Annotated in this window: 160 protein-coding genes, 4 tRNA genes and 5 pseudogenes (1 of these 169 cut by a window edge); 43 read left to right on the plus strand and 126 right to left on the minus strand. The window is 71.2% G+C overall.

The features are described 5' to 3' along the window. Nucleotides 1-836 carry the 5' portion of a DUF5682 family protein gene (locus K7B10_RS17080; protein ID WP_229336881.1) on the minus strand. Its footprint begins 1,411 nt before the window's first position, so the window shows 836 of its 2,247 coding nt (coding positions 1-836); its start codon is at nt 834-836; the stop codon falls past the left edge of the window. Beyond that, a complete protein-coding gene (locus K7B10_RS17085) occupies nt 833-1,939 on the minus strand; it encodes an ATP-binding protein (protein WP_229336883.1) in 1,107 nt (368 codons plus the stop codon). The genes K7B10_RS17080 and K7B10_RS17085 overlap by 4 nt, the downstream gene beginning before the upstream one ends. A gap of 134 nt (nt 1,940-2,073) precedes the next feature. On the opposite strand from K7B10_RS17085, the gene K7B10_RS17090 reads away from it, so the two are divergent. After that, nucleotides 2,074-3,414, plus strand: coding sequence for an SWIM zinc finger family protein (locus tag K7B10_RS17090; RefSeq protein WP_229336885.1), 1,341 nt, complete (start codon nt 2,074-2,076; stop codon nt 3,412-3,414). Between the two features lie 303 nt (nt 3,415-3,717). After that, nucleotides 3,718-5,236, plus strand: a pseudogene (locus K7B10_RS17095) (DUF5691 domain-containing protein). Between the two features lie 180 nt (nt 5,237-5,416). On the opposite strand, the gene icmB reads toward K7B10_RS17095, so the two are convergent. Further along, nucleotides 5,417-5,818 (minus strand): coenzyme B12-dependent isobutyryl CoA mutase small subunit, encoded by a 402-nt coding sequence (icmB, locus tag K7B10_RS17100; RefSeq protein ID WP_229336887.1) that lies wholly within the window; start codon nt 5,816-5,818, stop codon nt 5,417-5,419. A 232-nt stretch (nt 5,819-6,050) separates the two neighbouring features. On the opposite strand from icmB, the gene K7B10_RS17105 reads away from it, so the two are divergent. Both K7B10_RS17105 and K7B10_RS17110 read left to right on the plus strand, forming a co-directional pair. Further along, nucleotides 6,051-6,836, plus strand: coding sequence for an esterase/lipase family protein (locus K7B10_RS17105; protein WP_229336889.1), 786 nt, complete (start codon nt 6,051-6,053; stop codon nt 6,834-6,836). A 78-nt stretch (nt 6,837-6,914) separates the two neighbouring features. After that, a complete protein-coding gene (locus K7B10_RS17110) occupies nt 6,915-8,549 on the plus strand; it encodes a M23 family metallopeptidase (protein ID WP_267501413.1) in 1,635 nt (544 codons plus the stop codon). A gap of 57 nt (nt 8,550-8,606) precedes the next feature. Here the strand turns inward: K7B10_RS17110 and pcrA are convergent, their stop codons facing one another. Next, nucleotides 8,607-11,099, minus strand: a complete 2,493-nt coding sequence (pcrA, locus tag K7B10_RS17115; RefSeq protein ID WP_229336893.1) for a DNA helicase PcrA — start codon at nt 11,097-11,099, stop codon at nt 8,607-8,609. Then, a complete protein-coding gene (locus K7B10_RS17120; RefSeq protein ID WP_229336895.1) occupies nt 11,083-11,430 on the minus strand; it encodes an ArsR/SmtB family transcription factor in 348 nt (115 codons plus the stop codon). Before K7B10_RS17120 ends, pcrA begins: the two co-directional genes overlap by 17 nt. A gap of 335 nt (nt 11,431-11,765) precedes the next feature. Between K7B10_RS17120 and K7B10_RS17125 the strand changes: the two genes are divergently transcribed. Together K7B10_RS17125 and K7B10_RS17130 are read left to right on the plus strand one after the other, a co-directional pair. Then, the gene (locus K7B10_RS17125) at nt 11,766-12,119 is read left to right on the plus strand and encodes a hypothetical protein (protein WP_229336897.1); all 354 of its coding nucleotides are present in this window, start codon (nt 11,766-11,768) and stop codon (nt 12,117-12,119) included. A 147-nt stretch (nt 12,120-12,266) separates the two neighbouring features. Next, nucleotides 12,267-13,316, plus strand: a complete 1,050-nt coding sequence (locus K7B10_RS17130; RefSeq protein WP_229336899.1) for a C40 family peptidase — start codon at nt 12,267-12,269, stop codon at nt 13,314-13,316. Between the two features lie 18 nt (nt 13,317-13,334). Here K7B10_RS17130 and K7B10_RS17135 read toward each other — a convergent pair whose 3' ends face one another. The 3 genes from K7B10_RS17135 to K7B10_RS17145 form a co-directional block, all read right to left on the minus strand. Next, the gene (locus K7B10_RS17135) at nt 13,335-14,447 is read right to left on the minus strand and encodes an alpha/beta hydrolase (RefSeq protein ID WP_229336901.1); all 1,113 of its coding nucleotides are present in this window, start codon (nt 14,445-14,447) and stop codon (nt 13,335-13,337) included. A 106-nt stretch (nt 14,448-14,553) separates the two neighbouring features. After that, nucleotides 14,554-15,249, minus strand: coding sequence for a LuxR C-terminal-related transcriptional regulator (locus K7B10_RS17140; protein WP_030864264.1), 696 nt, complete (start codon nt 15,247-15,249; stop codon nt 14,554-14,556). Continuing rightward, on the minus strand, nt 15,246-16,541 hold the full coding sequence (locus K7B10_RS17145; protein ID WP_229336903.1) for an ATP-binding protein: 1,296 nt from the start codon (nt 16,539-16,541) through the stop codon (nt 15,246-15,248). The genes K7B10_RS17140 and K7B10_RS17145 overlap by 4 nt, the downstream gene beginning before the upstream one ends. Before the next feature lie 131 nt (nt 16,542-16,672). On the opposite strand from K7B10_RS17145, the gene K7B10_RS17150 reads away from it, so the two are divergent. Together K7B10_RS17150 and K7B10_RS17155 are read left to right on the plus strand one after the other, a co-directional pair. Next, nucleotides 16,673-18,019: a PspC domain-containing protein gene (locus K7B10_RS17150; RefSeq protein ID WP_229336905.1), complete on the plus strand. Its 1,347-nt coding sequence runs from the start codon at nt 16,673-16,675 to the stop codon at nt 18,017-18,019. Beyond that, entirely contained in the window at nt 18,006-18,230 is a 225-nt protein-coding gene (locus K7B10_RS17155; RefSeq protein WP_229336907.1) for a hypothetical protein, read from the plus strand. Before K7B10_RS17150 ends, K7B10_RS17155 begins: the two co-directional genes overlap by 14 nt. Here the strand turns inward: K7B10_RS17155 and K7B10_RS17160 are convergent. From K7B10_RS17160 to guaA, 4 genes are all read right to left on the minus strand, one after another. Continuing rightward, nucleotides 18,176-18,640, minus strand: a complete 465-nt coding sequence (locus K7B10_RS17160) for a TQO small subunit DoxD (RefSeq protein ID WP_229345163.1) — start codon at nt 18,638-18,640, stop codon at nt 18,176-18,178. The two genes, K7B10_RS17155 and K7B10_RS17160, sit on opposite strands and share 55 nt — an antisense overlap. A 103-nt stretch (nt 18,641-18,743) precedes the next feature. Continuing rightward, a complete protein-coding gene (locus K7B10_RS17165) occupies nt 18,744-19,994 on the minus strand; it encodes a hypothetical protein (RefSeq protein WP_267501414.1) in 1,251 nt (416 codons plus the stop codon). 153 nt (nt 19,995-20,147) lie between these two features. Continuing rightward, nucleotides 20,148-20,951, minus strand: coding sequence for a class II aldolase/adducin family protein (locus tag K7B10_RS17170; protein ID WP_229336911.1), 804 nt, complete (start codon nt 20,949-20,951; stop codon nt 20,148-20,150). A 122-nt stretch (nt 20,952-21,073) separates the two neighbouring features. Next, complete coding sequence (gene guaA, locus K7B10_RS17175) at nt 21,074-22,666, minus strand: glutamine-hydrolyzing GMP synthase (protein ID WP_229336913.1); 1,593 nt, start codon at nt 22,664-22,666, stop codon at nt 21,074-21,076. Nucleotides 22,667-22,970: 304 nt separating this feature from the next. On the opposite strand from guaA, the pseudogene K7B10_RS17180 reads away from it, so the two are divergent. Then, nucleotides 22,971-23,267, plus strand: a pseudogene (locus K7B10_RS17180) (chorismate mutase); the annotation flags it as partial. Nucleotides 23,268-23,557: 290 nt separating this feature from the next. Here the strand turns inward: K7B10_RS17180 and K7B10_RS17185 are convergent. From K7B10_RS17185 to K7B10_RS17215, 7 genes are all read right to left on the minus strand, one after another. Beyond that, nucleotides 23,558-25,246, minus strand: coding sequence for a peptidase (locus tag K7B10_RS17185; RefSeq protein ID WP_229336915.1), 1,689 nt, complete (start codon nt 25,244-25,246; stop codon nt 23,558-23,560). A 228-nt stretch (nt 25,247-25,474) separates the two neighbouring features. After that, nucleotides 25,475-27,295, minus strand: a complete 1,821-nt coding sequence (locus K7B10_RS17190; RefSeq protein ID WP_229336917.1) for a GMC oxidoreductase — start codon at nt 27,293-27,295, stop codon at nt 25,475-25,477. A gap of 25 nt (nt 27,296-27,320) precedes the next feature. Next, entirely contained in the window at nt 27,321-28,949 is a 1,629-nt protein-coding gene (locus K7B10_RS17195) for a succinic semialdehyde dehydrogenase (protein WP_229336919.1), read from the minus strand. Between the two features lie 139 nt (nt 28,950-29,088). Then, a complete protein-coding gene (locus K7B10_RS17200; protein WP_229336922.1) occupies nt 29,089-30,720 on the minus strand; it encodes a serine/threonine-protein kinase in 1,632 nt (543 codons plus the stop codon). A 124-nt stretch (nt 30,721-30,844) separates the two neighbouring features. Then, entirely contained in the window at nt 30,845-33,862 is a 3,018-nt protein-coding gene (locus K7B10_RS17205) for a serine/threonine kinase C-terminal domain-containing protein (protein WP_229336924.1), read from the minus strand. A gap of 169 nt (nt 33,863-34,031) precedes the next feature. Next, a complete protein-coding gene (locus K7B10_RS17210; protein WP_267501415.1) occupies nt 34,032-36,506 on the minus strand; it encodes a serine/threonine-protein kinase in 2,475 nt (824 codons plus the stop codon). A 161-nt stretch (nt 36,507-36,667) separates the two neighbouring features. Further along, a complete protein-coding gene (locus K7B10_RS17215) occupies nt 36,668-38,374 on the minus strand; it encodes a glycerol-3-phosphate dehydrogenase/oxidase (RefSeq protein WP_229336928.1) in 1,707 nt (568 codons plus the stop codon). Between the two features lie 260 nt (nt 38,375-38,634). On the opposite strand from K7B10_RS17215, the gene K7B10_RS17220 reads away from it, so the two are divergent. From K7B10_RS17220 to K7B10_RS17235, 4 genes are all read left to right on the plus strand, one after another. Beyond that, nucleotides 38,635-39,906, plus strand: a complete 1,272-nt coding sequence (locus tag K7B10_RS17220) for a nucleotide sugar dehydrogenase (protein ID WP_229336930.1) — start codon at nt 38,635-38,637, stop codon at nt 39,904-39,906. A 171-nt stretch (nt 39,907-40,077) separates the two neighbouring features. Further along, nucleotides 40,078-40,569, plus strand: a complete 492-nt coding sequence (locus K7B10_RS17225; protein WP_229336932.1) for a hypothetical protein — start codon at nt 40,078-40,080, stop codon at nt 40,567-40,569. Between the two features lie 181 nt (nt 40,570-40,750). Next, nucleotides 40,751-41,719 carry a hypothetical protein gene (locus tag K7B10_RS17230; RefSeq protein ID WP_229336934.1) on the plus strand — a complete coding sequence of 323 codons (969 nt, stop codon included), beginning with the start codon at nt 40,751-40,753 and terminating at the stop codon, nt 41,717-41,719. A gap of 8 nt (nt 41,720-41,727) precedes the next feature. Continuing rightward, complete coding sequence (locus K7B10_RS17235; RefSeq protein ID WP_229336936.1) at nt 41,728-43,503, plus strand: M16 family metallopeptidase; 1,776 nt, start codon at nt 41,728-41,730, stop codon at nt 43,501-43,503. A gap of 70 nt (nt 43,504-43,573) precedes the next feature. Here the strand turns inward: K7B10_RS17235 and K7B10_RS17240 are convergent, their stop codons facing one another. The 4 genes from K7B10_RS17240 to K7B10_RS17255 form a co-directional block, all read right to left on the minus strand. Then, nucleotides 43,574-44,698, minus strand: a complete 1,125-nt coding sequence (locus K7B10_RS17240; RefSeq protein WP_229336938.1) for a GuaB3 family IMP dehydrogenase-related protein — start codon at nt 44,696-44,698, stop codon at nt 43,574-43,576. A 136-nt stretch (nt 44,699-44,834) separates the two neighbouring features. Next, complete coding sequence (guaB, locus tag K7B10_RS17245; protein WP_030864313.1) at nt 44,835-46,334, minus strand: IMP dehydrogenase; 1,500 nt, start codon at nt 46,332-46,334, stop codon at nt 44,835-44,837. A 112-nt stretch (nt 46,335-46,446) separates the two neighbouring features. Further along, the gene (locus tag K7B10_RS17250; RefSeq protein WP_030864315.1) at nt 46,447-47,076 is read right to left on the minus strand and encodes a sigma-70 family RNA polymerase sigma factor; all 630 of its coding nucleotides are present in this window, start codon (nt 47,074-47,076) and stop codon (nt 46,447-46,449) included. Nucleotides 47,077-47,463: 387 nt separating this feature from the next. Beyond that, nucleotides 47,464-48,075: a response regulator transcription factor gene (locus tag K7B10_RS17255; RefSeq protein ID WP_003948568.1), complete on the minus strand. Its 612-nt coding sequence runs from the start codon at nt 48,073-48,075 to the stop codon at nt 47,464-47,466. Nucleotides 48,076-48,454: 379 nt separating this feature from the next. Between K7B10_RS17255 and K7B10_RS17260 the strand changes: the two genes are divergently transcribed. Further along, nucleotides 48,455-48,781 carry a WhiB family transcriptional regulator gene (locus tag K7B10_RS17260; RefSeq protein ID WP_030864318.1) on the plus strand — a complete coding sequence of 109 codons (327 nt, stop codon included), beginning with the start codon at nt 48,455-48,457 and terminating at the stop codon, nt 48,779-48,781. 124 nt (nt 48,782-48,905) lie between these two features. Here K7B10_RS17260 and K7B10_RS17265 read toward each other — a convergent pair whose 3' ends face one another. Further along, complete coding sequence (locus K7B10_RS17265) at nt 48,906-49,823, minus strand: LysR family transcriptional regulator (RefSeq protein WP_229336940.1); 918 nt, start codon at nt 49,821-49,823, stop codon at nt 48,906-48,908. An 80-nt stretch (nt 49,824-49,903) separates the two neighbouring features. Here K7B10_RS17265 and K7B10_RS17270 point away from each other — a divergent pair, with 80 nt between their 5' ends. The 3 genes from K7B10_RS17270 to K7B10_RS17280 all read left to right on the plus strand — a co-directional run bounded on the left by K7B10_RS17270 (nt 49,904) and on the right by K7B10_RS17280 (nt 52,317). Continuing rightward, nucleotides 49,904-50,599: an MOSC domain-containing protein gene (locus tag K7B10_RS17270; protein WP_229336942.1), complete on the plus strand. Its 696-nt coding sequence runs from the start codon at nt 49,904-49,906 to the stop codon at nt 50,597-50,599. A gap of 160 nt (nt 50,600-50,759) precedes the next feature. Further along, nucleotides 50,760-51,533, plus strand: a complete 774-nt coding sequence (locus tag K7B10_RS17275) for an SDR family NAD(P)-dependent oxidoreductase (RefSeq protein WP_229336944.1) — start codon at nt 50,760-50,762, stop codon at nt 51,531-51,533. A gap of 94 nt (nt 51,534-51,627) precedes the next feature. Then, nucleotides 51,628-52,317, plus strand: coding sequence for an ester cyclase (locus K7B10_RS17280; protein WP_229336946.1), 690 nt, complete (start codon nt 51,628-51,630; stop codon nt 52,315-52,317). Between the two features lie 69 nt (nt 52,318-52,386). Here the strand turns inward: K7B10_RS17280 and groL are convergent, their stop codons facing one another. Beyond that, nucleotides 52,387-54,018: a chaperonin GroEL gene (gene groL, locus K7B10_RS17285; RefSeq protein WP_030864329.1), complete on the minus strand. Its 1,632-nt coding sequence runs from the start codon at nt 54,016-54,018 to the stop codon at nt 52,387-52,389. A gap of 109 nt (nt 54,019-54,127) precedes the next feature. Then, nucleotides 54,128-54,436 (minus strand): co-chaperone GroES, encoded by a 309-nt coding sequence (gene groES / locus K7B10_RS17290; RefSeq protein WP_030154760.1) that lies wholly within the window; start codon nt 54,434-54,436, stop codon nt 54,128-54,130. A gap of 268 nt (nt 54,437-54,704) precedes the next feature. On the opposite strand from groES, the gene K7B10_RS17295 reads away from it, so the two are divergent. The 4 genes from K7B10_RS17295 (at nt 54,705) to K7B10_RS17310 (ending at nt 59,651) form a co-directional block, all read left to right on the plus strand. After that, nucleotides 54,705-55,388: a response regulator transcription factor gene (locus tag K7B10_RS17295; protein WP_229336948.1), complete on the plus strand. Its 684-nt coding sequence runs from the start codon at nt 54,705-54,707 to the stop codon at nt 55,386-55,388. A gap of 64 nt (nt 55,389-55,452) precedes the next feature. Continuing rightward, entirely contained in the window at nt 55,453-56,898 is a 1,446-nt protein-coding gene (locus K7B10_RS17300) for a sensor histidine kinase (RefSeq protein ID WP_229336949.1), read from the plus strand. Between the two features lie 87 nt (nt 56,899-56,985). Next, nucleotides 56,986-58,230 (plus strand): LCP family protein, encoded by a 1,245-nt coding sequence (locus tag K7B10_RS17305; RefSeq protein ID WP_229336950.1) that lies wholly within the window; start codon nt 56,986-56,988, stop codon nt 58,228-58,230. Beyond that, nucleotides 58,218-59,651, plus strand: coding sequence for an FtsW/RodA/SpoVE family cell cycle protein (locus K7B10_RS17310; RefSeq protein ID WP_229336951.1), 1,434 nt, complete (start codon nt 58,218-58,220; stop codon nt 59,649-59,651). The genes K7B10_RS17305 and K7B10_RS17310 overlap by 13 nt, the downstream gene beginning before the upstream one ends. A gap of 108 nt (nt 59,652-59,759) precedes the next feature. On the opposite strand, the gene K7B10_RS17315 is transcribed toward K7B10_RS17310, so the two are convergent. Beyond that, entirely contained in the window at nt 59,760-60,611 is an 852-nt protein-coding gene (locus K7B10_RS17315) for a polysaccharide deacetylase family protein (RefSeq protein ID WP_308284594.1), read from the minus strand. A 14-nt stretch (nt 60,612-60,625) separates the two neighbouring features. After that, nucleotides 60,626-61,573, minus strand: coding sequence for a polysaccharide deacetylase family protein (locus K7B10_RS17320; protein WP_267501416.1), 948 nt, complete (start codon nt 61,571-61,573; stop codon nt 60,626-60,628). Between the two features lie 119 nt (nt 61,574-61,692). On the opposite strand from K7B10_RS17320, the gene K7B10_RS17325 reads away from it, so the two are divergent. Further along, nucleotides 61,693-62,871, plus strand: a complete 1,179-nt coding sequence (locus K7B10_RS17325; protein ID WP_229336953.1) for a THUMP-like domain-containing protein — start codon at nt 61,693-61,695, stop codon at nt 62,869-62,871. On the opposite strand, the gene K7B10_RS17330 is transcribed toward K7B10_RS17325, so the two are convergent. The 5 genes from K7B10_RS17330 to tsaB all read right to left on the minus strand — a co-directional run bounded on the left by K7B10_RS17330 (nt 62,858) and on the right by tsaB (nt 66,134). Then, nucleotides 62,858-63,502: a hypothetical protein gene (locus tag K7B10_RS17330; protein WP_229336955.1), complete on the minus strand. Its 645-nt coding sequence runs from the start codon at nt 63,500-63,502 to the stop codon at nt 62,858-62,860. The two genes, K7B10_RS17325 and K7B10_RS17330, sit on opposite strands and share 14 nt — an antisense overlap. 65 nt (nt 63,503-63,567) lie before the next feature. Then, the gene (locus K7B10_RS17335; protein ID WP_229336957.1) at nt 63,568-63,840 is read right to left on the minus strand and encodes a hypothetical protein; all 273 of its coding nucleotides are present in this window, start codon (nt 63,838-63,840) and stop codon (nt 63,568-63,570) included. Beyond that, entirely contained in the window at nt 63,840-64,946 is a 1,107-nt protein-coding gene (tsaD, locus tag K7B10_RS17340) for a tRNA (adenosine(37)-N6)-threonylcarbamoyltransferase complex transferase subunit TsaD (RefSeq protein WP_229336959.1), read from the minus strand. Before tsaD ends, K7B10_RS17335 begins: the two co-directional genes overlap by 1 nt. Continuing rightward, nucleotides 64,939-65,475, minus strand: a complete 537-nt coding sequence (gene rimI / locus K7B10_RS17345) for a ribosomal protein S18-alanine N-acetyltransferase (RefSeq protein WP_229336960.1) — start codon at nt 65,473-65,475, stop codon at nt 64,939-64,941. The genes tsaD and rimI overlap by 8 nt, the downstream gene beginning before the upstream one ends. Then, a complete protein-coding gene (gene tsaB, locus K7B10_RS17350) occupies nt 65,472-66,134 on the minus strand; it encodes a tRNA (adenosine(37)-N6)-threonylcarbamoyltransferase complex dimerization subunit type 1 TsaB (RefSeq protein WP_030864363.1) in 663 nt (220 codons plus the stop codon). The genes rimI and tsaB overlap by 4 nt, the downstream gene beginning before the upstream one ends. Before the next feature lie 163 nt (nt 66,135-66,297). Between tsaB and K7B10_RS17355 the strand changes: the two genes are divergently transcribed. Next, nucleotides 66,298-66,855, plus strand: coding sequence for a hypothetical protein (locus K7B10_RS17355; protein ID WP_229336961.1), 558 nt, complete (start codon nt 66,298-66,300; stop codon nt 66,853-66,855). Nucleotides 66,856-66,936: 81 nt separating this feature from the next. On the opposite strand, the gene K7B10_RS17360 is transcribed toward K7B10_RS17355, so the two are convergent. From K7B10_RS17360 to K7B10_RS17395, 8 genes are all read right to left on the minus strand, one after another. Further along, nucleotides 66,937-67,119: a hypothetical protein gene (locus K7B10_RS17360; protein WP_229336962.1), complete on the minus strand. Its 183-nt coding sequence runs from the start codon at nt 67,117-67,119 to the stop codon at nt 66,937-66,939. Between the two features lie 192 nt (nt 67,120-67,311). Continuing rightward, nucleotides 67,312-67,857: a tRNA (adenosine(37)-N6)-threonylcarbamoyltransferase complex ATPase subunit type 1 TsaE gene (gene tsaE, locus K7B10_RS17365; protein ID WP_372481554.1), complete on the minus strand. Its 546-nt coding sequence runs from the start codon at nt 67,855-67,857 to the stop codon at nt 67,312-67,314. After that, nucleotides 67,808-69,007 (minus strand): alpha/beta fold hydrolase, encoded by a 1,200-nt coding sequence (locus K7B10_RS17370; RefSeq protein WP_229336963.1) that lies wholly within the window; start codon nt 69,005-69,007, stop codon nt 67,808-67,810. Before K7B10_RS17370 ends, tsaE begins: the two co-directional genes overlap by 50 nt. An 18-nt stretch (nt 69,008-69,025) precedes the next feature. Next, on the minus strand, nt 69,026-70,162 hold the full coding sequence (gene alr / locus K7B10_RS17375) for an alanine racemase (RefSeq protein WP_229336964.1): 1,137 nt from the start codon (nt 70,160-70,162) through the stop codon (nt 69,026-69,028). 89 nt (nt 70,163-70,251) lie between these two features. Further along, on the minus strand, nt 70,252-71,661 hold the full coding sequence (locus K7B10_RS17380; RefSeq protein ID WP_229336965.1) for an NAD(P)H-hydrate dehydratase: 1,410 nt from the start codon (nt 71,659-71,661) through the stop codon (nt 70,252-70,254). A 26-nt stretch (nt 71,662-71,687) separates the two neighbouring features. Further along, the gene (locus K7B10_RS17385) at nt 71,688-72,056 is read right to left on the minus strand and encodes a holo-ACP synthase (RefSeq protein ID WP_229336966.1); all 369 of its coding nucleotides are present in this window, start codon (nt 72,054-72,056) and stop codon (nt 71,688-71,690) included. Nucleotides 72,057-72,074: 18 nt separating this feature from the next. Beyond that, complete coding sequence (gene glmS / locus K7B10_RS17390) at nt 72,075-73,922, minus strand: glutamine--fructose-6-phosphate transaminase (isomerizing) (protein WP_229336968.1); 1,848 nt, start codon at nt 73,920-73,922, stop codon at nt 72,075-72,077. A gap of 121 nt (nt 73,923-74,043) precedes the next feature. Further along, a complete protein-coding gene (locus K7B10_RS17395; RefSeq protein ID WP_229336971.1) occupies nt 74,044-74,781 on the minus strand; it encodes a hypothetical protein in 738 nt (245 codons plus the stop codon). Nucleotides 74,782-75,001: 220 nt separating this feature from the next. On the opposite strand from K7B10_RS17395, the gene coaA reads away from it, so the two are divergent. Together coaA and K7B10_RS17405 are read left to right on the plus strand one after the other, a co-directional pair. Then, on the plus strand, nt 75,002-76,036 hold the full coding sequence (gene coaA, locus K7B10_RS17400) for a type I pantothenate kinase (RefSeq protein ID WP_229336973.1): 1,035 nt from the start codon (nt 75,002-75,004) through the stop codon (nt 76,034-76,036). Nucleotides 76,037-76,065: 29 nt separating this feature from the next. Beyond that, nucleotides 76,066-77,013 carry a DUF389 domain-containing protein gene (locus K7B10_RS17405; RefSeq protein WP_229336975.1) on the plus strand — a complete coding sequence of 316 codons (948 nt, stop codon included), beginning with the start codon at nt 76,066-76,068 and terminating at the stop codon, nt 77,011-77,013. 82 nt (nt 77,014-77,095) lie between these two features. Here the strand turns inward: K7B10_RS17405 and glmM are convergent, their stop codons facing one another. From glmM to rfbB, 44 genes are all read right to left on the minus strand, one after another. Continuing rightward, a complete protein-coding gene (gene glmM, locus K7B10_RS17410) occupies nt 77,096-78,454 on the minus strand; it encodes a phosphoglucosamine mutase (RefSeq protein WP_030864404.1) in 1,359 nt (452 codons plus the stop codon). Nucleotides 78,455-78,587: 133 nt separating this feature from the next. Beyond that, nucleotides 78,588-79,103 carry a 30S ribosomal protein S9 gene (gene rpsI / locus K7B10_RS17415; RefSeq protein WP_030864407.1) on the minus strand — a complete coding sequence of 172 codons (516 nt, stop codon included), beginning with the start codon at nt 79,101-79,103 and terminating at the stop codon, nt 78,588-78,590. 42 nt (nt 79,104-79,145) lie between these two features. Continuing rightward, entirely contained in the window at nt 79,146-79,589 is a 444-nt protein-coding gene (gene rplM, locus K7B10_RS17420) for a 50S ribosomal protein L13 (RefSeq protein WP_030864410.1), read from the minus strand. A 232-nt stretch (nt 79,590-79,821) separates the two neighbouring features. Continuing rightward, the gene (locus K7B10_RS17425) at nt 79,822-81,078 is read right to left on the minus strand and encodes a glycosyltransferase family 87 protein (RefSeq protein ID WP_229336977.1); all 1,257 of its coding nucleotides are present in this window, start codon (nt 81,076-81,078) and stop codon (nt 79,822-79,824) included. Nucleotides 81,079-81,145: 67 nt separating this feature from the next. Continuing rightward, nucleotides 81,146-82,765 carry an ABC-F family ATP-binding cassette domain-containing protein gene (locus tag K7B10_RS17430; RefSeq protein WP_372481428.1) on the minus strand — a complete coding sequence of 540 codons (1,620 nt, stop codon included), beginning with the start codon at nt 82,763-82,765 and terminating at the stop codon, nt 81,146-81,148. Nucleotides 82,766-82,827: 62 nt separating this feature from the next. After that, complete coding sequence (truA, locus tag K7B10_RS17435; RefSeq protein WP_134072017.1) at nt 82,828-83,679, minus strand: tRNA pseudouridine(38-40) synthase TruA; 852 nt, start codon at nt 83,677-83,679, stop codon at nt 82,828-82,830. Between the two features lie 112 nt (nt 83,680-83,791). Then, a complete protein-coding gene (gene rplQ / locus K7B10_RS17440; RefSeq protein ID WP_030298228.1) occupies nt 83,792-84,259 on the minus strand; it encodes a 50S ribosomal protein L17 in 468 nt (155 codons plus the stop codon). 92 nt (nt 84,260-84,351) lie between these two features. Beyond that, nucleotides 84,352-85,374, minus strand: coding sequence for a DNA-directed RNA polymerase subunit alpha (locus K7B10_RS17445; protein ID WP_008739666.1), 1,023 nt, complete (start codon nt 85,372-85,374; stop codon nt 84,352-84,354). A 137-nt stretch (nt 85,375-85,511) separates the two neighbouring features. Beyond that, nucleotides 85,512-85,916, minus strand: coding sequence for a 30S ribosomal protein S11 (gene rpsK / locus K7B10_RS17450; RefSeq protein WP_003956432.1), 405 nt, complete (start codon nt 85,914-85,916; stop codon nt 85,512-85,514). A gap of 54 nt (nt 85,917-85,970) precedes the next feature. After that, entirely contained in the window at nt 85,971-86,351 is a 381-nt protein-coding gene (rpsM, locus tag K7B10_RS17455; protein ID WP_007265919.1) for a 30S ribosomal protein S13, read from the minus strand. Nucleotides 86,352-86,550: 199 nt separating this feature from the next. Next, nucleotides 86,551-86,664, minus strand: a complete 114-nt coding sequence (gene rpmJ, locus K7B10_RS17460; protein ID WP_003956441.1) for a 50S ribosomal protein L36 — start codon at nt 86,662-86,664, stop codon at nt 86,551-86,553. A gap of 74 nt (nt 86,665-86,738) precedes the next feature. Beyond that, nucleotides 86,739-86,960 carry a translation initiation factor IF-1 gene (gene infA, locus K7B10_RS17465; RefSeq protein WP_003956442.1) on the minus strand — a complete coding sequence of 74 codons (222 nt, stop codon included), beginning with the start codon at nt 86,958-86,960 and terminating at the stop codon, nt 86,739-86,741. Between the two features lie 141 nt (nt 86,961-87,101). After that, nucleotides 87,102-87,938 carry a type I methionyl aminopeptidase gene (gene map / locus K7B10_RS17470; RefSeq protein ID WP_229336981.1) on the minus strand — a complete coding sequence of 279 codons (837 nt, stop codon included), beginning with the start codon at nt 87,936-87,938 and terminating at the stop codon, nt 87,102-87,104. Nucleotides 87,939-88,049: 111 nt separating this feature from the next. Continuing rightward, nucleotides 88,050-88,697 (minus strand): adenylate kinase, encoded by a 648-nt coding sequence (locus K7B10_RS17475; protein WP_229336983.1) that lies wholly within the window; start codon nt 88,695-88,697, stop codon nt 88,050-88,052. Then, nucleotides 88,697-90,010, minus strand: a complete 1,314-nt coding sequence (secY, locus tag K7B10_RS17480) for a preprotein translocase subunit SecY (protein WP_030864428.1) — start codon at nt 90,008-90,010, stop codon at nt 88,697-88,699. Before secY ends, K7B10_RS17475 begins: the two co-directional genes overlap by 1 nt. Before the next feature lie 186 nt (nt 90,011-90,196). Beyond that, on the minus strand, nt 90,197-90,652 hold the full coding sequence (rplO, locus tag K7B10_RS17485) for a 50S ribosomal protein L15 (RefSeq protein WP_030154704.1): 456 nt from the start codon (nt 90,650-90,652) through the stop codon (nt 90,197-90,199). Between the two features lie 2 nt (nt 90,653-90,654). After that, complete coding sequence (gene rpmD / locus K7B10_RS17490; protein WP_005313525.1) at nt 90,655-90,837, minus strand: 50S ribosomal protein L30; 183 nt, start codon at nt 90,835-90,837, stop codon at nt 90,655-90,657. Continuing rightward, a complete protein-coding gene (gene rpsE, locus K7B10_RS17495; protein ID WP_030864431.1) occupies nt 90,837-91,439 on the minus strand; it encodes a 30S ribosomal protein S5 in 603 nt (200 codons plus the stop codon). The genes rpmD and rpsE overlap by 1 nt, the downstream gene beginning before the upstream one ends. A 45-nt stretch (nt 91,440-91,484) precedes the next feature. Then, the gene (gene rplR / locus K7B10_RS17500; protein WP_030008471.1) at nt 91,485-91,868 is read right to left on the minus strand and encodes a 50S ribosomal protein L18; all 384 of its coding nucleotides are present in this window, start codon (nt 91,866-91,868) and stop codon (nt 91,485-91,487) included. A gap of 2 nt (nt 91,869-91,870) precedes the next feature. Then, a complete protein-coding gene (gene rplF / locus K7B10_RS17505; RefSeq protein ID WP_030154703.1) occupies nt 91,871-92,410 on the minus strand; it encodes a 50S ribosomal protein L6 in 540 nt (179 codons plus the stop codon). Between the two features lie 20 nt (nt 92,411-92,430). Continuing rightward, entirely contained in the window at nt 92,431-92,829 is a 399-nt protein-coding gene (gene rpsH / locus K7B10_RS17510; protein ID WP_007265911.1) for a 30S ribosomal protein S8, read from the minus strand. A gap of 223 nt (nt 92,830-93,052) precedes the next feature. Beyond that, the gene (locus K7B10_RS17515; RefSeq protein WP_003956452.1) at nt 93,053-93,238 is read right to left on the minus strand and encodes a type Z 30S ribosomal protein S14; all 186 of its coding nucleotides are present in this window, start codon (nt 93,236-93,238) and stop codon (nt 93,053-93,055) included. A 5-nt stretch (nt 93,239-93,243) separates the two neighbouring features. Continuing rightward, nucleotides 93,244-93,795: a 50S ribosomal protein L5 gene (gene rplE, locus K7B10_RS17520; protein ID WP_030154702.1), complete on the minus strand. Its 552-nt coding sequence runs from the start codon at nt 93,793-93,795 to the stop codon at nt 93,244-93,246. Continuing rightward, nucleotides 93,795-94,118, minus strand: coding sequence for a 50S ribosomal protein L24 (gene rplX / locus K7B10_RS17525; RefSeq protein WP_030154701.1), 324 nt, complete (start codon nt 94,116-94,118; stop codon nt 93,795-93,797). Before rplX ends, rplE begins: the two co-directional genes overlap by 1 nt. Nucleotides 94,119-94,120: 2 nt before the next feature. Then, on the minus strand, nt 94,121-94,489 hold the full coding sequence (gene rplN, locus K7B10_RS17530) for a 50S ribosomal protein L14 (protein ID WP_003956455.1): 369 nt from the start codon (nt 94,487-94,489) through the stop codon (nt 94,121-94,123). A 105-nt stretch (nt 94,490-94,594) separates the two neighbouring features. Continuing rightward, nucleotides 94,595-94,876, minus strand: coding sequence for a 30S ribosomal protein S17 (gene rpsQ, locus K7B10_RS17535; protein ID WP_030026328.1), 282 nt, complete (start codon nt 94,874-94,876; stop codon nt 94,595-94,597). Next, nucleotides 94,876-95,100: a 50S ribosomal protein L29 gene (gene rpmC / locus K7B10_RS17540; RefSeq protein ID WP_008739703.1), complete on the minus strand. Its 225-nt coding sequence runs from the start codon at nt 95,098-95,100 to the stop codon at nt 94,876-94,878. The genes rpsQ and rpmC overlap by 1 nt, the downstream gene beginning before the upstream one ends. After that, complete coding sequence (gene rplP / locus K7B10_RS17545; RefSeq protein WP_030026326.1) at nt 95,100-95,519, minus strand: 50S ribosomal protein L16; 420 nt, start codon at nt 95,517-95,519, stop codon at nt 95,100-95,102. Before rplP ends, rpmC begins: the two co-directional genes overlap by 1 nt. A 5-nt stretch (nt 95,520-95,524) precedes the next feature. Next, on the minus strand, nt 95,525-96,364 hold the full coding sequence (gene rpsC, locus K7B10_RS17550; RefSeq protein ID WP_007265905.1) for a 30S ribosomal protein S3: 840 nt from the start codon (nt 96,362-96,364) through the stop codon (nt 95,525-95,527). Beyond that, complete coding sequence (gene rplV / locus K7B10_RS17555) at nt 96,364-96,711, minus strand: 50S ribosomal protein L22 (RefSeq protein WP_007265904.1); 348 nt, start codon at nt 96,709-96,711, stop codon at nt 96,364-96,366. Before rplV ends, rpsC begins: the two co-directional genes overlap by 1 nt. Nucleotides 96,712-96,754: 43 nt before the next feature. Next, a complete protein-coding gene (rpsS, locus tag K7B10_RS17560) occupies nt 96,755-97,036 on the minus strand; it encodes a 30S ribosomal protein S19 (RefSeq protein ID WP_030154697.1) in 282 nt (93 codons plus the stop codon). 12 nt (nt 97,037-97,048) lie between these two features. Continuing rightward, nucleotides 97,049-97,885 carry a 50S ribosomal protein L2 gene (rplB, locus tag K7B10_RS17565; protein ID WP_030298213.1) on the minus strand — a complete coding sequence of 279 codons (837 nt, stop codon included), beginning with the start codon at nt 97,883-97,885 and terminating at the stop codon, nt 97,049-97,051. Nucleotides 97,886-97,924: 39 nt separating this feature from the next. Then, nucleotides 97,925-98,248, minus strand: coding sequence for a 50S ribosomal protein L23 (gene rplW, locus K7B10_RS17570; RefSeq protein ID WP_030154694.1), 324 nt, complete (start codon nt 98,246-98,248; stop codon nt 97,925-97,927). Then, a complete protein-coding gene (gene rplD / locus K7B10_RS17575; protein WP_031152736.1) occupies nt 98,248-98,898 on the minus strand; it encodes a 50S ribosomal protein L4 in 651 nt (216 codons plus the stop codon). Before rplD ends, rplW begins: the two co-directional genes overlap by 1 nt. 5 nt (nt 98,899-98,903) lie before the next feature. Continuing rightward, a complete protein-coding gene (gene rplC, locus K7B10_RS17580; RefSeq protein ID WP_008739720.1) occupies nt 98,904-99,548 on the minus strand; it encodes a 50S ribosomal protein L3 in 645 nt (214 codons plus the stop codon). A 14-nt stretch (nt 99,549-99,562) separates the two neighbouring features. Next, nucleotides 99,563-99,871, minus strand: a complete 309-nt coding sequence (gene rpsJ / locus K7B10_RS17585; protein WP_003948644.1) for a 30S ribosomal protein S10 — start codon at nt 99,869-99,871, stop codon at nt 99,563-99,565. Between the two features lie 486 nt (nt 99,872-100,357). Beyond that, nucleotides 100,358-101,488, minus strand: a complete 1,131-nt coding sequence (locus K7B10_RS17590; RefSeq protein ID WP_229336986.1) for a hypothetical protein — start codon at nt 101,486-101,488, stop codon at nt 100,358-100,360. A gap of 114 nt (nt 101,489-101,602) precedes the next feature. Beyond that, nucleotides 101,603-103,519, minus strand: a complete 1,917-nt coding sequence (locus K7B10_RS17595) for a hypothetical protein (RefSeq protein WP_229336988.1) — start codon at nt 103,517-103,519, stop codon at nt 101,603-101,605. Between the two features lie 71 nt (nt 103,520-103,590). Further along, a complete protein-coding gene (locus K7B10_RS17600; RefSeq protein WP_229336990.1) occupies nt 103,591-104,493 on the minus strand; it encodes a glycosyltransferase family 2 protein in 903 nt (300 codons plus the stop codon). Between the two features lie 9 nt (nt 104,494-104,502). Beyond that, complete coding sequence (locus K7B10_RS17605; protein ID WP_229336993.1) at nt 104,503-104,955, minus strand: DUF2304 domain-containing protein; 453 nt, start codon at nt 104,953-104,955, stop codon at nt 104,503-104,505. Next, the gene (locus tag K7B10_RS17610; RefSeq protein ID WP_229336994.1) at nt 104,955-105,641 is read right to left on the minus strand and encodes a glycosyltransferase family 2 protein; all 687 of its coding nucleotides are present in this window, start codon (nt 105,639-105,641) and stop codon (nt 104,955-104,957) included. The genes K7B10_RS17605 and K7B10_RS17610 overlap by 1 nt, the downstream gene beginning before the upstream one ends. Nucleotides 105,642-105,709: 68 nt before the next feature. Further along, nucleotides 105,710-107,041 (minus strand): lipopolysaccharide biosynthesis protein, encoded by a 1,332-nt coding sequence (locus K7B10_RS17615; RefSeq protein ID WP_229336996.1) that lies wholly within the window; start codon nt 107,039-107,041, stop codon nt 105,710-105,712. Beyond that, a complete protein-coding gene (gene rfbD, locus K7B10_RS17620) occupies nt 107,038-107,961 on the minus strand; it encodes a dTDP-4-dehydrorhamnose reductase (RefSeq protein ID WP_308284595.1) in 924 nt (307 codons plus the stop codon). The genes K7B10_RS17615 and rfbD overlap by 4 nt, the downstream gene beginning before the upstream one ends. Continuing rightward, nucleotides 107,958-108,935 carry a dTDP-glucose 4,6-dehydratase gene (gene rfbB / locus K7B10_RS17625; RefSeq protein WP_229336998.1) on the minus strand — a complete coding sequence of 326 codons (978 nt, stop codon included), beginning with the start codon at nt 108,933-108,935 and terminating at the stop codon, nt 107,958-107,960. The genes rfbD and rfbB overlap by 4 nt, the downstream gene beginning before the upstream one ends. A gap of 83 nt (nt 108,936-109,018) precedes the next feature. Here rfbB and rfbA point away from each other — a divergent pair, with 83 nt between their 5' ends. Both rfbA and rfbC read left to right on the plus strand, forming a co-directional pair. Continuing rightward, nucleotides 109,019-109,894, plus strand: a complete 876-nt coding sequence (rfbA, locus tag K7B10_RS17630; RefSeq protein ID WP_229337000.1) for a glucose-1-phosphate thymidylyltransferase RfbA — start codon at nt 109,019-109,021, stop codon at nt 109,892-109,894. A gap of 17 nt (nt 109,895-109,911) precedes the next feature. After that, on the plus strand, nt 109,912-110,493 hold the full coding sequence (rfbC, locus tag K7B10_RS17635; RefSeq protein WP_267502091.1) for a dTDP-4-dehydrorhamnose 3,5-epimerase: 582 nt from the start codon (nt 109,912-109,914) through the stop codon (nt 110,491-110,493). Between the two features lie 218 nt (nt 110,494-110,711). Here the strand turns inward: rfbC and tuf are convergent, their stop codons facing one another. The 4 genes from tuf to rpsL form a co-directional block, all read right to left on the minus strand. Continuing rightward, nucleotides 110,712-111,905 (minus strand): elongation factor Tu, encoded by a 1,194-nt coding sequence (tuf, locus tag K7B10_RS17640; RefSeq protein ID WP_030873556.1) that lies wholly within the window; start codon nt 111,903-111,905, stop codon nt 110,712-110,714. A 148-nt stretch (nt 111,906-112,053) separates the two neighbouring features. Next, nucleotides 112,054-114,186 (minus strand): elongation factor G, encoded by a 2,133-nt coding sequence (gene fusA, locus K7B10_RS17645; protein WP_030873555.1) that lies wholly within the window; start codon nt 114,184-114,186, stop codon nt 112,054-112,056. Nucleotides 114,187-114,225: 39 nt separating this feature from the next. After that, nucleotides 114,226-114,696, minus strand: a complete 471-nt coding sequence (gene rpsG, locus K7B10_RS17650) for a 30S ribosomal protein S7 (RefSeq protein WP_007265894.1) — start codon at nt 114,694-114,696, stop codon at nt 114,226-114,228. Nucleotides 114,697-114,698: 2 nt separating this feature from the next. Next, on the minus strand, nt 114,699-115,070 hold the full coding sequence (gene rpsL / locus K7B10_RS17655) for a 30S ribosomal protein S12 (RefSeq protein WP_007265893.1): 372 nt from the start codon (nt 115,068-115,070) through the stop codon (nt 114,699-114,701). Nucleotides 115,071-115,543: 473 nt separating this feature from the next. Between rpsL and K7B10_RS17660 the strand changes: the two genes are divergently transcribed. Continuing rightward, nucleotides 115,544-118,033: a YfhO family protein gene (locus tag K7B10_RS17660; RefSeq protein ID WP_229337004.1), complete on the plus strand. Its 2,490-nt coding sequence runs from the start codon at nt 115,544-115,546 to the stop codon at nt 118,031-118,033. A 102-nt stretch (nt 118,034-118,135) separates the two neighbouring features. On the opposite strand, the gene K7B10_RS17665 is transcribed toward K7B10_RS17660, so the two are convergent. The 9 genes from K7B10_RS17665 to K7B10_RS17705 form a co-directional block, all read right to left on the minus strand. Continuing rightward, complete coding sequence (locus K7B10_RS17665) at nt 118,136-122,035, minus strand: DNA-directed RNA polymerase subunit beta' (protein ID WP_030154672.1); 3,900 nt, start codon at nt 122,033-122,035, stop codon at nt 118,136-118,138. A gap of 97 nt (nt 122,036-122,132) precedes the next feature. Further along, entirely contained in the window at nt 122,133-125,615 is a 3,483-nt protein-coding gene (gene rpoB / locus K7B10_RS17670; protein WP_229337005.1) for a DNA-directed RNA polymerase subunit beta, read from the minus strand. 618 nt (nt 125,616-126,233) lie between these two features. Further along, nucleotides 126,234-126,620 (minus strand): 50S ribosomal protein L7/L12, encoded by a 387-nt coding sequence (gene rplL, locus K7B10_RS17675; protein WP_048474779.1) that lies wholly within the window; start codon nt 126,618-126,620, stop codon nt 126,234-126,236. Nucleotides 126,621-126,730: 110 nt separating this feature from the next. Further along, nucleotides 126,731-127,261 carry a 50S ribosomal protein L10 gene (gene rplJ, locus K7B10_RS17680; protein WP_229337006.1) on the minus strand — a complete coding sequence of 177 codons (531 nt, stop codon included), beginning with the start codon at nt 127,259-127,261 and terminating at the stop codon, nt 126,731-126,733. Nucleotides 127,262-127,657: 396 nt separating this feature from the next. Then, nucleotides 127,658-128,386, minus strand: a complete 729-nt coding sequence (rplA, locus tag K7B10_RS17685) for a 50S ribosomal protein L1 (RefSeq protein ID WP_030154662.1) — start codon at nt 128,384-128,386, stop codon at nt 127,658-127,660. 89 nt (nt 128,387-128,475) lie between these two features. Next, nucleotides 128,476-128,910: a 50S ribosomal protein L11 gene (rplK, locus tag K7B10_RS17690; protein WP_030154660.1), complete on the minus strand. Its 435-nt coding sequence runs from the start codon at nt 128,908-128,910 to the stop codon at nt 128,476-128,478. 168 nt (nt 128,911-129,078) lie between these two features. Next, nucleotides 129,079-130,008, minus strand: coding sequence for a transcription termination/antitermination protein NusG (gene nusG / locus K7B10_RS17695; RefSeq protein ID WP_229337007.1), 930 nt, complete (start codon nt 130,006-130,008; stop codon nt 129,079-129,081). 84 nt (nt 130,009-130,092) lie between these two features. Then, complete coding sequence (gene secE / locus K7B10_RS17700; protein ID WP_030154653.1) at nt 130,093-130,374, minus strand: preprotein translocase subunit SecE; 282 nt, start codon at nt 130,372-130,374, stop codon at nt 130,093-130,095. A 105-nt stretch (nt 130,375-130,479) separates the two neighbouring features. Then, nucleotides 130,480-130,552, minus strand: a tRNA-Trp gene (locus K7B10_RS17705). Between the two features lie 219 nt (nt 130,553-130,771). Here K7B10_RS17705 and K7B10_RS17710 point away from each other — a divergent pair. Next, nucleotides 130,772-131,998: a pyridoxal phosphate-dependent aminotransferase gene (locus tag K7B10_RS17710; RefSeq protein WP_229337008.1), complete on the plus strand. Its 1,227-nt coding sequence runs from the start codon at nt 130,772-130,774 to the stop codon at nt 131,996-131,998. Nucleotides 131,999-132,168: 170 nt separating this feature from the next. Next, nucleotides 132,169-133,188 (plus strand): adenosine deaminase, encoded by a 1,020-nt coding sequence (locus tag K7B10_RS17715; protein WP_229337009.1) that lies wholly within the window; start codon nt 132,169-132,171, stop codon nt 133,186-133,188. A gap of 15 nt (nt 133,189-133,203) precedes the next feature. On the opposite strand, the gene K7B10_RS17720 is transcribed toward K7B10_RS17715, so the two are convergent. The 5 genes from K7B10_RS17720 to K7B10_RS17740 all read right to left on the minus strand — a co-directional run bounded on the left by K7B10_RS17720 (nt 133,204) and on the right by K7B10_RS17740 (nt 137,342). Beyond that, complete coding sequence (locus K7B10_RS17720; RefSeq protein WP_229337010.1) at nt 133,204-133,620, minus strand: hypothetical protein; 417 nt, start codon at nt 133,618-133,620, stop codon at nt 133,204-133,206. Nucleotides 133,621-133,635: 15 nt separating this feature from the next. Beyond that, complete coding sequence (locus K7B10_RS17725) at nt 133,636-134,751, minus strand: UDP-N-acetylmuramate dehydrogenase (protein ID WP_308284596.1); 1,116 nt, start codon at nt 134,749-134,751, stop codon at nt 133,636-133,638. Then, nucleotides 134,748-135,146 carry a DUF3291 domain-containing protein gene (locus tag K7B10_RS17730; RefSeq protein WP_229337013.1) on the minus strand — a complete coding sequence of 133 codons (399 nt, stop codon included), beginning with the start codon at nt 135,144-135,146 and terminating at the stop codon, nt 134,748-134,750. The genes K7B10_RS17725 and K7B10_RS17730 overlap by 4 nt, the downstream gene beginning before the upstream one ends. 47 nt (nt 135,147-135,193) lie before the next feature. Continuing rightward, the gene (locus K7B10_RS17735) at nt 135,194-136,669 is read right to left on the minus strand and encodes a DHA2 family efflux MFS transporter permease subunit (RefSeq protein WP_229337015.1); all 1,476 of its coding nucleotides are present in this window, start codon (nt 136,667-136,669) and stop codon (nt 135,194-135,196) included. Nucleotides 136,670-136,766: 97 nt separating this feature from the next. After that, nucleotides 136,767-137,342, minus strand: a complete 576-nt coding sequence (locus K7B10_RS17740) for a TetR/AcrR family transcriptional regulator (RefSeq protein WP_229337017.1) — start codon at nt 137,340-137,342, stop codon at nt 136,767-136,769. Nucleotides 137,343-137,504: 162 nt separating this feature from the next. Between K7B10_RS17740 and K7B10_RS17745 the strand changes: the two genes are divergently transcribed. Next, nucleotides 137,505-138,713: an NAD(P)/FAD-dependent oxidoreductase gene (locus K7B10_RS17745; protein ID WP_229337019.1), complete on the plus strand. Its 1,209-nt coding sequence runs from the start codon at nt 137,505-137,507 to the stop codon at nt 138,711-138,713. After that, a complete protein-coding gene (locus K7B10_RS17750; protein WP_229337021.1) occupies nt 138,710-139,630 on the plus strand; it encodes an RNA polymerase sigma-70 factor in 921 nt (306 codons plus the stop codon). Before K7B10_RS17745 ends, K7B10_RS17750 begins: the two co-directional genes overlap by 4 nt. Nucleotides 139,631-139,685: 55 nt before the next feature. Here K7B10_RS17750 and K7B10_RS17755 read toward each other — a convergent pair whose 3' ends face one another. From K7B10_RS17755 to K7B10_RS17775, 5 genes are all read right to left on the minus strand, one after another. Next, a complete protein-coding gene (locus tag K7B10_RS17755) occupies nt 139,686-140,114 on the minus strand; it encodes a MaoC family dehydratase (protein WP_229337023.1) in 429 nt (142 codons plus the stop codon). 1 nt (nt 140,115) lies between these two features. Then, on the minus strand, nt 140,116-140,568 hold the full coding sequence (locus K7B10_RS17760; protein WP_030870124.1) for a MaoC family dehydratase N-terminal domain-containing protein: 453 nt from the start codon (nt 140,566-140,568) through the stop codon (nt 140,116-140,118). Nucleotides 140,569-140,708: 140 nt separating this feature from the next. Next, on the minus strand, nt 140,709-140,873 hold the full coding sequence (rpmG, locus tag K7B10_RS17765) for a 50S ribosomal protein L33 (protein ID WP_007265873.1): 165 nt from the start codon (nt 140,871-140,873) through the stop codon (nt 140,709-140,711). An 88-nt stretch (nt 140,874-140,961) separates the two neighbouring features. Continuing rightward, a tRNA-Met gene (locus K7B10_RS17770) sits at nt 140,962-141,034 on the minus strand. 48 nt (nt 141,035-141,082) lie between these two features. Then, a tRNA-Thr gene (locus K7B10_RS17775) sits at nt 141,083-141,155 on the minus strand. Between the two features lie 399 nt (nt 141,156-141,554). Here K7B10_RS17775 and K7B10_RS17780 point away from each other — a divergent pair. Both K7B10_RS17780 and K7B10_RS17785 read left to right on the plus strand, forming a co-directional pair. Beyond that, nucleotides 141,555-142,865 carry an amidohydrolase family protein gene (locus tag K7B10_RS17780; RefSeq protein WP_229337025.1) on the plus strand — a complete coding sequence of 437 codons (1,311 nt, stop codon included), beginning with the start codon at nt 141,555-141,557 and terminating at the stop codon, nt 142,863-142,865. A 66-nt stretch (nt 142,866-142,931) separates the two neighbouring features. Then, a complete protein-coding gene (locus K7B10_RS17785; RefSeq protein WP_229337027.1) occupies nt 142,932-143,588 on the plus strand; it encodes an SDR family oxidoreductase in 657 nt (218 codons plus the stop codon). Between the two features lie 3 nt (nt 143,589-143,591). On the opposite strand, the gene K7B10_RS17790 is transcribed toward K7B10_RS17785, so the two are convergent. Both K7B10_RS17790 and K7B10_RS17795 read right to left on the minus strand, forming a co-directional pair. Beyond that, nucleotides 143,592-144,029: a DUF3574 domain-containing protein gene (locus K7B10_RS17790; protein WP_229337029.1), complete on the minus strand. Its 438-nt coding sequence runs from the start codon at nt 144,027-144,029 to the stop codon at nt 143,592-143,594. Nucleotides 144,030-144,132: 103 nt separating this feature from the next. After that, a tRNA-Tyr gene (locus tag K7B10_RS17795) sits at nt 144,133-144,214 on the minus strand. 197 nt (nt 144,215-144,411) lie between these two features. Between K7B10_RS17795 and K7B10_RS17800 the strand changes: the two genes are divergently transcribed. From K7B10_RS17800 to K7B10_RS17810, 3 genes are all read left to right on the plus strand, one after another. Further along, a complete protein-coding gene (locus tag K7B10_RS17800; protein ID WP_030163016.1) occupies nt 144,412-144,900 on the plus strand; it encodes a YajQ family cyclic di-GMP-binding protein in 489 nt (162 codons plus the stop codon). A 221-nt stretch (nt 144,901-145,121) separates the two neighbouring features. After that, a complete protein-coding gene (locus tag K7B10_RS17805; protein ID WP_229337031.1) occupies nt 145,122-146,549 on the plus strand; it encodes a SulP family inorganic anion transporter in 1,428 nt (475 codons plus the stop codon). A 19-nt stretch (nt 146,550-146,568) separates the two neighbouring features. After that, the gene (locus tag K7B10_RS17810) at nt 146,569-147,816 is read left to right on the plus strand and encodes an APC family permease (protein WP_229337033.1); all 1,248 of its coding nucleotides are present in this window, start codon (nt 146,569-146,571) and stop codon (nt 147,814-147,816) included. Here the strand turns inward: K7B10_RS17810 and K7B10_RS17815 are convergent. The 14 genes and pseudogenes from K7B10_RS17815 to K7B10_RS17880 all read right to left on the minus strand — a co-directional run bounded on the left by K7B10_RS17815 (nt 147,800) and on the right by K7B10_RS17880 (nt 160,947). Further along, complete coding sequence (locus K7B10_RS17815; protein ID WP_229337035.1) at nt 147,800-148,327, minus strand: SMI1/KNR4 family protein; 528 nt, start codon at nt 148,325-148,327, stop codon at nt 147,800-147,802. The two genes, K7B10_RS17810 and K7B10_RS17815, sit on opposite strands and share 17 nt — an antisense overlap. 64 nt (nt 148,328-148,391) lie before the next feature. Beyond that, nucleotides 148,392-149,372, minus strand: a complete 981-nt coding sequence (locus K7B10_RS17820) for a glycosyltransferase family 2 protein (RefSeq protein ID WP_308284597.1) — start codon at nt 149,370-149,372, stop codon at nt 148,392-148,394. Then, nucleotides 149,372-149,764: a YccF domain-containing protein gene (locus tag K7B10_RS17825; protein WP_229337037.1), complete on the minus strand. Its 393-nt coding sequence runs from the start codon at nt 149,762-149,764 to the stop codon at nt 149,372-149,374. Before K7B10_RS17825 ends, K7B10_RS17820 begins: the two co-directional genes overlap by 1 nt. Continuing rightward, nucleotides 149,761-150,624, minus strand: coding sequence for a zinc metalloprotease HtpX (gene htpX / locus K7B10_RS17830; RefSeq protein ID WP_229337039.1), 864 nt, complete (start codon nt 150,622-150,624; stop codon nt 149,761-149,763). The genes K7B10_RS17825 and htpX overlap by 4 nt, the downstream gene beginning before the upstream one ends. 238 nt (nt 150,625-150,862) lie before the next feature. After that, nucleotides 150,863-152,419 carry an NADH-quinone oxidoreductase subunit N gene (locus K7B10_RS17835; protein WP_229337041.1) on the minus strand — a complete coding sequence of 519 codons (1,557 nt, stop codon included), beginning with the start codon at nt 152,417-152,419 and terminating at the stop codon, nt 150,863-150,865. After that, nucleotides 152,416-153,990, minus strand: a complete 1,575-nt coding sequence (locus K7B10_RS17840) for a complex I subunit 4 family protein (RefSeq protein WP_229345174.1) — start codon at nt 153,988-153,990, stop codon at nt 152,416-152,418. The genes K7B10_RS17835 and K7B10_RS17840 overlap by 4 nt, the downstream gene beginning before the upstream one ends. Before the next feature lie 38 nt (nt 153,991-154,028). Then, nucleotides 154,029-156,074: an NADH-quinone oxidoreductase subunit 5 family protein gene (locus K7B10_RS17845; RefSeq protein WP_229337043.1), complete on the minus strand. Its 2,046-nt coding sequence runs from the start codon at nt 156,072-156,074 to the stop codon at nt 154,029-154,031. After that, a complete protein-coding gene (nuoK, locus tag K7B10_RS17850) occupies nt 156,071-156,436 on the minus strand; it encodes an NADH-quinone oxidoreductase subunit NuoK (RefSeq protein WP_030870093.1) in 366 nt (121 codons plus the stop codon). The genes K7B10_RS17845 and nuoK overlap by 4 nt, the downstream gene beginning before the upstream one ends. Then, entirely contained in the window at nt 156,436-157,041 is a 606-nt protein-coding gene (locus K7B10_RS17855; protein ID WP_229345175.1) for an NADH-quinone oxidoreductase subunit J family protein, read from the minus strand. The genes nuoK and K7B10_RS17855 overlap by 1 nt, the downstream gene beginning before the upstream one ends. A 5-nt stretch (nt 157,042-157,046) precedes the next feature. Beyond that, nucleotides 157,047-157,655, minus strand: coding sequence for a NuoI/complex I 23 kDa subunit family protein (locus K7B10_RS17860; RefSeq protein WP_229337045.1), 609 nt, complete (start codon nt 157,653-157,655; stop codon nt 157,047-157,049). After that, complete coding sequence (locus tag K7B10_RS17865) at nt 157,655-158,614, minus strand: complex I subunit 1/NuoH family protein (protein WP_229337047.1); 960 nt, start codon at nt 158,612-158,614, stop codon at nt 157,655-157,657. Before K7B10_RS17865 ends, K7B10_RS17860 begins: the two co-directional genes overlap by 1 nt. Nucleotides 158,615-159,560: 946 nt before the next feature. Continuing rightward, nucleotides 159,561-159,950, minus strand: a pseudogene (locus K7B10_RS41615) (NADH-quinone oxidoreductase subunit C); the annotation flags it as partial. Further along, a complete protein-coding gene (locus tag K7B10_RS17875) occupies nt 159,947-160,549 on the minus strand; it encodes an NADH-quinone oxidoreductase subunit B (RefSeq protein WP_229337049.1) in 603 nt (200 codons plus the stop codon). The gene K7B10_RS17875 and the pseudogene K7B10_RS41615, both read right to left, overlap by 4 nt. Further along, nucleotides 160,540-160,947, minus strand: a complete 408-nt coding sequence (locus tag K7B10_RS17880; RefSeq protein ID WP_099889977.1) for an NADH-quinone oxidoreductase subunit A — start codon at nt 160,945-160,947, stop codon at nt 160,540-160,542. The genes K7B10_RS17875 and K7B10_RS17880 overlap by 10 nt, the downstream gene beginning before the upstream one ends. A gap of 147 nt (nt 160,948-161,094) precedes the next feature. Here K7B10_RS17880 and K7B10_RS17885 point away from each other — a divergent pair, with 147 nt between their 5' ends. The 5 genes and pseudogenes from K7B10_RS17885 to K7B10_RS17905 all read left to right on the plus strand — a co-directional run bounded on the left by K7B10_RS17885 (nt 161,095) and on the right by K7B10_RS17905 (nt 166,312). Beyond that, the gene (locus K7B10_RS17885; protein WP_229337051.1) at nt 161,095-162,288 is read left to right on the plus strand and encodes a sensor histidine kinase; all 1,194 of its coding nucleotides are present in this window, start codon (nt 161,095-161,097) and stop codon (nt 162,286-162,288) included. Nucleotides 162,289-162,549: 261 nt separating this feature from the next. Continuing rightward, nucleotides 162,550-163,833, plus strand: coding sequence for a sensor histidine kinase (locus tag K7B10_RS17890; RefSeq protein ID WP_372481555.1), 1,284 nt, complete (start codon nt 162,550-162,552; stop codon nt 163,831-163,833). A gap of 180 nt (nt 163,834-164,013) precedes the next feature. Then, complete coding sequence (locus K7B10_RS17895; protein ID WP_030161942.1) at nt 164,014-164,673, plus strand: response regulator transcription factor; 660 nt, start codon at nt 164,014-164,016, stop codon at nt 164,671-164,673. A 280-nt stretch (nt 164,674-164,953) separates the two neighbouring features. Further along, nucleotides 164,954-165,250 (plus strand): annotated as a pseudogene (locus K7B10_RS17900) (2-oxoacid:acceptor oxidoreductase subunit alpha); the annotation flags it as partial. Between the two features lie 147 nt (nt 165,251-165,397). Continuing rightward, complete coding sequence (locus tag K7B10_RS17905) at nt 165,398-166,312, plus strand: IS982 family transposase (RefSeq protein WP_229337055.1); 915 nt, start codon at nt 165,398-165,400, stop codon at nt 166,310-166,312. Nucleotides 166,313-166,671: 359 nt separating this feature from the next. Here K7B10_RS17905 and K7B10_RS17910 read toward each other — a convergent pair whose 3' ends face one another. Both K7B10_RS17910 and K7B10_RS17915 read right to left on the minus strand, forming a co-directional pair. Continuing rightward, on the minus strand, nt 166,672-169,452 hold the full coding sequence (locus tag K7B10_RS17910; RefSeq protein ID WP_229337057.1) for an AAA family ATPase: 2,781 nt from the start codon (nt 169,450-169,452) through the stop codon (nt 166,672-166,674). 164 nt (nt 169,453-169,616) lie between these two features. Then, nucleotides 169,617-169,790, minus strand: coding sequence for a PqqD family peptide modification chaperone (locus K7B10_RS17915; RefSeq protein ID WP_229337059.1), 174 nt, complete (start codon nt 169,788-169,790; stop codon nt 169,617-169,619). Nucleotides 169,791-170,839: 1,049 nt separating this feature from the next. On the opposite strand from K7B10_RS17915, the pseudogene K7B10_RS41810 reads away from it, so the two are divergent. After that, nucleotides 170,840-171,228, plus strand: a pseudogene (locus tag K7B10_RS41810) (2-oxoacid:acceptor oxidoreductase subunit alpha); the annotation flags it as partial.

Raw genomic sequence — 171,228 nt, forward strand, 5'->3', positions numbered from 1 at the left:
CGGTCCGGGGCCGCGAACAGGTGCGCGTACCAGCCGGGCGAGGTGATGCCCGCGCCGTACCCGCCGGCCCGGGCGAGCCGCCGGTGGGTCCACGGGACCCAGGCGGTCTCCACCTTGACCTTGGGGAGCCCGCTCAGCAGCGCCTTGTCCGCGGCCGCCGTGGTCCTCGCGGCCAGCGCCGGCACGTGCCAGGCCCCGCACACCACGGCGTACGCGTCGCCGAACTCCCGGCGGGCGGCCCGCATCCGCTGCCGCATGTACGCCTCGCGCACCCGGTCCCGGGCGTGGCCGCCGTCCCCGTACGCCTCGCGCAGGGCCCCCATGGCCTCCCCGAGCGCCTCGAACGCGCCGAGCGGGTCCGTCTCCCCCGGCCCGCGGTGTTCGACCACGTCCTCCCACCAGCGCTCGGGGTCGTCGTACCCGGCGGTCCCGGCCAGCGCCGCGAGCGGATCCAGCCGCACGGAGTCGGACTCGTCCGGGTCGGGACCGGTCTCCGCGGCCAGCGTGTGCGCGGCCGGGAGGTCGATGAAGCGGACCGGGACGTCCTGCTCCTGCGCCCAGCGGATGGCGACCCACTCCGGCGAGAAGGCGGCCAGCGGCCAGAACGCGGCCCGGCCCGGATCGTCGGCGGCGTGCGCGAGCAGGGCGACGGGCGGCCGCATCCCGGGGTCGGCGGCCAGCGCGAGCAGCGCGTCCCCCTCCGGCGGGCCCTCGATCAGCACGGCCGCCGGCCGGACCGCGTCCAGGGCGGCCCGCACCGCGCGCGCCGAGCCCGGCCCGTGGTGCCGTACGCCCAGCAGCAGCGGCCCCGGCCGCCGGGCGGCCGTCCCGCTCACGCCGTCACCTCCCGGCAGGCGCGGTAGAAGTCCTTCCAGCCGTCCCGCTCGCGCACCACGGTCTCCAGGTACTCCTGCCAGACGACCTGGTCGGCGGCCGGATCCCGGACGACGGCTCCGAGGATCCCGGCGGCCACGTCGGACGGGCGCAGCACGCCGTCCCCGAAGTGGGCGGCGAGCGCGAGGCCTCCGGTGACGACCGATATGGCCTCGGCGGTGGAGAGCGTGCCGCTCGGCGACTTCACCTTCGTACGGCCGTCGGCGGTGAGCCCCTCGCGCAGCTCGCGGAAGACGGTGACGACGCGGCGGATCTCCTCCAGCCCCTCGGGCACGGCCGGCAGGTCGAGGGCACGGCCCATCTGGTCGACGCGGCGGGCGACGATGTCGACCTCGGCGTCGGCGGTGGCGGGCAGCGGCAGGACGACGGTGTTGAAGCGGCGGCGCAGCGCGCTGGAGAGCTCGTTGACCCCGCGGTCGCGGTCGTTGGCGGTGGCGATGAGGTTGAAGCCGCGCACGGCCTGCACCTCCTGACCGAGCTCCGGTATCGGGAGCGTCTTCTCGGACAGGACGGTGATGAGGGTGTCCTGGACGTCGGCCGGGATGCGGGTGAGCTCCTCGACGCGGGCGGTGGAGCCCTCGGCCATGGCGCGCATGACGGGGCTCGGCACGAGGGCTTCGCGGCTGGGCCCGTGGGCGAGGAGGCGGGCGTAGTTCCAGCCGTACCGCATCGCCTCCTCGGGGGTGCCGGCGGTGCCCTGGACGAGGAGGGTGGAGTCCCCGCTGACGGCGGCGGCCAGATGTTCGGACACCCAGGTCTTGGCGGTGCCGGGGACGCCGAGCAGGAGCAGGGCGCGGTCGGTGGCGAGGGTGGCGACGGCGACCTCGACGATGCGGCGCGGGCCGACGTACTTGGGCGTGATGACCGTGCCGTCGGCGAGGGTCCCGCCCAGGAGGTAGGTCGCGACGGCCCACGGGGAGAGCTTCCAACGCGTCGGGCGGGGCTTGTCGTCGGCGGCTGCGAGGACTTTCAGTTCTTCCGCGAAGGCGTCTTCGGCATGCGGCCGCAGCGCGTCCGCGCCCTTGTCGTTCTCGGGCATGGTCATGGTCCCCCTCCAATGCTCGGCAGCCGTTCCCGACCGCTGGGACAACCGTGCACCACACCACTGACAACACCCCTCCTCTGCACCGTTGTTGCAGGTCAGGGCAATTGTCAGTGGGGGTCTCTACGGTGGAACACATGACTGAGCAGCAGGTCCGCTGGACAGCGGAACAGGTACTGGCTCTGGCTCCTGACGAAGCGTCACGCGCGGCGGGTGCCGCGCTGGGAAGGGTGGGTCCGTGGTCACAGACCGGAGGTTCCGCTTCCGGTCTGGTGTGGGGTCTGTGCACGGGCAGCACGCCGTACAGGACCGCCGTGGACGTGGAGGGCCCGGCGTACACGTGCTCGTGCCCGAGCCGGAAGCACCCGTGCAAGCACGCGCTCGGGCTGCTGCTGCTCTGGGCGGCGCAGGGGTTCGGCGAGCCCGTCGATCCCGTCGACGCGCCGGACTGGGCGGCTGAGTGGTCGACGGGGCGGGCGGCGCAGGCCGCGCGCCCGGCGGCAGCGAAGGGCGGACCGGCGGACGGCGAAGCGGCGAAGCGCCGGGCCGACCGCAGGGCGGCCCGGATCGGCGCCGGGGTGGTCGAGCTGGAGCAGCGGCTGGCGGACGTGATGCGCGCCGGCCTGGCGGGCCGCCGGCAGGCCGGGTACGCGTCCTGGGAGGAGACCGCCGCGCGCATGGTCGACGCCCAGGCGCCGGGACTGGCGGCGCGGGTGCGGGAGTTGGGGACGATACCCAGTTGCGGTCCCGGATGGCCCGCCCGGATGCTGGAGGAGGGCGCGCTGCTGCACCTGCTGAACCGGGGTTGGCTCGGTTGGGCGGGCCTGCCGGAGCCGCTCGCCGCGACGGTCCGGAGTCGGGTGGGGCTACCGGGTACCGCCGCGGAGGGGGAGGTCGTACGGGACCGCTGGCTCGTGCTGGCGCAGTACGACTCGGTGTCACCGGACGGCAGGCTCACCACCCGCCGGACGTGGATGCAGGGGCTGGGGAGCGGGCGCCCGGCCCTGGTACTGGACTTCGGACCGCCGGGGCGGCCTCCGGCTCTGGCACTGCCCGTGGGGCTGGTGGTGGAGGCGGAAGCCCGCTTCCGGCCCGGTACGGCGGGGCTGCGGGCGGATCTCGGGGAGAGGTCCGCGGCGGCCGCACCGGGCCGGGCCCCGGCCGGGGTCGGCACGGGGGCGGCACTGGAGGCGTACGGGGCGGCGCTGCGGGAGGACCCGTGGCTCGACGCGTGGCCTGTGGTGCTGGGCCCGGTGATCCCGATACCGGGGGAACTGGGCTGGCAGCTGGCGGACGCGGAGGGCACCTGCGCGCTGCCGGTCACACCGGTGGGCGGCGGCTCGCGGTCCGGGCTGTGGCAGCTGGCAGCGCTCTCGGGCGGCGGCCCGGTCACGGTGTTCGGCGAATGCGGACACCGCGGATTCACTCCGTTGACGGCGTGGCATCCGGGCTGCCCGGAACCGGTCGCCCTGGGGTGACGGAGCCGGGGGCCTCACAGGGGAGGGAACGTCGGCGCGGGGGCGCCGACGTGCACGAACGACGAAGCCGGGGGGCTTTTGTGAACGACAACCACGCAAGCTGAAGGGTCGACGGACGGGGCACGAAGCGGCTCCGGTCCCGCGGAGGGGGCGGGACCGGAGCGCTGCACGACGAGAGGGAGGGGCACGGTGACCACGACGGAGACGACGGCGGAGACGAAGACGGGCACGGGCGCAGGCGCGCGCTCGGCCACCAGGGGCACGTCCGCGCCCGCGGAGACCGCCACCGGCGGGGACGAGGTCGTGGCGGCGGGGGGCCGCTACGGCGAGTGGGGGGAGCTGGTCCGGCTCGCGGTGCTGGGGACCGGGCGGCGGCAGCAGAGTCCGGAGGCGCTGCTCGATGCGGCGGCCGTGCAGACACTGCGGCGGCGGGCCGGACTGCGGCCCGCCGAGGCGTGGCCGCGGCCGGATCCCGCGCCGCGGGATCCGCGCCCGGCTGGGCAGCGGCGGCGGGCGGCGCGGGGCCGCCCCGGACCTGACGGAACTGCTCCCGCAGTGGCTGGCCGCTGCCGGCCGGCACGGATACCGGGCGCCGCACGCGCTGGTGCCCGCGCTGCTGGACGCGGCCCGGGCCCGTACGGACCTGCGCGCCCCCGCGCTGGCCCTGGCCGGGGCGCGGGGGCTGTGGCTGGCCCGGCTGAATCCGGACTGGCGCTTCGCCCTGCGCGGCGGGGCGGGCGGCGCCGGGGAACTGCCCGACCCCGAGGACCGGGCGGGGGTGGAACGGCTCTGGCAGGAGGGGCTGTTCGCCGAGCGCGTGGCCCTCCTGGGCGCCGTACGGGCGCACGAGGCGGCGGCCGCGACGCGGCTGCTGTCGACGACCTGGGCCACGGAACGCGCCGAGGACCGGCTGATGTTCCTCGACTCGCTGCGGGTGGGGCTGGCGGGAGGGGACGAGCCGTTCCTGGAGGCGGCCCTGGGTGACCGGAGCCGCAACGTCCGCACGACGGCGGCCGAGTTGCTGTCCGCGCTGCCGGAGTCGGCGCTGGCCGGACGGATGGCGGAGCGGGCGCTGGCCTGCGTGGGGCCGGACGGGGTCATTCCGCCGGCCGCGTGCGACGCGGGGATGCTCCGCGACGGAGTGGTCGAACGGCCGCCCGCCGGACGCGGGGAACGGGCCTGGTGGCTGGGCCAGCTCGTGGAGGCGGCGCCGCTGTCCTGCTGGCGGGAGCGGTTCGGGGGGCTCGGCCCGGCGGAGATCGTGGCGCTGCCGGTGGCCGGGGGCGAGAGGTGGCGGGAGGAACTGCACGCGGCGTGGTGCCGGGCGGCGGTGCGCCAGCGTGATCCTCAGTGGTCGAAGGCGCTGCTCGGCTCGGCGTCGGCGCCGCCCGCGACGGCCCCGGGCACCGCGTCGCTCGCGGAGCGGGCGAAGCTGCTGTCGATCCTGCCGGAAGGGGAACGGGCGCGGTGGGTCGCGGAGTTCATACGGGCCCACGGTCTTTCGGAGGCCTTCCAGCTGCTCGGGGTGTGCGTGGTGCCGTGGGCGGGGACGCTCGGGCGGGCGGTGGTGGACGCGCTGGGCGCCGCGCGGGAGGCGGGCAGCTACCCGTGGAGCTTCAGCGGGGTGATGGGACTGGCCGAGCGCTGCCTGGATCCCGCGGAGGCGGAGCGCCTGGAGGCGGTGGTGGCGCGCGGCGCCGGCTTCGCCGACCCGGCGGAGGCCGCTTCCGGCGCCGCCGCGTACTGGGCCGAGGCCTTCCAGCGCCTGGTCGCCACGCTGCGCCTGCGCGCCACGATGCTGTCGGAGCTGACCCCCGCCTGACCGTCGCGCGCGCATGAGCGCGCGCGGCGGCGCGCGGCCGCCCGCGCTCCGGGCGCCGCGCTCCGGGCGCCGCAGGCGGCCCGGGCTCCGGGCGCCGCAGGCGGCCCGGGCTCCGGGCGTTTCGGCGGCGGTCCGGGTACCCGGCGCATCGGCGGCGGCGCCCGCCGGCTGCCGGCGGAGCTACTGGCGGACGTGGGCGCGGACCCAGTCGACGATGGCGGTGGTGGTGGCGCCCGGGGTGAAGATCTCGGCCACGCCCTTGGCTTTCAGGGGGGCGATGTCGTCCTCCGGGATGATGCCGCCGCCGAAGACCTTGATGTCCTCCGCCTCGCGCTCCTTGAGGAGTTCCAGAACACGCGCGAACAGCGTGTTGTGGGCGCCGGAGAGGATCGAGAGGCCGATCGCGTCGGCGTCTTCCTGGATGGCGGTGTCCACGATCTGCTCGGGCGTCTGGTGGAGGCCCGTGTAGATGACCTCCATGCCCGCGTCCCGCAGCGCACGCGCGATCACCTTGGCCCCGCGGTCGTGGCCGTCGAGACCCGGCTTGGCCACCACCACACGGATCGGACCGGTCACACCCATCGCACTGCCTCCCGAGTGAACGAACGTTAAGTACAGCATCGCGCACACCCCCGTTTCACGGTCAACCAGGAGGGGGAAATCACACGTGGGACGGCGTTGATTCACCGCCAGGGGAGCCGCACCGGGGGCGCCGCGTCACCGTACCGACAGCCGCACGGCACGGTGGCGCGGCCGGCCGCGGCCCACGGGCCCATTCCGAAGGCTCCGTCCCGGCAGGCTGAGGGGGCCGTCCATGGGGGTGTCCATACCCGTACCCGTTTCCGGGGCCGCGTTGCGGGCGGGCGTGCTGGAGGCAGTGGTCCTCGGCGGCCACCTGCTGCTCTACCCGACGGGGATACGGCCCGAGAAGCCCGCCGCGACGGGCGGGAAAGACCTCGGCCGCCCGCCGGTGCTGCTGGTGCACGGGTTCACCGACAACCGGTCCGTCTTCGTCCTGCTGCGCCGCACCCTCGCCGCGGGCGGGCGGCGGCACGTGGAGGCGTACAACTACTCCCCCTTCACACGCGACCTGCGCGTGACCGCCCGCCACCTCGCCCGCCGCGTCGAGGAGCTGTGCGAGCGCACCGGGCAGGAGCGGGTGGACCTCGTCGGGCACAGTCTGGGCGGGCTGGTCGGGCGGTACTTCGTCCAGTGCCTCGGCGGCGCGGCCCGCGTCCGCACGCTCGTCACGCTCGGCACTCCGCATTCCGGTACGCGGGTCGCCCCCTTCATGGACGCCCACCCGCTGGTCCGGCAGATGCGGCCGGACTCCGAGGTGATGGCCGAGCTGCGGGCGCCCGCGCCCGGCTGCCGGACCCGATGCGTGGCGTTCTGGAGCGAGTTCGACGAGCTGATGGACCCGACCGAGACGGCGCGCATCGAGCACCCGGACCTCCGAGCGGAGAACGTGCAGGTCACCGGCATCGGGCACCTTGCCCTGCCCGCACATCCGGCCGTCACGGCGGCGGTCCGGCGCGCCCTCGACGGGCCCGCTCCGGCCGCCCTCGCGAGCCTCGGGGACTCCGCTTCCGTCGCGTGAACGCCAACCCATCGAAACTCGAACGGATTTCGAACTCAAGGCCAAGGCTCGGCCTTGCCGCGACCGAAAGACGGCCGAATGCCCGGTTCCGCAAAGCCGGAAACCCCTGGAAGATTGTCGTTGCCAGTAACCGCCGGGTACAGTCACGCCACTGCTCTCCCCAAGGAACCTCCCGTTCCCTGGCCACCCAGGCCCCCCACTGCCGAGGCGAAAGAGAAGTTGGTGAACGACCGCCCCTCGTCGGGCCTGTACCCCGATTCCGGGTACGACGGCCTTTCCAACACCGCTTTCGCTGGTGAGTCACCCTACGTCTCCTACGAAACGCAGGGTCAGGGGTACGACTACGCCTCCTCCTACCCTTCGTACGAGACCGGCGCCTACGACTCCACCGCCTGGTCCGCGCAGGACGGTTACGCGCAGGACGCCGACTACCTCTCGACGATCCCCGCCCAGGGCGGCGTACCCGAGGACACCGGCACCGGGCAGTGGGACGCGAGCGCCTGGAACCAGCAGAGCGGCGCCGCCGACTACCAGGCCACCGCCCTCGGCTACGAGCAGACCGGACAGTGGGCGATGCCGGGTCACGGCACCACGGGCACCGAGACCGGCGCGTACGACGCCACCGCCTGGAACACGGTCCCGCAGCACGAGCAGCAGACCCAGACCTTCTCGTACGAGCACCACCCGTACGAGTACCAGGAACAGCCGTACCAGGAACAGCACCAGGAGACGGCTTACGCCTACGAGGCGCCGGCCGCCGAGGGGTACAGCGAGACCGCCGTCTTCGAAGTCCTCGACACCGCAGGCATCGAGAACGCCGATTCCGAGCCGTCCGCACTCGACCTCGCGCCCGAGCCCGTGCACGACCTGCCCACCCAGGCCATGCCGGTCACCCTGGACGCCGCGCCCGCGCCCCGCGTCTCGCGCCGCGCCGGCGCCAAGACGAAGCCGGCCCCGGCCGCTGCCGCCACCTCCCGGCGCCGCACCCCGGCGAAGCGTTCCGCCCTGCTGACCGTGGCCGTCCCCTCCGCCTGCGTGATGGGCGTGGCCGGTGTCGCGGCCGCTTCCGTGGGCGGACTCACCGGCACGGACAAGCCCGCCGAGGGAACCACCACGATGGCCGCGCCCGACCCGGCCTCGGTGAAGCCCGTCGCGGCGAACAGCAAGCTCGACACCCAGCTGACGGCGCTCAGCGCCGACGCGGGCGACTTCGCGGACCGCGCGAGCCGCACGCAGGAGCGCATCGACCTGCGCCAGCGCCAGGACGACGAAAAGAAGCGGAAGGCGGAGGAGGAGGCGGCCAAGGAAGCGGCCCGCCCCAAGTTCGCGATCCCGGTCGAACAGCACGGCCTCAGCGCCAGCTTCGGCCAGGCCGGCGGCATGTGGATGTCCGTGCACACCGGCATCGACTTCCCGGTCTCGTACGGCACCCCGGTCATGTCCGCCACCGACGGCACCGTGCGCACGCAGTGGAACAGCGCCTACGGCAACATGGCCATAGTGACCTCGCCCGACGGCACCGAGACCTGGTACTGCCACCTCAGCAGCACCAAGATCCGGTCCGGCAAGGTCAAGGCGGGCGACGTCATCGCCTACTCCGGCAACTCCGGCAACTCCACCGGCCCGCACCTCCACTTCGAGGTCCGGCCCGGCGGCGGCTCGGCGATCGACCCCCTGCCGTGGCTCCGCAGCCACGGCCTCGACCCGACCTGAGCCGGCCCCTCGGCGTGAAGGCCCGGGCGTGAGCCCGGGCCCGGCACACACCCCCCGTTACAGCTTCTGCACGGGCGCGTAGCGCAGGAGCAGGCGCTTCGGCTTGTCGTCCCCGAAGTCGACGGTGGCCTGCGCGTCCGCGCCGGCGCCCCTGACCTCCATGACCGTGCCCAGCCCGAACTGGTCGTGCGTGACCCGGTCCCCGACCGCCAGCGCGATGACCGGCTTGTCGGCGGCCCGGCGCGTCGCGAACCCGGACGGCCCCGACTTCGTACGCGACGAGGACAGGAACGCCTCGGGCGAGGTCCCGAACGTGGCCTTGCCGCCGCCCGATCCGGAGGATCCGTACCCGGAGCCGGAAGCGCGCATCGGGCCCGCCGGCTTCTGCGCCGCGCCCGTCCGCTTCCACTGCAGGTACTCGGCCGGGATCTCCTCGAGGAACCGCGAGGGCGGGTTGTACGAGGGGGTGCCCCACGCGCTGCGCATGCCCGAACGGGTCAGGTACAGCCGCTCGCGCGCCCGCGTGATGCCGACGTACGCGAGGCGGCGCTCCTCCTCCAGCTCCTTGGTCTGGCCCAGCGCGCGCATGTGCGGGAAGACCCCGTCCTCCATGCCGGTCAGGAAGACCACCGGGAATTCGAGGCCCTTGGCGGTGTGCAGGGTCATCAGGGTGATGACGCCGGAGCCGTCCTCGTCCTCGTCCGGGATCTGGTCGGAGTCGGCGACGAGCGCGACCTGCTCCAGGAACTCCGCGAGCGTGCCAGGGTTGTCCTCGCCGCGGGCCTGCTCGAACTCCAGCGCCACGGCCGCGAGTTCCTGGAGGTTCTCGATGCGCGTCTCGTCCTGCGGGTCGGTCGAGGCCTGGAGCTCGGCGAGGTAGCCCGTACGCTCCAGGACCGCCTCCAGCACCACCGCCGGGCCCGCGCCCGAGTCGACGATCGTGCGGAGCTCCTCCATCAGCACGTTGAACCGCTTCACCGCGTTGGTCGAGCGGGCGGCCATGCCGAACGCCTCGTCCACGCGCCGCAGCGCCTGCGGGAAGGTGATCTTCTCGCGCATCGCGAGCGCGTCGATCATCGCTTCGGCGCGCTCGCCGATGCCGCGCTTGGGTACGTTCAGGATCCGGCGGAGCGGGACGTTGTCCTCGGGGTTCGCGAGCACGCGCAGGTACGCGAGGACGTCACGGACCTCCTTGCGCTCGTAGAAGCGGACGCCGCCGACGACCTTGTAGGGGAGTCCGACGCGGATGAAGATCTCCTCGAACACGCGCGACTGCGCGTTCGTCCGGTAGAAGATCGCGACGTCGCCCGCCTTGGCGTCCCCGGCGTCCGTCAGCCGGTCGATCTCGTCGGCGACGAACTGCGCCTCGTCGTGCTCGGTGTCCGCGACGTATCCGGTGATGACGGCGCCGGTGCCGGCCTGGGTCCACAGGTTCTTGGCGCGGCGGTTCTCGTTGCGCTCGATGACCGCGTTGGCGGCGGAGAGGATCGTCTGCGTGGAGCGGTAGTTCTGCTCCAGCAGGATCGTCGTCGCGTCCTTGTAGTCCTCCTCGAACTGGAGGATGTTGCGGATGGTCGCGCCGCGGAAGGCGTAGATCGACTGGTCGGCGTCACCCACCACGCACAGCTCGGCCGGCGGCAGGTCCGGGTAGCCGGTGCCGACGAGCTCGCGCACCAGCGTGTACTGGGCGTGGTTGGTGTCCTGGTACTCGTCCACCAGGACGTGGCGGAAGCGCCGCCGGTAGTGCTCGGCGACCTCCGGGAACGCCTGGAGCAGGTGGACGGTCGTCATGATGATGTCGTCGAAGTCGAGCGCGTTGGCCTCGCGCAGCCGCCCCTGGTACATCGCGTACGCCTGGGCGAGCGTCTTCTCGAATCCGTCGGCGGCCTGCCCGGCGAAGGCGTCCTCGTCGATGAGCTCGTTCTTGAGGTTCGAGATCTTGGCGTTGAAGGCCTTGGGCGGGAACTTCTTCGGGTCCAGGTCCAGGTCGCGGCAGACGAGTGCCATCAGGCGCTTCGAGTCGGCCGCGTCGTAGATCGAGAAGGACGAGGTGAAACCGAGGCGCTTCGACTCGCGGCGCAGGATCCGTACGCACGCGCTGTGGAAGGTGGACACCCACATGGCGTTGGCGCGCGGCCCGACCAGGCCCTCGACGCGCTCCTTCATCTCACCGGCGGCCTTGTTGGTGAAGGTGATCGCCAGGATCTGGCCGGGGTGGACGCCCCGCGCGGCCAGCAGGTGGCCGATGCGGTGGGTCAGCACCCGGGTCTTGCCGGAGCCCGCACCGGCCACGATGAGCAGCGGGGAGCCGGCGTGCACGACGGCCGCCGCCTGCTGCTCGTTCAGCCCGTCCAGGAGCGTCGCGGGGTCGATGACGGGCTTGGGGGCGCCGTCCCGGTAGTACGCGTCACCACTCATGGGCACGTCGAACCGGCCCCCGAACAGATCGTCCGCGCCATCCTCCGGCGCGGGGTGATCCTCGGGCGGCGGGGGGACCTCGTCGGAAGGGGTGAGGTCCGCCAGGAAACTGTCGTCAAAGAGGCTGCTCATCGCTTTCCGAGTCTAGAGGTCGGGACCGACACGCCAGCACGAGTTCCAGGAGACCGGGGAAGCGCTGCTCCAGATCGTCGCGGCGCAGCGCGAGGTAGAGCTTGCGTCCTTGCGGGCGCTGGCAGATCACCCCACCCTCCCGGAGCGTCTTGAGGTGGTGCGTGACGCTGGATCGGGGCAGGTCGGGCACCACTTCGCCGCAGAACGTCTCCTCGCCGGAGGCGAGCTTGCGGACGATCTCAAGGCGGACGGGGTGCCCCAGGGCCGCGAGCACCTCGGCCAGGTCGAGGTCCTCGGCGTGGGGGTGGGTCAGCTCGGCAGCGGCAGGCATGCCCTCACTGTACGCAGATCTCGTACGGACATGGCCAGACCGTTCGGAGATCTCGTACAGCCAAAGTCCACCGCGATCGTACGAAATCTTCGAACGATCGGCCACCGCACCAGCAGCAGGGGGACCTCGGAATGGGCGGCTCCGCCAAGCCCGCCGCCGGGTGCGACAAGAAAGACCCTGGCCCGCGACGTCCACGCGCCGCTCGGCCGGCTCGACACCCGGGTGGTCCGCGTCGACGGCAGCGGGCACTACCTCCCGGAGGGGCGGCCGGAGGCGGTCGTCCGGGAGCCGACCCGCTTCCCGGGCCGACCCGGAGCCCCCGTACGCTCGGCGCCATGGACGTACTCATCAATGTCTTCGTGGGCCTGCACATCATCGGCATCGCCTCCCTCCTGGGCGGTTTCCTGACGCAGATGAAGGCGATGAGCGCCGGCACCGCCCGCTTCGTGCCCGCCATGCTGCACGGCGCGCTGACGATGCTCGTCACCGGCGTCCTGCTGGTCGGCTTCCGCGAGATGGACGGCGGCCACGTCAACAACATCAAGATCGGCGTGAAGCTCGCCGTCCTCTTCGTGATCCTCGCGCTCGTCTACGTGAAGCGGGACGAGGAGCACGTGGAGAAGGCACTGTTCGGCGCGGTCGGCGGGCTGACCGTGGTCAATATCTTCATCGCCGTCCTCTGGCGCTGACCCCGCAGCGAACGACAACAGCCACATCCGGCCACATCAGTTCACGTCGGGGCACTTGCGATCATCTCGTCATCCGACCGTTACCTTCGGGTCTAGCGTCCTCCTCCAAGCACCGAGCCCCCGAGCGAGGAAGGACGTGAGGCCCTCGTGGCCAGTCACCGAAAGCCCAGGCAGCGCCCGCTCCATCCGCTCTCCCGCGGCACCGTGCGGACCGCAGCGACGCTCGCCCTCGCGGGCGCTGCCACCGCCACCGCCTTCGAAGGCACCTCGCAGGCCGACCCCCAGCAGACGCCCTCCCAGGTGAAGGCAGAGGTGGACCGGCTCTACGAGGAGGCCGAGGAGACGGCGGAGCGGTACAACGGGGCGAAGGAGCAGGCCGACGAGGCCCAGCGCGCGCTCGACGCACTGCGCGACGAGACCGCCCGCAAGACCGACCGGCTCAACACCGCACGCCGGGCGCTCGGTTCCCTGGCCGCGGGCCAGTACCGCACCGGCGGCCTGGGGCCCGCCATGCGGCTGGCCCTGGCCGAGAACCCCCAGGACTACCTGGACCAGGCCTCCTTCCTCACCCGGACCGGCGACCGCAGCGCCGCCGAGGTCTCCTCCGTACGACGCCAGCTCGACGAGGTCGGGCGGCTCAGGGACAAGGCCTCCGGCCGGCTCGCCGACCTGCGCGCCCGCGAGGGCGAGCTCGCCGAGTACAAGGCCACCGTCGAGGGCAAGCTCGACACCGCCAAGCGGCTGCTGGCCAAGCTCACCGCCGAGGAAAGGGCCGCGTACGAGGCCCAGTCGGGCGGGCCGGCCCCGGCCGGTGCGCCGTCCACGGCCCCGCCCGCGCCCGTGGACGGCTCGCGCGCCGCCCGCGCGGTGGCGTTCGCGTACGGGGCGATCGGCAAGCCGTACGTCTGGGGTGCGACCGGACCCGGTTCGTTCGACTGCTCCGGCCTGACCCAGGCGGCCTGGCGCTCGGCCGGGGTCTCCCTCCCCCGCACCACGTACACCCAGATCAACGCCGGGCAGCGGGTCTCCCGCGATCAGCTGGCCCCCGGCGACCTGGTGTTCTTCTACTCCGGGGTCACCCACGTCGGGCTGTACATCGGCAACGGCCAGATGATCCACGCCCCGCGCCCCGGGTCGACGGTCCGCGTGGCCCCGATCGACTCGATGCCGTGGGCGGGCGCCTCCCGCCCGGCGTGAGCCGGGGGCGCGGGAGCCCTACGGCGCCTTGACCTGCGTGGTCAGCCAGCCGAACACCGTCGGAAGCTGCTTCGACCACGAGTCGAGGTTGTGCCCGCCGGTCACCTTCTCCGCGTGCACGGTGGTCGGGGTCTGGGCGATGGCCTTGAGGTCCGTGCCGGACAGGTAGCCGTCCTGCTCGGCGCCCGACATCCACAGCGAGACCGCCGGCGGAGCGGGCGCGGCCTTGAGCAGCGCCTTCAGGTTGTGGGTGCGCCGCATCTCCGGGTCCTGGGCGACCAGCGAGGTGGGCTCCTGGCCCGGGTCGTTGTAGCCGGAGAGGGAGACGGCCGCGCTGTAGCGGTCGGGGTGCAGGATCGCCAGCTTGGCGGCGCAGTACGCGCCCGCCGAGTAGCCGGCCACGCCCCAGGTGCGGGCCTCGTCGGAGGCCCGGAAGTTGTCGGTGACCATCTTGCGGACGTCGACGCTGAACCAGCTGTCCGCGTTGACCTTGCCCGGGATGTTCGCGCATCCGGTGTCGCCGTTGCCCAGCAGCATGGCCCGCGGCGAGACCAGGATGAAGGGCTGCACCTTGCCGCTCTTCATCAGCGGCTCCAGCACCTCGGCCGCCTTGAGCCCCTGGAACCAGGACTTGCCCGTCCCCGGTATGCCCGGGATCAACTCGACCACCGGGAACTTCTTGTTCTTGAACGCCGGGTCGTCGTACTGGGGCGGGAGCCACACCATGACGTCGCCCTTGACCCCGGAGATCTTGCCGTTGAGCTCGGTCTTCTTGACCCGGCCGCCGAGGCCCTCGACCGGCTGGAAGTCCTGGAGCACCTTCGGCTCCGCCTTGACCTCCGCGGCCTTCTTCCCGCCGAGCCCGTCCGCACCGAGGTCGGGGGCGGCCGTGACGTACTTGCCGGTGCCGAGCAGATCGCCCCACGAGGCGTAGAAGTTCTCCTCTCGGTTCACCGAGATGAACACCAGCGCGACGGCGGTGACCTGGGCGAACACCACCATCAGGGCCCGGGTCGACACGCGTACGACGGCGGGGCCGCGCACCTTGCTCCACACGGCCAGCGGCAGGAGAACGGCGATCGCCGTGAGGGCGATCGCCGTCGCGAACAGGGGGAACCCCGTCAAGCTCATCACGCCACCCAAGAGGGCGCCGCGGCACCGCGCGGTTGCCCCCGCCCCCTGCGGTGTGGGTCACACCCGCGCGCACATCACACCTGATCAGACGTCACATGAGACGTCACACCAGGCGGCGCGCCGTCGCCCAGCGGGTCAGCTCGTGCCGGTTGGAGAGCTGGAGCTTCCTGAGCACCGCCGAGACGTGGGACTCCACGGTCTTCACGGAGATGAAGAGCTGCTTGGCGATCTCCTTGTACGCGTACCCGCGCGCGATCAGCCGCAGCACCTCGCGCTCGCGCTGCGTGAGGCGGTCCAGGTCCTCGTCGACCGGGGGTGCGTCCGTCGAGGCGAAGGCGTCGAGCACGAAGCCCGCCAGCCGCGGCGAGAACACCGCGTCCCCCTCCTGCACCCGGAAGACCGAGTTCACCAGGTCGGTCCCGGTGATGGTCTTGGTCACGTACCCGCGCGCGCCGCCCCGGATGACCCCGATGACGTCCTCGGCGGCGTCCGACACCGACAGGGCCAGGAACCGCACCGGATTCTCGGCGGCCGCCATCAGCGGGGCGCAGCGCCGCAGCACCTCCACCCCGCCGCCTCCGGGCAGGTGCACGTCGAGCAGGACCACCTCGGGCCGGGTGGCGGTGATCACGGTGACGGCCTGGTCCACATCGGCGGCCTCGCCGACGACCTCGACCCCGGTCCGGGCGGTCTCGCCGATCTCGGCCTGCACGCCCGTGCGGAACATCCGGTGGTCGTCGACGAGCACCACCCGGACGTGCCTGCCCACTGCCGCGCTGCCGGTCGTCTCCTCGGTCATGCTGCGTTCGCCGCCCTCTCCATCTCCAGCTCGACTTCCGTGCCGCCGTCGGGCGCGGACCGCAGCCGTGCGGTCCCGCCGTTGCGCTGCATCCGGCCGATGATCGATTCTCGTACGCCCATGCGGTCGTCCGGTACCGCGTCGATGTCGAAGCCCGGCCCCCGGTCCCGTACGGACACGAACACCGCCTGCCCCTCCACCTCGGCGTACACCTGCACCGGCCCGCCCTCGCCACCGTACTTGGCGGCATTGACCATCGCCTCGCGCGCGGCCTGGATCTGTGCGCCCAGCCTCTCGTCGAGCGGGCAGTCCCCGACCACGACGACCTCGATCGGGACCCCGTGGTGGTCCTCGACCTCGGCGGCCGTCTTCTTGACGGCCTCCGCGAGGGTGGTGGGCTCCTCCGCCTCGTCCTTGCCGGTGCCCTCCGGCTTGTAGAGCCAGTTCCGCAGCTCCCGCTCCTGGGCGCGGGCGAGACGGCGGACCTCGCCGACGTCCTCCGCGTTGCGCTGGATCAGGGTCAGGGTGTGCAGCACCGAGTCGTGCACGTGGGCGGCGACCTCGGCGCGCTCCTGGGCACGGATGCGCATCAGGCGCTCCTCGGAGAGGTCCTGGGTCATCCGGATCAGCCAGGGGCCGGCGAGCAGGGCTATGCCGACGAGGACGGCGAGGGCGGCGGTCAGTACGTTGCCGAGCTGGGCCGCCGAGCCGCGTACGACGATGAAGACGGTCAGGCCCACGCCGACCAGGGCGACCCCGGCGAAGCCGCGGGCGATCTGGAGCAGGCGCGCGTTGCGCCCGGCGGCGGCGCCCCAGTGGGCGCGGCGGGCGTTGTCGGCCTGGCGCCATACGAGGACCACACCGGCGCCGACCAGCAGCGTCGGCCACACGTACCGGCCGGAGGTGCCGCCGAGCTGGACCTTGGAGATGAAGATGCCGGCGCCGATGCACAGGGCGATGAGGGCGGTGATCTGCCCCCGGTCCGGTTTGCGCAGGCGGCGGCTGCCGTCGGCCAGGGTCTCGAAGAAGGAGCGGTGGCCGGTGCGGCCGCCGACGCCCAGCGGTACGAAGACCCAGAACGCGGCATACAGCAGTACGCCCAGTCCGTCGCCCCACATGAACAGGCCGAGGAAGGCGAGCCGGACCCAGACGACCGGCAGCCCGAGATGCCCGGCGAGACCGCGCGCGACACCGCCGAGCATCCGTCCGTCGGCGCTGCGGTAGAGCTTGCGCTGCGGCGGTTCGTCGGCGTCTGTCGTGTGCGGGGAACGGGGGGCGGTGGAGACGGGCATGCCATTGATGGTCACATGCGGGCGGGGTGGGGGACATCAGGGCAGCCCCCCAGTTCCGTCGGGGGGATATCAGGGTTGCGCCAGGGTCGGGCCCGGTGCCGCGGGGCGCGGCGGGTTGTCACCATGGAGCCATGACCAAGCACGACTCCCCGCCTTCGCCGGCCGGTGCCACCACGGCACCGCCGCCCGGCGACCGGCCCGCAGACCGCGCAGCCGACCGGCCGCCGCTGCGCCGCAGCAAGCGCGACAAGGTCCTCGCGGGCGTGTGCGGCGGCCTCGGCCGGTACTTCGACCTGGACCCGGTGATCTTCCGCATCGTGCTCGGCGTCCTCGCGGTCACCGGCGGGGTCGGCCTGATCTTCTACGGCTTCGCGTGGCTGCTGCTGCCGGTGGAGGGCGAGGAGGACAGCGAGGCCAAGAAGCTGCTGACCGGCCGGGTCGAGGGGGCCACCCTCGCCGCGGTGTTCGCGGCCCTGGTGGGCTGCGCGCTGTTCCTGTCGATGCTGGACAACGGCGGGCTGGCCGTGTTCTCCGTCCTGGTCATCCTGGCCCTCGGCGGGGCCGGGTACTGGTCGCAGCGCCGCCGGAAGGCCGCCGCCCCCGAGGCCGAGCCGCAGGCGGTGCACCGGCCGGCCCCCGCCCCGCCGGAGACCCAGGCTCCGCCCGTGCCCGGCAGCCCGTCCTGGTGGCGGGACCCGCTGGTCAAGGACGGTACGACCGGCCCCGTGGGATCCACGGGGTACCTGTGGGGGCCGGACGACTCGGCCGATGCCAACGCCGCCCGGAACATCGGGGGCGGCCGCGGCGAGGACGCCCCCGAGCGGGCCGCCGCCCCGAGGGTCCCGCGCGGCGGCATCGGCGGCCGGGTGTTCGTCCTGGCCCTGCTGGCCGGGGGCGGCGTCACCGCCGCGGTCTGGCAGGGCAGCACCCTCTCGCACGCGCTGCAGTTGGGCCTGGCCTCGGCGCTCGCCGTGTTCGGGCTCGGCCTCGCGGTCAGCTCGGTCAAGGGCCGCACCGGCTTCGGCACCATCCTGCTGGCGGTGATCACGGCCGGGTTGCTGGCCGGGGCCTCCGCGCTGCCGCGTGAGATCGGCACGGACTGGAAGTCCGTGGAGTGGCGGCCGGCCGCGGTGGCCGACGTCAGGCCCGTCTACGCGGCGGGCACCGGGCTGGCCACACTGGACCTGAGCCGGCTGGACGTGCCGAAGGGCACCACGCTGTCCGTCCGGGCCTCCGTGGAGGCCGGCCGGCTCAAGGTGATCGTGCCCCGCGAGGTCACCGCGCAGGCCGACGTCTCGGTGAAGCTGGGCGACATCCACATGCCCGGGGAGACCAGCCAGGACGTACGGGTCAAGAGCGGCGGGGAAAGCCAGCAGGCGACCTTGAAGCCGTCCGCCGGAACCGAGGCCGGGGGGACGATCGAGCTGGACCTGAGCGCAGGTTACGGACAGGTGGAGGTGGCCCGTGCCGCGTCATGAGTTCCAGCCCGGACGGCTGCTGGCCGGCCTGATCCTGGTGGCCGCGGGCGTGCTGTATCTGCTCGACGCGACCGGCGAGGCGGACCTGCCCTGGTTCCTGGTCATCCCGATGACCGTGGGCGGGCTGTGCCTGGCCGCGCTGGTGGGGATCGTGACCTATGCGATCCGGCGGGACCGGCGCGACCGGATCAGCGAGTCCAGCGACAGATAGGGCGCCCCCGCCATGACCATCGGGATCCAGGCCATCAGGTACACCAGGTCGTTGCCGTAGTAGTAAGGGCTCACCGTCCAGGACACCGTGAGCCACAGGCTGAGCGAGATCAGCGCTCCGCCGGCGGCAGCGACCCGGGTCAGCAGGCCGGCCAGTACGCCGAGTCCCACCAGGAGCTCCCCGGCGGCCAGCAAGGCCCCGAAGCCGACGGGCGAGAGCAGCGCCCAGTCCACCAGGGCGGGGATCGCGGAGGTGTCGCGCACGCCGCGCATCTGCTCGCCGATGGAGCCGGTGCCGGAGGCGTGCAGGAAGGCGGAGTCGGTCAGCTTGTCCAGGCCCGCGTAGGTGAAGGTCACGCCGAGGAAGATCCGCAGCGGCAGCAGGGCGTACCGGGCGGCCCGCTCCCGCAGTCCGGACCGGCCGGAAGGACCGGCGGGACCGGAAGCGCCGGAAGAGCCGGAAGAGCCGGCGGAAGGGACGTCAGTTCGGGTCACGTCCCATGTGTACCCCGGTTCACTCGGCCACGTCGATGGTGCAGCGGTTGGATTCCACTCCGGCGGCCGTCACCACCTGCACCTCGATGCGCCCGGGTTCCACTTCCGCCGGTACCGGCACCGTCAGGGCCGCGTCCGAGGGGTTGGTGAACCCGCCCGCGACCGGCACCAGCGGCACGTGCACGTGAACGGCCCCGACCCGTACGACCAGCCGGGCGAGCATCTCGGGGGTCTGCGCCCCGGGCGGCACGAAGCCCACCCCGCGGATCTCGATGTCGTCGCCCGGCCGGATGGCCGCGTCGAGGTCGCCCGGCTCCCGTCGGCGCACCACCGACAGGATCAGCGGACGGGTGACCTCCGCGTACTTCGCCGCCAGGTACACCGCCGCCGACAGGGCCACCAGCAGGGCCAGCGCCCACGGCAGCCGCGGCAGCCGGTCCGGGAACCGGGCCATCGACACCGCCGCGAAGGCCAGCACCACCGTGGAGACCAGCACGTACTGCGCGTCCGGGAAGCTCCCCCGGCCCGCGTCGTCCGTCAACAGGTCCACCCCGCGCGGCCGGTCCGCGGGCAGCTTCTGCATCCGCTGGCCCATGATCCGCACGGTGACCACCCGGCGCACCAGCACCGCCACGGCCGAGGTCAGCGCGACCACCGCCAGCAGCGGCAGCGCCCGTCCGAGCGCGAGCCCCGCGTACAGGGCCTGCCGTTCCGGGCCGGGCGCCGAGGCGGCCAGCCGCAGCGCGGGCAGCAGAGCGGCGAAGGCCGTCAGTACCGCCCAGGCGCTCGGCACCGCCTTCGAGGTGGACAGCCGGTTGTCCTCGCCGACCAGCGGGGCGAGCAGCCCGCCGCGCAGCGACTGGGCGCGGGCGGCGACCGTGAGCAGCCCGGCCAGGACCACCGCCGTGAGCAGCCCGGCGGTCCGCGCCGTGGACCAGCCGGTGCCGAGCGCGGTGCCGACCTGCACCAGCAGCAGCACCCCGGCGGCGATCCACACGGCGAGCACGGCCCGCCGCGAGAACAGGTACAGCCAGGAGTTGCCGGCCTCCCGGCCCCGGTCGGCGACCGTACGGGCCGACAGGGTCAGTTCGTCGGAGACCCACTGCCGCGACGCCCCGGCGGAGCGGGCCACCGCGGCCGGCAGTCCCTGGCCGGCGGCGAACTCGTCGCGCTTCTCGGTGAACGCGGCGACGGCGCGCCGGTGCCCCTCCTGCGCGCCGTGCGGGCAGTCGTCGCAGGTGCAGGCGCCGCCGTGGGTGCTTCGGGACATCTCTTGGACAGCCACGTGCGTGCCGCCTCTCTGAACTACGGTGCAATGCCAGCGAATTGTGCACCACTGCGGCAGTGCTCCGGATTGCGCACGATGTCAGAGCAGGTGATTAACCGTTCATGATGTTGACGCCACCCGCTCGGCCCAGTGTTCTCAGGGTGCGACGGTCTGCCAGAGCGGCTGGTAGCTGACCCAGGCGGCGAGATCCGAGCCGAAACGCTCCCGCGCGGCGAGGGCGGCGCGGTGGTCGATCGCCGCCGGCTTCCCGGCGGCCCGCGCGATCAGCTGCACCTGCGCCGCGCGCTCCGCCGCGATGAACCACCAGGCCGCCGCGTCCACCGAGTCGCCGACCGTCAGCATCCCCCGGTTGCGCAGGACGAGCGCCTTGTACGGACCCAGGGCGCGGGCGATCCGCGCGGCGTCCTGCGGCCCGGCGAATCCGTCCAGGAGCGCATGGTCCTCGTAGAAGGCGCAGGCCTCCTCGCTGATCGGGGCGAGCAGTTCGCCGAGCGCGGCCAGCGCCCTGCCGTACGGGGCGTGCGCGTGCACCACCGCGACCGCGTCGGGGCGGGCCCGGTGGACGGCCGCGTGCACGGAGAAGGCCAGCTCGTTGACCCGGTGCGCGCCCCGGCGCACGCGCCCGTCCCCGTCGACGAGCAGCAGGTCGTCGGCACGGAGAGCGGACAGGGCCTGCCCGAACGGGTTCACCCAGTGGCAGTCCGCGAACCCCGGGTCCCGCACCGTGATGTGCCCGGCGACCCCGTCCTCGTACCCGAGGCGGCCGAAGAGCCGCAGCGCCCCGGCGAGCCGCTCCTTGCGGTACGCGCGCTCCTCGGCCGGGTCGGTGTGGACGGGTGGCAGCGCGAACCGCAGCCGGTCCACCGGTACGGGCGCGGGCGCGGGTTCGGGCGTACGCGCGGGCACCGGTCCGGGTCCGGGCGCGGGCTGATCCGGCATGACCCCCTCCTTCGGCTCGCCGCGCAAGGTACCGGCGGCCGCGCCAAGTGGCCATACACGCGGCGAAGCCGCCGCTCCCGGGGGAACGGCGGCTTCGGCCAGGTACACGCGAGGGGTGGGGACTACTCCCACTCGATGGTGCCCGGGGGCTTGCTCGTGCAGTCGAGGACGACGCGGTTCACGTCCGGCACCTCGTTGGTGATGCGGGTGGAGATCCGCGCGAGCACCTCGTACGGCATGCGCGTCCAGTCCGCGGTCATCGCGTCCTCGGAGGAGACGGGGCGCAGCACGATCGGGTGTCCGTAGGTGCGGCCGTCGCCCTGGACGCCGACGCTGCGGACGTCCGCGAGGAGGACGACCGGGCACTGCCAGATCTCGCGGTCCAGGCCGGCCGCGGTCAGCTCGTGGCGGGCGATGGCGTCGGCCTCGCGGAGCAGGTCCAGGCGCTCCTTGGTGACCTCGCCGACGATGCGGATGCCCAGGCCGGGACCCGGGAAGGGCTGGCGCTGGACGATCTCCTCGGGCAGGCCGAGCTCCTGGCCGACCATCCGGACCTCGTCCTTGAACAGCTGGCGCAGCGGCTCGACGAGCTCGAACTCGATGTCGTCGGGCAGGCCGCCCACGTTGTGGTGGGACTTGATGTTCGCGGTACCGGTGCCGCCGCCGGACTCGACGACGTCCGGGTACAGGGTGCCCTGCACGAGGAAGGCGACCGCGGGGCCGTCCTCCTGGAGGATCTCCAGCTGGGCCTGCTCGAAGACGCGGATGAACTCGCGGCCGATGATCTTCCGCTTGGTCTCCGGGTCGGAGACGCCGGCGAGCGCGTTCAGGAAGCGCTCCTGCGCGTCGACGACCTTCAGCTGCACGCCGGTGGCGGCGACGAAGTCCTTCTCGACCTGCTCGGTCTCGCCCTTGCGCATCAGACCGTGGTCGACGTAGACGCAGGTCAGCTGGGAGCCGATGGCCTTCTGCACGAGGGCCGCGGCGACCGCGGAGTCCACGCCGCCGGAGAGGCCGCAGATGGCGCGCTTGTCGCCGACCTGCTCGCGGATGGCCGCGACCTGCTCCTCGACGATGTTGCCGGTGGTCCAGGTGGGCTCCAGACCGGCGCCGCGGTAGAGGAAGTGCTCCAGGACCTGCTGGCCGTGCGTGGAGTGCATCACCTCGGGGTGGTACTGCACGCCGTACAGCTTCTTCTCGTCGTTCTCGAAGGCCGCGACCGGGACGACGTTCGTCGACGCGGTGACGCTGAAGCCCTCGGGGGCGGCGGAGCAGGCGTCGCCGTGGGACATCCACACCGACTGGTTCTCGGGGGTGCCCTCGAAGAGGGTGGAACCGCTCTTGGAGACGGCGAGCGGCGTACGGCCGTACTCGCGGGCGCCGGTGTTGTCGACGGTGCCGCCGAGGGTGGTCGCCATCAGCTGGAAGCCGTAGCACATGCCGAAGACGGGGACCCCGGCGCCGAAGAGCGCCTTGGCGTCGTCCAGGCGCGGGGCACCCTCCTCGTACACGGAGGACGGGCCACCGGAGAGGATGATCGCCTTCGGGTCCTTGGCGAGCATCTCGGCCACCGGCATCGTGCTGGGGACGATCTCGCTGTAGACCCGTGCCTCGCGGACGCGGCGGGCGATGAGCTGGGCGTACTGGGCGCCGAAGTCGACGACGAGAACCGTGTCCGGGGCGCTGTCGTGGGCGGCGGAGGGTGCTTCTGGCACGGGGCGGCCTTCCGGCGGAAGAGGGTGGCTGTTTTGTCGATTCTACCGGTGGCGCCGGCTGCCACTTTGTCGCACCATCCGAGGTCCACGTCACGCGGGGCGGCGGACGGGGCGTCTCACGATCCGGGCCGGGTTGGTCCGGGAGCGGGCGGGGGGCCATAATCCGGTTCATGCGCAAGCAGCTGAGCTTCCTCTTTACCTATGGCACCGGCCGGTCCGGTCGCCATGGGTCCGTGTGATGCTCGCTTGAGCCGCTGACTTCCCAGAGCGCCCCGGTCCGACAGGACCGGGGCGCTCTGGCGTTTCCGCTCCTGCCGGTACGAACCACAGGAGTAAGAACATGACCGTGACCACCACCCCCGCGCAGCTGATCGCCGAGTCCCGCGAGCGGATCGACGCCATCGACGACCGGATCATCGGCCTGATCCAGGAGCGGATGGCCGTCTCGACCGTCATCCAGGAGGCCCGGATCACCTCCGGCGGCCGCCGGGTGCACCTCTCGCGCGAGATGGAGGTGCTCGCGCACTGGAGCGACGCCCTCGGCAAGCCGGGGACCACCCTCGCGATGACCCTGCTGGAGCTGTGCCGCGGCCGGGTCTGAGGCCCGCGCCGGGCCTTACGCCTGTTCGTCACCCGTCCGGACCGTGACCGGCCCCGGCACCCTTCGTTGGTGTGGATGGCCGCGTCAGCCAGGCGCGGGACCGCAGCACCACGCGTGGCTCTTCAGGAGCGATGAGACGTACGGCCCTTCGGGCGGTACGTCGTGGGACCTCGCTCCTTCGCGTGACCGGACGGCAGGGGACAGCAGCCCGGTCACCCCGAAAACGGCCGGCCCGGGGGACGCCCCGGACCGGCCGTTCCGTGTCTTCGGTCCGCTACGCGGCCCTGCGCTTACGCGTGCCCGCCGGAGCGGCGGCGCGTCCCCGCGTAGAGCGCGCCGCCGACGGCCACCGCGCCCAGCGCGCCCAGCGCGATCGGGCCGACGGAGCTGCCGGTCGAGGCCAGGTTGCCGCCCGTACCGCCGGCGGCGGACACGGACGTGCTCGGCGAGGCCGACGCCGAAGCGGAAGCCGAGGCGGAGGCCGACGGGGACGGCGACGCGGAGGCCGAGCCGGACGGGCTCGGGCTCGTACCGCCCTTGACCTCGACCGCGAACACGGCCTTGGCGTTGGCCGCGACCGGGTCGAAGGAGAGCGGCTTGGTGCCGCCCGCGACCGGCTCGCCGACGGTGACCGAGCCCTTGGCGTCCGCCACGGCCTTCTCGATCTTCATCGTGAACCGGCCGGTGTACGTACCGGCGGCGTCCGCGAACAGCCCGCCGTCGCAGAAGTAGCGCGGCGCGCCCAGCTGGTCCGTACGGTCACCGCCGTCGGCGTTGACCGCGCGGCAGTTCGGGGGCACGCTCGTGACCTGCACGCCGGCCGGCACGACGATGTCGGTACGGGCCACGCTCTGACCCGAGCGCAGGTGGCTGATCACCGCCGGGCCCTTGTTGCGGAAGCCGAGTTCGGCCGCGACCGTGTCGCCCACCTTGCCCGAGGGCGAGGCGGTGACCGCCTCGAAGTCGGCCCGGGCACCCTTGGCGGTGAACTCGAGGCTGCGCTCGTTGTCCGCGGGGTTGAGGTCGGTGTCCTCGGCGCGCCGGGCGCTCCGCGGGTCCACGTTGGAGTCCGTGACCGGCACCGCCGCCGAGGCCTTGACCAGCTTCAGCGTCTTGCCGGTGGCCGGCTTTCCGTCGTTCGCGTCCTTGCCCGGCGCCGGGTCGGGGACGACCCCGTACCGCAGCCGGTCCTGGTAGGCGCGCTCGGTGGTCTTGAGGTGCAGCGGGGAGTCGGGGGCGAGCTGGTAGGACTCGCCCGGCAGGAACTCGCCCTCGACGCGGCAGACCGTGGTGGCGCCCCTGCCGCCGTGGTCCTCACGCCGGCAGTTGTCGTACGTCTCCGCCGGCTCCACTCCGGCCGAGGCGTCCAGCTCCAGCGCGACCGACCTGGCGGGCAGCGTGCCCCGGTTCGCGAAGGCCAGCGGGAGGTCCTGCTGCTCGCCGGCCGTCACCTCGGACGTGAGCCTGAGCTCACCCAGGTGCAGGTCGGGGCCGCCCACGGTCAGCTTGGTGGTGACCGGCGTGACGCTCGCGCCCGCCACCTGGCCCTTGACCGCGATCTCGCCGCTCGCGCCGCTCTTGCTGCCCTTGGCGGCGGAGACCAGCAGGTCGAAGGTGTTGGCGTTCGCGCCGCCCCCGACCGACAGGCCCTGCTGCTTGCAGACGATCGCGGTGGCGCTCGTCGTGCAGTTCGGCCGGGGCTTGGCCGGGTCGAGCCGGACCGACGCCGCCCCGGCGGTCTTGGTCAGGTCGATGGTGACGGTGAACTCGCCCGGGAAGCTGTTCCCGGGGCCCACGTAGGCCAGCTCGTAGCGGAAGCTGCGCTCCTTCGACGCGCCCGAGTCCGGGTACGGCTGGAGCACCAGGGTGGAGGGGCCGCCGAGGGGGAAGACCGGTTCCGCGGCGAGCGCGGGGGCGGCCGCGCCGAGGCTCAGCGCCGCCAATCCCGTAGCGGCCAAAAGGGAGATGCGCTTGTCCATGAAGATCGAGACCGCCGAGTACGGGTCTCGGTTGCCCCCTTCGGAGGGTGACGGGCATCACATGCAACCATCCGGACTGATCACCTGTCACTTATGTACGCGGCGGCGGGTTCTGCGCTCGGAGGGGGAGCGCAGAACCCGCCGCCGCGACACGTGCCGGGCGGGCCCGCCGGGCGGCCGTCAGGCCTCCTGCCGTCAGGCCTCCTGCCGTCAGGCCCCCTTTCGCCGTCAGGCCTTCTTCGGAACCTCCGGCACCGGCAGCAGCAACGGCAGCCGCAGCGCGCCGAAGGCCTCCTTCGGGACCGCCGGACGGGCCGGTTCCACCGCCGCCAGACGCGTGTAGGCGGCGCCCTGCTCCGGCCTCGGGTCCCGCTCGCCCTTGTTGGGCCAGTACGACATCGCCCGCTCCGCCTGCGCCGTGATCGTCAGCGACGGGTTGACGCCGAGGTTCGCGGAGACCGCCGAGCCGTCCACCACCGAGATGCCCGGATGCCCGTACAGCCGGTGGTACGGGTCCACCACGCCCTCCTCCGCGGAGGCGCCGATCGGGCACCCGCCGAGGAAGTGCGCGGTCAGCGGGGTGCCCATCAGCTCGCCGATGTTGCTGCCGGGGAAGCCGTTGATCTCCTCGGCCAGCAGGGTGGCGGCCTCGGTGGCCTCCTTGATCTGCACCGGGTTCGGGGCGCCGTGGCCCTGGCGGGCGGTGAGCAGCCCCTTGCCGAGGCCGCCGGGCTTGCGGTACGTCGTCAGCGAGTTGTCCAGCGACTGCATGACGAGCCCGATGATCGTCCGCTCCGACCAGCGCCGGTTGGAGAGCGAGCGCGCGAGCTGGACCGGGTGCCTGGCCGTCCGGGCGAACCAGGCCCGCACCCGGTGCCTGGCGTACGGCACCTGGAGGACCGTCATGAACCCCATGGCGTTGGAGCCCTTGCCGTAGCGGACGGGCTCGATGTGGGTGTCGGCGTCGGGGTGCACGGACGAGGTGATCGCGACGCCCCGGGTGAAGTCGGCCCGCTGCCCCTTGCCGGGGCCGTTCCCGTGCCGCCTGCGGTAGCGGCGGTCGTCGGTCTGCGCGCCGACCAGCCCCTCGGAGTTGGTCCGGGTCAGCTCGCCGAGCCGGGCCGACAGGCGCGGGAGCAGCCCGTTGTCCTTCATGGTGTGCAGCAGGGTCTGGGTGCCGTACGTGCCCGCCGCGACGACGACGTACCGGGCGCGCAGCTCCTTGGAGGCGCCCCGCCGCCGGGCGTCGGTGGGGACGGTGCGGACGCGGTACCCGCCGTCGGGGTGCTCGGCGAGCGCGGTGACGGTGGTCATCGGGTGGATGACGGCTCCGGCGCGCTCGGCGAGGTGGAGGTAGTTCTCGTTCAGGGTGTTCTTCGCACCGTGCCGGCAGCCGGTCATGCACTCGCCGCACTCGGTGCAGGCCTTGCGGGCGGGACCGACGCCTCCGAAGTAGGGGTCGGGGACCTCCTCGCCGGGGCGGGCCGTGAGGCCGCCCCCGGCCTCGGCGTCCGCGCCGTCGCCGAAGAAGACGCCGACCGGGGCCATGTGGAAGGAGTCCCCGACGCCCATCTTCTCGGCGGCGGCCTTCAGGTGGACGTCGGAGGGGGTCATGGTCGGGTTGAGGCGTACCCCCAGCATCCGCTTGGCCTGGTCGTAGTACGGGGCGAGTTCCTCGCGCCAGTCGGTGATGGACGCCCACTGCCGGTCCTCGAAGAAGGCGGTGGGCGGCACGTACAGGGTGTTGGCGTAGTTGAGCGAGCCGCCGCCCACCCCGGCGCCCGCGAGCACCATCACGTTGCCGAGCAGGTGGATCCGCTGGATCCCGTACAGCCCGAGGGCCGGGGCCCACAGGTAGTTCCGCAGGTCCCAGCTGTTGCGGGGCAGGCTCTCGCGGGTGAACCGGCGCCCCGCCTCCAGGACGCCGACCCGGTACCCCTTCTCGGTCAGCCGCAGCGCCGAGACCGATCCTCCGAAGCCCGATCCGATGACGATGACGTCGTAGTCGTACGCGTTCTCGCTGTCGTACTCGTCGGTGTTGTCCGACACTGCGGTGCCTCCCGAGCGGTGGTGCCTAACGGAATCGGAGCGTCTTCATGACCTTGAGGCTGCGGGTCATGAACGCCGCGTACTTCTCGTCGTCCATGCCCAGCGAGGGCGCCATCGGGAGCAGCCGCTGGTGGGCGACGGTCTGGGCCTCGGTGTACTTGAGGATGCCCTCGGAGCCGTGCCGGCGGCCCAGGCCGGAGTCCTTCATGCCGCCCATGGGCGCCTGGGCGCTGCCGTAGGCGGGGGCGTAGCCCTCGTTGATGTTGACGGTGCCGGTGCGCAGGCGGGCGGCGACGGCGTGGCCGCGGCGGGCGTCCTTGGTCCAGACGCTGGAGTTGAGCCCGTACGCGGTGGAGTTGGCCTGCGCGATCGCCTCGTCCTCGTCGGTGAACCGGTAGATCGAGACGACCGGGCCGAACGTCTCCTCGCCACAGACCGCCATCGGCGCCTCGACCCCGTCCAGGATGGTGGGCTCGTAGAAGAGCGGGCCGATGTCGGGGCGGGCGGTGCCGCCCGCGACCAGGGTGGCGCCCTTGGCGACGGCCTCGTCCACGTGCCGCTGCACGGTCTCCAGCTGGCGCTCGCCGACGAGCGAGCCCATGTCGGCGCCGTACGCGAGGGAGGCGCCGAGCCGCATGGCCTTCGTACGGGCGGCGAACCGCTCGACGAACGCGTCGGCGATCCCAGCGTGGACGTACAGCCGCTCGATGGAGATGCACAGCTGGCCGGCGGAGGAGAAGCAGGCGCGGACGGCGCCCGCGGCGGCCTTCTCGACGTCGGCGTCGGCGAGGACGAGCATGGCGTTCTTGCCGCCGAGTTCGAGGGTGACCCCGACCAGGCGGGCGGCCGCGCCCTGGGCGACCTCGCGGCCGGTGCGGGTGGAGCCGGTGAAGGAGACGTAGTCGGCGTGCCGGACCACCTCGGGGCCGACGACGGGTCCGTCGCCGAGGACGACCTGGAAGACCTCGGCGGGCAGTCCGGCCTCGATCAGCAGGTCACGGGCCCACAGGGCGGTGAGCGCGGTCTCGGTGTCGGGCTTCATGACGACGGCGTTGCCGGAGACGAAGGCGGGCAGCGCGTCGCCGACGGAGAGTTCGAGGGGGTAGTTCCAGGGGGCGATCTGGCCGACGACCCCGCGCGGCTGGCGCAGCTCGGTGACCTTGGTGAGGGTGGGGATGGCACCCGTGTGGCCCTTGGGTCGCAGGTACGAGGGGGCCTTGCGGCCGTAGTGACGGGCGGCGACGGCGACCGCCTGCACCTCCTCGTGGGCGTGCAGGCGGGCCTTGCCGGTCTCCAGCTGGATGAGGTCGAGCACCTCGGCCTGGCGGGCCAGGACCAGGTCGTGGAAGCGGAGCAGTACGGCGGCCCGCTTGCGTACGGGGACGGCGGCCCAGGCGCCCTGGGCGGCACGGGCCCGGTCGAAGGCGGCGGCGACGTCCTCGGGGGTGGCCTCGGGGAGGTCCGCCAGCTTGGCCCCGGTGAAGGGGCTGTGGTTGGCGGTCCGGCCGGAGCCGATCACTCCGCGGGTGAGCCGGGTGACCAGGTCGGGGGTCACGACGTCGGCGGCGGTGCGGGCACCGGCCGGGGCGGGGGCGACCGGGTTGGTGGGCTGCGGTGCGCTGCGGAGGGGGGCCGGGGCCTGCGAGTCCGTCATGGCGGTGAGCGTATTCCGCCCGGGGGGCTTTGGGTACCCGTCGGTAACCGGATTTTGCCATTTCTGCCAGCGATCGCTGGCAGGATGCCGGAATCAGGGCGTCCCGGACGGTGGGGTCAGGGCGTCCCGGACGACGGGGTCAGGGCTTCCCGGCGGGCGGCTTCCAGCCGCTGAGCACGACGTCGAACTGCTGGCGGGTCGTGCTCCAGTCCGCGACGGGGCTCGACATGTAGATCGCGTACTCGGTGCCGTCCGGGGCGACGTACATCTGCTCGATGGCCCGGCGCGGCCCGGCGTGCGTGCCCTTCTCGGTCCAGCTGAAGTCCCAGAGCGCGGCCCGGGTGCTGTCCCGGAAGGTGTTCTGGTTCAGCCGCTGCTTCTTGTAGTCCGTCCTCTTCTGGACCTGCTTCTCCAGGTCGAGCAGATGCGCGTACGGGTTCTCGTAGTCCGGGGTGGGGTCGGCGGCGATCCGGATGAAGTGCTTCCCGTTGTCCGGGGTGTAGTCGATCTGGTCGCCGTCCATCTGGCGCTTCCAGCCCGCCGGGACGAAGAGGGTGAAGCCGGTGGGGTCGGTGACCTGGGTGTAGCCCTCGGGCGGGGCCGCCTCTTCACCGCCCTGCCGGTCGGGGGCGCTCGCGTTCTTGTCGGAGCCGCCGTTCCCCGCCTCCGTGTCCCCGGTGAACTTCAGGACGCCGAAGACGGCGCCGCCGCCGACCAGCGCCGCCACGAGGGCGACGGCGGCGGCCCGCTTGACCCGGCCGCCGCCCTGGGCCGCCGCGGGTGCGGGGCCGGGCTGTTCGGGCAGGGCCGCGGTGCGCGCCGAATCGGGCGCGGGAGCCGGGGCGGGTGCGGGGGCCGCTTCCGGTTCCGCTTCCTCGGCGGCGTCCAGCTCCTCGGGAGTCACCGCGCGCGTGGGTACGTACGCCTGAGCCGCCTTCGGCTGCCGGCCCTCCATGGCCTCGATCAGCATCCGCTCGGTCTCCTGCGCCGAGGGCCGCTCCTCGGGGTCCTTGCGCAGCAGGGCGGTGATGACCGGGCCCAGCGCGCCCGCCTGGCGAAGCGCCGGCGGTTCGTCGTTGACGACGGCCTGGAGGCTGGAGATGGGCGAGGTGCGGCGGAAGGGCGAGCGCGCCTCGACCGCCGTGTACAGGGTCGCGCCGAGCGACCACAGGTCGGACGCGGTACCGGGGGTTCCGCCGGTGACCCGCTCCGGGGCCAGGTAGTCGATGGAGCCGACGATCTCGCCGGTCCGCGTGATGGAGGAGTCGCCCTCGATCGCGGCGATCCCGAAGTCCGTGAGCAGGACCCGGCCGTCCTTGGCGAGCAGCACGTTGCCGGGCTTGACGTCCCGGTGCAGGACGCCGACCGCGTGCGCGGCGCGCAGCGCGCCCAGGACGTGGAGGCCGATCCGGGCCGCCTCGGGGGGCTCGATCCGCCCGGCCGCCTTGGCCGCGTCCGCGAGGGAGGGCCCGTCGATGTACTCCATGACGATCCACGGCCGGTCGTCGTGCTCCAGCACGTCGTGGACGACCACGACCGCCGGGTGCTGGATCCGGGCCGCGGCCCGGGCCTCCTTCTGGGTCCGGGCGTGCAGCACCTCCCGGTCGGCCTGGGCCACGTACAGACCCGCCGTCAGTTCCTTGACGGCGACGGTCCTGTGCAGCAGCTCGTCATGCGCGCGCCACACTTTGCCCATGCCGCCGCTGCCGATGGGCTCCACGAGCCGGTACCGGCCAGCGAGCACCGCGCCCGCACCTGTCTGCTGTTCCACGAAACCCCGCCACTCTGTGCACTTCGGGCCAGATTACGGAGCGCCCGGGGCTCCTGGAACCGTGAAGGCGCGGTTCCGGCAGCACTGTGACGCAATCGCCGTACTGAGTCACCGTCAGTCGGCTTCAACCGCCCGATTTGTAACTCCCCGTGGCCTTCTCGAAGACCTCGGTGACCTTGCCTTCGCCGTCCTGCGGACCGGTCACCATGACGACGTGGTAGCTGCCGCCGAGCGCCACGACGAAATTGCGGGCGACGACGTTGCGGCCGGTGCCGTCGATCCACGTGTAACGGCCGGTGACGCGGAGCTGGTCGCCGACCTTGGTGGTCTTGACGTCGCCCCCGCTGGCCCAGGTGGAGGACCGGTACGGGGCCAGCTCCGGCTCCTTGTCCTTCTGGTACGTCGCCGGGTCGGGATTGCCCTCGACCTTGTCGCGGCCGGGGACGACGGTCAGGACGTACTGGCCGTCGGTGTACCGGACCTGCCCCGCCTCGTTCATCCCGCGCCGCTCCCAGCCGCCGGGAACGGCGATCTCGAAGTGCTCGGGGTCCTGCTGGATGGTGTAGCCGGGGGGAGCGGAGGCGGGGGCGGCGGGGCTCTGGCTGGGCGTGGGCTTCGGCGACGGGGGGGCCGAAGGCGCCCGGGACGGGGCCTGCGCGGGGGTCTTGGCGACGGCGGCGGGCTCCTGCCCGGACTGCTCGGGCAGGAAGAGGAGGGCGTAGGCGACGGCTCCGGCGAGCAGGACGAGGACGCCGAGGAGCAGGCTCCGCCCGAGGGAGCGGGGCCCCCGGGCGGCGGCGGGATTGCGGTGGCGGCCGTGCAGGTCGCCGCGCCGGCGCACGACGGGCAGCCGCGCGGGATCCGGCTCCGGCATCGGGAGCGCGGCCGAGCCGCCGTCCGGCTCGGGGGCGGACCGTACGAGCGAGCGCAGCCAGCCGCGGAGCTCCTCGAAGTCGGGGCGCTCGGTGGGGTCCTGGCGCAGCAGCGACTCCACGACGGGGCGCAGCGGGCCGCACTCCTCGGCGAAGGCCGGGGGCTCGGCGCAGACCATGTCGACGAGTTCGGTGACGCTGTCCTCGGGGTACGGGGCGTGCCCCTGGACGGCGCGGTACAACAGCGCGCCGAGCCCCCAGAGGTCGGTGGCGGGCCCGACGGGCGCGGCCAGCTGCCAGGGCCCGGTGACGGACCCGGCCTGCTCGGGAGCCCACCGCTCGGTGACGGCTCCGACGACGGCCATCCGGGTCAACCGGGCCCGCTCGGCCCCCAGTCCCCGGAGCCCGCCCCCGCCCCATCCCTCGCCCGAGGCCCCGGGCCGCTGGCCCCCTTCCGGCGCGGCGTTCCCGGACCGGAGCCGCGCATCCGGCTGCCCGGGGACCCCGTGCGGAGCCGGCCCCGCGGAGCCCTGCGGCCCGGCCGGGCCGGGAGGCGCGAACGGCCCTGGGGGCGCGAACGGGGCGGCTTGCGGGCCTTCGGCACCCCGGCGCCCGCCCGGGCCGAGGCCCGCTCGGGCATCCGGCCGCTCGGGGAGTGCGTACGGGGCTGCGCCCGGACCCTCGGCCCCGTGCCGCGTCGGGAGCGGGTACGCGGCCGGGTCGGCGGCGTCGGCCCCGTCCGGCCGGAGCGGGCCGGGCTCGCCGGAGGGCAAGTACGAGGCCATGTTCGGGCCCTCGGCCCCGGTGCCGTGCGGCGGGGTCCGGCCGGCGAGGAGGGACGGGGCCGGGACTTCGGTCCACGGGGAGCCGGGTCCGCCGGACTCGCCCGTGTGGAGGTGGGCGGTCGGGTCCGGTGCCTCGGCCTGGCGGTAGCCCTCGGGCAGGGCCAGTTGCGCGGGCAGCGCGGGACGGCCCGTCGCCGGGTCGGGCCGCGCCTCGGGCTCGGGCCGCGCCTCAGCCCCGGGCCGCGCCTCGGGCTCGGGTCGCGCCTCGGGCTCGGGTCGCGCCTCGGGCTCGGGCCGCGTCTCCCGTTCCGACGGCTCGGCGGGCGGAAGCGCGGCCTGCCGGCGCGGTGTGGCCCCGTGCCACGGCGCGCTCGTACCGTTCTGCGGCCCCCCGTACGGATACGAGTACCCCTGCGGGAGGTTCGACCCCTGCGGCCTCGGCTCCGGAGCCGGCTCGGACCCGCCCTTGCGCTGCTCGGTGACCCGCGCGGCGGCGGCCCGGGCCCCCGCACGGTACGCGGCGATGGCCCCGGCGCGGGCGGCGGCCTTGAGGTCGGGCCGCTCCCCCGTCGCCCCGGGGGTGATGTGGTCGGAGTACCGCGGGCCGGTGTCGTACCCGGGCGCCACGAGCGGCGCGTAACCGCCCCCGCCGGGACCGCGGTCCGCCCCGTCGCCCGCGGGCCCGCCCCGTACGGCCGGCCCCGCGCCGGACGCCGTGTCCCGCCCCGGGTCATGGTCCGGCGCGGCCGTGTCCGGGAGCGCGGGCGGCGTGCTCCGCCCCTGCGCCACGCCGGGGTTCGACTCCGTGCCGGGCGCCCCGGTGCGGTCCGGAGCGGCGCCGGAACCGCGGCCCGTGCCCCAGCCCTTGACCGGCGGCGGGGGGTCCCAGGTCTCGGCACGGGGCTGCGCGGACTCCGCGGGGACCGGGTCGTAGCCGCACAGTGCGTCCTCCGCGGCGCCCGCCGCCAGGCCCGTCAGGACGACCCGGCCGTCATCGCATATCAACACGGTCCGGACCGTGATGTTCCGGTGCGTCCAGCCGTGCGCGTGCAGCACCCGCAGGGCGGTCAGGACGTCCGCCGCCACCTCGGCCGCCCGGTACGGGCTCAGCGGCTCCTCGGCGATGAGCGCGGCCAGCGGGCGTGCCGGGACCAACTCGCTCACTATCCACAGCGACCCGCCCTCGGCGAACACGTCGAAGACCTGGTCCAGCCGGGGGTGGTCCGGTACGGACGCGGCCGCCTGCGCGGCGGCGATCGCCCGGCGCACGGCCGGGAGTTCCCCCGTGGCGGCCGCCGGAGGTCTGGGGGTCTCCCCGTCCAGCAGCTCGGCGTCCACGATCTCGGGTAACGGCACCTGCCGTACCAGGACTTCCTGTCCGCTGCGCGTGTCGAAGGCGCGGGTCTCGACCAGTTCGTACTCGTCCGACGGCGGCAGCGGCAGACGGTAGCGGTCGGCCAGGATCCGGCCCGCGTAGTCCTCCACTTCGCCTCCCCCGAGTGCCGGGGCGCACGTCCCCCATGGCCCCACTGCCACGATACGTCGCGCAGGCCGCCCGCGTCCCGGGGCTGGAAAGGCTCGTCACCCGTCAGTGCGAGGGCCGTCGTCGCGGGGAACCCGTCGGCGCGTCACCGCCCGGTCCGGTGGGGGTGGTTCAGCCCAGGGGCTGGAAGGTCTGGAACGCCGTGTTGCGCATCGTCGTGCACTCCGGGGCGTCCCACTGGTCCGCCGGGCAGCTGATCATGATGGCGTAACCGTGCTTGGCGTCCACCTTGAAGCCGCGGTTGAGCACGCGGACCTTCATGCCCTTCTGCTCCCGCTCGAACTCCCAGTCCGCGACGGTCGGGTAGCCGTTGTACTCCGTCGTGTCGATCCGGATCGTGCGGTAGTTGGTGCTGGAGCTCGCCGTTCCGGCGACCGCCTCGGCCCATGCGGCGCGGGCGTCGTTGCCGGGGCTGGCGGTGTAGTCGACCTGGATGCGCGGGAAGCCGCCGTCGCGGCTGTATATCGCGCCGGAGTTCTCGCCGGCTATGCCCGTCACCTTGAAGCCCGACGGCATCACCATCGAGAAGTGGAACCCCGGGTCGGTCACCTTCGCGTAGCCGTCGGGGAGCCCTGCCGCGGGACCGCCCGGAGCGGAGCCCTGGCCCTGGCTCTGGCCTTGTCCCTGGGTCTGCCCCTGCCCCTGCCCCTGGCCCTGCTGCCCGCCCGGGGACTGGCCCTGGCTCGGCTCGCCACCGGCACTGCCGGTGCCGCCCTTGCCCGACGTGGCGTTGGTCCCGCCGGTCTTCGCGGACGGAGTGGGGTTCGGGCTGCCGGAGACCGTCGTACCCGGACCGCCCTTGCCCTCTTCCTTCTTCTTGTCCGCCGCGTCGTCACCGCTGAACGCGTACGCGATGAGCGAACCGATCACGGCGAGCGCGACGACCACACCCGTTATCGCGAGGGCGATCGTACGGCGGGACATGACGTCGGTCAGCGGCGCCGGGACCGGCGAGGGCCTGCCCGAAACCGGCGTGGACGCCGGGGACTCGGCCGCCGAGGCCGCCGTGGTCGCCGCCGCGGCGGCCGCGGCCTTGCGGGTCGCCTTCAGGGCGGCGCGGGCCCGTTCGCGCTGCTCGCGTTCGAGCCGCTCGCGCTCCTTCTTCTCCGCCTTCTCGGCGGCGCGTTCGGCCGCCTTCTCGGCGGCGGCCTTCGCCGCGGCCTCCTTGGCGTCGGCCAGGGAGATCTGCCGGGTCTCCTCGACGGCCGGGGCGAGGACCGGGGCGGCCACCGGCTCCGGCGCGTTGACGACGGCGGTGAGCATCGCCCGGGCCCGGTCGTCGTCGAGGCGGCGGGCCGGGTCCTTGGCCAGCAGGCCGTAGATGACCTCGGTCAGCGGACCGGCGTTCTTGGGCGGCTCCACCGGCTCGGTCATCACGGCGGTGAGGGTGGCGAGCGCGGAGCCCTTGTCGTACGGGGGCACGCCTTCGACGGCGGCGTACAGCAGGCCGCCGAGGGACCACATGTCGGCGGGCGGGCCCGGCTTCTGGCCGCGGGCGCGCTCGGGTGAGATGTAGGAGGGGGCGCCGACGAGCATGCCGGTCGAGGTGACGGAGGGGTCGCCCTCGACCTGGGCGATGCCGAAGTCGGTCAGGACGACGCGGCCGGTGCGGGCGATCAGCACGTTGGACGGCTTGACGTCCCGGTGCAGGATGCCCTGGCCGTGCGCGGCGCGCAGGACGTCGAGGACGGCGAGGCCGACCTCGGCGGCGCGGTGGGGGGTCAGCGGGCCGTTCTCACGGATGAACTCGGCCAGCGAGGGGCCCTCGATGAGCTCCATGACGATCCACGGGCGGCCGTCCTCGTCGACGACGTCGAAGACGGTGACGGCGCCGCCGCTGCGGATGCGGGCGATGGCCTTGGCCTCGCGCAGGGTTCGGGTGATGAGGCGGCGCTTCTCGTCCTCGTCGACACCGGTGCTGAAGCGGAGTTCCTTGACGGCGACGGTCCGGCCGAGGGTCTCGTCCTCGGCGCGCCAGACGGTCCCCATGCCGCCCTTGCCGAGCACTTCGCGCAGCCGGTAGCGGCGTGCGAGCAGGCGCCCCTCGTCCTGCCCGCCCTCGGCGGCCTTGGCGGCGGCGGCCTTGACGGCGGCGGCAACGGCGTCGGCCTTCTCGACGACGGGGTTGCTCGCGGGGGCCTTCTTCTCCTCCGCCGGCTCGGCAGGCTTGCCGAGGTCCGGCTTCGCCGCGGCCGGCGCGGCGGGCTCCGCCTCCTGCGGCGCGGCTGCTCTGCCCGCACCCGCCGCGGCGGACTTGCTCAGATCGGCCTTCGCCGCGGGCGGGCCGGCCGGCTTCGCGTCCTGCGGCGCACCGTCACCGGCGGCACCCGGGGCCGGCTCGCCGCCTTCGGCGACACCCGTCGCGGGCTCGGCGTCCTCGATCGCCGCCGCGTCCGCGCCCGGCTCGGGCTTCGCGGCGTCAGACTCCGCCGCGGGCACAGCGGCAGGCTTCGCAGTGCCCGGCTTCACCGCCGACGGAACAGCCGACTCCGCCACAGGCGCGGCGGCAGGCTTCGCCGCACGCGCAGCCTCCTGCTTCGCCGCAGGCGACTCGGCGGGCGACTCGGTGTGCTCCGGCTTCGACATGCGTCCCCTCTGCGATCGTGCCGCCTGCTGCCCCCGGGATCCCCGGTGGCCCGCTCCGGGAGAACCCGTGCGGTAACCCGCCCCGGCAGAACCCTCATTGTTCCTCACTCCGCAACGGACGGGCGCCCCGGGTCCGCGGTTCCCCCCTCCGCATCCCGGAGTTACAACGGAACGATGTCGGGAGCCCCCAGCCGCGCCGCATCCGCCGTCTGGTCGTCCGGCTGACGCTGCGATTCCCGTTCCGCCTGCACCCGCTTCTCGTAGTGTTCCACTTCCTTCTCGATCTGCTGCTTGTCCCACCCCAGCACCGGAGCCATCAGCTCCGCGCACTCCCGCGCCGACCGCGTCCCCCGGTCGAACGTCTCGATCGAGATCCGCGTCCGCCGCGTCAGCACGTCGTCCAGGTGCCGCGCCCCCTCGTGCGAAGCCGCGTACACCACCTCGGCCCGCAGGTAGTCGTCCGCCCCGCCCAGCGGCTGCCCGAGCCCCGGGTCCGCCGCGATCAGGTCCAGCAGTTCGTCCGTCATCGAGCCGTACCGGTTCAACAGGTGTTCCACCCGCGCCACGTGAAGGCCCGTCCGGGCCGCGATGCCGGCCCGCCCGTTCCACAGCGCCCGGTACCCCTCCGCCCCCACCAGCGGTACGTCCTCCGTCACGCACTCCGCGACCCGCTGGTCCAGCCCGTGCACCGCCTCGTCGACCGCGTCCTTCGCCATCACCCGGTACGTCGTGTACTTGCCGCCCGCCACCACCACCAGCCCCGGCACGGGATGCGCCACCGTGTGCTCGCGCGAGAGCTTGCTGGTGGCGTCCGACTCGCCGGCCAGCAGCGGCCGCAGGCCCGCGTACACCCCTTGTACGTCGTCCCGCGTCAGCGGCACCGCCAGCACCGAGTTGACGTGCTCCAGCAGGTAGTCGATGTCCGCGCTCGACGCCGCCGGATGCGCCTTGTCCAGGTCCCAGTCCGTGTCCGTGGTGCCCACGATCCAGCTGCGGCCCCACGGGATGACGAAGAGAACCGACTTCTCCGTGCGCAGGATCAGGCCCGTCGAGGAGTGGATCCGGTCCTTCGGTACGACCAGATGGATGCCCTTCGACGCCCGGACGTGGAACTGCCCCCGCTCCCCGATCAGCGCCTGCGTGTCGTCCGTCCACACCCCGGTCGCGTTCACGATCTGCCGCGCGCGGATCTCGTACTCGCCGCCGCCCTCCACGTCCTGCACGCGCGCCCCGACGACCCGCTCGCCCTCCCGCAGGAAGCCGACCGCCCTCGCCCGGTTGGCGCACTGCGCCCCGTACGCCGCCGCCGTCCGCACCAGCGTGGCCACGTACCGCGCGTCGTCCATCTGGGCGTCGTAGTACTGCAGCGCGCCGACCAGCGCGTCCTTGCGCAGCGCCGGGGCCACCCGCAGCGCGCGCTTCCGCGACAGGTGCCGGTGGACCGGCAGCCCCCGCCCGTGCCCGCTGGAGACCGACATCGCGTCGTACAGCGCGACGCCCGATCCGGCGTAGAACCGCTCCCAGCCCTTGTGCTGGAGCGGGTACAGGAAGGGCACGGGCTTCACCAGGTGCGGGGCCAGCCGCTCCAGCAGCAGGCCGCGCTCCTTCAGGGCCTCCCGCACGAGGGTGAAGTCCAGCATCTCCAGATAACGCAGACCGCCGTGGATCAGCTTGCTGGACCGGCTGGAGGTGCCGGACGCCCAGTCCCGGGCCTCCACCAGCCCCGTGGAGAGGCCTCTGGTCGTGGCGTCGAGCGCGGTGCCGGCGCCCACCACGCCCGCGCCCACCACCAGCAGGTCCAGTTCCCGCTCGGCCATCCGGGCGAGTGCCTCTTCGCGCTGGACCGGCCCCAGTGTCGCTGTCCTCACGGCTGCCTCCCGTCGGTGCGGGTCGTTCCCGCTCGGTGCGGGTGACCCCGCTCACATCCCCCGCTCACGATTCTGACCCGCCGCACCCACATCAGCCACCGCCTGTGGACAACACAACGGCGGCCATCACCCCGTAATACGACACATCGGTCATATATACGCCTAGTCTGACATCGCGCCAGCTCCACACTCCACCTGCACGGTCCACCGGAGTTGCGCACCCAGCCCCCTCATGCATGTCAGGGAAGGGATGGCACCCCATGCCCGCAGATCTCGCCGTCATCGGACTCGGCCACCTCGGCCTCCCGCTGGCCCAGGCGGCCGTCGCCGCCGGAATCGAGACGGTCGGCTACGACAGCGCTCCGGTGACAGCCGCAGCCACGGGACCCACCGGGGCCTCGGCCACCGCCACGGACTCCACCCTCACCGCCGCCGAGATCCGCCGCATGTCGGCCGCCGGCTTCCGGATCACCACCAACCCCGCCGAACTCGGCCGGGTCCGCACCGCCGTCATCTGCGCCCCCACCCAGCTCGGCGCCGACCGCGCGCTCGACCTCTCCGCCGTCGGCGAGGCGGGCCGCACGCTCGCCGCCCGGCTGCGCCCGCACACCACCGTCATCCTCGAATCCGCCGCCCACCCCGGCGTCACCGAGGACTACCTGCGCCCCATCCTGGAGGCCGGCTCCGGACTGCGCGCCGGCCGGGACTTCCACCTCGCCTACTCCCCCAGCCGCCTCGACCCCGGCAACCGGACGCACGGCATCGCCAACACCCCCAAGGTGATCGGCGGCCTCACCCCCGCCTGTACCGAGTCCGCGCACGCCTTCTACGCCCGCCTCACCGAGAAGGTGGTCCGGGCCCGCGGCCTGCGCGAGGCCGAGACCGTGCAGCTGCTGGAGACCAACTACCGGCACGTCAACATCGCCCTCATGAACGAGATGGCGGTGCTCTGCCACGACCTCGGCGTCGACCTCTGGGACGTCATCCGCTGCGCCGAGACCAAGCCGTACGGATTCCAGGCCTTCCGGCCCGGCCCGGGAGTCGGCGGCCGCAGCGTCCCCCTCGACCCCAACTACCTCCCGCACACCACCCGCACCCCGGGCCACCCCCTGCGCATGGTCGGCCTGGCGCAGGAGATCAACGGCCGGATGCCCCAGTACGTCATCCAGCGCTCGGCCACCCTGCTGAACGAGCACGGGAAATCGGCCCGCGGCGCCCGGGTCCTGCTGCTCGGGGTCACGTACAAACCCGACCTCGGCGACCAGGAGGGCTCGCCGGCCCGGGAGATCGCCAGTCGGCTCCTCGACCTCGGCGCACTGGTCAGCTACCACGACCCGTACGTCGCCGGATGGCACGTCAGGGACCGGCCGGTGCCCCGTGCCGAATCGTTGTACGAGGCCGCCGCCAACGCCGATCTGACGATCCTGCTCCAGCACCACCGCACGTACGACCTCCAAGGCCTCGCGGTGAAGGCGCAGTTGCTGCTCGACACCCGCGGGGCCAGCCCGGCGGGGGCGGCGCACCGGCTCTGACGGCGCCGGACCGCGCCCGACCACGCCCGACCTCGCCCGACCACGCCGGGAAAATCGCTTCAGCAGATGTCGGAGCCGCCTGCTAGCCTGCGGCGACTTATCTCGTCCATACGTCCCCGGCCGACCTCCGAGGACACCCGTATGCCCGAATCCCTGGGGGGGATTTCCACCATGAGCCAGCACGTCCAGCCGCCCGCGCCCGAGTCCGGCGCACCGGTCGCGGCCCCGGCCGTCCCGTACCCCGCCGAGCCCGCCCGCACCGGCAACATCGGCCTGGGCATCGCCGCGGCCGTGGTCGCCGCCCTGGCCGCGGCCGCCGCCTACGGCGGGATCATGAACGCGATCGACCGCCAGGTCGGCTACGCGGCGGTCGGCGTCGGCCTGCTGATCGGCTTCGCCGCCGGCAAGCTCGGCGGCAGGAACCCGGTGCTCCCCGTGGTCGGCGCGGTCCTCTCCCTCGGCGCCGTCTACCTCGGCCAGCTGTTCTTCATCGCGCTGGCCCTGGCCGACTACGGCAACGTCGGCCTCGGCGAGGTCTTCGACAAGGCGGGCGTCGGCGGCCTGAACGACATCTGGCAGGAGGGCGCGGACGCGATGGACTACGTCTTCCTCGCCATCGGCGGCTTCGTGGCCTTCGGCGCCGCCAAGAAGGCCGGCGACTGAGGCTCCGACGGACGACGCCGGACCGGCCACCAGGCCGCCCGGCGTCTCCGGCCTGCCCGCAGCCCGGCTTGCCGGGGAGCGACCCGGGAAACGACCAGTCCTCTCCGCGCTGCGCTGAGCAGGCACGATCGGGAATCGAACCCCTGTTGACGGCATGATCACCGGCCATATGATCCGCCGCGTGTCCGCTCATCCTCCGCTCGGCCGGCCCGTGTTCGAACCCGCCGACCGCATCCCCGCCCTCACCGCCCTGCGCGGCCACGTCCACGGCCGGAACTGGGACTCCGTCGCCGGCTCCTTCGCCGCGCTCACCGACGAGGACGACCGCGCCCTCGCCTGCCGCGTCGTCGCGGAGCAGCAGAACGCCGAGCCGTTCCTCAACCAGGTCATGGCCGGCGACCCGCGCGATCCGCTCGTGCGGACCCTGCTCGCCGACCGGCTGATCCAGACCGGCTGGGGCATCCGCTCGGGTTACCGGGCCCGGCACGTCTCGCGGGAGCAGTTCCAGCAGTTCCACGCCTTCCTGCGGCGTGCCGAGGTCCTGCTCATCGACGTCTGCGCCGAGTACCCCGACCACGCCCTCGCCTGGTACCTGCGCGTCATCACCTCGCGCGGCCTGGAACTCGGCCCGGGCGAAACCCGGCGCCGGTACGAGCGGCTCGCCGAGCACCACCCGCACCACTACTCCGGCCAGCAGCAGCTGCTCCAGCAGATCTGCCCCAAGTGGGGCGGCACCTGGGAGTCCGCGCACGGCTTCGCCGAGGAGTGCGCGAAGGCCGCACCGCCCGGAAGCCCGAACGGCGCCCTGGTCGCCGTCGCGCAGCTGGAGCGGTACCTGGAGCTGCGGGAGAAGGAGGGCGACCGGGCCGCAGGAACGTATCTGCGCACCCCGGGCGCCCACCAGGCCCTCCTCGACGCCGCCGCCCGCTCGGTCCTGCACCCCGCCGCCCGCGCCGACGCGTACCAGCTCGTCGGCGCGCACAGCGCGTTCGCCGCCGCCCACTGCGCGGCCGGCCGGCACGCCGAGGCCGCTGCGCACTTCCGCGCCCTCGGCGACCGCGCGAGCGAGTTCCCGTGGAGCTACGTCGGCAGCCACGACCACGAAGCCGAGTTCGTCCGCCACCGCAAGACCGCCCTGGCGAAGGGCTGAGGGACACCATGACGATGGACACCACCGCCGACCGCGACAGCGCGGCGGACCGCGGCACCACCACGCCCACGACCGACGCCGACGGCATCACCGACACCATCGTGGACGGCATCCGCACCGTCCTCGCCCCTCGCTCGGGACCCCTCACCGCCGGGCTCCTCTTCCGCGTCGGACGCGCCGACGAGACCCTCGCCACCAGCGGCATCACCCATCTGGTCGAGCACCTCGCCCTGCACCGGCACGGCCTCGGCGACCTGCACTACAACGGAGCCACCGCCGCCACGTACACCCACTTCCACGTCACCGGCACCCCGGCCGACGTGGTCGAATACCTCAACGGAGTCTGCGCGGCGCTGCGCGACCTGCCGATGGACCGGCTGGACACCGAGAAGGAGATCCTGCGCACCGAGGCCGCCGGCAAGAGCCACGGCCCGGGCCACGCCGCCACCCTGTGGCGCTACGGCTCCCGCTCGTACGGGCTCACCGCGTACGCCGAGGCGGGTCTGCACCACCTGACCGCGGACGACGTCCGCACATGGGCGCGGACCCGGTTCACCGCCGAGAACGCCGTCCTGTGGATCACCGGTGACCGCATCCCCGAGGGCCTCGACCTCAAGCTCCCGGCCGGTGCGTGGCACCCGACCCCGGCGGCCACCTCCGCGCTGCCCGTCACCCCCGCCTACTTCGCGGGCGACGACGGCGGGGTCGTCCTGACCGCCGTCGTGCCCCGCTCCACCGAGGCGGGGCTGTTCGCCGAGGTCCTGGGCAAGGAGCTGTTCCGCGAGCTGCGCCAGAAGAGCGGCTACTCCTACACCGCGACCGCCGACTACGCGCCCCGCGACACCGACTACGCGACCGTCATCGCCTACGCCGACGCCCTCCCGCAGAAACAGGACGCGCTGGTCGGCGCCTTCGTCGACGTCTTCGCGAAGCTGCGGGCAGGCCGGATCGACCAAGCCGACCTGGACGCCGTACGGGCCTCCGCGCTGGCGCAGTTCGACACGCCGGAGCTCGCCGCCTGCATGCTGCCCGGGCACGCCATGAACCTGCTGGTGCGCCACCGCAACCTCACCGCGGCCGAGGCCAGGGCCGAGATCGAGGCGGTCACCGTCGCCGACCTCCACCGGGTCGCGCGCGCCGTGTGGGCGGACGCCCTGATGCAGGTGCCCGGCCGGGGCGTGGACTGGGCGGGGCTGACGGCCGCGCCCGCCGAGTCCTCCGAGGTCGTCACCGGCCGCCGCTACTCCGCCCTGGAGGAGGGGAACGGCGCCCTGATCGTGGCGGACGACGGCATCAGCCTCTCCGCACCGCGCGGCCGGGTCACCATCCGGTACGCCGAATGCACTCTGCTGCAGGTCTACCCGGACGGCGGCCGGCACCTCGTGGGCGGCGACGGGTTCACCCTCACCGTCGAACCGACCCTGTACCGCATCACCGCGGCGGAGCTCGCCCGCCTCGACGCCGCCGTCCCGCCCGCCTCCGTGGTCCGCATGCCGCCGCGCGACCCGGGCCGGGTACCACAGCCGCGGAAGACCACCCCGAAGGCCGAGCCCGGCACGGCCCGGCACGCCTGGTTCACCGTACTGCTCTGGGTCCTCGGCATCCCCGCGGTGGTGCTGGGCGGCTTCACCGCGCTGTCGGCCTTCGTCGCGACCCAGGCCTCCAGGGACGACGGGATTCCGCCGGAGGACGCGCGCTTCCTGTTGGCGTGCCTGATCGTCTCGGCGGTGTTCGTGGTCCCGTGGGGCCTGCTCCTGCGCCGCCGCCAGCAGGGCCTGAACTGAACCGAACGCCGAAGGGCCGGCTCCCCGGATCGGGGAGCCGGCCCTTCGTGCCGGCGTACGTGCGTGCGGGTCAGCGGCTGTGCTGGGAGTCCGCGACCGTGACCTCCACGCGCTGGAACTCCTTGAGCTCGCTGTAGCCCGTGGTGGCCATCGAACGGCGCAGGGCGCCGAAGATGTTCATCGAGCCGTCCGGGGTGTGCGAGGGGCCGGTGAGGATCTCCTCGGTGGTGCCGACCGTGCCCAGGTCGACCTTCTTGCCGCGCGGGACGTCCTCGTGGACGGCCTCCATGCCCCAGTGGTTGCCCTTGCCGGGCGCGTCGGTGGCACGGGCCAGCGGGGAGCCCATCATCACGGCGTCCGCGCCGCAGGCCACGGCCTTCGGGATGTCGCCCGACCAGCCCACGCCGCCGTCGGCGATGACGTGCACGTACCGGCCGCCGGACTCGTCCATGTAGTCGCGGCGGGCCGCGGCCACGTCCGCGACGGCGGTGGCCATCGGGACCTGGATGCCGAGCACGTTGCGCGTGGTGTGCGCGGCGCCGCCGCCGAAGCCGACCAGGACGCCCGCCGCGCCCGTGCGCATCAGGTGCAGGGCCGCGGTGTACGTGGCGCAGCCGCCGACGATGACCGGGACGTCGAGCTCGTAGATGAACTGCTTGAGGTTCAGCGGCTCGGCGGCGCCGGAGACGTGCTCCGCCGACACGGTGGTGCCGCGGATCACGAAGATGTCCACGCCCGCGTCGACGACGGCCTTGGAGAACTCGGCGGTGCGCTGCGGGGAGAGGGCGGCGGCGGTCACGACGCCGGAGTCGCGCACCTCCTTGATCCGCTGACGGATCAGGTCCGCCTGGATCGGGGCGGAGTAGATCTCCTGGAGGCGGCGGGTGGCGGCCTCCTCGTCCAGCTCCGTGATCTCGTCGAGCAGCGGCTGCGGATCCTCGTAGCGGGTCCACAGGCCTTCGAGGTTCAGCACGCCGAGGCCGCCGAGCTCGCCGATGCGGATGGCGGTCTGCGGGGAGACGACCGAGTCCATGGGGGCGGCGAGGAACGGGAGCTCGAAGCGGTAGGCGTCGATCTGCCAGGCGATCGAGACCTCCTTCGGGTCCCGCGTACGCCGGCTCGGGACGATGGCGATGTCGTCGAACGCGTACGCCCTGCGGCCGCGCTTGCCGCGCCCGATCTCGATCTCAGTCACGTGTGGTGGCCTTTCCTCTGGGTCTGCCCGTCCAGTATCCCCGAACCCCGGCGCCCCGCGTTCCGGTGACCGCTGTACGGACGCAACGTCAAGGGGGCGGGTCCGGCCGGACCCGCCCCCTGCGTGCGCCGTGGACTCAGCCCTTGCGGCTGTAGTTCGGCGCCTCGACGGTCATCTGGATGTCGTGCGGGTGGCTCTCCTTGAGCCCCGCCGACGTGATGCGGACGAAGCGGCCGCGGTCCTGGAGCTCGGGCACCGTGCGGCCGCCGACGTAGAACATCGACTGGCGCAGACCGCCGACGAGCTGGTGCACGACCGCGGAGAGCGGGCCGCGGTAGGGGACCTGGCCCTCGATGCCCTCGGGGATGAGCTTGTCGTCGCCGCCCACGCCCTCCTGGAAGTAGCGGTCCTTGGAGAAGGAGCGCTGGTCACCGCGGGACTGCATCGCGCCGAGCGAGCCCATGCCGCGGTACGACTTGAACTGCTTGCCGTTGATGAAGAGCAGCTCGCCCGGGGACTCCTCGCAGCCCGCGAGGAGCGAGCCGAGCATCACCGTGTCGGCGCCCGCGACGAGCGCCTTCGCGATGTCTCCGGAGTACTGCAGGCCGCCGTCGCCGATGACCGGGACGCCGGCCGCCTTCGCGGCGAGGGAGGCCTCGTAGATGGCGGTGACCTGCGGGACGCCGATGCCGGCGACGACGCGGGTGGTGCAGATGGAGCCGGGGCCGACGCCGACCTTGATGCCGTCGCAGCCGGCGTCGATCAGCGCCTGGGCGCCGTCGCGGGTGGCGACGTTGCCGCCGATGACGTCGACGGAGGAGTTCGACTTGATCTTGGCGACCATGTCGCCGACCAGGCGGGAGTGGCCGTGGGCGGTGTCGACGACGATGAAGTCGGCGCCCGCCTCGATCAGCGCCTGGGCGCGGTCGTACGCGTCGCCGGCGACGCCGACCGCGGCGCCGACCAGGAGGCGGCCGTCCTTGTCCTTGGCGGCGTTCGGGTACTTCTCCGCCTTGACGAAGTCCTTGACCGTGATGAGGCCCTTGAGGATGCCCGCGTCGTCGACCAGCGGCAGCTTCTCGATCTTGTGGCGGCGCAGCAGCTCCATGGCGTCGACGCCGGAGATGCCGACCTTGCCCGTGACCAGCGGCATCGGGGTCATGACCTCGCGCACCTGGCGGCTGCGGTCCGACTCGAAGGCCATGTCGCGGTTGGTGACGATGCCGAGCAGCTTGCCGGCCGCGTCGGTGACGGGGACGCCGGAGATGCGGAACTTCGCGCACAGCTGGTCGGCCTCGCCCAGCGTCGCGTCCGGGTGCACCGTGATCGGGTCGGTGACCATGCCGGACTCGGAGCGCTTGACCAGGTCGACCTGGTTGGCCTGGTCGGCGATGGACAGGTTGCGGTGCAGTACGCCGACGCCGCCCTGGCGGGCCATCGCGATGGCCATGCGGGCCTCGGTGACCTTGTCCATGGCGGCGGAGAGCAGCGGCACGTTCACGCGGACGTTGCGCGAGATGAGGGAAGAGGTGTCGATCGCGTCAGGCGACATGTCCGACGCGCCCGGCAGCAGCAGCACGTCGTCGTAGGTCAGTCCGAGCGTGGCGAATTTGTCGGGCACTCCGTCGGCGGTCATGACACCTTCCCAAATGGTCTTGCTCAGCGCGGATGTCCATGCTAACGGGATCCCGACGCGTCTCATTCCACGACCAAGGTCAAGCAGAAGTTTCGTCTGTTCCTACGAAGATCTACTGCTCGGCGAGCGCGCGCAGCCGGCTGAGGGCGCGGTGCTGGGCCACCCGCACCGCGCCGGGGGACATGCCGAGCATCTGCCCGGTCTCCTCGGCCGTCAGGCCGACCGCCACCCGCAGCACGAGCAGCTCGCGCTGGTTCTCCGGAAGGTTGGCCAGCAGCTTCTTGGCCCAGGCGGCGTCACTGCTCAGCAGCGCCCGCTCCTCCGGGCCCAGCGAGTCGTCCGGCCGCTCCGGCATCTCGTCGGAGGGCACGGCCGTGCTGCCCGGGTGCCGCATGGCGGCCCGCTGCAGGTCGGCGACCTTGTGTGCGGCGATGGCGAAGACGAAGGCCTCGAAGGGCCGGCCGGTGTCCCGGTAGCGCGGCAGCGCCATGAGGACGGCGACGCAGACCTCCTGAGCGAGGTCCTCCACGAAGTGGCGGGCGTCGCCCGGAAGCCGCGAGAGCCGGGTTCTGCAGTAGCGGATGGCCAGCGGGTGCACGAAGGCGAGCAGATCGTGCGTCGCCTGCTCGTCACCCTCGACCGCTCTGCGTACGAGCGCGCTGACGGCCCCGGCGCTGCCGCTTTTGGCGGCGCCGGTGGAGCCTGTGGCCGTGGGTGACCCCTGGGCCTCGTCGTCGCGCATCAATCCATGGTGCCTTGGCGCCGGAGCATTCGCGCCGCCACGGCCCGTGTTGTGCGTCGAAGCGTTATGAGCGGGTGCGCCTGGACTCGTCACTGCGCCCTCCCCTCCCGCTCGACCGAATACTCCCCGAGGCCCCATCCCAGAAAATGCGCCACACCTCAAGCATGCGGCATCGCGCGCGAAGCGACACGTCCCCCGATTGTGCCCCGCCCATCCCCGGGTGCGCACCGGGTACGGAGGGACGGGAACGGACGACGACGCGAGGGGCACCCGACGGGCGTGCTCGGGGGCGGCCGGGGCGGCCGGAGACGGCCGGTCGCGCGGCCTGCCGCCCCGTCCGCCGTGGCGGACGGGACCGCTCTCAGCATCCGGCCTGCGGTCTCGCGGTCAGCGGACCAGGCCCCAGCGGAACCCGAGCGCCACGGCGTGCGCCCGGTCCGAGGCGCCCAGCTTCTTGAACAGCCTGCGGGCGTGCGTCTTGACCGTGTCCTCGGAGAGGAAGAGCTCGCGCCCGATCTCCGCGTTGGACCGGCCGTGGCTCATGCCCTCCAGCACCTGGATCTCGCGCGCGGTGAGCGTGGGCGCGGCGCCCATCTCGGCCGAGCGGAGCCGGCGTGGCGCCAGTCGCCAGGTCGGGTCGGCGAGCGCCTGGGTGACCGTGGCCCGCAGTTCGGCGCGCGAGGCGTCCTTGTGCAGATAGCCCCGGGCGCCGGCGGCGACCGCGAGGGCCACCCCGTCCAGGTCCTCGGCGACCGTCAGCATGATGATGCGGGCGCCCGGATCGGCCGAGAGCAGTCGGCGCACCGTCTCCACACCGCCCAGCCCCGGCATCCGTACATCCATCAGAATCAGGTCGGAGCGGTCGGCACCCCAGCGGCGGAGGACTTCCTCGCCGTTGGCAGCCGTCGTCACACGCTCGACGCCGGGCACGGTGGCAACCGCGCGACGGAGCGCCTCTCGGGCAAGCGGGGAGTCGTCGCAGACGAGGACGGAAGTCATGACCGCCCTCCGCAGCTGCTGATGCGCGTCACCTTGAGCCTCCAGGCTGGTACGTATCGTCACCTGTGCGGTCGATGCCCCCGGACACCTGTCCGAGAACTTCTTGGTTCAACCGCCTTCGCACTCTCAACGATGGTCACTCGAAAGAGTTACGGGTCGGACGGACACCTTCGGCACTCTACGTGAGGAAGCGATCACGACGCGGGTGCCACTCTCGGCGTGTCCTCCATCTGGAGCTATGCCCTATTTGGCGGCTTTTCTTCCGTTTGGCACGTGTCTGAGGCTAGATTCCCAATGAGTCATATTTACATCTACTACGACAGTAGGTGTGGAGACTTGGACCGTATCCGTCTCAGTACCGGCACCAAGAGGACTACCCATGGCAGATTTCTCCCGCCTCCCCGGACCGAACGCCGACCTCTGGGACTGGCAGCTGCTGGCCGCCTGCCGGGGGGTCGACAGCTCCCTCTTCTTCCACCCGGAAGGCGAGCGGGGCGCGGCGAGGAGTGCGCGCGAGGCCTCGGCTAAAGAGGTCTGCATGAGATGCCCGGTGCGCTCGGAATGCGCCGCGCACGCACTGGCCGTCCGCGAGCCCTACGGGGTGTGGGGCGGCCTCACCGAGGACGAGCGCGAAGAACTGATGGGACGCGCGCGCCACCGCCTGATCCCCGCATCGAGCACGATCGGACCCCTTCCCCCGCACTGACCCACGGCTCGCCGAAACGCCCGAAGGAACGTTTCCCCAGCCTGCACGCGGACCGCAACCGGCCCGGAACGTCACGCGATTGGCCGTACCGCCGTACGTCGAGCCGACGTCACGCGCCGTGCGGTCAACGCGTGGCGGCCCGCTCCAGTTCGGCCAGGGTCGCCGCCACGGCCGGTACGCGCGCCAGGTCGGGCAGGGTCAGCGCGACGACCTCCCGCTCCACCGCCGGCTCCACGGCCACCGTGCTCACGCCCTTGGCCCGTACGGACTCCACCGCCAGCTCGGGCAGTACGGCGACGCCCAGCCCGGCGCCGACCAGGCCGACCACGGCCGGGTAGTCGTCGGTGGCGAAGTCGATGCGCGGGGTGAAGCCCACCTCCTCGCACACCTCCACCAGATGGCGGCGGCAGCGCGGGCAGCCGGCGATCCAGGGCTCGTCGGCCAGTTCCGCCATGCCCACCCGCTCGGCCCCCGCCAGCCGGTGCCCCTCGGGGACCAGCCCGACGAGCCGGTCCGTGAGCAGCGGCCGCACCACGAGGTCCTCCCACTCGCCCTCGGCGGCCGAGCCGCCGGCCGAGGGGGAGGCCGAGCCGTACCGGAAGGCCAGCGCCAGATCGCAGTCCCCCTCGCGCAGCATCTCCACCGACCGCGGCGGCTCCGCCTCGACCAGCGAGATCCGGGTGCCGGGGTGCTCGGCGCGCATCGCGGCCAGCGCGGTCGGCACCAGCGTGGAGCTGCCGCTGGGGAAGGACACCAGCCGGACCCGGCCCGCGCGCAGCCCGGCGATGGCCGCGACCTCCTCCTCGGCGGCGGTCAGCCCGGCGAGGATCCCGGCGGCGTGCCGGACCAGGGCCGTACCGGCCTGGGTCAGCCGCATCTCGCGGCCGGCCCGGACGAGCAGCGGGGTGCCGGCCGACTGCTCCAGCGCCTTCATCTGCTGGGAGACGGCGGGCTGGGTGCAGCCGAGCTCGCGGGCGGCGGCGGAGAAGGACCCGGTGCCGGCGACGGCGCGCAGCACCCGGAGATGACGTGCCTCGATCATCCTTCGAGCATAAGCCCGACTTTGAGCCCGGCACCAATATTCTCGTGCCTCTTTGAGGGTGCTGGCTTACCGTGTCCACCATGGCTCTGCTCCCCGCGACTTCCCCGCACGTCGCCTCCGTGAACCTCGGCCGCGCGACGGCCGTCGACCACACCGACGCGGAAGGCGGGGTGACCGGCATCGGCAAGCGGCCCGTCCCCGGTCCGGTCCACGTGTTCCCGCCCGGGCCCAAGGGCGTCGGCGCGAGCGGCCTCAACGGCGACGCCGTCTGCGACCTGCGCCACCACGGCGGGGACGACCAGGCCGTCTACGCCTACGCGCGCGAGGACCTGGACTGGTGGGAGGGCGAGCTGGACCGCGAACTGCCCGCCGGGCTCTTCGGCGAGAACCTCACCACCTCCGGCATGGACCTGACGGGCGCGCTGCTCGGCGAGCACTGGCGGGTCGGTACGGGCGGGCTCGTCCTCGAAGTGGCGTCGGCCCGCATCCCGTGCCGCACCTTCCAGGGCGCGCTCGGCGAGAAGGGCTGGGTCAAGCGGTACACGCGGGCCGCGCGGCCGGGTGCGTACCTGCGCGTGGTCCGGGAGGGGCCGGTCTCCCCCGGCGACGGCGTCGAGATCCTCCACCGCCCGGACCACGACGTGACGGTGGAGCTCTGGTTCCGGGCCTTCACCACCGACCGCTCGCTCCTCGCGCGCACGCGGGCGGCCGGCCCGGCGATGGCTCCCCAGTGGCACGAGATGGCCCTCGCCCATCTGGAGAAGTACGGGCAGTAGGAGGGAAGTAGCGGCGTACACGGCCGGGAGCAGGGGCTTTCGTAGCCGGAAGTAGCGGTTCCGCAGCGGGAAGCGACGGTTCGCGGCGCCGACGATCACGAAGGTGTACCGCCCGGCGGGCTCCCCTTGAGCTGTCGCCGGGGGCGGCTAGGTTGCGCTTATGACGACTGCGTTGATTACGGGATCCACGGCGGGCATCGGCGCCGCATTCGCCCGCCGGCTCGCCGCCCAGGGCCACAACCTCGTGCTGGTGGCCCGCGATACGAAGCGGCTCGGCGAGCAGGCCACCGAGCTGCACGACCGGCACGGCATCGAGGCCGAGGTGCTGGCCGCCGACCTGTCCACCGACGAGGGCATCACGGCGGTGGAGCGGCGCCTGGGCGACCGTACGCACCCGGTGGACCTGCTGGTCAACAACGCGGGCTTCGGCAACAAGGGCCGCTACCTCGAAGTCTCCATGGCCGACGAGCTGACCATGCTGAAGGTGCACGTCGAGGCCGTGCTGCGGCTGACCTCGGCGGCCACCGGGTCGATGCGCTCGCGCGGCCGCGGCGGGGTCGTCAACGTGGCCTCGGTGGCGGCGTTCGTACCGCGCGGGACGTACGGGGCGAGCAAGGCCTGGGTCGTGCAGTTCACGCAGGGCGCGGCGCGGGACCTGTCCGGATCGGGCGTGCGGCTGATGGCGCTGTGCCCCGGCTTCGTCCGCACCGAGTTCCACCAGCGGGCCGGCATGGGCACGGACAACATCCCCAACTGGATGTGGCTGGACGCGGACAAGCTGGTGGCGGCGGCCCTGGACGACCTGGCGCGCGGGAAGACGGTCTCGATCCCGGATCCGCGGTACAAGGCGCTGATGGGCCTGGTGAAGCTGACGCCGCGCGGGCTGCTGGGCGGGGTGTCCTCGCGCACGGGCCGCAAGTACGGCCCCCAGTAGTCCGAGTGACTTGTGGGTAGGCCGGTCCCCGAATCGGCCGAACGGGTGAAATCTCCCTAAACTGGATACGTCCCATCCAGCGCGGGAGTACGCCATGACATTCGTACAAATAGTCGATTATGAGACCAGCAGGCCCGAGGCCGTCAACGAGGTCATCGACCGGTACCTGGCGGAGACGAAGGGCAAGCGCACCGTGGCCCACACCGTGGTGGGCAAGGACCGGGAATCCGACACGCGCTACGTCGACGTCGTCGAATTCCCCTCGTACGAAGCGGCCATGAAGAACTCTCACCTCCCGGAGACGGACAGGATGTTCCAGGAGATGATGGCCCTCTGCGACGGGATGCCCCGGTTCACCAACCTGGACGTCGTCCGCGACGAGCACCTCAACGCGCTGCTCGCGAACCGCATGTACGAAGAGGTCGCGATGAAGGGCGACCTGTCCGTCATCGATGAGATCTTCGCGGCGGACTACCGGGACCACGACATCAGCCGGCCCGAGGACAAGATCGGCCGCGACGGCATCCGCGAGGACGTCCAGATGTGGCGCGCCGCCTTCGACTTCACCTTCACGCGGGACGCCCAGATGGCCCAGGAGGACTACGTCACCACGATGTGGACCTTCAACGGCAAGCACAAGGGCGAGTTCATGGGGATCGCCCCGACCGGCAAGGACTGCACGATGACCGGCACGACGGTCTTCCGGTGCGAGGACGGAATGATCAAGGAAGGCTGGTGGCACTACGACGCCATGCGCCTGATGAGGGAACTGGGCGCGATGTGACGGCACCCCGCCTACGGGAAGGCCCCGTTCCGCCGATGCGGAACGGGGCCTTCCCGATATGGGGCGCGATCAGTGGCTGTGGCCGTGACCGCCGTGGCCGTGACCGGCGTCGCCCTCGTCCTCGGCCGGCTTCTCGACGACCAGGGTCTCGGTCGTGAGCAGCAGGGAGGCGATGGAAGCGGCGTTCTCCAGCGCGGAACGGGTGACCTTGACCGGGTCGATGACGCCGGCCTTGACCAGGTCGCCGTACTCGCCGGTGGCGGCGTTGAAGCCCTGGCCCTTGTCGAGCTCGGCGACCTTCGAGGTGATGACGTAGCCCTCGAGGCCGGCGTTCTCGGCGATCCAGCGCAGCGGCTCGACGGCGGCGCGGCGCACGACCGCGACACCGGTGGCCTCGTCGCCCGACAGGCCGAGGTTGCCCTCGAGCACCTTCACGGCGTGGACGAGCGCGGAGCCACCGCCGGAGACGATGCCCTCCTCGACCGCGGCGCGGGTCGCCGAGATGGCGTCCTCGAGACGGTGCTTCTTCTCCTTGAGCTCCACCTCGGTGGCGGCGCCGACCTTGATGACGCAGACGCCGCCGGCGAGCTTCGCCAGGCGCTCCTGCAGCTTCTCGCGGTCCCAGTCCGAGTCGGTGGACTCGATCTCGGCCTTGATCTGGTTGACGCGGCCGACGACCTCGTCGTGGCTGCCGCCACCGTCGACGATGGTCGTGTCGTCCTTGGAGATGGTCACGCGGCGCGCGGAACCGAGTACGTCCAGACCGGCCTGGTCGAGCTTCAGGCCGACCTCCTCGGCGATGACGGTGGCACCGGTGAGGGTGGCCATGTCCTGGAGCATCGCCTTGCGGCGGTCGCCGAAGCCGGGGGCCTTGACGGCGACCGCGTTGAAGGTGCCGCGGATCTTGTTGACGACGAGGGTGGAGAGCGCCTCGCCCTCGACGTCCTCGGCGATGATCAGCAGCGGCTTCGAGGCGCCGGCCTGGATGACCTTCTCGAGCAGCGGCAGGAGGTCCTGGATGGAGGAGATCTTGCCCTGGTTGATCAGGATGTACGGGTCGTCGAGGACGGCCTCCATACGCTCCTGGTCGGTGACCATGTACGGCGAGAGGTAGCCCTTGTCGAAGGCCATGCCCTCGGTGAACTCGAGCTCCAGGCCGAACGCGTTGGACTCCTCGACGGTGATGACACCGTCCTTGCCGACCTTGTCCATCGCCTCGGCGATGAGCTCGCCGACCTGCTGGTCCTGCGCGGAGAGCGCGGCCACGGCGGCGATGTCGGACTTGTCCTCGATCGGACGGGCGGTCGCGAGGAGCTCCTCGGACACGGCCTTGACCGCGGCGTCGATGCCCTTCTTCAGGGCGGCCGGGGAGGCGCCGGCGGCGACGTTGCGCAGGCCCTCGCGGACCAGCGCCTGGGCCAGCACGGTGGCGGTGGTGGTGCCGTCACCCGCGATGTCGTTGGTCTTGGTCGCCACCTCCTTCACGAGCTGCGCGCCCAGGTTCTCGTACGGGTCGTCCAGCTCGACCTCGCGGGCGATGGTGACACCGTCGTTGGTGATGGTGGGGGCGCCGAACTTCTTGTCGATGACGACGTTGCGGCCCTTGGGGCCGATCGTCACCTTCACCGTGTCGGCCAGCTTGTTGACGCCGCGCTCGAGGGCGCGACGGGCGTCCTCGTCGAACTTCAGGATCTTCGCCATGGGAGCGGTTCAGCCCTCTCGAAAACTCGGGTTTAACGAACTGCGCCCCTTGCCGCCCGGCAATCAGCGGGGTGACCAGGGGCGCAGCTCAAAGCAATGCTTCGGTGAATTACTTCTCGATGATCGCGAGCACGTCGCGAGCCGAGAGGACGAGGTACTCCTCGCCGCTGTACTTCACTTCGGTGCCGCCGTACTTGCTGTACAGCACGATGTCGCCGACGCTGACGTCCAGCGGAAGACGCTGGCCGTCCTCGAAGCGGCCCGGGCCCACGGCGAGGACGACGCCCTCCTGGGGCTTCTCCTTCGCGGTGTCCGGGATGACCAGGCCAGAAGCCGTGGTCTGCTCGGCGTCGAGCGGCTGGACCACGATGCGGTCCTCGAGCGGCTTGATGGCAACCTTGGAGCTGGTGGTCGTCACGATCCGACCTCCCCCTTCGGAGATCTCACGGGGCTAACTGTCTCAGGTGGCGACCAGGTGGATCCGTCGTCGCGGGTGCCGGACCTGCCCGTCGCTGTGTTGGCACTCACCAGGGGCGAGTGCCAGGTGCGAGACTATTCCGGCGATTAGCACTCGGTCAAGCGGAGTGCCAACACGCGCCGCCCGGTTGTCCGGATCGGGGGGCTCCGCGCCCCCCGCGAACGCCGCGGATCGGGGGCTCCGGTGGGCGGTATGTGACAGTTGGGGCGTGCGGATACTTGTGGTCGAAGACGAAGAAGGCCTCGCCGAGTCACTGCGGCGCGGCCTCTCCGCCGACGGGCACTGGGTCGACCTCGCCCACGACGGCCACCGCGGGCTGGCCCTCGCCCGCACCGGCTCGTACGACGCCGTCCTGCTCGACCTGATGCTGCCCGGCCTGAGCGGGTACGAGATCTGCGCCCGGCTGCGGGCCGACGACGACCCCACCCCCGTCCTCATGCTGACCGCCAAGGACGGCGAGTACGACGAGGCCGAAGGCCTCGACTCCGGCGCCGACGACTACCTGACCAAGCCGTTCTCGTTCGTGGTCCTGGGCGCCCGGCTGCGCGCCCTGGCCCGGCGGGCGGCCGCCACCGCCGATCCCCACCCCACCCTCCAGGCAGGCGACCTCGTCCTCGAACCCGCGGGCCGCCGCTGCCGCCGCGGCACGCACGACATCGAGCTCACCGCCCGCGAGCTCGGCGTCCTCGCCTGCCTCATGGAGCAGCCCGGCCGGGCCGTCTCCAAGCAGGACATCCTGGACCAGGTCTGGGACACCCCGCACGCCATCGACCCGAACATCGTCGAGGTGTACGTCTCCTCGCTGCGCAAGAAGATCGACGCCCCCTTCGGCCGCCGCTCGATCCTCACCGTCCACGGCACCGGCTACCGCATGGCCCCCGATGGCGGCTAGGCCGCGTCTTTCAGATCAGGGTGGATCGGCCCGGATCCGGAAGACACGGCCCAGGGGACGCCTCGTGGACCGGGCGGGCGCGCTCCGCACGACACGCCCGAGGACGAGCCCGGGACCGCTGCGCCGGCGCGCCGCGCTGGCCGCCGCGCTCGCCATGGCCGCCGTACTCGGCGCCGGCGGGCTCTGGCTGTACACCCTGCTGCGGGCCAACCTCCTCGACAACACCACCGGCCGCACCGAGCTCGCCGCCCGCAAGGTCGCCGCCCAGCTCGACGGCCACGCCTTCCCCGGCGGGCGGCTGCCCGCGCCGGAGAGCGGGGTGGACCTGGTCCTCGTACGGGACGCGCGGGGGCGGACCGTCGCCTCGACCGGGGACCTCGGGGACTCCCCCGACCTCGGCGGCCTGCGCCCGCCCGCACCCGGCGCACGGGGTGCCTCCGGCGCGTCCGGCGAGGACTCCCGCTCCGCCGTGCTCCCGCCCGCGCGCCCCGGCGCGGAACGCCGCGCGGTGGTCGCGGTCGAGGCGCCGGGCGGGCACGAGGTGTACGCCGTCACCGTGCTCGGCGACGTGGACGACGCGACCCGCGCCATCGCCCTCGGCCTGCTGGCCGGCGCACCCCCGCTGATCGGCTTCGCGGCGGCCCTCGCCTGGTGGGTGACGGGACACGCCCTGCGCCCCGTCACCGCGATCCGCACCGGGCTCGCGGCGGTCACCTCCAGCGAGCTGGACCGCCGCGTTCCGGATCCCGGAGGGGCGGACGAGATCGCCCAGCTGGCCCGGACCGTCAACGACACGCTCGACCGGCTGGAGCGGTCGGACGCCCGGCAGCGGCAGTTCACCGCGGACGCCTCGCACGAACTGCGCAACCCGCTGGCCGCGGTCCGGTCCCGGCTGGAGGTGGCGCTGGCCCAGGGCCGCCCCGACCGGGCGTCGGTCGCGGCCGCGCTGGCCGACACCGAGCGGCTCCAGCGCATCGCGGCGGACCTGCTGCTGCTGGCCCGCCTCGACGGCGGCCCCGCGCCGCGGACCGAGCCGGTGGACCTGGCGCTGCTGGCCGCGGAGGACCTGGCCCGGCGCCCGGACCCCCGGGTCCCGGTCCGGCTGGACGCGCGGGCGCCCGTACCGGCGGCCGGGGAGCCGGCGCGGCTGGAGCGGGCGCTGGCCAACCTGGTGGACAACGCCCTGCGGCACGCCCGTACGCAGGTCGTCGTACGGGCGGCCACCGAGCCGGCGCGGCCGGGCGGCGGCGCCTGGGCGGTGCTGGAGGTCGAGGACGACGGCCCCGGCATCCCGGCGGGGGACCGCGACCGGGTCTTCGAGCGGTTCGTCCGCCTGGACCCGGACCGCGGGCGCGCGGGCGGCGGTACGGGCCTGGGTCTCGCCATCGTGCGCGAGATCGCCCGCGCGCACGGCGGCGAGGCACGTGCGCTGCCGTCGAGGGCGGGCGGCGGCGTCCGCCTCGTCCTGCGCGTGCCGGTCGGCGGGCCGGCCGCCCCGGCCCGTCCCTGAGGGCCGCGGGTCCTGGACGGAGGGTCCTGAACGGGCGTTCAGGAACCTCAGGGCTCCTTCAGGGTTCCTCCCCCACCATCGACTGGCATGAGCGCGCACCGGAGGAAGACCAGCCACGCCGTCCGCCGGCCCCGCCGGCAACGCCGGCCCCGCCGCACCGCCCGGACCCTGCTCGTCGCCGCCTGCGCGCTGGCCGTCATGGCCGCCGCCGGCGCCTGGTACGCGTACCGGGACCTCGCCGGCAGCATCGGCAGCTCCAAGGCCCTGCAGGGGGCCGAGAAGTCCCAGTACGGGGACACCAACATCCTGCTGATGGGCCTGGACAGCCGCCGCGACCAGAACGGCGAGGAGCTGCCGGAGCAGGTCCTCGACAAACTGCACGCGGGCAGCTCCGACATCGGCGGATACAACGCGAACACGCTGATCCTGCTCCACGTCCCCGGTGACGGCGGCCAGGCGAAGGCCTTCTCCGTCCCGCGCGACGACTTCGTCGAGGTGTCGGGCGGGCCGGGCACGCCGGGGAAGGGCAAGGACAAGATCAAGAAGGCGTACGGGCTGGCGAAGGCCGAGGAGGAGGAGCGGCTCTCGGCCCGGGGGGTCACGGACCGGCGGCAGCTGGAGCGCGAGGGGCGGGAGGCCGGCCGCAAGGCGCAGATCGAGACGGTACGGAACTTCCTGGGCGTCCCGATCGATCACTTCGCCGAGCTCAACCTGGCCGGTTTCTACCACCTGGCGGACGCGCTGGGCGGCGTACCGGTGTGCCTGAAGAAGCCGGTGCGGGACACCTACTCGGGCGCCGACTTCCCGGCGGGCCGCCAGACCCTCAACGGTCAGCAGTCCCTGGCCTTCGTGCGCCAGCGGCACGGCCTGGACATGGGCGATCTGGACCGGACCAAGCGCCAGCAGGCCTTCCTGGCGGGTGCCACGCAGAAGCTGAACTCGGCCGGGACCTTCACCGATCCGGTCAAGCTGATGAAGCTGATCGACGCCGCGAAACAGGACGTGGTGACGGACGAGGGCTGGGACCTGCTGTCGTTCGTGAAGCAGGCGAAGAACCTGTCCGGCGGGAAAGTGGCGTTCACGACACTGCCCGTCGAGCGGTTCGGAAGGAACCATGGCGAGGACATAAACGTCGTAGACGATATGAAGATAAAGCGCCTCATTGCCGAGCAGATCGGACCGGGGGCTTCCGCCTCCACGTCCGCTCCGAGCCCGGGCGTGAGCCCGAGCGACGCACCGGGGGCGTCTCCCGGACCGGGCGGGGCCGCCCCGGCCCCGGCCGCGAGCGGCAGCCCCGCCATCGACGGTGGCGGCATCCCGTGCGTGGACTGAGACCACTCACGACGGCCGGCGCACGCCGCCGGACCGAGGCGCTGCTGCTGGTCTTCGTCGTCGCCCTCACCGTCTTCGGGCACGCGAGCGCCGGCCTGGCGATGAACGGCGAGCTGCCCGCCAGCCTCACCGGCTTCACGATCAGCATGACGCTGCTGGCGCTGGTGGGGCACCTGGGCGTGCGCCGGTTCGCGGCGTACGCGGATCCGCTGGTCTTCCCGCTCGCCATGCTGCTGTCGGGGCTGGGGCTGGTGCTGCTGCACCGGCTCGACCAGTCGTACATCGCGCGGTACGGCGGCGAGGCGAACGCGCCGGGGCAGTTGCAGTGGACGGTCATCGGCGTGGCCGCGTGCCTGGCGGTGGTGGCGCTGTTGCGGGACCACCGGCTGCTCCAGCGGTTCATCTACATCACGATGGCGGTCGCGCTGGTCCTGCTGATCGCGCCGGCGTTCTTCGGCGCGGACACGTACGGGGCGAAGCGCTGGATCATCCTGTTCGGGTTCTCGCTCCAGCCGGGCGAGTTCGTGAAGATCATGATCGCGATCTTCTTCGCGGGCTACCTGGTCATCCACCGCGATTCGCTGGCCCTGACGGGCCGGAAGTTCCTGGGGATGCGGCTGCCGCCGATGCGCCAGCTCGGGCCGATCATCACCGTGTGGATCGTGTCGCTGCTGGTGCTGGTCTTCGAGCGGGACCTGGGTACGTCACTGATCTTCTTCGGCGTGTTCGTGGTGATGCTGTACGTCGCCACCGAGCGCACGAGCTGGATCGTGACGGGCCTGCTCATGGCGGGGGTCGGGGCCTTCGTGGTCGGCTCGACGGAACCGCACGTCAAGGGGCGCGTGGCCGCGTGGCTGGAGCCGCTGTCGTACTACTGGAAGGAGCGGCCGCCGGGGGTCATTTCCGACCAGTCCGCGCAGGCGCTGTTCAGTTTCGGCACGGGCGGCATGTCCGGGACGGGGCTGGGGATGGGACACCCGGAGCTGATCGGCTTCGCGGGGCGCAGCGACTTCATCCTGACCACGGTGGGCGAGGAGCTCGGGCTGGCCGGGGTCATGGCGGTGCTGCTCCTGTACGCGCTGCTGGTCCAGCGGGGGCTGCGGATGGCGCTGGGCGCCCGGGACCCGTTCGGGAAGCTGCTGGCGGTGGGGCTGTCGGCGGCGCTGGCGCTCCAGGTCTTCGTGGTGGCGGGCGGCGTGACGGGCCTGATCCCGCTGACGGGCAAGGCGCTGCCGTTCCTGGCGAAGGGCGGCTCGTCCCTCCTGGCCAACTGGATCATGATCGCCCTGCTCCTGCGCATCAGCGACAGCGCGGAGCGCCAACGCGAGGCCGACGCCCGGGGCCCGGCCGAAACGACGATCACCCCGATGGTGGTGACGCAGCCCTCCGAGAACGCGCTGCAGGGCGGGGATCCGCGATAGCCCCGCCGGCCGCGGGCCGGGCGTTCCGGCCGCGTGCATCAGGTACGGGTGCGCCCGGCAGTCCCGGTGGCCGCGGGCTGGTGGGCCCTGCGCCGCGTCGGCTGACGGTCAGAGGTAGTCCTCCAGGCGGCCTATGCGGTAGCCCTGCTCCTGGATGCGCTGGAGCATGCGGGTGGTCATCTGGATCTCCGTCGAGCCCTTGAGTTCGGAGGGGCCGCGGAAGTGGGCCAGGATGATGTCGCCCGGCTTGAGGGCGGAGCCCTCGGCGTACTGGAAGTTGTTGATCTGCATCGACACGCGCCACAGGATCACCTGCGAGATGCCGCATTCGGAGGCGGCCTTCAGGGTGTCGTCGTTGTAGTTGCCGTACGGCGGGCGGAAGCGGACCGGCTTGGCGCCGAAGCGCTTCTCCAGGTGTTCCTGCTGGCCGCATATCTCCTTCTTCTGCGCCGCGAAGGGCAGGGTCCGGAGGTTCGGGTGCGTCAGGGTGTGGTTGTTGATCGTGCTGCCGGAGCCGTTGTCGCGGAGCTTCTCGAAGTGCCCGTAGTCCGACGAGGCGATGTTGTCCGTGAGGAACATGCTGATCGGCAGCTTGAGGTCGGCCGCCATCTTCAGGAACTCGGGGTCCTTCTCCGCGCCGTCGTCGAAGGTCAGGAAGACGACCTTGTCGGCGGGCGCGACGGGTATTCGGTCCACCACCTGGGCCTTGCCCGGGGCCGCCGGGGCGATGGCGGGCTTCCGGTCCGGCTTCGGGGCGAATTCCAGGGGGGCCTTCAGGCCCCACTTCTTGTAGGCCTCGTCCCCCGACGGGGTGGCGGCCGCCGACTGCTTCGCGCTCGCCGAGGGCGAAGGCGTCGCCTCCGGCGTCTTGCCGCCCAGCCTCCCGGCCGGGTCCGCGCTGCCCCCGCACCCCGTCAGGGACAGCGCGAGCGCGCCGGCCGCCATCGCTGCGACTGCCAACCGGCGCGCGTACCTCACAAGTAGTCCTCCAGGCGAGCCACGGCGTACCCCTTGTCCGTGACGGTCTTCATGACATGACGGATCATGTCAGGCATCGTGCCCTTCCAGTCCTCCCGCCCTCGGAAATGAGTCAGGATGATGTCTCCAGGGTGGAGGTCGCGGTCCCATTCCCGCCAGTCCATGCGGTTCACGAAGGCCTCCGCGTTCCACAGCGGGACCGCCTTGATGCCGCAGGACTTCGCCGCGCGCAGCGTGTCCTGGTTGTAGTTGCCGTACGGCGGCCGGAACAGGGTCGGGCGCTTGCCGAACTGCTTCTGGATCGTGTCCTGCTGCCCGCAGATCTCCTCGCGCTGCTCCTCGTACGAGAGCGCCGGCATGTAGCGGTGGTTGAGCGTGTGGTTGTTCAGCGAGACGCCGGCGGCCTGCATCTGCTTGAAGTACGGGTAGTTGTCGCGGACGAGGTAGTCGCTGAGGAACGCCGTGTACGGGATCTTCAGCTCCTGCATCATCTTCAGGAACTCGGGGTCCTTCTCCGCGCCGTCGTCGATCGTCAGGAAGACGACCTTGTCCTCCGTGGGGACGGTGGTGAAGACGGGCGGGAGCTCGTCCTGGCCCTCCACCTCGAAGCCCTCTCGGGTGGTGATCTCCGGCTTCGTCTTCGGGGCCGCCGGTGCGGCCAGCGGCGGCTTGGCCAGTCGCCACTTCTTCGCCGCGGCGATCCGGGCCTGCTGGGCGGCCTTCTGCTGCTCGGCCGGGTTCGCGACCGCGCCCGCGGCGCCCGCGGGTGCGTCCGCGGCCTTGCCGCCCTTGCGGGCGGGAGCCGAGTCGGCGGCGGAGCCGCATCCCGTTCCGAGGGCGGCGACCAGCAGTGCGGCCAGCGCCACCCCGACGCGGCCGCGCGGACCTGCCGCGGACCGGTGACCATGAAGCGTCTTATGTTCCGTTTGTCCGACTAGCTGCATAGCAGCGCATCCTGGCACCCGCCACGCGCGCCACCGCGACGACACCGCGCACCGCGCCGCCACGTTCCTCCGACCGGCCCACACGCACCCCCGCCGGCCGGGGAGCCGACAATGGAGGGGTGACCCCCGAAGACTTCGCCGCGCTCCTCACCCCCGAGGGCAGCGCCCTCCTCGACTCGCTCCGCGACCACGACCCGGCTCAGGAGCTCGCCGTCGCCACCCGGCTGCGCCGTGAGCACCCCGCCGCGCTGGTCTCCGCCGCGCTCGGGCAGGCCCGGCTGCGACAGCGCGCGGTGGCGAAGTTCGGGGTCGAGGACGCGTTCCGGATGTACTTCACGCCCGGCGGCGGCGAGATGGCCACCCGCGCCCCGGTCGCCTCGTACCGTGCCGCACGGCTCGCGGACCTCGGCGTGCGCAGCGTCGCGGACCTCTGCTGCGGGATCGGCGGGGACGCCCTCGCCCTGGCCCGGATCGGCATCCGCGTCCTGGCCGTGGACCGCGACCCGCTGACCGTCGCCGTCGCCCGCGCCAACGCCGAGGCGCTGGGGCTGGCGGAGCTGATCGAGGTCCGCGAGGCGGATGTGACCGGCATCGACACCTCCGGGTACGACGCCGTCTTCCTCGACCCGGCCCGGCGCGGGGGCCGCGGCCGGATCTTCGACCCCGAGAGCTACTCGCCGCCGCTGTCGTGGGCCGTGGAGGCCGCCCGTACGGCCAAGTACGCCGCCGTCAAGATCGCCCCCGGGATCCCGCACGAGGCCGTACCGGCCGAGGCCGAGGCCGAGTGGATCTCGGACCAGGGGGACGTGAAGGAGGCCGTGCTGTGGTTCGGGACCGCGCCCGGCACCGTGCGCGCCACCCTGCTGCCGGGACCGCGCACCCTGCACACCGTCGCTCCGCTGCCCGACCCCGAGGCCGGGCCCGTCGGCCGCTACCTCTACGAGCCCGACGGCGCCGTGATCCGCGCCCACCTCGTCGCCGAGGTCGCCGAGCAGCTGGGCGGCCGGCTCATCGACCCGACCATCGCGTACGTCACCGCCGACGAGCTGCGCGCGACGCCGTACGCCACCGCGTACGAGATCACCGACGTGCTGCCGTTCGGCCTCAAGAAGCTGAAGGCCCTGCTGCGCGAGCGCGGGGTCGGCATCCTGACCGTCAAGAAGCGCGGGTCGGCCATCGAACCCGAGGAGCTGCGCAAGAAGGTCAAGCCGCAGGGGCCGCACTCCGCGACCGTCTTCCTGACCCGGGTCGCGGGCGCCCCGTCGATGCTGATCGGCTCGCCCGTCAGCGCGCCGTAGCGCCGCCTCCGCTGCCGCCGCCCCGGAAGGCGCGCACCGCCCACCGGTAGTGCGCGCCGGCCTTGCCGAGGCCCAGCAGGCCGGTGATCCACAGGATCATTCCGAGGCCCATGTAGTACGTGACCTCGCCGTACGTGGTGACCCCCGGGCGGGCCGACGCCGCCGAGCCGAAGGTCACGTACAGCCCGAGCGCGCCCAGCGCGAAGGAGGCCAGCAGCCAGGTCAGACTCAGCCCCGGGGCGCGGACCCGGGCGTCGGCGGCCGGGTCGCGGTCCGATTCGGCCCAGGCGCACAGCAGGTGGTGGACCAGCCGGTCGCGCCGGGCGCCGCGGGCGAACCAGAACCCCGCCGGGATCAGCACGCCCGCGCCGAGCAGGCCGAAGATGAGGCCGAAGACGTACGAGAGCGGGTCGCCCGGCGTCTCGAAGGACATCAGGGCCATGGCCACGAAGGACCAGCCGAGCGCGAAGACGGCGGCCACGGCCCAGAGCAGCAGCAGCCGCCCCAGGCCCAGGCTGCGCCTGCCCAGGTCCTTCAGGAAGCGGGCGCGGTCGGCGCGTACGGCGTCCTCGTCCAGCCAGTCGCGCAAGTGGGCCGGAGGCGGTGGGGGCGGCAGGTCACGGCGAGGCATGCTCATGACGATATCGCCAGCGGACCCGAGCCCCGCTCACGAGCGGCTGGAGGGCGCCTCGTGTGTCAGGTTCCGCTGGTCTCCACCGACTCGAACCGCCAGCGGTGCACCGGACGGGTGATCAGATCGGCCGCGGGCTCCGGGAGTTCGGGCAGCTGCGCCGCCACGCCCTCGGCCGCCTCCCACCAGGTGACGACCAGCACCCGGTCCTGCTGGGCCCGCAGGAGCTCGCGGCGCACCGGCTCGCGCTCCAGCACCTGCGCACGGGCCCACTCCAGCAGCTCGTTGCCCCGCCCGGCGGCGGCCCGGGCCTCCCACATCAATGCGACGGTGCTCATCAGTAGAGGTTGTCCTTGCTCAACTCGTGCACGTGGTCGTGGTCGTGCGCATGCGCATGGGCGGCACCCGGCACGTGCGGGTCCGTCACCGGCAGCGAGGAGTCGGCCGACAGGTCCCAGTCCGAGGCCGGCCGGTTCCGCTTGACCATCTCCGCGCCCAGCGCCGCCACCATGGCGCCGTTGTCCGTGCACAGCTTCGGCCGCGGCACCCGCAGGATGATCCCCGCGTCGTCGCAGCGCTCCTGCGCCAACGAGCGCAGCCGGGAGTTGGCCGCCACACCGCCGCCGATCATCAGGTGGTCGACGCCCTCGTCCTTGCAGGCGCGGATCGCCTTGCGGGTCAGCACGTCCACCACGGCCTCCTGGAAGGACGCCGCCACATCGCGCACCGGCACCTCCTCGCCCGCGTTCCGCTTCGCCTCGATCCAGCGGGCGACCGCCGTCTTGAGCCCGGAGAAGGAGAAGTCGTACGCCGCGTCACGCGGCCCCGTCAGCCCGCGCGGGAAGTTGATCGCCTTCGGGTCGCCCTCGCGGGCGAGCCGGTCGATGACCGGGCCACCGGGGAAGCCCAGCTGCAGCACGCGCGCGATCTTGTCGAAGGCCTCGCCCGCCGCGTCGTCGATGGTCGCGCCCAGCGGCCGTACGTCGGAGGTGATGTCGGGGGCGAGCAGCAGCGAGGAGTGCCCGCCGGACACCAGCAGCGCCATGGTCGGCTCCGGCAGCGGCCCGTGCTCCAGCTGGTCCACGCAGATGTGGGAGGCCAGGTGGTTCACCCCGTACAGCGGCTTGCCGAGCGCGTACGCGTACGCCTTGGCCGCCGAGACGCCCACCAGCAGGGCCCCCGCGAGGCCGGGACCCGCCGTGACGGCGATGCCGTCGAGGTCGCGGGCGCTGACACCGGCCTCCTTCAGGGCGCGCTCGATGGTCGGGACCATCGCCTCCAGGTGCGCCCGGGAGGCCACCTCGGGCACGACGCCGCCGAAGCGGGCGTGCTCGTCGACGCTGGAGGCGATCGCGTCGGCCAGCAGGGTGGTGCCGCGGACCACGCCGACGCCGGTCTCGTCGCAGGAGGTCTCGATGCCGAGGACGAGCGGTTCGTCAGCCATTGCTCTCAGTGCTTTCAGTCGTCGCTTGTGCGGGGTCGGTCAGGCGCATCACGAGGGCGTCCACGTTGCCGGGCTGGTAGTAGCCCCGCCGGAAGCCGATCGGCTCGAAGCCGAAGCGCTCGTAGAGCTTCTGGGCCCGGGTGTTGTCCACCCGTACCTCCAGCAGCACCTCGGCGCACTCGAACGCGGTGGCGGCGCGCAGCAGGTCGGTGAGGAGCCGGGCGCCGAGCCCGGTCCCCCACTGGTCGCGCGCGGCCGCGATGGTTTGTACGTCGCCCAGGTCACCGGCGGCGGCCAGTCCGGCGTAGCCGACGAGGCGGCCCGGCCCGCCCGCGGCGGAGCCGCCGTCGGACGGGATTTCGGCGACCACGTAGCGGCGGGTGGCGTGCGGGCCGCGGGCGTGGGCGAGCTCGGACCAGAACATGCCCGCGGACCAGGCGTCCTCGGGGAACAGCTCGTGCTCCAGCTCCAGCACCGGCTCGATGTCCCACCAGCGCATCTCGCGCAGTACCGCTGTCGGTGCCGTCACTGCGGGGTGACCACCTTGTAGTTCTTGGGCACCTGCGCGTCGGGCCGGCGCAGGTAGAGCGGGGTCGCGGGCAGGAACTCCGCCCCGGCGGCGAGCCGCTCGGCGGCCAGGGCCGCGAGCGCGGCGGCCGACTGGTGCTCGGGCTCGCGGGCGTCCGGGAAGACCTCGGGGTACAGGCGCGCGCCCTGGCCCACGGCGGGCACGCCCGCGACCCGCTCGGCGATGTCGGCCGGCCGGTCGACGGCGGGTTCGCCGACACGCGTGCGCGGGTCCTCGTACCGGGCCCAGTAGACCTCCTTGCGCCGCGCGTCGGTGGCGACGGTGAAGGGGCCCTCGATCCCGGCGGCGCCCGCGGCGTACGCGAGCCCGTCGAGGGTGCACAGGCCGTGCACGGGGATGCCGAGCACGGTGGCGAAGGTGGAGGCGGTGACGAGTCCGACGCGCAGCCCGGTGTAGGGGCCGGGGCCGACGCCGACCACGATGCCCGTGAGGGCTTCGAGCTTCAGCCCGGCCTCCGCGAGGACCTTGTCGACGGAGGGCAGCAGGAGCTCCCCGTGGCGGCGGGCGTCGACCTGGTTCGACTCGGCGAGGACGGACTCGCCGTCGTGCAGGGCGACGGTGACGGCGGGCGTGGCGGTATCTACAGCGAGCAAGAGCACGCGAACAGCCTACGACTCCGGGGGCCCGGGCCCTCGCGGCCGGTCTCGGGCCACCCCGGCTGCTACCTTCGACCCAGGTATCGGCCGAGCCACGGGCCAGGGCGCGCAGGCGCTGCCCGGCAGGCGCTCCGGCCAAGGGGAAGCACGGGAGAGGTGGAGCAAGGTGGCACGCAGCAGCTCGGGAATCGTGGCCGGGCTCACCGTGGTGGCGATCGCCGCCGTCGGCTTCCTCGGCTACCAGGCCTCCGCGACCGCGCCCGCGCATCCCCCGAAGGCGTCGGCCCAGCAGCCCGCGGCCCCCTCCCCGGCCGCGTCCCCGCACGTGGCCGACCCGGCGAAGCCGGTGGCCGTGCCGGCCGAGTCGGGCACCGGCTCGCGCGTCGTGTACTCGGTGGGCCAGAAGCGGGTGTGGCTGGTCGGGGAGAACGGGGAACCGAAGTCGTTCGCGGTCAAGCCCAGCACGGCGCACCCGAAGCCGGGCACGTACCTGGTGAACTCGCGCTCGGGCGCCGTGACCGGCTCGGACGGGGTGCCGATCGAGCACGTCGTGCGGTTCGCCACGGCGGACGGGGTCGTCGTCGGGTTCAGCTCCCGGGTGGACGGCCAGATGCCGGAGCCGGACCAGAGCAAGAAGACCGGCGGCATCCGGATGGCACGGACCGACGGCGATGCCATGTGGGCCTTCGCGACGATCAACTCGAAGGTCGTCGTCGTCCCCTGAGCAACGGCCCTCTGACCGGCGCCGCGGATTCACCCGTACGGGTCATCGCGGCCGGGCAGGGCGCGCGGGTACACGGGCTTCTCAGGCCGCCTCGGACTCCGGGGCGGCCCGTTCGCGTACGGCCGGCGGGTCGGCCTCGGGCGCGTCCGGGACCTCCCGCACGGGAGGCGTCGAGACGGCGGTGGCGGCCGCGCCCGCGGCGAGCAGCGCCCCCATGGGCACGACGGACGGGCGGGGGTCACGCTGCACTCCTGCTGCGGACATGGCTCCTCCTGGCTTGGGCCGGCCCGTACTTAGGTAAACCTAACCAGCCCTCTGTACCATGTGACCACGCCGGACTCGATCGGCGCAACATCTTGCCGACGAGTTGTCGGTACGTTTTCCGGGACGGCGGGTGCGGGCGTCAACTCCGGGCCCGCCGCTCCGGGCCCGCCCCCGCCGCTCCGGGCCGGCGGGCTACAGCGACGCCAGCGCGCCCGGCACCGACCAGCGCGCTCCGATCCCGCGCACCGAGACCTCCCGTACGTCGTCCAGGACCTCCTCGTGGCCGACCGCCCGCGCGATCACCACGTGCAGCCGGTCGTCGGAGAGCTCCTCGACCTTGCCGTCGCCCCATTCCACGACGACCACGGACTCGGGCAGCGAGACGTCGAGGTCCAGGTCCTCCATCTCGTCCAGGCCGCCGCCGAGCCGGTACGCGTCCACGTGGACCAGCGCCGGCCCGCCGCGCAGCGAGGGGTGGACCCGGGCGATCACGAAGGTCGGCGAGGTCACGGCGCCCCGTACGCCCAGCCCCTCGCCCAGGCCCCGGGTCAGCGTGGTCTTGCCCGCGCCGAGCTCCCCGGTCAGCAGGACGAGGTCGCCCGGGCGGAGCAGGCCGGCGAGGGTGCGGCCCAGCTCCTGCATGGCCTCGGGCGAGCCGACGGTGATGCGCGCCTCGGCGGCGGCCGCCTCAGTTCCCTGTTGCGGTGCCTGACGGTGCGCCGCTCGTGGCGCTTCCAGCGGTACTTCTTCCATGCCCGCCAACGTTAGTCGCTGCGGGCACCGCGCCCGTGCGCGCCAGCAGGTCGGTCAGCAGCCCGGTCACCGTGTCGGGGTATTCGAGCATCATCAGGTGCCCGGCGGACTCCAGGACCACGAGTTCGGCGGCCGGCAGCGCATCCTTGATGGCCTGGCTGTGCGCGGCCGGGGTGACCATGTCGCGGTCGCCGGCGATGACGGTGACGGGGATGTCGGCGAACCGCTGCAGGGCGGCGCTCTTGTCGTGGATCTGGAAGGCCGGGTAGAACTCCGCGACCACGTCGATCGGGGTGGCCTCGATGAGCCGCTCGGCGAAGCGCGCGACGCCCGGGTCCACCTCGCGGGGAGCCCCGAACGAGTACATCTTGATCATGCCCGCGAAGAGGTCGGCGGTGGCGCGGCGGCCCTTCTCCACGAGCTCCACCTGCGAGCCGAGCGCCTTGAGCACCGGCGGCAGGATGCGGCGTACGGCGCCCATGCCGACGGCGGGCAGCCCGTACGTCACCTGGTCGAGGTGGCCGCTGGAGGTGCCGACCAGGGCCACGCCGATCACCCGGTCGCGGATCAGCTCCGGGAACTGCTCGGCCAGCGCCATGATCGTCATGCCGCCCATCGAGTGGCCTGCGAGGACCAGCGGGCCCTCGGGCGCGGCGGCGTCGATGACGGTCTTCAGGTCCCGGCCGAGCTGGTCGATGGTCACGCGCTCGCCGTCGGCCTGGGCGAAGCCGCGCGCGCTGCGGCCGTGGCTGCGCTGGTCCCAGTACACGGAGCGGACCAGTCCGCGCAGGGCGGAGCGCTGGAAGTGCCAGGAGTCCTGGGCGAGGCAGTAGCCGTGGCAGAAGACGACGGTCGGCGCGGCCGGGTCCTTGCGACGCAGCCGGCCCCGCTTCTTGGGGCCCACGGGCGGCTCGTCGACCTCGTAGTAGAGCTCGGTGCCGTCCTCGGCGTAGCAGGCTGCCGGCGTCCCCCGCAGGGAGCCGTAGTCGCCGGTGGCGTCCAGCGCGAGGCGCGCCTTGCGGCGCATGCCGCGTCCGACCGTGATCCGTTCGACCGCGACCCCGGCCGCCGCGCCTGCGGCTATCACGCCGATCGCGGCGCCGGCCCAGCCCGCCTTGCGCCAGTTCTCGCTCACGCCGTCCTCACTCAGCCATCAGCCGCCCAGGTAGACACGGGGCACGCGCGCCCCGATACGGGTGACGATCTCATAAGCGATCGTGTGTGCCGCTTGAGCCCAGTCCTCGGCGGTGGGCTCGCCGTGCTCGCCGGTTCCGAAGAGGACGGCCTCGTCCCCGGCGCGTACCAGGTCACCACCCAGGTCGACGACGAACTGGTCCATGGCCACGCGGCCGGCGACGCGGCGGATCTTGCCGCCGACGGAGACGGGGCCGCTGCCGGAGGCGTGCCGGGGGATGCCGTCGGCGTAGCCGGCGGGGATGAGGGCCAGGTTCGTCTCGGCCTCGGTGACGTAGTGGTGCCCGTAGCTCACGCCGTGGCCTGCGGGCACGGTCTTGACCAGTGCCACCGAGGCCTTGAGGGTCATGGCGGGGCGCAGGCCCAGCTCCTCGGCGGTGCCGAGCTCGGGGGCCGGGGAGACCCCGTAGACGGCGAGGCCGCAGCGCACGAGGTCGAAGTGGCTCTCGGGCAGGGTCAGGGTCGCGGGCGAGTTGGCGATGTGCCGGACCTCGGGCTCCACGCCCTCCTTCTCGGCGTACGCCAGCATCTCGCGGAAGGACGCCAGCTGGAGCGGGATGGAGGGGTGACCCGGCTCGTCGGCGCAGGCGAAGTGCGACCAGAGGCCGGTGATCCTGACGGTGCCCTCGGCCTGGGCGGCCACGGCCGCGTCGACGAGCTCGGCCCAGTCGGCGGGCTGGCAGCCGCCGCGGCCGAGGCCGGTGTCGGCCTTGAGCTGGACCCTGGCGGTGCGGCCGGCGGCGAGGGCCGCCTTGCGCGCTTCGTCGAGGGCCCAGATGCCGCTGACGGAGATGTCCACGTCGGCTTCGACGGCCGCCTGCCAGGGACCGCCGGGGGTCCACAGCCAGCACAGGACCGGTCCGGTGATCCCGGCGGCGCGCAGGGCGAGCGCCTCCTCGGGGGTGGCGGTTCCGAGCCAGGTGGCACCGGCGTCCTGGGCCGCGCGGGCGCACTGGACGGCGCCGTGGCCATAGGCGTCCGCCTTGACGACGGCCATCAGCTCGGCCCTGGGTGCCCGCGCGCGCAGGGCGCGTACGTTCGCCCGTACGGCGTCAAGATCGATCTCGGCGTACACGCGCGTCGGTGTCTCGTTCATCGCCCCCAGTCTCTCAGAGCGAGGCCGTGGCCTGCGCGACCGCCGTTCGTACGGCGACATATTGGATGTTTTTCACCCCTGATGACGTATCAAGGGCGGTCGGCCTCCTCGCGGATGTCGCGCCAGGCCTCCGGCAGGGTCTCCGCGATCCGCTGGGCGAGGAGCGGGGCTCCGCGGGCGGCCCGGCGCCCCGCCAGGCCGTGCGCGTACGCCGCCACCGACGCGGCGTCCGGGGCCGCCAGGCCCGAGGCGAGCAGGGATCCCGCCAACCCCGACAGGACGTCGCCGCTGCCCGCGGTGGCCAGCCACGGGGTCCCCGTCGGGTTGACCCGGACCGGGCCGCCCCCCGGGCGCGCCACCAGCGTCGTCGACCCCTTCAGCAGGGCCGTCGCCCCGTACCGCGCCGCGAGGGACCGTACGGACGACAGCCGGCCCGCCTCCACCGCCGCCCGGTCCGTCCCGAGCAGCACCGCCGCCTCCCCGGCGTGCGGGGTCAGCAGAGTCTCGGCCGGCCGGGCCCGCAGCACCTCCGGGTCCAGCCCGCGCAGCCCGTCCGCGTCCACCAGCACCGGCACCGGGTCGGCCAGGGCCTCGGCGACCTCCGCCGCCCGGCCCTCGCCCAGCCCGGGGCCGACCACCCACGCCTGCACCCGGCCCGGCCCGATCAGCGTCTCCGGGTAGCGCGCCAGCACCGCGTCGGCCGCCGGGCCGACGTACCGCACGGCTCCCGCGCCGCCGTGCAGCGCCCCCGCGACGGCGAGCACCGCCGCACCCGGGTACTGCACCGACCCGGCGACGATGCCGACCACGCCCCGCCGGTACTTGTCGCTCGACGCCGTCGGAGCCGGCAGCAGCGCCGCCGCATCGGCGTGCTGCAGGGCCTCGGCGTCCGGGTCCGGCAGCGACAGCCCGATGTCCACCAGGCGCAGCGCACCGGTGCGCGAGGCCCCCGGGTCGATGAGCAGGCCCGGCTTGTACGCCCCGAAGGTCACCGTGACATCGGCGTGGACGGCCGCTCCGGCCACCTCGCCGGTGTCCGCGTCGACCCCGCTCGGGAGGTCCACCGCGACGACGACGGCGCCGTCCGGGATCCGCTCCACCAGCGCCGCGGCGGCCGGCCGGAGCCCGCCGCGGCCGCCGATGCCGACGAGCCCGTCCAGTACGAGGTCCGCCCGGCCGGGGACGGCCGGCGCGAGCCGGCCCCCGGCGGCCAGCAGGGCCCGCAGCCCGCCCGCGTGCACCCGCTCGGGATCCATCGGGACGGCCGTCACCCCGGCGCCGCGCCGGGCCAGCCGGGCGCCCGCGTAGAGCGCGTCGCCTCCGTTGTCCCCGGGGCCGACGAGCAGCACGACGCGCGAGCCGTACACCCGGCGCAGCAGTCCCGCGCAGACGGCGGCCAGCCCGGCCGCCGCGCGCTGCATCAGGGTTCCTTCGGGCAGCCGGGCCATCAGCTCGCGCTCGGCGGCCCGTACGGTCTCCACGCTGTAAGCAGTACGCATGGGACCAGCCTGCCCGAAAAGGAGGCTCAGCCCTCGGCGATCACCACGGCCGAGGCGATGCCCGCGTCGTGGCTCAGGGAGATGTGCCAGGACTTCACGCCCAGCGCCACCGCTCTGGCCTCGACCGTCCCGGACACCCGCACCCGCGGCTGCCCGGTCTCCTCGACGTACACCTCGGCGTCGGTCCAGAGCATCCCGCCGGGCGCGCCGAGCGCCTTGGCGAGGGCCTCCTTGGCGGCGAACCGGGCGGCGAGCGAGGCGGTCCCGCGCCGCTCGCCGCTCGGCAGCGTCAACTCGGAGTCGACGAACAGCCGCTGCGCCAGTTGCGGCGTCCGGGCCAGCGACTCACCGAACCGCTCGATCTCGGCAACGTCGATTCCCACTCCGATAATCACAACGCCAACTCGCTTCGCTCACTCCACCGTTACCGACTTTGCGAGGTTACGCGGCTGGTCCACCTCGTTGCCCCGCGCGGTCGCGAGCTCGCAGGCGAAGACCTGCAGCGGCACCGTCGCCACCAGGGGCTGGAGCAGCGTCGGCGTCGCCGGGATCCGGATCAGGTGGTCGGCGTACGGGACGACCGCGTCGTCGCCCTCCTCCGCGATGACGATGGTCCGCGCCCCGCGCGCCCGGATCTCCTGGATGTTCGAAACGATCTTGTCGTGCAGCACGGAGCGCCCGCGCGGCGACGGCACGACCACCACCACCGGCAGGTCCTTCTCGATCAGCGCGATCGGACCGTGCTTGAGCTCGCCCGCCGCGAAGCCCTCGGCGTGCATGTACGCCAGCTCCTTGAGCTTGAGCGCGCCCTCCAGCGCCACCGGGTACCCGACGTGCCGGCCCAGGAACAGCACGGTGTTCTTGTCCGCCAGCGAGCGCGCCAGCGCCCGGACCGGCTCCATCGTCTCCAGTACGGTGTCCACGGCCCCGGCGATGTCGGACAGTTCGCGGATCACCGCCTCGATCTCGTCGCCCCACTTCGTACCCCGCACCTGCCCGAGGTACAGCGCGACCAGATAGCAGGCCACCAGCTGCGTCAGGAACGCCTTCGTCGAGGCGACGGCAACCTCCGGACCTGCGTGCGTGTACAGCACCGCGTCCGATTCGCGCGGGATCGTCGACCCGTTCGTATTGCAGATGGCCAGCACCTTGGCGCCCTGCTCGCGGGCGTGGCGCAGCGCCATCAGGGTGTCCATGGTCTCGCCGCTCTGCGAGATCGCGACCACGAGCGTCCGCTGGTCCAGGATCGGGTCGCGGTAGCGGAACTCGCTCGCCAGCTCCGTCTCGCACGGGATGCGGGTCCAGTGCTCGATGGCCAGCTTCGCGATCATGCCCGCGTGGTACGCCGTACCGCACGCCACGATCACGACCTTGTCGACCTCCCTGAGCACCGAGACGGGGATGCGCACCTCGTCCAGGCTCAGCGAGCCGCTCCCGTCGATCCTGCCCAGGAGGGTGTCGGCGACGGCCTTCGGCTGCTCGGCGATCTCCTTGAGCATGAAGTAGTCGTACCCCCCCTTCTCGGCCGCCGAGGCGTCCCAGTCCACGTGGTACGCCCGAACGGACGCGGGCGCACCGGCGAAGTCGGTCACCGTGACCCCGTCGCGGCGGAGCTCGACGACCTGGTCCTGCCCGAGCTCGATCGCGGACCGGGTGTGGGCGATGAACGCGGCCACGTCCGAGGCGAGGAAGTTCTCGCCCTCGCCGACGCCCACCACCAGAGGGGAGTTCCGGCGGGCCCCGACCACCACGTCCGGTGCGTCGGAGTGCACCGCGACCAGTGTGAACGCGCCCTCCAGCCGTCGGCACACCTGCCGCATGGCCTCCGCGAGGTCCCCGCCGGCCTCGAACCGCTCGGCCAGCAGGTGGGCGACGACCTCGGTGTCCGTCTCGGACTCCAGCCGGTGCCCGCGCTCGGCCAGTTCGGCGCGCAGCTCGGCGAAGTTCTCGATGATGCCGTTGTGCACGACGGCGACCTTGCCCGCGTTGTCGAGGTGCGGGTGGGCGTTGACGTCGGTGGGCCCGCCGTGGGTGGCCCAGCGGGTGTGTCCGAGTCCCGTGGATCCGGCCGGCAGCGGATGCCCGACCAGCTCCTTCTCCAGATTGACCAGTTTTCCGGCCTTCTTGGCGGAGACCAGCCCCCCGTCCGCGAGCACGGCGACGCCCGCCGAGTCGTAGCCGCGGTACTCCAGCCGCTTGAGTCCGGCGATGACCACATCGAGCGCCGACTGCGCTCCCACGTAACCCACAATTCCGCACATACGGCGCAGCGTACGCGGATGTCGGCTCCGTGCCCCGTACCTGAACAAGACGAAAAACCCGCCCCGGCGAATACGCCGGAGCGGGGTTGACGGCTGCTCGAACGCCCGGCCGGGCCGGACCTCAGCCGAGCTTCTTGGCCTGGATCTCGACGACGGCCTTCGGCTGCTCGGCGGAGCCGCTCGGGCTCACGGCCGAGAAGGTGGCGATGATGTTGCCCTTGCGCACGACCACGAGCTCCGTGGAAGCCTTCTCGCCGTCAACGTCCGCCACCGCGGTGTAGGCGAGCGCCTCGTCGCCCGCGGTGACCGGGGCGCCCGGGACCACCTTGGCGATCTTGAGGGAGTCGCCGGCCTGGCTGCCGGTGTAACCGCCTGCGCAGGCCGTGGCGGCGGCCTTGACGGAGGCGAAGGCCGCCTCGGCGCCCTTGCCGTCGTACGAGGCGAGCGCGATGGACGTGACGGTGGCACCCAGGACGCCTTCCACGGACTTCGGCAGGGCGACCGCCTTGGTGCCCGCCCTGCCCACCGGGGTGCCGACCGGAGCCGTGGACTGCGCCTTGACCAGCGGCAGGCACTCGGGCTTGTCGCTGCCGGCACTGGCCGCCGCCGCGAGTTCGGCCGGGGTCGCCGCCCGGACCGCGTGGGTCGGCAGCTCGGTCTGCGTCACCAGCAGCGCCACCAGCTCGGCATCCGTCTTCCCCTTCGCGGCCGGGGCCGCGGACGAGGCTGCGCCGGAGGGGGTCGGCGTGGCGCCGCCCACCTTGTCGTCCGCCTTGCCGGAACCACAGGCGGTGGACAGCAGGACCAGGGACACCGCGGAAGCGGTCAGGACGGTACGACGGACAAGGGTGCTACGCACGAAGGATCTCCCCCAGAGAACACAACAATGAAAAGGGCGGCGGCCTGCAAAAAGACCGCAACGCCCGGGCAAATCTACGCGCCGCTCCGATCACTGCCCGCGCCTTTTCCGCCGCACGCCGCCAATCGTGACCGGGGCGATACCCTCCGCACCCGCCAAGGCCCGGCCACGTGACCGACCCCACCACCCACAACCGCCCCCGAGCCACGACAATGGCCCTGTGATCACTTCGCCGCCACGAAGCACGCAGCCGGACAGCGCGACGGAGCGCCCCGGCCGTCCCGAGCGGCCCCACCGCCGGGCCGAGGTCTCCCCGTACGTCGACCTCACCCGCGACGAGTGGAGCGCGCTGCGCGAGCGGACCCCGCTCCCCCTCACCGCCGAGGAGGTCGAGCGGCTGCGCGGTCTCGGCGACGTCATCGACCTCGACGAGGTCCGGGACGTCTACCTGCCGCTCTCCCGCCTCCTCAACCTCTACGTCGGCGCCACGAGCAACCTCCGCGGCACCCTCAACACCTTCCTCGGCGACGCCGGCAACGGCCACGGCGCCCAGCAGGGCACCCCCTTCGTCATAGGGGTCGCCGGCTCCGTGGCCGTCGGAAAGTCCACCGTGGCCCGCCTGCTCCAGGCCCTGCTCGCCCGCTGGCCCGAGCACCCCCGCGTCGAGCTGGTCACCACCGACGGCTTCCTCTACCCGATGAAGGAGCTCCAGCGGCGCGGGCTGACCTCCCGCAAGGGCTTCCCGGAGTCCTACGACCGGCGCGCGCTCACCCGCTTCGTCGCGGACATCAAGGCGGGCAAGGACGAGGTCAGCGCCCCGGTCTACTCGCACCTGATCTACGACATCGTCCCCGGCGAGCGGCTCGTCGTGCGCCGCCCGGACATCCTGATCGTCGAGGGGCTCAACGTCCTGCAGCCGGCCCTGCCCGGCACGGACGGCCGTACGCGCGTCGCGCTCGCCGACTACTTCGACTTCAGCGTGTACGTGGACGCCCGGCCCGAGGACATCGAGCGCTGGTACCTCAACCGGTTCCGGAAGCTGCGCGAGACCGCGTTCCAGAACCCCTTCTCCTACTTCCGCAAGTACACCCAGGTCTCCGAGGAGGAGGCCATGGAGTACGCGCAGACCATGTGGCGCACGATCAACAAGCCCAATCTCCTGGAGAACGTCGCTCCCACCCGCGGGCGCGCCACGCTCGTCGTCCGCAAGGGCCCGGACCACAAGGTCCAGAAACTCAGCCTCCGCAAGCTCTGATCCCCTCCCCCGGCCACTAGGGTGCGGCCATGCTGCACCTTCGGTTGATCATCCCGGCCGACCGGACCAAGGCCGTGATCTCGGCCATCGAGTCGACGGTCGGCACCACCCACCTGGTCGTGCTGCCGGGCGCCGCCCGCGAGCCCCTGGGCGACGTGGTGCTGTGCGACGTGGCGCGCGAGGCGGGCGACGAGCTGCTGAACGAGCTCCGGGGACTGGGGATCGAGGAGGACGGCTCGATCGCCGTCGAGAACATCGACCTGTCGCTGTCCCGGCGGGCCGAGGCGGCCGAGGAGGAGGCCCCGGGCGAGGCGGCCGACGCGGTGCTGTGGGAGCAGCTGACCGAGGCCACCCACGAGGAGTCCACCCTCACCTTCACGTACGTCGCGTTCATGATCCTCGCGACGATGATCGCCGCCTGCGGCGTCGTGCTCGACAACGCCATCCTGATCGTGGGCGCGATGGCGGTCGGCCCGGAGTTCGGACCGCTCGCCGGGGTCTGCACCGGCGTGGTGCAGCGGCGACCGCGGCTCGCCCTGCGGTCCCTCGGCGCCCTGCTGATCGGTTTCGCCCTGGCGATCGTCGCCACCACCGTCTTCAGCCTGGGGATGGACGCGATCGGGCAGTTCAACGCAGAGATGCTGGAGCAGCCCCGCCCGAACACCGGCTTCATCTGGCGGCCGGACCCCCTGTCCTTCGTGGTGTCACTGCTCGCGGGCATGGCGGGCGTACTGTCGCTGACCTCCGCCAAGTCCGGCGCGCTGGTCGGCGTGGCGATCTCCGTGACCACCGTTCCGGCCGGCGCCAACGCCGCGGTGGCCCTGGGCTACGGGGACTTCGCCCAGATGTGGGGCTCGGCGGAGCAGCTGCTGCTCAACCTGTGCGGCATCATGCTGGCCGGCGTCCTGACCCTGTACGGCCAGAAGGCTCTGTGGCGGACCCAGCGCGGCCGCTGGGCCCGCAGACCGAAGACCTGAGCGGACCGGCCCCGAACGCCGTCGGCCCCGTCCCCCGGTGGATTCCGGGGGACGGGGCCGACGTACGAGAAGCGGGGCCGCTCTAGCCGAGCGCCGACTTCACGGCGTCCGCCAGCCGGCCGGCGACCGCGCGGGCCTGCTCGATGTCGGCGGCCTCGACCATCACGCGTACGAGCGGCTCGGTACCGGACGGACGGAGCAGCACGCGCCCGGTGGTGCCCAGCTCACGCTCGGCGTCGGCGACGGCCGCCGCCAGCTCGCCGGAGGTCGCGACCCGGGACTTGTCCACGTCGGGAACGTTGATCAGCACCTGCGGCAGCCGCCGCATGACGCCCGCGAGTTCGGCGAGCGAGCGGCCCGTGGCCGCGACGCGCGCCGCGAGCAGCAGGCCGGTGAGCGTGCCGTCGCCGGTCGTGGCGTGGTCGAGGATGATCACGTGGCCCGACTGCTCGCCGCCGAGCGCGTAGCCGTGCTCCTTCATCGACTCCAGCACGTACCGGTCGCCGACACCGGTCTGCACGACCTCGATGCCCTCGCCCTCCATGGCCAGCTTGAAGCCGAGGTTGGACATCACGGTGCCGACGACGGTGTTGCCGCGCAGCTGGCCGGCCTCGCGCATGGCCAGGGCCAGCACCGCGAGGATCTGGTCGCCGTCGATCTCGGCGCCGGTGGCGTCGACCGCGAGGCAGCGGTCCGCGTCGCCGTCGTGCGCGATGCCGAAGTCGGCGGCGTGCTCGACCACGGCCTGCTTGAGGAGCTCCAGGTGGGTGGAGCCGCAGCCGTCGTTGATGTTGAGGCCGTCGGGCTCGGCGCCGATGGTGACGATCTCGGCTCCCGCCCGGGTGAAGGCCTCGGGCGACACGCGGGCTGCCGCGCCGTGCGCCTCGTCCAGGACGATCTTGAGTCCTTCGAGGCGGTTCGGGAGGACCCCGATGAGGTGGGCGACGTACTTGTCGAAACCCTCGTCGTAGTCGGAGACGCGGCCGACGCCGGCGCCGGTGGGCCGGTCCCAGGGGGCGCCGGTGCGGTGCTCGTCGTAGACGGCCTCGATGCGGTCCTCGAGCTCGTCGGCGAGCTTGTGGCCGCCGCGGGCGAAGAACTTGATGCCGTTGTCGGGCATCGCGTTGTGGCTGGCGGAGAGCATCACGCCGAGGTCGGCACCCAGCGCACCGGTGAGATACGCCACCGCCGGGGTGGGCAGCACACCGACGCGCAGGACGTCCACGCCCGCGCTCGCGAGGCCGGCGACGACCGCAGCCTCCAGGAATTCGCCGGAGGCGCGCGGGTCGCGGCCGACGACCGCGGTCGCGCGGTGGCCCGCGAAGGTGCCCGCCTCGGCGAGTACGTGGGCAGCTGCCACGGAGAGACCGAGCGCGAGCTCAGCCGTCAGATCCGCGTTGGCGACGCCGCGTACACCGTCCGTCCCGAAGAGTTGTCCCACTGTTGTCCTCCCGAGTTCACGCTTCGTTTGTGACCGCTTGTGACATGTATTTGCCGCTTGTGGCGGTAAACGAACCGCCCCGGCAGCACAGAGAGTGCTGCCGGGGCGGTTGTTGCTGAACAGCAGGCGCAGATTAACGCTTGCTGTACTGCGGAGCCTTACGGGCCTTCTTGAGACCGGCCTTCTTGCGCTCGACCGCACGGTCGTCGCGGGAAAGGAAGCCGGCCTTCTTCAGCGCCGGGCGGTTGTTGTCGACGTCCGCCTCGTTCAGGGCGCGCGCCACGCCGAGGCGCAGGGCGCCGGCCTGGCCGGAGACGCCGCCACCCGAGATGCGGGCGATGATGTCGTAGCGGTTGTCCAGCTCAAGGAGCTTGAACGGCTCGTTGACTTCCTGCTGGTGCACCTTGTTGGGGAAGTAGTCCTCAAGGGTGCGACCGTTGATCTTCCACTTGCCGGTGCCCGGAACGATCCGGACGCGGGCGATGGCGTTCTTGCGACGGCCCAGGCCGGCGGCCGGCTGGGGGTCGCCGAAACGGCCGGCAAGGGACTCGGAGGTGTAGTCGCCCTCGACGACGACCTCAGACTCGGTGGTGTACTCCTCGACGCCCTCGAACTCTTCGACGGGGGTCTCGGCGGTGGTCTCGGCCACGATGCTCCTCAGAATTTTCTACGTCTTAGGGGGTGGCCGGAACTACTGCGCGACCTGGGTGATCTCGAACGGCACCGGCTGCTGGGCAGCGTGCGGGTGCTGGTCGCCCGAGTAGACCTTCAGCTTCGAGAGCATCTGACGGCCCAGGGTGTTCTTGGGGAGCATGCCCTTGATGGCCTTCTCGACGGCCTTCTCCGGGTTGTTCGCCAGGAGGTCGTCGTAGCGCACGGAACGCAGACCGCCCGGGAAACCGGAGTGGCGGTACGCCATCTTCTGGGTCGCCTTGTTGCCGGACAGGTGAACCTTGTCGGCGTTGATGATGACGACGAAGTCGCCCATGTCCATGTGAGGCGCATAGGTCGGCTTGTGCTTGCCCCGCAGGAGGGCAGCGGCCTGGGTCGCCAGACGGCCGAGGACAACGTCCTGGGCGTCGATGACGAGCCACTGGCGCGAGATGTCGCCGGGCTTGGGGCTGAACGTACGCACGCGTATGCCTTCGCTTCTTCAGTGGTGGTATCCCAAGGGCGCAAGCCCCCGCGGGAAGGTCCTGACAGGGTCACCACGGACGATCACGACAGCCCTCGTTCACATCGGGGACGCATCCCGTGTGAACCGCTGGTCATCGGTCCGGTGGACCGGCGCAAGGCCCTTTCACGTGAGAATGAGAAAGCCCATACGCATAACAAACCAGCAGGATACCCAAGCAGACCCGTACGGGTCAAAACGCGGTCCGCGATGCCGATTCTGCTGGCGTCGCGGCGCACTCCGGTTCGGTCCTGGGTGGGGACCCCGCAGTTGTTACTTGGCCAAGAATAACCCGACCGGAGCCCAGCGCACGACGCACCAGCAGGATCGCGAGCCCGCACAGGGTGGCGCAGTCCTTGAAGGCACGCCGCTTGTGGGCCAGCTCGGAGGGCCACGGGACCAGCGCCACCTGGGGCGTCAGGGCCAGCCAGAACCAGGGTGAGCGGGGCATCGACCCCGGCCGCACCGCCGAGGCCAGCAGCAGCGGGAGCACCACCAGCAGGTAGTGGTCGAAGGACGGCCGCGAGACCAGGAATGCGGTGAGCATCACCATGCAGGCCGTCTCCGCGAGCCGCAGCTCCCCCGCGTCGCCCTCCTCCCCCGTGCGCCGCCACCGCGTCCAGGCGGCCCAGAGCCCCGCCCCGGCCCCCGCGAAGGCCACCAGCACCGCCACCGGCTGCGGCACCCCCAGCCGGGGCAGCACCGCTATGGGAGAGGCGTCCCAGGGCAACGCGTACGCGTCCTGCCCCTGGAGCAGGAACGGCAGGGTCTTGGTGAAGAACAGCGTCGGGCTGGGCATCATCAGCGCCCCGAGCAGCGACACCCCGAGCGGCACCAGCACGGCCACGGCGAGCCCCCGCCACTGCCTGGCCAGTACGAAGAGCAGCCCGATCGGCACCAGCATGGGCTTGCAGGCGATGGCCAGCCCCACCACCAGCCCGGCGGCCGCCCAGGACCGCCGGTGCGCGAGCAGCAGCGCGACCGGCAGCGCGGCCGCCGAGATCGCCGTCCAGTTGCCGATCAGCACGAGGTTCACGTACGGCTTGTAGGCCAGGGCCAGCACCGCGAACCCGACGACCGCGAAGCGCGAGCGCAGCGGCACCGAGAACATCCGCAGCGCGGCCAGCCACCCGATGCCCAGCAGCCCGGACATCGCCACCGGCAGGCTCCAGCGCAGCACCGCCGTCGGCAGCAGCGCCTCGGGAACGGCCATCAGGACCGCGCTGGGCAGGTACAGGAAGCGCTTGTCCTCGTACGGCGACCCGCCGGCCAGCAGCGTCTGCGCCGCCTTGACCACGAAGGCGTTGTCCGAGCCCCAGTTCTCCCGCAGGCTCGTGGAGACGCAGACCCCCAGCACCACCGCGAGGGAGACGAGCTGCCAGGGCCGGGACGCGGGCCGCAGCAGCCAGTCGAGCAGCCGGTTGCCGGGGCCGCCGTTCTCCCGCTTCACGAGCCAGATGCCAGGCCGCAGGCCCACAACGCCTCCCCCTCACTCCGGCCGAGGGGCCGGTCTCCCCCTAGCGCTTGCGCTCGACCCTACGTTCGTCCCAAACGGGTTCCTGAGTCTCTCGCACAACACCGTCGGAACCGAAGACCAGGAAACGGTCAAATGTCCGAGCGAACCACCGGTCGTGCGTGACGCACAGCACAGTGCCCTCGTACGACTCCAGACCGTCCTGGAGGGCTTCCGCGGACTCCAGGTCCAGGTTGTCGGTCGGCTCGTCCAGGAGCAGCGCCGTGGTGCCCGCCAGCTCCAGCAGCAGGATCTGGAAACGCGCCTGCTGGCCGCCCGACAGCCGCTCGAAGGGCTGCTCCCCCTGGCGCTCCAGCTCGTACCGGCGCAGGACGGCCATGGCGGGGCCGAGCGGCTTCGCGGCCTCCGTCCACAGGATGTCGACGAGCGTGCGTCCGAAGAGCTCGGGGTGGGCGTGCGTCTGCGCGAAGTGACCGGGGACCACCCGGGCGCCCAGCTTGAAACCACCCGTGTGCTTGACGTCCTCGCCGGCCAGCAGCCTCAGGAAGTGCGACTTCCCGGAGCCGTTCGAGCCGAGCACGGCGACCCGCTCCCCGTAGAAGACCTCCAGCGAGAACGGCTTCATCAGGCCCGTGAGCTCGAGGTTCTCCACGGTCAGCGCGCGCACGCCGGTCCGCCCGCCCTTCAGACGCATCTTGATGTCCTGCTCGCGCGGCGGCTCCGGCGGCGGGCCGGCCTCCTCGAACTTCTGGAAGCGCGTCTGCATCGCCCGGTAGCGCGAGGCCATGTCGGGGCTGCTCGCCGCCTGGTTGCGCAGCCGCAGCACCAGCGCCTTCAGGCGGGCGTGCTCCTCGTCCCAGCGCCGCTTGAGCTCCTCGAAGCGCGCGAAGCGCTCCTTGCGGGCGTCGTGGTAGGTGTCGAATCCCGAGCCGTGCACCCACACGTCCGTGCCCGTGGGGCTCGGCTCCAGGCTGATGATCTTCTCGGCGGCCCGGGACAGCAGCTCCCGGTCGTGCGATACGAACAGCACGGTCTTGCGGGTGGCCTTGAGCTGCTCCTCCAGCCACCGCTTGCCCGGGACGTCCAGGTAGTTGTCCGGCTCGTCCAGCAGCAGCACCTCGTCCGGCCCGCGCAGCAGCGCCTCCAGCACGAGCCGCTTCTGCTCACCGCCCGACAGCGTGCGCACCTCGCGGAACTGAGCGGCGTCGTACGGGACGGCCAGTGCGGCCATGGTGCAGACGTCCCACAGGGTCTCGGCCTCGTAGCCCTGTACGTCGGCCCAGTCGCTCAGCGCCTGCGCGTACGCCATCTGGGCGGACTCGTCGTCCACCGTCATGATCAGGTGCTCGGCCCGGTCGACGGCCTTCGCGGCCTCCCGGATCCGGGGCTGGGCCACCGAGACCAGCAGGTCCCGTACGGTCGTCTCGTCCCGCACGGAGCCCACGAACTGCGACATCACGCCGAGGCCGCCGCTGACGGTGGTCCCGCCGCCGTGCGGCTGGAGGTCGCCGGAGATCAGCTTCAGCAGGGTGGACTTGCCGGCGCCGTTCGCCCCGACGAGGGCGACGACCGACCCCTCCCCCACGCGGAAGGAGACGTCGGGGAGCAGGACCCGCCCGTCGGGAAGGTAGTACTCCAGGTGGCTGGCTTCGAGATGTCCCATGCGGGGCATTGTCCAGGCCCGGCGCCGATACGCCCAAACGGATTGCGGCGGCCGGCCGCGGATCAGCAGCAGCCGGCGCCCGGCAGGGTGCGCATGTTGCGGGCCTCCTTGCTGCGGGCGGCCAGCAGCTCGTCCGCCGGGTAGCCGACCTCCTCCAGGGTGAGCCCGTGCGGCTTCACCACGTGCACCGAGGAGTCCCGGACGGCGGCCCGCAGGACCTTCCCCGGCCAGTCGGTCGGCCGGTGCCCGTCCCCGACGTGCAGCAGGGCGCCGACCAGCGAGCGGACCATGTTGTGGCAGAAGGCGTCGGCGCGGACCGTCGCGGTGACGATCCCGTCCTCGGCGCGCTCCCAGCTGAGCTGCTGCAGGGTGCGGATGGTCGTGGCGCCCTCCCGCTTCTTGCAGTACGCGGCGAAGTCGTGCTCGCCGAGCAGCGCGGCGGCGGCCTCGTTCATGGCGTCCACGTCGAGCGGCCACTGGTGCCACAGCACGTGCCCCCGGCGCAGCGGGTCCACGCCGCCCTGGTGGTCGCCGACGCGGTAGGCGTAGCGGCGCCAGACGGCGGAGAAGCGGGCGTTGAAGCCTTCGGGCGCCTCGGCGGCCTTCCACACCCGTACGTCGTGCGGCAGCCGGCCGGCGAGGCGGCGCAGCAGCTTGTCGTGGTGCTCGGCCCACACCTCGTCGCGTACGTCGAACTGCGCGACCTGCCCGCGCGCGTGCACGCCGGCGTCGGTCCGCCCGGCCACGGTCAGCTCGACCGGGTCCGGCAGCCGCATCACGGTCTGCAGGGCCGACTCCAGCTCGCCCTGGACGGTCCGCAGCACGCGCTGCTTCGCCCAGCCGGAGAAGTCCTTCCCGTCGTACGACAGGTCCAGCCGTACCCGGACGTGCCCGGGCTCCACCTCGTCACTCACGCGACAGATCCTCTCAGAAGCTCAAGAACGTCAGGAAACGCAGAACGGGCCCGCCCCGGGAAGGGGCGGGCCCGTTCAGAGCCGATCAAGCAAGCTCGATCCCGAAGCGGGATCAGGCCTCCTTGGTCTCCTCGGCGGCGGGAGCCTCGGCCACGGCCTCGGCGTCCTTCGCGGCACGCTTGGTGGCGGCCTCGGCCTCACCAGTGGCCTGCTGGGCGACCGTGAGGGCCTCGACCAGCTCGATCACGGCCATCGGGGCGTTGTCGCCACGACGGTTGCCGATCTTGGTGATGCGCGTGTAACCACCGGGGCGGTTCTCGTAGCGCGGGGCGATCTCGGTGAACAGCGTGTGCACGATGCTCTTGTCCGTGATCGTCTGCAGCACCAGGCGACGGTTGTGGATGTCGCCCTTCTTGGCCTTGGTGACCAGACGCTCGGCGTAGGGACGCAGGCGACGGGCCTTGGCCTCGGTGGTGGTGATGCGGCCGTGCTCGAAGAGCGCCTTCGCGAGGTTCGCGAGAAGGTGCTTCTCGTGCGCGGCGGAGCCGCCCAGACGGGCACCCTTTGCGGGACGCGGCATGGTGTTACTCCTTCATTTCTGCACCGGCCGTGTCAGGTACCGGTGTCAGTTCCCCCGCGGCGGCTGCCGCGGGAAAGTTCAACGGGTGCTGCTCAGTACTGCTCGGTCTCGACGAAACCGGCGTCCGCGTCGTCGTCGGCGCCGAAGGCGTCGGCAGCGGCGGTCGGGTCGAATCCGGGCGGGCTGTCCTTGAGGGCCAGGCCCATGCCGGCCAGCTTCGCCTTGACCTCGTCGATCGACTTCGCACCGAAGTTGCGGATGTCGAGCAGGTCGGCCTCGGAGCGGGCGACGAGCTCACCCACGGAGTGGATGCCCTCGCGCTTGAGGCAGTTGTACGACCGAACGGTGAGCTCGAGCTCCTCGATCGGCAGCGCCAGGTCGGCGGCCAGGGCGGCGTCCGTCGGGGACGGGCCCATGTCGATGCCCTCGGCGTCGATGTTGAGCTCGCGCGCCAGACCGAACAGCTCGACCAGGGTCTTGCCGGCGGACGCCATGGCGTCGCGCGGGCGCATGGCCTGCTTGGTCTCGACGTCGACGATGAGCTTGTCGAAGTCGGTGCGCTGCTCGACTCGGGTCGCCTCGACCTTGTAGGTGACCTTGAGGACCGGGCTGTAGATGGAGTCGATCGGGATGCGGCCGATCTCCTGGCCCAGCTGCTTGTTCTGGACGGCGGAGACGTAGCCGCGACCGCGCTCGACGGTCAGCTCCATCTCCAGCTTGCCCTTGCCGTTGAGCGTGGCGAGGACGAGGTCCGGGTTGTGCACCTCGACACCGGCCGGGGGCGCGATGTCGGCAGCGGTGACCAGGCCGGGACCCTGCTTGCGCAGGTACATCACGACCGGCTCGTCGTGCTCCGAGGAGACGACCAGCTGCTTGATGTTGAGGATGATGTCGGTGACGTCTTCCTTGACACCGGGCACGGTGGTGAACTCGTGCAGGACGCCGTCCACGCGGATGCTGGTGACAGCGGCACCCGGGATCGAGGACAGGAGCGTGCGGCGCAGCGAGTTGCCGAGGGTGTAGCCGAAGCCCGGCTCGAGCGGCTCGATCACGAACCGCGAGCGGTACTCGTCGACGACCTCTTCGGTCAGCGAAGGACGCTGAGCGATAAGCATGTGTGTTCCTTCAGTCGTGGACGCCCACTATTTGACGCCCGACGGGTAAAGCCAGGTACTGCAAGGGTACGGGCGGCACGTCCCCCCGAAGGGGTTCGTACCGCCCGGACACTCAAAGACGCACAGGCGTCGCTGCGTCAGACGCGGCGGCGCTTCGGCGGGCGGCAGCCGTTGTGCGGGGTGGGGGTGACGTCCTGGATCGAGCCGACCTCGAGGCCGGTGGCCTGGAGGGAGCGGATCGCGGTCTCGCGGCCGGAGCCCGGACCCTTGACGAAGACGTCAACCTTGCGCATGCCGTGCTCCTGCGCGCGGCGGGCGGCCGACTCGGCGGCCATCTGCGCGGCGAAGGGGGTGGACTTGCGCGAGCCCTTGAAGCCGACGTGGCCGGCGGAGGCCCAGGAGATCACGTTGCCCGAGGGGTCCGTGATCGAGACGATCGTGTTGTTGAACGTGCTCTTGATGTGGGCGTGCCCGTGAGCGACGTTCTTCTTTTCCTTGCGGCGCACCTTCTTGGCAGCGCCCTGACGACCCTTGGGGGGCATCTAAATCTCCTACGGGAGGTGGTCGGTCCTACAGCGCAAGACCGCTGAACAGGACTACTTCTTGCCCGGCTTCTTCTTACCGGCGATCGCGCGACGCGGGCCCTTGCGGGTACGCGCGTTGGTGCTGGTGCGCTGACCGTGCACCGGGAGGCCGCGACGGTGGCGGATGCCCTGGTAGCACTGGATCTCGATCTTGCGGCGGATGTCGCCCTGGATCTCGCGGCGGAGGTCACCCTCGGTACGGAGGTTGGCGTCCACGTACTCGCGGATCTTGACGAGGTCCTCTTCGGCCAGGTCACGAACGCGGGTGTTCGGGTTCACGCCGGTGGAGGCGAGGATCTCCTTGGACCGGGTGCGCCCGATACCGAAGACGTAGGTGAGTGCGATCTCCACGCGCTTTTCGCGCGGGATGTCAACACCGGAAACGCGTGCCATTCAATGGCTCCTGTGTGTTCGGGGGTCTTCCGCAGAACCACTCCCGACCGCCGACCACACCTGATGGGTGGTGGTACGCCCGGGTCCCCGGCCCCCGCCGGAGGTGCCGCCGGCCCCTCTCAGGGCTGGGCGGGCTCTGCGTATGTACGTTTTCTTACGTCGCGCGAAGAACTGCGTAGTGCAGGTCGGTCGGCGTGCGTCAGCCCTGGCGCTGCTTGTGGCGCAGGTTGTCGCAGATGACCATGACCCGACCGTGACGGCGGATCACCTTGCACTTGTCGCAGATCTTCTTGACGCTCGGCTTGACCTTCATGTTGGTGAGGTTCTCCGGGTCAGTGCCACCACCCGCGCCGGGACGAGATGTCCGGGCCGGAGTGAAGACAAGATCTACTTGTATCGGTAGACGATCCGGCCACGCGTCAGGTCGTACGGAGACAGCTCCACAACGACCCGGTCATCCGGGAGGATGCGGATGTAGTGCATACGCATCTTGCCGCTGATGTGCGCAAGGACCTTGTGACCGTTCTGCAGTTCCACCTTGAACATTGCGTTCGGGAGGGACTCGATCACGGTGCCCTCGATCTCGATGGCACCTTGCTTCTTGGCCACGCTTCGCCCTTCGAATCGGCTACCTTGATCAGCTCCCCGCCTTCGCATGAGGACATGCGGGTGCAAAGGAGCCGACGAGTCAGTCTACGTCAGGGCACCCAGAAAGACGAATCCGGAAAGTTTGCCCTACAGCGTAGATCATTAACCAAGCGGATCCGGCGCAGTGGTCACGCCGTACTCCGCCAGCTTTGCCTTGCCGCAGTCCGGGCTCGTCAGCACGATGGGGCCGGCCTCGGTCAGGGCGATGGAGTGCTCCCAGTGCGAGGACCAGGTGCCGTCCGTGGTGATGACCGTCCAGTCGTCCGCCAGCACCTCCGTCTGCGGGGTGCCCAGGGAGACCATGGGCTCGATGGCCAGGCAGACGCCCGGGACCAGCTTGATGCCCTTGCCGCGCTTGCGCGAGACGTAGTTCAGCAGGTGGGGGTCCATGTGCATCTCGGACCCGATGCCGTGGCCGCCGTAGTCCTCGATGATCCCGTACTTGCCGGTCGCGGGCCGCGGCTGGCGGCGGATGTAGCCCTCGATCGCCTTGGAGATGTCCACGAGGCGGTTGCCGAGCTTCATCGCGGCGATGCCGGCCCACATCGACTCCTCGGTCACCCGGGAGAGCTCGATCAGCTCCGGAGCGTGACCCGTGCCCACGAAGGCCGTGTACGCCGCGTCGCCGTGCCAGCCGTCGACGATGGCACCGGCGTCGATCGAGATGACGTCGCCGTCCTTGAGGACCGTCTTGTCGTCCGGGATGCCGTGGACGACGACCTCGTTCACGGACGTGCAGATCGTCGCGGGGAAACCGCCGTAGCCGAGGAAGTTCGACTTGGCCCCGGCATCCGAGATGACCTTGCGGGCCACCATGTCCAGATCCCGCGTCGTGGCGCCCGGTACGGCCGCCTCACGGGTCGCCGCGTGGATCGCGGCGACGACCAGCCCTGCCTCGCGCATCTTCGCGATCTGCTCGGGGGTCTTGATCTGGACCATGGGTAGTGCCTTCCACCTTCGGACTTCGGATCTGCGTTGTTCAGGTCGTCTCAACAGTAAGGCCGCGGGGTCCTGGGGACACCGCGGCCTTACTGCTCGTCACAAGGATCGCTACTTCTTGAGCGCGTCCATCGCACGCTGCGTGACGTCCGCGACCTCGCCGAGGGCGGGGATCGTCACCAGCAGGCCCTGGGCCTTGTAGTAGTCGATGATCGGCTCGGTCTGCGTGTGGTAGACCTCGAGCCGGTTGCGGACCGTGGCCTCGGAGTCGTCGTCGCGCTGGTACAGCTCGCCGCCGCAGGTGTCGCAGACACCTGCGGCCTTCGGCGCCGCGTACACGACGTGGAAGACGTGCGCGGAGTCGTTGCGGCAGATCCGGCGGCCGGCGATGCGCTTGACGACCTCGTCCTCCTCGACCTCCAGGTCGAGGACGGCGTCCAGCTTCATGCCCGCCGTCTGCAGCATCTCGTCCAGCGCCTCGGCCTGGGAGACGTTGCGCGGGAAGCCGTCCAGCAGGAAGCCGTTCACGGCGTCCGGCTGCTCCATGCGGTCCTTGGCCATGCCGATGGTGATCTCGTCGGGGACGAGGTCACCGGCGTCCATGAACGCCTTCGCGCGCTGGCCCAGCTCGGTGTTCTGGCTGATGTTGGCGCGGAAGAGGTCGCCCGTGGAGATGTGCGGGATCGACAGGTTCTTCGCAAGGAACGCGGCCTGCGTTCCCTTGCCCGCACCGGGCGGTCCGACGAGGACGATTCGCATCAGCGGAGGAACCCTTCGTAATTGCGCTGCTGGAGCTGGCTCTCGATCTGCTTCACGGTTTCCAGACCCACACCCACGATGATGAGGATGCTCGTCCCGCCGAACGGGAAGTTCTGGTTCGCTCCGAAGCCGGCCAACGCCATCGTCGGCACAAGAGCGATGAGACCCAGGTACAGCGACCCCGGCCAGGTGATCCGGTTGAGCACGTAGCTCAGGTACTCGGCGGTGGGTCGACCGGCGCGGATACCCGGGATGAACCCACCATACTTCTTCATGTTGTCTGCAACTTCCTCGGGGTTGAAAGAAATCGCCACGTAGAAGAACGCGAAGAAGACGATCAGGAGGAAGTAGGCCGCGATGTAGTAGGGGTGGTCGCCCTTGACGAAGTGCTTCTGGATCCAGACGGCCCAGCCGGCGGTCGAACCGCTGAACTGCACGATCAGCGCCGGGATGTACAGCAGCGACGAGGCGAAGATGACCGGGATGACACCGGCCTGGTTCACCTTGAGCGGGATGTACGTCGAGGTGCCCCCGTACGCGCGGCGGCCGATCATGCGCTTCGCGTACTGGACCGGAATCCGACGCTGCGCCTGCTCGACGAAGACGACGAGCGCGACCATGGCCAGACCGACGAGGATGACCACGCCGAACTCGACCCAGCCGTCGGCGATCTTGCCCTGGAGCTTGATCTGCCACAGGGCGCCGATGAAGCCGGCGGCGATCGAGATGAACATCAGGATCGACATGCCGTTGCCGATGCCGCGGTCGGTCACGAGCTCACCGAGCCACATGACGACGCAGGTACCGGCGGTCATCGTGATGACCATGACGATGGTGGTGAAGATCGACCGGTTCGGGACGATCTGGCTGGCGACCTGGCAGCCCTGGAACAGGGCACCAGTGCGGGCGGTGGCGACGAGGCCGGTGCCCTGCAGGATCGCGAGTGCGACCGTCAGATAGCGCGTGTACTGAGTGATCTTCGCGGTGCCGGACTGACCCTCTTTTTTGAGGTTCTCCAGCTTCGGGATGACCACGGTCAGCAGCTGCAGGATGATGCTCGCCGTGATGTACGGCATGATGCCGAGCGCGAAGATCGTGATCTGCAGCAGCGCACCGCCACTGAACATGTTGACGAGACCGAAGAGGCTGTTGCTGCTCCCGGCCTGGTCGACACAGATCTGAACGTTCTTGTAGCTCACGCCGGGTACCGGGATGTGGGACCCGAGCCGGAACAGCACGATGATGCCGAGCGTGAAGAGCAGCTTCTTGCGCAGGTCGGGCGTCTTGAACGCCCGGGCGAACGCGGTGAGCACGGTGCCTCCTGCGACCCCCGCGCTACTGCGTCAGAGGTGACGGTCTGAGGGATCGACGAATACGTACAAGCAAAGGTGCAGGCCACCTTACCGGCGACTGCGCCCCCCGTGGAACGACCAACCGGGGATGCCCCATTTGTGAGGCATCCCCGGTCGGGTTTCTAGCTATCTGTCACCTGGTTCGTCTTAGACGAGCTCGGTGACGGTGCCGCCGGCAGCGGCAATCTTCTCCTTGGCGGAGGCGGAAACGGCGTCAACCGAGACCGTCAGCGCCACGGAGATCTCGCCCTGGCCCAGGACCTTGACGAGGCTGTTCTTGCGCACCGCGCCCTTGGCGACCAGGTCGGCCACCGTGACCTCTCCACCCTCGGGGTAGAGAGCGCCGAGCTTGTCCAGGTTGACGACCTGGAACTCGGTGCGGAACGGGTTCTTGAAGCCCTTGAGCTTCGGCAGACGCATGTGGAGGGGCATCTGCCCACCCTCGAAGCGCTGCGGGATCTGGTAACGGGCCTTCTGGCCCTTCGTACCACGACCGGCCGTCTTACCCTTCGACGCCTCACCACGACCGACACGGGTCTTCGCGGTCTTGGCGCCGGGGGCGGGACGGAGGTTGTGGGCCTTCAGCGGGCTGTTCTCAGCCATGATTAGTCAACCTCCTCAACCGTCACGAGGTGGCGGACGGTGTGAACCATTCCGCGGAACTCGGGGCGGTCCTCCTTGACGACCACGTCGTTCAGGCGCTTGAGCCCGAGCGAACGCAGCGTGTCGCGGTGGTTCTGCTTGCTGCCGATGTACGACTTCGTCTGCGTGATCTTGAGGCGGGCCATCAGACACCCGCCCCAGCACGTGCACGAAGGAGAGCCGCGGGGGCGACGTCCTCGAGGGGCAGACCACGGCGAGCCGCGATCTCCTCGGGACGCTGCAGGCCCTTGAGGGCCGCCACGGTCGCGTGCACGATGTTGATCGCGTTGTCGGAGCCCAGGGACTTCGACAGGATGTCGTGAACGCCGGCGCACTCCAGAACGGCGCGCACCGGGCCACCGGCGATAACACCGGTACCGGGGGAAGCAGGCTTCAGCAGGACAACGCCGGCCGCCTTCTCGCCCTGGATCGGGTGCGGGATGGTGCCCTGGATGCGCGGAACCTTGAAGAAGTTCTTCTTGGCTTCCTCGACACCCTTGGCGATGGCCGCGGGAACTTCCTTGGCCTTGCCGTAACCGACACCTACAGTGCCGTCACCGTCGCCCACCACGACCAGCGCGGTGAAGCTGAAGCGGCGACCACCCTTGACAACCTTGGCGACGCGGTTGATCGCGACAACGCGCTCAACGTAAGCGGTCTTCTCGGCGGCAGGGCCACCGTCGCGACCCTTCCGGTCCCGCCGCTCGCCGCCACCGGCACCGCTTCCGCGGCGCTGGGGTCCAGCCATTGGATTACCTCTCTCTGTTACGTCCGTGAGTCCCGGAACCGGGGCTTAGAACTTCAGCCCGGCTTCGCGGGCGGCGTCAGCCAGAGCGGCAATGCGCCCGGCGTATCGGTTGCCACCGCGGTCGAACACGACGGTCTCGACACCCGCGGCCTTGGCACGCTCGGCGACGAGCGCGCCGACAGCCTGGGCCTGCGAGCTCTTGTCGCCTTCGCCACCGCGGATCGAAGCGTCCAGGGTCGACGCGGACGCCAGGGTGTGACCCTGGAGGTCGTCGATGACCTGAGCAACGATGTTGCGGTTGGAACGCGTCACGACGAGGCGCGGACGCTCCGCCGTACCCGAGACGTTCTTGCGGATGCGGATGTGGCGGCGAGCCTTGGCAGCGCGCTTGTACGCGTCGCCCTTGGCGATCTTCACACCGTATGCCATGGCTACTTACCAGCCTTTCCGACCTTGCGGCGGATGACCTCGCCGGCGTACTTGACACCCTTGGCCTTGTACGGGTCGGGCTTCCGCAGCTTGCGGATGTTGGCGGCGACCTCGCCGACCTTCTGCTTGTCGATGCCCTCGACCGAGAACTTGGTGGGCGACTCGACCTTGAAGGAGATGCCCTCGGGCGCCTCGATCAGGATCGGGTGGCTGTAACCAAGCTGGAACTCCAGAGCGGAGCCCTTCGCGGCGACGCGGTAACCGACACCGCTGATCTCGAGAGCCTTGACGTACCCCGTGGTCACACCGGTGATCATGTTCGCCACCAGCGTGCGGGACAGGCCGTGCAGGGCCTTGTTCTGACGCTCGTCGTTCGGGCGGGTGACGTTCAGAACGCCGTCCTCACCCTTGACGATCTCGATCGGCGCGGCGACGGTGTGCGAGAGAAGACCCTTGGGGCCCTTCACCGCGACCGTGCGGCCATCGATGGTGACGTCCACACCGGCGGGAACCTGGATGGGGAGCTTGCCGATTCGCGACATTGCTTTTCCTCCGTTCCCGACTACCAGACGTAGGCGAGGACTTCCCCACCTACGCCCTTCTTGCCTGCCTGCTGGCCGGTCAGGAGACCGTGGGACGTGGAGATGATCGCCACGCCCAGGCCGCCGAGGACCTTCGGCAGGTTGGTGGACTTTGCGTACACGCGCAGACCGGGCTTCGAGATCCGCTTGATGCCCGCGATGGAGCGCTCACGGTTCGGCCCGAACTTCAGCTCGAGGACGAGGTTCTTGCCGACCTCGGCGTCCTCGACCTTCCAGCCGGTGATGAAACCCTCCTGCTTGAGGATCTCCGCGATGTGCGACTTGATCTTGCTGTGCGGCATCACGACAGTGTCGTGGTACGCCGAGTTAGCGTTACGCAGACGGGTCAGCATGTCTGCGATCGGGTCAGTCATGGTCATGAAGTGGCCTTCGGCCTCTCTCGCCGGGGTTTCCTGTATGCGCCATCCCTCTCCCCACTCAGTGGCGGGACGGGTGCGGTGCGGGGACCTACGGCGTAGTAAGTCGTTATGGGCGGCGGACGCCCAACCACACAAGCCTAAGGCATGCGCGGCCGGGCACCCACCGTCCAGATGCTTACCGAGAGTGCCTGGTACTCCCCAAGTCCTTGCGGACGAGGGTGATTTACCAGGAGCTCTTGGTCACGCCCGGCAGCTCGCCACGGTGAGCCATCTCACGAAGGCAGACGCGGCACAGGCCGAACTTGCGGTACACGGAGTGGGGACGACCGCAGCGCTGGCAGCGGGTGTACGCACGCACACCGAACTTGGGCTTGCGGGCAGCCTTCGCGATGAGAGCCTTCTTCGCCATCTCGCTTACGCCTCCTTGAAGGGGAAGCCGAGGTGACGAAGGAGCGCGCGGCCCTCAGCGTCGTTGGTCGCCGTGGTGACCACGGTGATGTCCATACCCCGGGTACGGTCGATCTTGTCCTGGTCGATCTCGTGGAACATGACCTGCTCCGTGAGACCGAAGGTGTAGTTGCCACGGCCGTCGAACTGCTTCGGCGACAGACCACGGAAGTCACGGATACGCGGCAGCGCGAGCGACAGCGTACGGTCCAGGAACTCCCACATGCGGTCACCACGGAGGGTGACGTGGCAGCCGATCGGCTGACCCTCACGCAGCTTGAACTGCGCGATGGACTTGCGGGCCTTCGTGACGGCCGGCTTCTGACCGGTGATCGTCGTCAGGTCGCGGATGGCGCCGTCGATCAGCTTGGAGTCGCGGGCGGCGTCGCCCACACCCATGTTGACCACGATCTTCACGAGGCCGGGGATCTGCATGACGTTCTCGTACGAGAACTCCTCACGCAGCTTGCCCGCGATGTCCTCGCGGTACTTCGTCTTGAGACGCGGAGTGGTAGCCATCAGATGTCCTCACCCGTCCGCTTGGCAACGCGGATCTTGTTGCCCTCGTCGTCGAAGCGGAAACCGACGCGGGTAACGACCTTCTGGCCGTCCTTCTCCACAACCAGCTGAACGTTGCTGACGTGGATCGGCGCCTCGGTGATCACGATGCCACCGGCCTGCGAACCACCAGCGGTCTGACCGGCCTTGGTGTGCTTCTTGACCCGGTTGACACCCTCGACGAGGACGCGGTTCTCGCTGGGCATGGCCGCGATGACCTTGCCCTGCTTGCCCTTGTCCTTACCGGTGATGACCTGGACCAGGTCGCCCTTCTTGATCTTCATGCTTACAGCACCTCCGGCGCGAGCGAGATGATCTTCATGAACTTCTTCTCGCGCAGCTCACGGCCCACGGGGCCGAAGATACGGGTGCCACGAGGGTCGCCGTCGTTCTTGAGAATGACAGCGGCGTTCTCGTCGAAGCGGATGTACGAGCCGTCCTGGCGGCGGCGCTCCTTGACGGTGCGAACGATGACCGCCTTGACGACGTCACCCTTCTTCACGTTGCCACCGGGGATCGCGTCCTTGACGGTGGCGACGATGACGTCACCGATGCCCGCGTAGCGGCGACCGGAGCCACCGAGAACACGGATGCAAAGGATCTCCTTGGCACCAGTGTTGTCGGCGACACGCAGTCGCGACTCCTGCTGGATCACGTCTATCTCCTGTTTGTCTGCCGGTTCCCGGCGGGGGCTTCACTCCGAGGAGCGAGGCCCCCACCGAGCCTGGCGGAACTGACCTGAGGGAAACCCCTCAGGTGATTACTTGGCCTTCTCGAGGATCTCGACGATGCGCCAGCGCTTGCTCGCCGACAGCGGACGCGTCTCCATGATGAGGACGCGGTCGCCGACGCCGGCAGCGTTCTGCTCGTCGTGAGCCTTGAGCTTGTTCGTACGGCGGATGACCTTGCCGTACAGCGCGTGCTTGACGCGGTCCTCGACGGCGACGACGACGGTCTTGTCCATCTTGTCGCTGACGACGAGACCCTCACGGGTCTTGCGGAAGCCGCGCTCGTTCGTCTCAGTCACGTTCTTCTCGCTCATCAGGCGCTCTCCACCGTCTCGATACCGAGCTCACGCTCGTGCATCAGGGTGTAGATGCGAGCGATGTCCTTACGGACGGACTTGAGCCGGCCGTTGTTCTCCAGCTGACCCGTGGCCGCCTGGAAGCGGAGCTTGAACAGCTCCTCCTTGGCCTCGCGCAGCTTGCCAACGAGCTCCTCGTTGCCGAGCTCACGCAGCTCGGACGCCTTGGTTCCCGTCGCCATCACGACTCACCTGCCTCGCGCCGAACAATCCGGCACTTCATCGGAAGCTTGTGAGCAGCGCGGGTGAGCGCCTCACGAGCAATCTTCTCGTTCGGGTAGGACAGCTCGAACATGACCCGGCCCGGGTGCACGTTCGCGATCCACCACTCGGGAGAACCCTTACCGGAACCCATGCGGGTTTCGGCCGGCTTCTTCGTCAGCGGGCGGTCCGGGTAGATGTTGATCCAGACCTTGCCGCCACGCTTGATGTGGCGGGTCATCGCGATACGAGCCGCCTCGATCTGGCGGTTCGTCACGTAGGCGGGGGTGAGCGCCTGGATGCCGTACTCGCCGAACGAGACCTCAGTACCGCCCTTGGCCATACCGCGGCGCTTCGGGTGGTGCTGCTTGCGGTGCTTGACCCTACGAGGGATCAGCATGTCGGTCAGGCCTCCGTTCCGGTGCTCTCAGCCGGAGCGGCGGCGGGAGCGTCGGCCTTGGGGGCCTCGGCACCAGCAGCCTGCTGCGGCTTGCGGCCACCACGGCCGCCGCGCTCGCCACCACGGCCACCACGGCCGGCGGGACGGTCGCCAGCGCCGGCACCACGGGCCGGGCGGTTACCCGCACGGGCCGCAGCGTTCTCGGCGCGAACCTCGGCGATGTTCTTGACGTCGCCCTTGTAGATCCAGACCTTCACACCGATACGGCCGAAGGTGGTCTTGGCCTCGAAGAAGCCGTAGTCCACGTTCGCGCGCAGCGTGTGCAGCGGCACACGACCCTCGCGGTAGAACTCGGAGCGGGACATCTCGGCGCCGCCGAGACGGCCGCCGCACTGGATCTTGATGCCCTTGGCGCCGGCCTTCATCGTGCCCTGCATGCTCTTGCGCATGGCACGACGGAAGGAGACGCGGGAGGAGAGCTGCTCGGCAACGGCCTGGGCAACCAGCTGAGCGTCGAGCTCGGGGTTCTTGACCTCGAGGATGTTCAGCTGGACCTGCTTGCCCGTGAGCTTCTCGAGGTCACCGCGGATGCGGTCGGCCTCGGCGCCACGGCGGCCGATGACGATGCCCGGACGAGCGGTGTGGATGTCCACACGCACGCGGTCACGGGTGCGCTCGATCTCAACCTTCGAGATGCCGGCGCGCTCCATGCCGGACGTCATCATCCGACGGATGGCGACGTCTTCCTTGACGTAGTCCTTGTACAGCTTGTCGGCGTACCAACGCGACTTGAAGTCGGTGGTGATGCCGAGCCGGAACCCGTGCGGGTTTACCTTCTGGCCCATTACCGGGAACCTTCCTTGCTGCTGACGACCACGGTGATGTGGCTGGTCCGCTTGCGGATCCGGTAGGCACGGCCCTGGGCACGCGGACGGAACCGCTTCAGGGTCGGGCCCTCGTCCACGTACGCCTCGCTGATGACCAGCGTGGAGGCGTCCGGGTGGTTGTAGTTGTGTGCGGCGTTGGCAATGGCGCTGTCCAGCACCTTGCCGACCGGCACGCTCGCGGCCTGCGGGGCGAAACGCAGGACCGCCTGAGCCTCCGTGGCATCCATGCCACGGATAAGGTCCACCACGCGGCGGGCCTTCATGGGCGTGACGCGGATGTACCGCGCCTGGGCCCTGGCTTCCATGGTTGTCCCTTCGGTGTAAGTCATAGTCGTTACCACCCCGCCTTTAGCGGCGCTTCGACTTCCGGTCGTCCTTGACGTGGCCGCGGAAGGTGCGAGTCGGCGAGAACTCGCCGAGCTTGTGGCCGACCATCGACTCGGTGACGAACACCGGGACGTGGGTCTTGCCGTTGTGCACCGCGATGGTGTGACCCAGCATGGCCGGGATGATCATCGAGCGACGGGACCAGGTCTTGATGACGTTCTTGGTACCAGCTTCGTTCTGAGCGTCCACCTTCTTAACGAGGTGTCCGTCGACGAAGGGTCCCTTCTTGAGACTGCGCGGCATCTAAACCCGCTCCTAGCGCTTCTTGTTCGTCTTGCGGCGGCGGACGATGTACTTGCTCGAAGCCTTCTTCGGCGAGCGAGTACGACCCTCCTTCTGACCCCACGGGGAGACCGGGTGGCGACCACCGCTGGTCTTGCCCTCACCACCACCGTGCGGGTGGTCAACCGGGTTCATCGCGACACCGCGGACGGAGGGGCGAACGCCCTTCCAGCGCATGCGGCCGGCCTTGCCCCAGTTGATGTTCGACTGCTCGGCGTTGCCGACCTCGCCGACCGTCGCGCGGCAGCGCGCGTCGACCAGGCGGATCTCACCGGACGGCATACGAAGGTGGGCCATCGTGCCCTCCTTCGCCAGCAGCTGCACGGAGGCACCCGCGGAACGGGCGAACTTGGCGCCACCACCGGGACGGAGCTCGATCGCGTGGATCGTGGTACCGACCGGGATGTTGCGGAGGGCCAGGTTGTTGCCGGGCTTGATGTCGGCCGTGGGGCCGTTCTCAATCCGGTCGCCCTGGGACAGACCGCGGGGAGCGATGATGTAGCGCTTCTCGCCGTCCGCGTAGTGCAGGAGCGCGATGCGCGCCGTGCGGTTGGGGTCGTACTCGATGTGCGCGACCTTGGCCGGCACGCCGTCCTTGTCGTGACGACGGAAGTCGATCACGCGGTAGGCGCGCTTGTGTCCGCCACCCTGGTGGCGAACGGTGATCCGACCGGTGTTGTTACGGCCGCCCTTGCTGTGCAGCGGGCGAACCAGCGACTTCTCCGGCGTGGACCGCGTGATCTCGACAAAGTCGGCGACGCTGGAGCCACGACGGCCCGGGGTCGTCGGCTTGTACTTGCGGATACCCATTTCTCAGTCCTCGTCCGATTCCGGACGACTAGACCTCCGTTAGGAGGCCTGGCCGCCGAAGATGTCGATTCGGTCGCCCTCAGCGAGGGTCACGATGGCGCGCTTGGTGTCAGCGCGCTTGCCGAAACCGGTCTTGGTGCGCTTGCGCTTACCCTGACGGTTGATCGTGTTGACCCCGGTGACCTTGACCCCGAAGACCGCCTCGACGGCCTGCTTGATCTGGGTCTTGTTGGAGCCGGGCGCGACGATGAACGTGTACTTGTTCTCGTCCAGCAGCGCGTAGCTCTTCTCCGAGACAACCGGCTTGATCAGCAGGTCGCGCGGGTCAGTGAAGGTCTTGCTGGTAACGGTCGCCTCGGACATCAGGCGTCGCTCCCTTCGGTCTCATCGGCCTTGGGGCCAGACACGAAGGACTCGAGCGCGGCCTGGGTGAAGACCACGTCGTCAGAGACGATCACGTCGTACGTGTTCAGCTGGCCCGGCTCCAGGATGTGAACCTGGGGCAGGTTGCGGGCGGACAGCCACGCGGCCTCGTCGGCGCGCTCGACGACCAGGAGCAGGTTCTTGCGCTCCGAGATCTTGCCGAACAGCGTCTTGGCGGCCTTCGTGGAGGCGGCACCCTCGACCACGCCGGTGACGACGTGGATGCGGGAGTGACGCGCACGGTCCGAGAGGGCACCACGGAGGGCGGCGACCTTCATCTTCTTGGGGGTCCGCTGCGAGTAGTCACGCGGCTGCGGGCCGTGGACGACGCCACCGCCGGCGAACTGCGGAGCGCGGGTCGAACCCTGACGGGCGCGGCCGGTGCCCTTCTGGCGGTACGGCTTGCGGCCACCACCACGGACTTCGCCACGGGTCTTCGTCTTGTGCGTGCCCTGACGGGCAGCGGCCAGCTGTGCGACGACGACCTGGTGGATCAGCGGAACGCTGGTCTTCGCGTCGAAGATCTCCGCGGGGAGCTCGACGGTACCGGCCTTGTCGCCTGCCGGCGAAAGGATGTCAATGGTGCTCATTAACCTCAAGCCCCCTTGGCCGCGGTACGGACCAGGACGAGGCCGCCGTTCGGACCGGGGACTGCGCCCTTGATGAGGAGCAGACCCTTCTCCGCGTCTACCGCGTGGATGGTCAGGTTCTGGGTGGTGACGCGCTCGTTGCCCATACGACCAGCCATGCGCATGCCCTTGAAGACACGCCCAGGGGTGGCGCAGCCACCGATCGAACCGGGGGAGCGGTGCTTGCGCTGCACACCGTGACCGGCGCCGAGGCCCCGGAAGTTGTGCCGCTTCATGACACCGGCGAAGCCCTTGCCCTTGCTGTTGCCCGTGACGTCAACCTTGACGCCGGACTCGAACACCTGGGCGGTGATCTCCTGGCCGAGCGTGTACTCGCTGGCGTCGGAGGTGCGGAGCTCCACCAGGTGGCGGCGCGGGGTCACGTCGGCCTTGGCGAAGTGGCCCTTGAGGGGCTTGTTCACCTTGCGCGGGTCGATCTCGCCGAAGGCGATCTGGACCGACTCGTAGCCGTCGATGTCGTTCGTACGGACCTGGGTAACGACGCAGGGCCCGGCCTTGACGACGGTCACCGGGACGACACGGTTGTTCTCGTCCCAGACCTGGGTCATGCCGAGCTTCTCGCCCAGGACGCCCTTGATCTGCTTTGCCATCTTCTCGACGCCTCTCAGAGCTTGATCTCGATGTCAACGCCGGCCGGAAGGTCCAGGCGCATCAGCGAGTCAACGGTCTTGGGCGTCGGGTCGAGGATGTCGATCAGGCGCTTGTGCGTGCGCATCTCGAAGTGCTCGCGCGAGTCCTTGTACTTGTGCGGCGACTTGATGACGCAGTACACGTTCTTCTCAGTGGGCAGCGGCACCGGGCCTGCGACCGACGCACCAGTGCGGGTCACCGTCTCGACGATCTTCTTCGCCGAGGAGTCGATGACCTCGTGGTCGTAGGCCTTGAGCCGGATGCGGATCTTCTGTCCCGCCATGGCTACTCCGTAGTCCTGTCTGTTGTGGAAACGCTCTGGCTCTCGGCCGGCTGTGGATCTCTCCACCGCTTCTCTCCGACCCACGCGGTCGGGCGTGTCGCACTCCCTCTACAGAAAATTCCCATACGGAAATTCCCTCGTCCAAGGGGGTGCGGCCCGAGGCCGCGGTTCGGGGGAGAAACACCCACCGAGCGCCTGGCGAACACCGTGCTGACGCTTCCCAGAAGATTCCCGTACGTCCGCCCCATTGCTGCCCCGAAAGGCAGATAAAGGCGACGAGTACTGTGGGACTCGCTTCCGGTCCTCCCGGCGGGAGGCGCGCAGCATCGGCACTCAGCCGAGCAACTTGAGTAGTCTGCCATACAAGACACGTACTGCGCCAATCGGGCCGAAGAGAATACCCCTCCCAGGTGAGTGGTCAAACTGCGCCACGCAGTGGGACGGCCCGGGCCCCGCTTGGGGTGCGTCCGGACCGTCCCACCGGCCTCAGGTACGCGAAAGACTCCCGCAGCCGCCCGGCACGCCGGAGTCGACGGTCTTGCTCCGGTCGTACGGGTCCACGGGCGTGCCGGAGGGCGTGGGACCGGTCGGTGCGTCGTCGGAGAAGACGGGGTGCAGGTATCCGTCGTAGACGTCGCAGGCGCTGTTCGCGAGGTCGACGTCGTACTTCTCCAGCCAGATCTTGCCGACGGTGGCCTGCCACTTGCGCGGGTCGGCGATCGAGAAGGTGATCTCGCGCCGCACGATCGTGCGCTCCACCTCCGCGGCGCCCGCCTTCGCCTTCACGAACGGGTAGACGAAGGTGTAGTCGGCCTGCACGTTGGCCTGGCCGCCCTCCTTGCCGGGCTCCACCCACATCCGGCCGCGGACCTTGACCACGTCGCCCGCGGGCTTCAGCTCGGCCGGCTTGACCCGGGTGAACAGGTGCAGCGGGTCGTTCTCCTTCGTCGGAGCCGTCAGCGAGTCCTCCACGCGGCTCAGCTCGTCCTTCAGCTTCGGGTCCAGCAGCTCCAGCGCCGCCGCGGGCCGCTCCCCGCGCAGGGTCGCCGGGTCCAGGTTGGCCGAGACCAGGAACTGCTTGGCCTTCTCCAGCGCGTCGGCGACCTGCTCCTTGCTCATCCCGCCGACGGCCTGGGCCTCCGGGACCTCGATACCGGCCGCCCCGTCGGCCCACTGGAGGGCCGGGGAGCCCCTGAAGGGCTCCTTCAGCGTCGGCCGGTCCGGGTCGACGGCCGAGGGCGGTGCGCTGGGCCGGGCGGTCTCGGCGGGCAGCGGCTCACGGGCCTTGTCGTTCCGCTCGGCCTTCCCGGTGACCTTGTCGATGACCAGCTCCGGGCGTACGGCGATCAGCGCGAGGGCCGCGATGAAGACCACCGCCGCCGCGGCCTTGATCCGCCGCTTGCCCCTCCCCCGCCCCTGCATCTCCTGCCAGGCCGGTCCGGTGCGCCAGCCCTGCGGCTCGGCGGAGCCGGCGCGCAGCCGCGCGGTGACCATGCGGGCGCGGGCGGAGGGCTCCTGCGGGGCCTGGCCGGAGCCCGTCTCGGCCTGCTCCATGAACCGGGCCCACTCCTCGTCGGAGATCGCCGGTCCGTCGCTGTCGTTGTCGTTCTTGCGCATGTCCCACCCCTGGAATGTCCGGGGCCCCCGGGACCAGGTCCTGGGGGCCCCGCTGAAACGTTGCTGCTGCTTGCCGAAGCAGCCCGTGCCCGGGTCGGCGGGCCGCCCCCGCCGTCACTTCTTCCGGGCGTCCTGCCCGGTCCGGTCGGCGTCCTTGCGGGCCTGCCGCTCGGCCTCGGCGTCCCGCTCGATGTCCGCCCGCGAGCGCACGCGCTTGGGCGCCTCCATCCCGCAGACGGCGGGCCAGTCGTCGGCCACGATGCCGGCACACCAGATGAAGTCCTGGATGGGTCCGGGCTTCCAGTCGTTCTTCTCGATGTCCCAGCAGTTCTCGCGCGGCGAGAAGCGCGGGCAGCTGCCGTCCCGCTGCTTGATGACGTGCGCGCGGTACGCGTCGATGCCCATCGAGTCGACGTCGGACGAGGGCATGTAGCGGTTGACCGACCAGGACGCTCCCATGGTCGCGAACAGCGCGACCACGCACACCATCCCGGCGGCCAGCTGGCGGACCACCCGCGGCGGAACGACCCGGGCGGGCCCGGCCGGGGGAACGGAATCGGAACCGGCCCCGACGGCCCGCGGGCGCAGCGTGCGCTCGATCCACCCCGATCCCCGGTTGACCACGGCCATCATGCCGAGCACGGCCAGGATCATCAGGCAGTACATGATGATCCACGTGGTGCGCGGGTAGAGCTGGATGGCCTTGTCCTGGGCCATGTGCCCGGCGAACCAGAAGCGGGCGAGCCAGGCGCCGGCCAGGACCGCCGCGGCCGTGCGCACCATGATGTTGCGCATCCCCAGGCCGAGGCCGAGGCCCACCCCGAACAGCAGCAGCAGGGCGAACCCGCTCTGGCCCGCCATCTCGCCGGCCACCGGCCAGGTCTGGTACGTCAGGGTCCCGGAGCGGTCCGAGGTCCAGCCGAGGACGTACCCGGGGTCCGCGTACACGGCGAGGAAGGCGTAGCGGTCGGGGTTCTCCGAGCCCAGCCGGGCCATCTGGTAGAGCAGCGGAGCGCCGACCACGCCGGCCGTGAGCAGCGTGACCCCTATGTAGATGCCCGCCTTCTTGGCCGTGGCCGCGCCCTGGCGCCACGGGAAGAGGAACAGCGCGGCCACGAGCGCGCCCGGCGCGGCCCAGATGTACCAGCCGGAGTACCAGAGGAACAGCGCGCCGAAGGTCACGCCGAGGACGAGTGCGCGCACCACCAGGTGCCGGGTGCCGCGCCGACCGGCGAGGCGCATCTCGCGCAGCCAGTATCCGAGCAGCGGCAGCAGCACGATCATCACGATGTGGCTGTACGGGCGGATCGGGTCGAGGAAGAGCACCGCGGCCGGGACCGCGATCAGCAGGGCCCAGAAGGGCCGCAGCAGTATCCGCCAAGCCAGGTAGGCCATCGGGCCGGCCACGGCGGTGAAGAAGATCTGCAGGTCGTGCAGGGCGAAGCCGGTCTCGCCGCGGCCGTTGTAGCGGATCTTCGCCCAGAGGGCCATCAGGGCCGGGAAGGCGGGCGGGTAGATGCCCGACATCCCCTCGTGGTGCAGGAACGAGTTGGCCATGTCGATCAGGACGCCCGGGTCGCCCTCCTGGCCGCCGAGCGGGTGCGGGGTGCCGTGCAGGGCGACGACGACCCCGCCGGCGATCACGCCGGTGGCCAGGCCCGCCAGGGCGGCGCAGACCAGGCGCTTGACCAGCTGGTGGCGCCGGGCCGGGCCCCGGTGGGCGGTGTACAGGAGCAGCCCGAGCAGCGGCAGCCCGATGACCGCGGCGTACATCTGGAGCGTGGCGAGGCCGCTGACCTGGCCGAGGCGCACGATCGGGTTCACGTCGATGCGCCGGCTCAGCACCATGTAGCCGAGGGCGGCCGTGATGCTGACGACGCCCTCGGCGACGGCCAGCACGCGGCGCCGGGAGGTCCAGGGGCGGCGGGCCGTCGAAGAGGAGGAGACCGGTCCGGCGTCCGGGGTCCCGGTACCGGTCCGGCTGTGCGCCGTGCCGGATGTTCCGACGACCTCGGGGGCCAGGTGTGTCATCTCAGTCCAATTCGGTCGCGGGTGTCACCGCGGGGCGGGGCCCGTCGGCCGCTGTCTGTCGTGCTCCGGGGTCAGTCTCCGCGCTGACCTGCGGTGAATGCGTGCTTGGCGAGCGTACGGAGGCCTTCGCGGTGGCCGCGGAGCAGCGCGCCCGGGAGCATCGTGATGGCGTGGAAGCGGGAGGCGCTGTGGAAGCGCGCGGCGCGCGCGGCCCTGGGCCAGCCCCGGGCGTCCATCCGGTCGGCCACCGCCGAGAAGTACCGCTCGGCCTCGGTGAAGCGGGTGCCGGAGAAGGCCTGCACCGAGGATTCGCTGACCGCGTGGCGGCGGTACTTGAACACCGTCGTGGACTCGTCGATCAGCATCTGCTCGCCGAGTTCGAGGAGGTCGACCACCAGGGCCAGGTCCTGGATCACGGAGTACTCGTCGCGGAAGTTGACCCCGCGCAGGGCCTCGCCGCGCCAGCAGATGGACGGGAAGTACAGCCAGTTCCCGCGCAGCACGCTGGTGGCCAGCTCCTCACCGCCCATCAGGCGCCGGCCCTTGACCTGCGGGGCGTACAGCCGCCGCTTGGTCTGGTCGGCCAGCCCGTACGCGACCTGGCCGGTGCCGTCGATCACCTCGACGCCGGGCTGGACCATGCCGATGCCCGGGTTGTCGGCGATGAGAGCGCGGACGGTCTCCAGGTAGTGCGGGTGCAGCAGGTCGTCGCAGCCCATGATGACGACGTAGTCGGCCTCGGAGAGCCGTACGCACTTCTGGAAGTTCTTGGTGATGCCGAGGTTCTGCTCGTTGCGGGTGTAGTGCACCCGCTCGTCGCCGAGGGCCTCGAACCAGCCCGGGACGTCCGGCTCCTTGCCGTCGTCGATGACGACGAGGCGGAAGTCCCGGTCCGTCTGGGCCAGGACGCTGCGGACGGCGTCCTGCATCAGCTGCACGTCCCCGTAGTAGGGGAGCATGAAGTCGAAGGTCACCACAGGACGTCAGGCCTTCACGGAGTCGGAGTCGGCGGGCTCGGGCTTCGCCTCGGCTACGACGGCCTCGGCGACGACGGTCTCCGCCACCACGGGGGCGACGGCCGCACCCAGGCGGGCGTCGTTGTGGCGGGCGCCCTCGGACAGGGCCACGGTCCGGGCCAGGTCGGTGATCTTCTTCTCCAACGAGCGGAAGCGGAGGAAGGTGTTGAGGGTCAGGAAGCCCATCGCGAGCACCATGACGTACAGCACGAGGTCGGTGCCGCGGCCGACGCCGAGCTGGTGCGCCACCCACGTGACGTCCGTCGGGCGGAGCACGGCGTACACGTTGACGATGACGAACAGGGAGAACGCGATGCGCTTCCAGGCGCGGTTCTTCGCCTGGCCCCACGTCCGTATGAACATGAGGGCCATCGACACCGAGCCCGCGATGAGCAGCAGCTGGATCCAGAAGTACTTCATCAGCGGCTTCGCTCCCGCATCGTGATGTCAAAGATGATGTTGACGCCGTTGATCAGGGACTGACCCTTGGCGCGCGAGTACTCGGTGTAGAGGATGTCCACCGGGACCTCGGTGACGCGCAGGCCGGACCCGGCCAGGAAACCGACGATCTCCGAGGCGTGCGCCATGCCGTTCATGGTGATGTTCAGCTGCTCGGCGGCCTTGCGGCTGAGCACGCGCAGGCCGTTGTGCGAGTCGGTGAGCTTGAGCTTGCGGGCGGTCGGGCTGACCGTCGCCGCCGTACGCAGCACCACGCGCTTGATCCACGGCACTTGGCCGTTCTGCTCGATGAAGCGCGAGCCGAGGACCACGTCGGCCTCGTCGTCGCGCAGCACCCGGACCATCTTCTCGACGTCGTGCGTCTGGTGCTGGCCGTCCGCGTCGAACGTCGCGAAGTAGCGGGCACCGGGCTGCGCGAGGGCGTACTTGAGGCCGGTCTGGAGGGCGGCGCCCTGGCCGAGGTTGACGGGGTGGCGCACGAGGTGGGCGCCGGTCGTCGCGATGTGCTCGGCCGAGTTGTCGGAGCTGCCGTCGTCCACGACGACTATGTTCGGGAAGGTCTCACGCGCTCCCTCGACCACATCGGCGATCACCTGGCCCTCGTTGTAGGCCGGGATGACCAGCCAGACGTCGTCGTATTGGGACACGGTAGCTCCAGCGGAATGTGGCACGTGCGCGTGCTCGGTGATCGGTGGGACGTCGGAAGCCGGCATGGTCACTCCCCGACCGCTCCGGCGCCCAGTGGGCTTGCGGCGACCTTGTGCCCGGGTCCTTCGGTCGCACCCGGAGCCGCTCCGGGGAACCTCAGCCTCAGCACCGCCAGCATACCGAGCACGGTGGCGAGAGAGCCGAGAGCGTAGGCCAGGATGACGCGGAGGGCCACTTCGCCCGGTGCGAAGGTGACACCGACGAGGACGACGGTGCCGGCGGCCCAGCAGAGTAGTTGCAGGTTGTGCCGCTTGAATACCATCAGCGCCTGACCGAGGACCATCGCGAACATGTACGCCACGGTGCCGGCGGACAAAAGGAAGAAGTCGACGCAGCCCAGTACGGGTCCGGCGTCGAACAGGACCTTGATCAGCCACGGGCCGAGCACGGTCGCGGGCACTCCCCCGAGCAGGCCGAGCGCCCCGACGACCACGCCGATCCGGCGCAGCATCGCGGAGAACGCCGCCCGGTCGCCGGCCGTGTAGGCGGCGGTCAGCCCGCCGAGCAGCGAGGCCTGCAGCGAGCCGAAGACGAACAGCGGCACCCGGGCCAGGACCAGCGCGTTGAGCAGCGCCGCGATCAGCACGCTGTCGGTGGGGGCGAGCAGCTTGGTGCTCATCACCGCGGCGTTGACGACGACCTGGGACAGCAGGGTCGAGCAGATCAACAGGCCGAGTCCGGCGGTCAGTTCCCGCCAGGCGATGTCCTCGCCGGGCTCCACGGCGCGCAGCAGCGCCGGCAGGGTGACCAGCGTCGCGGCGATCGGCGCGACGGCCAGGACCAGACTGAAGGCGAGCGCCGAGTGCAGCCCGGCGACCGCGCAGCCGAAGGCGAGGGCGATGCGCAGCCCGCCGTCGACGGCCAGCTGGGTGCCGTACGCGCCGAACCGGCCGAGGCCGGCCAGGACCCCGCGGGTCAGGTAGCAGACGGCCATGCCCGTGAACGCGCCGCCGAGCGCCGCCACCAGGCCGCGGTCGCCGCGGAACAGCAGGTCCGCGATCGGGCCCGCGCCGACGGCGAGGACGAGCAGGGTCGCGCCCAGGATCCCGGCGGTCAGCAGCGTGGCCCGGCGCAGCACGGGAGCCGCTCCCTGGCCGTGCACCACGCGGGCGGCGACGATCCGGGTGAGCTCCTGCTCGATGGGGAAGAAGATGCCGAGGCCGAGCGCCATGACGATCGTCCACAGCACCGAGACGTTCGCCATGGCGTCCGTGGACAGGCTGTGGCCGGCCACGCCCAGGTGGACGTACGAGGCCGCACCGAGCACGACAGTGCCGCCGGCCACCGCGACGGTGCCCGGCGGCAGCGCCGCGGTGAGCCTGCTCAGCAGGGACTTCATCCCGTACTGCCGTTCCTGGCCGCAGCGGCCAGAGCGCTGAACGCGGGGGTGGCCAGGGCCTGGGCGAGCTGCTCGCGCCAGTCGGAGAGCGGGGCCAGCCCCGCCCCTTCCTCCCAGGCGTCGTGCCCGAGCACGCTGAACGCCGGGCGGGCGGCGGGGCGTACGAACGCGGCGGAGGTGGTCGGCCGGATGCGCTCCGGGTCGAGCCCGCTCAGCCGGTACGTCTCGCGGGCCAGCCCCATCCAGGTGGTCCGGCCGCTCGCGGTGCCGTGGTAGACCCCGCCCATGGCCGTGCCCTTCAGCGCGGCGAGACCCAGCTCGACCAGGCGCCGGGCCAGCGCGTAGGACCAGGTGGGCTGGCCGTGCTGGTCGTCGACGACGTCGAGGGTGTCGCGCTGGGCGGCCAGCTTGAGCATGGTGGCGACGAAGTTCGGCCCGTGCTCGCCGTACAGCCACGCGGTCCGGACGACGTAGCCGTCCTGCGGCAGCAGTTCGGCTACGGCCTGCTCGCCGATCAGCTTGGAGCGCCCGTACGCGTTGAGCGGGCCGGTCGCGGCGTCCTCGCGGTACGGCTCGGTGGCGTCGCCGGGGAGCACGTAGTCGGTGGAGACGTGCAGCAGGCGCGCGTGGGCGGCGGCGCAGGCCTCGGCGAGGACGCGCACGCCGGTGCCGTTGACGGCGGTGGCGGCGTCCTCGGCGGTCTCGGCGCCGTCGACGTCGGTCCACGCGGCGCAGTTCACGACCACGGTGACGCCCTCGACCGCCGCGCGGACGGCGGCCGGGTCGGTGATGTCGAGGTCGGTGCGGCGCAGGCCCACGGCTTCGATCCCGGCAGCCTTCAGGACGGCCAGGACGTCCTGGCCGAGCATCCCGGCGGCGCCGGTGACGAGCCAGCGTCCGGCTCGCGGGTTCGCGCTCACTTCTGCAGGGCCGCCTTCGCCTTCAGCGGCTCCCACCAGGCGCGGTTCTCGCGGTACCAGTCGATGGTGGCCTTGATGCCGTCCTCGAAGGTGACCTGCGGCGCGTAGCCGAGCTCCGAGCCGATCTTGCTGATGTCGATGGAGTAGCGGAGGTCGTGGCCCTTGCGGTCCTCGACCTGCTCGACCATGTCCCAGCCGAGGCCGGCCGCTTCGAGCAGCACGCCGGTGAGCTCCTTGTTGGTGAGCTCGGTTCCGCCGCCGATGTTGTAGACCTCGCCGGCGCGGCCCTTCCGCATGGCCAGGTCGATGCCGCGGCAGTGGTCGGAGACGTGCAGCCAGTCGCGCACGTTGCCGCCGTTGCCGTACAGCGGGACCTTCTTGCCGTCCATCAGGTTCGAGACGAACAGCGGGATGACCTTCTCCGGGAACTGGTAGTGCCCGTAGTTGTTGGAGCAGCGCGTGACCACGACGTCCATGCCGTGCGTCCGCGCGTAGGCCAGGGCCAGCAGGTCGGACGAGGCCTTGGAGGCGGAGTACGGGGAGTTCGGCACCAGCGGCCACTCCTCGGTCCAGGAGCCCTCGCTGATCGAGCCGTACACCTCGTCGGTGGAGATGTGGACGAAGCGGCCGACCCCGTGCTTGCGGGCGGCGTCGAGGAGCACCTGCGTACCGACGACGTTGGTCATCACGAACGGGCCGGCACCGGCGATCGAGCGGTCCACGTGGGACTCGGCGGCGAAGTGCACCACCACGTCGTGCCCGGGCATCACCTGGTCGACGGCCTCGGCGTCGCAGATGTCGCCCTTGACGAACTTGTAACCGGGGTGGTCGGCGACGGGCGCGAGGTTCGCCTCGACGCCCGAGTAGGTCAGCTTGTCGAAGACCGTGATCTGGGCCGATGCGTCTGCACCGAGCTGCTGCCGGACGAATTCTGAACCGATGAAGCCGGCGCCGCCGGTCACAAGGATGCGCATAATACGAAGAGTCTAGCCGCTCGTACACCACCCACCCGGCCCGCGCCGCGGCGCCCTCCGTGCTCTCGCATAGGGTTGGGCCCATGCGTGGAATTCTCTTGGCCGGTGGCACCGGATCCCGACTCTGGCCGCTGACCCGGGCAGTCTCGAAGCAGCTGCTCCCCGTCTTCGACAAGCCGATGATCTACTACCCGCTCTCCACCCTGGTCATGGCCGGAATCAGCGAGATTCTCGTCATCACCACGCCGGAGGACCGTGCGCAGTTCGAGCGACTGCTCGGCGACGGCTCCCAGTTCGGCATACGGCTGGAGTACGCGGTCCAGGAGCGCCCCGAGGGCATCGCCCAGGCGTTCGTGCTCGGCGCCGACTTCATCGGCGACGAGTCGGTCGCCCTGATCCTCGGCGACAACATCTTCCACGGCAGCGGCCTCGGCACGCGCCTGGCGGAGCACACCGGCTCCAAGGGCGGCCGGGTCTTCGCGTATCCGGTGGCCGACCCGACCGCGTACGGCGTGGTGGAGTTCGACGAGAACGGCCAGGCCATCTCCATCGAGGAGAAGCCGGTCAAGCCCAAGTCCCGCTACGCGGTACCGGGTCTGTACTTCTACGACAACCGCGTCGTGGAGATCGCTCGTGGCCTGAAGCCCAGCGCGCGCGGCGAACTGGAGATCACCGCGGTCAACGACGCGTACCTCCAGGCCGGTGAGCTGAATGTCACCATCCTCGACCGCGGCACCGCCTGGTTGGACACCGGGACCTTCGTCTCCATGGTCCAGGCCTCGGAGTTCGTCCGCGTGATCGAGGAGCGCCAGGGCTTCAAGATCGGCTGCATCGAGGAGGCGGCCTGGCGGGCCGGCCTGATCGACTCCGCGCAGCTGCGCGAACTGGCCCAGCCGCTGCTCAAGAGCGGCTACGGCGACTACCTGATCGCTCTGCTCGAAGAGGAGTCCTCCCGGTGAAGTTCCGCCAGCTCTCGATGGAGGGCGCCTACGAGATCACCCCGCAGCTGCACGGCGACCCGCGCGGCCTGTTCACCGAGTGGTACCGCTTCGACAAGCTGTCCGAGGTCGTCGGCCACCCGCTGAACCTGGCGCAGGCGAACCTCTCGGTGTCCTCGCGCGGCGTGGTCCGGGGCATCCACTTCGCCGACGTGCCGCGCGGCCAGGCCAAGTACGTGACCTGCGTGCGCGGCGCCGTGCTCGACGTCATCGTGGACCTGCGGGTCGGCTCCCCGACCTTCGGCCGCTGGGAGGGCGTCCGCCTGGACGACGTGGACCGCCGCGCGGTCTACATCCCGGAGGGGCTGGGCCACGGGTTCTGCGCGCTGAGCGACGACGCCACGCTGTCGTACCTCTGCTCGGAGACGTACAACCCGACCGGCGAGCACTCGGTTCACCCGCTCGACGCGGACCTGGGCATCGAGTGGCCGGCGGACGTGCCGCTGCTGTCCGCCCGCGACGAGGCCGCGCCGACGCTGGCCGAGGCGATCGAGTCGGGCCTGCTGCCGGACTACGCCGCCTGCAAGGAGTTCACCGAGTCCCTGCGCGTGACCGGCTGACGGATCCCCCGCAGGGCACGAGAGAGGGCCGCACCCCGTCATCGGGGGTGCGGCCCTCTTCCGTGTGCCGTGCGCACGTGACGCGCGTCCTGCACGTCCCGCCCGTCCCGCCCGTCCGTACGACGAAGGGCCCCTCCCCCGCCGCCGGAGCGGTGGGGAAGGGGCCCTTCTGTCAAACATGGTGCCCGCTCGCGCGAGCTACCAGGTCAGAGCACGAATTACTTCGTGATCTTGATGACCTGGCCGGCGCCGACCGTACGACCACCCTCACGGATGGCGAACTTCAGGCCCTCCTCCATGGCGACCGGCTGGATCAGCGCGACCGTCATCTCGGTGTTGTCGCCCGGCATGACCATCTCCGTGCCGGCCGGCAGGGTGACGACACCCGTGACGTCCGTGGTACGGAAGTAGAACTGCGGGCGGTAGTTGTTGAAGAACGGGGTGTGACGGCCACCCTCGTCCTTCGACAGGATGTAGGCCTGGGCCTCGAACTCGGTGTGCGGCGTGACCGAACCGGGCTTGATGATGACCTGGCCGCGCTCGACGTCCTCGCGCTTGATGCCACGGAGGAGCAGACCGACGTTCTCACCGGCCTGGCCCTCGTCGAGCAGCTTGCGGAACATCTCGATGCCGGTGACCGTGGTGGTGGTCTTGGCTTCCTTGATGCCGATGATGTCGACGGTCTCGTTGACCTTCAGGACACCACGCTCGATACGGCCGGTGACGACCGTACCGCGACCGGTGATCGTGAAGACGTCCTCGACGGGCATGAGGAACGGCTTCTCGGTGTCACGCGGCGGGGTCGGGATCGACTCGTCGACGGCGGACATGAGGCCGAGGAGCTTCTCGCCCCACTCCTTGTCGCCCTCGAGGGCCTTCAGCGCGGAGACGCGGACGACCGGCAGGTCGTCGCCCGGGAACTCGTACTCGGAGAGCAGCTCACGGACCTCGAGCTCGACGAGCTCCAGGATCTCCTCGTCGTCCACCATGTCGGCCTTGTTCAGGGCGACGACGATGTACGGAACGCCGACCTGGCGGGCCAGGAGCACGTGCTCCTTGGTCTGCGGCATCGGGCCGTCGGTGGCGGCGACCACGAGGATGGCGCCGTCCATCTGCGCGGCACCGGTGATCATGTTCTTGATGTAGTCAGCGTGACCCGGGCAGTCGACGTGGGCGTAGTGACGCGCCTCGGTCTGGTACTCGACGTGCGCGATGGAGATGGTGATACCGCGCTGGCGCTCCTCAGGAGCCTTGTCGATCTGGTCGAAGGCCGAGGCCTCGTTCAGGTCCGGGTACGCGTCGTGCAGCACCTTGGTAATGGCGGCCGTGAGGGTCGTCTTACCGTGGTCAATGTGACCGATGGTGCCGATGTTGACGTGCGGCTTAGTCCGCTCGAACTTCGCCTTCGCCACGGGGTCCTCCTGGAGAGTGGTTCTGTACGCCTTACTCATCGGCGCCAGGTGATCTTTGCTGGAAAGCCGGCCCCTCCGGGGCAACGGAGGGTTACTCCTGTTGCCCCGGGGGCTCCGGTGACAAGCCTAAAGCGTGTACTCGGAAGAGTTACTCGCCCTTGGCCTTCGCGATGATCTCCTCGGCGACGTTCCGGGGAACCTCGGCGTAGGAGTCGAACTGCATCGAGTAGCTGGCGCGACCCGAGGTCTTGCTGCGGAGGTCTCCGACGTAGCCGAACATCTCCGAAAGGGGCACGAGGCCCTTCACGACACGAGCACCGTGACGCTCTTCCATGGCCTGGATCTGGCCACGGCGAGAGTTGATGTCACCGATGACGTCACCCATGTAGTCCTCAGGGGTGGTGACCTCGACGGCCATCATCGGCTCCATGAGCACGGGGGACGCCTTGCGCGCGGCCTCCTTGAAGGCCTGCGAACCGGCGATCTTGAACGCGAGCTCGGAGGAGTCGACCTCGTGGTAGCCACCGTCGAGAAGCGTGACGCGAACGCCCGTCATCTCGTAGCCGGCCAGGATGCCGAACTGCATGGCCTCCTGCGCACCGGCGTCGACCGAAGGGATGTACTCCTTCGGCACGCGGCCACCGGTGACCTTGTTCACGAACTCGTACGCCGGGCCGTCGGCCTCGGTGATGGGCTCGATCGCGATCTGCACCTTGGCGAACTGACCGGTACCACCGGTCTGCTTCTTGTGCGTGTAGTCGTGACGCTCGACGGTGCCGCGGATGGTCTCGCGGTACGCGACCTGCGGCTTGCCGACGTTGGCCTCGACCTTGAACTCACGCTTCATACGGTCGACCAGCACCTCGAGGTGCAGCTCGCCCATACCGCCGAGGATGGTCTGGCCCGTCTCCTCGTCCGAGTGAACGTGGAAGGAGGGGTCCTCCTCCGCCAGGCGCTGGATGGCGACACCCAGCTTCTCCTGGTCACCCTTGGACTTGGGCTCGATGGCGACCTGGATGACCGGAGCCGGGAAGTCCATGGACTCCAGGATCACGGGCTGCTTGTCGTCACACAGCGTCTCACCGGTGGTGGTCTGCTTCAGGCCCATGACGGCGACGATGTCACCGGCGCCCACCGCGTCGATCTCTTCACGCTTGTTGGCGTGCATGCGGTAGATCTTGCCGATGCGCTCCTTCTTGCCCTTGACGGAGTTCAGCACCGAGGTGCCGGCCTCCAGGCGGCCCGAGTAAACCCGGACGAAGGTGAGCTTGCCGAGGTGCGGGTCGCTCATGATCTTGAACGCCAGCGCCGCGAGGGGCTCCTCGTCGGACGGCTTGCGCTTCACGACCACCTCGGCGTCGCGGACGTCGTGGCCCTCGATGGCCTCGATGTCCAGCGGCGACGGCAGGTAGCGGACGACGGCGTCGAGCAGGGGCTGAACGCCCTTGTTCTTGAACGCCGTGCCACAGAACACCGCGGTGATCGTGGGCTCGCCCTTGCCCTTGCCGGAGCCGAGGATGATGCGACGGACGGCGGCGTGCAGCTGCTCCACGGACGGCTCGTCGCCGTTCAGGAAGAGCTCCATGATCTCGTCGTCGTTCTCGGCGACGGTCTCGACCAGCTTGCCGCGCCACTCTTCAGCGGCCTCGGTGTGCGTGGCCGGGATGTCGACGATGTCGTACATCTCGCCCTTGGTCGCCTCGGCGGACCAGACGAACGCCTTCATCGTGACGAGGTCGACGACACCCTGGAAGTCGGCCTCGGCACCGATGGGGAGCTGCATGACGATCGGAACCGCACCGAGGCGGTCCTTGATCATGTCGACGCAGCGGTGGAACTCGGCGCCGGTGCGGTCGAGCTTGTTGACGAAGCAGATGCGCGGCACGCCGTAACGGTCGGCCTGACGCCACACCGTCTCCGACTGCGGCTCCACACCGGCGACACCGTCGAACACGGTGACGGCACCGTCGAGGACGCGGAGCGAACGCTCCACCTCGACCGTGAAGTCCACGTGGCCCGGGGTGTCGATGATGTTGATGGTGTGGTCGACGTCCTCGAGCGGCCAGTGGCAGGTCGTCGCGGCAGACGTGATCGTGATGCCGCGCTCCTGCTCCTGCTCCATCCAGTCCATCGTGGCAGCGCCGTCGTGGACTTCACCGATCTTGTAAGACACACCGGTGTAGAACAGGATGCGCTCGGTGGTGGTCGTCTTGCCCGCGTCGATGTGAGCCATGATGCCGATGTTGCGCACCTTGGCCAGGTCAAGCGAAGTGGTAGCCATATCGGCTCAGTCTTCTCTCGGTCTCGATGTGGGTTGGGACTACCAGCGGTAGTGCGCGAAGGCCTTGTTGGACTCGGCCATCTTGTGCGTGTCCTCGCGCTTCTTGACGGCAGCGCCAAGACCGTTGGAGGCGTCGAGCAGCTCGTTCATGAGGCGCTCGGTCATGGTCTTCTCACGACGGGCGCGGGAGTAACCCACGAGCCAGCGGAGGGCCAGGGTCGACTGGCGACCCGGCTTGACCTCGACGGGGACCTGGTAGGTCGCGCCACCGACACGGCGGGACTTGACCTCGAGGGACGGCTTGACGTTCTCGAGCGCGCGCTTCAGCGTGATGACCGGGTCGTTGCCGGTCTTCTCGCGGAGGCCTTCCATGGCGCCGTAAACGATGCGCTCGGCGGTGGAGCGCTTGCCGTTCAGGAGGATCTTGTTGATGAGCGACGTCACCAGAGGAGATGCGTAGACCGGGTCGATGATGACCGGGCGCTTCGGGGCGGGGCCCTTACGAGGCATTCTTACTTCTCCTTCTTGGCGCCGTAGCGGCTGCGGGCCTGCTTGCGGTTCTTGACAGCCTGGGTGTCAAGCGCACCGCGGATGATCTTGTAACGAACACCCGGCAGGTCCTTCACACGGCCACCACGCACGAGCACGATCGAGTGCTCCTGCAGGTTGTGTCCCTCACCCGGAATGTAAGCGGTGACCTCGATGCCGGAGGTCAGACGCACACGCGCGACCTTACGGAGCGCCGAGTTCGGCTTCTTCGGGGTGGTCGTGAACACACGCGTGCAGACGCCGCGGCGCTGGGGCGAAGCCTCAAGCGCGGGCGTCTTCGTCTTCTCGACCTTGTCCTGCCGGCCCTTACGGACCAGCTGCTGGATCGTAGGCACTACTTCTCCGGTTTCTGTGTGCCGTGTAGTGAAGCTAACCTGGAACTTTGCCGACCCACGCGGTCGGGTGTGTCGGATCCGGCGGGACTCCGCGCAAGCACGGAAACGCATGGATCGCGGTGGCTGATCCGGCTCTCATGCGGTTGATGGACACGCACAGGAGCCCAGGCACACCCCAGGCACAAGGTCTGAGCGTACCTACCGCATCCCATCCGGTCAAAACAAAGGCCCGCGCGGGACGAGCGCGATATCGCCGCCGGTCATGTGCCGCTTGGGCGAGACCCCGGTGTGGCCCTGCCGACTCGCGCATGTGGTAAAGGCGTGCTAAGCGGAGCGGGACGGGGCGGCCGCCCCCGCGAACTAAACTGCCCCAGCGATTCGCTTGATTCGTCGCGAAACGGCGCAGGCGTCGACGGACGTCCACGGGCATCCACGGCATCCACGGCATCCACGAGCACTCAGGGAGCGGGACATTGCGGACGGTCACCTCGGAGACGACGGCGACGGACCGTCCGGCCCTGCCGTCTCCCCGCCGCCGGCCCCTGCGGCTCGCCCGCGTACCCGCCCGTCTGCGCGGCCGCCTGTACGGGCCCCTGCTGGCGTTCCTGATCACCTCGGCCGCGTTCTGCTCGGCCTGGGCCGCCCGCGGCACCTACCCCTTCGGCAACACCGGCCGGGCCATCAACGACCAGGCCAACCAGTACGTGCCCTTCCACCGCGCACTGTGGGACCTGGCCCACGGGCAGTCCGCCGGTGACGTGCTCTTCACCTGGCGCGCGGGCTTCGGCCAGCAGTTCCTGTCCGACTACTACACGTACCTCGGCAACCCGTTCTCCTGGCTGGCCGTCCTGGTCCCGCGCGACCACGTCGACCTCGCCGTCTTCGCGATCACCCCGATCACCATGGGCACCGCCGCCGCCGTCATGACGGTCTACCTCGGCAAGCTCCACCCCGGCCCGTGGTGGCAGCGCGGGGTGCTCGGCGCCTGCTACGGGCTCTGCGGCTGGGCGCTCAGCGACGCCTCGTACATCCCGATGTGGCTGTGGGGCCTGGTCGCCCTCCCGCTGCTCGGCATCGCCGTCGAGTGGTGCCTGGAGGAGCGCCGCTGGCCGGGCGTCGCGCTGTTCGTCGCGCTCGCCTGGTTCGGCAACTTCTACACCGCGATGATGGCCACGATGGCCGCCTGCGTACTGCTCGCCATCCGCCTGATCACCCGGGACATGACCGGCCGGCAGCGGCTGCGCGCGGTGTGGCGGGCCGCGACGGCCGCCGGGACGGGCATCCTGCTGACCCTCCCGCTCCTGCTGCCGTCGTTCCTCTCCAGCGGCTCCGCCCAGCCCACCCAGGCCGGGGCCTTCGAGCCCGTGCGGATCGAACTGTTCCTCGCCGGGATGCTCCCCGCCACGCACCTGTGGGGCGGCCGCCCGCGGCTGTACGTGGCTTCGCTCGGCCTGATCCTCGCCGGATCGTTCCTGTTCAACGCCGCCATCGCCCGCCGGACCCGCCTGGTGTGGGCGGCGGCGACCCTGCTCGTCGTCGCCTCGTTCCAGTTCCCGCCGACCCAGTACGTGTGGCACGGGCTGGCGGTGCCGAACGGCAACCCGTACCGCGAGGCCTTCGTCTTCAGCGGCATGGTGGTGGTCCTGGCCTGGCTGGCCCTGGCCCACCGCCCGCGCCCGCCGCACGTGGCGCTGACGGCCGCCCTGCTGGTCGCGGCCACCTTCGTCCTGCGCCGCGCCGACGACTTCGGCGGCTGGACCTGGCCTGCGGTGCTGGTGGGCGGGGCCGTCTCCGTACTGGCCCTCGTCCTCCTCGCCCTGGGCGAGAAGCGGCGGTACCTGATCCCGGTGGCCGCGGTCCTCATGGTCTGCGTGGTCTTCGCGGAGTCCACGGTGGCGGCCGCCGGCGCGGACTCCCGCCGCGGCCGCGAACGCTGGGCGAAGCCGGTCGCCACCTCGAACCGCTCGATCGGCGCGCACTTCGACGCCGTCCGGCAGGTGGACGGCTGGCCCGCGTACCGGACCGACTCCGGCGCGCCGCAGAGCTCGTACAACGACGCCCTCGCCCTGCGCGCCGAGGGCCCGCAGTACTACAGCAGCTACCTGCCGGAGGCCACGTACCGGACCCTGGAGCCCCTCGGCTACGGCTTCAAGAACGACGGCCGGACCTTCTTCGGCGCCGACGACCCGGTGCTCGACGCGATCTTCTCCATCGGCGCCCGGGTCCGCCCGGGGGCCGAACCGGGCAGCTGGACGTCCACGCGCTTCGCGGCCCCTCCCCTGGTGACGCTCCGCTCCGGCCCCTACACCTCGCCCAACCCGGCGGACAGCGTCTACGCCCGGCAGGAGAACGTCCTCGGCGCCACCGTCCACCAGGTCCCCCAGGTCAGCCGCGGGGGCACGGCCACGGAGCAGACGTACACCGCCCAGTGCGCCCCCGGCTCCGAGGCGTACTGGTACTCCCCCCAGATCTACGGCACCCTCACCCACGCCGGCGCGTCCCGCCCCCTGGAAGACCGGATGACCGGGGTGATCAAGCTGGGCGAGGTCCCCGCGGACGGCGAGGTGGCCGTGTCGGTGCACACGCGCACCAAGGACGCGACGGCCGGCGAGCACCCCGTCGGCTGCCTGGACCGCGCCGCCCTGGACACGGCGATCGCCTCGCTGAAGTCCACCGGAGCCACGAAGGTCACCACGGGCGGCCACTCCATCGAAGCCACCCTCCCGAAGGGCGCCGAGGGCACGGCCGTCTTCGCGATGACGGCCGTCCCGGGCTGGCAGTGCACGGCCCCGGTGAAGAGCTTCCACGGCCTGGTCTCCGTGGACCTCCCCGCGGGCACCGACAAGGTCTCCTGCACCTTCACCCCCAAGGGCCTCACCCCCGGCCTGACCGCCGCCGCCCTGGCCCTCCTGACCCTCACGTCGGCAACCCTCACCACCCACCGCCGCCGCCGGCGCGCCTGACGGTGTCCCCCGCGGCCCCGGGGCATCCCCCCGGGGCCGGAACACGAAGAAGCCCCCCGCCGCTCCTCTCGGAGCGGCGGGGGGCTTCCTTCATACGAGCTGTCAGCCGTTGTACGGGCCGTAGTCGTAGTCCTCCAGCGGGACGGCCTGGCCGGAGCCGGTGCCGAAGGGCGAGTAGTCGATGTCGTCGTAGCCGACGGCCGAGTACATCGCGGCCTTCGCTTCCTCGGTGGGCTCGACCCGGATGTTGCGGTAGCGGGCGAGGCCCGTACCGGCCGGGATGAGCTTACCGATGATGACGTTCTCCTTGAGGCCGATGAGGCTGTCGGACTTGGCGTTGATCGCCGCATCCGTCAGGACTCGGGTCGTCTCCTGGAAGGAGGCGGCCGACAGCCAGGATTCCGTCGCCAGCGAGGCCTTGGTGATACCCATCAGCTGCGGACGGCCGGAGGCGGGGTGACCGCCCTCGGTGACCACACGACGGTTCTCGGTCTCGAACTTCGAGCGCTCGACGAGCTCGCCCGGCAGGAGCTCCGCGTCGCCGGACTCGATGATCGTCACGCGGCGCAGCATCTGCCGGATGATGATCTCGATGTGCTTGTCGTGGATCGACACGCCCTGCGAGTTGTAGACCTTCTGGACTTCGCCGACCAGGTGGACCTGGACGGCACGCTGGCCGAGGATGCGCAGCACGTCGTGCGGGTTGGTGGCACCCGCGGTGAGCTTCTGGCCCACCTCGACGTGGTCGCCCTCGTGCACGATGACCTTGGCGCGCTTCGAGATCGGGAACGCCGTCTCGTCGCTGCCGTCGTCGGGCGTGATGACGATCTTCTTCGTCTTCTCGGTCTCCTCGATCCGCACGCGGCCGGCGGCCTCGGAGATCGGGGCGACACCCTTCGGGGTACGGGCCTCGAAGAGCTCGACGACACGCGGCAGACCCTGCGTGATGTCGTCACCGGCCACACCACCGGTGTGGAAGGTACGCATCGTCAGCTGGGTACCGGGCTCACCGATGGACTGGGCGGCGATGATGCCGACCGCCTCACCGATGTCGACCAGCTTGCCGGTGGCGAGCGAGCGTCCGTAGCAGAAGGCACAGGTGCCGACCGCGGACTCACAGGTCAGGACCGAGCGGGTCTTGACCTCCTCGACGCCGTTGGCTACCAGGGCGTCGATCAGGACGTCACCGAGGTCGACGTTGGCCGGCGCGATGACCTTGCCGTCGATGACGACGTCCTCGGCCAGCATGCGGGCGTAGACGGACGTCTCGACGTCGTCGGCCTTGCGCAGCACGCCGTCCTCGCCGCGAACGGCGATCTTCAGCTTCAGGCCGCGCTCGGTGCCGCAGTCCTCCTCGCGGATGATCACGTCCTGCGAGACGTCCACCAGACGACGGGTCAGGTAACCCGAGTCGGCGGTACGCAGGGCGGTGTCCGCCAGACCCTTACGGGCACCGTGCGTGGAGATGAAGTACTCCAGAACGGTGAGGCCCTCACGGAAGGACGCCTTGATCGGACGCGGGATGGTCTCGTTCTTCGCGTTCGACACCAGACCACGCATACCGGCGATCTGTCGCATCTGCATCATGTTTCCTCGGGCACCCGAGTCAACCATCATGAAGATGGGGTTCGTCTTGGGGAAGTTCGCGTTCATCGCCTCGGCAACCTCGTTGGTCGCCTTGGTCCAGATCGCGATGAGCTCCTGCGTGCGCTCGTCCTTGGTGATCAGACCGCGCTCGTACTGCTTCTGGACCTTCTCGTCCATCGCCTCGTAGCCCGCGACGATGGCCTTCTTGGCCTCGGGCACGACGACGTCGGAGATGGCCACGGTGACGCCCGAACGGGTCGCCCAGTGGAAGCCGGCCGCCTTCAGGTTGTCGAGCGTCGCCGCCACGATGACCTTGGGGTAGCGCTCCGCCAGGTCGTTGACGATCTCGGAGAGCTGCTTCTTGCCCACCGAGTAGTCGACGAACGGGTAGTCCTCGGGCAGCAGCTCGTTGAAGAGCGCGCGGCCCAGCGAGGTCTTCAGACGGAAGCTGTCGCCCGGCTGGAACTCCTGCTCGCCCTCTTCGGCGACCGGCGGCACCCAGCCACGCGGCGGGATGGTGCCCACCGGGAAGCGGATGTCGACGGACGACTGCAGCGCGAGCTCGCCGGCGTCGAACGCCATGATCGCCTCGGCCGTGGAGCCGAACGCACGGCCCTCGCCCTTGGTGTCACGGAGCTCACCGTCGGTGGTCAGGAAGAACAGACCGAGGACCATGTCCTGGGTCGGCATCGTGACCGGACGGCCGTCGGCCGGCTTGAGGATGTTGTTCGAGGACAGCATCAGGATGCGGGCCTCGGCCTGCGCCTCCGCGGAGAGCGGCAGGTGCACGGCCATCTGGTCACCGTCGAAGTCCGCGTTGAACGCGGTGCAGACGAGCGGGTGGATCTGGATGGCCTTGCCTTCGACCAGCTGGGGCTCGAAGGCCTGGATGCCGAGGCGGTGCAGCGTGGGCGCACGGTTCAGCAGGACCGGGTGCTCGGCGATGACCTCTTCGAGCACGTCGTACACGACCGTGCGGCCGCGCTCGACCATGCGCTTCGCCGACTTGATGTTCTGCGCGTGGTTCAGGTCGACCAGGCGCTTCATCACGAACGGCTTGAAGAGCTCCAGCGCCATGGCCTTGGGCAGACCACACTGGTGCAGCTTCAGCTGCGGACCGACGACGATCACGGAACGCGCGGAGTAGTCCACGCGCTTGCCGAGGAGGTTCTGACGGAATCGACCCTGCTTGCCCTTGAGCATGTCGCTCAGGGACTTCAGCGGACGGTTGCCGGGACCGGTCACCGGGCGACCACGACGACCGTTGTCGAAGAGGGCGTCCACGGCCTCCTGGAGCATGCGCTTCTCGTTGTTCACGATGATCTCGGGGGCACCGAGGTCGAGAAGGCGCTTCAGGCGGTTGTTGCGGTTGATCACGCGGCGGTACAGGTCGTTCAGGTCGGAGGTCGCGAAGCGGCCACCGTCCAGCTGCACCATCGGGCGAAGGTCCGGCGGGATGACCGGCACGCAGTCGAGCACCATGCCCTTGGGGCTGTTGCTGGTCTGCAGGAACGCGGAGACGACCTTGAGGCGCTTGAGCGCACGGGTCTTCTTCTGGCCCTTGCCGGTACGGATGATCTCGCGGAGGCGCTCGGCCTCCTCTTCGAGGTCGAAGGACTCCAGGCGCTTCTGCAGCGCCGCGGCACCCATCGAACCGTCGAAGTACGTGCCGAAGCGGTCGCGCAGCTCGCGGTAGAGCAGCTCGTCGCCCTCGAGGTCCTGGACCTTGAGGTTCTTGAAGCGGTTCCAGACCTCGTCCAGACGGTCGATCTCGCGCTGGGCGCGGTCACGGAGCTGCTTCATCTCGCGCTCGGCGCCTTCGCGCACCTTGCGGCGCACGTCGGCCTTGGCGCCCTCGGCCTCAAGCTCGGCCAGGTCGGTCTCGAGCTTCTTGGCACGGCCTTCGAGGTCCGCGTCACGGCGGTTCTCGATCTGCTGGCGCTCGACGGAGACGTGGGCCTCCAGCGACGGGAGGTCGCGGGTGCGGCGCTCGTCGTCCACGAACGTGATCATGTACGCGGCGAAGTAGATGACCTTCTCGAGGTCCTTCGGCGCGAGGTCCAGCAGGTAGCCCAGGCGCGACGGGACGCCCTTGAAGTACCAGATGTGGGTGACGGGAGCGGCAAGCTCGATGTGGCCCATCCGCTCACGACGCACCTTGGCGCGCGTGACCTCGACGCCACAGCGCTCACAGATGATGCCCTTGAAGCGGACACGCTTGTACTTGCCGCAGTAGCACTCCCAGTCCCGGGTCGGACCGAAGATCTTCTCGCAGAAGAGTCCGTCCTTCTCGGGCTTGAGGGTGCGGTAGTTGATGGTCTCCGGCTTCTTGACCTCGCCGTGGGACCAGGTTCGGATGTCGTCCGCGGTGGCAAGGCCGATCCGCAGCTCGTCGAAGAAGTTGACGTCGAGCACTGTGCGTCAATCCCTCTTTCGGGGTCGAGTCTCAATCATGGTCTGAACGGTCCCGGGGATGACGGGGGGCTCTTGAGCGAGCCCCCCGTCAGGCCCGTCAGACCTCTTCGACGCTGCTCGGCTCACGCCGGGACAGGTCGATACCGAGCTCCTCCGCCGCGCGGAAGACGTCCTCGTCGGTGTCGCGCATCTCGATGGACATGCCGTCCGAGGACAGCACCTCCACGTTGAGGCAGAGCGACTGCATTTCCTTGATGAGCACCTTGAAGGACTCGGGAATGCCCGGCTCGGGGATGTTCTCGCCCTTGACGATGGCCTCGTAGACCTTCACGCGGCCGGTGACGTCGTCGGACTTGATGGTCAGCAGCTCCTGGAGGGCGTAAGCGGCGCCATAAGCCTCAAGCGCCCACACCTCCATCTCACCGAAGCGCTGGCCACCGAACTGCGCCTTACCACCCAGCGGCTGCTGCGTGATCATCGAGTACGGACCGGTCGACCGAGCGTGGAGCTTGTCGTCGACCAGGTGGTGGAGCTTGAGGATGTACATGTACCCGATCGAGATCGGGTCCGGGAACGGCTCGCCGGAGCGGCCGTCGAACAGACGCGCCTTGCCGGACGGGAGGACCAGGCGGTCGCCGTCGCGGTTCGGGATCGTGTGCTCGAACAGGCCGGCGAGCTCGTCCTCGCGGGCACCGTCGAACACCGGGGTGGCGACGTTGGTGCCGGGCTCGACGCGGTCGGCGCCGATGGCCTTCAGTCGCTCGGCCCACTCCTCGCCGAGGCCGGAGACGTCCCAGCCGCGGCTGGCGAGCCAGCCGAGGTGGATCTCCAGGACCTGTCCCGGGTTCATTCGGGACGGGACACCCAGCGGGTTCAGGATGATGTCGACCGGCGTGCCGTCCTCAAGGAAGGGCATGTCCTCGATCGGAAGGATCTTGGAGATGACACCCTTGTTGCCGTGGCGGCCGGCGAGCTTGTCACCGTCGGTGATCTTGCGCTTCTGGGCGACGTAGACGCGGACCAGCTGGTTCACGCCCGGAGGAAGCTCGTCGCCCTCCTCGCGGTCGAAGACGCGGACACCGATGACCTTGCCGATCTCACCGTGAGGGACCTTGAGCGAGGTGTCACGCACCTCGCGGGCCTTCTCACCGAAGATCGCGCGGAGCAGGCGCTCCTCGGGGGTCAGCTCGGTCTCACCCTTGGGCGTGACCTTGCCGACGAGGATGTCGCCGGCGACGACGTCCGCACCGATGCGGATGATGCCGCGCTCGTCGAGGTCGGCGAGGACCTCCTCGGAGACGTTCGGGATGTCCCGGGTGATCTCCTCGGGGCCCAGCTTGGTGTCACGGGCGTCGACCTCGTGCTCCTCGATGTGGATCGAGGAGAGGACGTCGTCCTGCACGAGGCGCTGCGACAGGATGATCGCGTCCTCGTAGTTGTGGCCTTCCCACGGCATGAACGCGACGAGCAGGTTCTTGCCGAGGGCCATTTCGCCCTCTTCGGTGGCCGGGCCGTCGGCGAGGACCTGGGCCTCGACGATCCGGTCGCCCTCGTTGACGATGACCTTCTGGTTGACCGAGGTGCCCTGGTTCGAGCGGGAGAACTTGGCGACGCGGTACGTGGTGTACGTGCCGTCGTCGTTGGCGACGGTGATGTAGTCGGCCGAGACCTCCTGGACGACACCGTCCTTCTCCGCCTTGATCGAGTCGCCGGCGTCGACCGCACAGCGGTACTCCATGCCGGTGCCGACGAGCGGGGCCTCCGCCTTGATGAGCGGAACGGCCTGGCGCATCATGTTCGCGCCCATGAGGGCGCGGTTGGCGTCGTCGTGCTCGAGGAAGGGGATCATCGCGGTCGCGACGGACACCATCTGGCGCGGGGAGACGTCCATGTAGTCGACGTCGTCGCCGGCGATGTAGTCGATCTCGCCGCCACGACGGCGGACCAGGACGCGGTTCTCGGTGAAGCGCATCTCGTCGTTCAGGCCGGCGTTGGCCTGGGCGATGACGAAGCGGTCTTCCTCGTCGGCGGTCAGGTAGTCGACCTCGTCGGTGACGACACCGTCGACGACCTTGCGGTACGGGGTCTCGACGAAACCGAACGCGTTGACGCGACCGTAGGAGGCGAGCGAGCCGATCAGACCGATGTTCGGGCCTTCAGGGGTCTCGATCGGGCACATGCGGCCGTAGTGCGACGGGTGGACGTCACGGACCTCGAAGCCGGCCCGCTCACGGGACAGACCACCGGGACCCAGAGCCGAGAGACGACGCTTGTGCGTCAGACCCGACAGCGGGTTGTTCTGGTCCATGAACTGCGACAGCTGGCTGGTGCCGAAGAACTCCTTGATGGAGGCGACGACCGGCCGGATGTTGATCAGGGTCTGCGGCGTGATCGCCTCGACGTCCTGCGTGGTCATGCGCTCGCGCACGACGCGCTCCATACGAGCCAGACCCGTGCGGACCTGGTTCTGGATGAGCTCGCCGACGTTGCGCAGACGACGGTTGCCGAAGTGGTCGATGTCGTCGGTCTCGACGACGATCGAACGGCCCGACTCACCATTGGTCTCGGTCTCGCCCGCGTGGAGCTTCACGAGGTACTTGATCGTCGCGATGATGTCGTCGGTGGTGAGCACACCGGCGTCCAGCGGCTCGTCGGCGCCGAGCTTCTTGTTCACCTTGTAGCGGCCGACCTTGGCGAGGTCGTAGCGCTTCGGGTTGAAGTAGAGGTTCTCGAGCAGCGTCTGAGCGGCCTCGCGGGTCGGCGGCTCGCCCGGGCGCAGCTTGCGGTAGATGTCGAGCAGCGCGTCGTCCTGGCCCTGGGTGTGGTCCTTCTCCAGGGTGGCGCGCATGGACTCGTACTCGCCGAACTCCTCGAGGATCTGCTCGGTGGTCCAGCCGAGAGCCTTCAGGAGGACGGTGACGGACTGCTTGCGCTTGCGGTCGATGCGGACACCGACCATGTCGCGCTTGTCGACCTCCATCTCCAGCCAGGCACCCCGGGACGGGATGATCTTGGCGGAGAAGATGTCCTTGTCGGACGTCTTGTCGATGGAGGAGTCGAAGTAGACACCGGGGGAACGGACGAGCTGCGACACGACGACACGCTCGGTGCCGTTGATGACGAAGGTGCCCTTGTTGGTCATGAGCGGGAAGTCGCCCATGAAGACCGTCTGAGACTTGATCTCACCGGTCTCGTTGTTCGTGAACTCGGCCGTGACGAAGAGCGGCGCCGCGTACGTGAAGTCGCGCTCCTTGCACTCGTCGACGGAGTTCTTCGCCGGCTCAAACCGGTGGTCGCGGAACGTCAGCGACATCGAACCGGAGAAGTCCTCGATCGGCGAGATCTCCTCGAAGATCTCTTCCAGACCGGACTTGGTGGGAACGTCCTGTCCGCTCTCGAGCGCCGACTCGACGCGAGACTTCCAGGCTGCGTTACCGAGCAGCCAGTCAAAGCTCTCGGTCTGCAGCGCCAGGAGGTTCGGAACCTCGAGGGGCTCCTTGATCTTTGCAAAGGAGATGCGCAGCGGGGCGGTGCTGGCACCGGTGTTCGTATTGGTCGAGGCGTTGCGCGAGGCGGCCAAGAGGGGGTCCTTCCGAGGGCTCGGACTCACTACGCGCGTACCGGTCCCAGCTGACACAGAAGACGGCCCGCCTGATTCGGTCGAAAAGACCTGGTCAGGGCGTATCGATCAAGTGTGCTCGAGCGTGGGCATGCCCCTGGCGACGGGCAGGGGGCAGCTAACAGGCAGCGCAAAGGGTCAGTGTAGCCACTTGGCTCACTGATGTCCAGACCAGGTTTCCGGAAACCGGCAACAGGCCTTCCCCATGTCGTTTAAACCAACCCTGCGACCCTGCGTCCAACACGCGACTCTCGTGGCTCTCGCACACAGAGCGCGTATCAGTACTGCCCTCTTCGTAGTCGATCCATGCCTCGGATCTTCGATCCGTGCCGCGGATCTCGGACCGGTCCCGTACGAGGCCGATCGATCCCACAACGGGACTGAGAATTGCGCGCCGCGTGCCGTTCGTCAAGGCCCCCTGCTCCGTGCGGATCAGCTCCGGACCCGGCTGCGGGGCAACGATGATCACCCTACTCCCCAACGAGACCAGGGCAAGTCAGGCACTGCGGGTACGCCAAAGGGCGACCACCCTTACGGGTGATCGCCCTCGGTTGAGGCCTCAGAGGGGCCTCAGAGGTGTTACTTGACCTCGACGGCCGCACCGGCGCCCTTGAGGGCCTCGGCGGCCTTCTCGGCGGCGTCCTTGGCGACCTTCTCGAGGACGGGCTTCGGCGCACCGTCGACGAGGTCCTTGGCCTCCTTCAGACCCAGGGAGGTCAGCTCGCGCACGACCTTGATGACCTGGATCTTCTTGTCGCCGGCACCGGTGAGGATGACGTCGAACTCGTCCTTCTCCTCCTCGGCGGCGGCGGCGTCGCCACCACCCTGACCCGGGGCGGCAACGGCGACGGCCGCGGCGGCGGTGACGTCGAACTTCTCCTCGAAGGCCTTCACGAACTCGGAGAGCTCGATGAGGGTCATCTCCTCGAACTGGGCGAGGAGGTCGTCCTGAGAGAGCTTCGCCATGATGGGCGATCCTTCCACTAATTCGGCAGGTGCCGGATGTATATAGAGGCGGGCGTAACGGCCCGCTACGACCCACGCACTAGGCGGCGTGGATCAGTGCGCGAGCCGAATTACTCGGCACCGCCCTGCTCGGCGAGCTTGACGCGAAGCGCTTCCGCGGTGCGGACGAACTTCGACGGCAGCGCCTGGAAGAGCGAGGCAGCCTGGGACTGCTTGCCCTTGAACGCGCCGGCCAGCTTGCTGAGCAGAACCTCGCGGGACTCGAGGTCCGCGAGCTTCTTGATCTCATCGGCGGAGAGCGCCTTACCATCAAGGACACCCGCCTTGATGATGAGGTTCGGGTTTTCCTTGGCGAAGTCACGCAGGCTCTTCGCCGACTCCACCGGGTCACCGGTGATGAAGGCGACCGCGGTCGGACCAGCGAAGTGCTCGTCCAGCGCGGTGATCCCGGCCTGGTTGGCCGCAATCTTGGTCAGCGTGTTCTTCACCACGGCGTACTGGGCGTTCTCACCGAGCGAGCGACGCAGCGTCTTGAGCTGCGCGACGGTGAGACCCCGGTACTCGGTCAGCACGGCGGCGTTCGAGCTCTGGAACGCGTCCTTGAGCTCGGCTACCGATGCAGCCTTGTTGGGCGTCGGCATATGCGTTCGCCTCCTTCCGGGTGATGAGGACCGCTCAGAAGGGGCTGACATACGAAACGCCCCGGCGCAGGCGCCAGGGCGTAGCTCAACCGGAACGAATTCCGGGAACATTCCAAGGTCACCTGCGCAGGACGTCCGCAATTGGCGGATCCTTCGGCCGCCGCACCCTTACGGGCACGACAACGACCAGCGGTCTTTGGCTTCTCCGGAAGAGTACGTGAACGGGCCGAGCCAAGGCAAATCGCCTCGGGAACGCCCGGGAGGACCCCCGGACCGGCCGGGCCCGGGCCCCGGGGCGCGGGGGCCCGGAACGCGGAAAACGGGCCCCTCGCCGCCCTGTGAAGGGGGCGAGGGGCCCGTTTCAGCCACTCAGGTGAGCCGGGGGCTCAGCGGAGCTCAGACAGCGGCCGGGTCTTCCTCGACGAGGAGGTTCCGGGTGCGGTTCGAGTCCAGCTGGATGCCGGGGCCCATCGTGGTGCTCAGGGCGGCCTTCTTGACGTAGCGGCCCTTCGCGGCGGACGGCTTCAGACGAAGGATCTCGTCCAGGGCCGCACCGTAGTTCTCGACCAGCTGCTCATCGGTGAAGGAGACCTTGCCGATGATGAAGTGCAGGTTCGAGTGCTTGTCGACACGGAACTCGATCTTGCCACCCTTGATCTCGGTGACAGCCTTGGCAACGTCCATGGTGACGGTGCCGGTCTTCGGGTTCGGCATCAGGCCACGGGGACCGAGCACGCGGCCGAGGCGGCCGACCTTGCCCATGAGGTCCGGAGTGGCGACAACCGCGTCGAACTCGTTCAGGCGGTTGCCCTTGGCGATCTCGTTGATCAGCTCGTCGTCGCCGACGATGTCGGCGCCGGCGGCTTCCGCGGCCGCAGCACGGTCACCGGTCGCGAAGACCAGGACCCGGGCGGTCTTACCGGTGCCGTGCGGGAGGTTCACGGTGCCACGGACCATCTGGTCGGCCTTGCGCGGGTCGACACCCAGGCGGAAGGCGACCTCGACGGTGGCGTCGAACTTGGTCGTGGAGGTCTCCTTGGCGAGACGGACGGCCTCGAGCGGGGCGTACAGCTTCTCCCGGTCGACCTTGGCGTCCGCAGCGCGGAGAGTCTTGCTGCGCTTCACTTCTGCTCCTGTATTTCGGCTTCAGGCATGGAGTCGTGGTGCGGACCAGCGCTTGGTCCTACCACTGGTGGTGCTGGGGGGTGGCTGGATCAGCCTTCGACCGTGACGCCCATCGAGCGCGCGGTGCCGGCGATGATCTTCATCGCGGCGTCGACGTCGTTGGCGTTGAGGTCGGGCATCTTCAGCTCGGCGATCTCGCGGACCTGGGCGCCGGTGAGCTTGGCGACCTTGGTCTTGTGGGGCTCGCCGGAGCCCTTCTCGATGCCCGCGGCCTTCAGGATGAGGCGCGCGGCCGGCGGAGTCTTGGTGATGAAGGTGAAGGTGCGGTCTTCGTAGACCGTGATCTCCACCGGCACGACCATGCCACGCTGCGACTCGGTCGCGGCGTTGTAGGCCTTGCAGAACTCCATGATGTTGACGCCGTGCTGACCGAGCGCGGGGCCGACCGGCGGAGCCGGGTTGGCCGCACCGGCCTTGATCTGGAGCTTGATAAGCCCCGTGACCTTCTTCTTCTTGGGAGGCATTGCTCTCTCCGGGTCCTAGTGAGAGTTTTTCGCCGCCAATCCGGTCATCCGGATGGAGGCATACCGCACCACGATAACGGGTATCGGAGCGGGGCTAAAAACCGAGCAGGTCAGACCGCCCTTCACGGGGCGATCTGACCTGTCCGGAAGCGTTGGCTCAGAAGATCGTCAGTTCTTCTGGATCTGGTCGAAGCTGAGCTCGACCGGGGTCTCGCGACCGAAGATCTCGACGAGGCCCTTGACCTTCTTCGAGTCCGGGTTGATCTCGTTGATGGTCGCCTGCAGCGTCGCGAACGGGCCGTCGGTGACGGTGACCGAGTCGCCGACCTCGAAGTCCAGGACCTCGATGGTGCGCTTGACCGCGGGGGCCGGCAGACCGGCGTCCTCGGCGGCCTGCTTGGCGGCCTTCTCCTGCGCCTCCGGGGCGAGCATCTTGACGATCTCGTCCAGCGTCAGCGGGTACGGGTCGTACGCGTTGCCGACGAAGCCGGTGACACCGGGGGTGTTGCGGACGACGCCCCAGGACTCGTTCGTCAGATCCATGCGGACGAGAACGTAACCGGGCAGCTTGTTCTGCCGGACGTTCTTGCGCTCGCCGTTCTTGATCTGGACGATCTCTTCCTCGGGCACCTCGGCCTGGTAGATGAACTCCTCGACGTTCAGCGAGACGGCGCGCTGCTCCAGGTTGGCCTTCACGCGCTTCTCGTAGCCCGCGTAGGTGTGGATCACGTACCACTCGCCGGGCAGGAGGCGCAGTTCGTCGCGCAGGGCCTGGACGGGGTCGACGGGCTCGGCGTCGGCGGCCTCTTCGGCCTCCTCCGCGTCCTCGTCGGTTCCGTCGGCCTCGACCTCGTCCTGGACGTCGCCGGCCTCGGCAGTGACGGCATCCTCGTCGGCGTCGTCGGCCTCTGCGTCGTCCGCGACCTCGTCAGCCTCGTCCTCGACGTGGAGCGCGGCCTCTTCGGCGGCGACACCGGCCTCGACGTCGGCCAGCTCGGCCTCGTCCGGGTCCACAGCGTCTGCCGCCTCGACGATGTCGAGCGCGTCCTCGACGGACTCGACGGAGTCGGGGCTCGCGTTCAGGTTCGGGTCAGACACGGTGGCTGCTTCTTCCTGGATACAAAAGGTGGTCGAACATGCGAAAACGGGCGGCACCCATCAAGGCGCCGCCCTCCGCGGGGATCAGCCGAAGACGAACTTGATGGCTTCCTGGAACCCATAGTCAATCACGGTCACCAGACCGATCATGATGACGACGAAGACAATCACCACGGTGGTGTACGTCGTGAGCTGATTGCGCGTCGGCCAGACGACCTTGCGGAGTTCCGCGATGATCTGGCGGTAGAACAGCGCGAGCCGACCCAGAGGACCCTTCTTCCCGCGCTTGCCGCCCTTGCGGGCCTTCTTCTCGCGGGTGTCATCCTCGGCGTCAGGCATGTCGATGGAGCCCAGGGCGTCCGTCACGTCTCTCACCTGAATCCGGGTCGTGGCCGTAGCCGCGCCCGGTTGCGCCGCACGGCGTTGCATCGAAGTACGTACCTGCGCACACGTCCGAGAAGGAGTGTGGAGCAGGGCCGGAGGGACTCGAACCCCCAACCGCTGGTTTTGGAGACCAGTGCTCTACCAATTGAGCTACGACCCTTTGTTGCGTCCCCCAACCTACCGCATCCAGACGGGTGCACGGAGTGCTCACGCTCTGGAGTGACCGGCAGGGGCCAACGACAGGTGAGTGTACGTGTTCCTGGACCTGACGTCGAACGTAGCCCTGGACCTGACATCTCACAGAGCACATTCCCGACCGGCCCGTCCGATGACTGAAACGGCGTGCGGGGCCTCTGAGGCGTCTGGGACGATTGGCCCCATGACCTCTGAAACGCCTTCCACCGAGCGCCGTGTCTCCGCCCGCATCGGCGCCATTTCCGAGTCCGCCACCCTCGCCGTGGACGCCAAGGCCAAGGCCCTCAAGGCCGCCGGGCGCCCGGTGATCGGCTTCGGTGCCGGCGAGCCCGACTTCCCGACCCCCGACTACATCGTCGAGGCCGCGGTCGAGGCCTGCCGCAACCCGAAGTACCACCGTTACACGCCGGCCGGCGGTCTGCCCGAGCTGAAGAGCGCGATCGCCGCGAAGACCCTGCGCGACTCCGGCTACGAGGTCGACGCGTCGCAGGTCCTGGTGACCAACGGCGGCAAGCAGGCGATCTACGAGGCGTTCGCCGCGGTCCTGGACCCGGGTGACGAGGTCATCGTCCCTGCCCCGTACTGGACCACCTACCCCGAGTCGATCCGCCTCGCCGGCGGTGTCCCGGTCGAGGTCGTCGCCGACGAGACCACCGGCTACCGCGTCTCCGTCGAGCAGCTCGAGGCCGCCCGCACCGAGCGCACCAAGGTCGTCCTCTTCGTCTCCCCGTCGAACCCGACCGGTTCGGTCTACAGCGAGGCCGACGCGCGCGCGATCGGCGAGTGGGCCGCGGAGCACGGCCTGTGGGTCCTCACGGACGAGATCTACGAGCACCTCGTGTACGGCGACGCGAAGTTCACCTCGCTGCCCGTGCTGGTCCCGGCCCTGCGCGACAAGTGCATCATCGTCAACGGCGTGGCCAAGACGTACGCGATGACCGGCTGGCGCGTGGGCTGGGTCATCGCCCCGCAGGACGTCATCAAGGCGGCGACCAACCTGCAGTCGCACGCCACGTCCAACGTCTCCAACGTGGCCCAGGTCGCCGCGCTGGCCGCCGTCTCGGGCAACCTGGACGCGGTCGCGGAGATGCGCAAGGCCTTCGACCGCCGCCGCCAGACGATGGTCAGGATGCTGAACGAGATCGACGGCGTGTTCTGCCCGACCCCCGAGGGCGCGTTCTACGCGTACCCGTCGGTCAAGGAGCTCCTCGGCAAGGAGATCCGCGGCAAGCGTCCGCAGACCTCCGTCGAGCTGGCCGCGCTGATCCTGGACGAGGCCGAGGTAGCGGTCGTCCCGGGCGAGGCCTTCGGCACCCCCGGCTACCTGCGCCTTTCGTACGCTCTGGGCGACGCGGACCTGGTCGAGGGCGTGTCCCGCATCCAGAAGCTCCTGGCCGAGGCCAAGGCCTGAGGCGGCACCCGCAGCGGTGAAAGGCGGTGGGGCGGGACCGGTACGGGTCCCGCCCCACCGCCTTTTCGAGGTCCGGGCCGCCGCCCGGCGACCCCGCTTTTGCGTTCGGGCAAGGTCCCGTTCAGGGAATCGGGCTGCCGAACGGGTGACATGTGCGGCAGGATCACCGGATGGAGCACGTACGCGATCTCACGCTTCTGCCGAAAGCCCACCTCCACCTGCACTTCACCGGGTCGATGCGCCCCTCGACCCTCCTGGAGCTCGCCGACAAGTACGGCGTGCGGCTCCCCGACGCGCTGACCGCCGGCGAGCCGCCCAAGCTCCGCGCGACCGACGAGCGCGGCTGGTTCCGCTTCCAGCGGCTGTACGACGCCGCCCGCTCCTGCCTCCGCGAGCCCGAGGACATCCGCCGCCTGGTCCGCGAGGCCGCGGAGGAGGACGTACGGGACGGCAGCGGGTGGCTGGAGATCCAGGTGGATCCCACCTCCTACGCCCCCCTGCTCGGCGGCATGATCCCGGCCGTCGAGATCATCCTGGACGCCGTCGACGCGGCCTCCCGCGAGACCGGCCTCGGCATGCGGGTCCTCATCGCGGCCAACCGCATGAAGCACCCCCTCGACGCCCGCACCCTCGCCCGGCTCGCCGTCCGCTACGCCGACCGGGGCATCGTCGGCTTCGGGCTCTCCAACGACGAGCGCCGCGGCATGGCCCGCGATTTCGACCGGGCCTTCGCCATCGCCCGCGAGGGCGGCCTGCTCGCGGCCCCGCACGGCGGCGAGCTCACCGGCCCGGCCTCCGTCCGCGACTGCCTGGACGATCTGCACGCCTCCCGCGTCGGCCACGGCGTGCGGGCAGCCGAGGACCCCCGGCTGCTGAAGCGGCTCGCCGACCGGCAGATCACCTGCGAGGTCTGCCCGGCGTCGAACGTCGCCCTCGGGGTCTACGAGCGGCCCGAGGACGTCCCGCTGCGCACCCTCTTCGAGGCCGGGGTGCCGATGGCGCTCGGTGCGGACGACCCGTTGCTGTTCGGGTCCCGGCTGGCGGCGCAGTACGAGATCGCCCGACGCCACCACGCCTTCACGGACGCGGAGCTCGCCGAGCTGGCCCGGCAGTCGGTGCGCGGCAGCGCCGCTCCGCAGGACGTGCAGGACAAGCTGCTGGCCGGGATCGACCACTGGCTGGCGACCTGAGGCTCCCGTCCGGACTCACCGCGTGAGCCGCAGGTCGCCCTCCCAGCAGTCGGCCCGCACCCGGTCGCCGTCGGGGAATCCGATCTCCAGCTGCGTGCGCCCGGTCTTCGGCGCCGCGAACTCGGCGACGGTGGCCACCGTGTCCCCGAGGTGGCGCAGGAAGGGGTGGTCACCGAGGTCCTCGCCGACCTCGATCCGGCCCCACTCCCCCATGTCGTACGGCTCGTGGGGCGGGGCGGATTCGACGATGAGGCACCCGTCGGACCCGGTGCTGATCCTGGTGGACTCGCCCTCGCTGTCGATCAGCCAGACGTCGAGCGGCGCCTCGGAGCGCTCGCCCTCGCAGACGTGCCAGGACGCGACGATCCTGCTGATCGTGCGCCCCACCAGGCGGGTGGGGTCCGTACCGGCCCCGTGCAGTGGACAGAGCATGGCGGCCGGGACTCCTCAGATGCTGACGCCGACCGTCACCGGCTCGTTGACCAGGGTGACGCCGAAGGCCGCGTGGACGCCCGCGACGACCTCGCGGGCCAGGGCGAGGAGGTCCTCGGTGGTGGCCTCGCCGCGGTTGGTCAGCGCGAGGGTGTGCTTGGTGGAGATCCGGGCGGGGCCCGTGCCGTAGCCCTTGGTGAAGCCGGCCTTGTCGATCAGCCAGGCCGCGCTGGTCTTCGTACGGCCGTCCCCGGCGGGGTACGCGGGCGGGGCGGTCTCGGGGCCGAGCCGGTCCTGGACGCGGGTGAGGAAGGCTGCGTACGCCTCGTCGCTCAGGATCGGGTTGTGGAAGAAGGAGCCCGCGGACCAGGTGTCGTGGTCGGTGGGGTCGAGGACCATGCCCTTGCCGGCGCGCAGCCGCAGGACGGTCTCGCGCGCGGCGGCGGCCGGGACGCGGTCGCCGGCCCCGACGCCGAGGGCGCGGGCGGTCTCGGGGTACTTGACCGGCGCGGACAGACCGCCCGCGTCCTCCAGGGCGAAGCGCACGCGCAGGACGACGTAGCGGTCGGGCTGGTCCTTGAAGGTGCTGTTGCGGTAGCGGAAGGCGCACTCGGCGGCGGTGAGGGTGACCGTCTCGCCGGTGGTGCGGTCGTACGCGACGACCTCGGTGATCGTGTCGCAGACCTCCTGGCCGTACGCCCCGACGTTCTGGATCGGGGTGGCACCGGCGGAGCCGGGGATTCCGGCGAGACACTCGATGCCGGCCAGACCCGCCTCGACGCTGCGGGCGACGGCGTCGCTCCAGTTCTCGCCGGCGGCGAGCTCCAACCGCGTCCCGTCCAGGTGGAAGCCGGTGGTCGCGATGCGCAGGGCGGTGCCCTCGAAGCCGCGGTCTCCGATGACCAGGTTGCTGCCGCCGCCGATGACGAGGAGCGGGGTGCCGCTCTCGTCCGCGGCGCGGACGGCCTCGACCACCTCGGCGTCGGTGGTCGCGGTGACCAGACGGGTGGCGGGGCCACCGAGGCGGAAGGTGGTCAGGGGGGCGAGGGGGGCGTCGTGGAGTTCCTGCACGTGGACAAGAGTACGGTCCGTACCCCTCGCATCCCTGCGGGGCCACGGACCGTACGTCACGGGCGTCCGGCCTCCTCGGCGAGCCGGCGCTCCGCTTCGGCCCAGGTGACCGGGAGGGCCGGGGCCGGGGCGCTCCAGAAGGTGAAGGCCGATTCCCGCATGTACGCGGCGGCGGCGCGGGAGCTGGAGCGGTGCGGCTCGCTGCGGGCGAAGCGGTAGAGCGCGTCGCGGTCCTCCCAGGCGGAGAGGGTGAGGAAGGTGCGGCCGAGGACGCGGGCGCGCAGGGCCACGCCGTGGGCGCCGGGGGCCTTGCGGATCTGGAGGATGATGCCGGGCGACTTGAGGAAGAACCGGAGGGCTCCGGCGAGGGTCCGGGTCTCGAAACGGGAGGCCATGACGTAGACCTCGGCGTCGGGAGCGGGCGGGGTGGGCGTGGACCAGGGGATGTCGGGCACGGTGTGCCCTCCTTCCGGTGCGTCGTGGGCGGTGCCGTTCCGGGCGGTCACCCGGCTGCGGGGACCTTGGCGGAGGTCGCGTATCCGGTCTCGGGGGTGTCGCCGACGGCGGCCGGTGCGGCGGGCGCCGGGTTCCGCTTGCCCGGGACCAGGAGGGCGAAGGCCGCTGCCACGGCCACCGCGGCGGCGCCGATCCACAGCGCGGGCACGGTCCCGTCGGTGAAGGCCTGCGGGGACTCGTAGCCGCCCTGGGCCGAGAAGACCGAGGCCAGGACCGCGACGCCGAGGGCGCCGCCCACCTCGCGCAGGGCGTTGTTGGCTCCGGAGGCCTTGCCCTGGTCGGCGGGGGACACGGTGGACATCAGGATGTTGGAGGCGGGGGCGAAGTAGAGGCCCATGCCGATGCCGCTGACGATCAGCGCCGGGAGCTGGGCGGCGTACGAGACGTCGGTGCTCAGGACCGCCGCGAACCAGCCGAGGCCGAGGGCCTGCAGCGCGAGTCCGACGGCGACGACGGGGCGGCCGCCGATCCGGTCGGAGAGGATGCCCGCGATCGGGGCCACGACCAGCGGCATGGCGGTCCACGGGAGCATCCGCACGCCGGCCTGGGTGGGCGAATAGCCGGCGACGCCCTGGAGGAACTGGCTGAGCAGGAAGATCGAGCCGAACATGCCCAGGTACATCAGGAGGCTGGCCAGGTTGATCCCGAGGAAGCCGCGGTTCAGGAAGAGGCGCATGGGCAGCATGGGGTTCGGGCTGCGGAAGCCGTGGACGACGAACGCGCCGACGAGCGCGGTGCCGGCGATCAGGCCGGTGAGCACCGGGGCGCTGGTCCAGCCGTGGGCGTTGGCGTTGACGAGGGCGTAGACGATGCCGAAGAGGCCGCCGCTGATGAGGAGCGTTCCGGGTGCGTCCAGACGGGAGTTCGGGGCGGTGGACTCGGCCAGCTTGAGGCGGGCGAGCGGGATCAGGGCCAGTCCGATCGGGACGTTCAGCCAGAAGATCCACTGCCAGGAGATGTGCTCGGTGAGGGTGCCGCCGACGAGCGGGCCGCTGGCGACCGCGAGGCCGCTGACGGCGCTGAAGATCCCGAGGGCCATGCCGCGGCGGGCGGGCGGGACGGCTGCGGTGAGCAGGGTGAGGGTGAGCGGCATCATGACCGCGGCGCCGACGCCCTGGACGGCGCGGGCGGCGATGAGCTCGTCGATGCCGGGCGAGAGGGCTGCGAAGGCGGAGGCTCCGGTAAATATCGCGAGGCCGCCCATGAAGAGGCGGCGCCGTCCGAAGCGGTCGCCGAGGGCCGCGCCGAACAGGAGCAGGACGGCGAAGGTGAGGGTGTACGCGTTCACCGTCCACTCCAGGTCCTCCAGCGCGCCGCCGAGGTCCTTGCGGATGGCGGGGAGGGCGGTGGTGACGACGAGGTTGTCGAGCGCGGCCATGAAGCCGGCGACGGAGGTGAGGACGAGCGCCCAGACGGCGGGACCGCGGAGCGCGGTGTCGTGTGTGTCGTGCTTGCCGTTCACGGTTCCCCCTGATGGTGAGGCCAGTTTGTTAGTTATCACTGACTAACTTTCACGCCCATGAAAATGGGCCGCACGGGGCAGCCCGGGCAGCCGGGGCTCACTCCCCCGGCCGGCCCTCGCCGCCGACGCGGGCGGAGGGGTACAGCCCCGCCCAGACCCGGTGCCCGGGCGGGAAGCCCATGGCGGCCAGGTTGTTGATCAGCATTCCGTAGGCCATGAAGGTCGTGGTCTCGTTCACGTCGCCGCCGAGCGGGACGTGAACGGTGTCCCAGAGCTCCATCCAGCCCTTGCGGACGAGCTCGCCGAGCTCGTGGTCCCCGGCGGCCTCGGCGGCGCCGACGGTGACGTACATCTGGAGCTGCATCTGGAGCTTGTCCGGATCCTCGGTGATGAGCCGGGCGTACGCGTTCGCCATGGCGAGCCCCGCCTCTTCGCCCTCCAGCCCCTCGGCGGCGGCCGCGAACACCTCGCGGGTCTCACGCAGGCACCGCTCGGCGGCGGCGAGGAAGATGGCCGGCTTGTTGGGGAAGAGCCGGAACAGGTACGGCTGCGAGACGCCCACGCGCTTGGCGATCGCCTCGGTGGAGGTCCCGTGATAGCCGCCGCGGGCGAACTCGTGCATCGCCGCACGGATGACGCTCTCGCGCCGCTCTTCCGCACTCATCCTTGCCATGGGCCTCAAGTTAGTGCTCAATCACTAACCAAGTCAACCCCTCCGCCCCGGGCCCGGGCCCGGGCCCGCCACGGTGTCGCGCGTCACACCGGGCCCGTGTCACGAACCGGGCGGCAGCTTGCATCTGATGATCGTCAACAGCGAGTGGAGGAAGGCGGAGCGATGAGCGCACGACACGGAGCCGACGGCACGGAGACCACCCACCGGGTCCTGGTCCTGGGGGCGGGGTACGCGGGGATGTCCGCGGCCGTCCAGCTCGGCGCCCGGGTGGGGCGGCGCCGGGACGTGCAGGTGACCCTGGTGAACGCGCAGGAACTCTTCACCGAGCGGCTGCGGCTGCACATGACGGCCACCGGGCAGGAGGTCGCCGGTCTGAGCATTCCGGAACTGCTGGAGGGTACGGGCGCGCGGTTCGTGCGCGGCTGGGTGACGGCGGTGGACGCGGACGCGCGAACGGTCCGGATCGATGACGACCGGGTCCTGCACTACGACACGCTGGTGTACGGGCTGGGTGGCGTGGCCGACCTGTCGGCGGTGCCGGGCGCCGAGGAGTACGCCCACACCCTGAACAGCGTCGAGGACGCCGAGGTGCTGGCCGACCGGCTGGCGCGGCTCGGCAGCGGCACGGTGGTCATCGGCGGCAGCGGGCTGACCGGAGTCGAGTCCGCCGCGGAGATCGCCGAGCGGTACCCGCGGCTGAACGTCGTCCTGCTGGGCCGGCGGGAACCCGGCGCCGCCATGACCCCGAAGGCCGGGGCGTACCTGCGGGCCGCCCTCGACCGCCTGGGCGTCGTGGTGCGCAGCGGGGTCGAGGTGGTGAAGGTGCTGCCCGATGCGGTCGAGCTGGCCGGGGGCGAACGCGTCCCCGCCGACGCGGTCCTGTGGACCAGCGGTACGCGGGTGTCGCCGCTGGCGGCCGCCGCCGGGCTGACCGTCGACGAGCGCGGCCGCGTCGTCACCGATGCCGCGCTGCGGTCGGTGTCGCACCCGCAGGTGTACGCCGTGGGGGACGCGGCCGCGATCCGCCAGGGCTACGGCGTCATGCACGGCACCTGCCAGGGCGGCATGCCGACCGGCGTGCACGCCGCGGTGTCGATCGTCCGCGCACTGAAGGGCAAGCAGCCCCGGCCGTTCCGCTTCGGCTACTACCACACGCCGGTCAGTCTGGGACGCGGCGATGCGGTGGTGCAGTTCACCCGCCCCGACGACAGCCCGCGGCGCATGCATCTGACCGGCCGCGTGGCGGCCCGGTACAAGGAGGCGGTGTCGGCCGCACCGTGGCCGACGTACGGCCGCATGAAGAAGGTGCCCGCCTCGGGGGCCGTCTGGCCCCGCGGCGGCCGCTTCACCCGGAACGGGGCGGTCCGGTGACGGGCCCGTCCACCGACCCCGACCAGCAGGTGTTCCACCGGCACCGGAACCTGCTCTTCTCGGTGGCCTACCGCATCCTGGGCACCGCGGCCGACGCGGAGGACGCGGTCCAGGACGCCTGGATCAAGTGGTCCGCCGCCGACCGCTCGCAGGTGGCCGAGCCCAAGGCGTACCTGACGCGGATCGTGTCGAACGTGGCGCTGGCGCGGCTGCGGTCCGCCCGGTACCAGCGCGAGACCTACGTCGGTCCGTGGCTGCCCGAGCCCATCCTCACCACGGGCGACACCGCCGAGACCGTCCTGGACGCCGAGTCGGTGTCGATGGCCGTGCTCGTCGTGCTGGAGACCCTCAGCCCGCTGGAGCGTGCGGTGTTCGTGCTGAAGGAGGTCTTCGACTTCAGCCACGGGGAGATCGCGGAGGCGCTGGAGCGCTCCGAGGCGGCGGTGCGGCAGGCCGCGCACCGGGCCCGCGAGCACGTACGGGCCAGACGGCCGCGCTTCACCGCCGACCGGTCGCGGCAGCGCGAGGTGACCGAGCGGTTCTTCGCCGCCACGACCGGCGGGGACGTCAACGCGCTGATGGAGGTGCTGTCCCCGGACGTCACCCTGTGGACCGACGGCGGCGGCAAGGTCCGCCAGGCCATGCGTCCGGTCGTGGGCGCCCCGACGGTGGCCGCCTGGTTCGCCGCCACCGGCACGGTCACGTACCAGGGCATCGCCCCCGGCGACATGAAGGCCGAACTGGTCGAGATCAACGGCGGCCCGGGCATGGTGTTCAGCGGACCGGACCGCGTGGTCGCCACGGTCACCTTCGACTTCGGCGCCGACGGCCGCATCACCGCCGTCCACAACGTCGCCAACCCCGACAAGCTCAGGGCCGTCGCGGGCGGCACCACTCACGCCGTCGCCGCCCGCTGAGCGGGCGCCGGGCGGGGTCCCCCGCTCGGCGCCCGGCTCGGCATGTGCGCCGGGCTCAGGCCAGGGCCACCACGGCGCGTGACATGCCCAGGACCTTCTGGCCCGCGCTCGTCGCCGTCAGGTCCACGCGTACGCGGTTGTCGTCCAGCTTCGCCGCGACCTTGGCCGTGACCTCGATCAGCGCGCCCGCCCCGTCGTTCGGGACGACGACCGGCTTGGTGAAGCGGACCCCGTACTCGACGACCGCACCCGGGTCGCCGACCCAGTCGGTGACCACGCGGATCGCCTCGGCCATCGTGAACATGCCGTGCGCGATGACGTCCGGCAGTCCGACCTCCTTGGCGAACTTCTCGTTCCAGTGGATCGGGTTGAAGTCACCCGAGGCACCCGCGTAGCGCACCAGCGTGGCGCGCGTCACCGGGAAGGAGCCCGCCGGCAGCTCCGTGCCGACCTCGACGTCGGCGTACTTGATCTGCGCGGTCATCTCAGGCCTCCTCGGGGGCGCGGGAGACGAGCTTCGTCCACGCCGTCACCACGTGCTCGCCGGTCTCGTCGTGGACCTCGCCGCGGATGTCGATGATGTCGTTGCCGGCCATCGACTTCACGGCCTCGATCGTGGAGGTCACCGACAGCCGGTCACCCGCCCGCACGGGACGCGAGTACGCGAACTTCTGGTCGCCGTGCACGACGCGGCTGTAGTCCAGACCCAGCTGCGGGTCCTCCACGACCTGGCCCGCCGCCGCGAAAGTGATCGCGAACACGAAAGTCGGCGGGGCGATCACGTCCAGGTGACCGAACGCCTTGGCGGCATCGGGGTCGGTGTAGACGGGATTCGCGTCTCCCACCGCAACCGCGAATTCGCGGATCTTCTCCCGGCCGACCTCGTACGGATCGGTGGGCGGGTAGCTCCGCCCCACGAAGGACTGGTCGAGCGCCATGGCTCCCTACCTCCTGTTGGAAAAAGTCGGTCACATGAGGAAAACGATCACAGACAGGCGATCACGGAAACGACACGAGGCCGCCCCCCAAAGAAGGGGACGACCTCATGACGGTGCCTGTATTTCGAGACTCGCTAGGGTCAGCGGGTCTCGCGGTGCGCGGTGTGCGAGTTGCAGCGCGGGCAGTGCTTCTTCATCTCCATGCGGTCCGGGTTGTTACGCCGGTTCTTCTTGGTGATGTAGTTCCGCTCCTTGCACTCCACGCAGGCCAGCGTGATCTTCGGGCGGACGTCGGTGGCAGCCACGTGAGTGCTCCTTGACGGACTATGGGACGGATGAACGCATAAAAGAGTAGCCGATCGGGAGACCGACCCCGCAATCGGCTACTGTGGGTAGCGGCGACCGGACTTGAACCGGTGACACAGCGATTATGAGCCGCTTGCTCTACCGACTGAGCTACGCCGCTTTGATGTGATCAGCTCCCCACCCGAGGGTGGGGAACCTCTCTCACCAGAGCCCCAATGCGGAATCGAACCGCAGACCTTCTCCTTACCATGGAGACGCTCTACCGACTGAGCTATTGGGGCGAGCGATGAAGACATTACACGGTTGCCCGCCCATCGCCCAAATCCTTTGCGGCGCCTGGCCTCCGAGGGGGCTGCCGGGGCTTTCCCGATCAGGGTCCCGGCGCCGTTCGGGCCCATTTCGGGGCAGATTGTGTCCGGGCTCACATTCCCAGCGGCCCCGCGAGGCACTCCGTGCCCGTCACCCCCGCCGGAAAGCGGTACCCGCGACGAGGAAGCATCCGCACCCGGCCCGGCGCGCACGCGTGCGCCGCGGCGCGCGGGCACCACACCGGTACGACTATTGCGCTCTTCCGCGAAGCGGGGAGCCCCGCGCCCTAGGCTCTGAGCACGCTGCGTGATCTTGGGCCGCGGGCCGCGGCCACTCGGTCCAGGAACCGCCCGAGCCACCGCAGGAGCGCGATGTCCGACAGCCAGCCGCAGCAGCCGTCCCCCTTCCCGCCGGGCGGCCGTGGTGAGGGCGGCGGCCAAGGCCCCCAGCGCCCGTCCGGCAACGCGAACGCGCCCGCCGCCGAGTCCACCACCCTCCTGCTCACCGGAGCCCGCCTCACGGACGGCCGTACGGTCGACGTCCGGCTCGGCGGCGGCCGGATCCAGGCCGTCGGCACCGCGGGCAGCCTGCCCTCACCCGCGCTCGCCCGGGTCGACCTCACCGGCTACCTGCTGCTCCCCGCCCCCGCCGAGCCGCACGCCCACGGGGACACCGCCCTGACCGCCGACGGCGAGGGCCCCGTCTCGTACGCCCCCGACGAGGTGCAGCGCCGGGCCACCGAGGCCGCCCTGCTCCAGCTCGGGCACGGGGCCACGGCCGTGCGCTCCCACGTCCGGATCGGCGACGTGCACGGCCTGGGCCCCATGGAGGCCGTGCTCCAGGCCCGCCGCTCGCTGCGCGGGCTCACCGACCTGACCACCGTCGCCGTGCCCCGCCTGCTCACCGGGGTGGCCGGCGCCGACGGGTTCGCCATGCTGCGGGACGCCGTCAAGATGGGCGCCGCCGTCATCGGCGGCTGCCCGGACCTGGACCCCGACCCGACGGGCTTCCTCGAAGCCGTGCTGGAACTCGCCGCCGAGCACGGCTGCCCCGTGGACCTGCACACGGACGGTGACGACCCCGGCCGCCTCGCCCGGCTCGCCGCGATGGCCGGCGGACTGCGCCCGGGGGTGACGATCGGCCCCTGCGGGGGCCTGTCACGGCTCCCGCTGGACGTGGCGCACCGGGCCGCCGACCAGCTGGCCGCGGCCGGCGTACGGGTGACCTGCCTGCCCCAGGGCGACTGCGCGGCCCTGGAGCGGCGCGGCCTGCGCACCGCGCCCGTACGGCTGCTGCGCGCCGCCGGGGTCCGGGTCGCGGCCGGCAGCGGGGCGCTGCGGGACGCCGGTAACCCGGTCGGCCGCGGCGACCCGCTGGAGGCCGCCTTCCTGCTGGCCTCCCAGGGCGGGCTGCGGGCACCGGAGGCCTACGCCTCCGTGAGCGGCGCCGCCCGGGAGGCGATGGGCCTGCCGGAGGTCCGGGTGGAGGCCGGGTTCCCGGCCGAGCTGCTGGCCGTACGGGGGGACCGGATCGCGGGCGTGCTGTCCCTGGCGTACAGCCGGATCGTGGTCCACCGGGGTCGGGTGGTAGCCCGGACGAGTGCCGTACGGGAGTACTGCGACTCGGCGGTCGCGGTGGCCCTGGACCTGCCCCGGCAGGGCCGCGTGGAGCCCGGGCCCTGAGTGTCCGCGGCCTGGCGGCGGACACTTTCGCGGGCGGGGGCGCCCCGCTCGTCGTACGGTCGGGGCATGCGCATCGTCATCGCGGGTGGACACGGTCAGATCGCGCTGCGGCTGGAGCGGCTGCTCGCCGCGCGCGGGTACGAGGTCGCGGGCATCATCCGCGATCCGGCGCAGGGCGACGACCTGCGCCAGGCGGGCGCCGAACCGGTGCTCTGCGACCTGGAGTCGGCTTCGGTCGAGCACGTGGCGGGCATTCTGCAGGGCGCGGACGTCGCGGTGTTCGCGGCCGGCGCGGGCCCCGGCAGCGGTGTGGCGCGCAAGGACAGCGTGGACCGGGGCGCGGCGGTGCTGTTCTCGGACGCGGCCGAACGGGCGCGGGTACGGCGCTTCCTGATGGTCTCTTCGATGGGCGCGGACGCGCACCACGAGGGCGACGACGTCTTCGACTTCTACCTGCGGGCGAAGGGCGAGGCGGACGACCACGTACGGACGCGGCTGGGCCTGGAGTGGACGGTCCTGCGGCCCGGGTCGCTGACCGACGACCCCGGGAGCGGGCAGGTGCGTCTGGAGGCGCGGACGGGCCGCGGGGCGGTGCCGCGCGACGACGTGGCGGCCGTGCTGGCGGAGCTGGTCGAGACCCCGGCGACGGCCGGCCTGACGCTGGAGCTGGTCGACGGATCGATCCCGATCGAGGTGGCCGTCAAGGCCGTCGCGGGCAACTGAGGCTCAGAACTCGGCGGTCACCTTGTCGTCGGAGCGGCCGACGGAGTCCTGCTGGTACTGGTCCTCGTAGGCCTGCCGGATCCGTTCGATGCGCGTGCTGCGCTCCTCGGCCTCCTTCTCGGGGTAGAGGAGCACCACCTCGTACGAGGTCTCGCGGATGACCTCGCCGGCGCGCTGCCACTGGCCGTGCCCGTCCAGGAGGGTGAGTCCTTCGGGGAAGGCGGGGGTGATCTCCCGGTCCAGGAAGCCCATGAACTCCCGCTCCGCGACGGGAGCCCGGCCGCCGGGGCGCTCGGTGCCGAAGTAGAGGGTGGTTTCCTGGTAGGGCTGGCCCACGTGGCTGTGCAGTGCGGCGCCGACGAGGGCCGGGATCCCGGCTCCGAGGAGGGCGAGGAGCACGCCGCCGCCGACCTTCCCGCGCGTGTCAGAAATGAAGTTCACGTCCGGAGAACGAACACGCGACGCCGACGATACGGACGGTGCGGCGCCCGTACGAGAAAACCCCCGCCACTGCGCTTCCGCAGTAACGGGGGTCTCACTCGCGTGGCGGCGCCAGGGTTCGAACCTGGGTAGGCTGAGCCGGCAGATTTACAGTCTGCTCCCTTTGGCCACTCGGGCACACCGCCATGATCGCTGCCATTTTTCCGCCTCTCGGCGGTGCTCCCTGGCAACGACGTAAACGATACCTGATGCTCGGGGGTGCTTCGCCACCGGATTGATCAGCACCCGGGGCGGGCGTGGTGGCTAGGCTTGCCGAGCGGTCCGGGCATGTCCGGCCGCGCCCTCCGGGGCAATGACAGCCGACTTCAAGGAGCCACAGCACATGGCCGACTCCAGTTTCGACATCGTCTCGAAGGTCGAGCGGCAGGAGGTCGACAACGCCCTCAACCAGGCCGCCAAGGAACTCTCGCAGCGCTACGACTTCAAGGGCACCGGCGCCACCATCGCCTGGTCCGGCGAGAAGATCCTGATGGAGGCGAACTCCGAGGAGCGCGTCAAGGCCGTCCTCGACGTGTTCGAGACCAAGCTGGTCAAGCGCGGCATCTCGCTGAAGGCGCTCGACGCCGGCGAGCCGCAGCTGTCCGGCAAGGAGTACAAGATCTTCGCCTCGATCGAGGAGGGCATCTCCCAGGAGAACGCCAAGAAGGTCGCGAAGATCATCCGGGACGAGGGTCCCAAGGGCGTCAAGGCCCAGGTCCAGGGCGAGGAGCTGCGCGTCAGCTCCAAGAGCCGCGACGACCTGCAGGCCATCCAGGCCCTCCTCAAGGGCAAGGACCTCGACTTCGCGATCCAGTTCGTGAACTACCGCTGATCGCGGTCTCCCCCCTGCCCTCCGGCGGCCCGGCGGTCCTTCTGGGACCGCCGGGCCGCGGCGCTTTCCGGGGCCGGCGGCCGTCCTCGGGGGCGTGAGGATCATGAGCCCGGCGTGCGCGGCGCGTGCGCCTCACTGGCCCCCAATGAGCACTTGGGCAACCGTGCGCGCACCCGCCAACCTGGCGGTATTCATCGCCGCGGGACAGGGGAGGGTCACGGATGCCTGCAGTCGGAACGTTTCGCGAAGACTTCGGGGCGTCCGTCGTGGTCGCGCTCGTCGCCCTGCCGCTGTGCGTGGGGGTGGCCGTCGCCTCCGGCGTGCCCGCGGAGCTGGGGATCGTGACCGGGGTGGTGGGCGGGCTGGTCACCGGGTGGTTCCGGGGGAGCTCGCTCCAGGTGAGCGGGCCGGCCGCCGGGCTCACGGTGCTCGTCTACGAGGCGGTGCACACGCACGGGGCCCGCGCGCTCGGGGTCCTGGTGCTGGCCGCCGGGGTGCTGCAGCTGTGCATGGGAGCGCTGCGGCTGGGGCGGTGGTTCCGGGCGATCTCCGTCGCCGTCGTGCACGGGATGCTCGCCGGGATCGGGCTCGTGCTGATCGCGGGGCAGTTGTACGCCCTGGGCGGCGTACCGGCTCCCGGCGCGACCCTGGAGAAGCTCGCCGCGGTGCCGGCGCTCGCCGCGGAGGCCGACTGGGCCGCCGTGGCACTGGGGGCCGGGACCATCGCCGTCCTCGTGGGCTGGCGCCGGATGCCGGACCGGCTGCGGCTCGTGCCGGGTGCGCTGGTCGGGGTGGCGGCCGCCACAGCCGTGTCGGTGATGCTGAGGCTGCCCGTCGAGAAGGTGACCGTGACCGGCGTCCTGGGGGCCGTCGCCCCGCCCGGCTGGGCCGACTTCGGGATGCTGGCCTCCGCCGGGGCGCTCGGCACCGTGATCGCCCTGGCGCTGATCGCCTCCGCCGAGACCCTGTTCAGCGCGGCCGCCGTCGACCGGATGCACGACGGGCCGCGGACCCACTACGACCAGGAGCTCGTGGCGCAGGGCGTCGGCAACACCGTCTGCGGACTGCTCGGCGCGCTGCCGATGACCGCCGTGATCGTGCGCAGCGCGGCCAACGTGGAGGCCGGGGCCCGTACCCGGGCCTCACGGATCATGCACGGGGGCTGGCTGCTGCTGTTCGCCGTCGCACTCCCCCAGCTGCTCCGGATCGTCCCGCTCGCCGCGCTGGCCGGGGTGCTGCTGCACGCCGGATGGAAACTGCTGCCGGCCCGGGCGGTCGCCGGCCTGTGGCGCTCGCACCGGGGCGAGGCGGTGGTGCTGGTGGCGACGGCCGGGGCCGTCGTGGCCACGAACCTCTTCGAGGGCGTGCTGATCGGACTGGGGCTCGCCGTGGTCAAGGCGGCCTGGGAGACCTCCCACGTGCACATCGAGGAGGTGTGGGAGGGCGGGGAGCTGCACGTCCAGGTCCTGGGGAGCGCCAGCTTCCTTCGGCTGCCGAAGCTGCTCGACGAGCTGGACGCGCTGCCGGCCGGGCACCCCGTACGCCTCGACCTGAGCGGGCTGCGCCACCTCGACCACGCCTGTCTGACGGCCCTCCACGGCTGGGAACGGAACCGGACGCCACTGGCCGGTCGGGAAGGCGTCATCTAGGGGGGTTACCCTCCGCTCCGTGGACAACGAGTTGAAGCGCACGCTGGGGGTGTTCGACGCCGTCGTCGTCGGGCTCGGCGCCATGGTCGGAGCGGGCATCTTCGCCGCGCTCGCCCCGGCGGCGGGCGCGGCGGGGCCCGCGGGGGGCGCGCTCCTCGCGGCCTTGGCGGTGGCGGCCCTGATCGCCTACTGCAACGCCCACTCCTCGGCGCGGCTGGCCGCCCGCCATCCGGCCTCCGGCGGGACCTACGTGTACGGGCGCGAGCGGCTCGGCCCGTTCTGGGGATACCTGGCCGGCTGGGGCTTCGTCATCGGCAAGACCGCCTCCTGCGCGGCGATGGCGCTCACCGTGGGGGCGTACGTCTGGCCCGGGCACCAGCGTGCCGTGGCCGTCGCCGCGGTGGTGGCGCTGACCGCCGCGGGCTACGGCGGCGTCCAGAAGTCTGCCCGGATAGCCCGGGTGATCGTGGCGGCGGTGCTGGCCGTGCTGGCCGCGGTCGTGGTGGGGTGTCTGACCTCCGGCGCGGCGGACGCCGGACGGCTCGGCGGCCTGGCCGGCGGCGGAGTCGGCGGGCTGCTGCAGGCGGCCGGGCTGCTGTTCTTCGCATTCGCGGGGTACGCCCGCATCACCACCCTGGGCGAGGAGGTGCGCGATCCGCGGCGCACGATCCCGCGGGCGGTGCCGCTCGCCCTGGGGATCGCTCTGCTCGTGTACGCCGCGGTGGCGGTGGCGGTGCTGTCGGTGCTGGGCGCCGGGGCGCTGGCGGCTTCGCCGGCCCCGCTGGCCGACGCGGTACGGGCGGCCGGCCTGCCCGGACTGACCCCCGTGGTCCGGGTCGGGGCGGCCCTGGCGGCGCTGGGCTCGCTGCTGGCCCTGGTGCTCGGGGTGTCGCGGACCACCCTGGCGATGGCCCGGGACGGCCATCTCCCCCGCACGCTGGCCGCCGTGCATCCCCGGCATCAGGTGCCGCACCATGCGGAGCTCGCCGTGGGGGCGGTGGTCGCGGTGCTCGCGGCGACCACCGATCTGCGGGGCGCGATCGGTTTCTCGTCCTTCGGGGTGCTGGCCTACTACGCGATCGCGAACGCTTCCGCGTGGACTCTCGATTCAGGTCTCAAGGGCCGGGCCGTGGCAGCGGTCGGGCTGTCCGGCTGTGTCGTACTGGCCTGCGCACTGCCGGCCGCGTCGGCGGTCACGGGGGCGGCGGTACTGGCCGTGGGCGCCGCCCTCTACGCGGTGCGCGGCAGGCTCAGAGCCGCGATCTGAACTCCGGCCACAGACCCATCTCCAGTCCCGCGTCCTCCGCGTCGTCGCAGAACCAGGCGGTGCCGTCGAGCCAGCCGCGCGGCCAGTCGGCGAGGGTGGGCGAGTCGGTGTACCAGGCGAGGTCGGGATCACCCGGATTCGGCTCGAACAGCAGGACCTGGGCGGTCTCGGATCGGCAGTCGACGGATCCGAGCACGGCGCAGCCGTAGTCGGTTGTCGGCAGGACGCCCTCGGGCCAGCCCCAGTCCGAGGAGCGTATCGCGGTGTACTGCTTGACGGCGGTCTCCGGCGGGAGCAGTCCGTACTCCGGGCCGAACCCGCCGTCCGCGATCCGCGTGTAGAGACCGGCCAGGAGCGGGGGCAGGGCGAAGCCGAGCACGTCCTCGGCCCGACGCACCGCCGCTTGGTCCACGGGGGCCGGTGGGCGCCCGGGCGCCAGGGAGGCGACCTCGGGCCCGAAGCCGCTTACGTGTTGGGCGACCCGCTCCAGCAACTGCTCGGTCCCGTTCATGCGTTCATCGTGACCCACACCACTGACATCGGCTCTGACCTGCGGCAATACCCGGCAGTCGTCGTCAGTTCCCTTTCTTCCCCGCGCTCTCGCCCGCTTCTCCGCGCGCCGAGTCGTAGCCGATGAAGTAGGTGGGCCGGCGCTGCACGGCGGTGTAGATCCGGCCGATGTACTCGCCGAGCAGCCCCACGCAGATCAGCTGCACACCGCCCAGGAACAGCATGGCGACGAACAGCGAGCTCCAGCCGGGCACGGTCTTGCCGAGCAGGAAGACCACCAGCGTCCAGGCGATCATCACGAAGCAGGTGACGAAGCTGATGACGCCGAGCCAGGTCGCCAGCCGCAGCGGCGCGGCCGAGAAGTTGGTGATGCCGTCCACGGCGAGGCGGATCATCTTGCTCAGCGGGTACTTGGTCTCGCCCGCCACCCGCTCGCCCCGCCGGTACGTCACCTGCCCGCTCGGGAAACCGAGCCACGGCACCAGCAGCCGGTAGACCTGGTGCTGGTCCGGCAGGGATTTGAGGGCCTCCACCGCCTCGCGGCTGAGCAGCCGGAAGTCCCCGGCCTGCGCGGGCACCTGCTTGCCGACCATGCGGCGCATCAGCCAGTAGTAGGCACCGGCGCTGCGGCGCTTGAAGCCGGTGTCGGTGCTGCGGTCCGAGCGGACGCCGTAGACGATGTCGAGGTTCTCGGACCGGGCCAGGTCCAGCATCTCCGGGATCTTCTCCGGCGGATCCTGGAGGTCGGCGTCGATGCTGGCCACGTACGCCCCGTAGGAGCTGTGCAGTCCGGCGCGCAGGGCGGCTTGGTGGCCGGAGTTGCCGCGCAGCCGGACGATGCGGAGCTCGGGCCAGTCCGTACGGAACTTCTCGAGGAGTTCGGCGGTCCGGTCGGTGCTTCCGTCGTCGACGGCGAGGACCTCGTAGAGGACTCCGGTGCCGTCGAGCACCGGGCGCAGGCGGCTCACCAGGGCGGGGAGGGCCTCTTCCTCGTTGTACATCGGCACGATGACCGAGAGGGCCGTGGCCGAGCTGACGGGCGGCACTACCGGGACGCGAACGGCGCGTCGGTCGGGACGATCTCACGGCCCAGCGGGAGCAGGGACAGCGGGACCATCTTGAAGTTGGCGATGCCGAACGGGATGCCGATGATCGTCACGCACAGGGCGATGCCGGTGACGATGTGGCCGAGGGCCAGCCACCAGCCCGCGAGGACCAGCCAGAGCACGTTGCCGACGCACGAGCCGGCGCCCGCGTCATGGCGCTCGACGGTGGTGTAGCCGAAGGGCCAGAGGGCGTACAGGGCGATGCGGAAGGCCGCGATGCCGAACGGGATGCCGATGATCGTGATGCAGAGGATCACGCCCGCGAGGCAGTAGCCCAGGAACAGCCAGACGCCGCTGAGTACGAGCCAAATGATGTTGAGGATGGTCTTCATCGGCTACGTCCTGCCATCTGTTCGAGCCGGGCGATCCGCTCGGCCATCGGGGGGTGCGTCGAGAACATTTTAGAAAGGCCCTGACCCGGGCGGAACGGGTTGGCGATCATCATGTGGCTCGCCGTCTCCAGCCTGGGCTCGGGGGGCAGCGGGAGCTGCTTGACGCCGGCGTCCAGCTTGCGCAGGGCGCTGGCCAGGGCGAGCGGGTCGCCGGTGAGCTGGGCCCCGGACGCGTCCGCCTCGTACTCGCGCGAGCGGCTGATGGCCAGCTGGATCACGGAGGCGGCCAGCGGGCCCAGGATCATGATCAGCAGCATGCCGAGGATGCCGGGCCCTTCGTCGTCATTGGACCGGCCGATCGGGATCAGCCAGGCGAAATTCACCAGGAACATGATGACGGAGGCGAGCGCTCCGGCGACGGAGGAGATCAGGATGTCGCGGTTGTAGACGTGGCTCAGCTCGTGGCCGATCACTCCGCGCAGCTCGCGCTCGTCGAGGATGCGCAGGATGCCCTCGGTGCAGCAGACCGCGGCGTTGCGCGGATTGCGGCCGGTGGCGAACGCGTTCGGCGCCTCGGTCGGCGAGATGTAGAGCCGGGGCATGGGCTGGCGTGCGGACGTGGAGAGCTCGCGCACCATGCGGTAGAGCTGCGGGGCCTCGAACTCGCTGACGGGGCGGGCGCGCATCGCGCGTAGAGCCAGCTTGTCGCTGTTCCAGTACGCGTACGCGTTCGTCCCCAGGGCGACGAGGACGGCGATGATCAGGCCGCCCCGCCCGAAGAAGCTTCCGATGACGATGATGAGAGCGGACAGCCCGCCGAGGAGTACGGCGGTCTTCAGCCCGTTGTGCCGGCGGTGCACGGTACGCCCTCCAAATGGTGCGGCAGGGGAGCCCCGTCCTGGATCTGAGGGTCTACGGTCCAGTGGACCCTCCCTCCTGGCTCAACGCGAGGTGAGGGCGTCTGGTTCCCCGGGCACGGCGGGCCCGCCGCCCGGGAGCCCGGGGTGGCGGGGACGCGGCGGGCGTTGGGCCGTACGGGTCACGGCGTACGGGTTTGCCGCCGTGCGGGCCCGCGTACGGGCCCGCGGGTGCCGCGGGCTACTGCGGGAACAGCCCGCCCGACGCGAAGCGCAGGACCAGCTGCGGGGCGGCCGACAGCACCACGGCGATGACGGCGGTGACCGCGATGGCGGCGGTGACCGGCCACGGGGCCTTCGTACGGGCGCCTTCGGCGGGGGCCTGCGGGGCGCGGAAGAGCAGCGCCGTCCAGCGCAGGTAGTAGTACAGGGCGATGACGACGTTGACCGCCATGACCACGGCCAGCCAGCCCAGGCCCGCGTCGACGGCGGCGCGGAAGACGGTGACCTTGGCGAAGAGGCCGATGAGGCCCGGCGGCAGGCCGGCCAGGCAGAGCAGGAAGAAGGCCAGCGCGAGGGCGGCGGCCGGGCGCTCCGCGTAGAGGCCGCGGTAGTCGCTGATCCGGTTCTGCGGCTTCGTACGGGCGACCAGGGCGGCCACGGCGAAGGCGCCGAGGTTCACGACGGCGTACATGAGGGCGTAGGCGACGGTGGAGCCGATCTGGTCGCGGTCGGAGTACGCGGCGGCGGCGATCGGGACGAGCAGGTAGCCGGCCTGGCCGACGGAGGACCAGGCGAGCAGCCGGACGGCGCTGTTCGGCCGGTCCGCGCTCTGGCGCACGGCGGCGGCGTTGCCGAGCGTCATGGTGAGCGCGGCGAGGACGGCGAGGGCCGGGCCCCAGATGTCGGAGTAGGCGGGAAAGGCGATCACCGTGACGAGGATGAGGCCGGTGAAGCCGACGGCCTTGCCGATCACGGAGAGGTAGCCCGCGATGGGCAGCGGCGCGCCGACGTAGGTGTCCGGGACCCAGAAGTGGAAGGGGACGGCGGCGGTCTTGAAGGCGAAGCCGACGAGGGTGAGCGCGACGCCGGCCATGGCGAGGGTGTCGAGCTGCCCGGGGACGTCTTCGAGCCGCTCGGCGACCTGCGTGAGGTGCAGGGTGCCGGTGGCGGCGTAGACGAAGCTGACGCCCATCAGCGACACGGCGGTGGCGGTGACGGAGGACAGGAAGAACTTGAGGGCGGCCTCGGAGGAGAGGCGGTCGCCGCGGCGCATGCCGACGAGGGCGAACGCGGGCAGCGAGGCGACTTCGAGGGCGACGATCAGGGTGGCGAGGTCGCGGGAGGCGGGCAGCAGCGCGGCGCCGGCGGCGGAGGACAGCAGCAGGAACCAGTACTCGCCGGCCGGCATGCGCGCCTCGCGGACGGTGGTGACCGACAGCAGGGCGGTGACCAGGGCGCCGGCCAGTACCAGGAACTGGATGACGAGCGCGAAGTGGTCGGCGGTGTAACTGCACGCACCGGGGTCGGTGGTGAGGCAGAAGGTGGCGCGGTCGCCGGCGCGCAGCGGCACCAGGCCGGCGGTCGCGGCGGCGAGGCCGGCGACGGAGAGCCAGCCGAGCAGGGGCTTGCGCCGCTGCGGTACGAAGAGGTCGGCGACCAGGACGACCAGCGCGACGGCGGCGGTGAGGACCACGGGGGTGATCGCGAGCCAGTCGACGCTCTGGACGCGGCTCGCGGCGTCGGCGGCCGGGGCCGCCGAGGGAGCGGACAGAACGGAGGCCGTCAGGGCCGTCATGCGTTGCCTCCTGCGAGGAGCTTCTGGACGGCCGGGTCGGTGAGGCCGAGGAGGACGGCGGGCCACAGGCCGGCGAGGACGGTGAGGGCCACGAGCGGGGTCCAGGCGGCGAACTCGTGGCGCTGGATGTCGGCGAGTTCGAGCGCGGCGCCGCCCGACGGGTGCTCCGGCCGGGCCGCAGGGTCGCCCATGCAGACGCGCCGTACCACGATCAGCAGGTAGGCGGCGGTGAGCAGGGTGCCGAACGCGCCGAAGGCCATGTACGTGAGGAAGGCGGGCCGGGAGAGGCCCCGCGCCGGCTCGAACGCGCCGAACAGGGCCAGCATCTCGCCCCAGAAACCGGCGAGGCCGGGCAGGCCGAGCGAGGCGACGGCGGCGAAGGCGAGGAAGGCGCCGAGGCGGGGGGCGCGGCCGTAGAGGGCGGCGCCGGTGGCTCCGGCGAGGGTGTCGAGGTCGGCGGTGCCGTAGCGGTCCTTGAGGGCGCCGACGAGGAAGAAGAGGAGGCCGGTGATCAGGCCGTGGGCGATGTTCGCGAACAGCGCGCCGTTGACGCCGGTGGGGGTCATGGAGGCGATGCCGAGGAGGACGAAGCCCATGTGGCCGACGGACGAGTACGCGATGAGGCGCTTGAGGTCGCCCTTGTTGCCCTTGCGGGCGAGCGAGAGGCAGGCGAGCGACCCGTAGACGATGCCGACGGCGGCGAAGGCGCCCAGGTAGGGGGCGAACGTCGCCATGCCGTCGGGGGTGACGGGGAGCAGGATGCGGACGAAGCCGTAGGTGCCCATCTTGAGCAGGACGCCGGCCAGCAGGACGGAGCCGACGGTGGGGGCGGCCGTGTGGGCGTCGGGCAGCCAGCTGTGCAGCGGCCACATCGGGGTCTTCACGGCGAGGCCGATGCCGATGGCGAGGACGGCCAGGAGCTGGGTGGTGTGGGTCAGTTCGCGGCCGTTGTCGGAGGCGAGTGCCACCATGTCGAAGGTGCCGCTGTTCAGTCCGATCAGCAGCAGTCCGAGGAGCATGACCACGGATCCGAGGAGCGTGTAGAGGATGAACTTCCAGGCGGCGGCCTGCCGCTGAGCACCGCCCCAGCGGGCGATGAGGAAGTACATCGGGATGAGGACCGTCTCGAAGGCGAGGAAGAACAGCAGCAGGTCGAGCACGGCGAAGGTCGCGAGGGTGCCGGACTCGAGGACGAGGAGCAGCGCGACGAAGGCCTTCGGGGAGGGTCCTTCGGGGAACTTGAAGTAGCTGTAGAGCGCGCAGAGGAAGAACAGCAGCGCGGTCATCAGGAGGAGGGGGAGCGAGATGCCGTCGACGCCGAGGTGGATCCGGACGTCCAGCGCCGGGATCCAGCTGATGTCCGTGGTCGCCTGGAAGCGGGCCGGGGCGTCGTGGTCGAAGCCCAGGGCGAGGGCGACGGCCGCGGCGAGGATCACGCCGGTCACGGTCACGCCGTGGCGCAGCACGGCCTGTTCGGGGCTCTTGCCCTTGAGTCCGGGCGGTGCGGGCAGGAGGGCGGCGACGGCGCCGAGGAGCGGTGCGGCCACGACGAACGCCAGAAGGAACTGCATCACGGACGGGCTGATATCAATCACGGCTGACTCACGGCTCACGATCCGGCGTTGACGTTGGCGAGGACGGCGGTGGCGATCGCCAGGACCACGGCGCCGGCGAGCAGGGCGCTCAGGTAGCTCTGTACGTTGCCGGTCTGGGCCCGGCGTACGAGGCTTCCGAGCAGCCGGGGGCCGGCTGCGGCGCCGCTGACGTACGTGTCCACGACCTCGCGGTCGAGGAAGCGCACCAGGCTCGCGGCGGCGCGGACGGGGCGGACGAACAGCCGGTCGTAGACGGCGTCGAGGTGGAAGCCGTCGGCCGCGTGGCGGTGCAGGGGGCCGAGCAGTGCCCGGCCGGGGTCGGCGGCGGGACCCGCCGGGACGGCGGGGTGCTCGTGGGTGACCTCCGCGACCTCGGGTGCCTCGGCCGCGGATTCGGCGGCCGCGGTGGCTGCGGACACTCCGGCGGCCACGGCGGCGGGCTGCTCGGCCGCGTCGGGGGCGGGGGCGGCCGCGGCCGGAGCCGTGGCGGCCCTCGCGGTGGCCCGCTGCCACAGGGCGTACGTCAGGACCGCGCCGACGGCGGCGGCTCCGGTGCCGAGGACGGAGGTGACCGGCGTCGGGGTGAGTCCGTTGCCGTCGAACCAGTCGGCGATCGGGCCGGCGGCGAGGCCGAGCCCGATGGACGGGATCGCGAGCACCCACAGCACGCCGGTCATGGCGACGGGCTCCTTGCCGTGGTCGGGGGCGGCGGGGCCCCGGCCGCGGAAGGCCATCAGCCACAGCCGGGTGGCGTAGGCGGCGGTGAGCAGGGCGGTCAGCACGCCGGAGACGAGCACGATCCACCCGGCGGCGCTGGGGGCGAATTCCGAGTGCCCGCCGGCGGCGTGCTCGGCGGCGACGAGGACGGCTTCCTTGGAGAAGAAGCCGGCGAAGGGCGGGACCGCCGCGAGCGCGAGCAGCGCGATCGTCATCGTCCAGAAGGCGTCGGGGATGCGCTTGGCCAGGCCGTCCATCCGTGACATGGCGGCCAGGGAGTTCGTGCCGGCGGCGTGGATGATGACGCCCGCGCCGAGGAACAGGAGCGCCTTGAAGGCGCCGTGGGACAGGAGGTGGAAGACGGCGGCGCCGCGGTCGCCGACGGCCAGGGCCCCGGTCATGTAGCCGAGCTGGCCGATCGTGGAGTAGGCGAGGACGCGCTTGATGTCGTCCTGGGCGAGGGCGGCGAGGCCGGAGCCGACCATCGTGACGGCCGCCATGACGGCCATGACCACCAGTGCGGCCTGTGAGGCCGCGAAGACCGGGAGGAGGCGGGCGACGAAGTAGACGCCGGCGGCGACCATCGTGGCGGCGTGGATCAGCGCGGAGACCGGGGTGGGGCCCGCCATGGCGTCGGGGAGCCAGGTGTGCAGCGGGAACTGCGCGGACTTGCCCGCGACTCCGGCGAGCAGGAGGAGCGCGATCAGCGTGGGGTGGTCGAGGCCGCCCGCGGCGACGGTGCCCAGGATCTTGGGGATCTCGAAGGAGCCGGCGTCGGTGGCGAGCGCGAACAGGCCGATCAGGAAGGGGACGTCGCCCAGCTTGGTGACGAGGAAGGCCTTCAGGGAGGCGGATCGGGCCGCCTCGGTTTCCCAGTAGTGGCCGACGAGGAAGTACGAGCAGATGCCCATGACCTCCCAGCCGACCAGCAGCACCATCAGGTCGCCGGAGTAGACGACGAGCAGCATGGCGGAGGTGAACAGCGAGACCAGAGCGGCGTACGAGGGGTAGCGCGGGTCCTCGCGGAGGTACGCCGTGGAGTAGAGCTGTACGCAGGTGGCGACGACGCCGACCAGCACGGCTACCAGGGCGGCGAAGCCGTCCAGGTAGAGCGAGAGCTCGATCGGCACCGAGCCGGTCGGGGTCAGCTCGGTCGAGGCGACGATCGGCGGGCCGCCGCCCTGGCGGACGGCGACGAGTACGGCCAGTACGGCGGAGGCCAGCGCCGGCAGGACCGCGAGCGGCCGTACGAAGCCGGGGGCGCGGCGGCCGAGGAGCAGTCCCGCCACCGCGCCGAGGAAGGGCAGGAGCGGGACGAGGACCGCGAGGGTCGTGGTGCTCACGCGGTGACCTCGCTCTGGTTGTTCGGGGCGGTCTGGTCGTTCGGGGCGGGCTCGTGGCCCTCGGCGGTGTCGCGCAGCCGGTCGACGTCCGAGGTGCCGCGGTTGCGGTACACCATCAGCACGATCGCGAGGCCGATGCCGATCTCGGCGGCGGCGATGGCGATGGTGAAGAGGGTGAGGGCCTGGCCGCCGTGCAGGGCGTCGCGCAGCCAGACGTCGAAGGCGACCAGGTTGAGGTTGACGGCGTTGAGCATCAGCTCGACGGACATCAGGACCAGGATGGCGTTGCGGCGGGCGAGCACTCCGTACAGGCCCGTGCAGAAGAGGAGCGCCGCGAGCACGGCGGGGTAGGCGAGGTGCATCAGCGCTGCTGCCCCTTCGTGTTCGTGTCGTCGTCGGTTCCGCCGGCCGCGGTGTCCTTGCGGGAGAGCACGATGGCGCCGATCAGGGCCGCGAGGAGGAGGACGGAGAGCGCTTCGAAGGGCAGTACCCAGTGCTGGAAGAGGATCTCGCCGGAGACCTTGGTGGATCCCTGGGCGGGGCCGTCGAGGTCGATCCAGGTGGTGCGGAAGGCGTCGACGACGACCCAGACGAGGGACGCGGCCGCGACGAGGGCGACGCCGAGGGCCACCCAGCGGTTGTTCGAGTCGGCGTCCGGGGAGCGGCCGATGGGGGCCTTGGTGAGCATCAGCCCGAAGAGGAGGAGGACGACCACGGAGCCGAGGTAGATCAGGACCTGGACCCAGGCGATGAACTCGGCGGTCAGCAGCAGGTACTCGACGGCGATGCCGCCGAGGGCGACGACCAGCCAGAGGGCGGCGTGCACGAGCTGCTTGGTGGTGACGGTGACGAAGGCCGCGCCGAGGGTGGCGAGACCGACGAGGACGAAGGCGATCTCGACGCCGGTCGGCGAGAGGAACCCGTGGCCCGTCGCCGCGGCGGCCAGGGTGGTGGCCGCGGGGATCAGGTCGGTCACGCGTCTCCCTCCGGGGTGGTGGGGGTGTCGGTCTCGGGCGCCCGGGGGGCGGCGGCTTCGGCCGCGGCGGCGGCTGCCGCTGCGGCTGCCGCTTCGGCCTTCTCCGCCGCCTTGCGGGCGCCGGCGATCTCCTTGGGCTCCTCCGCGGCCGGGTCCAGGGCGGGCGGGGCCGGGACGGTCCACATCCACTCGCGCAGCTTGTCGCGTTCGTGGGTGAGTTCGAGGATGTCCGTCTCCGCGTACTCGAACTCCGGCGACCAGAAGAGGGCGTCGAAGGGGCACACCTCGATGCAGATGCCGCAGTACATGCAGAGGGAGAAGTCGATGGCGAAGCGGTCGAGGACGTTGCGGCTGCGCTCGCGGCCGCCGGGGGTGGCGGCCGGGACGGTCTCCTTGTGGGAGTCGATGTAGATGCACCAGTCGGGGCACTCGCGGGCGCACAGCATGCAGACCGTGCAGTTCTCCTCGAACAGGCCGATGACCCCGCGGGTGCGGGGCGGGAGTTCGGGCTGCACCTCGGGGTACTGGGCGGTGTGCGCGCGCTTCGTCATCGTGCGCAGGGTGACGGCGAGGCCCTTGGCGAGGCCGGATCCGGGGATGGGCATCAGCTGATCGCCACCTTCACGATGCCGGTGAGCGCGATCTGTGCGAGCGCGAGCGGGATGAGCATGGTCCAGGCGAGCTTCTGGAGCTGGTCCTCGCGCAGGCGCGGGTAGCTGACGCGGAGCCAGATCACGACGAAGGCGAGGACCGCCGTCTTGAGGAGGGTCCAGATCCAGCCCTCGGCGATCGGGCCGTGCCAGCCGCCGAGGAAGAGGACGGTGGTGAGGGCGCAGAGGACGACGATGCCGGCGTACTCGGCGAGCAGGAACAGCGCGAAGCGCAGGCCGGTGTACTCGGTGTACGCGCCGAAGATGATCTCGGAGTCGGCGACGGGCATGTCGAAGGGGGGTCGCTGGAGTTCGGCGAGGCCGGCGGTGAAGAAGACGAGCGCGCCGGTGATCTGCCAGGGAAGCCACCACCACTGGAAGGCGTCGACGATCCCGGGGAGGGACACGGTCCCGGCCGCCATCGCGACGGAGGCGGCGGCGAGCAGCATGGGCAGCTCGTACGCGAGGAGCTGGGCGGCGGTGCGCAGTCCTCCGAGGAGGGAGAACTTGTTGGCCGAGGCCCAGCCCGCCATGAGGCTGCCGAGGACGCCGACGCCCATGACGGCGAGTACGAAGAACAGCCCGGCGTCGATGACCTGCCCGACGGCTCCTTCGCCGGGGCCGATGGGGACGGCGACGAGGACGAGGAGGTACGGGAGGAGGGCGACGGCGGGGGCGAGCTGGAAGATGCGGCGGTCGGCGCCCGCCGGGACGATGTCTTCCTTCTGCGCGAACTTCACGCCGTCGGCGACGAGCTGGGCCCAGCCGTGGAAGCCGCCGGCGTACATGGGGCCGAGGCGGCCCTGCATGTGGGCCATGACCTTGTGCTCGGTCTGCCCGACGACGAGCGGGAGCACGAGGAACACGGCGAAGACGACGATGAGTCGCAGCGCGACGTCGAGGACGTCGTTCACGCGTCGCCTCCGTTGGGGTCGGATTCGGATTCGGGTGTGCCGGTGGGAGCGGACTCGGCGCCGGGTTCGGGGTCGGGCCCCGGCGCGGCGCCGGGCCGGGGGCCGGCCTCGGGCGTGCTCTTCGGCTCGCCCTTCGGGCCCGGGTCGGCCGCGGGGGCCGGGTCCGGGTCCGGTCCGGGTTCCGTGAAGGCGGGCTGGGGGTTGTGCCAGGGCGCGTCCGCGCTGCGGGGGGCGGGGCGCCTGCCCGGCGCCACCGTGCGGCCGCGGATGGCCGGTCCCTCCGGACGCGCGGCGGCGTCGGCCTGCGCGCCCTCGGTCCCGGGCTCCGCCGGCGGTACTGCCTGGCTCGCCGAGCCGTCCGATGCGGAGCGGGTACGGCGGGCGGGGCGCGGGGCGCCGGCCCCGGACTCCGGCTCCGTCGGGGTCCCGGCCTGGCTCGCCGAGCCGTCCGATGCCGAACGGGTACGGCGGGCGGGGCGCGGCGGGGCTTCGGCTTCCGGCTGCGTCGGCGTGACGGCCTGGCCTTCGGCTGCCGGGGGGGTGCTGCGCGCGGGGGCGTCGGCCTGTGGTGCGGCCGACGCTTCCGGCTGCGCCGCCTGGCCGGCCGAGCCGTCGGCGACCGAGCGGGTACGGCGGGCGGGGCGGGCCGGGGCTTCGGCCGCCGGGGCGCCGGCGGCGGCCGCGCGGGGGGTGCGGGCCGTGCGGCGGCCGCGCGGGGGGTGCGGCCCGTGCGGGCGGGGCGGGCGGGGGCCGGCGGGAGCTGGCCCTTCATCGGGCCCCAGTCGTTGGGGTCCGGGACGCCCGGCGGGAGCATCTGGCGGCGCTTGGGGGCGTCGGGGTCGTGTGCCTCGCCCGGCTCCTTGGCTCCCGGCCAGGCCTTCGCGACCCGCGCGGCCAGGACGAAGTCCTTCCGCAGGGGGTGGCCTTCGAAGTTCTCCGGGAGAAGGAGGGGGACCAGGTGCGGGTGGTCCGTGAAGACCACTCCGAACATCTCGTGCGTCTCGCGCTCGTGCCATTCCGCGCCCGCGTAGATCGCGACCGCGGAGGGGAGGGAGGGCGCCGAGTGCGGGACCGTCGTGCGGAGCAGCAGGCGGCGTACCCGGTGGTTCTCCAGGGATACGACGTGCGCGCAGACACGGAAGCCCGTGCCCGGCTCGTCCACCGCGCTCAGCCAGTCGAAGTAGGTGCAGCCCAGCTTGTCCCGGGCGATCTCCAGCGACGGGATCCAGCTTCCGGCGGGGACGTCCACGGTCAGGACGTCGTAGGAGTGGTCGGCCAGCGCCTCCGCGCCGAAGACCGTCGCCACCGCGTCGGGGAGGGAGTCGTAGAGGTTCACGCGCCCGCTCCCGGGGCCGGTGGGGGCTTGACCAGGCCGCTCGTGAGCTGGGCGGTCGAGGGGTCGCTCGCGTAGCGGTCCGCCAGCGACTCCCTGGCGATCTTCTCCTGGAGCTTGAGGATGCCCTGGAGCAGTGCCTCCGGGCGCGGCGGGCAGCCGGGGACGTAGACGTCGACCGGGATGATCTGGTCGACGCCCTTCGTCACCGAGTACGAGTCCCAGTACGGCCCGCCGCAGTTGGAGCAGGCGCCGAAGGAGATGACGTACTTCGGCTCCGGCATCTGCTCGTACAGCCGCTTCACGGCCGGGGCCATCTTGTCCGTCACCGTGCCCGAGACGATCATCAGGTCCGCCTGGCGCGGGCCCGGCGCGAACGGGATGACGCCCAGCCGGATGAAGTCGTGCCGGGCCATCGACGCGGCGATGAACTCGATCGCGCAGCAGGCGAGGCCGAAGTTGAAGACCCACAGGCTGTAGCGGCGGCCCCAGTTCAGGACCACCTTCATGGGCTCGGGCGCGAGGCGGGAGAGGACTCCCAGGCGCCTGGGCTCCGGGAGCAGCTGGGGCTCGGCCGAGGTCCCGGCCGGTGTCACGTCCATTCGAGGACGCCCTTCTTGTACGCGTAGAGCAGGCCGACGGCCAGGAAGCCCAGGAAGATGAACATCTCCACGAGCGTGGTGGCGCCGTAGCCGGTGTCGGCGAACACCGTCGCCCACGGGAAGAGGAAGATCGAGTCGACGGCGAAGATGACGTAGAGGAACGCGTAGACGTAGTAGCGGACCTGGGTGTGCGCCCAGCCCTCGCCGACGGGGTCCACGCCGCACTCGTACGTCAGCAGCTTCTCAGGGGTCGGGACGACCGGTCTCAGCAGGCGGCCCGCGCCGAACGCGACGGCCACGAAGAGCACACCGAGGACGGCCAGCAGGCCGACGACCGAATAACTCCGGAAATAGTCCGCCGCGAGCACGGTTACGGTCGATACCGTTGGGTCGGGCACGTCCGTTCCTCGCTCCTTGGCCACTGTCGATGATCTGGTACGGACGGGAGTCTAGGGCCTGGCCCACACAGGGTGGGGTTATCCCCCGTTTACAGCGGCCCGGCTGCCCCATGGCAACGGCGGGCCGGAATTGGCAGGCTGGGCGGCATGACCGCGCCCACTCAAGTCTCCCACCCGGGTCCCGACGACGACCGGCCCCCGCCCGTACGCCCGGCACTGGGGGCCGTGGCATGGAAAGAGACCGTCCACCTGCTGGGCAATCTTCCGCTCGCGCTCGTCGGTTTCGTCTACACGGTGACCATGGTGGCGACCGCCGGCGGGCTGTCCGTGACCGCGATCGGCCTTCCGCTGCTCGCTCTCGGCCTGTTCGGGTCTCGCCAGCTGGGACGGCTGGAGCGGGCGCGGGCGCGCGCGCTGCTCGGCGTACGGGTGGAGGAGCCGACTCCGCTGCCGGGGCCGCGGCGGGCAGGCGGGTTCTTCCCCTGGCTGTGGGCGGGCGTGAAGGACCCGGTGGCCTGGCGGACGGTGCTGTACGAGCTGGTACGGCTGCCGTGGGGGGTGCTGACGTTCACGGTGGCACTGGTGGGGCTGCTGGTGCTGTGGCCGGTGCTGCCGTACGTGGTGCGGTGGCTGTCGAACGTGGACCGGCTGATGGTGCGAGGGCTGCTGTCGCCCTCGGACGAGCTGGAGCGGCGGATCGCGGAGCTGGAGTCCGACCGCGGGGTGGTCGTGGACACGGCCGCGGCCGACATGCGGCGCATCGAGCGGGACCTGCACGACGGGGCTCAGGCGCGGCTGGTGGCGCTGGCGATGGGGCTGGGCCTGGCGAAGGAGAAGCTGCTGGAGGATCCGGACGCGGCGGCGGCGATGGTCGACGAGGCGCACGGGGAAGTGAAGCTGGCGCTCCAGGAGCTGCGGGACCTGGCGCGGGGGATCCACCCGGCGGTCCTGACGGACCGGGGGCTGGACGCGGCGCTGTCGTCGGTGGCCTCGCGGTGCGTGGTGCCGGTGAAGGTGGCGGTGGACCTGGAGGAGCGGCCCGCGGCCGCCATCGAGGGGATCGCCTACTTCACGGTGTCGGAGCTGCTGCAGAACGTGAGCAAGCACGCCGGGGCCCGGGGGGCGAGCGTGGAGGTGTGGCGGAACTCCGGAACGGCTCCGGGGCGGTTGCTGCTCCGGGTCTCGGACGACGGGCGGGGCGGGGCCGACGTGACGGGCGGATCGGGCCTGGCCGGGCTGGCGGAGCGGCTGCGGGCCGTGGACGGGGTGTTCGTGGTCGACTCCCCCGCGGGCGGGGGGACGGTGGTCACGGCGGAGCTGCCGTGGCGCGGGCGCGGCTGAGCCGGCGACCGGGCCGCCGCCCCCGTGATCGGGACCCCCGTCCGGGGTGGGTGCGGGCGGGGGTCCCGTTCGTGTGGGCGCCTCCCGACGGCGGGCGGGGCCGCGGGGAGCCGGGGGCGGCCGGGGGTCCGGCGGGGCTGGATCGGGGGGTGGTGGGGTTATCCCCACCATGGGGACGCCTACCCGCCCGATGGTTTCCGGGGCTCCCGGACGGGAGGGTGGGGTGATCGAGGGAAGTGTCAGGGAGGGCGGGTCGGGATGATGGGTTTCGTGCGTGTGCTGCGGGCTCCCGTTGAGGGACGGGCCTGGCGGGAGTTCGGGTATCTGGTGCTCGGGCTGCCGCTGAGCCTGCTGTACTTCTCGCTCGCGATCACCGGCGTCAGCCTCGGCGCCGGGCTGCTCGTCACCTTCCTCGGGATCCCGGTGCTCGCCGGGGTGCTCGCCATGTGCCGGGGGTTCGGGCGCGTCGAGCGGGGCCGGGCGCGGGCCATGCTCGGGCTCGACATCGCCGAGCCCGCGCCCGTCCGGGCCCGGAAGCGGGGTCCGCTCGCCGCCATGGGTGCCCTGCTCAAGAGCGGCAGCGCCTGGCGGCACGCGCTGTACGCCGTGATCCACCTCCCCTGGGCCGTGTTCGCCTTCACCCTGGCACTGGTGTTCTGGGCGTACGGCTGGGCCTTCCTGCTGTACCCGGTCTGGTTCTGGGTCTTCCCGGCGTACACCGACTGGCCGGGGCTCCAGCTCTTCCAGAACGACGACTACACCTTCTACCTCGACTCCCCCGCCGAGATCGCCCTCGCCTGCCTGGTCGGGCTGGCCTTCACCCTGACCACGCCCTGGGTGGTGCGGGCCCTGACCACCGTCGACCGGGTCCTCGTCGCCGGGCTGCTCGGCCCCTCGCGCCTCGACCACCGGGTCACCGAGCTGGAGTCCGACCGCGGGGTCGTCGTCGACACCGCCGCCGCCGACCTGCGCCGCATCGAGCGCGACCTGCACGACGGCGCCCAGGCCCGCCTCGTGGCCCTGGCCATGGACCTCGGACTGGCGAAGGAGAAGCTGACCGAGGACCCCCGGGCGGCCGCCCGCATGGTGGACGAGGCACACGGAGAGGTCAAGATCGCGCTCCAGGAGCTGCGCGACCTGGCCCGCGGGATCCACCCGGCCGTACTGACGGACCGCGGCCTGGACGCGGCGCTGTCCTCGGTCGCCTCCCGCTGCGCGGTGCCGGTACGGGTCTCGGCGGACCTGGAGGAGCGGCCCGCGGCCGCCATCGAGGGAATCGCGTACTTCACGGTGTCCGAGCTGCTCCAGAACATCAGCAAGCACTCCGGAGCCCGTACCGCGAGCGTGGACGTGTGGAAGTCCGGGGACCGGCTGCTGATCCAGGTCGCGGACGACGGGCGCGGCGGCGCGAGCAGCACGGGCTCGGGCACGGGGCTGGCCGGTCTCACCGAGCGGCTGGACGCCGTGGACGGGGTGCTGGTCCTCGATTCCCCGGCCGGCGGCGGCACCACCGTCACCGCCGAGCTCCCCTGGCGTTCCCGGTAGGCCCGTTCCCGGTGGTCCGTGCGGGGCCGTCCCGTTCCCGGCCGTCCCGTTCCCGGCTCCCGCGTACGCCGCATCCGATGATCCCTACTCGCCTCCATCCTGCCCTCGGGCTGGGATGCTTGGCTGCGTCAGGTACATCGGACGACGTGGACGCGGGAGCTGCTGGACGTGGAAGACAGGGTGCGGGTGGTCATCGCCGAGGATTCGGTGCTGCTGCGTGAGGGCCTGACCCGGTTGCTGACCGACCGGGGGCATGACGTCGTGGCCGGCGTCGGGGACGCGGAAGCCCTGATCAAGACGGTGGCGGAGCTGGCCGCCGAGGACGCGCTGCCGGACGTGGTGGTGGCGGACGTACGGATGCCGCCGACGCACACCGACGAGGGCGTGCGGGCCGCCGTACGGCTGCGGCGCGAGCATCCCGGCATAGGCGTGCTCGTGCTGTCGCAGTACGTGGAGGAGCAGTACGCCACCGAACTGCTGGCCGGTTCCAGTACCGGCGTGGGGTATCTGCTCAAGGACCGGGTGGCCGACGTGCGGGAGTTCCTGGACGCCGTCGTGCGCGTGGCCCGGGGCGGGACCGCCCTGGACCCGGAGGTGGTCGCCCAGCTGCTCGGGCGCAGCCGGAAGCAGGACGTGCTGGCGGGGCTGACCCCGCGCGAGCGCGAGGTGCTGGGCCTGATGGCCGAAGGCCGGACCAATTCGGCCGTGGCCAAGCAGCTCGTGGTCAGCGACGGAGCGGTGGAGAAGCACGTCAGCAACATCTTCATGAAGCTCGGGCTGTCACCGAGCGATGGGGACCACCGGCGGGTTCTGGCCGTTCTCACCTACCTGCGGTCTTGACCGAAAGACCGGGGGCATTGATCAAAACCTTGATCAACTGACACCCTGTCAGGTGTGGCGTTACTGCACCGGGCCGCTGGGGGCTCGCACCATTTCTGCACGGCACGACATCTCGGAATCTCTCGGAATCCCGTGGACCCGCTTCATCCCACGGGATTCTCTCGACAGACCGCCGCAGACGACGGTCCAGAATACGAGCGTCCCCCGGGAAGGCCGGCCCTGCCGACGTAGGGTTGACCTTGGGAACGGGAACGCCACGCCTCGAAGGAGGTCCAGTTCAGTGACCAGCCAGGTCAGTAGTCCAGCCGAACAGGCCGACGGGGCCGAAGGTGCCGTAGTCGGCGAACAGCGGACCCCCCCGGCTCCGGGGGGCAAGGAAGTACGCCGTCTGGACCGCGTGATCATCCGCTTCGCGGGTGACTCGGGTGACGGCATGCAGCTCACCGGTGACAGGTTCACCTCCGAGACGGCGTCCTTCGGAAACGACCTCTCCACGCTGCCGAACTTCCCGGCCGAGATCCGTGCCCCCGCCGGCACCCTGCCGGGCGTCTCGTCGTTCCAGCTGCATTTCGCCGAATCCGCAGCGAGAAAGGCATCCGCTGGGGCGGCAGACCCCTACCCTCCGCGGCCTGACCGCTCAACCCGGCGAACCTTCCCGGTCACAGCACTAGATGATTGATTCCAAGGGGTAGCTGCACGGACGCGAGGGTGCCCCTCTCAGTTTGTGACGACCGAGATAGACACCCTCGCAACTGCACTGTACGTGCGGGTCGATGACCTTTTGAAGGCTTCGCCGCATCTAGCTCCGTGGCGGCCTCGGGTGGGCCTGGAGCCGAAGCTCAGCGACGCGGAGCTGGTCACCCTGGCGGTGATGCAGGCCCTGCTGGGCTTCGTCTCCGAGGCCCGTTGGCTGCGCTATGCCCACACCCACCTGCGATACCTGTTCCCGTACCTGCCCCAGCAGCCGGGCTGGAACAAGCGCCTGCGGCGAGCCGCCAATCTGGTCCGGCAGGTGCTGCGAGAGCTGGCCACAGACACCGCGCTGTGGGGCGACGACGTGTGGATCGTGGATTCCACACCGGTGGAGTGCGGACGGTCCCGCGAGACCGCGAAACGCTCTGACCTGGCTGGATGGGCCGAGTACGGGTACTGCGCCAGCCACTCGCGGTTCTTCTGGGGCCTGCGCCTGCATCTGGTCTGCACCCTGCACGGCCTGCCCATCGCCTTCGCGCTGACCGGCGCCAAGGCCGTGGAACGCGAAGTCCTGCTGGACATCTTCCACGTCGAACCGGGCCTGCTCGCCGGCCGACGGCCACCGACGCTGCTGGCGGACAAGAACTACTACGGCCGCGTCTTCGAGCAGCATCTCGCCGACCTGGGAGTCCGGCTATTGCGGCCGGCCCGCAAGGGCGAACCCGAGCGGACGGGAGCTGAGCTGTTCAAGCCGCTGCGGCAGCTGATCGAGTCGGTCAACCAGACCCTCAAGGGACAGCTCGACCTTGAACGGCACGGCGGCAGGACCCCGGCCGGGGTCACCGTTCGGGTGCTACAACGACTCCTCGCCCTGACCGCCGCGATCTGGCACAACCACAAGACCAGCGGACCGGTCATCCGCCCGCTAACCGCCTACGACCACTGACCTTGGGATCAATCATCTATTTGCCGGCCAGCGTACGGCCCCCTGGCCATGCCCGACCCCAACCCGAACAGGACACCGGCCAAAGCCCACTCCGTCGCCCTCACGTACGTGGCCGTCTGACGGCAACGCCGACGGCAGCAGTCCGCAAGGGTTCCGTGACCGACGCCATCCGCTACCAAGGCGGTCTCACCGGCAAGGCGTACACGAAGTCCGTCACCGCTTACGACACCCTGGGCCGTCCGACGACCAGCCGTCGATCACTTGGCCAGTGCGCTCGCGCTGCTCGACCGGGCTTGCGAGCCTGCTGACCCGGTTGGGCTCCCCGGCAGTGCGGCGCGGTGCTGCCGGGGAGCGGGCGGTCAGGCGTGGGTTGGGGTGGGGAGGGGGTCCAGGCCCGTGGGGAGGTCGCCTCTCGAGGTGATCTGGAGTTTGCGGTAGACGCGGGTCAGGTGCTGTTCGACCGTGCTGACCGTCAGGTAGAGCTTCGCCGAGATCTCGCGGTTCGTCAGGCCCTGGGCCGCCAGGGTGGCCACCCGCTGTTCCGAGCTGCTGAGTTTCGCCGTCGTGGCGGCCGTCTCCGGAGCCTCCGACGGCGCGCGGTCGCGGTCGCGGGTGGTGGTGGCGGGCGGGGTGGTCAGGGGGGCGTCGGGGAGGATCTCCCGGCACAGGGCCGTGGCCTCCGCCTCCTTCGCCAGGTTCCACGCCGAGCGGACCATCGCGCTGCCCTTCGCCGCCGACCCGTCCGCCTGCAGCGCCCGGCCCAGCTCCGCCATCGCCCGCGCCGCCTCCACCCGGTCCCCGGAGCGGTGCAGTGCCTCGACCGCCTGTCCCAGGACGGCCGCACGCCGCTTGGGGTCGCCGGCCAGCGCCCTGACGCGGAGCGAGACGCCCCGTACGTACGGCCGCTGCGCGTCGGGCAGGGCGAGCTGCTGGAGGGCGAGCTGCTCGGCCCGCGCCCCCTCGCCCAGCCTCAGCAGCGCCTCCGCCGCGTCCGTGCGCCACGGCAGGAACGCCGGCCGGTCCACCCGGCCCTCCTCCATGAGCCGCCCGGCCTCGAGGAAGTCCGCGAGCGCCGCGTGCGGCTGATTGACCGCCAGCCGGTACAAGCCGCGGGCCCGCAGGAACGCCAGCCCGTGCAGGCCGGTGAGCAGCCCCTTCGGCACCTGCCGGTCGGCGAGCCGGGAGGCCTCCGTGAAGCGGCCCATCGCCGTGCACGCCCGGATCAGCACCGCCGCCGGCGCGCACGGGAAGCTTCCGCCGCGCTCCGGCAGGACCTCAAGCGCCGCCGTCGCGTGCGTGTACGCACCCCGCAGGTCGCCCATCCGCAGCAGCGCCTCGGCGTGCAGCGCGGCGAACACCGCGCTCCAGCCGGGAGCCTGGCAGCGCCGGGCCTCCTCCAGCAGGTTCCGGCTCCACGGCACGGCCCGCTCGGGATGCTCCGAGCAGATCAGCGACCGTACGGCCTGGGAGAGCGGCGCCACCGTGGCGTCCGTCAGCCGGGCCGAGTGCAGCAGCCGCTCGCCCGCCGCGGCCGTGGTGTCCACCAGCGTGTCCAGGGGAGAGGCGGCCGGCTCCCCGACGGCGGCCGGCAGCAGGGCGGCGGCCTCGGCGACCTGCCCTTGTGCGAGCAGCAGCCCGGCCAGCGGCTGCACCTGCTCGGCGTCCAGGAGCCCGTCCCGCGCCTCCTCCAGCAGGGCGCCCAACTGCCGCTCCGCGGCAACCGGATCGAAACGCGCCGTGATCTGCGCGAGCCGTACCCGGATCCCGCGTCCGGCGTGTTCGTCGCCCCGCCCCTGCGCGGCGAGCTCCAGCAGCCGCGCCGCCTCGCGCGCGTCGCCCCGTACGAGGAGCTCCTCGGCGGCGTCCCGCAGTACGGAGACCTCCGCCGGACCGCAGTCCAGGGGCCGGCCCTCGGCGCGGGCCGCCAGCAGGTGACCGGCCACCGCGAGCACCGGCCCGCGGTCCTCGCCCAGCACCCGGGCGGCGTCGCGGTGCAACGCGGTCCGCAGCTGCGGAGCGCACTCCTCGAGGGCCGCGGCGCGCGCGGCGGGGTGGCGGAACGCCAGGCCCTCCGGCGGGCCCTGCGGCGCTCCCGAGGTCTCCGGCGCTCCCGTGGTCTCCAGCAGGCCCGAGGCCTCCAGCGCGGCCAGCCCGCGGCGGGCCGCCGCCGCGTCGAGGCCGGCCAGCCGGGTGACCCGGGCGGCGGTCGCCTGCTCGCCGAGCAGCGCCGCGGCACGGGCCAGCGCGAGCGCGTCCGGCCCGCTGCGGCGCAGGCACGTCGCGACGGCCTGGGCGAACGGCCCGCCGGGCTCGGGGGAGGGGAACGAGGAGGCGCGGGGTCCGGCCGCGGCCGCCTCGGGAGCCTCCCGCCCGGCCGCCTCCTCGACGAGCGCGCGCAGCAGCAGCGGGTTGCCCCCGCTGATCCGGTGCAGCTCAGCGGCGTCGGCGGCCTCGGCGGCGGCGTTCGCGTCAACGGCGTGCGCGGCAACGGCCTGCGCGCCAACGGCGTTGGCGGCAGGCGCGGATCCCTCCCGCCGGCCCCGTACGAGGGCCACCTCGGCCGCCGTCAGCCGCTCCAGCCGCATCCGCCGGAAGTGCGGCTGGCGCATCAGCTCGGTGGTGAACGCCGGGTCCTGCGCCGGGGCGTGCGCCGCGCCGGCGACCACGACGAGCACCGGTGCGGTACGCGCGTGCCGGGCGAGGTACTGCACGTACTGCAACGACTCGCGGTCGGCGTACTGGACGTCGTCGACGCAGAGCACGACCGGGCAGTCCAGGCTCAGTTCGCGCAGCTCCGCGCAGAACGCCTGCATCGCCTCGACCCGCGAGGGCGCGCCCGGGCCCTCGGAGGGCCGCGGCAGGGCGAAGACCTGCTCGCTGTTGACCAGCTGGCGCAGTACGCCGAGCGGCACCTGCTGCTCCTCGGGCGCGCCGACCGCGTACAGGACCAGCGCGCCTGCCGTCGCCGCCCGCTCGGCGACGAGGTCGACGAGCGCACTCTTTCCGCATCCCGTGCCGGCTTCGATCAGAACGATCCGGGACCGCCCCGCGACGCAGTCCGCGAGTGCCGTCTCCAGGAGTTCGATTCCGGCTTCCCTGCCCGCCAATGTCATAGCCGCCCCCGCGATCTGAAGGTCCACCCGACCGGTCCACCCGACCGGTCGGCCACCGGTCGGCCCACCGGTCGACCGACCGGTCCACCCGCCTCTGACCCAGGACAGGATGGAGCCCGCGTGCTACAGAGCAGGTCGAGGAGAAGCGGAGATCGGGACGGAAACCGGCCAGGACGGCGTGGCGGGCCGCGTCAGGGCGCCGGCTGTACGCACAGCAGACCGGCGTCGCGCATTTCCTCGACCCATATGTCGAGATCGGCCCGCGCGTTTTCCGGTGCGGTGTTCCACAATTCGGCGAGCACATCGGCCGCGATTCCCGCATCGCCGTCGTGGCGGCGCAGCAGAATCCACATCGCGGTGCCCACCGGGCCGCACCGGAACCGCCCCGGTCCGGGGGCGACACCACCGCCTGAACCGGCGGCCGGTCCTGCCGCGTGCGCGGCGTGGAGCTCCAGACAGCCGTCCGCGTCCACGGAAGCGGCGACCACACCAGGCGTCGGTCGGACGCGCACGGCCACCTCCACTGCCGGATCCGAGACGTGTCGGCACCAGCCGATCGAGGACACCTCAAGCTATGGGGGAACGCCCGCCGGATCCATGGCGGGCGCCGCACTCTGGGGTGGCGGCTTCCACCGACCCCCTACGGAGGGGTGAAGGCACCCGGCCGGAGATAGGGGGAGCGCAGCCGCCCCCGGACCGGTGGTTCCGGCGGAATACCATCCCCATTCCGGCGGAAAAGGCCGTACGTGCCCGCGCCGCCGGGGCGGTCAGCTGGGCGGCACCCGAAATCGCCGGACCAAACCGGTTCAGGTCCGCTTGGCCGAATTGTGTGAGGGCTGCCGGTCGAAAGGGACGGTGAAAAACCGGGTGCCCGGAATCGATCGCCTTTTCCGTCGCGCCCCGACCGTTCCTGCACCGGTCCTCCACCCGTCCTCAAGCGGCCCTGGACGCGCCCGCGGGTCCGCCGCACCGGGGAACGAGCCGGGGAGCGAGCCGGGGACCGAGCGCCGGTGGGGCCGCGGACCGGGCGCCGGTGGGGATGCGGACCGGGCGCCGGTGCGGCCGCTCAACGGGCGGTCGAGTCTGACGCGATCGCGGTTCGCGAGGCTGGCCCCTGTCCTGCTCATCCTCGGAGGTACCAGGTGAATCCGCCCACGCCCGTCATCACCGACACCGTCCCCAGCCAGAGCGGGACGGGGTCCAAGGAAGGGCCCAAGGAAGTACGCCGCCTCGACCGGGTGATCATCCGTTTCGCGGGTGACTCGGGTGACGGCATGCAGCTCACCGGTGACAGGTTCACCTCGGAGACGGCGTCCTTCGGGAACGACCTCTCCACGCTGCCGAACTTCCCGGCCGAGATCCGTGCCCCCGCCGGCACCCTGCCGGGCGTCTCGTCGTTCCAGCTGCATTTCGCCGACGCGGCGGCCCGTCCACCGGTCTGCCGACCAAGACGGAGCAGGCGGACCTGTTGCAGGCGATGTACGGGCGCAACGGCGAGGCCCCGGTGCCGGTGGTGGCCCCGCGGACGCCCGCCGACTGCTTCGATGCCGCCATCGACGCGGCGCGTATCGCGCTGACGTACCGGACGCCGGTGTTCCTGCTGTCCGACGGGTACCTCGCGAACGGCTCCGAGCCGTGGCGGATCCCGGACGTCGCCGACCTTCCCGACCTGAAGGTCCAGTTCGCCGCCGGGCCCAACCAGCAGCTCGCGGACGGCACCGAGGTCTTCTGGCCGTTCAAGCGCGACCCGCAGACGCTGGCCCGCCCCTGGGCGGTTCCGGGCACGCCCGGGCTCGAGCACCG

The organism is Streptomyces flavotricini, from assembly GCF_020639365.1.
Classification (GTDB): domain Bacteria; phylum Actinomycetota; class Actinomycetes; order Streptomycetales; family Streptomycetaceae; genus Streptomyces; species Streptomyces flavotricini.

Coding starts and splice junctions, on each gene's coding strand:
- rfbC (WP_267502091.1), top strand. CDS start 109,912: ATGGAGGGCGCCTACGAGATCACCCCGCAGCTGCACGGCGACCCGCGC.
- K7B10_RS17760 (WP_030870124.1), bottom strand. CDS start 140,568: ATGGCGCTCGACCAGTCCTTCGTGGGGCGGAGCTACCCGCCCACCGAT.
- fusA (WP_030873555.1), bottom strand. CDS start 114,186: ATGGCTACCACTTCGCTTGACCTGGCCAAGGTGCGCAACATCGGCATC.
- K7B10_RS17150 (WP_229336905.1), top strand. CDS start 16,673: ATGACCAAGCACGACTCCCCGCCTTCGCCGGCCGGTGCCACCACGGCA.
- K7B10_RS17170 (WP_229336911.1), bottom strand. CDS start 20,951: ATGCCGGATCAGCCCGCGCCCGGACCCGGACCGGTGCCCGCGCGTACG.
- rplV (WP_007265904.1), bottom strand. CDS start 96,711: ATGGAAGCCAGGGCCCAGGCGCGGTACATCCGCGTCACGCCCATGAAG.
- K7B10_RS17860 (WP_229337045.1), bottom strand. CDS start 157,655: ATGCCCATCCCCGGATCCGGCCTCGCCAAGGGCCTCGCCGTCACCCTG.
- K7B10_RS17320 (WP_267501416.1), bottom strand. CDS start 61,573: ATGCAGCTAGTCGGACAAACGGAACATAAGACGCTTCATGGTCACCGG.
- rplO (WP_030154704.1), bottom strand. CDS start 90,652: ATGGCTGAGAACAGCCCGCTGAAGGCCCACAACCTCCGTCCCGCCCCC.
- K7B10_RS17330 (WP_229336955.1), bottom strand. CDS start 63,502: ATGCCTCGCCGTGACCTGCCGCCCCCACCGCCTCCGGCCCACTTGCGC.
- K7B10_RS17185 (WP_229336915.1), bottom strand. CDS start 25,246: ATGGACAAGCGCATCTCCCTTTTGGCCGCTACGGGATTGGCGGCGCTG.
- rplL (WP_048474779.1), bottom strand. CDS start 126,620: ATGGCGAAGCTCTCTCAGGACGACCTCCTCGCCCAGTTCGAGGAGATG.
- groL (WP_030864329.1), bottom strand. CDS start 54,018: ATGGCGAAGATCCTGAAGTTCGACGAGGACGCCCGTCGCGCCCTCGAG.
- rpsS (WP_030154697.1), bottom strand. CDS start 97,036: ATGCCGCGCAGTCTCAAGAAGGGACCCTTCGTCGACGGACACCTCGTT.
- rplR (WP_030008471.1), bottom strand. CDS start 91,868: ATGGCATACGGTGTGAAGATCGCCAAGGGCGACGCGTACAAGCGCGCT.
- K7B10_RS17800 (WP_030163016.1), top strand. CDS start 144,412: ATGGCCGACTCCAGTTTCGACATCGTCTCGAAGGTCGAGCGGCAGGAG.
- rpsG (WP_007265894.1), bottom strand. CDS start 114,696: ATGCCTCGTAAGGGCCCCGCCCCGAAGCGCCCGGTCATCATCGACCCG.
- rpsQ (WP_030026328.1), bottom strand. CDS start 94,876: ATGAGCGAGAAGAACGTGACTGAGACGAACGAGCGCGGCTTCCGCAAG.
- K7B10_RS17305 (WP_229336950.1), top strand. CDS start 56,986: ATGAGCGCGCACCGGAGGAAGACCAGCCACGCCGTCCGCCGGCCCCGC.
- guaB (WP_030864313.1), bottom strand. CDS start 46,334: ATGACCGCCGACGGAGTGCCCGACAAATTCGCCACGCTCGGACTGACC.
- glmS (WP_229336968.1), bottom strand. CDS start 73,922: ATGTGCGGAATTGTGGGTTACGTGGGAGCGCAGTCGGCGCTCGATGTG.
- K7B10_RS17225 (WP_229336932.1), top strand. CDS start 40,078: ATGAGCCAGCACGTCCAGCCGCCCGCGCCCGAGTCCGGCGCACCGGTC.
- K7B10_RS17220 (WP_229336930.1), top strand. CDS start 38,635: ATGCCCGCAGATCTCGCCGTCATCGGACTCGGCCACCTCGGCCTCCCG.
- K7B10_RS17265 (WP_229336940.1), bottom strand. CDS start 49,823: ATGATCGAGGCACGTCATCTCCGGGTGCTGCGCGCCGTCGCCGGCACC.
- K7B10_RS17110 (WP_267501413.1), top strand. CDS start 6,915: ATGCCCGGTTCCGCAAAGCCGGAAACCCCTGGAAGATTGTCGTTGCCA.
- K7B10_RS17135 (WP_229336901.1), bottom strand. CDS start 14,447: ATGAGCTTGACGGGGTTCCCCCTGTTCGCGACGGCGATCGCCCTCACG.
- rpmJ (WP_003956441.1), bottom strand. CDS start 86,664: ATGAAGGTCAAGCCGAGCGTCAAGAAGATCTGCGACAAGTGCAAGGTG.
- K7B10_RS17085 (WP_229336883.1), bottom strand. CDS start 1,939: ATGACCATGCCCGAGAACGACAAGGGCGCGGACGCGCTGCGGCCGCAT.
- K7B10_RS17360 (WP_229336962.1), bottom strand. CDS start 67,119: ATGTCCGCAGCAGGAGTGCAGCGTGACCCCCGCCCGTCCGTCGTGCCC.
- K7B10_RS17335 (WP_229336957.1), bottom strand. CDS start 63,840: ATGAGCACCGTCGCATTGATGTGGGAGGCCCGGGCCGCCGCCGGGCGG.
- K7B10_RS17165 (WP_267501414.1), bottom strand. CDS start 19,994: ATGTCCCGAAGCACCCACGGCGGCGCCTGCACCTGCGACGACTGCCCG.
- K7B10_RS17515 (WP_003956452.1), bottom strand. CDS start 93,238: ATGGCGAAGAAGGCTCTCATCGCGAAGGCTGCCCGCAAGCCCAAGTTC.
- pcrA (WP_229336893.1), bottom strand. CDS start 11,099: ATGAGCAGCCTCTTTGACGACAGTTTCCTGGCGGACCTCACCCCTTCC.
- K7B10_RS17250 (WP_030864315.1), bottom strand. CDS start 47,076: ATGCGCGACGACGAGGCCCAGGGGTCACCCACGGCCACAGGCTCCACC.
- K7B10_RS17195 (WP_229336919.1), bottom strand. CDS start 28,949: ATGACGGACTCGCAGGCCCCGGCCCCCCTCCGCAGCGCACCGCAGCCC.
- K7B10_RS17405 (WP_229336975.1), top strand. CDS start 76,066: ATGCTGCACCTTCGGTTGATCATCCCGGCCGACCGGACCAAGGCCGTG.
- K7B10_RS17275 (WP_229336944.1), top strand. CDS start 50,760: ATGACGACTGCGTTGATTACGGGATCCACGGCGGGCATCGGCGCCGCA.
- K7B10_RS17835 (WP_229337041.1), bottom strand. CDS start 152,419: ATGACGGCCCTGACGGCCTCCGTTCTGTCCGCTCCCTCGGCGGCCCCG.
- K7B10_RS17780 (WP_229337025.1), top strand. CDS start 141,555: ATGTCCGACAGCCAGCCGCAGCAGCCGTCCCCCTTCCCGCCGGGCGGC.
- K7B10_RS17875 (WP_229337049.1), bottom strand. CDS start 160,549: ATGGACGTGACACCGGCCGGGACCTCGGCCGAGCCCCAGCTGCTCCCG.
- nuoK (WP_030870093.1), bottom strand. CDS start 156,436: ATGCACCTCGCCTACCCCGCCGTGCTCGCGGCGCTCCTCTTCTGCACG.
- rplW (WP_030154694.1), bottom strand. CDS start 98,248: ATGTCCGAGGCGACCGTTACCAGCAAGACCTTCACTGACCCGCGCGAC.
- rplQ (WP_030298228.1), bottom strand. CDS start 84,259: ATGCCGCGTCCCGCAAAGGGTGCCCGTCTGGGCGGCTCCGCCGCGCAC.
- rplK (WP_030154660.1), bottom strand. CDS start 128,910: ATGCCTCCCAAGAAGAAGAAGGTCACGGGGCTTATCAAGCTCCAGATC.
- K7B10_RS17125 (WP_229336897.1), top strand. CDS start 11,766: ATGGACGTACTCATCAATGTCTTCGTGGGCCTGCACATCATCGGCATC.
- K7B10_RS17475 (WP_229336983.1), bottom strand. CDS start 88,697: ATGCGAATCGTCCTCGTCGGACCGCCCGGTGCGGGCAAGGGAACGCAG.
- K7B10_RS17605 (WP_229336993.1), bottom strand. CDS start 104,955: ATGAAGTACTTCTGGATCCAGCTGCTGCTCATCGCGGGCTCGGTGTCG.
- rplX (WP_030154701.1), bottom strand. CDS start 94,118: ATGAAGATCAAGAAGGGCGACCTGGTCCAGGTCATCACCGGTAAGGAC.
- K7B10_RS17255 (WP_003948568.1), bottom strand. CDS start 48,075: ATGACTTCCGTCCTCGTCTGCGACGACTCCCCGCTTGCCCGAGAGGCG.
- rplC (WP_008739720.1), bottom strand. CDS start 99,548: ATGGCAAAGCAGATCAAGGGCGTCCTGGGCGAGAAGCTCGGCATGACC.
- tsaD (WP_229336959.1), bottom strand. CDS start 64,946: ATGGCTGACGAACCGCTCGTCCTCGGCATCGAGACCTCCTGCGACGAG.
- K7B10_RS17595 (WP_229336988.1), bottom strand. CDS start 103,519: ATGACACACCTGGCCCCCGAGGTCGTCGGAACATCCGGCACGGCGCAC.
- K7B10_RS17120 (WP_229336895.1), bottom strand. CDS start 11,430: ATGCCTGCCGCTGCCGAGCTGACCCACCCCCACGCCGAGGACCTCGAC.
- K7B10_RS17145 (WP_229336903.1), bottom strand. CDS start 16,541: ATGCCCGTCTCCACCGCCCCCCGTTCCCCGCACACGACAGACGCCGAC.
- K7B10_RS17210 (WP_267501415.1), bottom strand. CDS start 36,506: ATGTCGAAGCCGGAGCACACCGAGTCGCCCGCCGAGTCGCCTGCGGCG.
- K7B10_RS17590 (WP_229336986.1), bottom strand. CDS start 101,488: ATGCGCAAGAACGACAACGACAGCGACGGACCGGCGATCTCCGACGAG.
- K7B10_RS17720 (WP_229337010.1), bottom strand. CDS start 133,620: ATGCTCTGTCCACTGCACGGGGCCGGTACGGACCCCACCCGCCTGGTG.
- alr (WP_229336964.1), bottom strand. CDS start 70,162: ATGAACGAGACACCGACGCGCGTGTACGCCGAGATCGATCTTGACGCC.
- K7B10_RS17715 (WP_229337009.1), top strand. CDS start 132,169: ATGGAGCACGTACGCGATCTCACGCTTCTGCCGAAAGCCCACCTCCAC.
- map (WP_229336981.1), bottom strand. CDS start 87,938: ATGGTCCAGATCAAGACCCCCGAGCAGATCGCGAAGATGCGCGAGGCA.
- K7B10_RS17445 (WP_008739666.1), bottom strand. CDS start 85,374: ATGCTTATCGCTCAGCGTCCTTCGCTGACCGAAGAGGTCGTCGACGAG.
- rpsH (WP_007265911.1), bottom strand. CDS start 92,829: ATGACCATGACTGACCCGATCGCAGACATGCTGACCCGTCTGCGTAAC.
- K7B10_RS17755 (WP_229337023.1), bottom strand. CDS start 140,114: ATGACCGCGCAGATCAAGTACGCCGACGTCGAGGTCGGCACGGAGCTG.
- rpmC (WP_008739703.1), bottom strand. CDS start 95,100: ATGGCGACGGGAACCAAGGCGTCCGAGCTGCGTGAGCTCGGCAACGAG.
- K7B10_RS17890 (WP_372481555.1), top strand. CDS start 162,550: ATGGGTTTCGTGCGTGTGCTGCGGGCTCCCGTTGAGGGACGGGCCTGG.
- K7B10_RS17380 (WP_229336965.1), bottom strand. CDS start 71,661: ATGCGTACTGCTTACAGCGTGGAGACCGTACGGGCCGCCGAGCGCGAG.
- K7B10_RS17615 (WP_229336996.1), bottom strand. CDS start 107,041: ATGAAGTCCCTGCTGAGCAGGCTCACCGCGGCGCTGCCGCCGGGCACC.
- K7B10_RS17745 (WP_229337019.1), top strand. CDS start 137,505: ATGAGCGCACGACACGGAGCCGACGGCACGGAGACCACCCACCGGGTC.
- icmB (WP_229336887.1), bottom strand. CDS start 5,818: ATGGGTGTGACCGGTCCGATCCGTGTGGTGGTGGCCAAGCCGGGTCTC.
- K7B10_RS17270 (WP_229336942.1), top strand. CDS start 49,904: ATGGCTCTGCTCCCCGCGACTTCCCCGCACGTCGCCTCCGTGAACCTC.
- rpsM (WP_007265919.1), bottom strand. CDS start 86,351: ATGGCACGCGTTTCCGGTGTTGACATCCCGCGCGAAAAGCGCGTGGAG.
- K7B10_RS17090 (WP_229336885.1), top strand. CDS start 2,074: ATGACTGAGCAGCAGGTCCGCTGGACAGCGGAACAGGTACTGGCTCTG.
- rplP (WP_030026326.1), bottom strand. CDS start 95,519: ATGCTGATCCCTCGTAGGGTCAAGCACCGCAAGCAGCACCACCCGAAG.
- rpsJ (WP_003948644.1), bottom strand. CDS start 99,871: ATGGCGGGACAGAAGATCCGCATCCGGCTCAAGGCCTACGACCACGAG.
- rplF (WP_030154703.1), bottom strand. CDS start 92,410: ATGTCGCGAATCGGCAAGCTCCCCATCCAGGTTCCCGCCGGTGTGGAC.
- K7B10_RS17280 (WP_229336946.1), top strand. CDS start 51,628: ATGACATTCGTACAAATAGTCGATTATGAGACCAGCAGGCCCGAGGCC.
- rpsE (WP_030864431.1), bottom strand. CDS start 91,439: ATGGCTGGACCCCAGCGCCGCGGAAGCGGTGCCGGTGGCGGCGAGCGG.
- K7B10_RS17740 (WP_229337017.1), bottom strand. CDS start 137,342: ATGGCAAGGATGAGTGCGGAAGAGCGGCGCGAGAGCGTCATCCGTGCG.
- rpmD (WP_005313525.1), bottom strand. CDS start 90,837: ATGGCCCGCCTCAAGATCACGCAGACGAAGTCGTACATCGGCAGCAAG.
- K7B10_RS17105 (WP_229336889.1), top strand. CDS start 6,051: ATGGGGGTGTCCATACCCGTACCCGTTTCCGGGGCCGCGTTGCGGGCG.
- K7B10_RS17805 (WP_229337031.1), top strand. CDS start 145,122: ATGCCTGCAGTCGGAACGTTTCGCGAAGACTTCGGGGCGTCCGTCGTG.
- K7B10_RS17825 (WP_229337037.1), bottom strand. CDS start 149,764: ATGAAGACCATCCTCAACATCATTTGGCTCGTACTCAGCGGCGTCTGG.
- K7B10_RS17430 (WP_372481428.1), bottom strand. CDS start 82,765: ATGGGACATCTCGAAGCCAGCCACCTGGAGTACTACCTTCCCGACGGG.
- rfbA (WP_229337000.1), top strand. CDS start 109,019: ATGCGTGGAATTCTCTTGGCCGGTGGCACCGGATCCCGACTCTGGCCG.
- rpsK (WP_003956432.1), bottom strand. CDS start 85,916: ATGCCCCCCAAGGGTCGTCAGGGCGCTGCCAAGAAGGTGCGCCGCAAG.
- rfbB (WP_229336998.1), bottom strand. CDS start 108,935: ATGCGCATCCTTGTGACCGGCGGCGCCGGCTTCATCGGTTCAGAATTC.
- rplB (WP_030298213.1), bottom strand. CDS start 97,885: ATGGGTATCCGCAAGTACAAGCCGACGACCCCGGGCCGTCGTGGCTCC.
- K7B10_RS17885 (WP_229337051.1), top strand. CDS start 161,095: ATGACCGCGCCCACTCAAGTCTCCCACCCGGGTCCCGACGACGACCGG.
- K7B10_RS17815 (WP_229337035.1), bottom strand. CDS start 148,327: ATGAACGGGACCGAGCAGTTGCTGGAGCGGGTCGCCCAACACGTAAGC.
- rplD (WP_031152736.1), bottom strand. CDS start 98,898: ATGAGCACCATTGACATCCTTTCGCCGGCAGGCGACAAGGCCGGTACC.
- K7B10_RS17710 (WP_229337008.1), top strand. CDS start 130,772: ATGACCTCTGAAACGCCTTCCACCGAGCGCCGTGTCTCCGCCCGCATC.
- K7B10_RS17140 (WP_030864264.1), bottom strand. CDS start 15,249: ATGACCGAGGAGACGACCGGCAGCGCGGCAGTGGGCAGGCACGTCCGG.
- K7B10_RS17785 (WP_229337027.1), top strand. CDS start 142,932: ATGCGCATCGTCATCGCGGGTGGACACGGTCAGATCGCGCTGCGGCTG.
- rplE (WP_030154702.1), bottom strand. CDS start 93,795: ATGGCTACCACTCCGCGTCTCAAGACGAAGTACCGCGAGGACATCGCG.
- rpsC (WP_007265905.1), bottom strand. CDS start 96,364: ATGGGCCAGAAGGTAAACCCGCACGGGTTCCGGCTCGGCATCACCACC.
- K7B10_RS17260 (WP_030864318.1), top strand. CDS start 48,455: ATGGCAGATTTCTCCCGCCTCCCCGGACCGAACGCCGACCTCTGGGAC.
- rplJ (WP_229337006.1), bottom strand. CDS start 127,261: ATGCCGACGCCCAACAAGGCTGCATCGGTAGCCGAGCTCAAGGACGCG.
- K7B10_RS17235 (WP_229336936.1), top strand. CDS start 41,728: ATGACGATGGACACCACCGCCGACCGCGACAGCGCGGCGGACCGCGGC.
- K7B10_RS17840 (WP_229345174.1), bottom strand. CDS start 153,990: ATGCAGTTCCTTCTGGCGTTCGTCGTGGCCGCACCGCTCCTCGGCGCC.